Annotated in this window: 186 protein-coding genes, 1 tRNA gene and 2 pseudogenes; 77 read left to right on the top strand and 112 right to left on the bottom strand. The window is 69.6% G+C overall.

From position 1 onward, the window contains the following. A partial coding sequence (locus tag MFF22_RS08340; protein ID WP_238248491.1) for a GTP-binding protein occupies nt 1-222 on the bottom strand: 222 nt, incomplete at its 3' end. Between the two features lie 308 nt (nt 223-530). Between MFF22_RS08340 and MFF22_RS08335 the strand changes: the two genes are divergently transcribed. The 5 genes from MFF22_RS08335 (at nt 531) to MFF22_RS08315 (ending at nt 4,354) form a co-directional block, all read left to right on the top strand. Further along, nucleotides 531-1,394 (top strand): outer membrane protein, encoded by an 864-nt coding sequence (locus MFF22_RS08335; protein ID WP_238248490.1) that lies wholly within the window; start codon nt 531-533, stop codon nt 1,392-1,394. Between the two features lie 97 nt (nt 1,395-1,491). Next, on the top strand, nt 1,492-2,139 hold the full coding sequence (gene maiA, locus MFF22_RS08330; protein ID WP_238248489.1) for a maleylacetoacetate isomerase: 648 nt from the start codon (nt 1,492-1,494) through the stop codon (nt 2,137-2,139). 191 nt (nt 2,140-2,330) lie between these two features. Beyond that, on the top strand, nt 2,331-3,662 hold the full coding sequence (locus MFF22_RS08325; protein WP_238248488.1) for an NAD(P)/FAD-dependent oxidoreductase: 1,332 nt from the start codon (nt 2,331-2,333) through the stop codon (nt 3,660-3,662). 81 nt (nt 3,663-3,743) lie between these two features. Beyond that, the gene (locus MFF22_RS08320) at nt 3,744-4,046 is read left to right on the top strand and encodes an EthD family reductase (protein WP_238248487.1); all 303 of its coding nucleotides are present in this window, start codon (nt 3,744-3,746) and stop codon (nt 4,044-4,046) included. Further along, on the top strand, nt 4,043-4,354 hold the full coding sequence (locus MFF22_RS08315) for a hypothetical protein (protein ID WP_238248486.1): 312 nt from the start codon (nt 4,043-4,045) through the stop codon (nt 4,352-4,354). The genes MFF22_RS08320 and MFF22_RS08315 overlap by 4 nt, the downstream gene beginning before the upstream one ends. 237 nt (nt 4,355-4,591) lie before the next feature. On the opposite strand, the gene MFF22_RS08310 is transcribed toward MFF22_RS08315, so the two are convergent. From MFF22_RS08310 to MFF22_RS08280, 7 genes are all read right to left on the bottom strand, one after another. Further along, the gene (locus tag MFF22_RS08310; RefSeq protein WP_238248485.1) at nt 4,592-7,948 is read right to left on the bottom strand and encodes a PAS domain-containing protein; all 3,357 of its coding nucleotides are present in this window, start codon (nt 7,946-7,948) and stop codon (nt 4,592-4,594) included. Beyond that, nucleotides 7,948-9,240 (bottom strand): O-antigen ligase family protein, encoded by a 1,293-nt coding sequence (locus MFF22_RS08305; protein ID WP_238248484.1) that lies wholly within the window; start codon nt 9,238-9,240, stop codon nt 7,948-7,950. The genes MFF22_RS08310 and MFF22_RS08305 overlap by 1 nt, the downstream gene beginning before the upstream one ends. A 382-nt stretch (nt 9,241-9,622) precedes the next feature. After that, nucleotides 9,623-11,242 (bottom strand): ABC transporter ATP-binding protein, encoded by a 1,620-nt coding sequence (locus MFF22_RS08300; protein ID WP_238248483.1) that lies wholly within the window; start codon nt 11,240-11,242, stop codon nt 9,623-9,625. Between the two features lie 3 nt (nt 11,243-11,245). Then, entirely contained in the window at nt 11,246-12,667 is a 1,422-nt protein-coding gene (locus MFF22_RS08295; RefSeq protein ID WP_238248482.1) for a M20 family metallopeptidase, read from the bottom strand. Between the two features lie 136 nt (nt 12,668-12,803). Next, a complete protein-coding gene (locus tag MFF22_RS08290) occupies nt 12,804-13,715 on the bottom strand; it encodes an ABC transporter permease (protein ID WP_238248506.1) in 912 nt (303 codons plus the stop codon). A gap of 41 nt (nt 13,716-13,756) precedes the next feature. Next, nucleotides 13,757-14,671, bottom strand: coding sequence for an ABC transporter permease (locus MFF22_RS08285; RefSeq protein ID WP_238248481.1), 915 nt, complete (start codon nt 14,669-14,671; stop codon nt 13,757-13,759). A gap of 276 nt (nt 14,672-14,947) precedes the next feature. Beyond that, nucleotides 14,948-16,462, bottom strand: coding sequence for an ABC transporter substrate-binding protein (locus tag MFF22_RS08280; RefSeq protein WP_238248505.1), 1,515 nt, complete (start codon nt 16,460-16,462; stop codon nt 14,948-14,950). Between the two features lie 147 nt (nt 16,463-16,609). On the opposite strand from MFF22_RS08280, the gene MFF22_RS08275 reads away from it, so the two are divergent. Together MFF22_RS08275 and MFF22_RS08270 are read left to right on the top strand one after the other, a co-directional pair. Further along, on the top strand, nt 16,610-17,518 hold the full coding sequence (locus tag MFF22_RS08275) for a LysR family transcriptional regulator (protein ID WP_238248480.1): 909 nt from the start codon (nt 16,610-16,612) through the stop codon (nt 17,516-17,518). A 437-nt stretch (nt 17,519-17,955) separates the two neighbouring features. Beyond that, complete coding sequence (locus tag MFF22_RS08270) at nt 17,956-18,147, top strand: hypothetical protein (RefSeq protein WP_238248479.1); 192 nt, start codon at nt 17,956-17,958, stop codon at nt 18,145-18,147. 44 nt (nt 18,148-18,191) lie between these two features. On the opposite strand, the gene MFF22_RS08265 is transcribed toward MFF22_RS08270, so the two are convergent. Continuing rightward, on the bottom strand, nt 18,192-18,857 hold the full coding sequence (locus MFF22_RS08265; RefSeq protein WP_238248478.1) for a L,D-transpeptidase: 666 nt from the start codon (nt 18,855-18,857) through the stop codon (nt 18,192-18,194). A 166-nt stretch (nt 18,858-19,023) separates the two neighbouring features. Here MFF22_RS08265 and MFF22_RS08260 point away from each other — a divergent pair, with 166 nt between their 5' ends. After that, nucleotides 19,024-19,467 (top strand): VOC family protein, encoded by a 444-nt coding sequence (locus MFF22_RS08260; protein WP_238248477.1) that lies wholly within the window; start codon nt 19,024-19,026, stop codon nt 19,465-19,467. Nucleotides 19,468-19,469: 2 nt separating this feature from the next. Here MFF22_RS08260 and MFF22_RS08255 read toward each other — a convergent pair whose 3' ends face one another. Then, nucleotides 19,470-19,913, bottom strand: a complete 444-nt coding sequence (locus MFF22_RS08255; RefSeq protein WP_238248476.1) for a cyclic nucleotide-binding domain-containing protein — start codon at nt 19,911-19,913, stop codon at nt 19,470-19,472. 120 nt (nt 19,914-20,033) lie between these two features. Between MFF22_RS08255 and MFF22_RS08250 the strand changes: the two genes are divergently transcribed. Beyond that, nucleotides 20,034-20,804, top strand: a complete 771-nt coding sequence (locus MFF22_RS08250; RefSeq protein WP_238248475.1) for an SCO family protein — start codon at nt 20,034-20,036, stop codon at nt 20,802-20,804. Nucleotides 20,805-20,813: 9 nt separating this feature from the next. Here the strand turns inward: MFF22_RS08250 and MFF22_RS08245 are convergent, their stop codons facing one another. Beyond that, a complete protein-coding gene (locus MFF22_RS08245; RefSeq protein WP_238248474.1) occupies nt 20,814-21,011 on the bottom strand; it encodes a hypothetical protein in 198 nt (65 codons plus the stop codon). A gap of 188 nt (nt 21,012-21,199) precedes the next feature. Here MFF22_RS08245 and MFF22_RS08240 point away from each other — a divergent pair, with 188 nt between their 5' ends. After that, on the top strand, nt 21,200-21,388 hold the full coding sequence (locus MFF22_RS08240) for a con-10 family general stress protein (RefSeq protein WP_238248473.1): 189 nt from the start codon (nt 21,200-21,202) through the stop codon (nt 21,386-21,388). Nucleotides 21,389-22,481: 1,093 nt separating this feature from the next. On the opposite strand, the gene MFF22_RS08235 is transcribed toward MFF22_RS08240, so the two are convergent. Beyond that, a complete protein-coding gene (locus tag MFF22_RS08235) occupies nt 22,482-23,285 on the bottom strand; it encodes a response regulator (RefSeq protein WP_238248472.1) in 804 nt (267 codons plus the stop codon). 173 nt (nt 23,286-23,458) lie between these two features. Here MFF22_RS08235 and MFF22_RS24890 point away from each other — a divergent pair, with 173 nt between their 5' ends. Continuing rightward, nucleotides 23,459-23,812 (top strand): NepR family anti-sigma factor, encoded by a 354-nt coding sequence (locus tag MFF22_RS24890; protein WP_442412696.1) that lies wholly within the window; start codon nt 23,459-23,461, stop codon nt 23,810-23,812. A 116-nt stretch (nt 23,813-23,928) separates the two neighbouring features. On the opposite strand, the gene MFF22_RS08230 is transcribed toward MFF22_RS24890, so the two are convergent. Beyond that, nucleotides 23,929-24,105: a DUF1328 domain-containing protein gene (locus tag MFF22_RS08230; protein WP_007568853.1), complete on the bottom strand. Its 177-nt coding sequence runs from the start codon at nt 24,103-24,105 to the stop codon at nt 23,929-23,931. 636 nt (nt 24,106-24,741) lie between these two features. Between MFF22_RS08230 and MFF22_RS08225 the strand changes: the two genes are divergently transcribed. Together MFF22_RS08225 and MFF22_RS08220 are read left to right on the top strand one after the other, a co-directional pair. Further along, complete coding sequence (locus MFF22_RS08225) at nt 24,742-25,755, top strand: DUF2865 domain-containing protein (RefSeq protein ID WP_238248471.1); 1,014 nt, start codon at nt 24,742-24,744, stop codon at nt 25,753-25,755. An 84-nt stretch (nt 25,756-25,839) separates the two neighbouring features. After that, nucleotides 25,840-26,718, top strand: coding sequence for an MBL fold metallo-hydrolase (locus tag MFF22_RS08220; RefSeq protein WP_238248504.1), 879 nt, complete (start codon nt 25,840-25,842; stop codon nt 26,716-26,718). Between the two features lie 28 nt (nt 26,719-26,746). On the opposite strand, the gene MFF22_RS08215 is transcribed toward MFF22_RS08220, so the two are convergent. Both MFF22_RS08215 and MFF22_RS08210 read right to left on the bottom strand, forming a co-directional pair. After that, on the bottom strand, nt 26,747-27,526 hold the full coding sequence (locus MFF22_RS08215) for a DUF1499 domain-containing protein (RefSeq protein WP_238248470.1): 780 nt from the start codon (nt 27,524-27,526) through the stop codon (nt 26,747-26,749). A gap of 96 nt (nt 27,527-27,622) precedes the next feature. Continuing rightward, nucleotides 27,623-29,446, bottom strand: a complete 1,824-nt coding sequence (locus MFF22_RS08210; protein ID WP_238248469.1) for an AsmA family protein — start codon at nt 29,444-29,446, stop codon at nt 27,623-27,625. A gap of 282 nt (nt 29,447-29,728) precedes the next feature. On the opposite strand from MFF22_RS08210, the gene MFF22_RS08205 reads away from it, so the two are divergent. Next, nucleotides 29,729-30,469 (top strand): CoA transferase subunit A, encoded by a 741-nt coding sequence (locus MFF22_RS08205; protein WP_238248468.1) that lies wholly within the window; start codon nt 29,729-29,731, stop codon nt 30,467-30,469. A gap of 20 nt (nt 30,470-30,489) precedes the next feature. Then, a complete protein-coding gene (locus MFF22_RS08200; protein ID WP_238248467.1) occupies nt 30,490-31,149 on the top strand; it encodes a 3-oxoacid CoA-transferase subunit B in 660 nt (219 codons plus the stop codon). Between the two features lie 399 nt (nt 31,150-31,548). Here the strand turns inward: MFF22_RS08200 and MFF22_RS08195 are convergent, their stop codons facing one another. The 4 genes from MFF22_RS08195 to MFF22_RS08180 all read right to left on the bottom strand — a co-directional run bounded on the left by MFF22_RS08195 (nt 31,549) and on the right by MFF22_RS08180 (nt 37,553). Continuing rightward, a complete protein-coding gene (locus MFF22_RS08195; RefSeq protein WP_238248466.1) occupies nt 31,549-32,235 on the bottom strand; it encodes a metal ABC transporter permease in 687 nt (228 codons plus the stop codon). Between the two features lie 46 nt (nt 32,236-32,281). Continuing rightward, nucleotides 32,282-32,989 carry a metal ABC transporter permease gene (locus tag MFF22_RS08190; RefSeq protein WP_238248465.1) on the bottom strand — a complete coding sequence of 236 codons (708 nt, stop codon included), beginning with the start codon at nt 32,987-32,989 and terminating at the stop codon, nt 32,282-32,284. Between the two features lie 489 nt (nt 32,990-33,478). Next, nucleotides 33,479-36,178, bottom strand: coding sequence for an aconitate hydratase AcnA (gene acnA / locus MFF22_RS08185; RefSeq protein ID WP_283206161.1), 2,700 nt, complete (start codon nt 36,176-36,178; stop codon nt 33,479-33,481). A gap of 583 nt (nt 36,179-36,761) precedes the next feature. After that, on the bottom strand, nt 36,762-37,553 hold the full coding sequence (locus MFF22_RS08180) for a tetratricopeptide repeat protein (protein WP_238248463.1): 792 nt from the start codon (nt 37,551-37,553) through the stop codon (nt 36,762-36,764). Nucleotides 37,554-37,777: 224 nt separating this feature from the next. On the opposite strand from MFF22_RS08180, the gene MFF22_RS08175 reads away from it, so the two are divergent. Next, complete coding sequence (locus MFF22_RS08175; RefSeq protein ID WP_238248503.1) at nt 37,778-39,094, top strand: leucyl aminopeptidase family protein; 1,317 nt, start codon at nt 37,778-37,780, stop codon at nt 39,092-39,094. A 253-nt stretch (nt 39,095-39,347) separates the two neighbouring features. Here the strand turns inward: MFF22_RS08175 and MFF22_RS08170 are convergent, their stop codons facing one another. The 3 genes from MFF22_RS08170 to MFF22_RS08160 are packed head-to-tail and all read right to left on the bottom strand — an operon-like array spanning nt 39,348 to nt 43,585. Continuing rightward, nucleotides 39,348-40,556, bottom strand: a complete 1,209-nt coding sequence (locus MFF22_RS08170) for a M20 aminoacylase family protein (RefSeq protein ID WP_238248462.1) — start codon at nt 40,554-40,556, stop codon at nt 39,348-39,350. Nucleotides 40,557-40,616: 60 nt separating this feature from the next. Then, entirely contained in the window at nt 40,617-41,075 is a 459-nt protein-coding gene (gene cueR / locus MFF22_RS08165) for a Cu(I)-responsive transcriptional regulator (RefSeq protein WP_238248461.1), read from the bottom strand. After that, nucleotides 41,072-43,585, bottom strand: a complete 2,514-nt coding sequence (locus tag MFF22_RS08160; protein WP_238248460.1) for a heavy metal translocating P-type ATPase — start codon at nt 43,583-43,585, stop codon at nt 41,072-41,074. The genes cueR and MFF22_RS08160 overlap by 4 nt, the downstream gene beginning before the upstream one ends. A 238-nt stretch (nt 43,586-43,823) precedes the next feature. On the opposite strand from MFF22_RS08160, the gene MFF22_RS08155 reads away from it, so the two are divergent. Further along, nucleotides 43,824-44,426 carry a glutathione S-transferase family protein gene (locus MFF22_RS08155; protein WP_238248459.1) on the top strand — a complete coding sequence of 201 codons (603 nt, stop codon included), beginning with the start codon at nt 43,824-43,826 and terminating at the stop codon, nt 44,424-44,426. Here MFF22_RS08155 and MFF22_RS08150 read toward each other — a convergent pair. The 11 genes from MFF22_RS08150 to MFF22_RS08100 form a co-directional block, all read right to left on the bottom strand. After that, entirely contained in the window at nt 44,417-45,664 is a 1,248-nt protein-coding gene (locus MFF22_RS08150; RefSeq protein WP_370877585.1) for an ATP-binding protein, read from the bottom strand. The two genes, MFF22_RS08155 and MFF22_RS08150, sit on opposite strands and share 10 nt — an antisense overlap. A gap of 14 nt (nt 45,665-45,678) precedes the next feature. Beyond that, nucleotides 45,679-46,797, bottom strand: a complete 1,119-nt coding sequence (locus tag MFF22_RS08145) for a lysylphosphatidylglycerol synthase domain-containing protein (protein ID WP_238248458.1) — start codon at nt 46,795-46,797, stop codon at nt 45,679-45,681. Nucleotides 46,798-46,973: 176 nt separating this feature from the next. Then, nucleotides 46,974-47,597, bottom strand: coding sequence for a uracil-DNA glycosylase (locus MFF22_RS08140; protein WP_238248457.1), 624 nt, complete (start codon nt 47,595-47,597; stop codon nt 46,974-46,976). After that, nucleotides 47,587-48,345 carry a PIG-L deacetylase family protein gene (locus MFF22_RS08135; protein ID WP_238248456.1) on the bottom strand — a complete coding sequence of 253 codons (759 nt, stop codon included), beginning with the start codon at nt 48,343-48,345 and terminating at the stop codon, nt 47,587-47,589. Before MFF22_RS08135 ends, MFF22_RS08140 begins: the two co-directional genes overlap by 11 nt. 150 nt (nt 48,346-48,495) lie before the next feature. Next, a complete protein-coding gene (locus MFF22_RS08130; protein ID WP_238248455.1) occupies nt 48,496-49,734 on the bottom strand; it encodes a glycosyltransferase family 4 protein in 1,239 nt (412 codons plus the stop codon). 73 nt (nt 49,735-49,807) lie between these two features. Beyond that, entirely contained in the window at nt 49,808-50,674 is an 867-nt protein-coding gene (locus tag MFF22_RS08125; protein WP_238248454.1) for a sugar phosphate isomerase/epimerase family protein, read from the bottom strand. Then, nucleotides 50,671-52,257 (bottom strand): YcaO-like family protein, encoded by a 1,587-nt coding sequence (locus MFF22_RS08120; RefSeq protein ID WP_238248453.1) that lies wholly within the window; start codon nt 52,255-52,257, stop codon nt 50,671-50,673. The genes MFF22_RS08125 and MFF22_RS08120 overlap by 4 nt, the downstream gene beginning before the upstream one ends. Nucleotides 52,258-52,437: 180 nt before the next feature. Beyond that, nucleotides 52,438-53,433, bottom strand: coding sequence for a Gfo/Idh/MocA family protein (locus MFF22_RS08115; protein ID WP_238248452.1), 996 nt, complete (start codon nt 53,431-53,433; stop codon nt 52,438-52,440). Then, nucleotides 53,433-54,614: a class I SAM-dependent methyltransferase gene (locus MFF22_RS08110; RefSeq protein ID WP_238248501.1), complete on the bottom strand. Its 1,182-nt coding sequence runs from the start codon at nt 54,612-54,614 to the stop codon at nt 53,433-53,435. The genes MFF22_RS08115 and MFF22_RS08110 overlap by 1 nt, the downstream gene beginning before the upstream one ends. Nucleotides 54,615-54,672: 58 nt before the next feature. Next, entirely contained in the window at nt 54,673-55,599 is a 927-nt protein-coding gene (locus MFF22_RS08105; protein WP_238248451.1) for a hypothetical protein, read from the bottom strand. Then, on the bottom strand, nt 55,599-56,789 hold the full coding sequence (locus tag MFF22_RS08100) for an inositol-3-phosphate synthase (RefSeq protein ID WP_238248450.1): 1,191 nt from the start codon (nt 56,787-56,789) through the stop codon (nt 55,599-55,601). Before MFF22_RS08100 ends, MFF22_RS08105 begins: the two co-directional genes overlap by 1 nt. Nucleotides 56,790-57,159: 370 nt before the next feature. On the opposite strand from MFF22_RS08100, the gene MFF22_RS08095 reads away from it, so the two are divergent. The 3 genes from MFF22_RS08095 (at nt 57,160) to MFF22_RS08085 (ending at nt 61,572) form a co-directional block, all read left to right on the top strand. Beyond that, complete coding sequence (locus MFF22_RS08095) at nt 57,160-58,356, top strand: transglycosylase SLT domain-containing protein (RefSeq protein WP_238248449.1); 1,197 nt, start codon at nt 57,160-57,162, stop codon at nt 58,354-58,356. Nucleotides 58,357-58,501: 145 nt separating this feature from the next. Continuing rightward, nucleotides 58,502-59,143 (top strand): HdeD family acid-resistance protein, encoded by a 642-nt coding sequence (locus tag MFF22_RS08090; RefSeq protein WP_238248448.1) that lies wholly within the window; start codon nt 58,502-58,504, stop codon nt 59,141-59,143. Then, complete coding sequence (locus MFF22_RS08085) at nt 59,140-61,572, top strand: PBP1A family penicillin-binding protein (protein WP_370877584.1); 2,433 nt, start codon at nt 59,140-59,142, stop codon at nt 61,570-61,572. The genes MFF22_RS08090 and MFF22_RS08085 overlap by 4 nt, the downstream gene beginning before the upstream one ends. Before the next feature lie 178 nt (nt 61,573-61,750). Here MFF22_RS08085 and MFF22_RS08080 read toward each other — a convergent pair whose 3' ends face one another. Continuing rightward, entirely contained in the window at nt 61,751-62,185 is a 435-nt protein-coding gene (locus MFF22_RS08080) for a DUF1810 domain-containing protein (protein WP_238248446.1), read from the bottom strand. 95 nt (nt 62,186-62,280) lie between these two features. On the opposite strand from MFF22_RS08080, the gene MFF22_RS08075 reads away from it, so the two are divergent. Both MFF22_RS08075 and pcaD read left to right on the top strand, forming a co-directional pair. Further along, nucleotides 62,281-62,490 carry a DUF2061 domain-containing protein gene (locus MFF22_RS08075; RefSeq protein ID WP_238248445.1) on the top strand — a complete coding sequence of 70 codons (210 nt, stop codon included), beginning with the start codon at nt 62,281-62,283 and terminating at the stop codon, nt 62,488-62,490. Between the two features lie 19 nt (nt 62,491-62,509). After that, on the top strand, nt 62,510-63,298 hold the full coding sequence (gene pcaD, locus MFF22_RS08070; RefSeq protein ID WP_238248444.1) for a 3-oxoadipate enol-lactonase: 789 nt from the start codon (nt 62,510-62,512) through the stop codon (nt 63,296-63,298). An 82-nt stretch (nt 63,299-63,380) separates the two neighbouring features. Here the strand turns inward: pcaD and lanM are convergent, their stop codons facing one another. From lanM to MFF22_RS08040, 6 genes are all read right to left on the bottom strand, one after another. Then, the gene (gene lanM / locus MFF22_RS08065) at nt 63,381-63,794 is read right to left on the bottom strand and encodes a lanmodulin LanM (protein WP_238248443.1); all 414 of its coding nucleotides are present in this window, start codon (nt 63,792-63,794) and stop codon (nt 63,381-63,383) included. A gap of 200 nt (nt 63,795-63,994) precedes the next feature. Then, nucleotides 63,995-65,611: an ABC transporter substrate-binding protein gene (locus MFF22_RS08060; RefSeq protein ID WP_238248442.1), complete on the bottom strand. Its 1,617-nt coding sequence runs from the start codon at nt 65,609-65,611 to the stop codon at nt 63,995-63,997. A gap of 130 nt (nt 65,612-65,741) precedes the next feature. Further along, a complete protein-coding gene (locus MFF22_RS08055; protein WP_238248500.1) occupies nt 65,742-66,803 on the bottom strand; it encodes an MBL fold metallo-hydrolase in 1,062 nt (353 codons plus the stop codon). Between the two features lie 45 nt (nt 66,804-66,848). Then, on the bottom strand, nt 66,849-67,088 hold the full coding sequence (locus tag MFF22_RS08050) for a DUF6894 family protein (protein WP_238248441.1): 240 nt from the start codon (nt 67,086-67,088) through the stop codon (nt 66,849-66,851). A 109-nt stretch (nt 67,089-67,197) separates the two neighbouring features. After that, entirely contained in the window at nt 67,198-68,223 is a 1,026-nt protein-coding gene (locus MFF22_RS08045) for a Rieske 2Fe-2S domain-containing protein (RefSeq protein WP_238248499.1), read from the bottom strand. A gap of 424 nt (nt 68,224-68,647) precedes the next feature. Continuing rightward, on the bottom strand, nt 68,648-69,265 hold the full coding sequence (locus MFF22_RS08040) for a kinetochore Spc7 family protein (protein ID WP_238248440.1): 618 nt from the start codon (nt 69,263-69,265) through the stop codon (nt 68,648-68,650). Between the two features lie 520 nt (nt 69,266-69,785). Here MFF22_RS08040 and MFF22_RS08035 point away from each other — a divergent pair. The 5 genes from MFF22_RS08035 to rimM are packed head-to-tail and all read left to right on the top strand — an operon-like array spanning nt 69,786 to nt 72,973. Next, nucleotides 69,786-70,004, top strand: coding sequence for an eL24 family ribosomal protein (locus MFF22_RS08035; RefSeq protein WP_238248439.1), 219 nt, complete (start codon nt 69,786-69,788; stop codon nt 70,002-70,004). Between the two features lie 10 nt (nt 70,005-70,014). Beyond that, on the top strand, nt 70,015-71,586 hold the full coding sequence (gene ffh / locus MFF22_RS08030) for a signal recognition particle protein (RefSeq protein WP_238248438.1): 1,572 nt from the start codon (nt 70,015-70,017) through the stop codon (nt 71,584-71,586). Beyond that, entirely contained in the window at nt 71,583-71,912 is a 330-nt protein-coding gene (locus MFF22_RS08025) for a chorismate mutase (RefSeq protein WP_238248437.1), read from the top strand. Before ffh ends, MFF22_RS08025 begins: the two co-directional genes overlap by 4 nt. Before the next feature lie 9 nt (nt 71,913-71,921). Further along, complete coding sequence (gene rpsP / locus MFF22_RS08020) at nt 71,922-72,284, top strand: 30S ribosomal protein S16 (RefSeq protein WP_238248436.1); 363 nt, start codon at nt 71,922-71,924, stop codon at nt 72,282-72,284. Between the two features lie 11 nt (nt 72,285-72,295). Further along, complete coding sequence (gene rimM / locus MFF22_RS08015; protein WP_238248435.1) at nt 72,296-72,973, top strand: ribosome maturation factor RimM; 678 nt, start codon at nt 72,296-72,298, stop codon at nt 72,971-72,973. A 383-nt stretch (nt 72,974-73,356) separates the two neighbouring features. On the opposite strand, the gene MFF22_RS08010 is transcribed toward rimM, so the two are convergent. Beyond that, on the bottom strand, nt 73,357-74,085 hold the full coding sequence (locus MFF22_RS08010) for a class I SAM-dependent methyltransferase (RefSeq protein ID WP_238248434.1): 729 nt from the start codon (nt 74,083-74,085) through the stop codon (nt 73,357-73,359). Between the two features lie 75 nt (nt 74,086-74,160). On the opposite strand from MFF22_RS08010, the gene trmD reads away from it, so the two are divergent. After that, nucleotides 74,161-74,871, top strand: a complete 711-nt coding sequence (gene trmD / locus MFF22_RS08005) for a tRNA (guanosine(37)-N1)-methyltransferase TrmD (protein WP_238248433.1) — start codon at nt 74,161-74,163, stop codon at nt 74,869-74,871. Nucleotides 74,872-74,877: 6 nt separating this feature from the next. Here trmD and MFF22_RS08000 read toward each other — a convergent pair whose 3' ends face one another. Then, nucleotides 74,878-75,057, bottom strand: coding sequence for a hypothetical protein (locus MFF22_RS08000; protein ID WP_238248432.1), 180 nt, complete (start codon nt 75,055-75,057; stop codon nt 74,878-74,880). Nucleotides 75,058-75,244: 187 nt separating this feature from the next. Between MFF22_RS08000 and MFF22_RS07995 the strand changes: the two genes are divergently transcribed. Together MFF22_RS07995 and serA are read left to right on the top strand one after the other, a co-directional pair. Beyond that, nucleotides 75,245-76,414, top strand: a complete 1,170-nt coding sequence (locus MFF22_RS07995; protein ID WP_238248431.1) for a phosphoserine transaminase — start codon at nt 75,245-75,247, stop codon at nt 76,412-76,414. Nucleotides 76,415-76,692: 278 nt separating this feature from the next. Beyond that, nucleotides 76,693-78,300, top strand: coding sequence for a phosphoglycerate dehydrogenase (serA, locus tag MFF22_RS07990; RefSeq protein WP_238248430.1), 1,608 nt, complete (start codon nt 76,693-76,695; stop codon nt 78,298-78,300). A 171-nt stretch (nt 78,301-78,471) separates the two neighbouring features. On the opposite strand, the gene MFF22_RS07985 is transcribed toward serA, so the two are convergent. The 3 genes from MFF22_RS07985 to tesB all read right to left on the bottom strand — a co-directional run bounded on the left by MFF22_RS07985 (nt 78,472) and on the right by tesB (nt 81,572). Continuing rightward, on the bottom strand, nt 78,472-79,971 hold the full coding sequence (locus MFF22_RS07985; RefSeq protein ID WP_238248429.1) for an ammonium transporter: 1,500 nt from the start codon (nt 79,969-79,971) through the stop codon (nt 78,472-78,474). A 100-nt stretch (nt 79,972-80,071) separates the two neighbouring features. After that, on the bottom strand, nt 80,072-80,410 hold the full coding sequence (locus tag MFF22_RS07980) for a P-II family nitrogen regulator (RefSeq protein ID WP_238248428.1): 339 nt from the start codon (nt 80,408-80,410) through the stop codon (nt 80,072-80,074). 298 nt (nt 80,411-80,708) lie between these two features. Continuing rightward, complete coding sequence (tesB, locus tag MFF22_RS07975) at nt 80,709-81,572, bottom strand: acyl-CoA thioesterase II (RefSeq protein WP_370877586.1); 864 nt, start codon at nt 81,570-81,572, stop codon at nt 80,709-80,711. Between the two features lie 126 nt (nt 81,573-81,698). On the opposite strand from tesB, the gene MFF22_RS07970 reads away from it, so the two are divergent. Then, nucleotides 81,699-82,952: an FAD-dependent monooxygenase gene (locus MFF22_RS07970; RefSeq protein WP_238248426.1), complete on the top strand. Its 1,254-nt coding sequence runs from the start codon at nt 81,699-81,701 to the stop codon at nt 82,950-82,952. Nucleotides 82,953-82,997: 45 nt separating this feature from the next. On the opposite strand, the gene ppa is transcribed toward MFF22_RS07970, so the two are convergent. Further along, nucleotides 82,998-83,531 (bottom strand): inorganic diphosphatase, encoded by a 534-nt coding sequence (ppa, locus tag MFF22_RS07965; protein ID WP_238248425.1) that lies wholly within the window; start codon nt 83,529-83,531, stop codon nt 82,998-83,000. Between the two features lie 106 nt (nt 83,532-83,637). Then, a complete protein-coding gene (locus MFF22_RS07960; protein WP_238248424.1) occupies nt 83,638-84,144 on the bottom strand; it encodes a GNAT family N-acetyltransferase in 507 nt (168 codons plus the stop codon). Between the two features lie 163 nt (nt 84,145-84,307). Here MFF22_RS07960 and MFF22_RS07955 point away from each other — a divergent pair, with 163 nt between their 5' ends. Beyond that, nucleotides 84,308-85,033: a tyrosine-protein phosphatase gene (locus MFF22_RS07955; RefSeq protein WP_238248423.1), complete on the top strand. Its 726-nt coding sequence runs from the start codon at nt 84,308-84,310 to the stop codon at nt 85,031-85,033. Nucleotides 85,034-85,204: 171 nt separating this feature from the next. Here MFF22_RS07955 and MFF22_RS07950 read toward each other — a convergent pair whose 3' ends face one another. Further along, nucleotides 85,205-86,059, bottom strand: a complete 855-nt coding sequence (locus tag MFF22_RS07950) for a prephenate dehydratase (protein WP_238248422.1) — start codon at nt 86,057-86,059, stop codon at nt 85,205-85,207. Nucleotides 86,060-86,071: 12 nt separating this feature from the next. Next, on the bottom strand, nt 86,072-86,815 hold the full coding sequence (locus tag MFF22_RS07945; protein WP_238248421.1) for a 3-deoxy-manno-octulosonate cytidylyltransferase: 744 nt from the start codon (nt 86,813-86,815) through the stop codon (nt 86,072-86,074). Nucleotides 86,816-87,073: 258 nt separating this feature from the next. Here MFF22_RS07945 and MFF22_RS07940 point away from each other — a divergent pair, with 258 nt between their 5' ends. Both MFF22_RS07940 and MFF22_RS07935 read left to right on the top strand, forming a co-directional pair. Next, a complete protein-coding gene (locus MFF22_RS07940) occupies nt 87,074-88,063 on the top strand; it encodes a c-type cytochrome (RefSeq protein ID WP_238248420.1) in 990 nt (329 codons plus the stop codon). A 107-nt stretch (nt 88,064-88,170) separates the two neighbouring features. Continuing rightward, a complete protein-coding gene (locus MFF22_RS07935) occupies nt 88,171-89,370 on the top strand; it encodes a multidrug effflux MFS transporter (protein ID WP_283206160.1) in 1,200 nt (399 codons plus the stop codon). Nucleotides 89,371-89,373: 3 nt separating this feature from the next. On the opposite strand, the gene MFF22_RS07930 is transcribed toward MFF22_RS07935, so the two are convergent. Further along, the gene (locus MFF22_RS07930) at nt 89,374-89,877 is read right to left on the bottom strand and encodes a GNAT family N-acetyltransferase (protein WP_238248419.1); all 504 of its coding nucleotides are present in this window, start codon (nt 89,875-89,877) and stop codon (nt 89,374-89,376) included. Nucleotides 89,878-89,993: 116 nt separating this feature from the next. Here MFF22_RS07930 and MFF22_RS07925 point away from each other — a divergent pair, with 116 nt between their 5' ends. Further along, a complete protein-coding gene (locus MFF22_RS07925; RefSeq protein WP_238248418.1) occupies nt 89,994-90,623 on the top strand; it encodes an NIPSNAP family protein in 630 nt (209 codons plus the stop codon). Between the two features lie 291 nt (nt 90,624-90,914). Here the strand turns inward: MFF22_RS07925 and MFF22_RS07920 are convergent, their stop codons facing one another. From MFF22_RS07920 to MFF22_RS07880, 9 genes are all read right to left on the bottom strand, one after another. Continuing rightward, the gene (locus tag MFF22_RS07920; protein WP_238248417.1) at nt 90,915-92,018 is read right to left on the bottom strand and encodes a microcin C ABC transporter permease YejB; all 1,104 of its coding nucleotides are present in this window, start codon (nt 92,016-92,018) and stop codon (nt 90,915-90,917) included. Nucleotides 92,019-92,166: 148 nt separating this feature from the next. Further along, on the bottom strand, nt 92,167-94,014 hold the full coding sequence (locus MFF22_RS07915) for an extracellular solute-binding protein (RefSeq protein ID WP_238248416.1): 1,848 nt from the start codon (nt 94,012-94,014) through the stop codon (nt 92,167-92,169). Then, nucleotides 94,011-95,834 (bottom strand): extracellular solute-binding protein, encoded by a 1,824-nt coding sequence (locus MFF22_RS07910; RefSeq protein WP_238248497.1) that lies wholly within the window; start codon nt 95,832-95,834, stop codon nt 94,011-94,013. Before MFF22_RS07910 ends, MFF22_RS07915 begins: the two co-directional genes overlap by 4 nt. Nucleotides 95,835-96,033: 199 nt before the next feature. Then, nucleotides 96,034-96,618: a PAS domain-containing protein gene (locus MFF22_RS07905; RefSeq protein ID WP_238248415.1), complete on the bottom strand. Its 585-nt coding sequence runs from the start codon at nt 96,616-96,618 to the stop codon at nt 96,034-96,036. 400 nt (nt 96,619-97,018) lie between these two features. Continuing rightward, a complete protein-coding gene (locus MFF22_RS07900) occupies nt 97,019-99,103 on the bottom strand; it encodes a hypothetical protein (RefSeq protein ID WP_238248414.1) in 2,085 nt (694 codons plus the stop codon). A 205-nt stretch (nt 99,104-99,308) separates the two neighbouring features. Continuing rightward, on the bottom strand, nt 99,309-102,146 hold the full coding sequence (locus MFF22_RS07895; RefSeq protein WP_238248413.1) for a DUF4159 domain-containing protein: 2,838 nt from the start codon (nt 102,144-102,146) through the stop codon (nt 99,309-99,311). A gap of 7 nt (nt 102,147-102,153) precedes the next feature. Continuing rightward, nucleotides 102,154-103,062 (bottom strand): DUF58 domain-containing protein, encoded by a 909-nt coding sequence (locus MFF22_RS07890; RefSeq protein WP_238248412.1) that lies wholly within the window; start codon nt 103,060-103,062, stop codon nt 102,154-102,156. Nucleotides 103,063-103,064: 2 nt separating this feature from the next. Then, nucleotides 103,065-104,099 (bottom strand): AAA family ATPase, encoded by a 1,035-nt coding sequence (locus MFF22_RS07885; RefSeq protein ID WP_238248411.1) that lies wholly within the window; start codon nt 104,097-104,099, stop codon nt 103,065-103,067. Between the two features lie 186 nt (nt 104,100-104,285). After that, entirely contained in the window at nt 104,286-105,446 is a 1,161-nt protein-coding gene (locus MFF22_RS07880; RefSeq protein WP_238248410.1) for an AI-2E family transporter, read from the bottom strand. Between the two features lie 356 nt (nt 105,447-105,802). Here MFF22_RS07880 and MFF22_RS07875 point away from each other — a divergent pair, with 356 nt between their 5' ends. From MFF22_RS07875 to MFF22_RS07865, 3 genes are read left to right on the top strand one after another with little or no spacing between them, the layout of a single operon-like run. Continuing rightward, nucleotides 105,803-106,111 carry an acyl carrier protein gene (locus tag MFF22_RS07875; RefSeq protein ID WP_238248409.1) on the top strand — a complete coding sequence of 103 codons (309 nt, stop codon included), beginning with the start codon at nt 105,803-105,805 and terminating at the stop codon, nt 106,109-106,111. 31 nt (nt 106,112-106,142) lie between these two features. After that, the gene (locus tag MFF22_RS07870) at nt 106,143-106,625 is read left to right on the top strand and encodes a 3-hydroxyacyl-ACP dehydratase FabZ family protein (RefSeq protein WP_238248408.1); all 483 of its coding nucleotides are present in this window, start codon (nt 106,143-106,145) and stop codon (nt 106,623-106,625) included. Continuing rightward, entirely contained in the window at nt 106,622-107,749 is a 1,128-nt protein-coding gene (locus tag MFF22_RS07865) for a beta-ketoacyl-ACP synthase (protein ID WP_238248407.1), read from the top strand. The genes MFF22_RS07870 and MFF22_RS07865 overlap by 4 nt, the downstream gene beginning before the upstream one ends. Nucleotides 107,750-107,794: 45 nt before the next feature. On the opposite strand, the gene MFF22_RS07860 is transcribed toward MFF22_RS07865, so the two are convergent. Further along, a complete protein-coding gene (locus tag MFF22_RS07860) occupies nt 107,795-109,150 on the bottom strand; it encodes a HAMP domain-containing sensor histidine kinase (RefSeq protein ID WP_238248406.1) in 1,356 nt (451 codons plus the stop codon). Next, nucleotides 109,143-109,820, bottom strand: coding sequence for a response regulator transcription factor (locus MFF22_RS07855; RefSeq protein WP_238248405.1), 678 nt, complete (start codon nt 109,818-109,820; stop codon nt 109,143-109,145). Before MFF22_RS07855 ends, MFF22_RS07860 begins: the two co-directional genes overlap by 8 nt. Before the next feature lie 251 nt (nt 109,821-110,071). Between MFF22_RS07855 and MFF22_RS07850 the strand changes: the two genes are divergently transcribed. From MFF22_RS07850 to MFF22_RS07840, 3 genes are read left to right on the top strand one after another with little or no spacing between them, the layout of a single operon-like run. Further along, the gene (locus MFF22_RS07850) at nt 110,072-110,269 is read left to right on the top strand and encodes a polyhydroxyalkanoate synthesis regulator DNA-binding domain-containing protein (protein WP_238248404.1); all 198 of its coding nucleotides are present in this window, start codon (nt 110,072-110,074) and stop codon (nt 110,267-110,269) included. 7 nt (nt 110,270-110,276) lie between these two features. Beyond that, the gene (locus tag MFF22_RS07845) at nt 110,277-111,683 is read left to right on the top strand and encodes an efflux RND transporter periplasmic adaptor subunit (protein WP_238248403.1); all 1,407 of its coding nucleotides are present in this window, start codon (nt 110,277-110,279) and stop codon (nt 111,681-111,683) included. A gap of 8 nt (nt 111,684-111,691) precedes the next feature. Next, nucleotides 111,692-114,859: an efflux RND transporter permease subunit gene (locus MFF22_RS07840; RefSeq protein WP_238248402.1), complete on the top strand. Its 3,168-nt coding sequence runs from the start codon at nt 111,692-111,694 to the stop codon at nt 114,857-114,859. Here the strand turns inward: MFF22_RS07840 and MFF22_RS07835 are convergent. Genes MFF22_RS07835 through MFF22_RS07825 form a run of 3 tightly spaced genes read right to left on the bottom strand, consistent with a single transcriptional unit; the run spans nt 114,835 to nt 117,420 of the window. After that, on the bottom strand, nt 114,835-115,527 hold the full coding sequence (locus MFF22_RS07835) for a Smr/MutS family protein (RefSeq protein ID WP_238248401.1): 693 nt from the start codon (nt 115,525-115,527) through the stop codon (nt 114,835-114,837). The genes MFF22_RS07840 and MFF22_RS07835 overlap by 25 nt on opposite strands. Next, nucleotides 115,524-116,696, bottom strand: a complete 1,173-nt coding sequence (mltA, locus tag MFF22_RS07830; protein ID WP_238248400.1) for a murein transglycosylase A — start codon at nt 116,694-116,696, stop codon at nt 115,524-115,526. Before mltA ends, MFF22_RS07835 begins: the two co-directional genes overlap by 4 nt. Before the next feature lie 13 nt (nt 116,697-116,709). After that, nucleotides 116,710-117,420, bottom strand: a complete 711-nt coding sequence (locus tag MFF22_RS07825) for a Tim44/TimA family putative adaptor protein (RefSeq protein WP_238248399.1) — start codon at nt 117,418-117,420, stop codon at nt 116,710-116,712. Nucleotides 117,421-117,743: 323 nt separating this feature from the next. Here MFF22_RS07825 and secB point away from each other — a divergent pair, with 323 nt between their 5' ends. Both secB and MFF22_RS07815 read left to right on the top strand, forming a co-directional pair. Beyond that, on the top strand, nt 117,744-118,241 hold the full coding sequence (secB, locus tag MFF22_RS07820) for a protein-export chaperone SecB (RefSeq protein WP_238248398.1): 498 nt from the start codon (nt 117,744-117,746) through the stop codon (nt 118,239-118,241). A gap of 196 nt (nt 118,242-118,437) precedes the next feature. Further along, nucleotides 118,438-119,670, top strand: coding sequence for an MFS transporter (locus MFF22_RS07815; protein ID WP_238248397.1), 1,233 nt, complete (start codon nt 118,438-118,440; stop codon nt 119,668-119,670). Nucleotides 119,671-119,689: 19 nt separating this feature from the next. On the opposite strand, the gene MFF22_RS07810 is transcribed toward MFF22_RS07815, so the two are convergent. The 9 genes from MFF22_RS07810 to MFF22_RS07770 all read right to left on the bottom strand — a co-directional run bounded on the left by MFF22_RS07810 (nt 119,690) and on the right by MFF22_RS07770 (nt 127,833). Next, complete coding sequence (locus tag MFF22_RS07810; RefSeq protein WP_238248396.1) at nt 119,690-120,565, bottom strand: RNA polymerase factor sigma-32; 876 nt, start codon at nt 120,563-120,565, stop codon at nt 119,690-119,692. Between the two features lie 161 nt (nt 120,566-120,726). Continuing rightward, nucleotides 120,727-120,924: a hypothetical protein gene (locus MFF22_RS07805; protein ID WP_238248395.1), complete on the bottom strand. Its 198-nt coding sequence runs from the start codon at nt 120,922-120,924 to the stop codon at nt 120,727-120,729. 28 nt (nt 120,925-120,952) lie between these two features. Then, nucleotides 120,953-121,549 carry a CarD family transcriptional regulator gene (locus MFF22_RS07800; protein WP_238248394.1) on the bottom strand — a complete coding sequence of 199 codons (597 nt, stop codon included), beginning with the start codon at nt 121,547-121,549 and terminating at the stop codon, nt 120,953-120,955. Between the two features lie 447 nt (nt 121,550-121,996). Beyond that, complete coding sequence (gene fdxA / locus MFF22_RS07795) at nt 121,997-122,335, bottom strand: ferredoxin FdxA (RefSeq protein ID WP_238248393.1); 339 nt, start codon at nt 122,333-122,335, stop codon at nt 121,997-121,999. 181 nt (nt 122,336-122,516) lie between these two features. Next, nucleotides 122,517-122,786, bottom strand: coding sequence for an RNA-binding S4 domain-containing protein (locus tag MFF22_RS07790; RefSeq protein ID WP_238248392.1), 270 nt, complete (start codon nt 122,784-122,786; stop codon nt 122,517-122,519). Nucleotides 122,787-122,801: 15 nt separating this feature from the next. Beyond that, nucleotides 122,802-126,128, bottom strand: coding sequence for a helicase-related protein (locus MFF22_RS07785; RefSeq protein WP_370877583.1), 3,327 nt, complete (start codon nt 126,126-126,128; stop codon nt 122,802-122,804). A gap of 116 nt (nt 126,129-126,244) precedes the next feature. Continuing rightward, nucleotides 126,245-126,511 (bottom strand): hypothetical protein, encoded by a 267-nt coding sequence (locus MFF22_RS07780; protein WP_238248391.1) that lies wholly within the window; start codon nt 126,509-126,511, stop codon nt 126,245-126,247. Nucleotides 126,512-126,573: 62 nt separating this feature from the next. Further along, the gene (locus tag MFF22_RS07775) at nt 126,574-126,864 is read right to left on the bottom strand and encodes a DUF1330 domain-containing protein (RefSeq protein WP_238248390.1); all 291 of its coding nucleotides are present in this window, start codon (nt 126,862-126,864) and stop codon (nt 126,574-126,576) included. Between the two features lie 66 nt (nt 126,865-126,930). After that, nucleotides 126,931-127,833, bottom strand: a complete 903-nt coding sequence (locus tag MFF22_RS07770) for a DUF3108 domain-containing protein (RefSeq protein WP_238248389.1) — start codon at nt 127,831-127,833, stop codon at nt 126,931-126,933. Nucleotides 127,834-128,093: 260 nt separating this feature from the next. Here MFF22_RS07770 and rpmB point away from each other — a divergent pair, with 260 nt between their 5' ends. Continuing rightward, nucleotides 128,094-128,393, top strand: a complete 300-nt coding sequence (gene rpmB, locus MFF22_RS07765; RefSeq protein ID WP_238248388.1) for a 50S ribosomal protein L28 — start codon at nt 128,094-128,096, stop codon at nt 128,391-128,393. A 153-nt stretch (nt 128,394-128,546) separates the two neighbouring features. Next, the gene (locus MFF22_RS07760; RefSeq protein WP_238248387.1) at nt 128,547-129,020 is read left to right on the top strand and encodes a nuclear transport factor 2 family protein; all 474 of its coding nucleotides are present in this window, start codon (nt 128,547-128,549) and stop codon (nt 129,018-129,020) included. A 118-nt stretch (nt 129,021-129,138) separates the two neighbouring features. On the opposite strand, the gene cobT is transcribed toward MFF22_RS07760, so the two are convergent. From cobT to MFF22_RS07745, 3 genes are all read right to left on the bottom strand, one after another. Next, nucleotides 129,139-131,049: a cobaltochelatase subunit CobT gene (cobT, locus tag MFF22_RS07755; protein ID WP_238248386.1), complete on the bottom strand. Its 1,911-nt coding sequence runs from the start codon at nt 131,047-131,049 to the stop codon at nt 129,139-129,141. An 8-nt stretch (nt 131,050-131,057) separates the two neighbouring features. Further along, nucleotides 131,058-132,041, bottom strand: a complete 984-nt coding sequence (cobS, locus tag MFF22_RS07750; protein WP_238248385.1) for a cobaltochelatase subunit CobS — start codon at nt 132,039-132,041, stop codon at nt 131,058-131,060. Between the two features lie 192 nt (nt 132,042-132,233). Further along, complete coding sequence (locus MFF22_RS07745; protein WP_238248384.1) at nt 132,234-132,857, bottom strand: J domain-containing protein; 624 nt, start codon at nt 132,855-132,857, stop codon at nt 132,234-132,236. Nucleotides 132,858-132,960: 103 nt separating this feature from the next. Between MFF22_RS07745 and MFF22_RS07740 the strand changes: the two genes are divergently transcribed. From MFF22_RS07740 to gmk, 6 genes are all read left to right on the top strand, one after another. Beyond that, the gene (locus MFF22_RS07740; protein ID WP_238248383.1) at nt 132,961-133,239 is read left to right on the top strand and encodes a BolA family protein; all 279 of its coding nucleotides are present in this window, start codon (nt 132,961-132,963) and stop codon (nt 133,237-133,239) included. A gap of 22 nt (nt 133,240-133,261) precedes the next feature. After that, entirely contained in the window at nt 133,262-133,681 is a 420-nt protein-coding gene (gene arfB / locus MFF22_RS07735) for an alternative ribosome rescue aminoacyl-tRNA hydrolase ArfB (protein WP_238248382.1), read from the top strand. A 103-nt stretch (nt 133,682-133,784) separates the two neighbouring features. Then, complete coding sequence (gene mutM, locus MFF22_RS07730; protein WP_238248381.1) at nt 133,785-134,729, top strand: bifunctional DNA-formamidopyrimidine glycosylase/DNA-(apurinic or apyrimidinic site) lyase; 945 nt, start codon at nt 133,785-133,787, stop codon at nt 134,727-134,729. Between the two features lie 86 nt (nt 134,730-134,815). Continuing rightward, nucleotides 134,816-136,219, top strand: a complete 1,404-nt coding sequence (gene mltG / locus MFF22_RS07725) for an endolytic transglycosylase MltG (RefSeq protein ID WP_238248380.1) — start codon at nt 134,816-134,818, stop codon at nt 136,217-136,219. 236 nt (nt 136,220-136,455) lie between these two features. Then, the gene (locus MFF22_RS07720; protein WP_238248379.1) at nt 136,456-137,334 is read left to right on the top strand and encodes a YicC/YloC family endoribonuclease; all 879 of its coding nucleotides are present in this window, start codon (nt 136,456-136,458) and stop codon (nt 137,332-137,334) included. Nucleotides 137,335-137,383: 49 nt separating this feature from the next. After that, a complete protein-coding gene (gene gmk, locus MFF22_RS07715; RefSeq protein ID WP_238248378.1) occupies nt 137,384-138,040 on the top strand; it encodes a guanylate kinase in 657 nt (218 codons plus the stop codon). A 148-nt stretch (nt 138,041-138,188) separates the two neighbouring features. Here the strand turns inward: gmk and MFF22_RS07710 are convergent, their stop codons facing one another. The 11 genes from MFF22_RS07710 to MFF22_RS07660 form a co-directional block, all read right to left on the bottom strand. After that, nucleotides 138,189-138,749 carry a biliverdin-producing heme oxygenase gene (locus MFF22_RS07710; protein WP_238248377.1) on the bottom strand — a complete coding sequence of 187 codons (561 nt, stop codon included), beginning with the start codon at nt 138,747-138,749 and terminating at the stop codon, nt 138,189-138,191. A 2-nt stretch (nt 138,750-138,751) separates the two neighbouring features. Further along, on the bottom strand, nt 138,752-141,385 hold the full coding sequence (locus MFF22_RS07705; RefSeq protein WP_238248376.1) for a histidine kinase dimerization/phosphoacceptor domain -containing protein: 2,634 nt from the start codon (nt 141,383-141,385) through the stop codon (nt 138,752-138,754). A 98-nt stretch (nt 141,386-141,483) separates the two neighbouring features. After that, entirely contained in the window at nt 141,484-142,887 is a 1,404-nt protein-coding gene (locus MFF22_RS07700) for a dihydrolipoyl dehydrogenase (protein ID WP_238248375.1), read from the bottom strand. Nucleotides 142,888-142,959: 72 nt separating this feature from the next. Beyond that, nucleotides 142,960-143,985, bottom strand: coding sequence for a tRNA pseudouridine(55) synthase TruB (truB, locus tag MFF22_RS07695; protein WP_238248374.1), 1,026 nt, complete (start codon nt 143,983-143,985; stop codon nt 142,960-142,962). Between the two features lie 143 nt (nt 143,986-144,128). Next, nucleotides 144,129-144,539 carry a 30S ribosome-binding factor RbfA gene (gene rbfA / locus MFF22_RS07690; protein WP_238248373.1) on the bottom strand — a complete coding sequence of 137 codons (411 nt, stop codon included), beginning with the start codon at nt 144,537-144,539 and terminating at the stop codon, nt 144,129-144,131. A 111-nt stretch (nt 144,540-144,650) separates the two neighbouring features. Continuing rightward, nucleotides 144,651-147,671 carry a translation initiation factor IF-2 gene (infB, locus tag MFF22_RS07685; protein WP_238248372.1) on the bottom strand — a complete coding sequence of 1,007 codons (3,021 nt, stop codon included), beginning with the start codon at nt 147,669-147,671 and terminating at the stop codon, nt 144,651-144,653. A gap of 109 nt (nt 147,672-147,780) precedes the next feature. Then, complete coding sequence (locus tag MFF22_RS07680) at nt 147,781-148,488, bottom strand: RNA-binding protein (protein ID WP_238248371.1); 708 nt, start codon at nt 148,486-148,488, stop codon at nt 147,781-147,783. A 157-nt stretch (nt 148,489-148,645) separates the two neighbouring features. Next, a complete protein-coding gene (gene nusA / locus MFF22_RS07675; protein WP_238248370.1) occupies nt 148,646-150,292 on the bottom strand; it encodes a transcription termination factor NusA in 1,647 nt (548 codons plus the stop codon). Nucleotides 150,293-150,374: 82 nt separating this feature from the next. Beyond that, nucleotides 150,375-151,139 (bottom strand): ribosome maturation factor RimP, encoded by a 765-nt coding sequence (rimP, locus tag MFF22_RS07670; protein WP_238248369.1) that lies wholly within the window; start codon nt 151,137-151,139, stop codon nt 150,375-150,377. A gap of 179 nt (nt 151,140-151,318) precedes the next feature. After that, on the bottom strand, nt 151,319-152,059 hold the full coding sequence (locus MFF22_RS07665) for a class I SAM-dependent methyltransferase (RefSeq protein WP_238248368.1): 741 nt from the start codon (nt 152,057-152,059) through the stop codon (nt 151,319-151,321). Then, nucleotides 152,056-152,853 (bottom strand): phytanoyl-CoA dioxygenase family protein, encoded by a 798-nt coding sequence (locus tag MFF22_RS07660; RefSeq protein ID WP_238248367.1) that lies wholly within the window; start codon nt 152,851-152,853, stop codon nt 152,056-152,058. Before MFF22_RS07660 ends, MFF22_RS07665 begins: the two co-directional genes overlap by 4 nt. Nucleotides 152,854-153,028: 175 nt before the next feature. Here MFF22_RS07660 and MFF22_RS07655 point away from each other — a divergent pair, with 175 nt between their 5' ends. The 4 genes from MFF22_RS07655 (at nt 153,029) to MFF22_RS07640 (ending at nt 156,029) form a co-directional block, all read left to right on the top strand. After that, complete coding sequence (locus MFF22_RS07655; protein ID WP_238248366.1) at nt 153,029-153,739, top strand: polyamine aminopropyltransferase; 711 nt, start codon at nt 153,029-153,031, stop codon at nt 153,737-153,739. 616 nt (nt 153,740-154,355) lie between these two features. Next, a complete protein-coding gene (locus MFF22_RS07650) occupies nt 154,356-154,868 on the top strand; it encodes an SPFH domain-containing protein (protein WP_238248365.1) in 513 nt (170 codons plus the stop codon). A 68-nt stretch (nt 154,869-154,936) separates the two neighbouring features. Further along, nucleotides 154,937-155,455 carry a hypothetical protein gene (locus MFF22_RS07645; RefSeq protein WP_238248364.1) on the top strand — a complete coding sequence of 173 codons (519 nt, stop codon included), beginning with the start codon at nt 154,937-154,939 and terminating at the stop codon, nt 155,453-155,455. Between the two features lie 25 nt (nt 155,456-155,480). Further along, entirely contained in the window at nt 155,481-156,029 is a 549-nt protein-coding gene (locus MFF22_RS07640; RefSeq protein WP_238248363.1) for a hypothetical protein, read from the top strand. 9 nt (nt 156,030-156,038) lie between these two features. On the opposite strand, the gene MFF22_RS07635 is transcribed toward MFF22_RS07640, so the two are convergent. Then, the gene (locus MFF22_RS07635; RefSeq protein WP_238248362.1) at nt 156,039-157,055 is read right to left on the bottom strand and encodes an aldo/keto reductase; all 1,017 of its coding nucleotides are present in this window, start codon (nt 157,053-157,055) and stop codon (nt 156,039-156,041) included. A gap of 215 nt (nt 157,056-157,270) precedes the next feature. On the opposite strand from MFF22_RS07635, the gene msrQ reads away from it, so the two are divergent. Together msrQ and MFF22_RS07625 are read left to right on the top strand one after the other, a co-directional pair. Then, the gene (gene msrQ / locus MFF22_RS07630) at nt 157,271-158,248 is read left to right on the top strand and encodes a protein-methionine-sulfoxide reductase heme-binding subunit MsrQ (protein WP_238248495.1); all 978 of its coding nucleotides are present in this window, start codon (nt 157,271-157,273) and stop codon (nt 158,246-158,248) included. A gap of 126 nt (nt 158,249-158,374) precedes the next feature. Next, a complete protein-coding gene (locus tag MFF22_RS07625; RefSeq protein ID WP_238248361.1) occupies nt 158,375-158,773 on the top strand; it encodes a hypothetical protein in 399 nt (132 codons plus the stop codon). Nucleotides 158,774-158,817: 44 nt separating this feature from the next. On the opposite strand, the gene MFF22_RS07620 is transcribed toward MFF22_RS07625, so the two are convergent. Beyond that, a complete protein-coding gene (locus MFF22_RS07620) occupies nt 158,818-159,264 on the bottom strand; it encodes a hypothetical protein (RefSeq protein WP_238248360.1) in 447 nt (148 codons plus the stop codon). Between the two features lie 242 nt (nt 159,265-159,506). Further along, entirely contained in the window at nt 159,507-159,683 is a 177-nt protein-coding gene (locus tag MFF22_RS07615) for a hypothetical protein (RefSeq protein ID WP_238248359.1), read from the bottom strand. Between the two features lie 226 nt (nt 159,684-159,909). On the opposite strand from MFF22_RS07615, the gene curA reads away from it, so the two are divergent. From curA to MFF22_RS07580, 7 genes are all read left to right on the top strand, one after another. After that, nucleotides 159,910-160,929, top strand: a complete 1,020-nt coding sequence (gene curA, locus MFF22_RS07610) for an NADPH-dependent curcumin/dihydrocurcumin reductase (protein ID WP_238248358.1) — start codon at nt 159,910-159,912, stop codon at nt 160,927-160,929. 360 nt (nt 160,930-161,289) lie between these two features. Beyond that, a complete protein-coding gene (gene msuE / locus MFF22_RS07605; protein ID WP_238248357.1) occupies nt 161,290-161,865 on the top strand; it encodes an FMN reductase in 576 nt (191 codons plus the stop codon). An 8-nt stretch (nt 161,866-161,873) separates the two neighbouring features. Continuing rightward, complete coding sequence (locus MFF22_RS07600) at nt 161,874-162,836, top strand: aliphatic sulfonate ABC transporter substrate-binding protein (protein WP_238248356.1); 963 nt, start codon at nt 161,874-161,876, stop codon at nt 162,834-162,836. Beyond that, nucleotides 162,833-163,618, top strand: a complete 786-nt coding sequence (ssuC, locus tag MFF22_RS07595; protein ID WP_238248355.1) for an aliphatic sulfonate ABC transporter permease SsuC — start codon at nt 162,833-162,835, stop codon at nt 163,616-163,618. Before MFF22_RS07600 ends, ssuC begins: the two co-directional genes overlap by 4 nt. Next, a complete protein-coding gene (locus MFF22_RS07590) occupies nt 163,618-164,466 on the top strand; it encodes an ABC transporter ATP-binding protein (RefSeq protein WP_238248354.1) in 849 nt (282 codons plus the stop codon). The genes ssuC and MFF22_RS07590 overlap by 1 nt, the downstream gene beginning before the upstream one ends. A gap of 19 nt (nt 164,467-164,485) precedes the next feature. Next, nucleotides 164,486-165,661, top strand: coding sequence for an FMNH2-dependent alkanesulfonate monooxygenase (gene ssuD, locus MFF22_RS07585; RefSeq protein ID WP_238248353.1), 1,176 nt, complete (start codon nt 164,486-164,488; stop codon nt 165,659-165,661). Between the two features lie 301 nt (nt 165,662-165,962). Then, on the top strand, nt 165,963-166,622 hold the full coding sequence (locus tag MFF22_RS07580) for an SCO family protein (protein ID WP_238248352.1): 660 nt from the start codon (nt 165,963-165,965) through the stop codon (nt 166,620-166,622). Between the two features lie 12 nt (nt 166,623-166,634). Here MFF22_RS07580 and MFF22_RS07575 read toward each other — a convergent pair whose 3' ends face one another. The 6 genes from MFF22_RS07575 to MFF22_RS07550 form a co-directional block, all read right to left on the bottom strand. Further along, complete coding sequence (locus MFF22_RS07575; protein ID WP_238248351.1) at nt 166,635-168,941, bottom strand: TonB-dependent receptor family protein; 2,307 nt, start codon at nt 168,939-168,941, stop codon at nt 166,635-166,637. Between the two features lie 41 nt (nt 168,942-168,982). Then, nucleotides 168,983-169,381: a DUF2946 family protein gene (locus MFF22_RS07570; RefSeq protein ID WP_238248350.1), complete on the bottom strand. Its 399-nt coding sequence runs from the start codon at nt 169,379-169,381 to the stop codon at nt 168,983-168,985. A gap of 25 nt (nt 169,382-169,406) precedes the next feature. After that, nucleotides 169,407-170,777 (bottom strand): PepSY-associated TM helix domain-containing protein, encoded by a 1,371-nt coding sequence (locus MFF22_RS07565; protein ID WP_238248349.1) that lies wholly within the window; start codon nt 170,775-170,777, stop codon nt 169,407-169,409. Between the two features lie 39 nt (nt 170,778-170,816). Then, nucleotides 170,817-171,179: a hypothetical protein gene (locus MFF22_RS07560; RefSeq protein ID WP_238248348.1), complete on the bottom strand. Its 363-nt coding sequence runs from the start codon at nt 171,177-171,179 to the stop codon at nt 170,817-170,819. Nucleotides 171,180-171,228: 49 nt separating this feature from the next. Then, the gene (locus tag MFF22_RS07555) at nt 171,229-172,560 is read right to left on the bottom strand and encodes a thermonuclease family protein (protein ID WP_238248347.1); all 1,332 of its coding nucleotides are present in this window, start codon (nt 172,558-172,560) and stop codon (nt 171,229-171,231) included. 63 nt (nt 172,561-172,623) lie between these two features. Further along, nucleotides 172,624-173,463, bottom strand: coding sequence for a hypothetical protein (locus MFF22_RS07550; RefSeq protein ID WP_238248346.1), 840 nt, complete (start codon nt 173,461-173,463; stop codon nt 172,624-172,626). Nucleotides 173,464-173,742: 279 nt separating this feature from the next. Between MFF22_RS07550 and MFF22_RS07545 the strand changes: the two genes are divergently transcribed. Together MFF22_RS07545 and MFF22_RS07540 are read left to right on the top strand one after the other, a co-directional pair. Next, nucleotides 173,743-174,690, top strand: a complete 948-nt coding sequence (locus tag MFF22_RS07545) for a lipid kinase (protein ID WP_238248345.1) — start codon at nt 173,743-173,745, stop codon at nt 174,688-174,690. Nucleotides 174,691-174,695: 5 nt separating this feature from the next. After that, a complete protein-coding gene (locus MFF22_RS07540) occupies nt 174,696-175,433 on the top strand; it encodes a TerC family protein (RefSeq protein ID WP_238248344.1) in 738 nt (245 codons plus the stop codon). A gap of 52 nt (nt 175,434-175,485) precedes the next feature. Here MFF22_RS07540 and MFF22_RS07535 read toward each other — a convergent pair whose 3' ends face one another. The 6 genes from MFF22_RS07535 to chpT form a co-directional block, all read right to left on the bottom strand. Then, complete coding sequence (locus MFF22_RS07535) at nt 175,486-176,331, bottom strand: CheR family methyltransferase (RefSeq protein ID WP_238248343.1); 846 nt, start codon at nt 176,329-176,331, stop codon at nt 175,486-175,488. Continuing rightward, nucleotides 176,328-177,488 carry a chemotaxis-specific protein-glutamate methyltransferase CheB gene (gene cheB / locus MFF22_RS07530; RefSeq protein WP_238248342.1) on the bottom strand — a complete coding sequence of 387 codons (1,161 nt, stop codon included), beginning with the start codon at nt 177,486-177,488 and terminating at the stop codon, nt 176,328-176,330. Before cheB ends, MFF22_RS07535 begins: the two co-directional genes overlap by 4 nt. A gap of 134 nt (nt 177,489-177,622) precedes the next feature. After that, a complete protein-coding gene (locus MFF22_RS07525; protein WP_238248341.1) occupies nt 177,623-178,024 on the bottom strand; it encodes a response regulator in 402 nt (133 codons plus the stop codon). Between the two features lie 10 nt (nt 178,025-178,034). Continuing rightward, nucleotides 178,035-178,550 carry a chemotaxis protein CheW gene (locus tag MFF22_RS07520; protein ID WP_238248340.1) on the bottom strand — a complete coding sequence of 172 codons (516 nt, stop codon included), beginning with the start codon at nt 178,548-178,550 and terminating at the stop codon, nt 178,035-178,037. 45 nt (nt 178,551-178,595) lie between these two features. Then, nucleotides 178,596-181,331, bottom strand: coding sequence for a hybrid sensor histidine kinase/response regulator (locus MFF22_RS07515; protein ID WP_238248339.1), 2,736 nt, complete (start codon nt 181,329-181,331; stop codon nt 178,596-178,598). A 105-nt stretch (nt 181,332-181,436) separates the two neighbouring features. Further along, entirely contained in the window at nt 181,437-182,132 is a 696-nt protein-coding gene (gene chpT / locus MFF22_RS07510; RefSeq protein ID WP_238248338.1) for a histidine phosphotransferase ChpT, read from the bottom strand. Between the two features lie 274 nt (nt 182,133-182,406). On the opposite strand from chpT, the gene MFF22_RS07505 reads away from it, so the two are divergent. Then, a complete protein-coding gene (locus MFF22_RS07505) occupies nt 182,407-183,267 on the top strand; it encodes a 3'(2'),5'-bisphosphate nucleotidase CysQ family protein (protein WP_238248337.1) in 861 nt (286 codons plus the stop codon). On the opposite strand, the gene MFF22_RS07500 is transcribed toward MFF22_RS07505, so the two are convergent. Beyond that, a complete protein-coding gene (locus MFF22_RS07500; protein ID WP_238248336.1) occupies nt 183,248-183,814 on the bottom strand; it encodes a YHS domain-containing (seleno)protein in 567 nt (188 codons plus the stop codon). The two genes, MFF22_RS07505 and MFF22_RS07500, sit on opposite strands and share 20 nt — an antisense overlap. 175 nt (nt 183,815-183,989) lie before the next feature. On the opposite strand from MFF22_RS07500, the gene MFF22_RS07495 reads away from it, so the two are divergent. From MFF22_RS07495 to MFF22_RS07465, 7 genes are all read left to right on the top strand, one after another. Further along, nucleotides 183,990-184,607: a DUF1134 domain-containing protein gene (locus MFF22_RS07495; RefSeq protein WP_238248335.1), complete on the top strand. Its 618-nt coding sequence runs from the start codon at nt 183,990-183,992 to the stop codon at nt 184,605-184,607. A gap of 138 nt (nt 184,608-184,745) precedes the next feature. Further along, nucleotides 184,746-185,447 carry a hypothetical protein gene (locus MFF22_RS07490; RefSeq protein WP_238248334.1) on the top strand — a complete coding sequence of 234 codons (702 nt, stop codon included), beginning with the start codon at nt 184,746-184,748 and terminating at the stop codon, nt 185,445-185,447. A gap of 137 nt (nt 185,448-185,584) precedes the next feature. Continuing rightward, on the top strand, nt 185,585-185,881 hold the full coding sequence (locus MFF22_RS07485; RefSeq protein ID WP_238248333.1) for a 3',5'-cyclic-nucleotide phosphodiesterase: 297 nt from the start codon (nt 185,585-185,587) through the stop codon (nt 185,879-185,881). Between the two features lie 132 nt (nt 185,882-186,013). Then, nucleotides 186,014-186,367, top strand: a complete 354-nt coding sequence (lptM, locus tag MFF22_RS07480) for an LPS translocon maturation chaperone LptM (RefSeq protein WP_238248494.1) — start codon at nt 186,014-186,016, stop codon at nt 186,365-186,367. Between the two features lie 41 nt (nt 186,368-186,408). Next, the gene (lysA, locus tag MFF22_RS07475; protein ID WP_238248332.1) at nt 186,409-187,677 is read left to right on the top strand and encodes a diaminopimelate decarboxylase; all 1,269 of its coding nucleotides are present in this window, start codon (nt 186,409-186,411) and stop codon (nt 187,675-187,677) included. Nucleotides 187,678-187,750: 73 nt separating this feature from the next. Beyond that, nucleotides 187,751-188,557, top strand: a complete 807-nt coding sequence (locus MFF22_RS07470; RefSeq protein WP_238248493.1) for a glycosyltransferase family 2 protein — start codon at nt 187,751-187,753, stop codon at nt 188,555-188,557. 12 nt (nt 188,558-188,569) lie between these two features. Then, a tRNA-Ser gene (locus tag MFF22_RS07465) sits at nt 188,570-188,661 on the top strand. A 393-nt stretch (nt 188,662-189,054) separates the two neighbouring features. Here the strand turns inward: MFF22_RS07465 and MFF22_RS07460 are convergent. Beyond that, nucleotides 189,055-189,954 carry a LysR family transcriptional regulator gene (locus MFF22_RS07460; RefSeq protein WP_238248492.1) on the bottom strand — a complete coding sequence of 300 codons (900 nt, stop codon included), beginning with the start codon at nt 189,952-189,954 and terminating at the stop codon, nt 189,055-189,057. A 116-nt stretch (nt 189,955-190,070) separates the two neighbouring features. On the opposite strand from MFF22_RS07460, the gene MFF22_RS07455 reads away from it, so the two are divergent. Further along, entirely contained in the window at nt 190,071-190,517 is a 447-nt protein-coding gene (locus MFF22_RS07455; protein ID WP_238248331.1) for a DMT family transporter, read from the top strand. A 511-nt stretch (nt 190,518-191,028) separates the two neighbouring features. Here the strand turns inward: MFF22_RS07455 and MFF22_RS07450 are convergent. The 6 genes and pseudogenes from MFF22_RS07450 to MFF22_RS07425 form a co-directional block, all read right to left on the bottom strand. Beyond that, complete coding sequence (locus MFF22_RS07450; protein WP_238248330.1) at nt 191,029-192,855, bottom strand: cation:proton antiporter; 1,827 nt, start codon at nt 192,853-192,855, stop codon at nt 191,029-191,031. 285 nt (nt 192,856-193,140) lie between these two features. Then, nucleotides 193,141-194,370 (bottom strand): AMP-binding protein, encoded by a 1,230-nt coding sequence (locus MFF22_RS07445; RefSeq protein ID WP_238248329.1) that lies wholly within the window; start codon nt 194,368-194,370, stop codon nt 193,141-193,143. Further along, the gene (locus tag MFF22_RS07440) at nt 194,367-195,650 is read right to left on the bottom strand and encodes a sensor domain-containing diguanylate cyclase (protein WP_238248328.1); all 1,284 of its coding nucleotides are present in this window, start codon (nt 195,648-195,650) and stop codon (nt 194,367-194,369) included. The genes MFF22_RS07445 and MFF22_RS07440 overlap by 4 nt, the downstream gene beginning before the upstream one ends. 14 nt (nt 195,651-195,664) lie before the next feature. Further along, complete coding sequence (locus MFF22_RS07435) at nt 195,665-196,021, bottom strand: hypothetical protein (protein WP_238248327.1); 357 nt, start codon at nt 196,019-196,021, stop codon at nt 195,665-195,667. A 43-nt stretch (nt 196,022-196,064) separates the two neighbouring features. After that, nucleotides 196,065-196,874: an EAL domain-containing protein gene (locus tag MFF22_RS07430; RefSeq protein ID WP_238248326.1), complete on the bottom strand. Its 810-nt coding sequence runs from the start codon at nt 196,872-196,874 to the stop codon at nt 196,065-196,067. Between the two features lie 340 nt (nt 196,875-197,214). Further along, a pseudogene (locus tag MFF22_RS07425) lies at nt 197,215-198,051 on the bottom strand (methyl-accepting chemotaxis protein); the annotation flags it as partial. A 131-nt stretch (nt 198,052-198,182) separates the two neighbouring features. Here MFF22_RS07425 and MFF22_RS07420 point away from each other — a divergent pair. Both MFF22_RS07420 and MFF22_RS07415 read left to right on the top strand, forming a co-directional pair. Continuing rightward, nucleotides 198,183-199,451, top strand: coding sequence for an alpha/beta hydrolase (locus tag MFF22_RS07420; RefSeq protein ID WP_238248325.1), 1,269 nt, complete (start codon nt 198,183-198,185; stop codon nt 199,449-199,451). A 61-nt stretch (nt 199,452-199,512) separates the two neighbouring features. Then, complete coding sequence (locus MFF22_RS07415; protein ID WP_238248324.1) at nt 199,513-199,926, top strand: DUF1236 domain-containing protein; 414 nt, start codon at nt 199,513-199,515, stop codon at nt 199,924-199,926. Nucleotides 199,927-200,199: 273 nt separating this feature from the next. Here the strand turns inward: MFF22_RS07415 and MFF22_RS07410 are convergent, their stop codons facing one another. Both MFF22_RS07410 and MFF22_RS07405 read right to left on the bottom strand, forming a co-directional pair. Beyond that, nucleotides 200,200-200,496, bottom strand: a complete 297-nt coding sequence (locus MFF22_RS07410) for a hypothetical protein (protein ID WP_238248323.1) — start codon at nt 200,494-200,496, stop codon at nt 200,200-200,202. A gap of 228 nt (nt 200,497-200,724) precedes the next feature. Then, nucleotides 200,725-200,972, bottom strand: a pseudogene (locus tag MFF22_RS07405) (hypothetical protein); the annotation flags it as partial.

The following is a 200,972-nucleotide window of genomic DNA, read 5'->3' as shown; positions in this document are numbered from 1 at the left end:
GTTCGTCGTCTCGTACTCCACATGCGCCGTCGAGATCGTGATCCCGCGCGCCTTCTCCTCCGGCGCCTTGTCGATCTGGTCGTAGGCCGTGAACGTCGCCCCGCCCGACTCCGCCAGGACCTTCGTGATCGCCGCCGTCAGCGACGTCTTCCCGTGGTCCACGTGGCCGATCGTGCCGATGTTGCAGTGCGGCTTCGTACGAGAGAACTTTTCCTTGCCCATGATTCCCGTTCCTGCGGAGGGGGCAACGCGGGCGCCCCGGATCCAGCTCGGCCGCCCCGATGCTTGACGGGGGCGAAAAGCGCCGGACGCTTAGAGGCTCGGCCCGCCCGGATCAAGGGCTGCGCCGATTCCCAGGCATAAAGTCAAGGTCGGATCGGCCCCACGACCCGCCGTCGGCGGGCGCCGATGTCATTATCCGTGAAGACCGCTTTACGAAGCTACTGTGGCTTTAAGGGCATAGGCGCATCCAAGCGCGGCGATTACCTTGGCTGCATAGACATTGAGAAGAAACTCCGGGTCTCTGCCAAATGCTTAAGAAAGCCCTCCTGACCGCCGCCGCGACGACCTTCGTCGCCACCGCCGCCGGCGCCGCCGACCTTCCGCGCCGCGCTGCACCGCCGCCGGTCTTCACCCCCGTGCCGGTCTTCACCTGGACAGGCTTCTACGCCGGCCTCGAATCGGCCTACACCTTCACCGACCGTCAGCGGATCACCACCGCCGGTGTCTTCCCGGGCAACGCCACCAACGTCGCCCTCGGCCGCCGCCCCGCCGCCGTGACGACCTCGCAGGACGGCATCGCCAACATCGGCGGCACCGCTGGCTACAACTACCAGTTCACGCCTGGCTCCGGCATCGTCGTCGGTATCGCCAACAGCATCGACTGGACGGACATCACCAAGAACCGCTTCGTCCTCGGCGCCCCGAACGTCGCCGGCGGCCCGCCGAACGCCAGTCAGTTCCGCCAGAGCCTCGACTGGCTCGGCACCCTGACCGGCCGCGTCGGCTACGCCTTCGACCGCGTCCTCGTGTACGGCACCGGCGGCTTGGCCTACGGCAACGTGTTCCACGATGCCAACTTCTACACCCCCGGCGGTGCCCTGCAGTTCGCCGGCCGCTACGATGACTTCAAGACTGGCTACGCCTACGGCGGCGGCATCGAGTTCGCCCTGCCGACCGACAGCTTCCTGAACACCTTCGCCGTCGGCCGTTACCTCGGCATCAAGTATGACGCCATCACCATCAAGGCCGAGTACATCCACTACGACCTCGGCACGCAGAACGTGGTCGTGAACGCCATTCCGGGTGTCGGCGCCGGCGCCTACGTCTCGCGCTTCCGCACCGAGGGCAACATCGTCCGCGCTGGCTTCAACTATAAGTTCGGCGGTTTCTAGGATCTCTGACGCAGAGCGATTCCTTCGCTAGAAGGGGGCGGGTGCCGAGGTCGGCATCCGCCCCCTTTTTCGTGTTCCCTCAGGCGGAGCGACGCCCATGCGCATGTACGGCAACTGGCGGTCGGCCGCCGCCTTTCGGGTGCGGATCGCCCTGAAGCTGAAGGGCCTCGCCTACGAGGAGACCTTCATCGACCTCGATGCGGGGGACCAGCACAAGCCGGAATTCCGGGCCATCAACCCGCAGGGCGCGGTGCCGGCCCTGTTCGACGGCGACGGTCCGCCCCTGACCCAGTCCCTGGCGATCCTGGACTACCTCGACGAGACGCGCGGCGGCCCTCGACTCCTGCCGGAGGATCCCCGGGAGCGAGCCCGGGCGCGGTCCCTGGCACAGGTCGTGGCCTGCGACACCCATCCCCTCTACGTGCCGCGCGTGCGCACCTTCCTGATGGACGCATACGGCCTGCCGAAGGAACGGATGATGGCCTTCGTGCGCCACACCTTCGAATCGGGCCTGAAGACGCTGGAGACGCGCCTGTCCACGGAAGCCGGCACGGGACGTTTCTGCCAGGGGGAGACGATCAGCCACGCCGACCTTTGCCTCGTCAGCCTGTGGGTCGGGACGGGCATCTTCGGCGTCGATACCGCTCCCTTCCCGACGGTGGCACGGATCGCGCAGACCTGCCTCGAGATCCCGGCCTTCGCCGAATCCCACCCCCTGCGTCAGCCGGGCGCTCCGCAGACCTGAAAACGGTCACCGTCGCAGTTTCACCGCGTTCCGGCGAAACAAGGCCGCCCCATCACATGATATGGGTGAGTTCTGCCGGATATCGCGGCCCGTCGCCGCGTGGGAAGAACTGGCAATCTCGTACCGCGTAAGTTTAAGCAGGTCTTTCATCGGCGGCCCGGACGACTGGCGCCGCGATCCTCGAGGCATCCATGGTGTCAGCAGTGAGCGAGTCCGGCCCTCATCGTGTCGTCGTCGTGGGCGGTGGGGCCGCCGGCCTTCAGCTGGTGACCAAGCTGGGTGACCGGCTCGGCAAGCGCCGGCAGGTCGACGTGGCGCTGGTCGACCGGGCGCGCACCCATATCTGGAAGCCCCTGCTGCACGAGGTCGCCGCGGGGAGCCTGGATGTCGGCCACCACGCAGTCGACTACCTGCACCACGCGCACCAGCACCACTTCCGCTATCGAATCGGCCAGATGACCGGGCTGGACCGGTCCACCCGGCAGATCACCCTGGCGCCGAGCTACGATGCCGAGGGGCGCGAGGTCACACCGGAGCGGGTCGTGGGCTACGACACCCTGGTGATCGCCGTCGGCTCGACCACCAACGATTTCGGTACCCCGGGCGTCGCCGAGCACGCCATCGCCCTCGATACACAGGAACAGGCGGTGCGCTTCCACCAGCGCCTCGTCAACGCGAGCCTGCGGGCCCACACCCAGGAAGGCCCCGTCCGGCCCGGCCAGCTCCACGTCACGGTGATCGGCGCAGGCGCCACGGGCACCGAACTGGCCGCTGAGCTCCACCGGACCCTGCGCCACGTCGTCGCAACGGGGCTCGACAAGATCGACCCGGACAAGGACATCCGCATCACCCTCGTGGAGGCGGCCGACCGCGTCCTGCCGGCCGTGCCGGAACGCCTCTCCGCCGAGGTGATGCAGATGCTCTCGAAGATCGGGGTCGACGTCCGGATCAAGGCCCGGGTCACGGAGGTCCGGGCCGACGGCGTCTCCCTGGCCGACGGGACCTTCCTCCCCTCGGAACTCGTCGTCTGGGCGGCGGGGGTGAAGGCCCCACCTTTCCTCCAGGGTATCGGCGGGCTGGAGACGACCCGGACCAATCAGCTCGTGGTGACGCCGACTCTTCAGACGACCCGGGACCCCGATATCTTCGCCATGGGCGACTGCGCCTACCTCGTCGAAGCCGGGTCCGATCGGCCGATCCCGCCGCGGGCGCAGGCGGCGCACCAGCAGGCAACCCATCTCGTCAGGCAGATCGAGGCCAGGGTCGCCGGCCGTCCGCTGACCCCTTTCAAGTACCGGGATTTCGGCTCCCTCGTCTCACTTGGCGAATACTCGACCGTGGGCAGCCTGATGGGCTTCATCCGCGGGCAGAACATGCTGATCGTCGGGCTGTTCGCCCGCATGATGTATCGCTCGCTCTACAAGATGCACGAACGCGCCCTGCACGGGACGATCAAGACCACCATCGACGCGATGGCCCGGGCCCTGACCCGGCGCACTGTCTCGCGGGTGAAGCTGCATTAGGGCATCGTTCGCCGTGGGGGATGCTGGTTCGGCGCGGGAAAATCAGTCAAAAGCCTTCGGGCGGAGAACAGGGAGAACGCCGTGATCCTCGTGAGCGTGATGTACCCGACCGGCCCCAAGTTCGACATGGGGTATTATCTGAACACCCACATGCCCCTCGTGCGGGAGCGCTGGTCGGGCATGGGCCTGCACGAGGCGACGGTGGTGACGGGCAAGGGCACGCCCGATGGCGCCCCTGCCCCGTTCCAGGTGATGGCCCTGCTCAAGTTCGAATCGGCCGACGCCTTCGGCAAGGCGGCCGCGGCCCACGGTGCCGAGATCTTCGCCGACATCCCGAACTTCACCGAGGCCCAGGCCCAGGTGCAACTCAACGACTTCGCGTGATCGACGTTATCGAAGCGGTCAAGAAAGCCGAGCCGACGCTCGGTCCCTACGTCCTGGTTCTGCGCGGCGACGCCCGGGCGCTCGCCGCGCCGGATCGGCTGTCGCCCGACGCCCAGGCCTGGATCGACGCCCACGCGCCCGGCGCCCGCCTCGCGCAGGTGGGCGTGATGCTGAGCCCGTATCCCGGCGCATCCCCGGCTCCCCGGACCCTGAGCGTGGCCGCCTTCGCCGATTCCCGGCAGCTCGCGGCCTTCGCCACCGCCTGGACCGCCGACCCCCTCGACGAGGACGAGACGGCAGCCGGGTAGGCAGAAGGGGCGCTCCTTCCCTCCCTCGCCCTGATCCTGAGGTGCCGCGTCAGCGGCCTCGGAGGAGGGCTCCAGTTCCCGCGCGATTCCCGGAGTCTTCCTTCGAGGCCGACGCTTCGCGCCGGCACCTCAGGATGAGGGCGTGGGTGGGTCTTAGGGGGCGAGCGATCCCGCGCTACCCATCAGGAACGCCCCCCGTCGCCACGCGGGATGTTCGATGTGAGAGGGACCGGTGGGTCAGGCCGCCCGGATCGTCCGGATCAACCGCAAGGTCTTGGCCCGCTGCACTTCGAGGCAGCGGATCAGGTGGGAGAGATCGCTGTCGGAATGGGCGGCCGCCTCCAGCTCGCGGCAGAGGTCGGAGAGGCCGGCGAAGCCGAGCATGCCGGCCGCCGAGACCATGGCGTGGGCGTCGTGGGCGATCTCCTGACGGTCGGTCGTGGCCATCCGGAACCGTTGTGAGAGTTCGCCCGCCAACATGTCGAGGAGCCCGTCGACCCGGTCGTGGCCGAAGCGCGAGCGCATCGCGTCCAGGACCCCGGCATCGAGGAGCTGAGGATCGGCCGGCGCAGGCACTGATGGTGCCGCGGGTTGGGCGAGCCGCCGCCGCGCCCCGGGGGCGGTCCACCGCTCGATGATCGCGCACAGGTCCTGCCGCTTGAACGGCTTGCCGACGTGGTCGTCCATCCCGGCATCGAGCAGTTCCTTGATCTGCTCCGGCAGGACGTTGGCGGTCATGGCGATGATCGGCACGTCGCAGGCCGGGGGGGCGAGGCTGCGGATCCGCCGGGTGGCCGCCAGCCCGTCGACGCCGGGCATCTGCACGTCCATGAGGACGAGGTCGAAGTCGAGGCCCGTGGCGAAGGCAGCCTCGACGGCGGCGAAGGCCTCTCCCCCGTCAGCCGCGACGGCGACATCGTAACCCTGCGATTCGAGCACCGCGCAGGCGAGTTCCCGGTTGATGGCGACGTCCTCGGCCAACAGGAGACGCTGCCCCCGCGACCCGGACATCCCCTCCCCCGCATCGGTGGCGGAGCGGGCCTTACCCGCCTCCGGCACCGGCTGGACCGGCTCGGCCCCCCGGGGCAGGACCAGGGTGAACCAGAAGGTCGATCCCACGCCCTCGCGGCTGTCGACCCCGATCTCGCCGCCCATCAGGCCCACGAGCTGGTGCGAGATGGCGAGCCCCAGGCCCGTGCCGCCGAAGCGCCGGCTGATCGACCCGTCGACCTGGCTGAACCGGCGGAAGAGACGGGCCTGATCCGCTGGCGCAATGCCGATGCCCGTATCGGTCACGGCGAAGCGCAGGGCCTCCCCCCGCCGTCCGTCGGGTGCCCGCCCCGCCCCTTCCCGCCGAACGCTGAGCGTGACGGAGCCCTCGGGGGTGAACTTGATCGCATTGTTCAGGAGGTTGAGGAGAACCTGCTGCAGGCGGCTCGAATCCCCCACCACGAAGCGGGGCAGGCCTGGGTCGAGATCGACCTCGATGGCGAGGCCGCTCTTTAGCGCTCCCCCGCGGACGATCGAGATCGCCGCCTCGATGATCGAGACGAGGGGGAAGCTCAGGGTTTCGAGGGTCAGCTCGCCGGCATCGACCTTCGAGAAGTCGAGCACGTCGTTGACCACCGTGAGCAGGGCGGCGCCCGAATTCTGGATCAGGGTGAGCCGCCGCCGGTCCTCGCCGCGGATCGTGTCGCCTTCGAGCAGCAGGTCCGCGTAGCCGATGATGCTGTTTAGGGGCGTGCGGATCTCGTGGCTCATGGCGGCCAGGAAGTTGCTCTTGGCCGCGCTGGCGCGCTCCGCTTCCGCCCGGGCCGTCTCGGCATCGTGCGTCGCCGCCCTGAGGGCCGCCTCGGTCGCCTTGGACTCGGTGATGTCGAGGTGCAGGCCGACCATCCGGGTGGGACGGTCCCCCTGGCCGAAGACCGTCCGGCCCCGGGCGTAGATCCATTTGTCGCCGACGCGGAACTGGGCGGCATAGGTGGTCCGGGAATCGATGGCCCGGCGCACCTCGTTCCAGGCATCCGCCGCGTCGTCGGGATGGAGCAGGCCGGTCCACTCGGCGGCGTTCAGCAGGCGGGTTTGCCCGGCGGGACAGTCGAGGCCGTGCATCCGGGCGCTCTCGGGCCCGAGGCTCACCACCCCCGTCTGCATGTCCCAGTCCCAGGTGCCGGCCCCCGCCGCCTCGAGGGCGAGGCCGAGGAGCTGTCGGGCATCCTCGACGGCGATCCGCGCGGTCACGATGTCATCGACATCGAGCGCCGTGCCGAGCCATTCGAGGATGTCGCCCTTGGCGTCGAGCAGGACGGGCGAGATGGAGATCTGGTGCCAGCGATAGACGCCGTCGTGCCGCTGGATCCGCCACTGGCCGGAATAGCCCTGGCGGGTGACAAGGGCGCGCTCCCAGGCGTCCTGCATCGCCGGCGCGTCGTCGGGATGGTTGCGGGCGAGCCGCTCGGCCCGCCCGGCGCCGATCGGCCCGTAATAGGAGCGGAACTGCGCGTTCAAATAGGTGGCCTCGCCGTCGCTGACCCGCATGGTCCACACGAGAAGCGGCAGGCTTTCGGCCAGCCCGCGGTAGCGCACGTCGCTGCGCCTGACCGCATCCTGCACCCGCCTCATCTCGGTCACGTCGATGAGGACGCCCACGAGGCCGGTCACCGCGCCGTCCCCATCGGTCTGGCAGACACCCCGGACCACCACATCGCGGACCGTCGCGTCCGGCCGCAGGATCCGCGCCTCGTAGGCGAAGGACCCGCCCCCGGCGACCGCTTCCGCCACGGCGGCCCGGACACGGTCCCGGTCATCGGAATGGTAGTAGGTGGCGAGCTGGGCGAGGTCCGGCGCGGGGCCGGCGGGATCGAGGCCGGCGATCCGGTAGAGGCCCGGCGACCACATGACGGTGCCGTCCGCGAGGCCGACCTTCCATGTCCCTATGGAGGCGAGCCATTCGGCCATCATCAGCTGCGCGTCCGCGCTCTCCTGCGCCCGGGCCCGCAGCTCGATCTCGCCGTTCTGCTTGAAGATGACCGCCTCCCGCGCCTCGGCCGAGGCGGCGGCCTTCGTCCGCTCGGCGTTGGCGCGGGCGAGGCGCAGATGCGCCGTCACCGTCTCGGCGAGGTCGGCAAGGCTGGCCGCCTCCTCGTCCGTGAAGTCCCGGGGGGCGGTGTCCACGAGGCAGAAGGTGCCCACCGGCAGGCCCGCCTCCAGCATCAGCGGGATGCCGGCATAGAACCGGATGCCCCGCTCGCCCCGCACGGCGGCGAGGTCTCGGAAATCGGGATGCTCCCAGGTGTCGCGGGCGACGACGGTCGTGCCGCGCTCGACGGTGATGTGGCAGAAGGTCTGCCGGCGCGGGGCGGTGGTCGGAATCAGTTCGCAGGGCGTCTTGAGCCAGACCTGCTCCTCACCCATCAGGGCCACGAAGGCGCCCGCGACGCCGAAGATCCGCCGGGCGATGCGACAGACCGCATCGAAATGCGGTTCCGGGGCCGTTCCCAGGATGCCGATGGCAGCCAGAGCCTCGATCCGTGCGGAGTCCCGGCCTTGCGGGGCAGCGGCAGTCAGGGGGATCTGAGCGGTGTCGTGCATCATCAAGAGCGAACCGTTTCGCCTGCCCCCGCCTCCGGACGGCCCTTTCCGGCCGGGCGCCGCATCTGCCGGGACAGTCGGGCCGCCTCGAGCGCCCACACCATCCCCAGCATCATGTAGACGTGCCGCCACTTCTCGATATCGATCTGGAACGCCTGCAGGAAGAACATGAAAAGCGCAGGCCAGACAATTTGTGCGTGTCTGGCGAAGGGTGATGGCCGGATCAGCAATCGAAATCCGACGTAAGTCGTCGTGCAGACGAGCAGGATGAACACGGCCCCGCCGAGCCAGCCGCCATTGGCGAACGAACCAATATACGAGTTGTGCGGCTCAAGGCCGAAGAACAGGCGCCAGTGCATCGGCCCCATTCCGAAGGGCCGCTCCATGAGCATGGGGATGCCCCGGAGCTGATTGCCGAACCGACCGGTTTCTCCCTCGTCGTAATCCTGAGTCAGCGCCGCGCGGGTCTCGAACATCTGCCGCACGGGCTCGAGACAGAAGAGGCCCGCGATCGCCACGAGGCCGAGGCCGAGGGTCGCGAGGGTAAGCAGCACGATCCGCCGCCGCAGCTGCGCCGACTCGCTCGCCGCGTAGACCGACACCACCATGATCGTCACGGCGACGACGGTGCCTCCCCACGAGCCCCGGGAGAAGGACAGGAAGATGCCCGTCAGGATCACCAGCAACCCCGCGAGGCTCAGCACCGGCCGGCGGGCCGTGCCCGTGAGCAGCGCGTGCATGAGGTAGAGGGCGCCGAGGGTGAGGAACGAGCCGAACACGTTCGGGTCCTGGAAGGTGCCTGAGGCCCGACCGTAGCGATAGAACAGGTCCTCGATGCCCAGGAGGTCGAGGTAGCCGACGATGCCCGCCACCGCGGAGACGATGCAGCTCGCCGTATAGGCCCGAAGGGCGAGGTCCATGCGCGCGTCGGTGTCGTCGGCGAAGAACATCGCGAAGAACACGCCCGTGATGCACAGGTAGACGAGCTGGATCGTCCAGGTGACCGGAAAATCCTCGTTCAGGTAGGGCAGCAGAGCGGCGATGATCGCCGTGAGGTAGAGGAGCAGCAGGCCGATCAGGGGCACCAGCCCCCGGTGCAGGCGCAGGCCGAGGCAAAGCCACAGGACGATCGTGGGGATCGCGATCACGTCGTAGGGCGACGTGTCGGAGAAGGCGAAGCAGGCAAAGAAGACGAAAGCGGCGAAGAGCGCTCCCGCGAAGCCGTGCAGGGCGTCGCGCAGAAGCAGGCCGCGGCCGGCTGCGAGAGCCCCGGAGGGGGCGACGGCATGAGCCATGGGACGCGACTCCGCGGGCCGGAGACGCGGGCCCACCGCCGTTCAATGCGATGAAATGGTTGAGGCCGCGTAACGCCGCGGGGGAGAACAATCCCAGGGTGCACTCGCCGACGCCACCCCACCACCGTCATTGCGAGCGGAGCGAGATCCAAGAGCCGTGAGCGAACACGATGGTTCGGCCGGCTTCCTCCAGATCTTCCCCCTCATCCTGAGGTGCGGCGCAGCCGCCTCGAAGGCCTCATCCTGAGGTGCGGCGACAGGCGCCTCGAAGGAGAGCTCCAGCCTGCCGCGCGATCTCTGGAGGGCTCCTTCGAGGCCCGCTCTCGCGGGCACCTCAGGATGAGGTGTTGGGTGGGATCACATCATCCTGGTCGCCGCCTCCTTACCCGGCCGCCCGGGCCCCGGGGACGGCGGCGAGCAGGCTGCGTGTGTAGGCGTGGGAGGGGGCGGCGAAGAGTTCCGCGGTCGGGCGCAGCTCGACCACGGCGCCCCGGTGCATCACCGCGATCCGGTCGCAGATGGTGGCCGCCACCCGCAGGTCGTGGGTGATGAACAGCATCGCAAGCGACAGGCGCTTCTTGAGGTCCTCCAGCAGCGCCAGCACCTGCGCCTGGACCGAGACGTCGAGCGCCGAGACCGCTTCGTCGGCCACCAGCACGTCGGGCTCCATGGCGAGCGCCCGGGCGATGCCGACCCGCTGCCGCTGGCCGCCGGAGAAGGCGTTCGGGTAGCGGTCGTAGGCCCGCGGATCGAGCCCGACGAGGGCGAGCAGCTCCTCCGCCCTCGCCCGGGCCACCTTGCCCGGCACACCGTGCGCGATGGGCCCGGCGGTGATGATCTGCCCCACGGTCCGGCGGGGGTTGAGGGAGGCGAAGGGGTCCTGGAAGATCATCTGGATCCGCCGCCGCTCGGTGCGCAGGGCGCCCGGGGCGAGGGCCGAATAATCGAGATCGCCGACGCGGATCGTGCCCCCGTCCGGCTCGATGAGGCGGATCGCCAGCCGGGCCGTGGTGGACTTGCCCGATCCGGATTCGCCCACGAGACCCAAGGTCTCCCCCCGGCCAATATCGAAGGTGACCGCGTTCGCCGCGTTGACCGTCCGCGGTGGCCCGAACCACCGCGCCTTGGTGATGTAGGTCTTCCTCAGACCGCTGACGGAAAGGGCGACCGGGGCCCCATCGAGGGGCTCACGTTTGGGCGGATTGAGGGTCGGCACCGCCGCCAGCAGCTTCTTCGTGTAAGGCGCCTGCGGGTTGTGCAGCACCTCGGCCGCCGGGCCGAACTCGACGAGCTTGCCCCGCTGGAGAACCGCCACCTGATCGGCGATGTCGGCCACCACGCCGAAATCGTGGGTGATGAACATCACGCTCATTCCCCGGCGCTGCTGCAACTCGCGGATCAGCTTGAGGATCTGCGCCTGGGTGGTCACGTCGAGGGCGGTAGTCGGCTCGTCGGCCACCAGTACCGAGGGTTCGAGGGCGAGTGCCATGGCGATCATCGCCCGCTGGCGCTGCCCGCCGGAGAGCTGGTGCGGATAGGCCCGTACGATCTCCGCCGGGTTCGGCAGGCCGACCTCCGTGGCCAGGGCGACCACCCTCTCCCGCCGCTCGGCCCGGGTGAAGAGGTGATGCGCCTCGTACATCTCGGCGATCTGGTCGCCGATCCGCATCACCGGGTTCAGGGCGGTCATCGGCTCCTGGAAGATCATCGCGACCTTGCGTCCGCGCAATTCCCGCCACTGCGCCTCGCCGAGGCCCAGCAACTCCCGCCCCTCGAAGGTGATCGACCCGCCCGCGACCTTGAGGGCACGGGGCAGCAGGCCGGTGAGGGCGTAGGCGCTCATCGACTTGCCAGAGCCGGATTCGCCGACGACGCAGAGGATCTTGCCGGCCTCCAGATCGAGGTTCAGCCCCTCGACGGCATGGGGCCGGTCCGCGCCCTTCGGCAGGGCGATGGTGAGGTCGCGGATGCGCACGACCGGCGGGGCGGCAGGTTCGGCCATGGGTCAGGCGCCTCCCGCGCGGCGGCGCAGGATGGCGGGCCCATCCTCGCCGAGGTCCCAGAATAAGCCGGCCATGATGGCCATCGCCTCCCGGGACTCGGAGGCGAGCAGGTGCTCGTCCGGGGCGTGCTGCTGGCAGGCCGGATAGGAATGCGGCACCCATAGGGTCGGCAGGCCGAGGATCTCCGAGAAGGCGTCGTTCGGCAGCGACCCGCCGAGGTTCGGCAGCAGGGCCGGCGCCTTGCCGCTGCTCGCCTCGATCGAGCCGAGCGCCCAGGTGACCCACGGGTCCTCGACGGGCAGGCGCGTCGCCTGGAACACCTCCGCCGCCCGGGCGGGCCGCACCTCGACCATCGTGAAGCCGTGGGCGTCGAGGTGGGCGCGGACATTATCGATGAGGTTCTGCCAATCGGTCCCGACGACGAAGCGCAACTGCATCACCGCCCTGGCGTGGGGCGGCACGGCGTTGACCGGCCCGCCCGGATCGCCGGTGAGGAAGGCCAGGACTTCCAGGGTGTTCCAGGCGAAGACCCGTTCGGCGGGGGTGAGACCCGGCTCGCCCCAATCCTCGTCGATGGTCGGAGCGTTCGGATCCTCGCCCACCCGGATGTCGCGCAGCGCCGCGCGGACCCCGTCGGGGATCGGCGGCGGCCGCAGGGAGTCGACGAGGATCGTCCCCCTCGCATCGACCAGGGAGGCGATGGCGCTGGCCAGCACCGTGCCGGGGTTGCGCAGAAGCCCGCCCCAGTTGCCCGAATGGTGGCCGCCCTCGCGCAGGTTGATGGCGAGTTCGAAATTGTACGCCCCGCGGGAGCCGAGGAAGAGCGTCGGCCGCTCTGCATTCAGGCGCGGCCCGTCGGAGGCGATCAGCACGTCGGACTTCAGCGCCGCCGCCTGCTCCCGGCAGAACGGGCGCAGGCCCGGCGAACCCAGTTCCTCACCCATCTCGATGAGCAACTTCACGTTGAAGCCGAGCCGGCCGCCCCTCGCCTCGATCACCTGCTCCAGGGCGACGAGGTTGAGGACGTGCTGGCCCTTATTGTCGGCGGTGCCACGGCCGTACCAGCGGTTACCCTCGACGGTGACCGACCACGGGTCGAGGCCATCGCGCCACTGCTCGGGATAGCTGCGCACCGTGTCGCCGTGGCCGTAGATCAGGACGGTCGGGAGGTCGTCGCCCTCGTGGCGGGTGGCGATCAGGAACGGGCCGTAGGCGCTGGACGGGTTCGGCAGGATCGTCGGGTCCGTGAAGCCGAGACGCCCGATCAGCGGGCCGATGAAGTCGGCGAGGTAGGCGTGGAGTTGGGCGGCATGGTCGGGCCGCTGGCTCTCGGTCGGGATCGCGACCGCCTCCCGCAGGAGGGAAAGATAGCCGCCCGCATCGAAATAGGCCGTGGCCCGGGCAATCACGTCGTCGCGCGTCATGGAATGTTCTCGGGATGGAAGGGCTCGGCTCCCGTCATTGGGAGCGGAGCGAGGCAATCCAGGGGAGCGGGGCGTGTCCGGGCGGGGCATATCCCTGGGCCACTTCGCGTGGCTCGCGATGACGGCGAGGGACACATCAGGTCCGCGCCTCGGGGGCGGTGACGTCGCGCAGGCCGTCGCCCAGCAGGTTGATGGCAAGCACGAGCACCAGCAACGCCACGCCGGGGATGGTGATCACCCAGGGCTGGAAGAACATGTACTGCTTGCCCTCGGCGATCATCAGCCCCCAAGACGGCAGCGGCGGCTGCACGCCGAGGCCGAGGAAGGATAGCGCCGCCTCCAGCAGGATGGCGTGAGCCATTTCCAGGGTCGCCACGACGATCAGGGCATTCGCGATGTTGGGCAGGATCTCCTGCAGGACGATCCGCAGGTCCGTGAGGCCGGAGGCCCGGGCCGCGCTGATGAAGTCCTGGCCGCGGATCTGCTGCGTCGCCGCCCGGGCCACCACGGCGAACCGGTCCCATAGCAGGAAGCCGAGCACCAGCACCACGACCTTGAGGGAGCCTCCGACCAGGGAGGCCATGGCCAGTGCCACCAGTACCACCGGCAGGGCGAGGCGGGTGGTGACGACGTAGCTGACGAGGGAATCGATCCGGCCGCCGAAATAGCCGGCGCAGACCCCGAGGAAGGTGCCGATCACCCCCGAGATGAGGGCCGCCGAGAGGCCGATCAGCAGGGAGATCTGGCCGCCGTAGAGCAGGCGGCTGAGGTAGTCCCGGCCGAGCTTGTCGGTGCCGAGGATGTGGTCCCAGTTGCCCTTCGCCTGCCAGATCGGCGGGATCAGGCGGCGGGAGACATCCTGGGCGTAGGGATCGTGAGGCGCGATGAGCGGAGCGGCGAGGGAGGCCACCACGATCAGGGCGAGCAGCCCGCCACCGATCAGGCATCCGCCGTGGCGCAGGCCCCGGCGCAGCGCCAGCGCGCCGGGGGAGCGGACGCTGGCGGGGGCAGCGACGGGGTCGGCCAGGGCCTCCGGCGGCTGCGGCAGGTTCGAGGCGACGAGGGCCGCGGAATCGTGGGGCAGGGTCGTCACTGGCGAAGCCTCGGATCGAGGAAGGCGTTCAGCAGGTCCGCGGCCAGTGTCAGGGCGATGTAGATCATCGCGAGCACCAGCACGATCGCCTGGACCACGGGGAAGTCGTTGCGGGCGATGGATTCCCAGGCGAGCTGCCCCAGGCCCTGCAAGGAGAAGACCGCCTCGATCACGATGGAGCCCCCAAGCATGAAGCCGAACTGCACCGCCGCGAGCGCGATCACCGGGATCACCGCGTTGCGCAGGGCATGGCGGACGAGGATCTTGCGCGGCGGCAGGCCTTTGGCCCGGGCGGTGCGGACGTAGTCGGAGGACAGCACCTCCAGCATGCCGTTGCGGGTCAGCCGCATGACGGCGGGCATGGCGTAGTAGCCGAGCGCCACCGCGGGCAGGACGAAGTGCTTCCAGGTCGCGTTGCCCGAGACCGGCAACCAGCGCAGGTTTACGGAGAAGATCAGGATCAGCGTAAGGCCGAACCAGAAGCTCGGCATCGCCTGCCCCAGTACCGAGACCGACAGGGCGAGCCGGTCGACCCAGGTGTCCCGCTTGACCGCCGCGACGACACCGAGCGGGATCGCCACGAACAGGGCGACGGAAAGGGCGATGATCCCGAGATAGAGCGTGATCGGTAACCGCGCGGCCAAGAGATCCACGACCCGTTCGCGGAAGTAGAACGAGTTGCCGAAATCGAGGTGCAACGCCCGCCAGCCCCATGTGAGGAACTGCGCGAGGAGGGGCTGATCGAGGCCGTAATCCCGGCGAATCTGCTCGATCTGCGGTCCCGTCGCCTCGGGCCCGGCGATGGCGGTGGCCAGATCGCCCGACAGGTGCAGGAGGAGGAAGCTCGCCACCGCGACCGTGAAGGCCACTGCCAGGGCGACGAGGATCCGCCGGAGGGTAAAGGCGAGCATGGGCTCACGCTCCTTCGGGGCGGCAGGACGGGCGGGCATCGCGCCCGCTGTTGTGGGGGTCGGCGTCGATGTGTGACGGCGTGCCCGACGCCGATCCCATCCTTCCCCTCATCCTGAGGTGCGGCGACAGCCGCCTCGAAGGAGGGCTCCAGCCAGCCGCGCGGTCCCTGGAGGGCTCCTTCGAGGCCCGCTGACGCGGGCACCTCAGGATGAGGGATTGGGTGGGACCAGTCCCGCACCGATCCCTGCTGGAGAAGAAGAAGGGACCCACCCCCGTCACTTCCAAGACGCCGCGTAAAAGCGCGGCACCTCGTCGGGCTGCGCCGTGAAGGCGAGGTCCGAGGTGAAGGCATAGTTCGTCGAATAGGAGAACATCGGCAGGGCGTAGGCCTGCGAGGCGATCCGCCCGAGGGCCTTGGCGTAGGCGGCCTTGCGCTTGTCCGGGTCGGTGGCCGTATCCCCCGCCTGGAGGTCGGCAATCACCTCGGGGTCCTTCGTCAGATCCTCCTCGCCGCCGCGGAAATAGACGCCGTCGAAGGCAGAGACGTCGTTGACCGAGAAGGAGCCCCAGGTCTGGTAGCCGATGGACACTTTGCCGGCTCGCAAGCTGTCCCGGAACGCGGCGTAGCGGAGGTAGTTCAGGCGAACCTTAATACCCACGGCGCCGAGATAGCCGATCACCGCTTCAGCGTAGTCCCGCTCCCGGTAGGCGCCGAGATCGATCTCGAACCCGTTGGGATAGCCGGCTTCCCTCAGCAGCGCCTTGGCCTTGGCCGGGTCGTAGGGGTAGCGGATCACGCCCTGGTCGGTGCAGCCGAACTGGTCGATGAAGCAGAGGGCGTTCATCACCCGCGACGAGCCGCGGACCAAGTTGTCGACCATCGCCTTGCGATCGATGGCGTAGGAGATCGCCTGACGGACGCGGACGTCCTTCAGCGGTGAGTTCTCCTTCGCCCGGCCAAGGGTGTCGAACTGGAGAAAGCCGACCCGCATCGTCTCGGAATTGAGGATCGTGATGTTGGGGGCCGCCCTGAGTTGGTCGGCCTGATCGCTCGGCACGCGCCAGATCCAGTCGACGCCGCCGGTCATCAGCTCGGCCATTCGGCTTTCCCCGTCGGGGATCACCCGGAATTCGAGCTTGCCGATCTTCGCCTTTCCGAGGGGGCTTTCCGCCCAGTACTTGTCGAACCGCTCCATCTTGACGCCGCGGCCGCTGTCCACCGCCACGATCTTGTAGGGGCCGCTGCCGACCGGCGCCTTAGCGAACCCGTCGAGGCCGACCTTCTTGAAGTAAGCCGCCGGGAAGATCGGCGTCGGCCCCGCGAGGTATTCGAGGGCCGCCGGAAACGGCTGCTTCAGGTGGATCCGCACCGAATGAGGGCCGGTGACCTCCGTCGACTTCATCCAATCGACGTTCTGGCGGGTGACCGTCCGCGCCTCCGGCGTCAGAACGTAGTTGAACGTAAAGGCGACGTCCTCGGGGCCAAGAGGATCGCCGTTGTGGAAGGTTACGCCCTCCCGGATCACCAGATCGAGGGTCGTGTCGTCGACCCATTTCCAGCTCGTCGCCAGCATCGGCTCGTAAGTGCCGGTCTTGGTATTGCGATAGAGCAGCGTATCCCAGCAATTCCGCGCCAGGATGACACCTTCTCGGGCGCTGTTATGATAAGGGCTGACGTTCTCTGGTTCGGAGTCCGATGCGTAAACTAACGTGTCGTTCGCTTTGCCAGCCAGTGCTGGTCCGGCAATGAGGCTGGCAAGCAACGCGGCGGCGAGAGTACGTGAGGGCATACGGACCTGCTCCACGACCTGGATGGGCGAACTGCCCATGCCGTTTTTTTCACCTTGCCAGCATGTTGTGCAGAAACCATCGCAACAAGTAGAATTTGGCGATGGAGCCGTTGCCGTTCCGGCAACGCAGATCCGCGCGGGAATGCGATGCAGACAACGAGCCTGCGCTATTTCCTCACCGTGGCCCGCACAGGCTCGATCGCGGCGGCCTCGGCGCAGCTGAACGTGGCGGCATCCGCGATCAGCCGTCAGATCGCCAACCTCGAGGCCGAACTCGACTGCGTCCTGTTCGAGCGGCTGCCGCGGGGCATGGCCCTCAGCCCGGCCGGCGAACTCCTCGCCCGGCACGCCCATCAGGTCCTGGTCCGGGCGGATCAGGTCGTCATGGAGATCCGCGAGATCGAGGGCCTCGCCCGGGGCCGGATCAGGGTGGCGTGTTCGGAAGGGTTCGCCCTCGACATCATTCCCAATGCCATCGCCGACTTCCACGCCGACTATCCCGGCATCCGGTTCGAGGTGTCGATGTTGCCGCCGGCCCAGGCGACAGTGCTGGTGGCGCAGGGGGATGCAGACATCGCCATCACCTTCGCCATGAGTCCGGCCGACGGGGTGGATGTGCTCTACGACGGCACGGTCGAGATGATCGCCCTGGCTGCGCCGGACCACCCCCTCGCCGGGGAGCCCCTGCTCCGTCTCGCCGACATGCCGAAATACCCCCTGGCCCTGCCCACCCGGGACACCACCGTCCGCCTCGTCTTCGACGCCGCCTGCCAAGCGGAGGGGATCGTCGTCGAGCCGGTTCTCACGGCCAACGTGCTCTCGGCGCTGCTGCCCTTCGTGCGGCGCTCCCGCGGCCTCGCCCTCATGTCCGCCCTGTCCGTGCAGACCCCCCTGCGACTCAACGAGATCGTTCGCCTGCCGATCAGCTCGCGAATTCCCCTGATCCGGACGATCCAGATCCAGGCGATGCGCGGCCGGCGCCTGCCTCGCTCGGTCCAGACCTTCGTCAGCCGGATCCGCGCGGCGCTGCCTCCGGCGCGCGAGGTGCCGCATTGACGGCAGTCGGCTTCGCGCGGGCGGAAAGCTATCTTCGGGTGCGTCACGTCGAGAAACACGACACGACTGGATTGCTCTCTCCCGCCTCCGACAACTGAATAGCAATCTCAGTATTCGACATAGGCCGGAAACATGGTTCATCCAATCTCATGACGAGGGAGATTGAACCATGCTTCAGGACGACATGGACGAGAACCGGGCCCGCCTGATCGATCGGGCGCTGCTCACGGCGGCCCTCATCTCGCTGCTCTTCGGCCTCACCGCCATGATGGCGGGACTCGCCCGGTGAATGAGCGGACCGGCAAGGGCGCGGACGACGCCCGCCGAACGGCCATCATCCTGATGGGAGTCGGGGTCGTCCTGCTGATCCTGGCTCTCACATTCGCCGGTTTTCCCTGATGCCGGGAACGGCAAACTTGGCCGGTCGTTGACGGGGCATGCGCACGCTCACGACCGTCGCTTACGGCTTTGCCGTAGCCCTCGCCCTCGTCGTCGCCGCGGCCCACATGATCGGGCCGCCCGACCCGGACGACGTCCGTCGCGGCGGTCTGACCGCGGCGACCGTGCTCGGCAGCGACGGGTCCCAGGCCGATGCGACGCGCGGCGTCTCCGGCAGCCCTTCGAGCTGAAGGCGCTTCCCGCAGGACGACGCCCCGAAATAATGGCCCCGGGGTCAGGCCCGGGGCTTGCCGTTGCGCTTGACGATGACCCGCGCGCCCACAGGCACGTGCTCGTATAGGTCGGCGACGTCCTCGTTCAGCATGCGCACGCACCCCGAGGACATCTGCTCGCCAATGCTCCAGGGTTCGTTGGTGCCGTGGATGCGGAACAGGATGTCACGGTTGCCCTGGTACAGGTAGAGCGCCCGGGCCCCGAGGGGATTGTCGAGCCCGCCCTTGCGGGTCCGCGGCAGGTCCGGATGAAGGGAGACCATGGTCGGCGTCGGGCTCCAATCCGGCCAGACCCCCTTGCGGCCGACCCGCGCCTCGCCCTTCCACGAAAAGCCCGCTTTGCCGACGCCGACGCCGTAGCGCAGGGCTGTGCCACCTTCCTGGACGAGGTAGAGCTGACGCTGGTCGATATCGACCACGATCGTTCCGGGGGGCTCAAGGCCGGTATACGCCACGGTCTGCCGACGGTATTTCGGATCGAGACGGGCAGTATCGACCAGTGGAATATCGAACGGCTTGTCGGCCTTGGCGCCGATATACCAATCCGAGTCGTCGTCCTGGGCGAGTTGAGACCGGTTGGTCTGGCAGGCGGCGAGGGAAACGCTTGCCGTCAAAACCAGAAGAACCGTCCTCCACCGATGGCGGCTGTTCGGGCGAGAGGCGGGCATGACCTTCCTTTGCAATCTTATGATGCATGCCTAACCCGAACCCGCGCCTCCAGATGTAGCTTTTGCGCCGCATCGGGGGCGGATCGGCGCTACGCCGCCCCGCCCCGGCGCCCTAATTCAGGTATGGGCCGCCGGCGCTGGCGCGCGGCATCCCGCGGAGGCCTCCATGCCAGAGACCGAGACCCAGCCCGTCCAAACCGTCGAGACCCCCGTCGTGGCTTTGAAGCCCGCGATCCACCTCGACCATTGCGTGATCCATGTCAGCGATTGGGACCGGTCCAACGCCTTCTACCGGGACGTCGTGGGCGCCGAGATCATCGAGCGCGGAGCCGGCTTCGCCTATCGCTTCGGCGGGGTGCAGCTGAACTGCCACGGCCCGGGCGTTGTGGCCGAGCCGGTGGCCGCAGAGCCGGTGATGCCCGGCAACAGCGACCTGTGCTTCCGCTGGTCGGGGACAGTGGAAGAGGCGATGGCCCACCTCGATGCCCTCGGGGTCGCGGTCGAGCTCGGCCCGGTGGAGCGCCACGGGGCGGCGGGGGCGGGCCAGAGCGTCTACTTCCGCGATCCGGACGGATCGCTGCTCGAATTCATCACGTACCCGACGTCATGAGGTCAGCCGCGGCTCTCGGCCAGGGCCTGGTTCGTCTGCTCGAGGCGGGTGGCCAGCACGCGCATCAGGGCGATGCTGATCTGTGGAAACTGTGCCAGCAGTTCGAGGAAAACCCCCCGGTCGATGCGCAGGGCGGTCACCGCGGTCTCGGCCGTCACCGTCGCCGAGCGGGGCTGTTCGGCCAGGATGCCCATCTCGCCCACCAAGGCGTCGGCCCCGAGAAGGGCGAGGCGCACGGGGCCGGCCGGGCCGTCGATGCTGACCTCCGCACGGCCCTCCAGGATGACATAGGCCGCGTCCGAGCTGTCCCCCCGGGAGAAGAACCGCTGGCCGGGCTCGAAATGGACCCGCTCGCTGGTGAAGGCGAGGAGCTTCAGGCGCGCCGGCTCCACCTCCCGGAACAGCGGGACTTGCCGGAGGGACGAAACCTCTGTGTCGAGGGTCATGCGTGGCTCCGCGACCGGGAGGATGACCGGGCGTTGTCGGAAGTCCCGGTGCGCTCATCCATGCGGCTTGCCATGCCTTTGTCCAGCCCTGCCCGTCGCCTCGCGCTTGCGGCGTGTCTGATGGTCCCGGCCCTCACGGCCGGCTTTCCAGTGCAGGCGCGCCTCGCGAAGGCGGAACTGGACAAGGTCGCCGTCACCCCGGAGCCCGGCGCCAGGGCGCCCCTCGCCCTGCCCGTGACCGATGCCAGCGCGGATCGGGCAACCAGCCTGGGCGCGGTGCTCGACGGGCACCCCGCCCTCCTCCTGCCTGTGGACTATACCTGCGGCAACGTCTGCGATCCGATGATCGGCCTTTCGGCCGACGCCCTGGCCGCCACGGGGCTGCGCCCTGAAGACAGGCGGTTGATCCTCGTCGGCATCGACCCGAAGGATGATACGGCGACGGCCCGGGCCAGGATCGCGGCGGTCTGGGGCGACAGGCCTGGCGGCCCCGCCATCCTCGTCGCGGGCGCAAAGGAAATCGGCGAGCTGACGGGCGACCTCGGCTACCGGTTCACCTACGATCGCAGCACGGACAGCTTCGCGCATCCGGCCGCCGCCCTGCTCCTCACCGGTGACGGACGCCTCGCCCGCGTGCTTTCGCCGCTGGCCCTCGATGGGAAGGACCTGCGCCTCGCCCTCGCAGAAGCTGGCGAAGGTCGCGTCGGCACGCTCTCCGACCGTCTCGCCCTGCTCTGCTACGGGTTCGACGCGGCGAAGGGTGTCTATGCGCCGCTGATCGGCCGCATCCTCGTCGTGTCCGGGGTGGTGACCGTGGCGGCCATCGCATTGCTGATCACGGCGCTCATTCGCGTGCGCCGCCGGCAGGAAATCTCCGCCGGCGGCGCATGACGGGCGCGATCAGCGCTCCGTGGACAGGCCCAGCTTCCCCGGGGCGGGTGCGTCGCGCTTGGCGGCGGCGTTGGGCTGGGGCGAATCAACGGGATCCTCCTGCGTCGTCGGGCGGGCGGCGTCCTCGGGGGCCGGCATGGGTGGGAGGGGCGCCTCATTCGGCTCCACCTTCCGGGCGTTGCCGTTCACCATATTGCGATTGGTCATCCGGTGAGATCCTGCGCTGCAACTGCGAAGCTAGTCTCTAGCGCCGCACTGACTTGGCCAACGTTTCCGTTAGGACACCGGTTGCTGCCAAGCTCAATCCGCTTTCCGGCCTAGCTCGCAGGCATAGCAGGAACCTTGGTTATTGCTGAAGGTTTATGCCCAGTGCAGCGAAGCCTGAGGAGGAACTGATGGCATCCGGAAACTCGACCTCGAAGCGGGGCTTTGCCTCGATGAATATCGAGCGTCAGCGCGAGATCGCGAGCAAGGGCGGCCGCAGCGTGCCGGCCGAGAAGCGCTCCTTCTCGCAGGATCGGGAATTGGCCTCGTCCGCGGGCCGCAAGGGTGGACAGTCCACCGGTACCGGCCGCGGCGAATAACAAAGCCGATTGATGTGTGTGTGCGTACGGCGCCGCGTCCCCAGGGACCGGCGCCGTTTTCGTACGTGGGCTTGGTGGCGGGGCTGATCTGGAGGCCGCCCTAGAGCACAACGCTCACAGGAATGGTCCTGTCTCAGACACAGCCCGATGCCCTCCGGTCATTGCGAGCGAAAGCGAAGCAATTCAGGGCGGCGGAACGCCTTAGGATCACGCGCGTCCTTGGGTCGATACCCTCGCAACGACCAACGCTCCAGACACAAAAAAACCCCGCACACGGCGGGGCTTTCGACGTCCGAACTTCGGTCGGTTCAGGAGATGCAGCGTCCCGGCACCATCCGCCGGGCCTCGGGGCCAACGAGGGAGCTGAGGGGGGCCTCGCAGCCCTCTCGCAGATTACGCCGCATCGGCTTCACCGGCATCGGACCCGTCGGCTCCTGGATCTGTACAGCGACGGGACCTGAGCGAGACGCCTCACGGGCAATCCCGGCAACACGGGTGGGGCTCACAGCGAGGGAGACGGGGCGCATCCCAGGCAGCGGTGCGGGGGCGGTCGCCGCGGCGACCGGGACGATCGGCGACCATTGATCGGCCGTGTCGCGCACGACCGGCTGCGCCAAGACCGTGAGAAGAGCGGCCGGAGCACCGATCCCGAGGATAAAGCCAGACCGCTGCATCACCGTGACCCTCACAAGGAGCTTGACAGGATGTTTCATCAACGCGGAACGCTATCCACAGTTCCTCGACTGTCACGCTTCTTTAACGGCTCAGTATTCGCACTGCGCCTCGGGCGCCGTGCGCCGCCACACCCCCGTTATCCACAGCCCCTGGCTGTGACGCAAAAAACACGCGTGCCAAATTAAAGACGGAACCGCGGGGGTCTCCCGCCGTTTTCTGAACACCCGGCCACTTGGTCCTCCCCGCATTCCCCTTGTGCATCGGCCGGAACCTTATCGACGGGCTGGAGCGTGCTCCGGCCCGTTTCTTTTTGCGTCGGTGCATCGCGAGTCTGCCTCCCGCGCATGAAAAAGCCCCGGCCGATTGCCGGGGCTTTTTCGTCGTCAGCCTTTGCTGCGTGGATGAGTCCGCCGTCAGCTCACGCGGTCTTGGCTTCCCGGCGCCGGGCCGTCTGCTGGAAGAACAACGCCTGGCTGATCACGGCCGACACGTTGGCCGGCTGGAAGGGCTTGGCGATGAGGAAGGCCGGCTCCGGCCGCTCACCGGTGAGGAACCGCTGGGGATAAGCGGTAATGAAGATCACCGGCACCTCGAAGGTCTTCAGGAGGTCGTTGACGGCATCCAGGCCGGACGACCCGTCGGCGAGCTGGATGTCGGCCAGGATCAGGCCGGGGCGGGTCTCGCTGCTGGCGATCTTGACCGCCTCGCTGCGGGTCCGGGCAACGCCGATCACATTGTGGCCAAGACCCTCGACGAGGGCCTCGAGATCCATGGCGATCAACGGCTCGTCCTCGATGATGAGGATGCCCGTGGCCATGTCGGCGGCCAATTCGCGGCCGGCCTCATCCACCAGATCCCGGACCTCGGCGACATCGACCCCGAGGATCGTCGCGGCATCCTCTTCCGAGAAGCCTTCGAGGCAGGACAAAAGGAAGGCCTGCCGGGGGAGCGGAGTGATCTGACCGAGGCGAACCTCCGCTGGGAGATCGTGCTGCACCTGATCGCTGCGGCCGTTCACCGAGAGCGAGTTCCAGATCCGCGTGAAGACGCGGAACAGGTCAGCCTTGATGTTGGTGCTGCGCCCAAGCGTATCCGGCTCGTTCACCAGCGTTTCCAGCGTCGCCGCCACGTAGGCATCACCCGCCACTTGGCTGCCCGTCAGCGCCCGCGCATATCGGCGCAGGTACGGCAGATGCTGCACCACGAGTTGCGATGTCGACATTCTCTAATACCTGTGCCTTGCCTTTGACCTCAGGCAATCCCCCGCCTAACCCGGTCGGAAGCGGTGCCTGAGCCTTGGCTTATGATCCTTGGCCTCCCGCCCAACGCAGGTATCGCAGCTCCGTTCCGCGAAAAGCGGAACCGAACGGCGAAGCGGACGTTGCCGCGGAAGCCATGACGCAACTCGAGCTACAGCACAATGTGGCCGTGCAGATGCGTGCAACAAGGGGCGCTTGGATGACGGTGGAGAGATCCGGCGGAGATCTCGGTGACGTACGACCAGAGTCAGACGCCCTCACGGACCCCGCTGTAGGTGACACCTTGGCCGATCGATCCGATAACGACACAGGTCTGACGGGATCGATGGGGAAAGCGACACGCAAGACCGTTTCTCTCACACCGCAAATTCGGGACCGCCTCGCCCTCCAGTTGCGGAATATGTACGAGACGGTGGCGGCCCAACCGGTCCCGGATCGATTCGCAGAATTGATCGCCAAACTCGATACGAATGACCGGAACCAGGACTAGGGAAGCGCATCCGGTCTGCGCACTATAACGTGATCAAACACCGTACTCTGCTTTAAACCGATCGGGCCACCCCTTTTGGGGGCGGCCCTCACGTGCGCTCCCTAAGGCGAAACAGTTTAAAGCGTCGGCGAACGGCCGCGCATCAGGCCGACGACGGCCGAGATGGCAAAGAGCACGATCGCAACAAAGAACACCAGCTTCGCAGCTTCCATCGCGGTGCCGGCAATACCGCCGAACCCGAGCAGAGCGGCCACGAGGGCGACGACGAGGAAAGTGACGGCCCAACCAAGCATCGCGTTGATCCTTCTAAAGCTCCGGCACGGCTGAAGCTCCGTGCTGTGATTGCCTTGAAAACGCCAAGTTTCTTATCCGGTTCCAAGATGTCGCAACTCTCCTTGTGGACCGATGCGAGGAACAGTCAGGGCGGACCGGCGTTCGTCACAGGCTCAAGACTCCATCGCGGGGTGAACAATGCCGGCTTTTTCGATCAGAAGATTTCGCAAAGGCCACGGTAAGGCGAACACCGCCTCGGCCCGGCTGTCCCGTCTAGGCAAGGCCGTGGCTGATCTCGTTGCCAACGCCGTCCGTGGACTCGTCCCAGCCCCGGCCCTACAGCCGATTCCCGTCCGGGTGAGCACCCGCCAGCGCCGCTACTGACTCTCTCGGAAATCGGACGCCCGCCCACAACCGACCTGACGTGCATGTCATCCTCGGGGCAAAGAGTTCGAGGCCGGGCCTGCATCGGAATGAACGGGATACTGTCTTCGCGAATTTGTAGGTGGCGAAAACAGTCAAACAAGATCGTTAAACTGTGCAAAATTGCGATCATTTCCCCCAATCCCCATAAATAAGTTGTTTACCGCTGTTGCCCGGGACTCGGCAGCGGGCCTAAGTCGCCGTCGCATGCGTCGGGACGGAGCAGGGCTGCCGTGAAGGGTGATCTGAGGGGCTGGGGAGCCGTCCTCGGGACCGTCGCCACCGTGCTGACCGGTGGTTGGGCGCCGGGCGGCGTCCGAGGACGTCTGGTACGCACGGTTCTCGCCGGACTCGTGCTCGGCCTCGGGTCGGTGGCCATCGGCGGTTCCCTCGTCCATGCGTCCGAACGCGACGGGCTTGCCGGCTTCTTTGAGATATTGTTCGGCGGGGGGCGCCGTGACGCCGAACTCAGAGCGGTGCCACAGCCGACGCGTTACAATACCCTCCCACCCCGGCGGCTGGACCGTATCCACCGTCACGTCGTCCGCACACCGCGGCCCGAATCCTTCGCATACCCCGTTGTCGAAAGACGGCGGCGGCGCCTCGTGAAGGCCGCGGCGGCTCCCGTCCCGGGGCGTCTTGGTGACAGGACAGTCTGCGTCCGTCGTTGCGACGGCTACCTCTTTCCCCTCGGCAACCTGCGCGACTCGGCCGATCTGCCCCTGCACGCGAGCGCCTGCGCGGCGGCCTGCCCGAACGCGGCGACGGAGGTGTACACCCTCGCTGCGGGCGAAACCGCACTGGACCACGCAGTCAGCGCCGGGGGGCTCCCCTATCGTGCCTCGGCCGTCGCCAACGTCTTCCGACAGCGCCGGGTGGCGGATTGCGCCTGTCAGCCCGCAGGCAGGGCGATCCACGCCGCCCTCGAGACGGACCAGACACTCCGGCGCGGCGACGTCATCGCCACGCGGACAAGCGCGCAGGTGGTCACCCGCATCGATGGGGGACAGGTGGAACTGCAGGACTACCGCCGAGCCGCCATCGGGCGGACGCGGGTGCGAGCCGTCGAAGCCCGCGTCGGCACGATCCGCCGGGAGGCCGCGGCCCGCAGCTTCCGGCAGCAAGTCCGGGCCGCCGAGGGCAGCCCCGTCGTCCAGATGGCGGGGGCGGGGGACGAGTTTCCGTCGCCTTCGGGTCCGGGCCGGATGACACCGCGCGTCGTCGTCCCCTCGCCTTATCTACGCTGAACCTGCCTGCGCATCCGGCGCGAAATGCGCTAGATGCCGGGCATGGCAGAGACCGACGACACACCATCCGCCAAGACCGCCGACATGCCCCAGCCTGGGCATCTGGAGCAGGTTTCACCGCTCATCAGGCGCCGGGTGGCGGGCAACCGCGGGCCCTTCACGGCGACGGGGACCTGCACCTACGTGGTCGGGCACGGCCGGGTGGCGGTGATCGATCCGGGCCCCGACGATCCCGCCCACCTCGATGCGCTCCTGGGAGACCTTGCGGGCGAGACGGTGGACGCGATCCTCGTGACCCACACCCACCGGGACCATTCCCCGGGGGCCCGCCGCCTGAAGGCCGCGACGGGCGCGCCGATCCTCGGTTGCGGCCCCCACCGGCCCGCCCGCCCTCTCCTCGCAGGGGAAATCCCCGCCCTCGATGCGAGCGCCGACCGGGAGCATCACTCCGACCGGGAGATGGCCGAGGGCGATACGGTGACGGGACCGGGCTGGACGCTCAGCGCCGTCCCGACCCCCGGCCACACCATGAACCACCTCGCCTTCGCCTTTCCGGAGGGGGACGCCCTGTTTTCCGGCGACCATGTGATGGCGTGGTCCACCACCGTGGTCGCCCCGCCCGATGGGCAGATGCGCGCCTACATGGAGTCCCTCGACGCGTTGCGGACCCGCTCGGACGCCGTCTACTGGCCGGGTCACGGCGGCCCGGTCAGGGATCCGGCCCGCTTCGTTCGAGGTCTGGCGGGGCATCGCCGCCAGCGGGAGGCGGGTATCCGCGCCCGGCTCGCGGCGGGGGACGCCCGCATCGCCGAGATCGTGGCGGCGGTCTACCAGGGCCTCGATCCGCGCCTGCGTGGGGCGGCGGCCCTCTCGGTCTTCGCCCATCTGGAGGATCTCGTCTCCCGCGGGCTCGCCACCTGCGACGGCCCTCCCCTCCTCGACAGCCGGTACGGCCCGGCCTGACGCCCCTCGCCCCGCGGGGGGCTCCGTCTCACTTCGCCGTGAGGGCGAGGTTCGACACGTCGTCGAGGTAGGCGCGGATACGGTCGGCGTTGCCGCCGAAGTCGCGGCTGCCGAGGCGAGAGGCCGAGCGCACGTCGATGCGTGCCCCGTCGGCCCTGGGCCGGACCCGCACGGTGACGTCGTCCGGCAGGTTCAGCACGAGGCCGCGGGCGATGGCGTCGATCCGGCCCTGCCCCATCCGGCCGCCGGGTCGGATCGCCTCGACGATCTGCCACCTGCGCTTGAGGGCCGCCTGCCGGGCGAGTTCGAAGGCCTGGTCGGCGTCGATGTCGAGGGTCAGCGGCGCGATTTGCGGGTAGGCCTTGCGCTGCCTGTCCCGGGCGGCGCGGTCGGGCTCCGCCGGCATGCGCCCGTCCCGGGCGGCGAAGGCGGCACGGGAGCGGGAGAAGGCCGGGGGCGAATCGGTGTCGGTCGAGATGTCGGACAGGGCCGGCAGCCGCGCTCCCCGCAGGCCGGCATAGGCGGGGTAGCCCAGCACCAGCACCGCCAGGACAAGGCCGCCGATGGCCGCGCCGAGGCCCCGCGCGCCGTCCTGCCAGACTCTCACGAAGGCGAAGATGGCCGCGACGATCGCCAGGATGGCGACGCACAGACCCGCCGCCAGGGCCGTGAGCGCGGCCGGGACGTCGGCCCGGGGATCGCGCACCACCAGAAGGGCGATCCCGGTCGCCAGCAGCGAGAAGAGGGCGAGGTGCCGGGCCAGGGGACCCGCCCGGGTGACGGGATCCTCGACGAGCAGGCGATGCATGGATCTCCCTGAGACGGTTCCCGAAACCACCCGTCTTCGCCTGGGCGGCGGCGGCGCGAGCCGTCTTACGCGGCGGCGCGGTGCCCCGCCAGCCCGTCAGGGGGCATAGGCGCGGGTGTCGGGGGGCAGGCCGATGGAAGCGGGCATCTGGAGGATCCCGCGCATCCGCGCCACGGCCGAGGTCTGGCCTGTGGGATCGTCGTTGTCCCCGTGCTGCGTCCTGGCGGTGAGCGCATCCCAGGGTCCGGTGATGGCGATCCGGACAAGCCGGGCCCCCTCAGCCGCCAGCCGCGGTGCCAGGAGCGCCACGACGTCGAGGCGCTGGTCCGGCAGGGAGATCTGCCCGCGTAGGGTCGCCGCGACGCCCGCGCCGCGCAGATCCGCCTCGGTGATCTCGCCGATCCCGTCGGTGAAGCGCAGGACGACCGCCGCCCGCTCGAAGCCGGTGCGGCCGTTGCGCCGGGCCAGGGCTCCCGGCGCGAGACCCCCGTTGCGGTGGATGACATCCGTCAGGTCGACCCCCGCCAGGGAGCCCCCATCGATCGCCACGCTCGCCCGGCCACCCAGGCCGGCGATCAGGGCTGCCACGTCCCGCCCGTGGCTTTCGAGGGCGAATTGGCCCTGGAGCGGTCCCGTCACCCACCGGGTGCCGCCGAGATCGCTCATCAACCCACCGAGGTCGACCTGATCGAGGCCGCCCTGCGCCTTCATGTCCGTCTCCGCCGGGTCCGCCCCCTGGGACAGGGTGACGCGGGCCTTCAGGATACCGTCCCGGAGGCGGGCGCGGTTCAAGGCGACTTCCACCGCTGCATCGCGGATCAGCACGCTGGCGGCGAGGTCGGCCGCCGCGAGGGGGCCGATCTGCCCTTCGGAGGCCGAAAGGCGCAGGTCGAGGTCTCCCCGGCTCAGGGGAGCGAGGGCGACGGGGGCGCTCCCATCGGAGAACAACTTGACCAGCGTCCCCACCAGGGGGGCGAGGTCGATGCGGTCGGCGGCGAGGGTCGCCTGGACGGACAGGCGCGGCGCCGCCGCGCTTCCCAGGGAAAAGGCCCCCGCTCCCTCCAGGACCGTGCTGCCCGTGCTGACCCGCAGCACCGGCCACGAGACCGCCCGCCCCTCGGCCTCGAAGGCGCCTTCGAGGCTGAAGGCGCCGGCCAGGGGCGCCAGGGGCGCCTCGCTTCCGAGCCATGTCAGCGTCTCGGGCAGGGAAGACGTCTCGAAGCGGGCTCGTCCGGACAGGGAGGGCGACCCGGCTGCCTCGGCGGGCAGGAGGGCCATGCCGTCGAGGGCGAGGCTGCCGCCGGGCCATGTGGCCTCTCCCACGAAGGGGCTGCGGTGCCCGTCGATCAGATCCGCGGGCCGGAGCCGGCTGAGGGACAGGCGGGTCGGCACCCCCCGCCATGTCAGGCTCGCGGTGAGCCCGACGGATCCGCTCCAGAACGGCCACCCCACGTCGAGGTCGAGGTCCCGGGCCTGCCCGCCATCGCCGAGCCGGGCCCCCGTGACGATCATCCGCGGCGGGCGCTGCCCCGTCCCGACCCCTTGCCGCAGGCGGGCGACGGGATCCGCCCAGGCCGAGGCCTCGGATGAGATCCGCCCACCGTCGAGTCGCAGGGTGCCGACGGGCGACCGCCCGGCGACGACGGCCAGGGGATCGATCTCGGCCACGAGGCGGTCGCCCTCGACCAAAATCGGCCCGCTCGCCGCGGCGACCCGGACCCCGTCGAGGGAGACGGAGGGCCACGGCAGCAGGCGGACGGAGGCGGGCCCCGTGGCAGACAGGGTGAGGCCGTAAGCGGCCAGGGACCGGTTCGCGAAGGTGACCGCCCTCCGGCTCTCCATCGGCCAGTCGCGCAGGCCGAGCCCGGCCAGGGCGACGGCCCCGATGGCGAGAACGAAGAGGGGGCGACGCGGCGACATCGGGCTCCAGACGAGCCGTGGCCGCGGCGCGGCCCCAGGGGGTCGGCGCGGCCCGGCAGGGCATCGTCGATATGCGATGCCCTTAACCTTTTCTGAGGCTTTTGTCTTCTCGGCAACGGGTTCCCGCGCAGGAAGCTGTGATTCGCCCGGCCCATGACGGATCGGCCCACCTGCCGCTTCCGTCGCCCCGGGGCACTGGACCGCAGCCGCGGAATCGGGAAGAGCAGGCCCGGATCATGCTTACCGGCACGGCAAAGCCCGGCGGGGAGGAAGGACGGTTCGATGCGGAAGGTCTACAAGGGTCCGACGGAGGCGCTGGCCGGCCTCCTGCGCGACAACATGATGATCATGTGCGGCGGCTTCGGCCTGTGCGGTATCCCCGACGAGCTGATCGACGCGGTCCAGGCGTCGGGCGTGAAGGGCCTGACCATCGTCTCCAACAACGCCGGCATCGACGGCGTCGGACTCGGCAAGCTCCTGGAGACCCGGCAGGTCGCCAAGATGATCTCGTCCTACGTGGGTGAGAACAAGGAGTTCGCCCGGCAGTACCTCGGCGGTGAGCTGGAAATCGAGTTCAACCCGCAGGGCACGCTCGCCGAGCGCATCCGCGCCGGCGGCGCGGGCATTCCGGCCTTCTTCACCAAGACCGGCTTCGGCACCAAGGTCGCCGAGGGCAAGGAGACCCGCCAGTTCGACGGCGAGGACTACGTGATGGAACGCGGCCTGTTCGCCGACCTCGCCATCGTCCACGCCCATACCGGTGATACCGAGGGCAACCTCCGCTACCGGATGACCGCGCGCAACTTCAACCCGATGATGGCGACCGCCGCGAAAGTGACGGTGGCGCAGGTCGAGCACCTCGTGCAGCCCGGCGAGATCGACCCGGACACGATCCACACCCCGGGCATCTTCGTGAAGCGGATCATCGCGGTGAATACCGGCGAGAAGCGCATCGAGCAGCGCACCACCCGCAAGCGCAACGACGCGACCCCGGCCGCTGCGGCCGGCGGCGGCACGCACTGACCGGGGAGAGGAGACCGACCATGGCCTGGACCCGCGAGCAGATGGCGGCGCGCGCCGCCAAGGAGCTGGAAGACGGCTTCTACGTGAACCTCGGCATCGGCATCCCGACGCTGGTGTCGAACTACATCCCCGAAGGCATGTCGGTGCAGTTGCAGTCCGAGAACGGCATGCTTGGCATGGGCCCCTTCCCCTATGAGGGCGAGGAGGACCCGGACCTGATCAACGCCGGCAAGCAGACGATCACCGCCCTGCCGACGACGAGCTACTTCTCCTCGGCCGATTCCTTCGGGATGATCCGCGGCGGGCACATCAACTTGTCGATCCTCGGCGCCATGCAGGTGGCCCAGAACGGCGACCTCGCCAACTGGATGATCCCCGGCAAGATGGTGAAGGGGATGGGCGGCGCCATGGACCTCGTGGCCGGCGTCAAGCGCGTCGTGGTGGTGATGGAGCACGTCGCCAGGAACAAGGACGGCACCGAGAGCGCCAAGCTGCTCAAGGAGTGCGACCTGCCGCTGACCGGTACCCATGTGGTCGATCTGGTGATCACCGACCTCGGCGTCTTCACCATCGACAAGAAGGGTGACGGCGGCATGACCCTGATCGAACTCGCCGACGGCGTGACCGAGGACGAGATCCGGGCGAAGACGGAAGGCGAGTACAAGGTCGAGCTGAAGTAGCGCGACGGACCCTGCCCTCTCCCCTCCGCGGGGGAGGGTGGCCCCCGAAGGGGGTCGGGAGAGGGGAACGCCCGTGCCAAATGGGGCACGGCTCCCCGAACACCAAACCCCGTCATTGCGAGTGAGAGCGAAGCAATCCAGACGGCACTGCCCTAGCCGGACAGGTCGCGCCCTGGATTGCTTCGGCTCCGCCTCGCAATGACGGCGCGGATGTGAGAGGCCGCCCATATCCCGGAACGATTCCACTCCCCTCATCCTGAGGTGCGGCAACAGCCGCCTCGAAGGAGGGCTCCAGGGATCGCAGCGCTGGCTGGAGCCCTCCTTCGAGGCCCGCTCACGCGGGCGCCTCAGGATGAGGTGGCGGGATGGACCGGCCTAGGACGGCCCTATCCGCAATAACTACATCGGCGGGGTCAGGCCGTCCTTGCCGACGGCCACCAGCTTGCCGTCCATCTTGCCGCCGTTCTTGTCGACGACCGCGAACACCTTCGCGCCCGGCTTGAGCACGGCGTTGTCGGCCGGCTCGAAGGCAACGATCGGCGCCGAGGCCGGGACGACGATCTGCTTGGACCCATCCTTGTCGTAGGTGACCGTCAGGGTCCGCTCACCACCCGTCGCAGACTTCTCGGCCTTGACCGTGCCGTTGGTCATGGCGCTCTTCACCTTCGGGCCGCCGGAGGTCTCGGCCTTCACCGTCCCGTTGGTCATGGCGCTCTTCACCTTGGCGCCGCTGCCCGCGGTGTGGTCGGTGATCGCATCCCAGCCGTAGTGCCCCTCGGCCGTGCCGCGCATGGAGTCGGGGAACAGCACGACCTCCAGGGCGGTCATGGGGTTCTCGCCCTTGGTGGCGGTGCCGATGAAGGTGCCTTCCTTGATCTGATCGAGGCTCGACGGCACCACCGAAACGACCTTCGCGCCGGTCAGGGCGATGGTCTCGGTGGAGCCGGCATCGGTCTTCAGGGTGACGGACCCGGATTCGACCTTGTCGATGGTACCGCGCACCCGCTCGAGGGCGGAGGCGGCTGAGACGCCCGCGAGGCCGATGAGGCCGGCGGTGGCGAGGCGGAGGGTCACGGACTTCAGCATAGGGATTTGTCTCCGTTCAGTGGAATGGATTGGAACAGGCCGTGGATCACATCGGCGGGGTGAGGCCGTCCTTGCCGACGGCCACGCGGGTGGCGGTGAAACCACCCTCGTTGCGGGTGGCGACCACGAACACCTTGGCCCCCGTGCTCAGGACGCTGCGGTTGGCGGGCTCGAAGGTGACGACCGGCGCCGACGACGGCACGAGGATCGTGCTCGACTGGCCGCTGCCGTAGTTGACCGTCAGGGTCCGCGTGCCGCCCTTGCCGCCGGAATCCGCTTTCACGGTGCCGTTGGTCATCGCGCTCTTGACCTTCGGCGCCGCGGTGCTGCCGGTGGTCTCGGCCTTGACCGTCCCGTTGGTCATGGCGCTCTTCACCTTGGCGCCGCCGCTTGCGGTGGTGTCGGCGATCTCGTCCCAGGGATACTGCCCCTCGCCGGTGCCGCGCATGGCCTCGGGGAACAGCACGACCTCCAGGGCCGTCATCGGGTTCTCACCCTTGGTGGCGGTGCCGATGAACGTGCCTTCCTTGATCTGATCGAGGCTCGCGGGGATCACCCACGACACCTTGGCGTCGTCGGCCAGCGCGACGCGCTCCGTCTTGCCGTCGCGGGTCTTCAGGGTAATGGCATTCGGCTCGACCGACTCGATCGTCCCGCGCAGGCGCTCCGGCGCGGCGGCATGGGCGAGGCTCGTCAGCCCGATGAGGCCGGCGGCGGTGAAGCCTGCAAGGGTCTTCCTCGCGAAAATCGTCATGAAGAATGTCCTGGCTACGGGACCAGGGACATGGGGCGGCGCCGGGCGGGGACAACCTTGTGCACGATTGATCTGCGCTCCGATGACACGTCTTCCGGCTTCGCGAGGCGAAGCCATCCGGTCCGGCGCGATGCTCTGCGGGGATCGGCTCAACCTGCGTTCCACCCCTCCCTTCTCTTGAGAGCCTGACCGGAAAGCCGCTTACTCTTCTCAACCCCCCTTATCCTGAGGTGCGGCGTCAGCCGCCTCGAAGGAGGGCTCCAGAATGCTCTGCGATCTCTGGAGCCCTCCTTCGAGGCCTCCGCTCCGCTCCGGCGCCTCAGGATGAGGGCGAGTGTGGAAGAACCGCTGACTTCCCGGCCCAGACGCTCAGGATGAGGCAGGGTGGGAGCGGCCTTTCCGCCCAACGACACGGACACAAAAAAGGGGCAGTGCCGGCCGGCACCGCCCCCCTTCCCTCCCCCGCCAGGGGGAAAGCCGTCGTCTCGATTACGCCGCCAGCGAGCGGAGCACGTAGGGCAGGATGCCGCCGTTGCGGAAGTATTCCAGCTCATCCAGCGTATCGATGCGGCAGGTCAGCGGGACCTCCTTCACCGAGCCGTCCGAGGACTTGATCTCGGCGACCAGGGTCTGGCGCGGCTTCAGCTCGCCGGACAGGCCCTTGATGCTGACGGTCTCATCGCCCTTGAGGCCCAGCGAGTCCCAGCTGGTGTCGCCCTGGAAGACCAGGGGGACGACGCCCATCCCGACGAGGTTCGAGCGGTGGATGCGCTCGAAACTCTCGGCGATCACGGCGCGGATGCCGAGCAGCTTGGTGCCCTTCGCCGCCCAGTCGCGGGAAGAGCCGGTGCCGTATTCCTTGCCGGCGAAGACGACCAGAGGCGTGCCCTCGGCGGCATACTTCTGCGCCGCGTCGTAGATGAACATCTTCTCGCCGGACGGCTGGAACAGCGTGTAGCCGCCCTCGACCACGTTGCCCGACGGATCGCGGACCATCTGGTTCTTGATGCGGATGTTGGCGAAGGTACCCCGCATCATCACCTCGTGGTTGCCGCGGCGCGTGCCGTACTGGTTGAAGTCCTGCACGCGCACCTGATGCGACTGCAGGTACTCACCAGCCGGCGAGGCCGCGCGGATGTTGCCGGCGGGCGAGATGTGGTCCGTCGTGATCGAGTCGAGGAAAAGGCCGAGGATGCGCGCACCCTCGATGTCCGTGACCGGCGCCGGGGTCTTCTGCATGCCGACGAAGTAGGGCGGGTTCTGCACGTAGGTCGAGCCGCCGTTCCAGGCGAAGGTCTCGGCCTCCGTCACCTCGACGCCCTTCCAGTTGGCGTCACCGCCGAACACGTCGGCGTAGCGGCTCTTGAACAGCGCGGAGGTGATGGTCTTCTCGATGAAGCCCTGGATCTCGGCGGCCGAGGGCCAGATGTCCTTGAGGTAGACCGGCTGGCCGTCCGACCCAGTCCCCAGCGGCTCCGTGGTCAGATCGATCTGCATCGAGCCGGCGAGCGCGTAGGCGACGACCAGCGGCGGCGAGGCGAGGTAGTTCGCCCGGACGTCGGGGTTCACCCGGCCCTCAAAGTTGCGGTTGCCGGAGAGAACGGCGGCGGCCACGACATCGTTGTCGTTGATTGCCTTCGAGACGGCCGCCGGCAGCGGGCCGGAATTGCCGATGCAAGTGGTGCAGCCGAAGCCGACGAGGTTGAAGCCCAGCGCATCCAGGCTGTCCTGAAGGCCCGCCTTCTCAAGGTACTCGGCCACAACCTGCGATCCGGGCGCCAGCGAGGTCTTCACCCACGGCTTGGAGCGCAGGCCCTTGGCGACCGCATTGCGAGCGAGGAGGCCGGCGCCGATCATCACGCTCGGGTTCGAGGTGTTGGTGCAGGAGGTGATCGCCGCGATCACCACGTCACCGTGGCCGATGTCGAAGTTGGTGCCCTCGACCGGGAAGCGGCCGGAGATGTCGCCGCCCTTCTTGAACTCGCTCTGCATCGAGCCAGCGAAGCCGGTCTTGGCCTCGGTGAGCAGCACCCGGTCCTGCGGGCGCTTCGGGCCGGCGAGGGAAGGCTGCACCGTGCCCATGTCGAGCTCGAGGGTGTCGGTGAAGACCGGGTCCGGAGTCTGCGCGTCGCGCCACATGCCCTGCGCCTTGGCATAAGCCTCGACCAGGGCGATCCGGTCGTCGGCCCGGCCGGTGACCTTCAGGAAGTCGATGGTCTTCTGGTCGACGGGGAAGAAGCCGCAGGTCGCGCCGTATTCCGGGGCCATGTTGGAGATCGTGGCGCGGTCGGCGACGGGCATGTCGTCGAGGCCGGGGCCGTAGAACTCCACGAATTTGCCGACCACGCCCTTCTTGCGCAGCATCTGCGTGACGGTGAGCACGAGGTCGGTGGCGGTGGTGCCCTCGGGCAGCTTGCCCGACAGCTTGAAGCCGACGACCTCGGGAATCAGCATGGAGAGCGGCTGGCCGAGCATGGCCGCCTCGGCCTCGATGCCGCCGACGCCCCAGCCGAGCACGGCCAGCCCGTTCACCATCGTGGTGTGCGAATCGGTGCCGACGAGGGAATCCGGGTAGGCGATCTCCTCGGAGCCTTCCTTCTTCGTCCAGACGGTCTGCGACAGGTATTCCAGATTCACCTGATGGCAGATGCCGGTGCCCGGGGGCACGACGGAGAAGTTGTCGAAGGCCGACTGGCCCCACTTCAGGAAGGTGTAGCGCTCGCCGTTACGGGCGTATTCGAGGGCGACGTTCTCACCGAGCGCCTTCGGGGTGCCGAACTCATCGACGATGACCGAGTGATCGATCACGAGGTCCACGGGCACCAGCGGGTTGATCTTTTGTGGGTCGCCGCCGAGCGCCACCATCGCGTCGCGCATCGCGGCGAGGTCGACCACCGCCGGCACGCCGGTGAAGTCCTGCATCAGCACGCGGCTCGGGCGGAACGCGATCTCGACCTCGGCCTTGCCCTTCTGCTCCAGCCAGCCCACGGCGGCCTCGACATCGGCCTTCTTGACCGAGCGCTCGTCCTCGAACCGAAGGAGGTTCTCCAAGATCACCTTCATGGAGAAGGGCAAAGCGGTGGCGGAGGCGAGGCCGTTCTTCTCGGCCTCGGGGATCGAATAGTAGGTGTAGGTCTTGCCCCCTGCGGTCAGGGTCTGGCGGGCCTTGAAGCTGTCGAGAGATGCCACGGCTGGTCGTATCCTCGCTGCGAATTGTCGAACACGCGCAGGCATAACCCGCGCCACGGAGGTGTTCGGCCTGGTCAGAGCTCCTCACGAAACTCCCGCTGCGCCGAGGTGGCCAGAAGGAGAACTCCCGGTGATCGGGAGTTTCGTGAGAGGCTCTTAGCGCCCGACGGGCGCGCGCCGCCCCGGGAGTGCCCGGATCGAACGGTGCGCGGGGGGCGATTTGGACGCCCGAATGCCGCGCGGCGCAGCCGTGGCCCGTATAGAACTTTTCGAATTTGACCGCTACCGGCCTGTGATGACAGGCGCGAAGCGGTGTCGTGCGCGGCGTGCCTGCCCGCCCCCTTCGGCGGGCTCCGTCGCGCCCTGCGGCCGAGCCAGGACGCCCACCGTCTTTAGGAGCGTCAGCGAAGCAATGCAGGCGAGTGCGGTTTCGGTTTGATCTGGATCGCCCGCTCCACCGACTTTGCGAGCGGAGCGAAGCGATCCAGGGATCCGCCACATCCGTCCAGGTTCCGCTGCCCTGGATTGCTTCGCTCCGCTCGCAAAGACGGGAGACATGACGCCTGTTGCGGTCGGTCGAACCTTACCCGCGCTGCGCCTTGGCGAGCCCGTCCTTGAACTTGCTCGGGGAGGCGGCGAGCCGGCGCAGCGAGGCGACGTTGGCGGCTGCCTCATCCGGGCCCATGTCCTGGCGCAGGACCGCCTCGGCCTCGGGGTAGCGGCCTTTGAGCCCCAGGACGAGGGCAAGGTTCGCGCGCATCTTCGCGTCGGCGCCGGGCTGCGCGACGGCGAGACGCATGGTCTCCTCGGCCCGGTCGAGGTCCCGCGACAACGCGTACGACAGGCCGAGATTGGACAGGAGCGACGGCTCGTTGGGGCGGATCTTGAGGGCGGCCTCATAGAAGCCCTGGGCGCGGGCCTGATCGCCCATTTGCGCCGAGGCCGACCCCTCCGCCGAGAGGATCCGCCAGTCGGGGTTGGCGGGGGTGTGAGCGTTGGCGAGCACGTCGAGCGCCTCGCGGTAGCGCCCCGCTTCCACCAGCGACTTTCCGTACGCGCCGAGGATCACCGTGTCCTTCGGGTTGCGCAGGGCCGCCTGCTGCAGCACGGCACTCGCCTGGGTGATCTGGTCGGTGGCCCGGAGCGCCCGGGCGTAGCGGAAGGCGGTGCGGGCGTCCCCGGGATTGGCCTTGTACGCCTCGGCGAGGCCGTCGAGGTCGCGACGCGCCGAGGCGGCCGCGGAGGCCGAGGCGCTGACATTACCGATCGAGCCGGTCGTCTCGGGGGAATCGGTATTGCAGGCGCCGAGCGCCAGGGCGAAACCGAGGGCGCACAGCGCGGCGATCCCACGGCGGGCAATCGGGGCCGATGTCATGTCACGCTCCGCGGGGGCTCGCTGCGGGGAGGGGGCGGGTGCACGCATGGCGCTTCTCCGTCCCGACGCCCTGGTGATAGACCGTTAAGCCTAATCACGGGTTAAGGGACCGCCGGGCGGCGGCCCCGCCGACGATGCGAGGGTCCATGAGCCAAGCCGCAGCCGAGTCGAGTTCCATCGCCGCGCTTCTCCCCACGGACACGCCCGCCATCGGCGTGGCCTGCATGCGCGCGAGCGGCTGGGAGGACGGCCTGAACCCGGCCGAGCGGGCCTTCGCCTGGGCGACGGGCTTCACCGGCAAGCCGGGCAGCATCGCGTTCCTTCCCGGCGCGGACGGCAATCTGAGCCGGATCCTGTTCGGCCTCGGCGACCCGGATGCGCCCGGTGCCGACGCCCTCGTGACCGGGCGGTTGCCGGGCCTCCTGCCGGCGGGCTCCTACCGCCTGGAAGGGGCGCCGGACCCGGTGATGGCGAGCTTGGCATGGCTGCTGGGAAGCTACCGCTTCGACCGCTACCGCAAGGGAGAGAACGGTAAGGCGGCCCTCGTCGCGCCGGAGGGCATCGAGACGGAGGAGGTAAGCCGAGTCGCCGCCGCGGTCGCCCTGGGGCGCGACCTCGTCAACACCCCCGCAAACGACCTCGGACCGGCGGAGATCGAGGCCGCCGCCCGCGCCCTGGCCGAGCGGCACGGGGCCGCGATCACCGTGGTGCAGGGCGCCGACCTCGAACGCGACTTCCCCCTGATCCACGCCGTGGGCGCCGCCGCGGCGCGGGCACCCCGGCTGATCGACCTGACCTGGGGTCCGCAGGACGCCCCGCGCGTGACCCTCATCGGCAAGGGGGTGGCCTTCGACACGGGGGGCCTCGACATCAAGCCCTCCTCAGCCATGCTGCTGATGAAAAAGGACATGGGCGGGGCGGCGGTGGCCCTGGCGGTGGCCGACATGGTGATGGGCGCGGGCCTCAAGCTCCGCCTGCGCGTGCTGGTTCCGGCGGTGGAGAACTCGGTCGCCGGCAACGCCTTCCGCCCCGGCGACGTGCTGCGCAGCCGGGCGGGGCTCTCGGTCGAGATCGGCAACACCGACGCGGAGGGACGTCTCATCCTGGCCGACGCCCTGGCGCTCGCCGACGCGGACGCGCCGGAGATGATCCTCGACTTCTCGACCCTGACCGGCGCCGCCCGGGTCGCCCTCGGCCCGGACCTGCCGGCCTTTTTCACGGAGGACGAGGATCTGGCGCAGGAGGTGGCCGCAGCCGGAGCGCGGGCCTTCGACCCGGTCTGGCGCATGCCCCTGCACCAGCCCTACGCCTCCTTGCTCGAGTCGAAGGTCGCCGACCTGAACAACGTCTCGAACGGCCCCTTCGCCGGAGCGATCACCGCCGCCCTGTTCCTCCGCCGTTTCGCCCCCAAGACGAAGAGGCACGGCCATTTCGACCTCTACGGCTGGAACCCCTCCACCAAGCCCGGTCGTCCGGAAGGCGGCGAGGTGCAGACGGCGCGGCTGTCCTACGCGCTCCTGAAGGCGCGCTACGGGGGCTGACGCCCGTTTCCACCAGCGGGGGCCGACTGCCAATCGAGCTGATTAGGCCCCACCCTCAACCTCATCCTGAGGTGCCCGCCCCAGCGGGCCTCGAAGGAGGGCTCCAGGGATCGCGGAGCCTTCTGGAGCCCTCCTTCGAGGCCGCCGCTCTGCGGCGGCACCTCAGGATGAGGCCTTCGAGGCGCCTGACGCCGCACCTCGGGATGAGGGGTAGACGACGAGGCACGCTGAAACGACCCGTTCGATTCCGCCGTTACGGCGCCGGTCGATTGCTCACGACCGCCCGTCCCTCATCCCCCATCGGCAATCCGGTCTCGATCAACTGGGCCCAGAGGGCGGCGCCGTAGGGGGCGGCCTCGTCGTTGAAGTCGTAGAGCGGGTGGTGCAGCGAGGCGCTGTCGCCGTTGCCGATGAACATGTACGCGCCCGGCCGGCGGCCGAGCATGTAGGAGAAATCCTCCGCGGTCATCATCGGCGCCACCGCCCGGTCGACACGCTCCGGCCCGACGAGGGCCTCGGCCACGTCGGCCATGAACTCCGTCTCGGCGGGGTGGTTCTCCGTGACGGGGTAACTCGATCCGAAATCCACCGTGCCTGTGGCGCCGAAAGCCGCGGCGACATCCCGAACCAGGGCGTCGATGCGCTCCTTGACGGCGCTGCGCACGTCCTGGGACAGGGTCCGCATCGTGCCGCGCATGGTCACGCACTGGGGCAGGACGTTGAAGGCCTCGCCGGCGTCGAGGGCGCAGACCGACACGACGGCCGATTGCAGCGGGTCGAGGTTGCGCGATACGATGCTCTGAAGGGCGATGATGACGTGGCTCGCCACCAGCACGCTGTCCACGGCGTTCTGCGGCAGGGCGGCGTGGCCGCCGCGCCCCTCGATGGTGATGGTGAAGCGATCAGTGGACGCCATGATCGGGCCGGGACGAACGGCGAAAGTGCCGACCGGCATGCCGGGGATGTTGTGCATCCCGTAGACCGCCTCGATGCCGAAGCGCTCCATCAGGCCGTCCTCGACCATCGCCTCGCCCCCTCCCCCGCCTTCTTCGGCAGGCTGGAAGATGAGCACCGCGCTGCCATCGAAATCGCGGCTTTTGGCGAGGTATTGGGCGGCCCCCAGGAGCATCGCCATGTGCCCGTCATGGCCGCAGGCGTGCATCTTCCCCAGGACGGTGGACCGGTAGGGCAGGTCCCGGACCTCCTGGATCGGCAGGGCGTCCATGTCGGCGCGAAGGCCGATGGCCCGGTTCGAGCGCCCGCCGCGACCGCGCACGACGCCGACCACACCCGTCCGTCCGATGCCCGTGACGACCTCGTCACAGCCGAACTCGCGCAGGCGCTCGGCAACGAAGGCGGCGGTGCGCTCCACGTCATAGAGCAGTTCCGGCTGCGCGTGGAGCGTCTGCCGCCACGTCGCCATGGCGCCAACGAGGGCCTTGATCGGTTCGGGGACGGGCATCCGTCTGGGACTCGCTGCGGAGGGTCCGGGACCCGAGCAAGCCGGAGGCCAGATCCGGCGTCAACCCATGCCGATCCGCCTGCGGACGGTCTTCCCCGGGGATGGAGGGGGGGCCTCCCCCGCCGACAGGTCGTCGAGGATCGGGCAGTCCGGGCGTTCGTCGCCGCAGCAATCGGCGGCCAAGCGCTCCAGGCTGCGGGCCATCCCTTCGAGGGCGGTAATGCGGCGGCGCAGCTCCGCGATGCGGGTCCTGGCGATGGCCTTCACCGCCGCGCTCGGACGGTCGCGGTCGCTCCACAGGGCGAGCAGCTCGGCAATGGCCTCGACGTCGAAGCCGAGATCCCGGGCCCGGCGGACGAAGTGGAGGGTGCGGATCTCGGCCTCACCGTAGCGGCGGTAGCCGGAGGCCGAGCGGGGGGCCGGGGGTAGCAGGCCCCGGGCCTCGTACCAGCGGATCATCTTGGCAGAGACCCCGGTGAGCCGCGCCGCCTCGCCGACCGTGACCGTGTCCTCGCTCATGCCGTCCGTTCCACGGGTTGGGGGACGGTCCCCTCGGGCAGCGCCCCCGCCCCGGCCCGGCGGAGCCGCAGGGCGTTGCCCAGGACGAACAGGCTGGAGAGCGCCATCGCCCCCGCCGCCAGGATGGGCGACAGCGCCGGCCCGCCGAAGGGAACGAGGAGCCCCGCCGCCAGGGGGATCAAGGCGGCATTGTAGGCGAAGGCCCAGAACAGGTTCTGCCGGATGTTGGCCATCACCGCCCGCGACAGGTCGAAGGCGGTGACGAGGGTGTCGGGCCGGCCCGACATCAGCACCACGTCCGCGCTCTCCATCGCGATGTCCGTGCCGGTGCCGACGGCGAGGCCGACATCCGCCTCGGCCAGGGCCGGGGCGTCGTTCACCCCGTCGCCGAGGAACGCCACCTTCCCGTGGGTCGCCCGGAACCGCCGGACCGCCTCGGCCTTGCCCCCCGGCAGGACCCCCGCCGCCACCTCCGCGATGCCCAGGCGCGCCGCAACCTGCCTGGCGGCGCCGGGATCGTCGCCCGTGACCATCGCCACGGCGATTCCCTGGTCCCGCAGGGCCGCCACCGCCTCCCGCGCCCCGGCCTTGATCGGATCGGTGACGGCGAGGGCCGCCGCATGGCGCCCGTCGAGGGCGATGTGGACGGGGCTCAGGCCAGCGGCGGACCAGTCCTCGGCCCGCGCGACGAGGGCGGGATCGCGGGCGATGCCGAGGCGGTCGAGGTAGCGCGGGGCGCCCACCGCGACCGTACGTCCGGCCACCCGACCGGTCACGCCGAACCCCTCGTCTGCGGCGAAAGTCTCCGCCTCCGGCACGGCGAGGCTCCGCCCCCGCGCCGCCGCGATGATCGCCCCGGCAAGGGGATGCTCGGAACGCTCCTCCAGTCCGGCGGCAAGGCGCAGGGCCTCGTCCTCGGACAGGCCGGCGACGGTGTCGAATCCGGCCAGCGCCGGGCGGCCTTCCGTGAGGGTGCCGGTCTTGTCGAGGGCGACGATCTTCACACCCTGCAGTGCCTGGAGGGCGGCACCGTCCCGGAACAGCACCCCCCGTTCCGCCGCGCGGCCGGTGCCGACCATGATGGCGGTGGGGGTGGCGAGGCCCATGGCACAGGGGCAGGCGATGATCAGCACCGCCACCGCATGGACCAGGGCCGGGCCGAGGGCCGGCGACGGACCGAGGGCGAGCCATGCGAGAAAGGTCGCAAGGGCGATCCCGATGACCGCCGGCACGAAGCGGCCGGTCACCCGGTCGACGAGGGCCTGGATCGGCAGCTTGCCGCCCTGCGCCCGCTCGACCATGCCCGCGATCTGCGCCAGCACCGTCGCGGCACCGACCGCGCCGACCCGCAGGTCGAGGCTGCCGCCGCCGTTGAGCGTGCCGCCCACCACCGCGGCACCGGGGGCCTTGCGCACCGGGGCGGGCTCGCCCGTGACCATGCTCTCATCGACCCGGCTCTCGCCCGCGACCACCGTCCCGTCGGCGGCGATCCGCTCGCCGGGCCGGACCCGCACCATGTCGCCAACCACGAGGGACGCCAGCGGCACTTCCTGCTCGCTGCCGTCGCGGACGACCCGAGCCGTCTTCGGCGACAGGTCCATCAACCGGGCGATGGCCTGCCCGGTACGCCCCCGGGCCCGGGCCTCCAGGCTGCGTCCCAGCAGGATCAGCGTGACGATCAGCGCGCTCGCCTCGAAGTAGAGATGCGCCGCCCCCTCGGGCAACGCCTGCGGCAGCAGCACCGAGACCAAGGAATAGAGGTAGGCGGCCCCCGACCCGAGGGCGACGAGGGCATTCATGTCCGGATGCCCGCCGACGAGGCCGGGAATGCCCTTCAGGAAGAAGCGCCGCCCCGGCCACGCCAGGACCACGGTCGCCAGAGCGGCCTGGACGAGGCCCGCCGCGGCGCCGTGGGCGACCGCCGGCATCCCGAGCCCGGCAACGTGGCTCCCCATGTCGAGGACCACGAGGGGCGCCGAAAGCAGGGCGGCGACGATAAAATCCCGCCGGAGCTCCCGCGCCTCCGCCTCCCGCCTCACGGCCGGATCGACGGACGGCGCTTCGGACGGGAGCACCGCGGAAAAGCCTGCGTCCCGCACCGCCGCCGCGAGGGCGACGGGGGCAACCACGCCCTCACCGTGCCGCACCCGCGCCTGGCCCGTGGCGAGGTTGACGCTCGCCTCGGTCACGCCGGGGACGGCCGCGAGGGCCTTCTCGACCCTCCCGACACAGGAGGCGCAGTGCATCCCCTCGACGGCGAGGACGGTCTCGGTGGACGCCACCGGGTAGCCGGCCCCTGCCAGGGCCGCGGCGACCTCCGCCGGCCCGGCGCCGCCCTTGAGCGCGAGGCTCGCTCGGCCGGTGGCGAGGTTGACCGCCACGTCCCCGGCGCCGGGCAAGCCGGCCAGGATTCGCTCGACGCGCGAGACGCAGCCCGCACAGGTCATGCCCTCGACGGGCAGGTTCAGGCGGATCGGACCGGGCACGGAGGATGAAGCGTTCGTATCCATGCCCCCTCAGATGGACCTTCCCACCGTGGGAAGGTCAAGGGCAGGCCGGTCTGGAAAGCATCGGGATCCGGGACGCATGCGCGGGCGGTCCCACCGCCTGACGCCGACACGTTCAAAAGCGCGTTTCAAGAATTGAAACGATCGCAGACGAACCGCAAGCTTGACCGGCACTCCGCCGCAGGATCCAAAATCGGCGTCGGAGGGCGGGATTCGCCGCCTCGCGCCGGGAAGGCCGGGTATGCAGCCGCTGACGATCTTCGGCGATTCGGGCTCGGGAAACTGCCTGAAGGTGCGCTGGGTCGCCGCCCATCTCGGCCTCCCCTTCACGTGGAGGGAGGTCGACGTACCGGCCGGCGGCACGCGGACACCGGAGATGCTGGCCCTCAATCCCCCGGGGCGCGTTCCCTTCGTCGTCCTGCCCGGGGGCGAGGTCCTCTCGGAGTCGAACGCCATCATCGCCTACCTCGCGGAAGGCTCCGCGCTCATCCCGCACGCCGCCCTGGCGCGGGCGCGGATGCTGCAGTGGATGTTCTGGGAACAGTACAGCCACGAGCCCGCCATCGCCGTGCGGCGCTACCAGCTCCATTACCTCCGCCGCGACCCCGCCGACCTCGATCCGCGGCTGGAGGAGCGGGGCAACGCCGCCCTCGCCCTGATGGAGGCGAGCTTGTCGAAGACTTCCTTCTTCGCCGGAGACACTCTCAGCCTCGCCGACGTGGCCCTCGTGGCCTATACCCGGATGGCCCACGAAGGCGGCTTCGACCTCACCTCGTTCCCCGGCGTCAGGGATTGGATCAGCCGGGTGGAGGACGGGCTTGGGATCGGACCGTATCAGCCCTGACTCGTCCCCCGGCGGTGCTCAGGCAGGGTGACGCGGGCGACCGTGCCCTTGCCGACTTCGCTCTCTATGGTCAGCCGTCCCCGGTGACGACGGAGGGCATGTTTCACGATGGCGAGGCCGAGCCCCGTGCCGCCCCGGGCCCGGCTCGACGCGACATCGACCCGGTAAAACCGCTCCGTGAGCCGGGGAATGTGCTCGGGCGCGATGCCCGGCCCGTCATCGGCGACCGTCAGCACGATGCGGGGACCGAGGCGGGGATCCGTATCGCGGGCGAGGCCGACCCGGACCTCGCCGCCGCCATACTTCACCGCGTTCTCGATCAGGTTCTCGATCACCCGGACGAGTTCGTCGGGGTCCCCCTGCACGGGATAGGGACCGGCGCCGTCGGCCAACGTGACCGTGGCGCCCCGGGCGGCGGCGAGGGGCGCCTGCGCATCCACCATCTGCCGGGCGAGCGCCCCGAGATCGACGAGCCCGGTGGGGGCGACGTGCTCGCGGAGCTCGATCCGCGAGAGCGACAGCAGGTCGTCGATCAGCCGCCGCATGCGATGGGCCTGGACCTGCATGATCTCCAGGAAGCGTTCCCTCGCCGCGGCATCCTCCCGGGCCGGCCCCTGCAGCGTCTCGATGAAGCCGAGGAGCGAGGAGAGCGGCGTGCGCAACTCGTGGCTGGCATTGGCGACGAAATCGACCCGCATCGATTCGAGGCGGTGGGACGAGGTGAGGTCACGCAGGAACAACATCGCCCCCGCCCCCGACCCGTCCGGCACCTGCAGGGCGCCGATCTGGATCTCGAAGGCCCGTTCCAGGGGCACCCGCGTCTCATAGGAGACCCGCTGGGACGGGCCTCCGCTCAGGACGATCTCGACCGCGTCGGTAACCTCCGGGTTGCGCAGGGCGAAGGCCAGGGGATGGGACAGGTGGAGGGCCGGGAGAAGCGCCCGCGCGGCGGGGTTGGCTTCCAGCACGCGGGTGCGCCGGTCCACGAGGATCACCGGATCGGGGATATGGGCCAGCAGCGCCTCGGCGACGGCATGGCGCGGGGTGCCGGCGATGGGCCGGGTCGGGGGCTGCGTCCGCCGCCGGCCGCCGATCAGACCACCGAGGACGATGGAAGCGAGACCCGCCAGCGCGGTTCCGGCGCCGAGGCTTCCGTCCCACAGGAGCCAGAGAAGGATGAGGCATCCGGCGATGACCGCGCCGGTCCAGGCTGCCGGCCTGCGAGAATCATCGATCACCGGCCGCCCCTTCGTCAGCGCTCGCGCTGATCCGGCCAGGAGTCGCCGGGCGGGAAGGGTTTACCGGACGGACCGGCCGTGCCCTCCGGCGGCGCGACGGCGGTGCCCCCGTCGCGGGAGCCCCCGGCCCGCTTCACGATCTCGTACAGGCCGAGCATGGCCAGCGCCGTCACGAAGGGCACCACGTAGTAGCAGCCCCGGAACAACAGCAGCGACGTCAGCACCTCGTTGCGCGGCAGGCTCGACAGGGCGAGCAGCACGGTGGCCTCAAACACGCCGATCCCGCCCGGCGCGTTGGAGGCGATGCCGAGCATCGCCGCCAGGACGTAGATCGCCAGGAAGGTGGTGAAGCCGATGGCGGTCTCCTGCGGCAGGAGCACATAGAGCACGGCGGCGGCGGCGCAGACGTCGCCGATGCCGACGATCATCTGGCCGATCGAGACCGAGGCGCCGGGCAGTTCGAGGCGCCAGTGCTTGACCGTGACGCTCCGGCGCTTGGCCGACACCCAGGCGAGGTAGCCGAGCACGGCGAGCAGGGCGGCGAAGCCGACGCCCTGGTTCAGCTCGATGGAGGTGAAGGCGAGTCCCGCGAGCTGCCCCGCCTCGATGATGAGGGACAGCCCCAGCACCACGCCCATGCCGAGCCAGAAGGTGAAGCCCGCAATGACCGTGAGGGCGGCGATCTTGGCGGGCGTCAGGCCCTGCCGCGCATAGATCCAGTAGCGGATCGTCCCCGCCGTCAGCAGGGGAAAGCCGAGGGTGAAGCTCACGGCGTAGCTCGTGAACGAGGCCAGCGCCGTGATCCGATAGGGCACCTTGATGCGCAATTGCCGCAGGGCCAGGGCATCGTAGCCGGTGAGGAAGGTGTAGCTCACCCCGACGAAGAGGAAGGCCAGCCCGAGCTGCCGGGCGGAGGCCCCGGCCAGGGCACCGCGCACCTCGTCCCAGGACACGCTCTGGACGAGCTTCCACAAGACGCCGAGCGAGACCGCTGACAGGATGAGGCTCGCGGCGGTGCCGATCCACGCATAGCGGTTGCGGCGTGACCGTTTGCCGGACGCCTTCTGCTCCGCGGTCTCCTCGACCGGTTTGGCCGAGGCGACATCGTCCCGATGCTGCCCCTGGAAATTCATGCTGATCGGTGTCCGTCCCCTCGCTCGCGCGGGCCGGACGGGTTCGAAGCCCCATGCCGGATCATCCCGGACCGCGGCCCGCCGCCCGCCATGTAAGCCGAACAGACGGTCATGGCCAGCGAGGCTGTGGAGTCTGTGGGCAATCTGCGCCCCGGACGGGCCGGTACGTCAGGCCTTCATCCCCGCCGCAGGATGTCCGCCGCCTCGGCGAGGCCCCGCCGGATCCGGGCCGGCACGTCCGGCGAGGTACAGACATAGGTCGGGCTCGGATGGGGAATCGCGATCAGCGGCAGGCCGGGCCGCAGGGCGGTCAGGGCCGGCGCGCAGGCGCCCGCGAACCGTCCGGCCAGGACCACCACCGCGAGGTCGGCCAGGAGATCGAGGAGGGGGGCGAGGTAGGGCTCGGCTTGCCGGGCCTCGGCCCGTCTCGGGGCGCGGTTCAGCGCGCCGGGGGCGTGGATTACCCAGGGCACGGCGTTCCAGATCAGGGTGTCGGCCCGGGCGATTCCCGCCTCCCTGAGGAAGCGGAACAGGTTGGCGGCGGTGCCGTTCGCGCTGTCGCGGGTGACGAAGCCTGTGCGCAGGACCATCGGTCCCGGTGTCTCCAGGAGCAGCAGGAGCCTCGCGCCCACGCCACCATCCAGGGGATCGGGGTCGGGAACGGGAGCTTCGCGCTCGGCGGTGATCCTCCGGGCCAGGGCCCGGATCGGCGCGACATGGGCCGAATCGGCGATGGAACGCCGGGCGGCGAGGTGGACCGGATCCGCGAGGCTCTTGGGCGCGTCGGGCTCAGGACGCATCGCGGGCCGGGAAGGGCTCCGGCAGACGGCCGGAGAGACGGTAGCGCTCGACGCCGCCCTCCCGGGCCAGCGTTTCGGCAAGACCCGCCTCGCCCCCGAACTGGAAGCCGATCTGGCTCGTATAGGCCGCGCAGGCCGCAAGCTTGCGCCCCTGCGCCCCGCCCTCGAAGGACAGGGCATGGAGGGGCATGTCGGCGAAGAGGCCAGCCAGGGGCTCCTTCGGGGTGGCCTCGCGGACGGTATAGGGAAAATCGCGCCACCACAGGATCGGGGCGCCGGGCCGGAGGCTGCGCAGGGCGCGCACCATCTGAACGTGATCGACATGCCCGCCCACCGCCTGCGGTGCCAGGATCAGGTCCGGCGCCTCGGTGGCGAGGAGATCGCCCAGGGCTGGGGCAATGTCCCGGTCGATGGAATCGTCGGCGCGCAGGTCCGCGAACAGTTCGGGCGCCGAGGCGTAGCCCCGGTGCGGCGCCTCGCGAAACGGCAGGTGCAGGGGCGCGGCGATGCCGAGGGCGGCGGCGGCCGCGTCGTCCTCGACCCGGCGCAGGGCCATATAGTCGATGTCCGGCGACAGGCCCTTGTCGAGCTGGCAGGCCAGGGCGAACCCCTCCGGCGCGGCGACACTCTGCGTGAAGACCGTCGCCATGACCACGCGCCATCCGGCGCTGGCCAGGGTTGCGAGCAGCCCCCCCGCCGAGAAGGCGCCGTCGTCGAGATGGGGCGAGAGGGCGAGGGCGGTCGGCATGGCCTGTCTCTCACCGGTTCGTCGCATCGGCCGATCGCAACCGCCCCGTCATTGCGAACGGAGTGAAGCGATCCAGGGACGTGCCACTTGCGGAGGCGCCCCGCTGCCCTGGATGGCTTCGCTGCGCTCGCAATGACGGTAGAGGGTCACTCACAGCAGGTGCGGCTCGGCGCGGAAGCGACAGGACGGGTCGAAGGGCAACTCGTCCGGGACCTCCAGCGCCGGGCGTTCGTTCCGCACCGCCGCGTAGACGTCCATGATCTGCCGGCCCACGGCCTGCCAGGAATAGACCCGGCGGCATTCGTCCAGCCCCGCCGCGGCGAGGCGGCGGCGGAGATCCGCATCCTCGACGATGCGCGTGAGCGAGCGCGCCAGGGCCGGCACATCGCCGGGATCGGTGAGGAGACCGTTCTCCCCGTCGCGCAGGCAGTCCGAGACGCCCACCGCATGGCACGAGACCACCGCGAGGCCGGCGGCCATCGCCTCCAGGATGGTGTTGGAGAACCCCTCCGCATAGGTCGGAGAGGCGAAGACGTCGGCCTCACGGTAGAGGCCAGGGACGGTGTCGTACTCGGCGTAGCCGGTGAAGCGGATCGCCTCCGGGCCGAATCCGTGCTCGGCGGCAAGCGCCTTCGCGGGATCGACGTCCGGGCCTATGCCCGAGATCGTGGCGGCGAAGGGCGTGCCCTGCGCCCGAAGGATGGTCAGCGCCTCGATGAAGTCGAGCACGCCTTTCCGGCGGTCGACGCGGCCGTGATAGAGCATCCGCACCGGGCCGGCATGGGCCCGCGGGAGGCCGTCCGGCGTCCCCTGTGCGAACCGGGCTGTGTCGACGGCGCCGGGCACGATGGTGAACCGGGCGGGGTCTGAGCCCAGCCGGTCGCAGACTTCCTTCACGAAGGAAAGGCCACCGATGAGCAGGGCGTTGGCGTGGTCGAGCACGGCGCGCATGCCGAGGCGGTGGGTCTCGCAGCAGGAGCCGACCCAATGGCCGTCCCCGCCCTGGATCGAGACCACGTTGGGCAGACCGAGGCGCTTCGAGGCCAGCAGCACGGCGTAGCCGGTCGGGTAGCCGTATTGAGCGTGGAGAACATCGAAGGGGTTTTTCGCGTGCTCGGCGCAGATGGTCTCGACCATGGTGCCGATGTCGCGCTCGAAGTCGCCGCTCGTCTGCTCACCCACCTGTTCGAGGCCGATGACCTTCACACCCGGCACGGGCGGTGGCGGGCCGCCGCCGTAGACGCGGGTGCCAAATTCGTCGCCCCGGTACTGCGAGACCATGGTCACGTCGTGCCCGGCCTCGGCGAGTTCCCGCAGCAGGTTCTGGGCGTAGACGCTCATCCCGGAAATCGCGGGGAAGTAGCGGCGGCTGAGGAAGAGGATTCTCATGGGTTCTGCATGTCCGGAACCTGGGTGCCCCCCTCTCCCCGCCTGCGGGGAGGAGGGAGCCTGCTTCGGCCGCTCACTGCCGCCGGGTCTCCTGCCCGGTGGCGACGACGGGGCCCGGCCGGCGGCAGGTGCGCAGATAGTCGAGGGCCTGGGGGATCATCACGTCCGCCCGGTGGCTTTCGCGGGACAGCTCGACGCAGACGAGCTTGCCGAACCCGACCTCCTCCAGCGCCGCGAGCACGCCGGGCACGTCCATGTCACCCTCGCCGAAGGGCAGATGGATGTGGCTGCCGCGCCTCATGTCCTCGATCGCCACGGTGCCGATCCGGTCGGCGAATTCCCGCACCGCCGCACCGGGCTCCCGCTCGCCGGTGACGAGACAGTGGCCGGTGTCGAGGGCGAGCTTCAGGCCGGGGATGTCGAGGGCGGCGAAGTCGTCGAGCGTCTCGACCAGCATGCCCGGCTCGGGCTCCAGGCAGGGCACGACGCCCGAGACCTTGGCGTACTCCGTCACCTCGGCCAGCCCGTCCGCGAGCCAGCCCCGCGCCTCGTCCGGGTCCACGCCGGGCTTCGGCACGCCGGCCCAGAACGAGACCGCCTCGGCCGAGAGCATCGCCCCGATCTCGCAGGCCCGCTTCAGGAAGCCGACCCGCCGGGCACGGCCCGAAGCGTCGGCGGTGACGAGGGTCGGCTCGTGCTTGGCCGTGGGGTCAAGGAGGAAGCGGGCGCCGGTCTCGATCACGCAGGCGAGTTCCAGCTTCTCCATCAGGCTCGCCACCCGCCCGGCCTCGGCGGACCAGTTCGCCGAGAAGGGATCGAGGTGGTGGATGTCCAGCGTCAGGGCGACGCCGTCGTAGCCCGCCGACTTGATGAGTTGCAGGGCGTCGTCCAGCCGGTGGTTGGCGGCGCCGTTGGTGTTGTAGGCGAAGCGAAGCGTCATGCCGCCCTCCCCTTCCGCTGCTGCAACCGGAACGGCGCATGGTGCGATTCCGGCTCGCGGTAGAGGGGATAGTGGCGCCCGACGATGCGCTCGGCCAGGGCCACGTCGAAGAGGGGCTGGCCGCCGAAGCTCTCCAGGGCCTCCGGGGTGAGGCGGACAGGCCGCAGGGTCTCGCTTGCGGTGCCGAATTTGATGAGCGGGTGATCGCGCTCGATGAGCTTGCGCGTGTTCCGCTCGCCGATGCGATAATAGCTCATGGTCTCGACCTCGAGGCCCGGCACGATGGCCTTGACCACGCCGACCCCCCCGCCGTGGGGCGAGCAATCGACGTAGAGGACGTCGAACCCGGCTTCGAGCAGGCGGTCGCAGGCGATCTTTCCGCGGGCATGGCCGTCTTCGGCCGGCGTGGAGGGCAGTTCCGAGAAACGCTTGGTCGAGCGCTGGGAGTAGACCGTGTCGGCGAGCACCGCGCGCAGGTCGGCGTTGGGCATCTCGATCCATTCGAGCATCGCCTGCAGGGCCCTGCCTTCCTCCAGGTCGAGGCTGGGCAGCGCCTTCTCGATGAACGAGTCCACGTAGCCCGGGGGCGTCACGGTGGCGGCGAGGTCGAGGGGGCCGTGACCGAAGGTCTTGCGCACCCGCGCGGCCTGGAATTCGAGCAGGGCCTTGCGCAGGGCCCGGTCCCGGTCGGGATCGCAAGCCTCGCCGCAGGCCGAGAGGGCGATGGGTGCCGGGGCGCGGTCGGGATCTTCGTCGTAGCCGACGACGTAGAGGTTGGTGAGACCGAACTGGTCGGTGGCGAATTTCGGTAGGGCGCGGATGCCGAGCTCCTTCAGCCGGGCCAGCATCGCGGCGTTCTCCGGCCCGATCCCGTCGAGGTCGAGCATCACCCCCTGGTCGAGGGCGCGGAACAAAAGACCGTTGCCGTCCCGCTGGAGCAGTTCCAGCACGCCGTGGCCCAGAGCGAAGGGCACGTCCGGCCCGGCGCCGAGGCCATTGGTGATGAGGTTGGTGAAGGGGGTGTAACCCTCGGACAACTCGAAGTAATCCGTCGCCGCGACGTCGAGCGGCATCAGCACGATCTCGCCCGTGGCGTGGCGGATCGTCGGCGTCCATTCGAGCACCGTGCCGCGCCCCACCGGCGAGCCGGCGGGCAGGCACAGGGTCAGCGGGTCGGCGACGGACTTGGCGCCGTAGACGCGGACGAGGTCGTCATAGCTCGCCCGCTCCTTGGCCCGGGGAAGGACCGCCAGGGACGGCATCAGGTTCTCGGCGATCTCGGCCACCGCGCCGATCAGAGCCTCGTCGTCGGTGGCGCCATAGCCGATGCCCGAGGGCATCGCGCCCACGAAGAACGGATCGTCCAGGAACAGGGCCACGAACCAGACCGGCACGCCCGTCCGGTCCAGGGGGGCCAGGGGGAAGCCGACGATCCGTCCCTCCGGCAGCACGTCGAGGTAGGCGCGCACCGGATCGGGCAGCCGCTCGGGCAGGCCCTCGATCCGCCGGGAAGCGCCGAACCGATACGGCCGCGGCGCCTTCAGCCGGGCATGGCGGGCGCGTTCATCCTGGTTTTCGCTCACGTGTTCAGTCCGTTTTCTTCTTGTCGTTCAGGATATCCCACCCTGGTCCTCATCCTGAGGTGCCGCGGAGCGGCCTCGAAGGAGACATCCAGAGGATGCGACGATCCCTGGAGCCCTCCTTCGAGGCCGCCGCTGCGCGACGGCACCTCAGGATGAGGGCGAGGGTGGGAGGGAGCAGCGTCAGCTTTGACCATAGGCCCGCGCCACGAGGCGCATCGTGTGCAGGTCGCGGACGGCGCTGTACGCGTCGCGCTCCGATGGATTTCGCAGGGCCGAACCGAAGGCACGGACCTGCTCCGTGAAGGGCGATGCCTGCCCGTCGAAGGCGACAGATTCCGTCCGGCCGGTGGCCCCGTCGTGGAAGGTCAGGCTGCCGCCCGGCGTCTGGCCCATGGTGTTCTCGGCCACCAGCATGCCCTTCGTGCCGACGACCTCCAGCCGGCGGCGGGGCAGCGCATCGGGGCAGTTGTAGGAGACGTGGAGGCTCGCCAGTACCCCCGCCTCCGTCCGCCCGATCAACAGGGCACCGTCATCGACGGCATAGTCCTGGGCCCGGATCTGGGTGAGGGACGCGATGTCGGCGATGGGCTCACCGAGGAGGAAGTCCACGAGGTCGATCCCGTGGGGGGCAAGGTCGATCAGCGCGCCGCCCCCGGCCTGGACCGCATCGATCCGCCAGTTCGGCTGACCGGCCGCGGACCAGTCGCGGCCGAGCCAGCAGGCGTAGACGATCCGCAAAGCCGTGAGGGTGCCGAGGTCGCCCGCCGCGATCCGGGCCCGGATGACCCGGTGGGCCGGATGATGGCGCTGGTCGAAGGCCGTGCCGTAGAAGATGCCGCCGGCGTCGACGGCACGAACCATCGCCTCCGCATCGGACAGGGACGCCGCCATCGGCTTCTCGCAGAGCACCGGAAGGCCTGCCCGCGCCAGGGCCTCGAGGGCGTCCCGGTGCAGGTGGTTTGGCGTCGCGACGTAGACCGCCTCGATTTCCGGATCTGCGAGGAAGGCCGCAAGGTCCGCATGGGTGCGGGCCCCTTCCGACGCGGCGGCCTCCCGGCTCTCCGGACTCGGATCGCACACGGCGACGAGCCGGTGTCCGGCCTCCCGGATGCCCGGTGCCATGTAGTCGCGGGCGACCCAGCCGTAGCCGACGATACCCCAGCCGACCGGCGCCATCACCACCGCTCCGGCAGGTCGACGAATTCCCGGGTCCGGACGCGGGAGGTCTCGGGGGCGTCGATGCCGCCGCCGAAGGTCATACGCTCCGGCCCCGGCGAGCGGAGCGGATAGGTGACCCGGGGGCCGTACTCAGCCTCGTACCGCTCCGACGGGAAATGGATCGCGTAGTCGTTCCCCTCCGGCACGTAGAGCGGATTCAGGCTCAGCGAGGTCCCGGCCTTTGGAAGCGTCAGGCCATCCACGACGGAGCGGGGGGCCGGGCGCATGCCGGGCCCTGCCACCAGCGAGAACGCCTCGCAATCGCGCAGGTCGGCCACCTCATGTGGGATCGGCGCGCGGGTCTCCTCCAGGGCGCGGGTCAGCTCCCCGTCGTCGTAGACCAGGGCATCGGGAAAGAGTTCGGCGATGTCCTCGACGGCCACCGCCTTGCCGGCGGAAAAGCCGGGGCAGTCCCGGTTGTGGATATGGCTGAGGGCCAGCCAGCCCTCGTCCCCGGCCATCTGGCGCAGGGCTTCGAGCACCCGGGCCTTGTCGTCGAGGAAATAGAAGGCGTCGTTGCACACGACGAGATCGACCGGCGCCCCGGGGATCGGCCAGTGCTCCGAACCCGCATCGAAGCAGACGAACTGGGCCTTCTCGCCCACCACCCAGTGCCGGGCGACCCAGAGCTTGGCGAACACCACGTCGGCGCCTGACACCTTGCAGCCCCGCCGGGCCAACTCGCGCAGGTAGTGGCCGATGCCACACGCGAACTCGAAGACGCAGATCGGATCGTTCCAGTGCGCTTCCAGGAGGGCGAGGCCAGCGAGGTAGGTCGGGTCGCTCCAGCGATGGAGAAAATAGTCCCCGACACGGCCCCAACCGAGGCGGTGCACGGCCTCGCGCAGGCTGGCGGTCTTCCGGTCGCGGATCAGCGCCATCAGGTCGGCCGGATCGGCTGGCGGGCCGTTCCACCAGTCGTCCTGGTCGGCGAGGAGGGCACAGAGCGCCTCGTCCGCTTCCCCCGCATCGAGATGGGCCAACACGCGCTCCACCAACGCCTCACGGCCGATGCGCAGGTAGGGAATGCCGTCGATGACCGGCCAGCGCTCGCCGGTCTCGGCGTCCCGCAGGGCATGCGGGGCATCGGGCTTCAGCGGATGGCCGGTCGAGGGCGAGACGAGGGAGAAGGGGATCATGGCGCTCACGGACAGGACCGGCAAATGGGCGTGGACGCCCGTCGATCAAGCCGTGCCCTCAAGGGATGCGCATGTCGCGAAGGACCCTGTCATGGAATCCCTTCACCGGGCCCGCATGGACGAGCTCCATCTCGTCGAGCACCGTCCCCATGGTGAGCGAGGCGGCCCGGAGATGCTGGGCGATCTGAAGCACCCGGTCGACGCAATCCGCCGCATGGAAGGCCCGGCCCTCGGCGGTGGAATCGTCGGGCAGGACGGCGCGGGCGCGCTCGACCTCGCCGCGCAGCTGACCGGCCTCGTCGAGTTCGCCGAGGGCCCAGCCCGTCGCGACCTCCATGATCGGCAGGAGATGGTCCCCCAAAAGCATCTCGCCGGTGAAGCCGGCATCGGGCATCGCCGCATTGTGCAGGTGATGCGCCATCGCGGCCAGGAACACCGTCCCCGGGTCGGCCCGGTAGAACGGGCTCAGGCAGACACCGTAGACCGCGACCATGAGGCAATGTTCCGCATGGTTCTCCGGCGGCTCCAGCAGGATCCGCGGCTTGCCCGGGCAGGTCACGCCCGCCCTCGGCTGGGCCGCCAGCGCACCGACGAAGCCCGGCACATAGCCGGCCTCGGGCGGCTCGCCGGGGGTGAGCCGCGCCCGCAGCCGGTCACGCAGGGCGGGATCGAGGGGGCCCGTCACCTCGTCGAACCCCGCCCGCAGCACCGTGGCGGACTCCGCTTCGGAGAGTCCGGCAGCGGTGAGGAACGCGGCATCGAGGTCGGTCAGGCGCGCCGCGGCGAGGGCCGTGGCGGTGACGTCGAGGGCGACGTCCTGCGGATCGGCACCCCCGGTGAGCATCGCCCAGCCCTGCGCGAACAGGCGCTCGGCGATGGTACCCACGCGCCCGGCGGACCGGACGCGCTTCAGATCGTTGAGCTCGACGAAGAGGTCGCGCAACTCGGCGGGCGCCGCAGGGCCCGCCGCCGTGTCGTCCTGCATCAGTGTACGCCCAGCCAGTCGAGGAGCATCTTCTCCTGCTTGCCGAAGGCGTGCTCCGGTCCGTGGCCGTTCTTGACCATCGGCGCCTTGAAGAAGGTCGAGAGCTGCTCCTGCACGCCGCCGTCGCCGCGCTTCTTGGCGAGGTCGAGGACACGGGCGATCTCGATGACCAACGGCGCCGCGAGGATCGAGTCCTTGCAGAGGAAGTTCACCTTGATCTGCATGCGCTGACCCATGAAGCCGGTGACGTCGATGTTGTCCCAGGCTTCCTTGTCGTCGCCGCGGGGGCGGTAATAGTGAATGTGCACGAGGTGGTCCTCGACCGGGTAGCCGAGGATCGAATCGAGCACCGTGCCCTTGGTGTTCAGCTTCGACTGCAGCGAGTTCGGGTCGTTAAGGGCGAGGCCGTCACGGTTGCCGAGGATGTTGGTGGAGAACCATCCGTCCACGTGAAGGGCGCGGGCCTTCAGGGCCGGGGCCAGCACGGTCTTCATCATCGTCTGGCCGGTCTTGCCGTCCTTGCCCGCCACCGGGACGTTGAGGTCCCTGGCAAGTTCGAGGAGGGCGGGCACGTCGGCGGCGACGGAGGGCGTGAAGTTGGCGTAGGGAATGCCGCTCTTGATCGCCGCATAGGCGTAGAGCATGGCCGGCGAGATCGCCTCGTCGCTCGAATCCAGCCCCTTCTCGAAGGCGGCAGTGGAGTTCAGGGTCGGGTCGGAGAGGTCGGGCCAGCGCTCGGTGGAGGCGAGGTTCACAACCACCACCTCATCGAGGTTGCTCTCCCTCTTGAAGCGGTTCAGGTCGTTGGCGATGACCGAGACCGCCTCGCGGTGATCCTTGGCGACGATGCGGTTCTGCCCGTCGATGTTCTTGCAGAACTTGGCGCTGCCCACCGCCGGCCAGGGGACGATGCCCTTGAGCACCTGGGCGCCGTTCTCGATATCGTCCTTCGACAGAACGCCGTGGCCGGTGGCGGCGGCGGCGAGGTCGTCGCTGTTCAGGTCCCAGCCGCCGAAGACGAGGTCCTTGTAGTCGGCCATGCCCGCCACCGGGACGCCGGCGAGCGGCAGACCATCGAGCCTGTTCGAACCGGACTTGATCATCTCGATGCCGGCGATGGCGGTGGTGGCGACGGCGCCCCCCATGCCAACGATGGCGACGCCGACACGGCGACCGGTCTGCATGCTCATGGGAAACTGATGTCCTTGTGAGGACGCGGAGAGCGTCCGGGATGGGAAGGTCGGATCCCCTTCGCCCGGGTCACGGGCCCTACCCAACTGGGCCGCACGTGCTTCGTTCCAACCCCAACTGCGACATCTTGCGACCGGGCGGGGCACTCTGACGCCGTCCCTTCCACCCCCCGCGACAGGGGATGGGACGGGGGGAAACGCCCCCCGGACGACCGCTCCCGCATGGTTAACGGTTCGTAGAGGCTGCCACGGTCAGATCATGGGGCCGTCCCATTCTGGTCACGGCCGGCGCCGATAGAGCCGCCGCCCGAAGCAACCTGGCCGCCAGACGCCGGGGCCTTCCGGAGAAGTGGATGCAAGAGGACCAATCATGGGGGTTTTCCCGGAGCCGGCGCGTCGCGCCGACGACGTGGGCGGACGCGTGCCCGCAACGACCTGCCGCACGCACCGTGTCGAGGACGAAGGCGTGATCTGGCTGCCGAGCCGCGGCGGAAAGCGCGGCCTGAACGGCGGCGGATCGATCAGGACAGCCCGGCCCTCCCGCCGCAGGCGCGCCACAGGCACCCTGGCGCTGGGTCTGCTGGCCGGGTTCGGCCTGCCGCAGGCGGCGATCGCTCCGGCCTACTTCGCCCCGGCCGCCCAGGCCCATGACCGGATCGATGCGAACCCCAAGGCCGCCTCCGCCCTCACCGCGGCCCCACCGACGGAGAGCCGGTCCGCCTGGAACGGCCTGCCCCTGCCGGAGCAGGACCCGCCGACGACGGCCCTGATCGAGGACAACCTCGCCGCCCTCCCCCGGGTGACGCAGGAAGACGGCGAGGACGCCGTCAAGTTCGGCCAGCGGAGCGTGCCGCTGAAGGTGGTCGACACCATCGTGAAGGCCTCCGAGGAAGCCGGCGTCGATCCCGTCTACATGATGGCCCTGGCCGACAAGGAATCGAGCTTCGACACCGATGCGAAGGCGGCGACCTCGTCGGCGCAGGGGCTTTTCCAGTTCGTGAAGGCGACCTGGCTGGAGTTGATCCGCGACTATGGCTCCCGCCATGGCCTCGCGGAGGAGGCCGCCGCGGTGAAAGGCAACGGACCGGCGATCACGGTGGCGGACGGAATGAAGGAGCGCGTGCTCTCGCTGCGCAACGACCCGCGGGTCGCCGCCCTGATGGCCGCGGAGCTGATCAAGCGCGATCGCGAGCGGATCGAGGCCCGGGTCGGCCGTCCCCTCTCGACCACCGAGATGTACCTCGCCCATTTCCTTGGCACGGCGAGCGCCGGCAAGTTCATGTCCCTGTCGAGCGAGAAGCCCGAGGAGACCGCCGCCAAGGCGTTCCGCGCCGCGGCGAAGGCGAACCGCAGCCTCTTCACCCAGAAGGAGGGCGGCAAGCGGCGGCACCTGACCATCGCCGAATTCCAGAGCCGCATCGAGGACATGATCGACGCGCGACTCGCCCGCTACCGGGGCGTGACGGCGGTGGCCGCCGCCGCGGACGGGCAGGCCCCGGCGGATGCCGAGCCTTCCTCCCCCGGACGGATCGAGGTGACCGAAGCGCTGCCGCCCGACGGCGAGTGAGGGGCGCCCCTCATTCCCACACGGGGAGAGAGGGGATAGGACATGGCGACGACGGGCCGGAACGCCCCCGCGCGCCCCGCGTTCGGTGGGCGAAAGGCGGAGCTTGTCGGCAACGCCGATGCCTCTCAGCCGGAGTCGCGAAGCCATGACAGGCGGTCCCACCTTCGATCCCCGCACCTCCACCCCCTCGGGTGTCCCCCTGGTGGGCGCGGCGCGTCTCGACGCCATGAGCGCGTCGCTTGCCCGGAACTGGTGGCTCGTCGCCCTGCGCGGCGTCATCAGCATCCTGTTCGGCGCCGTGGCCTTCGCCGCGCCCGCCGCCTTCGTGCTCTCCCTCGTGCTGTTCTTCGCCGCCTACATGCTGGCCGACGGCGTCTTCACCATCGTCGCGGCCGTCCGCGCCGCCCAGCACCATGAGCGGTGGGGCTTCCTGCTGTTCGAGGGCCTCGTGGACATTCTCGTCGGCGTCGCGGCCTTCCTCGTCCCGGCGGCGGCGGTCTGGGCCTTCGTGCTGCTGCTGGCCGCCTGGGCCTTCGTGACGGGCGGCCTGATGATCGCCGCGGCGTTCCGGCTGCATCTGCATTACGGGCGGTGGTGGCTGCTTCTGGGCGGCGTCATCTCACTGCTGTTCGGCCTCGCCCTCGTCATCGAGCCCGGCATGTCGGCCCTGGTGCTGACATGGTGGCTCGGCGCCTACGCCATCGCCTTCGGGGTGATGTTGCTGATCCTGGCCTTCAGCCTGAGGAGCCGTCACACCGCAGCGCCCGTGGCCCCCCGTAGGCCGTGACGGAGAGCCCGCGACCGGACCCATCCCACCCCGACGGGGTGCCGGGCGACACCCGAGCCGCAGGACGGGAAGTGCTCGGGGCGGCGGCGGCCCTGGGGCGCAGCCTCGGCCAATTCGCCGGACGGGCGGGACACGCGTCGTACCGGGCTGCACGCTCGGGCGTCGCCCGGGCGGTGGACGCGCGACGCCGCCGCCGGGAGGCCCGGCCCGCCCCAGACCATCCGGTCCCCCCGGGCACACGGGGCGGCAGGCTCGCCGGCCTCAGGAGCCTCGCCGGCCGGCGGCCGGTCATCGCCCTCGCCTGCGCCGCGCTCCTGCTGCCGTTCGTCGCCCTCGCCCTCTATGTCGGCGCGGCGCTCGTGACCCTGCCGCCCCTCGGCAGCGGTGCGGTGGCGACCGGCCAGCGCGCCGTGACCGTCGAGGCCGACGACGGACGCGTCTTCGCCACCCGCGGCAGCTTCCGGGGCCACCGGCTCACCCAGGCGGACCTGCCGCCTCACCTCGCCCAGGCGATCGTCGCCATCGAGGACCGGCGGTTCTACCACCATTTCGGCATCGACCTTCGGGGCATGGCCCGGGCGGCGTGGCGCAACCTGCGCGGGGGCGGGGTCCGCGAGGGCGGCTCGACCATCACGCAGCAATACGTCCGCCTCGTCACCCTGAACCAGGAGAAGACCCTCTGGCGCAAGACGCAGGAGGCCCTGCTGGCGCTCCGGGCCGAGGCGACCATGAGCAAGGACGAGATCCTGCTCGGCTACCTCGACGCAGCCTATTTCGGCGCCGGAGCCTACGGCGCCGACGCGGCGGCGAAGCGGTATTTCGGCAAGCCGGCCAAGGCCCTGACCCTGCCGGAGGCGGCGATGCTGGCGGGCCTCGTCCGGGCACCGTCGCAGCTCGCGCCCACCCACAACCTCGGCGGCGCCAAGGAGCGGGCCGACGTGGTGCTGCAGGCCATGGTCGAGACCGGGGCCATCACCCAGAAGGAGGCCGATGCCGCCCGCCGCCAGAGCGTGACCCTCAAGACGCCGCCGGAGGCACCGCCGGGCACCAACTACTTCCTCGACATGATCGCGCCGGACCTGCGGCGGCTGGCCGGCGCCGACGGCGACATCACCGTCCGCTCGACCCTGAACCTCGACCTCCAGAGCCTCGCCGAAGCGGTAGTGGCCCGCCGCCTCGACAAGGACGGCGCCCGCCGCAAGGTCGGACAGGCGGCGATGGTGGTGCTGTCCAAGGACGGGGCGATCCTGGCCCTCGTCGGCGGCCGGGACTACGAGGACAGCCAGTTCGACCGGGCCGTCCAGGCGAAGCGTCAGCCCGGCTCCCTGTTCAAGATGCTGACCTACCTGACGGCCTACGAGAAGGGCCTCACACCTGAAACGGTCATGGTCGACCGCCCTGTCCGGATCGGCGACTGGGAGCCTGAGAACGACGACGGCAAGTTCCGGGGGCCGGTGAGCCTGCGCACGGCCTTCGCCCTGTCGATCAACACCGTGGCCGCAGAGGTGGGCCAGGAGGTCGGCATCCCGGCGATCATCGCCACGGCCAGGAGACTCGGCATCCAGTCCGACCTGCCGGAGGTGCCGAGCCTCGTCCTGGGCTCCGGCTCCGTGAGCCTGCTCGAGATGACCCGCGCCTTCGGATCGGTGCTGGCCGGGCGGACACCGCTCGACACCTACGCGATCAATGCCATCCGCGGCGGCGATCCGAAGCCGACCTATGTCCGCGGAGATCCACCGGGCGGGGCGACCCTCCCCGTCGAGCCTCGGACGATGATGCTCGATTCCCTTCAGGCGGTGGTGGACTCGGGCACCGGGCGGGCGGCCCGGGTGCCGGGGCAGATCGTCGGCGGCAAGACCGGCACCAGCCAGGACTTTCGCGATGCGTGGTTCGTGGGGATGACGCCGGACCTCGTGGTCGGCGTCTGGGTCGGCAACGACGACAACAGCCCGATGAACCGGATGTTCGGCGGCGAGATGCCGGCGGGGATCTTCCACGATTTCGTGCAGCGGGCCTCCGCGCTCATCGCCAAGGGGCGGGCACGGAACGCCGTCTCGGCCGCGCGGGCGGAGGCGGTGCCCGCCGCGCAGGTCGTGCGTCCCGCCGCCAACCCGGCGGACGACCTGCGCGGCGTTCCCTCGGTGATCGACACCGGCACCCTGTCCTTCCGGGGCCGGTCGGTGAGGCTCCTCGGGGTCGAGGGCCAGGGCGGCCACCTTGCCCGGCAGCTCGCCGGCTACCTCCGTCGGCGGGAGGTGGTCTGCGCGGAAGCCGGTCCGGACGGCACCCGCTGCACCCTCGACGGAGCCGACCTCGCCGGCATGATCATCGCCGCGGGGGGCGCCCGCGCCCGGGAGGACGCCCCGGCCGACCTCCTCGAAGCGGAGGATCAGGCGAGAGCCGAACGCGTGGGGCTTTGGGGGCGGTAGGAGACGAGTGCCGGCAGGATTGCCGTCCTCTCCGTCTTTGCGAACGAAGTGAAGCAATCTAGGGACGCGCTACGATTGGAAACGGCCCGCTGCCCTGGGTTGCTTCGCTGCGCTCGCAAAGACGGTGGGATCGTGGTCGAGGCCATTGCGGTCCTGGCGTCTGTGATTGGACAGCGCGCTAACCCCTGACCCCCTCCAGCGTCGCCGGATCTTGTTGGCCCCCGTAGAACCGGTCGAGGGCGCGGGTGAATAACGCCTCCTCCGGCGCCGCCAAGGCGAACAGGGTCATGGAGGAGCGGAACTTCATGTCGTCGGGGTTGCCGAACACATCGTGGGCGGAGCCCGGTGCACTCACGGCTGCCAAAGTGCAGTCCCGCAGCCGCTGACCCAGCAGCGGATGAGCCAAGTAGGCCCGCGCCTCGTCGAGGGACCCGATCGCGTAACGCTGCGCCATGGGGCTCGAGCCGAGGCCGGCGATCTGCGGGAAGACGAACCACATCCAGTGGCTGCGTTTACGGCCCTCCTGCAATTCACTCAACGCCCGGGCGACCGTGCCCTCCTGGGCCGAAACGAAGCGGCCGAGGTCGAAGGGATCATCGTGGGAATGGGACATGCCTTTTCCTGCCCGATCGGTGGGAGTGGGATTTGGATGTCAACGCGCGGGCGCCTCGTGCGTTGGCAACGGCCGTTCCCCAGGAGAGTCCCTGCATGCCGTCCACCGATGCCCGCTGGCGCTCCATCGCCAAGGCGATGACATGGCGCTTCGTCGGCAGCCTCGACACCCTGGTCCTGTCCTGGGTCTTCACCGGCAATATCGTGGTGGCGGGCACGATCGCTTCCGCGGAGACGCTCACCAAGACCGTGCTCTACTACCTTCACGAGCGCGCCTGGGGCTTGGTCCCCCAGGGACGCGCCTGATTCACGAAAAAGGATCGCCATGGCTCAGATCGCGGTCGGCGGAATCGACCTTCGCTACTCGCTCGAGGGACCGGAGGGGGCACCGGTGGTCGCCTTCTCCAACTCCCTGGGCGCAACCCTGGAGATGTGGGACGCCCTGCTGCCCGCCCTGTCGGGCCGGTACCGGACCCTGCGTTACGACACGCGGGGCCACGGCGGCTCCGGGTTCCGGGATGTCCGCACGGAGATCGCCGACCTCGCCGGGGACCTCGCGGGACTGCTCGACGCACTGGGAATCGCCCGGGCGCACTGTGTCGGCCTGTCGCTGGGCGGCATGACGGTGCAGGCCCTGGCCTGCGCGAACCCGGAGCGGGTCGCGAGCGCCACGCTCATGGCGACGGCCGCCTCTCTGCCGAGCGAAGAGACCTGGGGCGAGCGGGCCCGGACGGTGCGGACGCAGGGCACCGCGGCCCTCGTCGAGGCGACCCTTGGACGGTGGTTCACCCCCGGCTTCCTCACCCGCGAGCCTGCGACGGTGGCAGCGGTGCGTGAGCGGTTCGTGGCCTGCGACCCGGCCGGATATGCCGCCTGCTGTGGTGCGATCGGCCGGATGGATCTGCGGCCCGCTCTTCCCCGCGTCACCGCCCCGACCCTGGTCATTGCCGGGCGGGACGACCCATCGACCCCACCGGCCAAGGCCGAGGAGATCTGCGCCGGCATCGCCCAGGCCGAACTCGTGGTGCTACCGCAGGCGGCCCACCTCCTGGCGGTGGAGAGGCCGGACGCGGCGGGCTCCTATCTGAGGGCCTTCCTGGATCGCTGCGGCTGACTGGCTTGCCCAAGACAAAGACCCCCGGCGATCCACTCGCCGGGGGTCTTATCGGTCCGTCGCGGGCCCTGAGGCCTGCCGCTTACTTGATGAGGGCGATGAGTGCCTTGCCCGCCTTGGAGTTCAGCTCCTTGGCATCGAGGGTGCCGTCCCCGTCCGGGTCGGCCATCTTGAAGCGCTCGCCCACGGCGGCGAGGTATTCCTTCTTGTCGAGGGTGCCGTCGGAATCCGGGTCGGCGCTCTTCACGCCGGCCTTGCTGAGGCGGCCCTTCAGCTCCTTGGCATCGAGCGTGCCATCCGAATCCTTCTCGAGCCGGTCGAAGGTCGCCGACGCGACCGCCTCGACTTCCTTCATGTCGACGGTGCCGTCGTTGTCGGTGTCGATCATCTTGACCGCGCCCGCGCCACCCATGGACTTGGCCATGGCCGACGGCGCCGCGAAACCGGCCGCCACAAGGGCCACAGCCGCGAAACCACTGAGAACGCGAAGGGTCATTGCCACTTTCTCCCGAATCTGATGCTGCTCCGTCCTAATTCGCAGGGTGCCTTGACGCAAGTGCGAAAAGCGGGGTGCTGGGATCCGAAAGGCGAAAAAGGCCGGCGATAGCCAGCCTTCTCAAGTCATCGTTCCGCGAAATCGGTATCGGGAGCCATACCGGGTCCGTTCGCCCCCGACCGATCCGCCCCGAAATGTGGTCAGGCCAGCGTTGTCAGATCCTGGAACCAGTGCTGTGCCTGGACATACTGCTTCACCCGGTTGGACAGGGCGTGGGAATTGGTATCGTGCACCACCCAGACCTGCACCGCGTCGTTCACGACGATCTCGTGGATGCGCGCCAGCAACCGGTCCTGTTCGGCCGTATCCAAGCTGGCCTTCACCTTGTCGCAGAGGGCATCGACCTCGGTGTTGCGATAGTGGCTCCAGTTCACGCCGTTGGGCGAGATCTGTCGCGAATCGTAGAACCGCAGGATCGCGTAGAACGGGTCGGAGGTGACGTAGGCGATGTTCTCGGCCGACACGCCCTTCAGGCTCGGATCCGCCGCCCCCTGCCGCCACGCGGTGTAGGCGACCTCCAGTTCCACCACCTTGAACTCGGCCTGGATGCCGACCTCGGCCCAGCTCTGCTGGACGTATTCGTTGATCGGCAATGAGAGCATCTGGCCGGTCCCACCGCTCGGGATGAGGATGGTGGTCTTCAGGGGATTCTTGACCGAGAAGCCCGCCTCCTCGACAAGCTTGCGAGCTTGATCGACATCGGTCTTGATGGCGAAGTCCGGCTTGCCGAACCAGGGGCTCGACGGCTGCACCTGCCCCACGGCCGGGGTGGCGAGGCCGCCCATGAGTTGCACCACCCCCGCCCGGTCGATGGCGAGGTTGGCGGCCTTGCGCAGGCGCAGGTCGCGCCAGGGCGACCCTTCCAGCATGGAGAGGTGGTAGTTCCAGACATGGGGCGTGTCGTTGCCGACGATGCGCATCCCTGCCCCCTTCAGGCGCGGGACGGCATCGGGGGCCGGGGCCTCGATGAGATCGACGTTGCCCGAGAGGAGGGCGTTCACCCGGGCGAGGTCTTCCGGGACGCAGGCTAGGGTGAGGCTGGAGAGCTTCGAGATCCGCTTCGGGTTCCAGTAGGCGGTGTTCGGCACCAGTTCGAGGCTCACCCGCGGCAGCAGCTTGGCGAGCTTGAACGGGCCGGTCCCGGACGGCTCGAAGGCGAATTTCGACCAGTCCCGGCCGACCTTCTCGTACTGGGCGGGCGAGGAGATCAGGAACCAGAGCATCTGGTAGGGAAACAGGCTGTCGACATTCTTTGTCGTCACCTGCACCGTCATCGGGTCGAGCTTCCGGTAGCTCGCGACGCCCGGCAGGCGCGGGCGGACCTGGGCGGCCTGCCGCTGGTCGAAGTGCGGTGCCTCCTTGTTCAGCACCTTGTCGAAATTCCAGATCACCGCATCGGCATCGAAGGCCGAGCCGTCATGGAACTTCACCCCGTCGCGCAGGCGGAAGACCCAGTTCTTCCGGTCGGCCGGATCGCTCTCCCAAGATGTCGCGAGGCCCGGCACCATCTTGCCCGGCCGGTCGGACACGTCGAGTTCCCACGCGACCAGGGGGTCGTAGAGGGTCAGGCCGGTGAACTGGTAGCCGCCCGCGCCCCTGTCCGGCTGGCCGGTGGTGAGGGGCAGGTCCGTCATCGAGATGCCGTAGGTCAGGCTCCCCGGAGCCCCCGCGGCATGAGCCCGGCCCGCCGGGCCGAGGGCGGCCAGTGCCGCCCCCCCGGCCATGAGGGAGCGGCGTGTGGGCACGAACGTGGTCATCGGCTCTCCCGGATTGCGCACAGGGGTGCGTCGCATCCGGTATCTTGCATACATCGTGCCTGCCGGCCCCAGGGCGGTGCCTGTGCCCCTCCCCGTCATCGCGAGCGGAGGTGCGGTGACGGACGGTGCGTCAGCCCTCCCAGACCTGCCCCGGCCGGAGGGCCAGGAAGCGCTCCGGCGTCACGCCCGCCGCGGCGAGGGCGGCGGCGAGGTCCTCGGCCGGGCGCTCGACGCCCTCGTCGGTGAGCTGGAACGTGCCCCAATGGTGGCCGAGCGCCTGCTGCGCGCCGAGGATGCCGGCGATCTCGACGGCCTCCGCCGGATCGACGTGCTGGGGCTGCATGAACCACCGGGGCTCGTAGGCGCCGATGGGCAGGGTCGCGAGCCGCGGGGCACCGAAGCGGCTCCGCACGTCGCGAAAAATCGCCCCATCGCCGAGGCCGGTATCGCCGACATGGTAGTGGAACCCCTGCGGCGAGAGGATCGCGAAGGCGCACCACAGGGCCATGCGGCGGTCGTTCAGCCCGCGGGCGGACCAATGGTTGGCGGGGGTGAGGTGGACGGAGAGGCCGTCGCCGAGATCGACCGATTCGCCCCAGTCGCGGGTCTCGACATGCATCGTGTCGTCGTAGCCCCGAAGGATGACGTCGTTGCCCAGCGGCGCGACGACCAGGGGTTGATGCGCCTGCCAGATCCGCGCGAGGCCCGGCCCGTCGAGATGATCGTAGTGGTTGTGGGTGATGAGCACGGCGTCGATGGGCGGGAGGTCGCCGAAGGCGATTCCCGGCGGATTCACCCGTTTCGGCCCGGCGAAGCGGACCGGGCTCGCCCGCTTGGCGAAGACCGGATCGATCAGAATGTTCCGCCCGGCGACCTGCACGAGGTAGCTCGCATGGCCGATCAGGACGACCCGCAGGCCGGCCACCCTTTCCGGCGGCCGGTCGGCGGGAAAGGGGCTCGGAAAGCTTCTGGGCCAGGCCGTGCGCCGCCGCTTGGCCTGCCACCGGGCGACGTCCTTCAAGCCGCGGTCGGTGTTTACCCCCGGCAGGAAGAAGCGTTTGCCGTCGAAATGGTCCGAGACCGGGCCGGAATAATAGGGGTTCGCGTTGCGGCGGTGGGCGGCATAGCCGACGCCGCCGAGGGTCATCACCGTGGCCGCGCTGGCGACCGTGAGAAGGCTGCGCCGTTTCATCCTCACGCAGATGGCCGCCGGGCCGCTCCGGTCAAGCGGATGCGCTCAGGCTTCGAGCATTTCCGTGGCGAGGGACAGCCGCACCCGGTAGAGCACCTTGCCGACATCGTCGCGCACGCCGGCCACGTAATCCTGGCGCTCCACATCGGGGAGCATGTCGCGGGCGATGGCCGACATGATCCGGACCACCTTGGCCCGGGCCGCGGGCAGGTCCGGCAGATCGAACCCGACCTCGTCCTTGAGGGGCTGAGTGCCGTCGTGGAGATCGATAAAATAGCGGGGCATGGGCAACGCGTCTCGGGGGCTCGGTCCGACCGCGAAACTACGTAAATGATGGTTAACGAGATCTTTCCGCCCGCGCCGATTGCTGAGCGGAACCGTTCATCGGCGCCGATCAGGAGCGCCAGCGCAATTCGCGCCGTTCGAGGGGATTGACGAACGGCCGACCGGTGAGCCCCGCCTCCAGGGCTTCCCGCTTCAGGCGGAAATACCATTGGGACGGGAGGTCCCCCTGGCCGAACAGCACCATGGTGGGCTTCCGGTCGAGACCCTTCTGCGCGTCCTGAAGCACCCGCTGGTCCTGGCCAAGGAACTGCCGCATCAGGGGCCGGGCGACCGGCTTCAGGAGGTTGAGTGCCGGCATGCTCCAGTAGAGGGCATTGGTCAGCATCGTCCGGTTCGGCGAGAGCGGCGTGGCGAAGGTGTAGTTGGCCACGTGCTTCGTCCCCGCGCGGATCCGTTCCAGGCGCACGCCGGGCAGGCGGAACTCGATCTCCACCTCCGGCACGCCGCCGAGCAGGCGATAGACCGGGGAACTCGTCGTGGTGGCATGGCTCGCCATGGTGAACCCGTGCATCACCGGCTCGAAGATCTTCACCTTCTCCCGCAGCTGCTTGGACGGGCGGAACCACCACGTGTCGTGGACGAAGGCGACATGCCCTGGATCGACGAGGCTGAGGACCGTGAGGTCGAAGGAGGCTTCCACCTCCAGTTCGACCACGAGGCAGCCGGCCGGCGTGAAATCGAGTTCCGGCACCGCCGGGGGTTCACCCGCCGGGGGCCCCAGATGCGGATTGACCCACAGGAAGCCAGCGCTCTCCCGGATCGGGAAGGGCTGGACGCGGATCCGCGAGAAATCGGCGACGTCGTGCTCGGAGAGCGTCGGGACGTCCCGGCATCCCCCATCCGTCCCGAAGCGCCAGCCGTGGAACGGGCACATCAGCGTCTGCCCGTCGAACGGCCCCTTGGACAGGGCCATGCCCCGGTGCGGACACCGGTCGCGCAGGGCGAAGGGCGTGCCGTCCTTGGCGCGGCCGAGTACGATCTGCTCGCCATTGAGGGCCACCGCCCGCAGCCGCCCCCCGCCGACCGAGTCGGCCCGGCCGACGCAGTACCACGCGCTCGAAAGGGGCTGGCGCATCGCCTCGGGATCGAGGGCGGCCTCATCGGCGGGGCGGGGCGGAGGAACCTGGACGTTCACGGGCGGGATCGCGATGGCGGGGCGGGGCGTCAGGCCCCGGGCCGTCTTACCCCCATGCCTCCCGCGGCGAAAGGAGGGCACAGGGGGTGGGCTAACGGACGCAGGCCGGCACCCTTTTCAAGCCGCCCTGAGCCGCCTAATTTCCGGGTCCCAGCAATCAACGAAAGGAGGTGATCCAGTGTCTCATTGTCATCAGCCGACCGTCTCGGCTTCCCGGACCTGGACCTTCGCCTCCGGCGTGTCGCACTAAGGCACGCTAGAGACCCGATCTCGGACCAGATCCGCCGGACGTGTCGGACCGGCAATGGAAGGGCCATCCCTAAGGGGGTGGCCCTTCGTCGTTCTAAAACCCGCGTGACTGATCTTAGCGCTTGACGGGCTGGAACAGGGGCTGGGCCAGGGCCTCCGCCCGTGCCCGCCACAGGTCGCAATCCTCGCGCAGCCCATCGCGCTCGGCCAGCAGGGCGTCCCGCTCGCCTCGGGCCGCATCGCGCTCGGCGGCGGCCTTGTCCCGTTCGCCGCGAAGGGCCTCGCGGTCCCGGCGGAGGTGTTCCCGCTCGGAGCGGAACTCCTCGGCCGCTGCCTGCGCCGCGGACTGCTCGGCCCTGAGGCCTTCGAGCGATTCCATTTCAGATGCGATGTGCTCACGCAATTCGCGGATCTGCTCGGCCAATGCGCTCTGCAAGGCATCCTGCCGGTCATGCTCGACCTTCAGCTTCGCCTTCAGCATCAGGTTCTCGGCCATCAGTTCCGAAATGTCGGCCACTTCGGCCGCGTCGCCGACCTGCTCCGGCAGGACCGTGCGAGGTCCCCGCGTCCAATCCGAGCCGGGGACTGGCCTCGCCCCGTGCTCCGCCACGCCCGACGGATCGAAGGCGTCATTCTCGTACCGTCGCATGGCAGCGAGCCAATCCCGCAGGGGGCCCGGCGCCGCGGCATCGTCATCCTCGAAAATCGGGAAGGCGCGGGCGGGTTCAGACATCGGTCAACGTCCTGGGAATCGATACCGCCACCCAATCCAAACATACTTAACACAGCGTAAAGACCTGCGACCGATCCGCCGCACCCCTTCGGCGGAGACTGTTCCGCCGCGCCGCCCTTGGGTGAGCTTGAGCCTCACCCGAACGAGTTGGTTCACTTTCTTCTCCAGATCTTCCCCTCATCCTGAGGTGCGGCGACAGCCGCCTCGAAGGAGGGCTCCAGGGATCGCGCGGCAGGCTGGAGCCCTCCTTCGAGGCCCGCTGACGCGGGCACCTCAGGATGAGGTGAGAGGCTGGGGGCCACTTCAACGTGATCAGTCGTGCCCTGGACCGACGGAAAATTGACTTTTCCCCAATGGCCGGGTAGGTCCCGCCCTCCCGATCTGACACGATCGCTGTAACGACCCGCCGACCGGCCCGAGAGGCCGGAGGTCAACGCCCGACAGCGCGTTTGCGCCCTCGGGCGCGATGGGTGTTGGGCTGGTCGCCGAGGGCGGGTCCGGTGGCGGAGGCAAACACCGCATGGTGGCCGAGCAGAACGTGCTGAAGATCGAAGACGCGGTGAACGAGGCCTGCCCCTGGTCGGGCAAGCCGATCGCCGCCGATTCGCTGACCCTCTACAACGGCGCCGTCGTCGGGTTCTGCAACCCCGAGTGCCGGGACAAGTTCGCCCGCGCGATCCAGGGTTTCGAGGCGGCGCTGCAGGCCCGCCGGGTCTCCCGCGCCGGGCTCGAGCAGTAACGGGCCGGGCATGTTCGAAGGACTTTCCGACCGGCTTTCCGGTATCCTCTCCGGCCTCACCCGCCGGGGCGCCCTCACCGAGGCCGACGTCACCGCCGCCATGCGCGAGGTGCGCCGGGCCCTGCTGGAGGCGGACGTCGCCCTCGAGGTAGTGCGCGGCTTCACCGACAGGGTCCGCGAGAAGGCCGTCGGCGCCACGGTGCTGAAGTCGGTGACGCCGGGCCAGATGGTGGTCAAGCTCGTCAACGACGAGTTGGTGACGATGCTCGGCACCGATGCCGAGGTGATCAGCCTGAACGCCCCCGCCCCGGTGCCGATCCTGATGGTCGGCCTGCAGGGCTCGGGCAAGACCACCACCACCGCCAAGATCGCCCGCCGCCTCAGCGAGCGCGAGCGTCGAAAGGTGCTGCTCGCTTCCCTCGACACGCGCCGCCCCGCCGCCATGGAGCAGCTGGCGGTGCTGGCGAAGCAGGTCGGCGTCGAAAGCCTGCCCATCGTCGCCGGGCAGTCGGCGGTGCAGATCGCCCGCCGGGCGATGGAGGCCGCCAGGCTCGGCGGCTTCGACGTGGTGATGCTCGACACCGCCGGCCGGACCACGGTCGATGAGGCCCTGATGGCCGAGGCCGCCGAGGTGAAGGCGGCCACGAACCCCCACGAGGTGCTTCTCGTCGCCGACGCCCTGACCGGGCAGGACGCGGTGAACACTGCCCGCGCCTTCGACCAGCGGCTCGGGGTGACGGGCATCGTCCTCACCCGGATGGACGGCGATTCCCGCGGCGGCGCGGCGCTGTCGATGCGCGCCGTCACCGGCAAGCCGATCAAGCTCGTCGGCACTGGCGAGAAGGTCGACGCGCTGGAGGAGTTCCACCCGGCGCGGGTGGCCAACCGAATCCTCGGCATGGGCGACATCGTCTCGCTGGTCGAGAAGGCCGCCGAGACCATCGACCACGAGCAGGCGCTCCGCACCGCGGAGAAGATGCGCAAGGGCAAGTTCGACCTGGAGGACCTGTCCATGCAGCTCGCGCAAATGGAGCGCATGGGCGGCATCGGCGGCCTGATGGGGATGCTGCCCGGCATGGGGCAGATCAAGAAGCAGGTCGAGGGCGCCAACCTCGACGAGAAGATGTTCAAGCGCCAGCGGGCGATCATCTCCTCGATGACCCCGCAGGAGCGCAAGAACCCGGATCTTCTGAAGAATTCCCGGAAGAAGCGCATCGCGGCGGGTTCGGGCGTCGACGTCTCGGAGATCAACAAGCTCCTGAAGATGCACCGGACCATGGCCGACATGATGAAGGCGATGGGCTCGGGCAAGCGCGGCATCGGGCAGGCCCTGGGCTCGATGTTCGGGCTCGGCAGCGGTGGCGGCGGGATGCCGGGGGGCATGCCCGGCCTGCCCCCGGGGATGCCGGAGCCGACGCCGGAACAGATCGCCGCCCTGGAGAAGCAGTTCGGCGGCAAGCTGCCGCCGATGCCGCCGGGCCTCGGGGGCGGCGGCGGGATGCCGAAGTTGCCGGGCCTGCCGGGCCTCGGGGGGCCGAAGCTCCCCGGGCTGGGCGGCCTGCCGTTCGGGAAGAAGAAATGACGATCCTTTCTGCTCAAGCCGTCGATCCCGAGCTCGCGCGCCTGCGCGACAGCATCGACAACTTCGATGCAGCCCTGATCCACCTGCTCGCCGAGCGCTTCCGCTGCACGCAGCGGGTCGGCGAGCTGAAGGCCCGCAAGGGGATTCCCCCTTCCGATCCGGACCGGGAGGCCCGTCAGGTCGCCCGGCTCCGCAAACTCGCGGTCGATGCCAAGCTCGACCCCGATTTCGCCGAGAAGTTTCTGGCGTTCGTCGTCAAGGAAGTCATCCGGCACCACCAGACGATCGCGGCCGAGCACGGCGCCACGGTCGACAACCAAGACTAGGAACACACCATGTCGCTCAAGATCCGTCTCACCCGCGGCGGCGCCAAGAAGCGCCCCTACTACCGCATCGTCGTCGCCGACGCCCGCTCGCCCCGCGACGGCCGCTTCATCGACAAGGTCGGCGCCTACGACCCGATGAAGGCCAAGGACGATCCGGCCCGCGTCGTTCTCGACAACGAGAAGATCCAGAGCTGGCTCGCCAAGGGCGCGCAGCCGACGGACCGCGTCCTGCGCTTCCTCGACCAGGCCGGCCTCGCCAAGCGTCCGGCCCGCAACAACCCGCAGAAGGCCGAGCCGGGCGAGAAGTCCAAGGAGCGGGCCGCCAAGCGCGCCGAGAAGGCCGCCGCCCCGGCCGAGGACGCCGCCGCTTAAGGCGCCGACTGGTGACGCGCCGCCCCGCAGGTCCTCACTCCCGGGACGGCGCCCGCCGCGCCCGGCCTCCGGCCCTCACGCCGGAGGCCGCGACCTCGGCCAAGCCCCCCGCGCCGAAGCCGCCCGCCCCCGCCCTCGACCCGGATCTCGTCCTGATGGGCGAGTTCGGGCGGGCGCACGGGCTTCACGGCGAGGTTCGGCTCAAATCGTACACGGCCGAGCCCCTGGGCATCGCGGGCTACGGCCCGCTGATGACCGCCGACGGGCGGGCTTTGACCCTCGCCGAGGTCCGCCCCGCTGCCGGCTCCGCGCCCGACATGCTGATCGCCCGCGTTCACGGCGTCTCCGGCCGCACCGCCGCCGAGGCGCTGAACCGGCTCGCGGTCTACGTCCCCCGCGCCCGCCTGGGGCGCACGGAGGAAGCGGACGAGTTCTTCACCACCGACCTGATCGGCGCCACCGCGGTCGATGCGTCGGGGACCATCGTCGCGACCGTCGTCGCCGTGCCGAACTACGGCGGCGGCGATCTCCTGGAACTGCGCCCGGCCGCGGGTGGTGCGACGGCGCTCCTACCCTTCACCAAGGCATTCGTCCCCGTCCTCGACCTGCAAGCCCGGCGGATCACCGTCGCGCTGCCCGAAGACCTGTTCGAGGCGCCAGGGCCGAAGCCCGCAGACGATCCGGGCTGAGCCAGTTCAAGCGAAGCGATTGAAATTCAGGCGCCGGGGATTTATTCTTGGGACGGAGCCGGGGAAAGCGCTACCTCGCCCCGGCTTCTTTGCTCTGCTGCTATATGAGCTTGAATGCCAGCGCGATGGTCAACGACCACGCGCTGGCATTTTTACTCACGGTGACGGTGAGAATCGGTATTCCGAGCACACGACATCACCTCCTCTCCGATCGATCTCCTCACCCTCGCGGGGGCGACGGCCGATCAATTCCGCCGCAAGCCCCGTAGCGAGGGCCTTCGGGCCGGAGAGGCGCCTTGAGCGTGGCCGTTATTGCAAGCGGACCTTGATCGCTCAAGCAGCGTGCCGTTGAGCTTTGAGTGTGCAGCAATGAAGCGGGATCTTTATCGGGCCGTTGCCGTATCCCGGCAGGGACGGATCGCCTCCGGCTTCGGCCGATTCTCCGGCGATGGCGCCTCGAACACCGCGAGGTAGACGCCATCCTTCAGCGGGTGGAACCCCGTTTCCCGGTAGCCGGCGGCGGACAATTCACACCGCAGGAGAGCTGGCGGTGTGCCGTGCCGGGAGGGAATGTCGTTCGCATCGACGATGCCGACTCGGCCGCCCGGCCGCATGGCCGGCGCGAGGTTGTAGAGCAGTCCGAAGGGCTGGGTGATCTCGTGGTACATGTGCACGAGCACCACCGCATCGACGGAGTTCGCCGGCAGGCGCGGGTCGTGGGGCTCGCCGCGCACCACCGTCACGTTGTCCATACCCTTCACCCGCCGTTCGAGGCTCGCGAGGTAGGCGGGCGTGACGTCCTCCGCGAGGACCTTGCCCGTCTCGCCGACAAGGGGGCTGAGGCGCACCACATAGTAGCCGCTGCCAGCGCCGATATCGGCCACGGTCTCGCCGGGGGCGATGTGCAGGGCGCGGGCGACGGTCTTGAACTCGCCGTCCTTGTCCCGCTCGGCCTCGGCCGTCCATTGCGGTGCCACGATCTCGGCCACCGGACGGTCGGGCTTCGGGAAGGCGTCGGCCGGCGCCCCCGACGGTGCCAGCGGTCCCGCAGCCTGGACCGGCACGAGGGGGGCAAGGGCGAGGCAGACGGCGAAAGGCAGGGAGCGGATCATCCCCCGACAACCCGTCCGGGCCGCCCCGGTGCCCGCCGCGTTGACCGTGCCGCACCGGTCGGGCGATGGAGCGTCATGACGCGCACCCGCGAAACGCCCTGGCGGGCGACGATCCTCACCTTGTACCCGGAGATGTTCCCCGGGCCGCTCGGCGTCTCGCTGTCGGGGGACGCCCTCGCCCGCGGCGAGTGGAGCCTGGAGGCCCGCAACATCCGCGAGCACGGGCTCGGGCGGCATCGGACGGTGGACGACACTCCCTCCGGCGGCGGGGCGGGCATGGTCCTGCGCTGCGATGTCCTGGGGGCGGCCATCGATGCCGCGGCACCGCCGGACGATCCCCGCCCCCGGCTGCTCATGTCCCCCAGGGGGCGTCCCCTCAGGCAGGAGCGGGTGCGCGAGTTGGCGGAGGGTCCGGGCGTGCTCGTCGTCTGCGGCCGGTTCGAGGGCGTGGACGAGCGCGTCATCGCCGGGCGCGGCCTGGAGGAGGTCTCGATCGGCGATTACGTCCTCTCGGGCGGCGAGATCGCGGCCCTGACGCTCCTCGATGCCTGCGTGCGCCTGCTGCCCGGGGTGATGGGCAAGGCCGAATCGGGCGTCGAGGAAAGCTTCGAGGGCGGCCTCCTCGAATACCCGCACTACACCCGGCCCCGGGAATGGGAGGGCCAGGCGATTCCCGACGTGCTGAGCGGCGGCAACCACGGCGCCATCGCCCGGTGGCGGCGGGAGCAGGCCGAGCGGATCACGGCGGAACGCCGGCCGGACCTCCTGACCCGGAGCCGGTCCTGAGGACGCTCAGGCGGCTTCGAGATCGAGGACCGGGCCGTCGGCATCGAGAATGAGCGGGTCGAATTCCAGCACGTGGGCCTGCGGCCGCTCAAGCAGGTCGGCTTTCCGCCCGCGGGGAAGCAGGGCGATCACGACGGCGAAGACAATCGTGAAGACCGCGAGGATGGCGGCATCTTCGTAGGACATGGGTGCACCTGGAACGCAACGCGGTACCACTTCAGGCTACCGGGCCGTCCTTAATTGCCCGTTCCCAGCGGTGTCCGGGCTTCGTCCCAGCACGGATCGGGCTTGCCACCGGCCACGTTTGGGCGCAGAGGCGGCGGCGGGACACTCCTCCCCAACGAGGAGCGCCCATCTGCAAGGATGGATCATCATGAGTGCTCGCCCCACCGCGCGACCGCGCGTGAACCACTTTTCGTCCGGCCCCTGCGCCAAGCGCCCCGGCTGGACCCCCGAGGCCCTGGCCGATGCGGCGCTCGGCCGGTCCCACCGCTCTCCGCTGGGCAAGGCCAAGCTCGCCCGGGCCATCGACCTGACCCGCGAGGTGCTGCAGGTCCCGGCCGATTATCGGATCGGCATCGTCCCCGCCTCCGATACCGGCGCCGTCGAGATGGCGATGTGGACCCTGCTGGGCTGTCGCCCGGTGGCCGTCGCCGCCTGGGAAGCCTTCGGCAAGGAGTGGGTCACCGACGCCCTCAAGCAGCTCAGGATCGAACCGGCGATCCATCAGACGCCCTATGGCGTCCTGCCGGACCTGTCGGCCATCGACACGAAGCACAGCGACGTGGTCTTCACCTGGAACGGCACGGCCGCCGGGGTGAAGGTGCCGAACGGTGACTGGATCGCCTTCGACCGCGAGGGGCTGACGATCTGCGACGCAACCTCCGCCGCCTTCGCGCAGCCGCTGGACTGGGCCAAGCTCGATGTCGTGACCTTCTCCTGGCAGAAGGTGATGGGCGGCGAGGCCGCGCACGGGATGCTGATCCTGTCGCCCCGGGCCGTGGCGCGTTTGGAGAGCCACACGCCGTCGTGGCCCCTGCCGAAGGTGTTCCGCCTCACCAACGGCGGCAAGCTGATCGAGGGTATCTTCAAGGGCGACACGATCAACACGCCCTCGATGCTGGCGGTGGAGGATTACCTCGACACGCTGACCTGGGCGAAGCGGATCGGCGGGTTGCCGGCCCTCCATGCCCGGGCCGACGCCAACGCGGCGGCGTTGTATGCCTGGGTGGACCGGACGGCGTGGGTAGCCCCCCTCGCCGTCGATCCGGCGACCCGGTCGAACACCGGCGTATGCCTCGTGATCGCGGATCCCGACGTGCTCGCCAAGGGCGACGACGCCGTGGCGGCGCTCGCCAAGGGCATCGCCTCCCGCCTGGAGAAGGAGGGCGTCGCCCTCGACATCGCTGCCTACCGGGACGCGCCCGCCGGCCTGCGGATCTGGTGCGGGGCGACGGTGGAGACCGCCGACATCGAGGCGCTGCTCCCCTGGCTCGACTGGGCCTTCGCGCAGGAGAAGGCGGCCCTCACCCAGGCCGCCTGACGTTTCCGACGCGAGCACACCCCTTTACTCGAGGGGAGCAGCAGCGGGACCCGGCAAGTCCGGGTCATTCCCGTTCCCTATCCTCATCCTGAGGTGCCCGCGAAAGCGGGCCTCGAAGGAGGCCTCCAGGACTCGCTAAGACCGCTGGAGGTCTCCTTCGAGGCGGCTTCGCCGCACCTCAGGATGAGGCGTAGGCTGGGACGGCTGCCGCACTCATCCTGTCGAGCGAGAGGGACACGCCCGCGCGCACCCTGATCCATTCCAGCGCCGGAGGTCCCATGCCCGCGCAGACGTCATCCCCGAAACGAGTCCTCGTCTCCGACGCCCTCTCCGATGCGGCGGTCGGGATCTTCCGAGACCGCGGCATCGCGGTCGATTTCCGCCCCGATCTTGGCAAGGACCGGGACGCGCTGATCCGTGAGATCGGCGCCTATGACGGCTTGGCCATCCGGTCCGCCACGAAGGTCACGCCCAAGGTGCTGGAGGCCGCCACCCGGCTGAAGGTGATCGGGCGGGCGGGGATCGGCGTCGACAACGTCGACGTCCCCGCCGCCACGGCCCGGGGCGTGATCGTGATGAACACGCCCCACGGCAATGCGATCACCACCGCCGAGCACGCCATCGCGATGATGTTCGCGCTCGCCCGCCAGATCCCCCAGGCCGATGCTTCGACGCGGGCCGGGAAGTGGGAGAAGAACCGCTTCCTCGGCATCGAACTCACCGCCAAGACCCTGGGCGTCATCGGCTGCGGCAACATCGGCGCCATCGTGGCGGAACGCGGCATCGGCCTGCGGATGAAGGTGATCGCCTACGATCCGTTCCTCTCCGCCGAGCGGGCGGTGGTTCTGGGCGTCGAGAAGGTGGAGCTCGACGACCTCCTGTCCCGGGCGGACGTCATCACCCTGCACGTCCCCCTCACCGAGAAGACCCGCAACATCCTCTCCGCCGAGGCGCTCGCCCGGACGAAGCCCGGCGTGCGGATCGTCAACTGCGCCCGGGGCGGCCTCGTGGACGAGGCGGCGCTCCGGGCCGCCCTCGATTCGGGGCGGGTGGCGGGGGCGGCCCTCGACGTCTTCGCGGCGGAGCCGGCCCACGAGAACCCGCTGTTCGGGCACGAAAACGTCGTGTGCACGCCCCATCTCGGCGCCTCGACCGCCGAGGCACAGGAGAAGGTGGCGCTGCAGGTCGCCGAGCAGATCTCGGCCTATCTCGCGGACGGGGCCATCGCCAACGCGGTGAACTTTCCCGCCATTAGCGCGGACGATGCGCCGCGCCTGCGCCCGTTCGTGGAACTGGCGGAGAAGCTCGGCTCGTTCCTCGGCCAGCTCACGGAGGCGCCGGTCACCGGCATCCGCGTCGTCTACGAGGGGGCTGTGGCCGAAATGAACACCCGCGCCCTCACGGCGGCCGCGGTGACGGGGGTGCTCCGGGCCTTCCGCTCGGACGTGAACATGATCTCGGCCCCGGCGCTGGCCCACGAGCACGGCATCGTGGTCGACGAGGTCCGCCGGGGCGGAGCTCAGAGCACTTTCGAATCGGTGGTCCGTATCACCGTGGACGCGCAGGACATGCCCCGGGACGCGGCGGGCACCGTCTTTCAGGATGGCAAGCCGCGGGTGACCGAGATCCGGGGCATCGCGATGGATGCGGGCTTCGCCCCGCACATGCTGTTCGTGCGCAATGACGACAAGCCGGGCTTCATCGGCCGCTTCGGCAGCCTTTTGGGCGAGGCGGGCATGAACGTCGCGACCTTCAACCTCGGCCGGGAGCGGGAAGGCGGCGACGCCATCGCCTTCGTGGCCGTGGACGGCCCGGTGCCGGAGGCGGTGCTGGCGCAGATCTCGGAGATTCCACAGGTGAAGCGGGCGCGGGCTTTGCGGTTTTAACGACACCCACGCCCGTCCTTGCGAGCGGAGCGAAGCAATCCAGGGAAGCGCGACGTTCGGAAAGCGGACCTCCGCCCCTGGATTGCTTCGCTGTGCTCGCAAGGACGGCCATGCAAATAAGAAAGGCCCCGGCTCGCAGGAGCCGGGGCCTTCGTCGTCAGAGCATGAGGCTCAGTAGTTGTAGGCGCGCTCGCCGTGATCGGCGATGTCGAGGCCCTCGCGCTCCTCTTCCTGCGTCACGCGCAGGCCGATCGTCAGGTCGACGAGCTTGTAGAGGATCGCAGAACCGACGCCCGACCAAAGCAGGGTCAGGCCGACGGCCTCAGCCTGCACGATGAACTGGCTCATCATGTCGTAGGCGCCGACGGTCAGCTCGCCAGGCTTGGTGGTGTAGTCCGGGATGCCGACGCCGCCGAGGTTCGGATCGACGAGGATGCCCGTCGCCAGGGCGCCGAGGATGCCGCCGATGCAGTGCACGCCGAACACGTCGAGGGAGTCGTCGTAGCCCAGGGCGTTCTTCACCGTCGAGCACATGATGAAGCAGACCACGCCGGCCACGAGGCCGAGGACGATCGAGCCCATCGGGCCGGCGAAGCCGGAGGCCGGGGTGACCGCCACGAGACCCGCGATGGCGCCCGAGACCATGCCGAGGAGAGACGGCTTGCCCTTGATCGCCCACTCGGCGAACAACCACGCCACCGCCGCGCCGCAGGTCGCGACGAAGGTGTTGAGCATGGCGAGCGCCGTGGTGCCGTTGGACTCGAGGTTCGAACCGGCGTTGAAGCCGAACCAGCCGACCCACAGGAGCGAGGCGCCGATCATGGTCATGGTCAGGGAGTGCGGGGCGAGCAGGTCGCGGCCGTAGCCGATGCGCTTGCCCATCATCAGGCAGCCGACGAAGCCGGCGATGCCCGCGTTGATGTGCACCACGGTGCCGCCGGCGAAGTCGAGGGCACCCTTCTGGAAGAGGAAGCCCGCATCCTTGTTGACGGCGTCGAGGGCGGCCTGCGCCGACGACTTGGCGGCGTCGTCGGTGGCCGAGGCGAGGGCCTTGGCGGCGTTGCCGACGGCGTCCGGGCCGGCCCAGTACCAGACCATGTGCGCCATCGGGAAGTAGATGATCGTCACCCAGAGGATCATGAAGACCACCAGGGCCGAGAACTTCATCCGCTCGGCGAAGGCGCCAACGATGAGGGCCGGGGTGATCATCGCGAACGTCATCTGGAAGCAGATGTAGACGTATTCGGGGATCACGACGCCGTTGGAGAAGGTCGCGACCGTGGAATTCGGATCGACGCCCTTCAGGAACGCCTTCGAGAAGCCGCCGATGAAGTCGTTGATGCCGCCGCCGTTGGTGAAGGCGAGGCTGTAGCCGTAGAACACCCAGAGAAGGCCGACGATCGCGACGATCGCGAAGACCTGCGTGAGGACCGAGAGCATGTTCTTGGTGCGGACGAGGCCGCCGTAGAACAGGGCGAGGCCGGGCACGCTCATCATCAGCACCAGGGCCGAAGAGATGAGCATCCAGGCGGTGTCGCCCTTGTTCGGGATCGGTGACGGGGGCGGGGACGCGGCCTCGGGGACCGGCGTCTGCGCGAGCGAGGGCTCGACCAGAAGGAGGGCGAGGGCCGCCCCTCCCAGGCCGAGCGTGAGGGCAGTACGGAGTTTCATGGGCACGGGGCTCCCGGTCGCTATTCGCGGTGTTGATGGTCGGAAAAGGAAATCGGGGGTCGAACGGGTGCGGCCGGCTTAGCCGCCGCAGCCGATCCGATCAGAGAGCGTCGGCGTCGGTCTCGCCGGTCCGGATGCGAACCGCCTTTTCGAGGGGCATCACGAAGATCTTGCCGTCACCGATCTGCCCGGTGCGGGCGGCCCCGGCGATGGCATCGACGACGCTGGAGGTCAGGTCGCTGGCGACCGCCACCTCGATCTTCAGCTTCGGCAGGAAGCTCACGGCGTATTCGGCGCCGCGGTAGATCTCGGTATGGCCCTTCTGCCGGCCGTAGCCCTTGACCTCGGTCACTGTCAGGCCGTGCACGCCGATACCGGTGAGGGCATCGCGCACCTCCTCCAGCTTGAACGGCTTGATGATGGCCATCACGATCTTCATGGGTGGCACCCCCTGGTGAGTCCTTGGGATCCGTCGCCGCTGCCCGACCGGCGCGGCACCCCGGTCCGGGTGGCCCACATGGCCGGAATGGCCTGCGGTTACGCTCCACTATTCAAGGACTGTGCCACCCAAGCTTAACCGTGCGAGACCGCCCGGAACGGCGGCATGCCTGCAAATTAGCCGCCGTCATGCCAATCGATTGCGCAGGTCTATGCCTCCGATGCCTGCAGATCGGGCATGTTGCGCAAAAAGCGCGAAGCCCGGCGTGAAAGACGCCGGGCACGTTCCGCCTGGGGCTTTAATCCAGCCGTGGCCGGATCAACCCCTCCTGCGCCACGGAGGCGATGAGTCGGCCCTCGCGGTCGAAGATCTGGCCCCGGGCGAAGCCCCGCGCCCCTGCGGCGGCCGGACTGTCCTGGGCGTAGAGCAGCCAGGTATCGGCCCGGACCGGCCCGTGGAACCACAGGGCGTGGTCGAGGCTCGCCGCCTGGACCTGCGGATCGAAGACCGACCGGCCGTGGGGGATCAGCGACACGTCGAGCAGGGTCATGTCGGAGGTGTAGGCGAGGACGGCCCGGTGCAGGGCGTCGTCGTCGGGCAGCGATGCCGCCGCCCGAAGCCAGACATTGAAGACCGGCTCCCGCCCCTCCCCTCCCCGGTAGCGGCCGAGGTCTACGGGGCGCAGCTCGATGGGCCGCGGCCGGGCGAAGTAGGCAGCGATGGCCTCCGGCAGGGCGAGACCCGCCATCGCAGCGATATCGCGGGCGTCCGGCAGATCCTCCGGCCCCGGAACCGGGGGCATCGCGGGCCGGTGGGTGAAGCCGTCCTCGACCACCTGGAACGAGACGGTGGTGGCGAAGATCGCACGTCCGTTCTGGATCGCCTTCACCCGGCGGGTCGTGAAGCTCTGGCCGTCGCGGAGGCGCTCGACCTCGTAGACGATCGGCACACGGGGATCGCCCGGCAGGAGGAAATAGGCGTGCAGAGAGTGGACCGGCCGGTCGACGGGCACCGTGCGGGTGGCCGCGACGAGGGCCTGGGCCACCACTTGGCCCCCGAAGACCCGGCGCCAGCCGGTCTTTGGGTTTTGCCCGCGGAAGAGGTCCACCTCCAGCCGCTCGAGGTCGAGGATGGCGATGAGTTCGGCGACCGCCTCGGTCATCGCGTCAATGTCGGCATCGGACATTCGGAAGAGATCCGCAGCCCCGGGGTTTCCGTTCCGGGTTCGGATGCGACATAGGCTTGCGCAGGCGCGCGGTCCACGGCCGCGGCGCGAACGGAGGTTACGATGACGGTCAGTGCGCGTCAGACCGCACGCCCCGGCAGCCGCACGGTGCTGATCGCCGGCGGCGGCCTTGCCGGGCTGACCCTGGCCCTCGCCCTGAAACGCGCCAACGGGGCGGCCCTTCACGTGCGCGTCCTCGATCCTGGCGGCGCGGCACCGGAGCGCCACCGCGGCCGGGCCTACGCCGTCGCCGCGGGCGGACGGCGGATGCTGACGCGCCTCGGAATCTGGGATGCCCTCGACGGGGCCGCAGAGCCGATCACGCGGATGGAGATCAGCGACAGCCGCCTCGCCGACCCGGTACGGCCGGTCTTCCTCAGCTTCGGCGAGTCCCCCCGGGAGGCGGACGAGCCCTTCGCCCACATGGTCGAGGCCGAGCCCCTCGGGGGCGCCCTCCTCGCGGGCTGCACGGAGGCGGGGGTCGAAGTCGAGCCGGCGTCGGTGGTCCGGGCGGCCTGCGAGGGCGGCAGGATCCTCGCGGCGCTCAGCACCGGAGAGGATGCCGGAGCCGACCTCCTCGTCGCGTCGGACGGCGCCCGGTCCCGCCTGCGCGAGGCGGCCCGAATCGGCTGGGTCGGATGGTCCTATCCCCAGGTCGGGATCGTCGCCACCATCGCCCATGCCCGCCCGCACGGGGGACGGGCCTTCGAGCACTTCCTGCCGTCCGGCCCCTTCGCGATCCTGCCCCTGCGGGACGGCGGTGCCCTCGGCCACCGCTCCTCTATCGTCTGGACGGAGCGGACGGAGGAGGCGCAAGCCCTGCTCTCCGGAGAGCCGGACGAGGTGCTGCAGCAGATCGCCCGGCGCTTCACCCTCGACTTGGGGGAGATCGCCCTGGAGGCAGGGCCGCACAGCTACCCGCTGTCCCTCGGGATCGCCCGGGCGTTCCAGGCCGAGCGCCTCGCGCTCCTGGGGGACGCGGCCCACGTCATCCACCCCATCGCCGGGCAGGGCCTGAACCTCGGCCTCGCCGATGCGGCGGCCCTGGCGGAGGGGATCACCGACGCGATCCGCCTCGGGCTCGATCCCGGGGGGCCGGACGTGTTGCGGGCCTACGAGCGGGCCCGCCGCTTCGACACCCTGGCGATGGCGGCGGCCACGGATGGGCTCAACCGCCTGTTCTCCAACGATGCCCTGCCCGTCCGTCTGGCCCGGGACCTCGGCCTGGGCCTCGTGGACCGGCTCCCGGGGCTGAAGGGGTTCTTCATCCGCGAGGCGGCGCAGCGGCGGGACAGCGTGCCGCGCCTGATGCGGTGAGGGCAGGTTTCCCTCTCCCCGCAGGCGGGGAGAGGGGATGCGCCCTCAGGCCTTGTTCTTTGCCCGCTCCATGCCCTCAAGGATGAGGCGGTGGGCTTCTTCCTTGTCGCCCCAGCGGACGAACTTCACCCACTTGCCGGGCTCCAGGTCCTTGTAGTGCTCGAAGAAGTGCTGGATCTGGTGGATCGTGATCTCCGGCAGGTCGGTGTAGTTCTCGACCCGGTCGTAGCGCTTGGTCAGGCGGCGCGACGGCACGGCGATGATCTTCTCGTCCTCACCACCCTCGTCCTGCATCACCATCACGCCCACGGGGCGCACGCTCATGATCGCCCCCGGCACGATGGCGCGGGTGTTGGCGACGAGCACGTCGCAGGGGTCGCCGTCGCCCGAAAGGGTGTGCGGGATGAAGCCGTAGTTCCCCGGATAGAACATCGGGGTGTAGAGGAACCGGTCGACGACCAGCGCCCCGGCCTCCTTGTCCATTTCGTACTTGATCGGCTCTCCGCCGAGCGGCACCTCGATGATGACGTTGACGTCATGCGGCGGATTCTTGCCGATCGAGATCGCGTCGATGTTCATGGGGGCTCGCTCCCTGAGGCGGATGTCTCCGCTGTGGGGGGTGTCATAGACACGCACGCGCCGCCTGCAAATCGCCCTTCCGTACGGAGGGGCAAAAACCGGTCGATTACGTGAAGATGTAGCCGACCTTCGCCAGCGTGATCCCCGCGATCCGGTCCGGAACCAGGGGGCCCTGCGTTCCCCCCAGACTTTCGTAGAAGGCAGCCGCCCGAATATTATCCTCCAGCGTCCAGACGCCGAGCCGCCCGAGGCCGTGGTCGGCAAGATCGTTGCGGACCGCCTTGAACAGCCGTCGCCCGAGGCCCACGCCCTGGTATTCGGGGAGCAGGTAGAGTTCATCCACCTCGCCGTCGGCCCCCAGGGCGCGGCTCCTGGCGCGCCCGTAGGCGGCATAGCCTACGATGGTCTCGCCGGTGTCGAGCACGGCGATGGGCCGCCCGCGGCTGAGAGCCGCCCGCCACCAGGGCCGCCCCCGGGCCGAGATCAGCTTTTCGAGGGACACCCCGGGGATGATCCCACGGTAGGCCTCGCGCCAGGCCGCATCGAACACCCTCGACAAGCCGCCGATATCGGCCTCCCGGGCCCGGCGGATGCTGGTGGTGCGCGTGCTCATCGCCTCGGCCTCCCTTGTTTCTCCGGCTGACAACCCGCAGCGGACCCACAGGTTCGCCGCCCATCCGGGCGGTGTGAAGGCAAGAACGGCGCCGTTTCGCGGTCGCCCATTTGCCCGGCCTCGGGCCGGCTGGTACAGGCGGCCGTCGCCACCCGGACCCGCCGTGCTCAAACGTTTCCTCAAGCCCGAGACGCGCTACGCCCGCCGCATGGCCCGCATCGCCCGATTCGAGCGGCCGATCGCCGGCCCCGGCGGACGGATCATGGCCTGGGCGAACATGCTGCTCGTGGACCACGGGGTGTTCCGCCTCGCCTATCTCAACCGCCACCGGGTCGGGACGGGGCAGGTGTGGCGTTCGGCCCAGCCCGGCCCACACCAGCTCGCCCGGTTCCGGGCCGAGGGCGTCCGCACGATCATCTCCTTACGCGGGGGGCGCGAGCATGGCTCCTGGCCCCTCCAGCGCGAGGCCTGCGAGCGCCACGGGCTGGCCCTGGTGGAGTTCGTGCTGCGCTCCCGGGAGGCGCCCGACCGGGAGACCATCCTCGCCGCCAAGCGCTTCTTCGAGGGGATCGAGTATCCGGCGGTGATGCACTGCAAGTCGGGGGCGGACCGGGCGGGACTCGCGGCGGCGCTCTACCTGATCCTGCACGAGGGGCGTCCGGTCGCGGAGGCGGCCCGGCAGCTCTCGGCGCGATACGGCCATTTCCGCTTCGCCAAGACCGGCATCCTCGACGCGTTCTTCGCCCGCTACCTCACCGAGGGCGAGCCGAGGGGCCTTGATTTCCTCACCTGGGTCGAGACCGTCTACGATCCGGAGGCCCTGAAGCGCGACTTCCGGCCGGGCTTCTGGTCCGACGTGGTCGTGGACCGGGTGATCCGGCGGGAATAGGCGCGGCGTTCGGGCGGGCGCGGGCCCTTCCCGTCATTGCGAGCAACGCGAAGCAACCCAGGGCAGCGGGACGCCTCAAAACAAAGCGCATTCCTGGATTGCTTCGCTGCGCTCGCAATGACGGGGTTGGCATACGGGGACGTTCCGAGAGGCCATCGAGAAATCGATTCCCTACTCCGCCGCCGGCCGGGTCGCCTCGCGGAACGGGTCGGCCGGATAGGTCCCGACGATCCGCAACTCCCGCGAGAAGTAGCCGAGCTCATCGAGCGCCCGGCGCAAGCCCGGCTCTTCGGGGTGGCCATCGACCTCAGCGTAGAACTGCGTGGCCGTAAACTCGCCCTCGATCATGTAGCTTTCGAGCTTCGTCATGTTGACGCCGTTCGTGGCGAACCCGCCCAGCGCCTTGTAGAGGGCCGCCGGGATGTTGCGCACCCGGAAGACGAAGCTCGTCACGAAGGGGCCCTCCCCCGTCGCCGGCTCCTGATCGGGGGAGAACACCACGAAGCGCGTGGTGTTGTGGGCCGCGTCCTCCACGTCCCGGGCGAGGATGTCGAGGCCGTAGACTTCCGCCGCCAGGGCGGGGGCGAGGGCCGCCCGGCTCGGATCGCCCGCCTCGGCGATCTCCCTCGCAGCGCCGGCCGTGTCGCCGCTCACCACGGCGCGCAGGCCGAGGCGGCGGATGATGCGCCGGCACTGGCCCAGGGCGTGGACATGGCTATGGACGGACTTCAGCGCCTCGACCGGCGTGCCCGGCAGCGCCAGGAGCTGGAAGTGGATCGGCAGGAAGTGCTCGGCCACGATGTGCAGCGTCGAGGTCGGGATCAGGTGGTGGATGTCGGCCACCCGCCCGGCCAGGGAATTCTCGATGGGGATCATCGCCCGCTGCGCCCGGCCCTCCGTCACCGCCGCGAAGGCGTCCTCGAAGGTGGGGCACGGCAGGGGCGTCCAGTCCGGGTAGGCCCGGGAGCAGATGATGTGCGAGTTGGCCCCGGGCTCGCCCTGGTAGGAGATGGTGCGTGCGGACATCGCGTTCCGGGTTCAGTTGAGGCGGCGGCGCAGCATCAGCGCCCGGGCCTTGTCGAGGTCGGCGGGGGTATCGACGCCCAGGGGCAGATCGTCGACGATCACCGCATCGATGCGCATGCCCGCCTCCAGGGCCCGGAGCTGTTCCAGCTTCTCGCGGGTCTCCAACTCGCCCGGCGGCAGGGCGACGAAGCGGATCAGCGCCTTCCGGCGGTAGGCGTAGAGGCCGATATGGTGCCAGAGCGGACCGGGGCCGTAGGGGGCGCGGGCGCGGGTGAAGTACAGGGCCCGCAGGCGGCGTGGTCCGACCTCGTGGCCGACGAGCTTGACCACGTTGGGATTGTCCGCCTCCTCCGGGTCGGTGATCGGGGCGCACAGGGTGACGATGTCCACCGCCTTGTCGGCCAGGGGGACGATGGCGGCTCCGATGATCGCCGGATCGATGGTCGGCAGGTCGCCCTGGACGTTGACGACGACGTCGTGACGGCCCTCCGGATCGATGCTGTCGAGGGCCTCGGCAAGGCGGTCGGAGCCGGACGGATGGTCCGGACGGGTCAGCACCGCGAGGCCGCCGGCCTCCTCGATCACCCGGACGATCTCCGGGGAGTCCGTGGCGACGACCACGGGGCCGATCCCGGCCTCCACCGCCCGGCGCCAGACGTGGAGGATCATCGGCTCGCCGGCGATGTCGGCCAGGGGCTTGTTGGGAAGGCGGGTGGCGGCGAGTCGCGCCGGGATGAGGACGAGAGGATCGGACATGGCTGGAACGGTCCGCGTAAGGCTCGGGTCTGTATCAGGCCGGCGGCCGATTGTCCCCCCTGTCGCACCCGCGTCGCCGGCCGGTGACACTTTCGGCGAAATTCTGCATCCCGCCGCCCCCCGCGACCCTGAGTTCGGCACTCACGGCATTGTCAAGGTCGGCCGGAAGCGGCTAAGGCACCCTCGAAGCCTTCCAGAGTGGGGCCGGGCGGCATGGTGTGTCCGCACCGATGCCGCCCCGGGGACGTAGAGAGGCCCATGAACGCGTTCGAGGTGAACAAGATCGCCGGCGCCGTGCTCGGTGCCCTGCTGTTCGCGGCCGGCTCCGGATTCGTGGCCGAGCTGATCTACCACCCGAAACCCGCCGGCAAGGCGGGCTACGATCTGCCCGAGGCCCAACCCGAGCAGGCCGCCGCCCCGGCCGAGGCGAAGGTCGAGCCCATCGCCGTCCGGCTGGCCAGCGCCAACGTCGAGAAGGGCCAAGCCGGCACCAAGGCCTGCCAGGCCTGCCACAGCTTCGAGAAGGGCGGCCCGAATAAGGTCGGGCCGGACCTGTGGAACGTCGTGGAGCGCAAGAAGGGCTCCCACGAGGGCTTCGACTATTCCGCCGGCATGAAGGAGAAGGGCGGCGAGTGGACCTATGCCGACCTCGACGAGTTCCTCACGAGCCCCAAGGCCTACGTGAAGGGAACCAAGATGGGGTTCGCCGGCATTGCCTCGCCTCAGGAGCGGGCGAACGTCATCGCCTACCTCCACACCCTGTCCGACAGCCCGAAGCCCCTGCCTGCCGCCGACAAGGCCGAGGACAAGCCCGCCGCCCAGCCGGCCGCGGCCAAGAACGAGGGCAAGAGCGAGGGCAAGACCGAGGATAAGCCCGCCCCGGCCGCGCCCGCCGCTGCCGAGAAGCCGAGCGCCGACAAGCCGGCCCTCAACAAGGGTTCTGAGGGCAAGGACAGCCCCGCCAAGCCCGCCGACCTCTCCACCGCCAAGCCGGCGATGGAGAAGCCCGCCGGCAGCCCCCGCCCTGAGGGCAATGGCAGCGACCGCAACGCCCCGAGCCCTCCGGCCGACGCCCATGACAGCGATCAGCAGGGCCAGCCGTCGAGCGTGATCCCGCCCGAGCCGACGGCGCCGTCCTCGCCGGCCACCAAGGAGCCCCCGGCCCAGGCGAATCCGGAAGCGGTCGACAAGGCCAAGGAACTCGATATCCAGGTTCCGCAGAAGGACGACACCTCGGGCGCGAAGTAGGCTTCGCGAACGGGACGGCAGGCCGGGCGCGAGCCCGGCCTTTTGCGTTTCAGGCCAGAGGCGGGCGATCCCCCGGGGATCCCGCCCGACGTGCAGAGGACGGCCCTTTGCCCGAAGACTTATCACCCGACGATCCATCCGACCGGCGGCCCGCGCGTCACGCCTCCCTTGCCCTCCTCGTCGCGGTGACGATGACCGGCACGGTGGCGCTGCACATCTTCGTGCCCGCCCTGGCCGTGGCCGCCGCCGACCTTGGGACGGACGCGGCCGGGATCCAGACCACGATCACGGTCTATCTGGTCGGCCTCGCCGGCGGGCAATTGCTCTACGGCCCCCTGTCCGACCGCTATGGCCGGAGACCGGTACTGATCGGCGGCCTCGCCCTGTATCTGGCGGGGCTCCTGCTGGCGATTCCGGCGCCGAACCTCGGCATCCTCCTCGTCGCGCGCATGATGCAGTCGCTGGGTGCCTGCTCCTGCCTCGTGATCGGACGGGCGATGGTGCGGGACGTCTCGACCCGGGAGGACGCGGCGCGCAAGCTCGCCATCCTCGTCACGGCGATGACGTTGACGCCGGCCCTGGCCCCGGCCATCGGCGGCGTGGTGAGCCAAGCCTTCGGCTGGCGCGCCGTCTTCGTGCTCCTGGCCGTCGTGGTCGCCCTGCTCGGGGCGCTTGTGGTCCTGACCCTACCCGAGACCAACCGACACAAGGTCGCCCTGCCGGGGATCGGGGCGGTGCTGGCCGGCTATCTGCGGCTCGTGCGGATCCCGACCTCCCGCGCCTACCTCGTGGCGGGGGGCTGCGCCGGGACGAGCCTCTACGCGTTCCTGGCCGTCGCGCCGTTCCTGCTGGTCAACCGCCTCGGGCGCTCGCCGCAGGAAGTGGGGTTCGATTGCCTGCTTGTCGTGTTCGGGATGGTCGCCGGGGCCGTGCTGGCGAGCCGGATCGCCGGGCGGGTCTCGATCCTGTGGGGTGCCCGGTGCGGCAACGTCATCTGCATCGCCTCCGCCGTGGCGCTGCTGGCGGTCGACCGCTCGGGCCTGCTGACGGTGACGACGCTCATCGTCCCGCTCTTCGCCTATGCGGTGGGGGTCGGGCTGCTGAGCCCCAACGCCGTGGCCGGCCTGATGAACGTCGATCCGCATGCGGCGGGCTCGGCCTCGAGCCTTTACGGCTTCACGCAGATGACCTTCGGCGCGCTCTTCACCGCCGCGGCGACGGCCTGGCCCGCGACGTCGGCCGCCCCCGTCGCGGGGACGCTCCTCGCGGCCGGGTTGGTGGCGGGGCTCGCCCTGCGGCGGGGGTGAGGGTCAGCCCCGCCGCGGCTCGATCAGCCCGGAGAGGCCGGCGGCATGGCCTTCGGCGAGTTCGAGCCACAGGAGCCGGGCGGGATCGACCGGACCAGGCATGACGAGACGCCCCGGCGGCACCGGCGCGAAGCCGAAGCGGGCATAATAGGGCGCGTCACCCACGAGGATGACTACCCCTTCCCCCGCCGCCCCGGCCGCGGCGAGGCTGGCCCGGGTCAGGGCCGTCCCGATGCCCCGCCCCTCGAAGCTCGGATCGACCGCCAGGGGCCCGAGCATGACGAAGCCGGCCGCCCCCGCCCGTACGGGGCTCATCCGCACGGAGCCGACGAGGAAGCTGCCGACGGAGGCCGTGACGCCGAGATCGAGGCGGTGGGGATTGCCCTCTCGCAGGCGGTAGGCCGTCCGTGCGAAGCGGCCGGGTCCGAAAGCGCGGGCCTCCAGGCCGGCGATGGCCGGGGCGTCCTCCGCCCGCTCGGGGCGGACGACGAGGGAGAGGGTGGTCACGGCTCATGCGGCTCCGCTCAAACCGTAGCCGCGTAACAGCGCGGCGGCGCCGCGGCAAACCGGATCCGAAGGGCGGCGGGCGGCTTGTCCCCGGACAACCCGCCGGAGGGAAGCCCATGCTGTACGAACTCGCCACCCTGTCCTGCCATCTCCTGGCGGTGGGCCGGGTCGCCCAGGGGGCGGCGTCCTGGGCGGAGGAGCCGGAGGCCGGGGGCGTCCTGCTCGGCTGCTGGCGGACGGAGATCGGTCCCCTGGGCCGGGTCCTCGTGCTGCGGGCCTTTGCCGAGCCCCAGGACATGACGACCGAGCGCCGCCGTGCCCTGATGAGCGACGATCCGTTCCGGGGTGGCGGGGCGATCACCGCCCTCGAGATGGACAGCTACGCGCCCTTCCCCTTCCTGCCGGAGGCCACCGTGGCCGGGCGCGGCGGCCTGTACGAGTTCCGCACCTACCGTCTCAAGCCCGGGGGGCTGCCCCCGACCCTCGCGGCCTGGGAGGCCGCCATCGCGCCGGCTCAGGAGTATACGCGCCACCTCGTCACCAACCTCTACGCCCTCGACGGCCCGCCGCGCATCACGCATGTCTGGGCCTTCGACAGCCTGGAGCAGCGGGCGCACCTTCGCGAAACCCACTACGCCAACGGCACATGGCCCCCGAAGGGCGGCCCGGACCAGATCGCCGAGGCCATGTCCGTGATCGCCCTGCCTGTGGCCGGGCAGGCTTTGGTCACACGGAAACGAAGCTGACCCTCTTCCGGCCCGCGGTCCGCCACGACGTGGTGAGCGCGGCTCCGGCGAGGTTGTCCGGGCACCTGACGCTCGCCCTGACGGTAGGGGCTTCCGCGCGTCCACCTTCAGGGGACAATAGTTTAGAGCGTTTTCGGGGAAATTCGGATCATGCTGTAGCTTCCGTCTTTGCAAGCGAAGCGAAGCAACCAGGGGATCCGCCACATCCGGTCAGGTTCCGCTGCCCTGGATTACTTCGCTTCGCTCGCAAAGACGGAGAGGCTCCGTGATCCAACGCTTCCCGAAAACGCTCTAGGTCGCCCGGGCCGAGAAATCGATGCGCGGGTCGATCCAGACATAGATCAGATCGGAGAGGAGGTTCACCGCCAACCCGATCAGCGAGAAGATGTAGAGCGTTGCAAACACCACCGGATAGTCCCGTCCGACGATGGCCCGGAAGGACAATTCCCCGAGCCCGTCGAGGGAGAAGATGGTCTCGATCAGCAGCGACCCGGTGAAGAAGGCCGAGATGAAGGCCCCGGGAAAGCCCGCGATGACGATGAGCATCGCGTTGCGGAAGACATGGCCGTAGAGCACCCCGCGCTCGGACAGACCCTTCATCTTCGCGGTGAGGACGTATTGCTTGCGGATCTCATCCAGGAACGAGTTCTTGGTGAGCAGGGTCGAGGTGGCGAAGGCGCCGATGACCAGGGCGGTCAGCGGCAAGGCCATGTGCCACGCGTAGTCGGTGATCTTGTGCCAGAGGGAGAACGTCTCCCACCCCTCGCTGGTGAGGCCCCGGAGGGGGAACCACTGATAGAACGAGCCACCCGCGAACAGGATGATCAGCATCAGCCCGAACATGAAGCCCGGCACCGCGTAGCCGACGATCACCACGGCCGAGGTCCAGCGGTCGAAGCGCTCGCCGTCCTTCACCGCCTTGCGGATGCCCAGCGGGATCGAGATGGCATAGGACAGGAGCGTCATCCAAAGCCCGAGGGAGATCGAGACCGGCAGGCGCTCGCGGATCAACTGGATGACGCTGACATCACGGAAGTAGCTGCGGCCGAAATCGAAGCGGACATAGTTCCAGAGCATCAGGGCGAAGCGCTCCGGGGCCGGCTTGTCGAAGCCGAACTGCTTTTCGAGCTTGGCGATGAATTCCGGGCTCAGCCCCTGGGCGCCGCGGTAGCGGGAGTTCGTGGCGCCCCCGCCGCCGCCCCGCGCACCGCCGCCGAGGTCTCCGTTGCCCCCGGTGACGCGGGACAGGGCCCCTTCGTTCTGCCCCTGCATCTTCGAGAGCACCTGCTCCACGGGACCGCCGGGGGCGAACTGCACGATGGCGAAGGTGATCAGCATGATGCCGAACAGGGTCGGGATCATCAGGCCGATCCGGCGCAGAATGTAGCTCAGCATGGCGTCAGGGTGCCCGCATCCTCGGAAGACGGTATCGTCATTGCGAGCATCGCGAAGCAATCCAGGGGCGGCGGGCCGCCTCTAGACGGTGCACATCCCTGGATTGCTTCGCGGCGCTCGCAATGACGCAGTGGGGCGGGAACCATCCTCACTCCCGCCCGATCCTGCGGGCCTTGTCCGGGTCGAACCACCATGTCCCCGGAGCCCCGAGATCGTATTTCGGCGGGTTGGCGGGGCGGCCGAACACGTCCCACACGGCCAGCCGGTGCTTGTCGCCGTACCACATCGGCACCCAGTGCCGGCCGGCGCGCAGCACCCGGTCGAGGGCGCGGCAGGCGGTAGTGAGCGCAGGGCGCGATTGTGCCCCGGCGATGGCGTCGAGGAGCGAATCGACGGCGGGATCGGCGATGCCGGCGAGGTTGTTCGACCCCGGCGTGCCGGCGGCCCGGCTGCCGTAGAGGTCGCGCAGGTCGCCGCCGGGCGTGACGCTGCCGCCGTAGCGGCGGGCGGTGAGGTCGAAGTCGAACTCCTTGAGCCGGGCTTGGTACTGGGACGGATCGACCATCCGGCTGGAGGCCCGGATGCCCAGCAGGGCGAGGTTGCGGATGAAGGGCTGCGTCACCGGCTGGAAGACGGGGTCGTCGTCCAGGAACTCGATGACCAGTGCCTCGCCGCCCGGCAGGCGCAGTTCGCTGCCGCTGCGGGTGCAGCCGGCCTCCCGCAGCAGGGCGTCGGCGCGCTTCAGGAGGGCCCGGTCCTGGCCGGACCCGTCCGAAACGGGTGGCATCCAGGGCTCGCCGAACACCTCCGCCGGCAGCTTTCCCCGCAACGGTTCCAGAAGGGCGAGCTCATCCGGCGAGGGCGCGCCGGTGGCCTTCAGGTCGGAATTCTCGAAGAACGAGGCGGTGCGGCGGTAGGCGCCGTACATCAGGTTCTTGTTCGACCACTCGAAATCGAAGCACAGGCCGATGGCCTCGCGGACCCGCGGATCCTTGAACTTTCCCCGGCGCTCGTTGATCCACCAGCCCTGCGTGCCGGAGGGCCGGGCGTCGGGCACCTCGTCGCGGACCACCCGCCCCTCGGCGACGGCGGGGAAGTCGTAGCCCGTCGCCCAGACCCTGGCGGTGAACTCCTCCCGATAGGTGAAGGCGCCGCTCTTGAACGCCTCGAAGGCGACGGTGCGGTCGCGGAAGTATTCGTAGCGGATCGCGTCGAAGTTGTTCTGCCCGACGCAGACGGGCAAGTCGGCCGCCCAGTAATCGGGCACCCGTTCGAGGCCGATGGAGCGGCCGGGATCGACGGCGGCGACCCGGTAGGGGCCGGACCCCTCGGGGGGCTCCAGGGTCGAGGCCTCGAAGTCGCGGTTCGCGTAGTAGGCCGCCGAGAAGACCGGCAACTGCGCCACGATCAGCGGCAGGTCCCGGGCGCGGCTGGGGGCGAAGGTCACCACCAGCCGGGTGTCGCCCTCGGCACGGGCCTCCTTCATGTCGCGGATCGTCTCGGCGATCTCCGGATGGCCCTTGTCCCGCAGGATGGTGAGGCTGAAGGCCGCGTCCCTGGCCGTGAGGCGCGAACCGTCGCGGAAGCGCGCCTGGGGCCGCAGATCGAAAGCGTAGGTGAGGCCATCGGGGCTCGCCGTGACGGCCCGGGCCAGGAGGCCGTAGATCGCGTCGGGCTCGTCGAGGGCCCGGACCATCAGGCTGTCGAAGGTCAGGTTCATCCCCGCCGCGCCGGCGCCGCGCAGGACGTAGATATTGAGCGTGTCGAAGGTCCCCAGGGACTGATTGCCGATGCTCGAGGCGAGCTGGCCCGAGAACCGGCCGCCCTTGGGCGCCAGGGGATTCACGTAGTCGAAATGGGTAAAGTCCCTCGGATATTTCAACTCGCCGAAGCTCGACAGGCCGTGGCGCTCCTCCCCCTCCGCCGCCGCCGCGACCCTGGGCAGGGCCGCCGCAGCGAGACCGCCGAGGACGAGCCCGCGCCGGGTTGCCCTCACCGGGGCGCCCCTGTCTTGGCGGCGAGGGCCTCGTCGTACCACCACGTCGTCGGGAAGCCGGAATTCGCATAGAGCGGCAGGACCGGCGGATGGCTGAAGCGGTTCCAGCGCAGCGTCCGCTGCCGGTCGGAGGCCCATTGCGGCACGACGAAATCGTGGGCGAGCAGCACCCGGTCGAGGGCGCGGGTCGCGGCGATCACGCCCTCCCGGTCCGGGGCGAAGATCACCTTCTCGATCAGGGCGTCGATGGCCGGATCCTTGATGCCGACGATGTTGCGCGAGCCGGGATTGTCGGCCGCCGCCGAGCCCCAATACTCCCGCTGCTCGTTGCCCGGCGAGAGCGATTCGCCCCAGTTCGTCGTGGTGATGTCGAAATCGAAGTTGCGCATCCGGTTCTGGTACTGCGCCTGATCGATCACCCGCAGGGTCGCACCGATACCGATGAGCTTCAGCTGTGCCGAGAACGGCAGGATCACCCGCTCGAAGGTGTTCTGGAACTCCAGGAACTCGACCGTGAGCGGCGTGCCGGTCTTGTCGACCATCTGGCCGCCCTTCAACTCGTAGCCGGCCTCCCGCAGGAGGCGCACGGCCTCGCGGAGGTTCGCCCGCACGGCGTCGGGGCCATCGTTGACGGGGTTCGTGTACGGCGTGGTGAAGACGGAGGCCGGGACCTTGTCCTTGAGGCCTTCCAGAATCTCCCGCTCCTTGCCCTCGGGCAGGCCCGACGAGGCGAGTTCCGAGCCGAAGAAGTACGAGTTGATGCGCTTGTACAGGCCGTAGAACAGCGCCTTGTTCATTTCCTCGTAGTTCATGGCGAGGTTGAACGCCCGGCGCACCCGCGGATCCTTGAACTTGTCCTTGCGGGTGTTGAACGCGAAGGCCTGCATGATCCCCATCCCCTTGTCGGGGAAGGCCTCCTTGATGAGGCGCCCGTCCTTCACGGCGGGGAAGTCGTCATAGGCCGTGGCCCAGTTGCGGGCGATGTTCTCGACCCGGAAATCGTAGAGGTCGCCCTTCAGGGCCTCGACGAGGACGGTGCCATCGCGAAAATATTCGTAGCGCACGGTGCCGAAGTTGTTGCGGCCGGCATTCACCCCGAGGTCTTTGCCCCAGTAGTCGGCGACACGGGTATAGGTCGCGGTCCGGCCGGGCTCGAACTTCTCCAGCCGGTAGGGGCCGGAGCCCAAGGGGATCTCCAGGCTCGTCTCGGTGACGCTGCGCTGGCGCCCCTGGGCGTCCTTGCCCTCCCACCAATGCTTGGGCAGGACCCGCAGCTGCCCGATGACCTGGGGCAACTCGCGGTTGCCCTTCTCGGTGAAGGTGAAGGTTACCTCCCGCGGCCCCGTCGCCTCGGCCTTGGACACGGTTTGGTAATAGGCGGCGTAGAACGGCGAATTCGCCTTCAGGACGTCAAAGGACCAGACCACGTCCTCCGGCGTGACCGGCTTACCGTCATGCCACTTGGCGCCCTCCCGCAGGCGGTAGGAGACCGAGCCGAGGTCGGGGGCGACCCGCACCGCCTCGGCGAGGAGCCCGTAGGAACTGAAGGACTCGTCCGAGGACTCGGTCATCAGCGTGTCGTAGATCTGCTGGACGCCGCCTTCGAGGTCGCCCTTGAGGCCCGACACCACGATGTTGAAGTTGTCGAATCCGCCCTGGGCGCCGAGCCGCACGAGGCCGCCCTTGGGGGCGCTGGAGTCCGCATAGTCGAAATGGGTGAAATCCGAGCGGTATTTCGGCTGGCCCATGAGCGTGATGGCGTGGGTCCATTCGCCGGTCGCCCCCGGGGGAACGGGCTGCGCGCCGGCCTTGCCGATCATGCAGGCGGCCAGGAGGGTGCCGTTGAACAGGCGGCGGGTCACGGGCTGCGTCACGGGCTAAGCTGCCTCCGGTCCTCGCGGGCCGCGCGGCTCATGGCCCGCGGTCCTTGGGGAGGTCTTAGGACGGCACCTCCGGGGCGTCGAGTGCGCAAGCGCCCCGCAGGTGCCAGGACACAGGGCCGGGCCCCCGCTCGCGGGATCAGTGGCGGGCGCGGCGGGCGAGGTGTGCACCGACCTCGAACAGCGCCAGATCGAGCACCACACGGAGGTGGCTCTGCCCCTCTCCGCCGACCTCGTCGATCGCCTTGCGCGCGTCGAGCAGGAGCGTGGCCGCCCTGTCGAGGGGATGCTCGCTGCGGGCCTCCGTCCGGGCGAGGTAGCCCCGGCTGTCCTCCCGGGTGTCCGTGATGTCGATGAGGATGCCCTTGCAGCGGACCGGCCGGCCGAGTTCGTCCTGGTAGATCCTTCCGCGGCTAAGCAACCACCGTGTGCCCATGCTCGGCAGGATCACGCGATATTCCGACAGGAAGAGCCCGCCGCCGTGCAGCGCCCGCTGATATCCGGTCTTCAGCCACTCGCGGTCCTCGGGATGTATCCCGACCATCGCCGTGTCACCGTGGAGGGACTGACCCGCGAGTCCCGGATCCAGGGCGAGCAGGAAGGCGGCGCCACGATCGTAGCGGGCGGTCCGCCGGACGATATCCCAATCCCACACTCCGACCACGCCGGAGGCGTCGAGGGCCGAACGCAGGCCTTCATACGACTCGTAGAATTCGGTTTCCACTCCGGTCACCACGAGCAGACGACCCCTTCGTCTGAAGCCTGCAGAACGCGACCAACAGGCATCCGCATCATGACAATACGATGGGTAAGCTGCCGTCGATATTTTATAATCGCCGTAGCTTGAACCACGTATATTGTTGTCCGTGATAGGGAGCTTTGATGCCCTAAGCAACCATCCTTCCGGGAAAATTCAGCGGATATCGCTGGCCTTCCCGCGCGGCCCTGCCCGGCTCCTCGGGGCCTCGCCGGAGGGCCTCCGGAGGAGCGACGTTTCTTCGCTGTTCACCCGGTCATCGCGCGCAGGGCGCGGCAAGTTGAGGCAGCCGCCCGTGGCTCGGCGTGCCGTCTCCCCGGATCGCCTTCCTGCGTCCGCGATGACGGCGATCTCTCCGGATTGACCCTCAGGCAGCCCGCCCGCGGCGCCCCTCGACCAACCACATGGCGAGCACGGCCGCCGCCAGGGCGGCAAGGGCGGCGAGCCCGAGGGCGAGGGGATAGACTTCCACGCCGCGGATATTCGCGCTGTCGCTCGGCCGGAACCCGATCCAGTCGCTACCGGCCAGCCGCCCTCCGCGCAGGCTCTGGAGCCGGGGCACCTGCAGGGCTCCGGACGCGTCGGAAAGGCGCCGCACCGAGCCCCCCGACCCTTCCGCGACGGGCCTCAAGCGCTCGGTATCGCTGAACACGTCGGCGAGTTCTCGGGGATTGGCCGGGCCGACGCTGACAAAGGCCACGAGGTTGCCCGAGCGCAGGGTGTGCAACCCGAGGCTCGTGGCATCGAAGGTGGCGGTGAAAAGGCCGGGCTCCGTCGGCTTGAGGGTGAGGGTGGTGACCTTGCCGGTCGGCCCGGTGACGGTCACCGGATCGGTCGTATCGGCCATGGTCTGGCGCTCGACCCGGACCTCGCGGCCGTGACCGGTCGTCTGGGCGCGGAGGGCCTCCTCCTCCAGGGCGGGCTCCTTCATCAGCCAGTGGGCAAGGCGCCGGAGCAGGTCGAGATAGGGGCCGCCGTCCTGGTAGCCCCGGGCCCAGAGCCACGCGTGGTCGGACAGGAGGAGCGCCACCCGGCCCTTGTCCTCCCGGGAGAGGGCGAGCAGCGGCAGGCTGTCGGCACCGGACAGGATCGGCTCGATGCCCGGCCGCAGGCGGGCCTGGACGATCCGCAGCCAGTCGCCCCAGGCGGGCGGGCTCGCCTCCGAGCCCGGCAGATCGCGGGTCACTGGGTGGCGCTTGCCGGTTTGGGTCGGGGTGGCCTTGTAGGGCCGCTCCACCACCCGCCCGTCGGGATCGCCGGGCAGGATGCCGGCGAGGCGGGTGCGGGCGAGGCTGGCGGCACCGGCATATTCCGGCCCGGCGGCGATCAGCAGCGCCCCGCCCTCCCGGACGTAGCGGACGATGTTGTCGAAATAGGCCTGCGGCAGCACGCTCTGGTTGGCGTAGCGGTCGAAGATGATGAGGTCGAAATCCTTGATCTTCTGGACGAACAATTCGCGCGTCGGGAAGGCGATGAGCGACAGTTCGGAGATCGGCGTGCCGTCCTGCTTCTCCGGCGGACGCAGGATGGTGAAGTGGACGAGGTCGACGTTGGCGTCGGACTTCAGCAGGTTGCGCCACGTCCGCTCGCCCTGGTGCGGCTCGCCGGAGACGAGGAGCACCCGCAGCTTCTCGCGGATGCCCTCGATGGGCAGGACCGCGCGGTTGTTGACCGTGGTCAGCTCGTTCGGCAGCGGCTCGACCTCGATCTCCACGACGTTCTGGCCGCCGTGCTCGATCCGGGTCGAAAGATCGAAGGGGCGGTCCGTGGGCACGTCCCGGCGGTCGATCTCCTCGCCGTCCCGGCGGGTGACGACCACCGCGTGGCCGGTGCCGCCGCGCTCCATCACCTCGGCGCGGATCTTCAGGTCCTTGCCGACGATGCCGAAGCGGGGTGCCTCCAAGAGCTTGATCTGCCGGTCGCGCTCGTCGGCATGGCCGGTGACCAGCACGTGGAGGGGCGCCTTGATGCCGAGCTGGGCGAGGTTCGCGGGGATGTCGTGAACCACCCCGTCCGTCACCATCACGACGCCAGCGAGCCGCTCAGGAGGCACGTCGGCGAGGGCTTGCCCGAGGGCGGCGAAGAGCTTGGTGCCGTCATCACCCTCCCCGGCATCGGGGACGTCGATGAAGCGCGGCTCGATATTCGTCAGCGAACCGAACCGGCGCTGCAACTCGGCGCGCACCTGATCCGTCACCTGCGGCCGGTCGCCGAGGACCTGCGAGCCGGAGCGGTCGATCACCACCGCCGCGATGTCCTTCACCGGCTCCCGGTCCTCGTGGATCAGGGCGGGGTTCGCTAGGGCTGCGAGCACCAAGCCCAGCACGAGGGCCCGCAGCAGCGCCGTGCGGCCCCGGGCAAGGATCGCCAGCACCACCATCGCCAGCGCGACGACGCCGAGCACGGCGAGCACCGGCCACGGGACCAGCGGCGTGAAGCTGAGGCTCAGCATGATGCCACCTTGTCCCGCGCTGACCGCCGCGCCCTGCCAAACCCGTCATTGCGAGCGCAGCGAAGCGATCCAGGGATCCGCCACGTCCTGAGAAGGCCCGCTGCCCTGGGTTGCTTCGCTGACGCTCGCAATGACGGCGAGGGCATCAGGACGATCCCCGCAGAGGGGGGAGGGAGAATGACGGCACGGTCGATCCGAAAAGACCTCACTGCCCCAGCCGCTCCAGCAGCGCGGGCACATGGACCTGATCGGCTTTGTAGTTGCCGGTCAGGGTGTACATCACGATGTTGACGCCGCCCCGGAAGGCCATCTCCCGCTGGCGCTGGTCGCCGCCGGTGACGGGATACAGCGGCTCACCCCGGCGGCCGATGGCCCAGGCCGTGGCGAGGTCGTTGCTGGTGATGATGATCGGGCTCACCCCGTCGCCGGCCCGGGCCGGGCGGCGCTCTCCGCCTTCGGGGGCGGGGGGAAGGGCCTCTACCCAGGTCTGGCCGGTGGCGTAGCGGCCGGGGAAGCTGTCCACGAGGTAGAACGCCTTGGTGAGCACGTGGTCGGCGGGCACCGGCTCCAGTTCCGGCACCTCGAGGGTCGCCAGCATCTTGCGCAGGTACGTGGCCTCCGGCGTCGCCGGGCTGCCGGGACGGCTGGTCAGGGCATCGCGCGTGTCGAACAGGACCGTCCCGCCGTTGCGCATGAAGGCGTCGATCTTGCGGATCGCCGTCTCCGAGGGCTGCGGCCGGTTGGGCGCGATGGGCCAGTAGATCAACGGGTAGAAGGACAGTTCGTCCTTGGCGGGATCCAAGCCCGCGGGCTCCCCCGGCTCCAAGGCGGTGCGCGCGGAGAGCATCTGAGTCAGGCCCGTCAACCCGGCCCGGCTCGCGTCGTCCACGGCGGCGTCCCCGGTGATCACGTAGGCGAGGCGGGTGATGAGGGCCGATTCGATGCCGTTGGGCCGGTTCGCGACCGGTTCCTCCGCCCGCAGGTCCCGGACGGGGAGCGCTGTGGCGAGGGCGGCGGCGAGGAGCAGGGCGGCGGGCCGCGCGCCGGCGCGGCCGAATCTCCCAAGGCGCCCGAGGAATCCGCCGAGCCACAGGCCGGCCAGGGTATCGAGGACCAGGAGCAGGAGGCCCGCGGTGAACAGGCCGGGGCGCAGATCGACGGTCGCGGCCCCGGCCAGGGTACCGAGGGCGACCCCACCGAGGGGGGCGTAATCGATGGGCCGGAGGCGATCGTCGGGCTTCAGGGCGTTCACGCTGATTCCCCCGTCCGGTGGACCGTAGAATCCCGGAGGATGCTCCGGGTTTGCCCGGTCGGCAAAGTCCGCCGGCACCGCCGTGGCGGAGGCTGGCGGCGAGCCGAGCGCCCCGAACCCGTCCAACGTGACGCGGGGCGCGAGGACGGCGACCTTCGCCCGGCCGGCGCCCGATCCCGCCGGGGCCTCGCCGGGGCTTGCCCCCGCCAGGGCCACGACCCGGCGCAGCATGTCGATGAACAGGCCCGAGAGGGGCAGGTTCGACCACGTCGTGTCGGCGGTGACGTGGAACAGCACGATCTCCCCCTGCCCGCGCTTCTCGGCGGTGACGATGGGCGTGCCGTCCTGCAGGGACGCCCAGGTCTTGCCCGGGAGGTCGCCGTCCGGCTCCGCCAGGATCTGCCGGCGCACGCCGATATCGGCCGGGGGCGTCAGACCCGCAAAGGGGCTCTCGGGCGGGAACGGGGCCATCGTCTTTGGCGCATCCCAGGACAGGGCGCCGCCGAGGTTGCGGCCGCCCCGGCGCAAGCGAACCGGCACCAGGGTGTCATGGCCGGCGGCGAGCCGGGGACCGGCGAAGCGCAGGAGCAGGCCGCCCGCGTCCACGAACTTGTCGATCCGCGCCGCCGTCTTGTCGTCGAGGGCGCCGACATCGGCCAGCACCAGCGCCGAAACCTGGTTGTCGAGGAGCTGGTTGATCGAGTCCGCGAGGCCCGTGGCGCCCCGGGCCTGCTGGACATCCGCGAAGGGTTCGAGGGCACGGGACAGGTAGTAGAGGGGCGCGAGCAGGGGCTGCGACTGGTCGAGGGTACCCCCGAAGACCAGCCCCACCCGGCGCCGCTTGCCGCGCTCGTCCATCAAGGAGACCGCGCCGGCAGAATGCTCGTTCGCGACCTCGATGCGGCTGATTCCGTTGCGCAATTCGGTCGGCATGTCGAGGGCGACATCGGTGGAGGTGCCCTCGGCCGGGAAGGCGAAGTCGCGCTCCGCCAGGGGCAGGCCCTTCTGGTCCAGGGCGCGGACCACCCCGGCATCCCGCCCGTTGGCGGACGCCCGCAGGACGTGGGCGACGAGCCGGCCGCCGGTCTCGGACACGGTGAGGGCCAGGGCCGGGGGCTTCTCGGCCTTGAGGACGGTGAGCGCAGCCCCGGCCCCACCGGAGAGGTCGGCGAGGCCCTTCACGAACCGCTCCGAGCCGGCCGCATCCCCGCCCCCGGAGACGCCGTCGCTGATCCAGACGATCCCGGCGCCCTGGTTCTTGTCGAGGAAAGTGCCGATGCCTTGCAGGTGAGACTCCCTTGCGGCCAGGTAGGGGCGGGGCGCTAGGGCCCGGAGCCGTTCCAGGGCGGCGGCGGGGGTCTTCGCCTCGATGGCGGCGGGGGGCTCGGCGAGGCCGACCACGGCGACGGCCCGGCCGTCCCGGGCGGCGCCTTCGACCGTGTCGGTGGCCACGCGCAGACGGTCCCGCCAGTCGTGGGCGGCGGTCAGGCCGTTGTCGAGGAGGACGAGGAGGGCCTTCTTGCCACCGCCCGCGCCGACGCCGCCGGGGCTCCAGACGGGGCCCGACACCGCCAGGATCAGCGCGGCGGCGACGAGGAGGCGCAGGATCAGCAGCCAGGGCGGCGTCCGGGCCGGGGTCTGCCGCTGGGGGATGAGGTCGGCGACGAGCTTCAGGGGCGGGAAGTCGATCCGACGGGGGCGCGGCGGCGTCACCCGCAGGAGGATCCACAGGGCCGGGAGGCCGATCAGGGCGGCGAGCGCTAGGGGGGCGGCGAAGGTCAGGCCGAGCATGGTCGCCTCAGCTGCCGCGGGCGATGACGAGGGTGGCGAGCCGCAGGGCCGCCCCGCTGGCGGGCCGGTCGGTGCGGTGGAGCGTCAGCGTCCAGCCCTGGCCACGGACGATCTCCTGTAGGCGCTCCCGGTGGGCGGCGATGCGCGCCCTGTAGCGATCCCCCCAGGCTCCGGCATCGCCGATATCCAGGGATGGGCCGCCTTCGAGGCCGTGGAGCACGGCTTGGCCGGTGAAGGGGAAGGTTTCCTCGATCGGGTCCACCACCATGAGGAGGTGTCCCCGGCTGCCCGCCGCCGCCAAGCCGGCGACCGAGGCGGCGATCCGCTCCGGAGGAGTGAGGAAGTCGCCGATCAGCACGACCTCGTCGAAGCGGGCGGGCTGGGCCTCGGGCGGAAGGTCGCGGTCGAGCCCGGCCTTGTCGGCGACCAGCGCCTGAGCGAGGTGCTCCACGGTCCCCCGCGACGCCCGCGCCCGGGTCAGGCCGAGCAGGCCGACGCGCTCGCCGCCATCCACGAAGGCATCCGCCAAAGCCAGCCCGAGGACCAGGGCGCGCTCGATCTTCGACGAAGCCGCGAGGTCCGAGGCGAAGGCCATGGAAGCCGAACGGTCGATCCAGAACCAGATGTTGTGGGCCGCCTCCCATTCTCGCTCACGGACGTAGAGCCGGTCGTCCCGGGCCGAGCGGCGCCAGTCCACCCGGGCGGCGGCCTCGCCGGTCACGAAGGGGCGGAACTGCCAGAAGCTCTCGCCGGGCCCCGCCCGCCGACGCCCGTGCAGCCCGTGGGCGAGGAGGCTCGACACCCGCCGGGCTTCCAGCACGAGGCGGGGCATCTTCGCTGCGAGCGCCGCCGCGCCCTCGGTCTCGCGCCGGCCGGGACGGCGGGTGGCTGCGTCGAGGGCCTGGGTTCCGACCAAGGTCAGAGCTTCTCCGCGAGCTTGGCGATCAGGCCCTCGATGGTGTCGCCGTCGGCCCGTGCCGCGTAGTTGAGGGCCATCCGGTGCTTCAGCACCGGCTCGGCCAGGGCCTTCACGTCGGCGACGGAGGGGGCGACGCGCCCCTCGATCAGCGCCCGGGCCCGGGCCGCGAGGGTCAGCGCCTGGCTGGCGCGGGGGCCGGGCCCCCACAGGAGCTTGTCCTTCACCAGGGCGTCGCCCCCGTGGGGGCGGGCCGAGCGGACGAGGTCGAGGATCGCATCCACCACCGCCTCGCCCACGGGAAGACGGCGCACGAGGCGCTGGGCGGTCATCAGCTGATCGGTGGTCATGACCGAGGTGGGGCGAATCTCGTCGGCCCCGGTCGTCTCGATCAGGATGCGGCGCTCGGCGGCCCGGTCCGGGTAGCCGACGTCGATCTCCAGCAGGAACCGGTCGAGCTGCGCCTCGGGGAGCGGATAGGTGCCCTCCTGCTCGATCGGGTTCTGGGTGGCGAGCACATGGAACGGCCGGGGCAGGTCGTGGCGCTCGCCCGCCACGGAGACATGGCCTTCCTGCATGGCCTGAAGCAGGGCGGACTGGGTGCGCGGGCTGGCGCGGTTGATCTCGTCCGCCATCAGCAATTGCGTGAAGACCGGCCCCTTCACGAATCGGAAGGCCCGGCGGCGCTCGGCATCCTCCTCGAGGATCTCGGTTCCGAGGATGTCGGAGGGCATGAGGTCGGGGGTGAACTGAACCCGCCGGGCATCGAGGCCGAGCACGGTGCCCAGCGTCTCCACGAGCTTGGTCTTGGCGAGGCCGGGCAGGCCGACGAGGAGGCCGTGGCCGCCGGACAGGATCGTCACCAGGGCGAGATCGACGACCTTCTCCTGGCCGAAGATGACCCCGTGGATCGCCTCGCGGGCCTGTCCCACCGCCGCGAGGCAGCTCTCGGCGGTGGCGACGATGCCGTCATCGAGGCTTGTGGCGGGGCTCGCGCCCTGGCTGGCGGCCTGGATCATGCCGATGTCCGTCTCCATGGACACCGCGGTCGGAAGCCCGCGGAAAGGACAAGTGTGGGCTTGTTTCGGTCGGGCTGGCAAGGTCGGGATCGCCGCACGGTTGCGGGAGAGCCTCCCGCGACCGATGGCGGACCGGGGGGCGTGGCGCGTTGCCCCGTCCCCCTCGTCCCTGCGGCCTAACCGTCGGTACGAGCGCTGCGTCCCTCAGACCTTCTTGTCCCGCCCCTCGGTGAATTCCCGCCACAGGAGGACCAGGGCGGCCATCACGGCCGGACCGACGAATAGGCCCAGCAGGCCGAAGGTCTCCACGCCGCCGAGGATCCCCAGCAGCACCCAGAGGAAGGGCAGTTTGGTCGTGCCGCCGATCAACGCCGGGCGGACGAAGTGGTCCGCCGCGAAGGTGACGACGAGGCCCGACACCGCCACGACGATGGCCGGCGTGACGGAGCCTGCGGCGACGAGGAGGAGAGCCGCGACGGCGATGGCCAGCGCCGCGCCGAACGGGATCATCGCCGCCACGGCCGTGAAGGCCCCGAGCAGCACCGGATGGGGCACGCCCGCGAAATAGTAGACGATGCCGAGGATCACGCCCTCCCCGAGCCCGACGAGGACGAGCCCGTCGACGGTGCCGTGGACGGAGGCGACCATCTGCCGGGCGACCCGCTCGCCGCGGGGTCCGAACAGGCGGTCGCAGGCCGTCAGGGCCTGTCGCTCGACGGTCTTGCGGTCGCGGAAGAGGAAAAACAGGGCCACGAGGCTGAAGCCGAACAGCACCATCCGGTGGATGACCTCCCGGCCGACGTTGCGGGAGGCGCCGATCACCTTGCCGTTATCAAACCGGTGGAGGATCTCGGACCCGGCCTGGGCATGGCCGAGGTTGTCGTTCCACCACGATGTCGCCTGGGCGGCGCCATAGGGCAGCCGCGAGAGGAATTCCGGCGCGGGGATGCCGCTTTCCTCCGCCTTGCGGACGAACTCGGCCACATCGTGCGCCTCCCGGGCGGCCTGCACCCCAAGGATCGCCAGGGGCGCAAGGAAGACCAAGGCGATGGCGAGGATGGCGAAGCTCGGCAGGAGGATGTTGTGGCGTCCCGGCGGGAAGCGACGCTCCAGGCGGGCGTAGAGCGGGCCGAGGGCGATCGCCAGGACCACGGCCCAGGCCAGGGCCGGCAGAAACTCATGCAGGATCCACAAGCCCAGCGCCCCGAGGACGAGGACGAGGACCACCCTGGCGGCGACCTGCGAGCGGGCCCGCTCGTGCGGCGGAAGATGCGACGGGTCGGGCCGGGCCTCCGCGAGGGGCCGCGACGGCGGTACGGGCGCCGAGAATGGCGGGTAGAGCGTTGAGGGTGGGGACGACTTCATCCGCCTTCTCCGATTCGGGCTGCTGCCAAGCGCGGAGCGAAGCGATTCGATCCGATGCAGGAATGTCGATGCCCGGCCGCAGATAAGCTTCCCCGCGGCTTTCGCCACTCGCTCTCTTCCGTTCGGTGAAAGAGCGGGTTGAAATGCCGGCAAAACGGGCCGTGGACCGGACAAGGTTGCCGCACCCGACCCCCTCGTGTAGACGTCCCGGCCATCCGTCGGCGCCGTACGGCGTGCCCGGTTCGTCCGGGCCCGCCGTGGGCGCATCATGGCAGCGAGGGATGGGACGCCGGGCTTCCGGCGCGAGGGGGCTCCCGCCGCCGAACCGGAAACCGACTCAGAGCCCACGAGAAGACATGTCCGACGATCCCGCCACCCACAGCGCGACCTTCCAGCGCGTGGCCGACATCATTGCCGAGACGGCCGACATCGAGCGGGACAAGATCACTCCCGAAAGCCACGCCATCGACGATCTCGGCATCGACAGCCTCGCCTTCCTCGACATCGCCTTCGCCGTCGACAAGGCCTTCGGCATCAAGCTGCCGCTGGAGCGGTGGACGCAGGAGGTCAACGAGGGCAAGGTCCCGGCCGAGCAGTACTTCGTGCTGAAGAACCTCTGCGCCCGGATCGACGCCCTGGTGGCCGAGAAGGCCGCCAAGGTCTGACGGCCCCGCCGCTCCGACGCGTCAACCCGCCATGCGCCTTGAATATTTCGAGATGATCGACGCCGTGGTGCGGCTCGACCGTACCGCCGGCACCATCGAGGCGCTGGCCAGGGTTCCGACGGCGAGCCCGGTCTTCGAAGGGCATTTCCCCGGGCATCCGCTGGTGCCGGGGGTGCTCCTGACGGAGACCATGGCGCAGGCCTCCGGCTACCTGATCCTGGCTCATCTCGGCTTCGAGCGGATGCCTTTCCTCACGGGCGTCGACAAGGCGCGGTTCCGCAGCTTCGTCGGTCCGGGCGCCACCCTGTCGGTCAGCGCCAAGCTGGAACACGACGGGTCCGGCTACGCGGTGACGAAGGCAGCCATTACCCACGAGGGCAAGGCCCTCTGCGATGCGGAGCTGCGGTTCCGGACGATGCCCTTCCCTGACGGGCTCGACGCGCCGATGCGCGAGCGGGCGAAGGCGATCGGCCTCCTCGACCTCGCCGGCCTCAGTGGCGGAGTCGCCCCGTGACCCGGCCGGTGGTCGTCACCGGGATCGGCCTCGTCTCCTGTGCGGGGGAAGGCGCGGCGGCGCATCTCGCGGCCCTGGCGGAGGGCGCGGCGCCACGCACCGATACGGACAGCTTCGCGCCCTATGCGATCCATCCCGCCCCCGCCATAGCCTGGGACCGGCAGATCCCGAAGAAGAGCGACCAGCGCCAGATGGAGGCGTGGCAGCGGCTCGGCGTCTACGCCGCCGGCCTCGCCCTCGATGCGGCCGGGGTGAAGGAGGATGCCGCCTTCAAGCAGGCCCTGCACCTCGTCGTGGCCGCGGGCGGCGGCGAGCGCGACTATGCCGTCGACGGGACGATCCTCACAGGCCTGCGCGATGCGCCGGAGCCGGGGGCCTACCTCAACGAGCGTTTGCAGAACGACCTGCGGCCGACCCTTTTCCTGGCGCAGCTCTCGAACCTGCTCGCAGGCAACATCGCCATCGTCCACGGCGTCACCGGCGCCTCGCGCACCTTCATGGGCGAGGAGGCCGCGGGCGTCGATGCCCTGCGCGTCGCGCAGGCGCGGATCGCCTCCGGCCAGAACGAGGCGATGCTGGTCGGTGGTTCCTACAGTGCCGAGCGGCCGGATGCGCTCCTCGTGCACGCCATGGGCGGCTTCGCGAAACAGGGGGCGTTCGAGCCCGTCTTCGCCCGGGGGGCGCCGGGCGGCTTCATCCTGGCGAGCTGTGCCGCCTTCCTGATGCTCGAATCCGCCGAGCATGCCGCGGCGCGGGGGGCAAAGGCCCTGGCGCGCCTCGGACCCGTGGCGAGCGGGCGTTCCCGCCGGGAGCCGGGCGGCGTCGCCGAAGCCCTTGCGGCCCGCTGGACCGAGGCCTCCCTGTCCGCGCCGGACGCGGTGATCTCCGGGGCGACCGGCGTCGCGCCGATCACCGCGGAGGAGGGCGAGGCGCTCCGCCACCTCGCGCCGTCGGCCGGGATCCATCCCCTCGGCGACCTGATCGGCCACGGCCTGGAAGTCGCCGCCCCCTTCGGCGCGGCCCTGGCGGCGGCGTTGATCGCGGAGGGTCGGGCGAACGACGTCGCGGTCACCACGGTGGGCCATCGCCGGGGCGAAGGCATCATGCGGCTGTCGCGACCGTAACCACTTTTCCCCCCTCCCCGTCCTACGGAGAGAGGGAAAGCCCGATCAGCCACCCGGGAAGGCGATCTCCATCCGGCAGCCGCCGCCGGGGGCGTCCGTCACCGCGACGGTGGCTCCATGCAGCTTGGCGATGGCCGCCACCAGCCCGAGGCCGAGGCCATGCCCGGGGGTGAGGCGGGCGGCCTCCGCCCGGTAGAAACGCCGGAACACCCGGTCGCGCTCGCCGGGTGGGATGCCCGGCCCGGTATCCTCCACGGCGAGGATCCCCGCCCCCGCCCGGCGGGTCGCCAGCACGCGCACCTCGCCCCCCTCCGGCGTGAACTTGAGGGCGTTGTCGATGAGGTTCGCCAGGGCCTCGGCGCAGAGGTCCTGGTCCCCGAGGATGGGGGGTGCCCCGTCCGCGATCGCCGTGAGACGGATGCCCCGCTCCTCGGCCAGGGGTTCGAACAGCTCCACGCTGTCCGTCACGAGGTCGCCGAGGGCCAGGGGTCCGAAGCCGGCCCGGCGTCGCTCGTCCTCCATCTCGCCGATGCGCAGAACCGCGGTGACCATGGCGAGGGTCTGGTCGATCCAGGCCAGCCCGTGGTCGATCGCCACCCGGAACTCGTCCACGGTGGCGGCCTGCTCCCGGCTCCGTTCCAGACGCGCCCGCAGGCGGGTCAGGGGGGTGCGCAGATCGTGGGCCACGGCGTCGCCGACGCTGCGGATATCGCCCATCAGCCCTTCGATCCGGTCGAGCATCCGGTTCACGTTGCCCGCGAGACGGTCGAACTCGTCGCCCCGCGTGCCGACGGGGAGGCGGGTGCGCAGTTCACCGCGCATCACCCGATCCATCGCCGCCTCCGTCGCCGCGAGGCGTCGGCGCGCCCGGCCGGCAAGGAAGAGGCCGCCGACCATGGACAGGGCTAGCGTCGGGGCGAGCCCGACCCCGAGCGCCCGCATGGTCATGCCCTGGACCCGGTCGAGCTCGTCGGAATCGTGGCCGATGACCGCGACGCTGCCGTCCGGCAGGGCGAGGGAGGCCGCCCAGATCTCGTCGTGGATCCGCTGCTGCGCCAGTTCGACCATGGCGCCGACCCGGTATGGGTCTCCGTCCGGGTGCAGGCCCGCGGGAACGGCGTCGAGGTTGCCCGCCCGGCGCCGTCCGTCCGGGCCGAACAGTCCGCCGTAATGCTCCGCGTGGGGATCCACCGCGACCCAGGTATCGACCCGCTCCGCCGCCGCGGCGGGGTCGGCGGCGACGGCGCGGATCTCCAGGCGGAGCGTCTCGGCCAGCTCTTCCCGAAGCAGTCCCGCGGTCTGCCAGTAGACGAAGCCGAAAATCGCGAGGGCGAACAGCACCGACCACAGGGCGATGCCGACGGCCCAACGGAAGGCGGTGGACCGGAGGATCTCAGTCATCGGCGGACAGGGTGAAGCCGATACCGCGCACATTCACGATGAGCGATGGCTCACCGCCGGCCTCGAGCTTGCGCCGGAGGCGGCCGACATGCACGTCGATCAGGTTCGATTTCGGCGTGAAGCGGTAGCCCCAGACTTCCTCGAACAGCATGGCGCGGGTGACCACCTGGCCCGGCCGGCGCATGAGGTAGGCTAGGAGCTTGAGCTCCCGTGGCAGCAGGTCGAGGTCCCGGCCGCCCCGCCGCCCGAGCCCGGCCATCAGGTCGAGCTCAAGGCTGCCGAGGCGCAGCACGGTCTCCGGCGCCTCCACCGGGCGGCGCAGCAGGGCCTCGATGCGCGCGGCGAGCTCGCCGAGGGCGAAGGGCTTGGCGAGGTAGTCGTCGCCACCGGAACGCAAGCCCCGGATCCGCTCGTCGACATCGCCGAGGGCGCTAAGCACCAGGGCCGGCGTCCGGTCGCCGGCCTGCCGCAAGTCCTGCAGCAGCTCCAGGCCTTCGAGACCCGGCAACATCCGGTCGAGGATGATCGCGCCCCAGGCGCCCTTCCTTGCGGCCTGGGCGCCATCGGGTCCGGTGGCGGCCCAATCAACTTCGTGGCCGCGCCCGCGCAGGTCGGCGAGCACGTCAGCGGCCGTGTCGGCATCGTCCTCGATCAGCAGCAACCGCGCCACGCTTCCATCCTCTCGCCTGGCCTCTTTGCCGGATCGGCCGGGGAAGGTCGCCCCGGACAGACCCGTATGAACCCGAATTTAATGGCGCCAGACGGTGGAAGTCCCAAGTTCTGGAACGTCTCTAAAATCAGGCGCAACCCCGGCTGCGTTCGGTCTGTTCATCCAGGCCGACACAGCGGGGCCGCTGTTTGGCGATCGAGCGGGAATGGCGAGTGTCAACGCGGGTTGCGGGTCGCACGGGGGTGTGGCCCGTGCCTAGGAAGCGGCGTCCCCGGCGTCTGATCAACCGTTACAGGCAGTCGCGGCTCTACGATGTCACGACCGCGACCTACGTTACGGTGGATCGGCTGAAGGAGTGGCGTGCGGATGGGTTCGAGGTGATCGTGCGCGAAGTCGAGACGGGCCGCTACGTGACCGATACGGTTCTGCCGTCGGGCTTCGACGCGTGATGCCGCCATGCGCGACGTCCCTGCCCGCCGCCATGAGCCGCAGCCTGCCATGACCTTGCGCGACTCGGAACCGACCGGAGCGGATGCCGGTACCCACGACGACGAGGCTGCCCCGGCTCACACGGGAGCGCCCACCGTGGAGGCCCCGCGCGACGAACGCAGCCGGGGCGGACGCGGGAAGGCGTTCGCGCTGGTGCTCGTCGCGGTCCTCGCCGGCGCCGGCTGGTACGAGAAGGACGCGCTGCTCGGCTTCATGGGGTACGGCCAGACGGACTCAGCCGGCGATCCGGGCAAGGGAGATGCGGGCAAGACGGGCGACGGCAAGTCGGACGGGGGCAACCCGGACGTCGTGACCCTCGACGAGGCCGGCCAGAAACGCGCCGGCCTCGCGGAGGGGAAAGCGCAGACGCGGCGAATCGTCCTGCCGGTCCGGGCACCTGGCACGGTCGCCTTCGACGAGCGGCGGGTCACCCATCTGAAGCCCCGGACGCAGGGGCGCATTCTCAGCCTCGCCGTGCAGCCGGGGGACCGGGTCCATGCCGGGCAGGTCCTCGCCACCCTCGATGCGGCGGGAATCCTCGACGCACGCAACGGCCTCGCATCAGCCAACGCCGCCCTGGGAGAGGCGCAGGCGTCGGAACAGGCCGCCGCGCTCCAGCTGAAGCGCGGACAGGAGCAGCTCTCGTTCGGCGGCGTCGCAAAGGCGGAAGTGGAGCGGCGTCAGGTCGATCTCGCCAAGGCGCAGGCGGCGGTGAAGTCCGCCCAGGCCAATGCGGACATGTACCGGGCCCAGTACGAGCGCCTCGCCCCCGCCGAGGGGGCGGCGCCTGGCACCAGCGCCATCGTCACGCCCCTCGCGGGCGTGGTGACGAGTGTCGGCATCACCGTCGGCGAGGTCGTCGACACCGCCCGCGACGCCTTCACCGTGGCCGACCCGTCGCGGATGCTGGTCCTCGCCAACCTCTACGGGCCCGACATCGCCTGGGTGAAGACCGGGGACGAGGCGGACGTCGATGCCCCCGTGCCCGGGCATCCGCATTTTGCGGGTCAGGTGGGGGCGATCAACGCCGCCCTCGACCCCGCCACCAACACCGCCCCGGCGCGGATCGAGATCGCCAACCCCGCCGACATCCTGCGCGCCAACATGTTCGTGTCGGTGACGATCTCCGCCGATCTCGGCCGGACGGGCGTCACGCTCCCCGCTACCGCGGTGCAGGAGACTGAGCAGGGGCCGATCGCCTTCGTCCGCACCGGGCCGAACACGTTCGAGCGCCGGGCCCTCAAGCTCGGCGTCCGGCGCTCGGACTGGGTCGAGGTCGAGGATGGCGTGGCCGACGGCGAGACCGTCGCGACGAAGGGCAGCTTCGCCCTGAAGGCGATCCTGCTGCGCAGCCTGCTGGGCTCCACGGATTGAGGGGACCGATGACCCGCTGGTTCGCCGTCCTCGTCAAGCGCCGCCTCCTCATCCTCGTCCTGGCCCTGGCCGCGGCCGCTGGGGGAGTCGTCAACCTCGAGGGGCTCTCGATCGATGCGGTGCCGGACATCTCCCCCAAGCAGGTGATGATCCTCACCCTGTCGCCGGGGCTGGGGCCGCTGGAGGTCGAGCGCCTGATCACCTTCCCGGTGGAGAACGCCATGGCCGGTGCCCCCGGCATGGAAGGCGTTCGCTCGGTGTCGCGGGCGGGCATCTCGGCGGTCTACGTGACCTTCCATGACCCGGTGCCGATCCGGGAGGCCCGCGACCAGGTGTTCCAGCGCCTGCCCCTCGCCAAGAGCATGATGCCGGCGGGGGTGGGCGACCCGCAGATGGGGCCCATGGCGACCGGCCTCGGCGAAGTCTACCAGTTCGAGCTGCGGGGCCCCGGCACATCGCCGATGGAGCTGAAGCGCATCCTGCAATGGACGATCGCGCCCAAGCTCAAGCTCACCCCCGGCATCGTGGACGTGAACGTCTACGGCGGGCAGATGCCCACCTACGAGGTGCAGGTCTCGGCCGAGGCCCTGCGGCGTTACGGCGTGACCCTGGCGCAGGTCTACTCGGCGCTCGCCGACAACAACGCCGATGGCGGCGGTGCCTATATCGAGCACAACGACCAGCAGGAGACGATCCGCGGCCTCGGCCTCGCCAAGGGCCCGGAGGATATCGGCAACATCGTCGTCACCACGGCCGCGGGCGGCGTACCGGTGCTGGTCTCGACCCTGGGCAAGGTCGTGGAGGCGCCCAAGGTCCGCCTGGGTGCGGTGACCCACGATGCGAAGGGCGAGACGGTCGTCGGCATCGCGCTGATGCAGTACGGCGAGAACGCCAGCGCCGTGGTCGAGGGCGTCAAGAAGACCATCGAATCCCTGCGCAGCGAGCTGCCCCCAGGCGTCGAGATCGTCCCCTACTACGACCGCAGCGCCCTGGTGGACCGCACCATCCACACCGTGGCGCACAACCTGCTCGAGGGCGCCGCCCTCGTGATCGTGGTCCTGCTGCTGCTGCTTGGAAACCTGCGGGCCGGGCTGATCGTGGCCGCGGCGATCCCGCTCTCGATGCTCCTGGCCTTCGCGGGGATGCGGCTCATCGGCCTGTCGGGCAACCTGATGAGCCTCGGCGCCATCGATTTCGGACTGATCGTCGACGGCTCGGTGGTGATGATCGAGAACGTGCTCCGGGCCCGGGGTGCCCACCCCGAGAGGCCGCCCCTCGACGTGGTCCGGGACGCGACGGCGGAGGTCGCCAAGCCGGTGATGTTCGCCGTGGCGATCATCATCGTCGTCTACGTGCCGATCCTGGCCCTCCAGGGGGTGGCGGGCAAGATGTTCGTGCCGATGGCGCTCACCGTCATCCTGGCGCTGGCCGGCTCGCTCTTCGTGACGATGACGCTGATGCCGGCGCTCGCCGCGCTCTTCCTGTCGGGCAAGGGCCTCGGGGAGCACGAGACCCGCCTCGTCCACTGGATCCGCGGGGCATACACCCCCCTGCTGCGCCTCGCCGAGCGGCATGCCGGGATCACCGTGCTCCTGACCCTGTCGCTGTTCGCGGGTTCCTGTCTCCTCGCCACGCGGCTCGGCGGCGAGTTCCTGCCGCAACTGGCGGAAGGCTCCATCGTCATCACCTCCGAGAAATTGCCCGGCATCAACCTCGACGCCTCCCTCAAGACGGTCCACCGCATCGAGTCGGTGCTGAGGTCGTTCCCGGAGGTGAAGAAGGTCGTCTCGCTGACCGGTAGCGCCGAGATCCCCACCGATCCGATGGGCGTCGAGTCCACGGACAGCTTCATCACCCTCACCGATCCGGCGACCTGGAAGACGGCGCAGACCCAGGACGGCCTCGTGGCGGCTTTCGACAAGCGCCTGCAGGAGGAGGTACCCGGCGTCGCGTATTCGTTCTCACAGCCGATCCAGATGCGGATGGAGGACCTGCTCCAGGGCGTCCGCGGCGACGTGGCGATCAAGCTCTATGGCGACGACCTGAAGGTCCTGGCGGACACGGCGGGGGAGATTGTCCGCGTCGTCTCGGCGGTGCCCGGCGCCGCCGATATCAAGGCCGAGGCCCAGGCCGGCATGCCGACCCTCACCGTCGCCGTCGATCGGGCCAAGGCCGACCGCTACGGCATCAACGTCTCCGACGTCCTCGACGTGGTGAAGAGCATCGGCGGCCGGACGAGCGGTGTCGTCTACGGTGACGACAACTCCATCACCGACATCGTGGTCCGGCTCGATCCCGCCGACCGGAGCGACATCGAGCGGATCCGCAACCTGCCGGTGGGCAGCAACGGCAAGATGATGATGCCGCTATCGATGGTGGCCTCCGTCGAGGTCGCCTCGGGCCCTGCCCAGATCAGCCGCGACAGCCTGCAGCGGCGCATCTCCGTCCAGGCGAACGTGCGCGGACGGGATGTGCAGAGTTTCGTGGACGCCGCCCAGGCCGCCGTGAAGGCGCAGGTGAAGCTGCCGCCCCGCTATTCCCTGGAATGGGGCGGCCAGTTCCAGAACCTGCAGGAGGCGACTGCCCGCCTCACCCTCGTCGTCCCGGCGGCGCTCGCCGCCATCCTCGTGCTGCTTGTGGTGATGTTCGGGGACATCCGCCTCGCGGGGCTGATCTTCCTCAACGTGCCCATCGCGGCGACGGGGGGCATCGCCGCCCTGTACCTGCGCGGCCTGCCCTTCTCGATCTCGGCGGCGATCGGCTTCATCGCCACCTTCGGCATCGCCATCCTCAACGGCGTGGTGCTGACGAGCTACATCCACGACCTTGAACGCTCAGGGCTCGACCCGCGGGAGGCAGCCACAGAGGCCGCCGAGATGCGCCTGCGCCCGGTGATGATGACGGCCCTCGTGGCGACCCTGGGCTTCCTGCCCATGGCCCTGTCCACCAGCGCCGGCGCAGAGGTGCAGCGTCCCCTCGCCACGGTGGTGATCGGCGGGCTCGTCTCGGCGACGCTCCTGACCCTCGTGGTCCTTCCGGCGATCTACCCCTACGCCGCGCGGCTGCGGATCCCGTTCTTCCCCGACCCGTCGCAACCCGAACCGGCACCCGCCCCCGCCAAGACCGAAGCCGCGAAGGCCGAACCCGCCCCCTACCGGCGCCGCAGCCGCACGTAGAGCGCGCCCCCGCCGCCGTGGTGGCGGGCCGCCTCCTCGAAGCCGATGACGATCCCCCGGAGCTCCGCGCTCCGCAGCCAATGGGGCACGCTCCGGCGCAGCACGCCGCGTTCACCGAACGGGTCGGCATAGCCTTCCCCGCCCTTTCCGGTGACGACGAGGACGTAGCCCAGCCCCGCCGCCCGGGACCGCAGGAGGAAGCCCGTCAACGCCGCATGGGCCTCGGCCTGGATCATGCCGTGCAGATCGATCCGCGCCTCGATGCTCTGGCGGCCCCGGCGAAGGGCGAGGCGGGCCTGCCGTTCGAGGCCGGCCGCCGGCAGGGGACGTTGCGGCGGGGCCTGATAGGGTGCCGCCGTGGGAAGGCGCGGCGGTGGCGGGGCGAATTTCGGCGGGTTGCGCGAGGCTGCCTTCTCGGTGGGCGCGGGTGTGCGGGAAGGCCGGGCCTGCAGCATCGCCGGAACGGGGCCGGACAGCCTGTCGGGCATCCGGGCCGGCGTGTGGGCGGACGGCGTCACGGGGGGCTTGGCACCAGCCTCACCCGATGGTGCCGCCCCGCCGGGTTCGGGCCCGGCGCGACCGGCAAGCGGCGTGATGAGCTTGGCGACCTCACGCCAGAGGCGTGCCTCGCCGACCGTGAGACTGCGGGGGCGGCGCGGCGGCTTCACGGCAGGCTCCCGGTGCGGGGCAGCAGCACCACGAAGCCGACCGGATCGCGGAGGTTGCCGGCGGCGACGCCCGCCGCCACGCCGCTCCCGACGAAGAGGTCGCCCCTGGCCGGGCCGGTGATCGCCGAGCCGGTGTCGGCGGCGATGGCGAGACGACCGTGTTCCCCCTCGCCCGCCCCGGGCAATCGGCCTTCGAGCCAGAAGGGCAGTCCGTAGCGCCAGAGGGTCGAATCGACGGCGAGCCCGATCCCCGGGCTGAGAGGTGCGTTGGCCGCCCCCGGCGGCCCTAGGGATGGCTCCTCGACCGCGGCGAGGCGAAAGAAGATGTAGGACGCGTTTTGCCGGATGAGCCGTTTGGCTTCCTCGGGATGCGCCCGCAGCCATCCCGTCCAGCGGGCGAGGGTCAGACCCTCCAAGGGCAGATGACCTTCCTGCACGATCAGCTTGGCCACGGCCGTGTAGGGTCTTCCATTGCGCCCGTCGTAGAGCGCCCTCACGACGCGTCCGTCCGGCAGCCGGATCCGTCCCGAGCCCTGCACCTGCAGGACGAGGAGATCGACTCCGTCGCGCAGCCAGAGGAGCGGCCGCGCCCTCTCGCCCAGGGCCCCGTCCTCGATGGACGCCCGGTCGGGATAGGCCTCGAACCCCTCCCCCGCAGCCCGGGCGGCGCGCAGGGCCGGGTCGAGGCCGGGCCGCGTCTCGTCGGGCCCGAGGCTGACGAGGTCGTCGGGCCGGGCGAGGATCGCGGCGGTGTAGCCAGGTCCCGGCGTGAGGGAGCCCGGAAGCTCGGGCTCGAAATAACCGGTGAGGAAGCCCGGTCGCCCATCCGGTCGGACGACCCGGTAGGCCACGAAGGCGTCCCGGAAGAAAGCGCCAGCCTCCGCATCCCCGACACCGGCCGCCCTGGCACAGGCGGCGGCGAGGGCGGCGGGGTCGCCGGCGACGGTGGACGGTTGCGGCTGGGCCGGCGGCGTCGCGGTGCAGACCCGGCGGAAGGCCGCCAGCGCCCCTGCGGGATCGGGCCCTGGAAAGCCCGGCAGGTCCGCGACCGCCACCGGCTCCAACCGGGCGCCGCCGACCTCGTTCGGGACGGCGGCGGCGGAACCGCTCAGGAGAGCCGCAGCGAGGGCGACGGCTGCGGTCGCGGGGCGGGCACGGGGGAAGGGCACGTCACGTGGCAGGTCAGGCGCCGGCTTCCGTCGCGACGAGCTGCCAGTTCGGATCGCGGGAGCCGAGGGTCCGGGCGAAGGTCCAGACGTCGGGCACCTCGACCACCGTCTCCGCGCTGCCATCCACGACCTTGCCGTCGGCGTTGCGGGTGGCGGTGATCAGGTTCGACAGGAACCGCACGGTGACATGGGCCACGCGGTTGCGGACATCCACCGCCACGATCTCCGCCCGGTCGATCGATACGAAGGTCGTCTCCAGGGTCTGCCGGTTGCGCTCGCGTTCGGCGATGGCCCGTTCGAAGGCCTCCCCGACTTCCTTGGACAGCAGGGAGCGAAGGGTCTTCCGGTCGCCCTTGGCGAAGGCGATCATGATCGCCTCGTAAGCCCCCTTGGCGCCTTCGATGAAGGCGCGGGGGTCGAAGGCGGGCTCGACCTGCACCACCGCCTCGAGGCCACGGGCGACTTCGGAGCCGGGCTCGGCAATACCCCGCCAGTCCCGCGGGGCGGCGGGCGGCGTGGATTGCGGGAGCCTGTCCACACCCGGCAATCTCACCACGTTATCGCGCTCGCCGCGCCCCTGCGGTTCCGTCCGGCTGCGCTCCACCGGCTTGAACGGCGACTGCTCCGTGCCGGTCTTCTGGCCGAGCACCGACCGCAGCCGCCAGATCACGAAGACGGCAAGGGCGAGGAAGATGATCGTCGTTATGTCGAAGCCGTCCTGCATCACCGATCCGATTGCGGCCGTCCGCGCGACAAAAGCCCCGCGCGATTGGGCCGTCCCATAGCGCGTCTTCCTCCACCTTTATCCGACCAACGCGTTCGGATCGAGCCGGTTGTTCTGCGACTGATGTTTGTGATGCGACCTAGCCGCGCGATCCGTAGTTGGATCAATGCCTCGGACCGGCGGTGAGGCGTCGCTTGTCCGTTCCCTGCGGGCGTGTTAGCGGCGCCCGAGGCCCGTGCCTTGGAAGCCCGGGTCTTGGCGGCCCGCGCCGCGCTATACCTCGGCAGTCCGCGCCGGACGCCAGATCGAGAAGGATGACCCCGATGGCCGACTCCCCGGCAGCCAACGGCAACGGCGGCGGCATGCCGCAGGGTGCCCCTGCGATCAACGCCCTGGCGCAGTACGTGAAGGACCTCTCCTTCGAGAACCCCCACGCCCCGCGCTCCCTTCAGCCGAAGGAGGGCCAGGCCCCGCAGATCAACATCCAGGTCAACGTCAACGCCGGCCAGCTGAGCGAGACCGATTTTGAGGTCGAGCTGACCCTCGAAGGCGACGCCAAGATGGACGGCGAGGTCCTGTTCGCCTTCGACGTGAAGTATGCCGGCGTGTTCCGCATGCTCAACATCCCCGAGGATCAGATGCATCCGGCGGTGATGATCGAGTGCCCGCGCCTTCTCTTCCCCTTCGGCCGGCAGATCGTCGCCGAGGCGGTGCGCAACGGCGGTTTCCCGCCCCTCTACATCGACCCGATCGATTTTGTCGGCCTCTACCGGCAGAAGATGATGGAGCAGCAGGGCGCCACGGGCCCGCTGGCCTCCTGAGGCGTCGGAACGCCTGGGGACAAGGTCGCATCCGCAGGGTCCTGCGGGTGACGGACCGTCCGGCATGAAGGACCGGGGACCTGGCGCTCCGCCTGGAAGGCGTGCGGTTGCCGGGTCCCATCGGGGTCACCGCACGAGAGCTTGACCGCGCTGCCCGGGCAGCCCATGCGGGCGGCCCCGACGGTACCCGGACAGCATGGCCCCCACTTCGCACCTCGCCCTCATCAACCTCTTCATCGGTGACATCCAGGGCGGCCTGGGCCCGTTCCTCGGGACATGGCTGGCGGAATCCGGCTCGTGGAGCCCGGCGAGGGTCGGGTTCGTCGTCACCCTGGTCGGGTTCGGCACGCTGTTCCTCAGCGGCCCCTTCGGCGCCCTGGTGGACCGGGTGCCCCGGCCGCGGCTCCTCATCGGCGGCGCCTGCATGGCGATCCTGGCAGGCACCCTGCTGCTCCTGCCGGCCCGGGGGTTCTTCGCCGTCTTCACCGCACAGCTCCTCGCTGCGGCGGGGGGCACGCTGCTGCTGCCCGCGGTGGCGTCCCTGACCCTCGGCATCGTCGGCAAGGACGGGTTTCCGAAGCAGCAGGGCCGCAACCAGGCCTTCAACCACCTCGGCATCCTCCTGGCCGCAGGGGTGATCAGCCTCGGCACGCCCTTCGGCCCGGCAACGGCCTTCTACGTGCTGGGCGGCATGTCCCTGGCGGCCATTGTCGCCACCTTCACCACCCCGGCCGGCGCCTGGAACCGCCGCCGGGCGGTGGGGTGGAAGGAGGATGACGAGGACGAGCCCCAGCGCAGCGGCATCCGACAGGTTCTCGGCCACAGGCCCCTGTTGGTGCTCACCGTGGCGCTCACCCTGTTCAACCTCGGCAATGGCGGGATGCTCACCCTGCTGGGCCAGAAGCTCGTGGCCACCGCCGACGATGCGACGACTTGGACGGCCCGCTACGTGATGGTGGCGCAGCTCGTGATGGTGCCGGTCGCACTCTTCGCCGGCTCCCTGGCCGACCGACGCGGCCGGCGGCTGCTCCTGATGGCCGCCTTCGCCGTTTTGCCCGTGCGGGCGGCGATGTCGGGCCTCATCGACGACCCCTATTGGCTTATCGGCGCGGAGGTTCTCGACGGGATCGCCTCGGGGATCGTCGGCGTCGCCGTGCCCGTCGTGGTCGCGGACCTGACTTGGGGTTCGGGCCGCACTCAGACGGCCCTCGGCAGCGTCAATGCCGTTCAGGGGGTCGGAGGCGCGCTATCGGGCTGGTACGGCGGCCTCGCCTACGCATGGCTCGGCTGGACCGGGGCTTTCCTGGCCCTCGGTGTCCCTGCGATCATCGCTTTGGGATTGGTGATCTGGCTCGATGCCACCCCGGAGCCCGGCCGGCGACGCCGCCGCCGGGAGCGCAGGGCCGCTGCCCGGGAGCAGACGGCCTGATCGCAGATCTTCCGGTCCCCTACCCGACGTAGGGGCTGCCGGTCTCGGCGGGGAAGCGGTCAGCGAGCGCCCGGCGGAGCTTCTCCAGGGCGCGGTTCTCGATCTGCCGGACCCGCTCCTTCGAGATGCCGAGGCGCTGGCCGAGGGCTTCGAGGGTCGCCTGATCCTCAGCGAGGCGGCGCTCCCGCAGGATCCGCAACTCGCGCTCGGACAGGACACCCAGAGCCTGGTGAAGCCAGCTCAGACGGCGCTCACCGTCGACGGCCGCACCCACGGTCTCATCCGGCAGGGCCGCGCCGTCCACAAGGAAGTCCATCCGCTCGGAGGCGGCGTCTCCGTCTTCGCCCACGGGGGCATTGAGGGACATGTCCGGCCCCGAAAGGCGGGCATCCATCAAGGCCACGTCGTCCCGCGAGACGCCGATGGCAGTGGCGATCCGGCGATGGATCTCATCGCCGACATGCTCTTCGGTGGACTGCATGAGGCGGGCCCGGAGCCGGCGCAGATTGAAGAACAGCGCCTTCTGGGCCGAAGAGGTCCCGCCGCGCACGATCGACCAGTTGCGCAGGATGTAATCCTGGATCGACGCCCGGATCCACCACGTCGCGTAGGTGGAGAAGCGCACGTCCCGCTCCGGCTCGAACCGGGCGGCGGCTTCCATCAGGCCGACATGCCCCTCCTGAACGAGGTCGGCCATCGGCAGGCCATAGTGACGAAAACGCCCCGCCAGGGCGATGACGAGGCGCATGTGAGCTGAGATCAGGCGGTGAAGGGCGCGCTCGTCGCGACGGTCCTTCCAGCGGACGGCAAGGTCACGCTCCTCCTCGCGGGCGAGGAAGGGCGCCTCCATCGCAGTCCGGATGAATTGTCGACGTATTCCCGCGATCTCCGCCATCCGCCTGCCTCTCTCGAACGAGTGCTGGTGCGGCACCGGCCCATAAGCCCGGCGCGCCTGGCGCCTTCATGAGCGATGCCAAGCGACCGACAACGGAAGCGCAAACGCGAAAGTTCCGCGCCGACGCCCCTGAAAGACGTCATGCCGGGTGGAAATCGTGTTCACTTGAATGAGAGATGGGTCGCGCCGCCGCACTTTCCAGGGATCACGTCCGAGTCCAGGGGGAAAAATGACGCGGGGATCACCTTTTGCGGGCAGCCCTCGGCGAAAGGCATCACGCGGATGACGACGGACGTGTGCAGATAGCGCCGGTCGGTGTCACCCCAACAAAAAAGCCCGGCCTTGCGGGCCGGGCTCAACACCGTATTCCTTGCGGGGAAGCAGCCCTCAGGCCGCCTCCTCCTGAATGTCGTCCCCATCCGTCTCGGCCTCGCTCTCGGCTTCAGCCTCGGCCTTGGCCCGGCGGGGAGACTTGGCAAGGCTCTGCTCGATCAGCTTGAGGGCCTCGGTCTCGGTGATCCGGTTCACCGAAGAGATCTCACGCACGATCCGGTCCAGGGCCGCCTCATAGAGCTGACGCTCGCTGTAGGACTGCTCCGGCTGGGCCTCCGAGCGGAACAGGTCGCGCACCACCTCGGTGACGGCGAGCAGGTCGCCCGAATTGATCTTGGCCTCGTATTCCTGCGCCCGGCGCGACCACATCGTCCGCTTCACGCGGGCGCGGCCGGTCAGCACATCGAGGGCCTTCTTCACGACCTCCGGCTCCGCGAGCTTGCGCATGCCCACGGAATTGGCCTTCGCGGTCGGGACCCGCAGAACCATCTTGTCCTTCTCGAAGGATACGACGAACAGCTCAAGCTTGTAGCCAGCGATCTCCTGTTCCTCGATCGCAGTGATACGACCGACACCGTGGGCCGGATACACGACGGCCTCGCCGGTCTTGAAGCCTTGCCGGCCTGCGGTCGTCTTCTTGACTGTGGTCATGCGAGAAGGGCCTCCACTGACGCGCGACGCGAACCGCCCCGCACGAAAAGCTGTTCCCGGGCGCGACGCCACCCGGTCCGATCGCAGCGGCCCGGCCGGAAACCCCAACGGGCTTCCCATCCGAACACACCCGCGAAGCCGGGCACGCGACATTGCCTTCCGCCGGGGGAAACCCGGCGGCCGAACACATGCAACCCCAGAGAGGGAAATGCGTTTCGGCGCGGAGCAGGCACGTCTGGCGCGAGCGACGGCAGGCAGATTGTGTACCACAATCCGCGCCGGAATCAAAGCTCGCTCAAAAGCACGCGGACGTGCCGCACAAGACCCGCAACGGTTTTACACCGGTGTGCAAGCTCGCCTACAGACGTTGTGCAGGGCAGATCTTCCGCCCACGCAGACCCTCTGGCCGGACCGTCACGGCGGCGAACATCGCCGCCCGCGTGCGGCTCAATCGCCCGTGCCGGCGTTCGGCGAGAAATGCGCCTCGAGCTTGCCGGAAACCCCGTCCCACTCCTTGGCGTCGGCGGGGGCGTCCTTCTTCTGGGTGATGTTGGGCCAGCTCTTCGCATAATCGGCGTTAAGCTTGAGCCACGTCTCCAGGCTCGACTCCGTGTCAGGCTTGATCGCCTCGGCGGGGCATTCCGGCTCGCAGACGCCGCAATCGATGCACTCGTCCGGATGGATGACGAGCATGTTCTCGCCCTCGTAGAAGCAGTCCACCGGACAGACTTCCACGCAGTCCATGTACTTGCACTTGATGCAGTTCTCGGTGACGACGTAGGTCATCGGCTTTCTAGGTCCTCAGGTCCCGCATCATCCGGACGGGGCGTCTCGGCCCGCTCATCCGGGGGCTGCGCTGCTGCGCAGGCGTTGTTGACAAGGGCTCTAGACGCTGCCTCCCCCCCTGACAAGCGGGCCGGCGCCGCAGGGCCGCAACGGCGGCCCCCTGTGGCAGCGCCTCATCACCCTATCCCTCCGACAACGCCTCGTAGAGCCCTTTGGCTTCCTCCGCCGGGCCCCGGCGCGTGCCGAGATCGGTCACCCGCACCGCTAAGGTCGCATGGGCCACCGCCACCGTCACGACGTCGCCGATGCCGAGCGCCTTGGCCGGGTTGTCCGACCGGGCGCCGTTCACCCGCACGAACCCGTCGCTGACGAGGCGCGCGGCCAGGGTCCGCGTGCGGGCGAAGCGCGCGAACCACAGCCATTTGTCGAGGCGCTGACGCCCTTCGCGCATCGCGCCTCCCGCTGGTCAGCGCTTGCCCTTGTCGCCCGACTCGAGCTGCGCCTTGAGGGCAGCGAGCTTGGCGAAGGGCGAGTCCGGATCCGGCGCACGCTCGCGCCTGGGCGGGCGCTGGTCCGGCCGGGGACCGGCATGGCGGGCCTCCTGCCGGGGATCCGGGCGCCCCTCCCCCCGGTGCTCGGGGCGGCGATCGGGCCGTCCCTCGTCCCGGCGTCGCTCGGGGCGACCACCCTCGGGCCGGTCCCGGCGGCGGTCGTCGCGACCTTGCCGGGGCGCACCCTCGCCCTCGGCGCGCCGTTGCTCGTTTCCGGCACCGGGCGGTCCGCCGGGCGCTCCGTCCCGCCTTCCCCGCGGACGGTTGTTCGGCCGGGCATTGGCCGGACGCTGATGCCGCTGGAGGCGCCAGACCTCGATCGGCGGAACCTCGGCAGAGGCCGACTGCTCCTTTGACGGTGCCTCCGCCGAAGAGTCCTCGGCCGAAGACTCTCCCGTCGAAGACTGCTCCGCGGGAGCCTGCGCAACGGCCGCATCGCCGTCATCGGCTGCGGCTTCGGGCGCGGCGGCCGTGACCTCCGCCACAGGCTCGGGTTCGGCGGACGGCGCCTCGGGGGCATGCTCCGGCTCGGCTTCCGCAGGCTCGGCCTCGGCGGCGGGCTGCTCCTGGGGCGGGACCGGCGCGATGGCGGCCTCCGCGGGGACCTCGTCGGCAACGGCCGCCGGGGCCGTCTCTGACTCATCCACGGCGGATGAGTCCGGAGTGCCCTCCCCTTCCGTCTCGGAAACGGGGTCGGCCTCGGGGGAAGCTTCCGCCGGAGCGGATTCGTCGGACACCCCTTCCGCAGAGGCGGTCTGGGCGGCGACGGGTTTGGCCGGCACCGTGGGGGCGGCCGGCAGGAGCGGCACGGTGATGGCGGGGCCGGGCCGCGATTCGTTGGCGTAGCCCAGCGACTTGAGTATCGAGGCGAAATCCTCGCCCGAGCAGCCGACAAGGGAGGTCATGCCCACCGTGGCGACGAAGCTGTCGCCATCGGCCGTGCCGTCCGGGGGGGCGCCCGGCGTGGTGCCGGGGCGATAGGCGATGGCCGGGCGGATCAGGTCAGCGAGGCGCTCGAGGATATCGACGCGCACCGCCCGCTCACCACAGACCCGGAAGCCGGCGGCCCGGTAGAGGCCCCTGGCGATCTCCTTGTCGACCTTGATCGAGGTGCGGCCGGAGCCGGCGAGATGGGCGATCTCGTCGAGGCCCCGCTGGTCGAGGCCGCCGTTGCGCAGGGCCCAGAGTTGCGCCGCGAGGGTCCGGGGGGCCGGCTTCAGCAGGGCCGGCAGGAAGATGTGATAGGCGCCGAAGCGCACGCCGTGCCGGCGCAGGGCGGCTCGGCCGTCCTGGTCGAGGGTGCGCATCTCATGTGCGACCTTCGACCGCTCCAGCACGCCGAGGGCCTCGACCACCTGATAACCGATGCCCTTGGCGAGCCCTGTGAGGTCCGCGGCGGTCTCGATCTCCATGAGCGGGCCCAGGAGACGCACCACATGGGCCTTCAGCCACGCCTCGAGGCGGGCCTGGACCTTCTCCCGCGAGGCGGTGTCGAGGCTGTCATCCGCCAGCACCCGGATCTGGGGGGCGAAGAGCTTGTCGCCCGGCACCAGCCGCCCCACCGGGGCGCCGGTCCAGCGGATCGTCCCGTCGTGCGACAGCACGAGAGTCGAATCGGCCGCAGCCGAAAACCGCTCGGCCCGCGATTCGATCTCGCTGGCGAGGGCCTTGTCGGCGGCATTGCGGAGCGTCTTGGCCTCGTGGCCTTCGGCGCTTGCGTCGGGCACGAACAGGAAGCCGTTCAGCTGGCCGACATGCTGACCCTCGACGGTCACATCCCCGTCGGGGGTAATCTGGGCTTCGAGCATCGTGTTCTCTCGTAGGCGTCGCATCAGGACGCTGGTGCGCCGGTCAACGAAGCGGCTCGCAAGGCGTTCGTGGAGGGCGTCCGACAGCCTGTCCTCTACCCGACGCGTTTCGCCCTGCCAATGTTCGGGGTCGCGAAGCCAATCTGGCCTGTTGGCAACGAAGGTCCAGGTGCGTCCCTGGGCGATCCGCCGGGACAGCGTATCGATGTCGCCGTCGGTGCGGTCGATCATCGCCACGTGCTCGGCGAACCACTGGTCCGGGATGCGCCCGGCCATGCCCTTCATCAGGAAGCGGTAGAGCTGCGCCACGAGGTCCGCGTGCACCTGCGGGTGCACCTTGCGATAATCGGGCACGCCGCAGACGTCCCACAACCGCCGCACCGCGGACTGGCCCCGGGCCATGTCCCGCACATCGTCCTCGCGCATCAGGATTTCCAGCGCCTGCTGGTCCTCCCCCATCGGGGCGCGGGTCAGGCCCGCCTCCCTCGGATGTTCGTCCAGGCTCGCCTGGAGGGCTTCGAGGCTCGAGAAGGTCAGGTCCGGGTTGCGCCATTGCAGGATGCGCAGCGGATCGAAGTCGTGATGCTCCAGGCGCTCCACCAGCTCCGCCTCGAAGGGCGGGCAGCGGCCGGTGGAGCCGAAGGTGCCGTCCGACAGGTGGCGCCCGGCCCGGCCCGCGATCTGTCCCATCTCGGCGGGGGTCAGGCGGCGGAAGCGGGTGCCGTCGTATTTCCAGTTGGCGGCGAAGGCGACGTGATCGACGTCGAGGTTCAGCCCCATCCCCACCGCATCGGTGGCGACGAGGTAGTCCACATCGCCGCTCTGGTAGAGCTCCACCTGACTGTTACGGGTCCGGGGGGAGAGGGCCCCCAGCACCACCGCCGCACCGCCCCGCTGACGGCGGATCAGCTCGGCGATGGCGTAAACCTCCTCCGCCGAGAAGGCGACGATCGCGGTGCGCCGGGGCAGGCGGGAAAGCTTCTTCTCCCCGGCGAAGGTCAGCTGCGACAGGCGCGGCCGCGTGGTGGTGTGGACGTTGGGGATCAGGTCCTGCACCAGCGGCAGGATCGTCGAGGAGCCGATGAGGAGCGTCTCTTCCCGGCCGCGGACATAGAGCAGCCGGTCGGTGAAGACGTGGCCCCGGTCCATGTCGGCCCCGAGCTGGATCTCGTCGATCGCCACGAAGGCGACGTCCAGGTCCCGGGGCATCGCCTCGATGGTGCAGATCCAGTAGCGCGGACGATCCGGCTTGATCTTCTCTTCGCCGGTCACGAGGGCGACCTTCTCAGGGCCGACCTTGGCGACCACGCGCAGGTACACCTCCCGGGCGAGCAGCCGCAGGGGCAGCCCGATCATGCCGGTGGGGTGAGCCAGCATCCGCTCGATGGCGAGATGGGTCTTGCCGGTATTGGTCGGCCCCAGCACGGCCGTCACGCCGCGGGCGCGGGCGTCGCGGTGGAGGGAGCGCTGGGTGGGGCGGAGAAGGGCGTCGATGGCGGGCTGTTCCTGCGGTCGGACGACCGGCGGCGAGGGAGTGACCTCGGCGGCCCCTAATATGGGTCTGTGCGCCCGCCCCTGCCAACCTGCGGCACGATGACGGGATAGGCTTCGATCCGCACGTCCGCCGACGGATGCTGCGGTTCGACGTCGGCACAGAGGGTGTCGGGCACCGCCGTCAGGGGGCCATGCCGGGGCGGACGATGCTCGATCACCTGCGCGGAGGAGAACGCATCGCCCCCGCAGGGCGAGCCCGCCGAAAGCGGCTGCGCCATCGCCGGGCCGGCGATCAGGAGTTGGAGGAGGAAGGTGATTCGCATGGCTCGTTCCGTCCTCGCATCACCGGGTCGTCTCGCTCCGCTCGCGATGACGGAGCAGGATGTCAGTCCACGCCCTCGACCAGCACGACCTCGCCGATCCCCGCCGGACGGCGCTTCTCGACCGCGGCCTGATATTCCGGCGAGTAGTAGTAGGTCCGCGCCGCCTCGTAGGACTCGAATTCCAGCACGACGTTGCGCGGCCGGGCTTCGCCCTCCAGCGCCTCGCTGCGGCCGCCGCGGACCAGGGGCTTGCAGCCGTATGTCTTCATCGCCTCGGAGGCCATCGCGGCGTACTCCTTGTACGTCTCGGGGTCCGTGACCGTCATGCGGACGATGATGTAGCCCTTGGCCATGCCGTCTCCTCCGGCGGCCCGCGCCGCCGCCGGGGGCATAGGGCGCCGCCGCGGCGAAGGGAAGCGCTACTGCGCCGGCAGGCTGGCCTGGGCCAGAGCCGGATCCGCGCCGGGCCTGCCCGCCGTCTCCGTCTGGCCCGTCCGGGCCCAGCGGGTCGCCTCGATAATGTTGGTGCCGATCTCGGTGAGCACGGAGATCCGCAGGGGCACGAGCAGCCGCGTCCCCTCCACGGGGGCGAGCCACACGGACATCTCCCGGTTGTCTTCCATGAACTTCACACCCGGCCGGTCGGGACGGTGCCCGGCCACCGCCCGGTAGCGGGCGTTGCAGACGAGGACGGGGCCGGCATAACCGGGCTTCTGGACCTCGCGGGTCTCGGCGTAGCTCAGCACTACGTCGAAGCGGGTCGCCCCGTCGAAGAGGGGCAGGGTCCGGTCGCAATTGGCCGGATCGGTCGGGGCGCTGCCCTGGCGGACCGGCATGACCAGGGCGCTCGCCGGGTCGATCACGCCGCGCTTCTCGGCGGCGGTGACGGGAACCCGGTCCTGCATGTCGATGAGGGGCGGCGTGACCTCGGTCTGCAGGACGTTGCCGTGGGCGAGGGCCATGCGCACGGCGATGCCGGAACTGGCGGTGCGGGTGGCGATGGAGAAGGCGTTCGGGAGCGGGCTCGCGGCGATCGTCCCCGTGGAACGGGCCGCGCCCTGGCCGCCGGTGATGGCCCCCACAAGGCCCGTCAGCGTCGCGGAAACATCCATCCGGTACGAATCGTGCTCGAACGCGCCGGCGAGGCGGGCCGTGCCGATCCGCAGCCCTGCCAGGGCGATGGCGTAATCGACGGCCAAGGACGCCGGCGCCGCAGACGACCGCGCCTTGCGGGGCCGGGCCTGGGCGGAGGGCGGCAGGAGGCACAGCGTGGCGGCGACGCCCGCCGCCAGAAAGGCCTTGAGCTGGATGGTGTTACGCATGGTCCGGCTCGAATCCTGAAGGCCGCGCCGGTCGGGCCGCGCGGGGTATGGTCCGGTTATCCCCATGACGTGGTTAACAGACGGTTCGGCCGAGGCAATGCGGCTGGAGCCTTGACGGGGCGGCCATGCGTCGCCTATAGCCCCCGCCTTCAACAGGACTCCGCCGGACCTGGTTTGACGCACGGGCGCAGCCCGCGGCGCGAAGGTTTGCGCAGGCTGCGATCTGGCCCGCGGCGGAACGAAACAGGATTGTTTAAGTCATGGCACGCCGCTGCGAACTCACCGGCAAGGCCGTTCAGGTCGGCCACCTCGTGAGCCACTCGAACCGCAAGACCAAGTGCCGGTTCCTGCCGAACCTGTGCAACGTCACGCTCCAGTCCGATGCCCTCGGCAAGCGCGTGCGCCTGCGCATCACCGCCCACGCCCTCCGCACGGTGGAGCATCGCGGCGGCCTCGATGCCTTCCTCGCGAAGGCCTCTGAGGGCGAGCTGTCGCAGACCGCGCGCCTCCTCAAGCGCGAGCTGCACAAGAAGCTCGCCGAGGTTCCGGCCGCGGCCTGAGGCTCGCCTCTGGCTCCAGTTTGAAAGCGACCGGCGCTCTGAAGGGCGCCGGTCGCTTTCGCATGTCTGAACGGCTTATCTTCCGCGCACGGGACGCCATTGCGAGCCGTGCGAAGCCGTGACATCCGGGCGATCCGATCACAGGAGTCGCCCGTGTCCGAAAGCCGCCCCCCGCTCCCGCCCTTCACCGCCGAGACCGCTGCGCGCAAAGTCCGTGCGGCCGAGGACGGATGGAACGGCCGCAACCCCGAGAAGGTGTCCCTGGCCTACACGCCGGACAGCCGGTGGCGGAATCGCGCCGAGATCTTCTCGGGCCGCGAGGCGATCGTCGCCTTCCTGACGCGCAAGTGGCAGCAGGAGCACGAATACCGGCTGATCAAGGAGCTCTGGGCCTTCCACGGGGACCGCATCGCCGTGCGGTTCGCCTACGAATTCCACGACGCATCTGGGGCGTGGTTCCGGGCCTACGGCAACGAGAACTGGGAGTTCGACGAGAACGGCCTGATGCGGGCGCGCCACGCCAGCATCAACGACCGGCCCATCACCGAGAGCGAGCGCCTGTTCCATTGGGACCGCTCCGGCCCCCGCCCGGCCGACCACCCGTCGCTGAGCGACCTGGGGCTGTAAGCGCCGCCGTCATTGCGAACGCAGTGAAGCAAACCAGGGATCCGCTACATTCGAGAGCGTCCCGCTGCCCTGGATTGCTTCGCTTCGCTCGCAAGGACGGCGAGGTTGCGGGGGCCGCCTACCGCCGCCCGCCCGCCGCCATCCGCGCCGGTTGCCGCATGAGAACCGGGGCGCCGTTCTCCTCGAACAACTCCGCGAGCTTCTCCGTCATGGCGCCGCCGAGTTCCTCGGCATCGATGATCGTCACCGCCCGCCGGTAGTAGCGGGTCACGTCGTGCCCGATGCCGATGGCCAGCAGTTCCACGGGGGACCGGGTCTCGATATCCTCGATCATCCAGCGGAGATGCCGCTCCAGATAATTGCCGGCATTGACCGAAAGGGTCGAGTCGTCGACCGGCGCACCGTCCGAGATGACCATCAGGATCTTGCGCTGCTCCGGCCTGCCAAGCAGCCGCTGATGCGCCCAGTCCAGGGCCTCGCCGTCGATGTTTTCCTTGAGCAGCCCCTCGCGCATCATCAGCCCAAGGTTCTTGCGCGCCCGGCGCCACGGGGCGTCGGCGGCCTTGTAGACGATGTGGCGCAGGTCGTTCAGCCGGCCCGGCGACGGGGGCTTCCCGGCGGCGAGCCACGATTCGCGGCTCTGCCCACCCTTCCAGGCGCGGGTGGTGAAGCCGAGGATCTCGACCTTCACGCCGCAGCGCTCCAGCGTCCGCGCCAGGATGTCGGCACAGGTGGCCGCTACGGTGATCGGCCGCCCGCGCATCGACCCGGAATTGTCGAGCAGCAGCGTCACCACCGTATCGCGGAAATTCGTGTCCTTCTCCTGCTTGAAGGAGAGCGGCTGGAACGGGTCCGTCACCACCCGCACGAGGCGGGCGGGATCGAGCTGGCCCTCTTCCAGGTCGAAATCCCAGGCGCGGTTCTGCTGGGCAAGGAGGCGGCGCTGCAGCCGGTTGGCCAGCCGTCCGACGACGCCCTGGAGATGGGAGAGCTGCTTGTCGAGGTAGCTGCGCAGGCGGGCGAGCTCGTCCGCGTCGCAGAGGTCCTCGGCGTGGATCACCTCATCGAATTTCGGGCTGAACACCTTGTAGTCGGGGCCCCGCGCCTCGCTCCCCTGCTTGGGCGGCGGGCGTGAACCCTCGGCGGCCTCGTCCGATTCGGCATCCTCGGCCTCGTCGGGCAACTCGCCGCTGGGCGCGTCGGCTTCCTCCTGGGCGCCCTCCTCGATGTCGTCGGAGGCCTCCTCGGAGGTCTCGATCTCGGCGCGGTCGCCCTCCGACTTCTGCTCCGCATCGCCCTCGCTGGGGTTCTGCTCGTCGTCCTGGGTATCGTTCTCGTCGTCGTTCTCGTCGTCCTCCGGGTCGAAGGGCGTCTCGTCCGACATGTCCAGGGACGAGAGGAGGTCACGGATCGAGCGGGCGAAGGCGCGCTGGTCCTCGATGGAGCCGATGAGCCCGTCGAGGTTCGGCCCGGCCTTGGCCTCGATATGCTCGCGCCACAGGTCCACGATCTTCGACGCCGCCTCGGGCGGGGCCTGCCCGGTGAGGCGCTCGCGCACCATGAGCGCGACGGCGTCCTCCAGGGGCGCATCGGCCCTGTCGGTGATGGTCTCGTACTTGCCGCCCCGGTGGTACCGGTCCTCCAGCATCGCCGCGATGTTGCTCGCCACGCCCGTCATCCGGCGGGAGCCGATGGCCTCCACCCGCGCCTGCTCGACCGCGTCGTAGACCGCCCGCGCCGGGGCGTTCTCCGGCGCGAAGCGGCGGTGGAGCGCCACGTCGTGGCAGCCGAGCCGCAGAGCCATGGCGTCGGCATTGCCGCGCAGCACCGCCACGTCCCCAGCCGACATCTTGCGCGGCGGCTCGGGCAGACGGGCCTTGTCGCCGGTCAGGGCAGGCCGGTCGGTGGCGTAGGTCACCTCGATCTCGGCCTTGCGGGCGATGGCACGCAGGCACCCCGCCACGGAGCGCTTCAGGGGCTCCGCCACGGGTTCGCGCCGCTCGCCGGGCTTGCGGTTGGACAGGGACATGCGGGCTTTCAGCTCAAGGCGACGTTCATCGCGCTCTCGGGCAGCTCCTTGCCGAAGGCGCGCTGGTAGAACTCGGCGACGAGGGTCCGCTCCAGTTCGTCGCACTTGTTCAGGAAGGTCACCCGGAAGGCGAAGCCGATGTCCCGGAAGATGTCAGCGTTCTCGGCCCAGGTGATCACCGTGCGCGGGCTCATGACGGTGGAGAGATCACCGTTCATGAAGGCGTTGCGGGTGAGGTCGGCCACGCGGACCATGCGGTTGACGATGTCCCGCCCGCTGTCGCCCTTGTAGTGGGGCGCCTTGGAGAGGACGATGTCCACCTCACGGTCGTGGGGCAGGTAGTTCAGGGTCGTGACGATGGACCACCGGTCCATCTGGCCCTGGTTGATCTGCTGCGTGCCGTGATACAGGCCCGACGTGTCGCCGAGGCCGACGGTGTTGGCGGTGGCGAACAGGCGGAAGGCCGGGTGCGGGCGGATCACCCGCTTCTGGTCGAGCAGGGTCAGGCGGCCCGAGACTTCGAGCACCCGCTGGATCACGAACATCACGTCCGGACGGCCGGCATCGTACTCGTCGAACACGAGGGCGACGTTGTTCTGCAGCGCCCAGGGCAGGATGCCGTCCTGGAAGGCGGTGACCTGCTTGCCGTCCTGCAGCACGATCGCGTCCTTGCCGACGAGGTCGATGCGCGAGACGTGGCTGTCGAGGTTGATGCGGATGCAGGGCCAGTTCAGTCGGGCCGCAACCTGCTCGATATGGGTCGACTTGCCGGTGCCGTGATAGCCGGTGACCATCACGCGCCGGTTGCGGGCGAAGCCGGCCAGGATGGCGAGCGTCGTCTCCCGGTCGAAGATGTAGTCCGGGTCGAGGTCGGGCACATGCTCTTCCGCCTCGGCGAAGGCGGGCACCTTGAGATCGAGGTCGATACCGAAGACGTCGCGGACGGAGACGGTGCGGTCGGGGAGCCGGGCGGGCGTATCGTCAGAGAGCATTCGGGACCTCTTGGAGCGCGGGGCAACCCTTGGGGCGGCATCCGCGCGGGAGATGCGTGGGAAGCGGGTTTCGCAAGCCGCGGAACCTTAGACGGCGGCGGAAAGACTCGCTACCGGGGGAGACACGACCCCTCATATAGAGCCCACCGGCCTCCGCTTCGAGCGGGGCCGTGCATTGATCATGCCGGGCGGTCAGCAGAGGCCTGCGGTCCGGAGGACGTCGTGGGCGCGGATGATGTCCCGCAGGCGCTCCTCGAACGAGCGGTCGCCCCCGTTGGCGTCCGGGTGGAAGCGCTTCACCAGCGTCTTGTACTGGGCCTTGATGCCGGCCGTATCGGCAGTCTCGTCGAGGCCGAGGACGTCGAGGGCCTTCCGCACGGCGGCCGAGCGGCGGGGCTGCTCCGGCTCTTCCTGGCGGGCACGACGGGCCTTCTCTCCGACGCCGTTCGCCCGGAGAATGCCCAAGGGATCGACATAGGCCCAATCCCGGGTCGCCTCAGGCTCGGGCTTGCCCGGGCCGGTGCGGTTCACACCCATCGCCCAGGTCGGCCGGTGCCCGATCAACGCATCCTTCTGGTAGGCCTGGACGGCGGCGTCGTTCATCCCGTCGAAGTAATTGTAGGAGGCGTTGTACGCACGGACGTGATCCATGCAGAAGCGCCAGTACTGCCCTTCCGCCTTGCGGCCCTTCGGCGCGCGGTAGAGGCCGGGGTTCTTGCAGCCGGGACTCTCGCACGATGCCTCGGCAGTCGCCCTGGGCTCGTCGCAGGACGGCTTGATGCGGATGCTGTCGAACAGGCGCGAGTTGAGATCCATGACGGGCCGATTATGAGGGGGAGTATCGCCAACACAAGGGCGCTGGGCCTGATGACGCATGCGCGAAACCAGGCTTGACGGCGCGAGCGACGCGGGACCCACGATGGCTGAGACGCTTCGGGACTGGATCGAGATGCGGCTGCGCGCCGAATTGGCGCCGACGCAGCTCGACGTAATCGACGAATCACACCTCCATGCCGGCCATTCCGGAGCACGACCTGGGGGTGAAACCCATTACCGCCTCGATATCGTGTCGGCGGCCTTCGACGGGAAGAGCCGGGTGGAGCGTCACCGTCTCGTGAACGGCCTGCTGGACGCCGCTTTCGCCCGCGGCCTGCACGCCCTGGCCCTGCGGGCCCGCACGCCGGCCGAGGCCGCCTGACCATGACCGGAAGGCCCCGGCCGTGACCCTCGTCTGTACGCCGGAGATCGCGATCCCCGAAGGCGAGCTCGAGGAGAGCTTCGTGCGGTCTTCGGGGCCGGGGGGCCAGAACGTCAACAAGCTCTCCACGGCGGTGCAGCTGCGCTTCGACGTGCGCCGCTCCCGGGCCCTGCCCGATCCCGTGGCCGTGCGCCTGATGCGGCTGGCCGGGCGGCGCCTCACCGACGAGGGGATCTTGGTCCTCGTGGCCCAGCGCTTCCGCACCCAGGAGCGCAACCGGGCCGATGCGCGGGAGCGCCTCGCCGCCCTCGTGGCGGAAGCTGCGGTACCGCCCACGCCCCGCCGCCCCACCCGGCCGACCCTCGCGTCGAAGAAGCGGCGGCTGGAGGACAAGACCAAGCGCGGGGCCACGAAGCGGATGCGCGGCGCACCGATGGATTGAGGAGGCAAGCTGCCTCCATTCCCGGCCGCGCGCCCACGGGGCGCATTGCGGCCCGGGATGGCGCCGCCGATATCGGCGGCACGACACGAAACGACAGGACGACATGCCCGAACTGCCCGAGGTCGAGACCGTTCGCCGGGGCCTGGAGCCCGCCATGGTCGGCGCCCGCTTCAGCCGTTTGACCCTCCGCCGGCCGAACCTGCGCTTCCCGTTTCCCGAGCGCTTCGCGGCGCGGCTCGAAGGGCGCACCGTCACCGCCCTCGCCCGACGGGCGAAGTACCTCACCGCCGCCCTCGATTCCGGCGAGACGCTGATCATGCATCTCGGCATGAGCGGGCGGTTCGACGTGGCGCTGCCGGATGGCCGCAACCTCTCGCCGGGGGATTTTTACCTGGAGGGCGCGCAGGGCGTGCCCAAGCACGACCACGTCGTGATGGCGATGTCCTCGGGCGCCACCGTGACCTACAACGACGCCCGCCGGTTCGGCTTCATGGATCTCGTCCCCAGCGCGTCCCTGGAGACCTGCCGCCACTTCGCGAAAATGGGTGTGGAGCCCTTGGACGGTCTGACCGGCGCCGTGATCGCGGGCCTGTTCCGGGGGAAGGTCACCCCCCTGAAGGCCGCCCTCCTCGACCAGCGGTTGATCGCCGGCCTGGGCAACATCTATGTCTGCGAGGCCCTCCACCGGGCGAAGCTCCATCCGGAAGCGCCGGCCGGTAGCCTTGCCAAGCCGGATGGCCGCCCGGCCACCCCGGCGAACGCCCTGGCCCGGGCCATCGTGGCCGTCCTGACGGAGGCGGTGCAGGCGGGGGGCTCGACGCTCCGCGACTATGCCCGCACCGACGGCAGCGCCGGGGGCTTCCAGCACGCCTTCCGGGTCTACGACCGCTTCGGCCTCGCTTGCGCGCGTGCCGGTTGCACGGGCACGGTGGCGAGGGTGGTCCAAGCGGGCCGTTCGACCTTTTTTTGTGCCACCTGTCAGCCATCGGCTGCCGAAGCGGTGGCCCACCGCTCCGCAGGACGGCAATTTCGCCACAAAAGCGGTTAGGGTCATGATCCGGACGCCCCAACCCGTTGCGGGCGGCCGGCGCGGATCCCTCGCGAGACGGATCGGCCGGGCCGCCGAGGATGCCGATGTTCTTTCGCCGTTCCAAGACGACGCCCGGTGAGGGACCGGATAAGGTCGAGTACGAGGGCCAGGAAGAGGGCCAGCCCCTTCCGCAGCGCCTCTCGCCGCGCTCGCCCAGCGAGGCGATCAAGCCCATCGCCGCCCCGCCGCCGCCGGAGAGGCCGGACCGCGAGCGAGGCAGCTTCATCGGCCTGTTCAGCGGCCTGCTGACCTTCGCGGTGGCCGCCGCCCTCGCGGCGATGGTGACCCTTACGATCTACCAGCGCAACGTACAGGAGCCGGGCCCCCTTCCCGCGGACAAGGTCGTGGTGATCCCGAGCCACAGCGGCACGAGCGAGATCGCCGACACACTCTCCAAGGAGGGTGTGATCCAGCACACGGGCCTGTTCGAGTTCGCCGCCCGGTTCGGCGGCCGCCCGCCCCTCCGCGCCGGCGAGTATCTCTTCAAGGCCCATGCCAGCATCGCCGACACCCTGGACACCCTCGCCACCGGCCGGCAGGTGCAACACGCGATCACCTTTCCCGAGGGCCTGACCTCCGAGCAGATCGTCGCCCGCCTCAACGAGAACGACGTGCTCTCCGGCGATATCGGCGAGGTCCCGCCGGAGGGCTCCCTCCTGCCGGATACGTACAAGTTCGAACGCGGTGCAACCCGTCAGCAGATCGTCAACCTGATGAAGACCAAGCAGCGCGAGGTGCTGAACCAGATCTGGCAGCGCCGCAGCGCCGACATCCCGGTGAAGACCCCGGCCGAACTAGTCACCCTCGCCTCGATCGTCGAGAAGGAGACCGGCCGGGCCGACGAGCGCCCCCGGGTCGCCGCCGTCTTCGCCAATCGCCTGAACCGGCGGATGAAGCTGCAATCGGACCCGACCATCGTCTACGGTCTCGTGGGAGGCCGCGGCACCCTCGGCCGGGGCATCCTGCGCTCCGAGATCGACCGGGCGACGCCTTACAACACCTACGTGATCGAGGGTTTGCCTCCGGGCCCCATCGCCAACCCCGGCAAAGCCGCCCTGGAGGCCACCGCCAACCCCTCCCGCACCCGCGACCTCTACTTCGTGGCCGATGGGACCGGTGGGCACGCCTTCGCCGAGACCCTGGAGGCGCACCAGCGCAACGTCGCCCGCTGGCGGGCCGTGGAAAAGAGCCGGCAGTCCCCGCCGGACGCCGTGGACAAGGCCGATCCCAACGCCGACCCCTCCGCTCCCCGCCCCGCGGGCGCGGCCCCGGCGCCGGGCACCAACGCGGCCCTCCTCGACCCCGCCTCGGCGGAGGCCCGCTCCCGGGCGTTCGATGCCTCGGAGGGGACACGCCTCGATCCCCTCAAGAACAAGACCTACGACCTGGGATCGCCGAAGAGCATCCCGGTACTCGCCGAGCCGCCGGCGGTGAAGGCCAAGCGGTAGCGGGCTGCAGCGGACGTCCTTGGGAGGAGACAAGGTTTCTCCACCATCGACGACATCCTCACCGTCTTTGCGAGCGCAGCGAAGCAATCCAGTCCCAGGACTGCTCCGCTGCGCTTGTAAAGACGGAGGCGGAGGGGGAGGCCCGCGGGCCGAAGCGCGCGGAACGATGCGCGCCCCCTTTCCCTGGTAAAAAATCCGTGCGACAGCCGCCGTCCCTCAGGACGACGGCACCGCCCATGGCCCAGATCGCGAGCATGACGGGATTCGCCCGTGCCGCCGGCACCACGGGGGCGATGCAGTGGGCGTGGGAAGTCCGCAGCGTCAACGGGCGCGGCCTCGACGTGCGGGTCCGGGTACCGAACGGCTTCGAGGCCGTGGGCGAGACCGCCCGCACTGCCCTGCAGAAGACCCTCTCCCGCGGACAGTGCCAGCTCACCTTGACCCTCACCCGCAGCGAGGGAGCGCCGCGGGTGCGGATCAACGAGACCCTGCTCGCGAGCCTCGCCCAGGCGGTGGCGCGGGTGCCCCGGCCGGAGGGCGTCGCCCCCGCCACCATGGACGGGCTCCTCGGCATCCGCGGCGTCGTGGAGGCCGAGGACGAGGCGGCGCCGGACGCCGATTCGCTGAACCGCGACCTCACCGAAGGCGTCGTACGGCTGGTGGCCGACCTCGTGGAGGCCCGCCGGTCCGAGGGGCGGCAGCTCGAAGAGGTCGTCTCCGGCCAGATCGCCCGCATCGCCGCCCTGACCCAGGCCGCCGAGGACGATCCTTCCCGCCGGGTCGACGCGGTGCGCGCCCGGCTCGCCGCGACGGTGGAGGCCCTCTCGCAGACAAGCCTCGATCCCGAACGCCTGCATCTGGAGGCGGTGCTGCTGGCCGCCAAGGCCGATGTCCGCGAGGAACTCGACCGGCTGAAGGCCCACGGGGCTGCCGCCCGCGAGTTGCTCGCCGCGGGGGGTGCCATCGGCCGCCGCCTCGATTTCCTCGCCCAGGAATTCGGCCGCGAGGCGAACACCCTCTGCGCCAAGGCCGGTGACATCGGGCTGTCGCGCATCGGGCTCGACCTCAAGGCGGTGGTCGAACAGTTCCGCGAGCAGGTTCAGAATATCGAATGAGTTGGGGGCATAAAGTGAGGCCGCTGACGACAGGGAGCCGGGCGAAGCCGTGATCGACGAGACGAGAATTGCGCGGCGGGGCCTGATCCTCATCCTGTCCTCGCCCTCGGGCGCGGGCAAGACGACCCTCACCCGCGCCATCGCTGGGGATCCGAGCTGGGCGCTGGACCTGTCGATCTCGGTGACGACCCGGGCGCGGCGCCCCTCGGAGATCGACGGGCGGCATTATCACTTCATCGACCGCGAGGCGTTCGAGGATCTGCGCGCCCGGGACGACCTGCTCGAATCGGCCGAGGTGCACGGCAACTTCTACGGCACGCCCCGGCGTCCGGTGGAGAAGGTGCTGGGCGCCGGCCGGGACATGATCTTCGACATCGACTACCAGGGCACCCGGCAAGTCCGCAGCAAGCTGGCCGGCGACGTGGTGAGCGTGTTCATCCTGCCGCCGAGCATGGCCGAGCTACGCCACCGCCTGGAGCGCCGGGCCGAGGATTCGGCCGAGACCATCGAGCGCCGCCTCGCCAATTCCCGCACCGAGATCCAGCGGTGGAGCGAGTACGATTACGTCATCGTCAACGATGACCTTCAATCCGCCTTCACCGCTTTGAAGGGCATCCTCGCCGCCGAACGGCTGAAGCGCACCCGCCAGACGGGCCTTGCCGCCTTCGTCGAAGGGCTCCTGGCCGAGGCCGACGGGCAGGGTTGAGCGGACGGCCCTGAGCGGCCTCACTCCGTCATCGCGAGCGAAGCGAAGCGACCCAGGGCAGCGGCCGGTTGCCGAATGGGGCGCCTCCCTGGATTGCTTCGCTACGCTCGCAATGACGGGGAGGGTTCGCCGTAACGGAGGCGAGCCCTCAGGACGAACGCAGCCACACCCGCATGGCATCGAACGTCCCATTCGCCGCCGCGACGACCGCCTCGGACTCTCCTTCGTACCCATCGAGCCGGGCGCGGAAGGACGCCCACATGGCGCCCGTCCGGGCTCCGTGGCCGGAATAGTAGGCCAGCCCGTCGCCGGTCAGGCCGTGCATCGCCGTGATGTGCCGGCCGATCACCCGGCCGCCAAGGGTCGAGCCCTCGAGCACGTAGAGTGCCCCCATCGCCGTCGCCGGCCCGTCGAGACTGATGGAGCGCGCCCGGTCCAGCCCTGCGATATCCTCCGTGGACAGGCCGAGGTAGGCAAGGTCCCGGTCCAGCGCGTCGAGGCGGCGGCGGGGATCGAAGAACGCGCCGTCACTCAGCGCGGTGCCGATCACCGGCTCCCAGGCCGCATGAAAGCCGCGCAGGCGGGCGAGCAGCCCCCGGTATCCGGCGAGCGACGAGACCCGCGCCTGCCAATCCAGGTCCCGCTCCAAGGCTTCGTGGGCCGGAGCCGTCGCCGCCCGCAACCGCAGGTGGAGGTTCGAGTCGGACATGATCAGGCGGTAATCGTAAAACAGGCGCCGGGGTTGTTTACCACGTCGAGGCGGGCGTTGATCTGGTCGAGCATGGCCCGGATCAGCTTCATGCCCAACCCCGAGCCCTGGGCGCTGCTGGTTCTCGGCTCCGCCCAGTCGTCCGGCAGGCCCCTGCCGTCGTCGCAGACCTTCAGCTGCACACCGCCTTCGCCATCCGTCGCCGAGACGGTCACCTCCACGCGACCGCCCCCGGTCGGCGTCGAGGCGTATTTGAACGCGTTGGTCACGAGTTCTGTGGCGATGAGCGAGAGGGCGACTGCCTTGCGATAGGGCACCATCATGCCCCGTTCGACGGTGAGATCGACGGAATGCCCGTCCCCCGCGAGGCCCGCGAGATCCTTGCACAGGCTCTCGATGGTCACACCGAGATCGACCTCGTCCACCCGGTCGGCCTGATAGAGGCTGTCGTGGACACGGGCCACACTCATCACCCGGGCCGAGGTTTCGGCGAAGGCTTGCCGCGCCGCCGCGTCGGCGATCTGCCGCCGCTGCATCTGGAGGAAGGCCGAGACGATCTGAAGGGAATTCTTCACCCGGTGGTCGATCTCGCGGGTGAGAAGGTCTTTCTGCGAGAGGAGGCGCTCCTTCTCGGCGAGAAGCCCGGTCAGCTCGTCGATCTTCCGGCGCTGGCGCAGGACGACGCCTTCGACCGCCTCCGCCAGCGAGCTGGCGAGGTTGGCCTGCCATTCGGCCCAAGGGTTGGCGTGACCGGTGCGCTCCTCGACCCAGCGCTCGAAGGAGCGCCGGGGGAGCACCGCCACCGAGCCGCTCCCCGCGAGCACCGGCTTGCGCGGGTCGCCGCCCCAGGTCACCGTGCTCGGCATCTCCGGGCGGAACCACACGAGAAGGGTTTCGCGCCCCTCGTCCACGAAGGCCGCGAGCACGCCGCTGGCCACCTCGCGATAGGCGGCAGCCTCCGGATAGACCGTGGTGAAGGTGCTGCTCGCGAAGCGCGTCTCGCCCGTGGGAAGGGTATCCCGCAGCCAGCCCGCGAGGGCGACCACCGCCTCGGGCGGAGGCGTCCGGCCGATCAGGGTCGCCCGGTCACCGGAGACGATGCCGGCGCCCGTGGCGTCGAACAGGTTCAGAAGGGTCGTGACGCCGCCGGTGAGCGCGGCCACGAAGTCGTCGGACCGGGTCAGGCTCCGCACGAGCCGGCCCTCGACGTCGAGATGCGCCTGCCGTTCGGCCCAGAGGCGACGGGATTCGATCTCCTGCACCCGCATGGCGAAGGCGTCGGTCAGCACCGTCGCCGCTGCCCGGGTCTCCGGCGGCACGTAATGGGGCCGGCGGTGGTGGCCGATCATCAGGCCCCAGAGGCGACCATCGACCATGATCGAGATCGACATCGACCCGTTCACGCCGAGATTGCGCTGGTATTCCAGATGGATCGGCGCCAGGGACCGGTGCTGCGCGAAGGTGAGGTCGATCGGGGCGTTCGCCCCGCCCGGAGCACCCACCAGGGCGACGGGCACGGCGTCCCGGTCGATCACGAACCGGCTCTTCGCCTTGGTGTACAGGGCGCGGGCCTGGGCCGGGATATCCGACGCGGGGAAATGCAGGCCGAGGAGGCTGCGCGACCAGTCGGGGGACTTATCCTCGGCGATGGCTTCGCCGTTCCAATCCGAATCGAATCGGTAGACCAGCACCGCCTCGAAGCCGGTCAGGCCGCGGATCTCCAGAGCGGCGAGACGGGCCGCACCCGCCAGGGTCTCGGCCGCCCTCAGCCGCGCCACGGCGAGTTCCGTGTCGATCTGGCTGGCCAGCCGGAAGTCGTCGGCGATGTCGGGCTCCCGCTCGATCTCGACGATGAGCCGCCCGGCATGGACATGGGCCACGGCGAGGTAGTTCACCTCCGGCTGCCCGGCGAAGTTCAGGCGCCGACGGATCGAGCGCCCTTCGTCCAGGGTGCCGCTCCCCAGGCGTGCGCGGACGGTGTCCATGAACGGGACGGGAAGGACGTTGCTCAGCGGGCGCCCGAGAAGGGGCGGATCGGTGGGCTCCACGATCTCCGCGACGTTGGCTGAGAAGGCCGTGACGAGGAGCGTCGCCGCGTCGGCGGCGAGCAGCACGGCGTTCGGCTGGATGGAGCCCGGAATGTGGATGGGCTCGCGCTCGCACAGGCTCGGATCGACCGGTTCGGCCCGCACCCGGCGGCTGATGGCCGAGATGACCGCCTCACGCTTGGCGCCGATGCCCTGGACCTCCAGGGGATCGATGCGCAGCCACGTCACAGGGCTGCCATTGAACTGGCCATGCTGCATCCGCACCTGCGCGCGCAGGGGCTGGGGAAGGCGACCGAAGACGTATTCGAAGCGCTCGTCGAGGGCGCCCCTTCGGGCGCCGGACTGGAACCTGCCCCGGATGGCCGGAACGTTGGCGACCGGCATCACATCGCGGAAATAGTCGCGACCGAGCACCGCGTCCCGCGGAAGCTTCAGCAGGGAGCTGGCGCCTTCGCTGAATGCGACGATGGTCCCCGCCGCATCGAGAGCGATGACACCTGCATCCAGGCGGTCAAGCTCGTCGGGGGCGAGGGAGTTGAGGTCGTCGCCGCCCTCGCGGCTCTCCGTCAGGGGCTCGCTCGGCGGCATCAGGCACCAGACCGGATCATCAGGAACGGTATGCCGGGGACATCCAAGAAGTGCAATGCTTGCGTCGCAATGTCTAAGCCAAGATCCGAACTCGGAATTCAATCTCCGTGAACGTAGTCAATCTTTTGTATGATTTCTGACAGTGCCGTATAAAGCCCTTCTTCCACAGTAGGATGATAGACCGGGCGATCGACCAAAGCTTGTACCGTCAGGTTGTCGCACAGGGCGTTCGAGACAATCTGAGCGAGGTGCTCGACGCCTGGTCCGAGCATCTCGCCGCCGAGCAAGCGGCCATCGGGCGCAGCCCAGAGGCAGATGCCGCCTTGGTTCAATCTTTCGGTGCGGGCCCGGCCCTGATCGCCGAAATCCATTGTCCCGACGATCCGCCCGGTGGCGTCGGGATCGTACGGCTCGCCAATCGCGGCAGCCTGGGGATGCGTGAACACCATCGCCAGGGAGGGCCAGGGACCGGGCCGCTCCGGTTCCTGCCCTGCGGCGAGGGCGGCTGCGTTGCGACCCGCGATGCCGCCTTGGCGACTCGCCTCGTGCAGCACCGGGCGCCATGCATTCGCGTCGCCGGCGATCAGGATCGGCGCCCCCCGGCAGACGAGGCTGCGATGGTCGAAGTCGGGCATTCCCCGGTCGTCGAGGGCGAGGCCGGCGGCGTCGAGGCCGAGACCGCTCAGGTTCGGGGGCCGCCCGGCCGCCGCGAGGATACAGGCAGCCTCCGTGGAGGCGGCCCGACCGTCCGCGCCGGTCCACGCCAAGCGAACGCCTGCGGCGGTTCGCTCGGCCCCCTCGACCCGGGCCCCGAGGTGGAGGGTGAACGCGTCGGAGAAGATATCGACGGCCTTGCGGACCAGATCGGGTTCCGACAACCCAGCGATGGTATCCCCCGTGTCGAAGGCGGTGACCTTCACGCCGAGGCGGGCCATCGCCTGTGCCAGTTCGACGCCCACGGCACCGAGTCCGAGGACGGCCAGTGATTCGGGCAGGTCGGGGATCTCGAACAGGGTGTCGGTGGTGAGCAGACGGTCTCCGAGACCCCGGAGAGGGGGCGGAACCGCGGGGCTCGATCCCGTGGCGATCACCGCCGCGCCGAATCGCAGGTGAACCTCGCCGCCGATGGCCAGCGTGCGGGCATCGACGAAGCGGGCCTCCCCCGCCAGCCGGTCGGCGGCCGGGAAGTCATCCGCCGCGTCGAGCACGGCGCCGACGAATCGGTCGCGCTCCCGACGGAGACGGGCAAGAACCGCCGGACCGTCCACCGTGACGGATCCGATCCGGACCCCTAAGGGCTCCCCCTCCCGGGCCCGTTGGGCGACGTCGGCGGCGGCGATCAGCAGCTTCGACGGCATGCAGCCGACCCGGGCGCAGGTCGTGCCCCCCGGGCCGCGCTCGATGAGGACGCAGTCGGCGCCAGCCTTCTTCGCCGCCCGGTACGCGGCGAGGCCGGCGGACCCGGCGCCGATCACCGCCACATCGCACACCCGTTCCCGCATCCTGCCCCCCGGCTTCGATCCGCGGGGCCAACAGGACGTGGAATTCTTCGTTCCGGGTTGCGCCGACGCGCCTCAGGCCCGGCTCGGGGCCGTGCCGCCGAGGTGGAAGACCCGGTGCGGGACCAGTTCGCCCCGCTCCACGTCGCCCACGGCGACGAGGATGCCGGCGCAGGTGGCGAAGGCCTTGCCGGAGACCGGCGCGTCGCGCCCCCGCAGGATCACCGGTTGACCGCGCATCAGGCGCAGGCCCATGTCGCGGGAGACGGCGATGCCCGGGATCGCGTCGAGGGCGGTCTCGACCGGACGCAGGTGGGCAAGGGCCGCCTCGGGTCCCTGGTCGGTGAGGGTGGCGACGGCGCAGGAATCCGCTTCCGCGAACGGGCCGACCCGGGTGCGGCGCAGGGCGGCGACGTGCCCGTAGCAGCCGAGCATCCGCCCGAGGTCCCGGGCCAGGGCCCGGACATAGGTGCCCTTGCCGCATTCCGCCTCGATGACCGTGAGGCCGTCCTCGTGGGAGACGACCTCCAGCCGATCGATCTGGACCGGACGGGCCACGAGTTCAACCATCTCGCCGTCGCGGGCGAGGTCGTAGGCGCGCTCGCCCTGGATCTTGATGGCGGAATAGCGCGGCGGCACCTGCTCGATCGCGCCGACGAAGGCCGGAAGGGCTGCCTCCACCGCCGCCCGGTCGGGCCGCGCGTCGCTGGTGGCGACGGGGCGCCCCTCGGCGTCGTCGGTATCGGTCTCGACACCCCAGGAGACGGTGAAGCGATAGGCCTTGCGGCCGTCCATCACGAAGGGAACGGTCTTCGTCGCCTCACCGAGGGCGATCGGCAGGATGCCCGACGCGAGGGGATCGAGGGTCCCGGCATGCCCGGCCTTCTTGGCGTTGAAGGCCCGCTTCACCACCGCCACCGCATGGGTGGAGGTCATCCCGACGTGCTTGTCGAGGATGACCCAGCCGGACACGTCCTTGCGCTTCGGGCGGTCGGGCCGGGGGCCGCGCTGCTGATGACGGCGACCGTCCTGGCTGGGGGCGTCCCCCGGCAGGCCGGCGGGCGGCTGCGCCGGCACGTGATCGTCGGTGGAAACCGTCATGTCCTCTTAGCCCTAGAGCGTGAAAATACAGGTTTCAAAAGGACATGTCCTTTTGCGGGCGCAGGGCGGAGCCCTGCATGAGGATCCGTCGGGGCTTCAACCCGACACCCCACCGAAGGGCCCGGCCCTTCGGCATCCCCGATTCAATGGTCCGCGTCGTGATCCGTTTCGTCGAGATCCCTGCGGACGCGGTCGTCGCGGAGCAGGCGGTCGATGCGCGCCGCCTCGTCGAAGGTCTCGTCCCGGCGGAAGCGCAGCTCAGGGGCGTATTTCAGGTTCACCCGCCGGGCCACCTCCTGTCGCAGCACCTTCCGGTGGCGCTCCAGCGCAGCGATCACGGGTGCCTCGTCCTGGCCGCCCAGGGGCATCACGTAGGCCGTGGCGAGCTTGAGGTCCGGCGACATGCGCACCTCCGGCACCGTCACGACGTGCGAGCCGAGCACCGGATCTTGGATGTCGCCCCGCTGCAGAACCTCGGCCAGCGCGTGGCGGATCAGTTCCGCGACGCGCTGCTGGCGCTGGGAGGGGCCTGTCGATGTGGGTTTCTGGGCCATGTCCGTGAGCTGGGATCCCCACCGTCACCGGCTGACCCCGCCTCCAAGAAAAAGAAAAGACGGCCGCGGCGTATGCCGCGGCCGCCCTGCCCGGACGTGTCGTCCGGACCGTCAGAGCGTGCGGCGGATCTCCTCGACCCGGTAACACTCGATTTCGTCGCCTGCGCGCATGTTCTCGAAGTTTTCGAAGGCCATGCCGCATTCCTGGCCGCTCGTGACCTCCTTCGCGTCGTCCTTGAGACGCTTGAGGGTCTTGAGCTTGCCCTCGTGGATCACGACGCTGTCGCGCACAAGGCGGACATGGGCGCCACGCTCCACGATGCCGTCCGTGACGCGGCAACCGGCGACCTTGCCGACCTTCGACACCTCGAAGACCTGAAGGATGGTGGCCTCGCCCAGGCGCTCCTCGCGGAGCGTCGGCGGGAGCATCCCCGACAGCGTGGCTTTGATGTCGTCCACGAGGTCGTAGATGATGTTGTAGTAGCGGATATCGACCCCCGCCCGCTCGGCGGCCTCGCGGGCCTCCTTGTGGGCGCGGACGTTGAAGCCGATGACCACCGCCTTGGACGCCTGGGCCAGGGTGATGTCCGACTCGGTGATGCCGCCGACGCCCGAGAGCAGGATGCGGGCCGCGACCTCGTCGTTGCCGAGCTTCTCCAGGGCGCCCACGATGGCTTCCACCGAGCCCTGCACGTCGCCCTTGATGAGGACGGGCAGTTCCTTGCGGGTCGAGCCCTCCTTGGCCTCGCGCATCATGTCGACGAGCGAGCGGTTGGCGCCGCCGGTCCGGGCCGCGGCACGCTCCCGCTTGATGCGGGCGCGGTACTCGGTGACCTCGCGGGCACGGGCCTCGGTCGGCACCACGATCACGCGGTCGCCGGCATCGGGGGTGCCGTTGAAGCCGAGCACCTCCACCGGGACCGACGGGCCGGCGTACTGCACGTTCTCGCCGAGGTCGTCGATGAGGGCGCGGACCTTGCCCCACTCGGCGCCGGCCACGACGATGTCGCCGGTGAAGAGCGTGCCGCGCTGCACGAGAACGGTGGCCACCGGGCCGCGACCGCGGTCCAGCTGCGCCTCGATCACGGTGCCCTCGCCATCGCGCTTCTCGTTGGCGCGGAGGTTCATGATCTCGGCCTGGAGCTGCAGACCCTCGAGCAGGTCGGGCAGTCCGTCGCCGGTCTTAGCCGAAACCTCGAACTCCAGGGTCTCGCCGCCCATCGACTCGACCTGGATGTCGTGCTGCAGCAGCTCGGTGCGGACCCGCTGGGGGTTCGCATCCGGCTTGTCGATCTTGTTGATCGCGATGATCATCGGGACGTTCGCCGCCTTCGCGTGCTGAATCGCCTCGATGGTCTGGGGCATGACGCCATCATCGGCCGCCACCACGATCACGACGATGTCCGTCACCTTGGCACCACGGGCGCGCATGGAGGTGAAGGCCGCGTGGCCGGGGGTGTCGATGAAGGTGATGAGGTCGCCCGACGGCGACGCCACCTGATAGGCGCCGATATGCTGCGTGATGCCGCCGGCCTCGTCGTCGGCGACGTTGGCCTTGCGGATCGCGTCGAGCAGCGAGGTCTTGCCGTGATCGACGTGGCCCATGATCGTGACGACCGGCGGACGGGGATCGAGATCCTCCTCCAGATCCGGCTCGTCCGAGGACAGGCCCTCTTCGACGTCCGACTCGGCGACGCGGCGGACCGTGTGGCCCATCTCCTCGGCGATGAGCTGGGCGGAGTCCGAGTCGATCACATCGGTGATCTTGTGGATCTGGCCCTGCTTCATCAGCATGCGGATCACATCCACCGCCCGCTCCGACATGCGGTTGGCGAGTTCCTGGATGGTGATCGTCTCTGGAATGATCACTTCGCGGGACAGCTTCTCTTTTTGCTCGACCTGTCCGCGACCGCTCATCCGCTGCTGGCGGCGGCGGAACGAGGCGACGGAGCGCGTCCGCTCGTCTTCACCCGCGGTGGCGTTGGCGATGGTCAGACGGCCGCGGTTGCGGTCGCCGCCGGGGCTCTTGGGAGTCTTGGGCGGCGTGATGATCTTGAGCGGCATGCCGGGACGGCGGATGACCCGCTTCGTCTCCGACTCGTCGTCCATCGCTTGGGCGCCACGGCCGGCGGCCGGGCGGGCCGCAGCGCCGGCCCCGGCCGGACGGGCAGCGGTCGAAGGCGTCGCCGCCTTCTCCGGCTCCGGCGCGGGAGCCGGGCGAGCCATGAAGTTCAGGTCGCGGGGCTTGCGGTTGTCGGCCGTCAGGATCTTGCGCGGCTCGTTCGAAGCCGGGCGGGGAGCCGGGGCGGCGGGACGCGGCGCATCGGCCCCGCGGGCCGCCGGAGCGGCGGGACGGGCTGACGCCGGACGGGCCGGTGCCGCCGGCTGACGGACCGGAGCGGCGGGCTGACGCGGCGCGGCCACGGGAGCCTGCACGGGGGCCGGCGCCTGGGTCGCAGCCTGAGCAGCGACCGGCGCGGCGGGTGCCGGAGCGGGCGCAGGCGGCGCGGACACGGCGGGAGCCGCAGCAGCGGCCGGCGCGGGCTCAGCCGGAGCAGGGGCTGCGGCGGCAGCCTGAGCGGCGGCGGCGGCCTGAGCCTCGGCGGCGGCCTTGCGGGCAGCCTCCTCGGCAGCCTTGGCCTCGGCGGCGGCACGGGCGGCCTCCTCCTCGGCGCGGCGGCGGGCCTCCGCCTCCTCACGCTGGCGACGGGCCTCGGCCTCGGCGGCGGCGCGCTGGGCGGCGGCGTCCTCTTCCGCCTTGCGGCGGGCATCGGCCTCGCGACGCTGGGCGTCGGCGAGGGCGGCGGCACGGGCCGCGCTCTCCTGCTCGCTCAAGGTCCGCAGGACCACGCCACCCGCGGCCGGACGTTGCGGCGTCCGCGGGGGCGCCGCGGGGGCCGCACCGGCAGGCCGGGCGTTGGGCGCGGGGCGGGCCGCCGGAGCGGCCTCGCGGGCCGGCGGGGCTGCGGGGGCACCGACGCGACGCTTCACCGTCTCAACCATGACCTGCTTCGTGCGGCCATGGGAGAAGCTCTGACGCACCACACCCTGTTCGATCGGGCGCTTCAAGGATAGCGGCTTACGGGGGCCCCGCTCCGCAGTCTTGTCGCCCGGGTTGTTCGTATCACTCATCCAGTCAGGACCCTGGGGGTTTCCATTCGTACCGTGGACTGCGCCCCGGTGGCGCCGGCTGCGCAGTCAATCTCGTGTCGTCTCGTGGGGCTCGTACGATCCCGCCGTCTCAGGCGGTCTCGGGCTCCTCGGTCGCCGTGGCGGCGCCCTCGAACAAGCGTAGCCGACGCCAACGCGACAGGCAGCCGGCAGCTCCGGCTCCTGCGACGAGCGCAGCGTGTATCACATGATCCCGACCCAAGGCCATGTCCAATTCGTCTTCGGACAAGTCATCGACGATCGGGATACCCGATATGGCCTGTCCATACCGCCGCATCAAGGCCGCGGTGATCTTCCTTCGCCCGTCCGGGCTCCCCTCGCGGGCTTGAATCACCGCCGCCACCCCTGGTTCCGAACCGATGGCCGCTTCGACCTTGCCGAACCCGGCGACAACGCAGCCGGCCTTGTTGGCCAGGGCGATGGCCTGCCGGAGATCGGTCCGCAGGCCCTCAGCGATTCGGTCGGGAAGGTCAGTGCCCGCCGGGGACGGCGCCTTGAAGGCCCGGGAGAACAGATTCTTGCGCAGGGCCGTCGCCACGGCCTCGCGCCGGGCACTCACCCAGGCGCCGCGACCGGGGAGCCGGGCCCGGAGGTCCGGCACGACGGCACCATCCGGCCCGCGGACGAACCGGATCATTGCCTCCGGCGGCTGGGCCACCCGCGTGACGATGCAGGTGCGCGTCCGTGCCCGCCGGCCGGGACCGGCATGGTCGGGGCCGGCATCGAGGGCGTCGTCCCCGATCCCAGGCTCCGGGGAGCTTTCCGCTACTTCGGTCATGACGAGGCGCCCGCTCCCTGCAGTGCCGCCGTCGCCGACGGGGCGAAACGCCCGAAGGCCGGTCGTCCCCGGACGCCGCGCATCCTCCGGCGGCCCCGCCGCGTCCGTGAGGACGGCGAGGCCGTGAGGGTATGGATCGGCGCCCGGCTCACCCGTGTCAGGCTTGCTGCTCGGCGTGCTCGCCCTCGGCGGACTCCGCCGCCTCGGCTTCGCCTTCGCCCTCTTCACCCTCGGCAGTCTCCTCAGGCTCCGCCGGAGCCTCGATCCAGCCGGCATGGACGCGGGCGGTCATGATGAGCGCCTCCGCCTCGGCCCGGGACAGGTCGAACCCATCGAGGAAGCCAGCATGGCGCACCGCCTCGGGCCCGCGGCCCTCGACGTAGCCCACGAGATCGTCGGTGGCACAGCCGGCCAGATCCTCGATCGACTTCACGTCGTTCTCGCCCAGCGCCACCATCATCGGGGTGGTGATGCCTTCGAGTTCGCGCAGGTCGTCCGAGACGCCGAGTTCGCGGCGGCGGTCGTCGTGCTCCTGCTCGATCCGGGCGAGGTGATCCTGGGCGCGGGCCTGGATCTCGGCGCCGGTCTCCTCGTCGAGTCCCTGGATGTTCGACAGTTCCCCGGTCTCGACGAAGGCGATCTCCTCCACGGAGCGAAAGCCTTCCGCGGCGAGGAGCTGGCCGACGGTCTCGTCCACGTCGAGGGCTTCCATGAAGATCTGGGTGCGCTCGGCGAACTCCTTCTGGCGCCGCTCGGATTCCTCGGCCTCGGTGAGGATGTCGATGTCCCAGCCGGTGAGCTGCGAGGCGAGACGCACGTTCTGGCCCCGTCGGCCGATGGCCAGCGACAGCTGATCGTCCGGCACCACCACCTCGATCCGGTCGGCTTCCTCGTCGAGCACCACCTTCACCACCTCGGCGGGCTGAAGGGCGTTGACGATGAACGTCGCCTGATCCTCCGACCAGGGGATGATGTCGATCTTCTCGCCCTGGAGCTCGGCCACCACCGCCTGGACGCGGGAGCCGCGCATGCCGACGCAGGCGCCCACGGGGTCGATGGAACCGTCGCGGGAGATCACCGCGATCTTGGCGCGGGAGCCCGGATCGCGGGCCACCGCCTTCACCTCGACGATGCCGTCGTAGATTTCCGGCACTTCCTGGCCGAACAGCTTGGCCATGAATTGCGGGTGCGAGCGCGACAGGAAGATCTGCGGCCCGCGCACTTCCGAGCGCACGTCGAACAGGTACGAGCGGATCCGGTCGCCGGGGCGGAAGGTCTCGCGCGGGATCATCTCGTCGCGGCGGACGATGCCTTCGCCGCGGCCGAGATCCACGATGACGTTCCCGTACTCGACCCGCTTCACGACGCCGTTCAGGATCTCGCCGATGCGGTCCTTGTACTCGTCGAACATCCGGGCGCGCTCGGCGTCGCGGACCTTCTGGACGATGACCTGCTTGGCCGACTGGGCGGCCACCCGGCCGAAATCGAAGGGCGGCAGGGTGTCGGAGATCACGTCGCCGACCAGCGCGCCGGGGTTGAAGCGGCGGGCCTGATCGAGGGTGATCTCCCGGGCGTCGTTCTCCACCTGCTCCACCACCAGCAGGTGGCGGGAGAGGCGCAGCGCGCCGCTCTTGGAGTCGATCTCGGCGTGGACATCCGTCTCCGCGCCGTAGCGGGAGCGGGCGGCCTTTGCGATGGCCTCCTCCATCGCCTCGATGACGATGGCCCGGTCGATCACCTTCTCGCGAGCGACCGCGTCGGCGATCTGGAGGAGTTCGAGCCTGTTGGCGCTGACGACGGCCATGGGTTCAGGTCCTTCTTCTCATGTCATCATGCCCGGCCTCCGAGGGGGTACCCCCGGGCGCGGGCCGGATTCGGAATCGGTCTCAGAGCGGCTCTTCTTGGCCCTTGAGCCGCGCGGCCTTGGTGAGCACCGGCTGCTTCGGCCCGCTGCGGGCCGGCTTCCCGGCGGCGGGCTTGCGGGTTCCCGGCTTGTCGGTGGCCGGCTTCTTACCGGCGGACTTCGCCGTCGGTGAGGCGGTGCTGCGGGGCGCCTCCGCCTCCTCCGCCTCGTCGAGGTCATCGTCCTCGGCCGGACCGCCCCGGCGCAACGATTCGCGCACCAGTTCGTCGGTGAGCACGAGATGCGCCTCGGCGAGGTCCCGCAGGGGCAGGTCGATGCGGCTCGGCAGGCCCTCCTTCACGTCGGGCAGGTCGATCGGCACCGTCTTCCCTTCGGCATCGGGCGTGCCGAGGATGCCCCGGAAGCGTTTCCGGCCCTGGAGGGGAACGGCCAGCTCGACCTTCGCCTCGTAGCCGGCCCACCGGCCGAAATCGGAGACCCGCACCAGGGGTCGGTCGATCCCCGGCGACGACATTTCAAGGTGGTAGGCGCCACCCACCGGGTCATCGAGATCGAGGATCGGCGACAGGACGCGGCTCGCCGCCTCGCAATCGTCGATGGTGCAGGTCCCGTCCGGCCGCTCCAGCATGATCTGCACGGTGCATCCGTTCTGGGCCGAGACCTTCACCCGCACCAGCCGATAGCCGAGGCCCTGAAGCGGGCCCTCGACCACCCGTGCCACCTGGGCGCCGACACCGGTCTCGCCGGTGAGGCGCGGTTCCGAGAGATCGGAGGAGGATTCGGCCATGGAGTTACGCGCAAGAGCCCGCATCGGGAGGCGAGGTTGCGGCCAAAAAAAAGAGCGGGCCCGGGGGCCCACTCCGAACCGCAGCCTCGCGACTGCCATCAGAAATGTTGCGTGTTACTTACGGTCAATCGCCCGCCGCCGCAAGGGCTGGCGCCCCGCCCACGGGCCGCGGGCAGGGATCACCCCTCGCCCCGCTCGCAGATCAGGTAGATGCTGGCGGTCATGTCGGGAAACTGGTTACCGAGGTGGTAACAGCCCTCGACATAGGCATCCGACAGGATGCCGGCCTTCAGCGCCGCGTCGAACTGGTAGTTCGCCAGCGCCTTGAAGATCAGCCCGCCGCGCTGGAGGGTGGAGAGACCGGCCTCGCGGGTGGTCCGCTCTAGGGTGTCGAAGGAGAAGGTGTTCCGGTGCCCGTTGGCCGCCTCGGAGGGCGTGACCGCGCTGTTGTGGCTGATGAGGCCCATCTTCACGGCGATCTGCCGGGAGGGGGCGTTGGCGTTGGGAACGAGGACGAAGAGCCGCCCCTGCGGCGACAGCCAGCTGCGGATCCGGCGCAGGACCAGGACCGGGTCGTCCAGATGCTCCAGGGTATTGATCAGGAAGATCGCGTCGAAGGTCTCGTCGAGATCCACCGCCTCGAAGGTCGAGCAGAAGAAGCGGGGCCCGGGGCGGATCTTCGCCCTGGCGGCCTCGACGAGGCTCGGCGCCGCCTCGACCACGGTGAGGTCGTCGTAGAGCCCGGCCAGCCACTCGGTCGACTCGCCCATGTAGCAGCCGAGTTCGAGTGCGCGGCCCTTGGGCAGGAACGGCGCGAAGGCCCGCATCATGTAGCGGCGGGTGATCGCGTCGAAATCGTAGTTATAGAGGCGGTCGCCGACCTGCGCGGCCTCCCGGTCGTAGTCGCGGGCCGTGCTCATCCCTGGTTCGCCTTGTAGAGCCGGCCCGAGGCCGGGCGGTAGAACTCGTCGTAGGCCAGGGGCACCATCGCGTCGTAGCCGAGGAGTTGGCGCATCCGCGGCGAGACCTTCTCGCCGTATTCCACTCCGAGGAAGCGCGGGTAGTCCATCTGCTGCTTCACGAAGGCCCGGCTGAAGCTGAGGGTGAGCGCCGTACGCGTCCGGTCGGTGTGGTTGGTGCCGGCGGCGTGCCACAGGTTCGAGTCGAACAGCACGATGCTGCCCGCCGGTCCGGTGAGGCGGTCCGCATCCGCCCAGAACACCTCGTCCGGGGGCGGAGACGGCGAGCGGTGAGAGCCGGTGAGGACGTGGGTCGCGCCGTTCTCCAGGGTGAACGGATCGACCATCACCAGCATGTTCAGCATGAAGTGGAAGTCGCCCCCGAAGGTGCGCACGTCGCGGTGGATGCGCTGAATGTAGCTCTTCGCCGCCGGGGCGATGCCGGCCGGATTGAAGGCGTGGAGGATGTAGGGCGCGCCGTCGAAGTAACGGCTGACCATGTCGTCCAGCCATCCCTTTTCCAGGAACTCGTCGAGGGCCCGGTACTGGCCGACCGAATGATGCGCCGTGCCGTCCGGCGCCGTGGTCGCGCCGCTCTCGACCTGCCGGCGACCGCAATCCTCGACGGTGGCGAGCACGGCCTCGCGGATCGGGCCGAGGTCCGACTCGGGCAGGACACCTTCGAACAGGACCCAGCCCTTACGCTGCATCTGTTCATCGAAGCCGGCGACATCGTGTAGGGCGCAACTGGCCATCGATTCCTCCCGAAATCGGCGGCAGTGCTGCGGCTCGGCTGCCGGCGAACAACATTACCTCCCCACGAATTCAGTTAAAACCACGTAAAAGCCTGAGGCATTCCGCCGCGAGTGGGCCTTCCCATTCACCGGCTTCGGCGTTACCCGCGGTCCCTCACACCCTTGAGGACCGATCGTGCTTCCCTGGATCGAGATCGACACTGGCCCTGTCCCCGGCTGCGAAGCCCCCTTGCGCCTGATGCAGCGGGGCCAGGAATTCTCGATCTTCGCCGGGTCGAACGAACTGATGAACAGCTTCCGCGGCGGCTCGGAGGAGGCCCTGGCCGTCCTCGCCTGCGAGCGCCTCGCGGGAATGCGCGCCCCGAGAATCCTGATCGGCGGCCTCGGCATGGGCTTCACCCTCAGGGCCGCCCTGGCGAGCCTCGGGCCAGACGCCCACGTGGCCGTGGCCGAACTGGTGCCCAAGGTGATCGCCTGGGCGAAGGGGCCCCTCGCGGGCGTGTTCAAGGGTTGCCTGGACGATCCCCGCGTTGCCCTGCACGAGGCGGACGTGAACCGCCTGATCCAATCGGGGGCCGGGGCCTGGGACGCGATCCTGCTGGACGTCGACAACGGCCCCGAGGGCCTGACTCGCCGGGAGAACGATCGCCTCTACGACAGCTGGGGCGTGAAGCGGGCGCTCTGGGCCCTGAGTCCGCAGGGCGTCCTCGGCGTCTGGTCGGGGGGGCCCGACCGGAAGTTCAAGGCGCGGCTGCAGAATGGCGGCTTTGCCGTCGACGAGGTCCGCCCTCGCTCGGGCGGCCGGCGCGGCGCCCGGCATGTCGTGTGGCTCGCCTCCCGTCCGAACCAGGCCGCCGTCCTAGCCGGACGCGCCCCGGGCCGGTAACGTCGGCGTCCCGGCGCCCTCGAGAGTACCCCTGCCCCGTCGCGGAGCACATAACCCGGTAGGAATAAAGATCAGTATCCGTGCCACAGGGAGGTGTAGCGGCACCACCTCGCCAAGCAACACCGCCCCGCACCACGGTGCCACCGAAATCCATCCACTCCTTGCTTTACAGCGAATTTTAGCAGTGTGAGTTGTGTTTCTCACGGTTGTTTTCGGTCAACCTGGCGAGTGTACGACTTCTGGTTGCATTACTGAGGCAAGCCGGTCGATGTGCCTGAACTGAGCAAGCGGAGCGAACAACCTAACTCGGGGACGGTCGGGTTGCCGCAACCGTCGACATGTTAATGGCCGGCAGGACACATTAGAAAAGGCTTACCCAGCCGGCGCCCATTAACTGCGCATTAACCATGCCCATGGTCCACATACGATTAGATTAAGTTTTCGTGTGGAGGGCAGAAACATGGCGGTGACTGCGCGCACTCCCTGGTCGCAAATCTTGAACCAGTTTGCGGAAGGGCTAGACGCTATTCCTGATCAAAGAAGCGCTGAGATTCTCGTTCTGAAGTCCGGTCTCGACAATCCTCCTTCGACGCGGGACGACGTCGCGGAGAAGGAATTGCTGGAAACACCCGTCGAGGCGGCCCGTCCGCAGGCGGCGGCGCAGTTCTCGGCAGATCCCGACCTCGATCTCGGCGAGGGCGAGGATCTGGCCGACTGGACCACGACGCTCGACATCATCAACGGCATGGCCGGTTACGCCGACGAGCAGCGGACACGGGTCAAGGAACAGGCCAAGTCCTACAAGGAGACCCTGCAGGACCTGCAGAAGGAACTCCGGGACGTTCACCAGCGCCTGCGTGTGTTCGAGAAGCAGGCCCACGAGACGCAACTCCAGGCCGATGCCCGGGTCCAGCGCATCCAGGCCGAGGCCGACGCCCAGGTCCAGGAGATCCGGCTCGCGGCGGAAGCGCAGATCCGTTCGATCCGCAACGAGGCCGACGGCCGCGTGAAGATCGCGGAAGAGAAGACCCGCGCCGCCAACCTTCGGGCCGTGACCGCCGAGAAGTGGCTGCAGCGGATCGACAACGCCGCCAAGAACCTCTTCACGGGCGTCCATACCGGCGCGTGAAGCGCCCCTCCTCCGTCCCAGGTTCGCCCGGGAACCACAACAACAGGCAAGACGCGGGATAGGGACCGATGGACGACCTGACCTTTGAGCCGAACGCGACCGTGAGCTCCCTGATGGACAAGGGCAAGAAGTTCGCGAATGCCGAGCAGGTGAAGAAGATCCTGCAGCTGAACGCAGGCGGAAAGTCCCTCGCCGACAAGGCCTATGGCGAAGGCTTCCCGAACTCGGACAAGATGGCCGGCCTGCTGGAGCGGGTCCGCGACGCGGCGAGCTACATCCGCGACGTGGAGGACCGTGCCCAGGAGCAGGAGTTCCGCACCCAGGAACTGCTCGATCAGGTCCGGGCCGACATGCAGGCCGCTCGCAGCCAGGTCCAGGCGGCGGAGCAGCGGGCACGGGATATCCAGGCCCAGGCCAACGCCCTGATCAAGGCCGCCGAGGAGCGCGCCCGGGTCGCCGAGGAGCGCGCCGAGGCCGCCGAGGGCTGGCTGCAGCGGATCGCCGAAGCGATCGAGTCCGAATTCGCCCCGGGTTCGGAGGAAGCCTCCGCGATCGCGTCGAGCATCGGCCGCGCCGCCGTGGCGTAACGGTCCGCAGGGACAGGGGACCAGAATGGCAGGGATAGACGAAGCGTTCTGGGATCAGCTCGACGCCCGCATCGCCGCCACCATCGTCAGGGCGCCGCACCGGCGCCGGTCCCGGACCCCCGCCCCCCGCGCGCGCATCTCTCTGCCGCCGGTGGAGGAGGAGGCCGTGGCGGACCGGCACGTCGTCTCCGACTGGACGGGTCTGGTCGAGACGATCTCCGCAGCGGGCGCAGCGGCACAGCAGCAGGACACCCGCCTGCGGGCGCAGAACGCCGCCTACGAGGCCCTGGCCGGCGACCTCAGGCGAGCCCTGGACGACGTGGAGAAGTACAAGGCCCTCGTCGCCAAGGCCGAAGCCCTGGCCGAGGCGAAGTCGCGGGAGATCCAGGCCCTGGCCGAAGCGCGGATCAGGGTGATCCAGGACCGGGCGGATGCCCGGGTCCAGCGCGCGGAAGAGCGGGCCCAGGCGGCCGACCAGCGCGTGGTCGTGGTGGAGGACTGGCTGTCGAGCTTCGAGGAAGCGAGCCGGGGCCTCCTCCCCGGCCCGCGGATGCCGATCGCCCGGGCGTCCTGACGGACGGTGCTACGCCGCCCCGGAGCGCGGCAGCCGCCCCTCGATCGGATAGGCGGGATCGTTGTAGCCGGGTGTCGATGGATGGCCGACGGCGACGTAGCGGTCGACCAGATCCTCGTCCTCCTGCGTGAAGACGTAGTCCAGGGCGCCGAGATACTCCTCCCATTGCGGCAAGGTCCGCGGTCCGGCGATCACCCCGGTGATGAGGCGGTTGTTCAGCACCCAGGCCGTGGCGAACTGCCCGGCGGTGATTCCCCGCGCCTGCGCATGATCCCTGAACGTCCGGGCGATCCGGAGGGATTCCGGCCGCCACTCGGTCTGCATCATCCGCTTGTCCGACCGGCCGGCGCGGGATTCCCCGGGCGGCGGGGCGTCGGGATCGTACTTGCCGGTGAGCACGCCCCGGGCGAGGGGCGAATACGGCACAACACCGAGCCCGTAATGCGCACAGGCCGGGAGATGCTCGGTCTCCGGCATCCGGTTAAAGGCGTTGTAGTAGGGCTGGCTCACCACCGGGCGATCGATCCCCGCCTCGTCGCAGAGACGGCAGATCTCGGCGATCCGCCAGGACCGGTGGTTCGAGACGCCGAAATGCCGGACCTTGCCGGCGCGGACGAGGTCGGCGAGGGCGCGGACCGTCTCGCCGAGGGGCGTGCCGTGGTCCTCCTTGTGGAGGTAGTAGATGTCGATGAAATCCGTGCCGAGGCGGCGCAGGCTGTCCTCGGCGGCCTTCATGATGTGCACGCGGGAGAGGCCGCCGTCGTTGGGCCCCGGGCCGGTCGGGTTGGCGACCTTCGTCGCCAGCACCCAGGCATGGCGCTCGGCCGCGATGAGCCGGCCGGTGATCTCCTCCGAACGCCCGTCCGTGTAGACGTTCGCAGTGTCGATGAAGGTCACGCCCGCGTCCCTCGCATGGGCGACGATCCGGCCGGCATCGGCCTCGTCGGTGGGGCCGCCGAACATCATCGTACCGAGGCAGATCGGCGAGACCTGGAGGCCGGAACGGCCGAGATGGCGATACTGCATGAAGGGGATCCGTGCCTTGGGTGCGCCCGGCCCTATGTCGGCCCGGTGCCGGCATCGTCAACCGCGCCCCCGGCGTAACCCGGGGCCCGGCGCGGCGAACTGACCCTGCGAAGGGACGGCACGGCATGGGAGCCGTTCTCGTTCCCCTCGTCACTGCAGCGATCCCGATGACGCCCTCCGAACTCGCAACCCGGCCGCGCATGACCACCAAGACCATGACCCCGCGGATCACGGCCTCCCGGCTCTGGCCCTGGCTCGACCGGGCCGGCCGCCTGTCCTGGCTGAAGCTCGCCGTGTTCCTCGCCTGCCTCGCGCCGGCCTGTGAACTCGCCTTCGCCTACCGGCTCGACGCCCTGGGCGCCAAACCGATCACGGCCCTGATCCACGGGACCGGCGAGTGGACCGTGCGCTTCCTGCTGGCGACGCTCGCGATCACGCCGCTCCGGCGCGTCGCCGACTGGCCGCGGCTGATCCTGGTGCGACGGATGCTCGGGGTGACGGCGATGGCCTACGCCCTCGCGCACTTGGTGCTCTACGTCGTCGACCAGAACTTCGACCTGACGAAGGTCGTCTCGGAGATCGCCCTGCGGATCTACCTGACGATCGGCTTCGTCGCCCTCGTCGGGCTGATCGCCCTTGGCGTCACCTCGACCGACGCCGCGATCCGCGCCATGGGGCCGAACTGGCACCGCCTGCACAAGCTCGTCTATACCATCATGGTGCTCGGCCTCGTCCACTACTTCCTTCAGGCTAAGATCGACGTCTCCGCGCCGGTCTTCTGGACGGGGGTGTTCCTGCTTCTGATGGGCTGGCGGGCGATGCGGCGCTTCCACCCTCCCGAGCGCCCCTGGGCACTCCTCCTGCTGGCCATCGCCGCCGCCCTGCTGACGGCGGGGCTGGAGGCGGCATGGTACGGTCTCGCCAGCGGCGTGCCGGCCAACCTCGTCCTGGCCGCGAATCTCGACTTTTCCGGTCCGATCCGCCCCGCTTGGTGGGTGCTGGCGGTGGGCCTCGCCCTGCCGGCCACAGCCTTCATCCAGAACCTGCGGGGCGGCAAGGCGGCGAAGCCTGCGCCAGCCCGGCGGGCGGCCGCCCCCGCACCGTCATTGCGAGGCGAAGCCGAAGCAATCCAGAGCGCAGCTCATCCGGATCGAGCGGCGCCGGCTGGATTGCTTCCCTCTCGCTCGCCATGACAGCGGAGCGGCAACGAGGCGATCGAACGGCAGCGGTGTGAGGCCGCGCTTGTCGGCGAAGACGGGATGCCGCAAAACCCGCCGGCTCGCCTGCCTTCCCGGCGGGGCGACGGCGGAGTTTTTCGGATGAGACGCGGCCCGCTCCTAGTTCTCGCGTGCGTCCTGAGTTCCACACCGGCCCTGGCGGCACCCCCGGCCAAGCCGGCCGCGGCGGCCCCGGCCAAAGCCTTGGCGGCGCCGGCCACCCCGCCCTCCCCCGTGGCGGCGACCTGCACGGTGCCGGTCCCGCCTTCGACCGGCGAGAGGCCCCAGAAGCCGGCGCTGCCGCAGAAGCCCGCCTGCCTCGATGCCAAGGAAGGCTGCCCCGGCTGGGAAGCCTACAGCTACAACGATGCGGTGAAGGTGTTTAACACCCAGGCCCAGGCGTTCCGGCCCCTGGCCGAGGCCTATCTCCAGAAGCTCAACGCCTACGTGAAGGCAAGCTCAGCCTACGCCCAGTGCGAGGCCGAAGCGATGCAGAAGTAAGCGGGCGCCGGCCGCGCCTCGAACGCACGGCCGGCGCTCTGACCTCAGGCCGCCCTGAACGAAGCCGGCTTGGCAGCGGCGAAATTGGCAGCGGCGGGAGTCGCCGTGTCGGCCTTGGGGAAGGCATCCGCGAACGAGCCGGAGTTCGACCAACCCTTCGCGCCGGCACCCGTCTGGTGCGACTCGTCGTGGTTCCAGGTTTCGGTCTTGGTCGAGTAATCGGGGCCGTGCTGCTCGACCACATGCGGCTGAACCTTGCCGAAGTCGAACACGTGGTCCGACTGCAGCGTGAACGACGCCGGGGCCGCGCCCTGCGGGATCTCGTTCGCGCCGTCGTTCAGATCGCCGAGCGAGGCGAGATCGCCGGAAATGTCGTCGAAAGAGGGGATTTCCACTTCCGGCGGCAGGTATTGCGCAAGATGCGACAGCTCATCCTGGATATGCTTGACGATCGTATCGTAGCTGAAGTCGAAATCGGGATCGAAGCTCATGGGAGACTCCCAATCGATAAGACCGGCCGTACAAGCAATGTGCAAGTACAACCCAGCCTTGATGAGCCGACATAACGTTATATGCGGCTCATATGTCTACTTTTAAATCATATTGGGAGTCAAATCCCTCCATACCACCAATTTGTCAGGCAGTAGAACGTCATACAATCCAAAATATTCGAATATTTGACCCTGAATCGCGCTTCTTCTGACAATGTCCCGGCCGAATCGGCGGCGGAAGATCAGATCCGCGCCGGGGCCTTCTTCAGCGCGACGGCGAAGGCCTTGAGTTGCCGGTTCAGGTCGGCGAGTTCGTTGAGGGCGATGGTCTTGTGGCCGTCGCGGACCGCCCGCTCGATGTCTTCGACCTGCAGGGCGACGAGGCGGCGCAGCGCGGTGGCAACCTGTTCACGGGTCATGGATCAAGCGTCTTCGCGGGTTTCGGGAGGACGGCCGGACGGGCGGCCGGACACAGTCCGGTGATAGGCGGGTAGGCTTAACCGTTGGTGTCCGGCGCCCATTCCCGCAGCATTCCGGCCCGGGATCAGGGGATCATGGCATGCAGGGACGCGGGCGGGATTTGCCCTCCCGGACCGGTGCCCCACATCCGGGGTGCGACACCCTTTCCCGACCGAGGAGCCTCCCATGGCCGCCATGAACCGCCGAATCGTCCTGGCCGCCCGGCCGCACGGCGAGCCGACGCCGCAGGATTTCCGCCTGGAGGAAGTCCCCATCCCGACGCCGGGGCCGGGGGAGGTTCTCCTGCGGACGAAGTGGCTGTCCCTCGATCCCTACATGCGCGGGCGAATGAGCGCGGCGAAATCCTATGCCGCGCCCGTGGAGATCGGCGATCCGATCACCGCCGAGACGGTGGGCGAGGTCGTGGCCTCCAACAACCCGGACTACCGGGTCGGGGACCTGCTCACGGCCTTCGCGGGCTGGCAGGAGTACTTCGTGACGGACGGCAAGGGCGGACGCCGGGTCGATCCCTCCGAGGCTCCGCCCTCGACGGCCCTCGGGATCCTCGGCATGCCCGGTATGACGGCCTATACCGGCCTCCTCAACATCGGGCAGCCCAAGCCCGGCGAGACGGTCGCGGTGGCCGCCGCCACGGGGCCCGTCGGCTCCATGGTCGGGCAGATCGCCCGGCTGAAGGGTGCGCGGGCGGTCGGGATCGCCGGGGGCCCCGACAAATGCCGCTACCTGACCGAAGAACTTGGCTTCGACGCCGCCGTGGACCACCGGGCGCCGGACTTCCCCGAGGCCCTGGCCCAGGCCTGCCCCAAGGGCATCGACGTCTATTTCGAGAATGTCGGCGGAGCGGTGTTCGACGCGGTGCTGCCGCTGCTGAACGACTTCGCCCGCCTGCCGGTCTGCGGACTCGTGTCGTCCTACAACGCCACGGAAGTCCCCCCCGGCCCTGACCAGCGGCCGGCGCTCCTGCGCATGGTGCTGACCAAGCGTCTGCACATCCAGGGCTTCATCGTGTGGGATTTCCGCGCCCAGGCCGGCGACTTCCACCGGGACGTGAGCGACTGGTTGAAGGAAGGCCGCTTGCGCTACCGGGAGGACGTCGTCGAGGGCCTGGAGAAGGCCCCCGAGGCGTTCATCGGCATGCTTAAGGGCCGCAACTTCGGCAAGCTCGTGGTGCGCGTCTCGCCCTGAGCGGACGACCCGGCCGGAACCGCGGCGGCTTTCGTCTCCCGAAGGCCGCCGTGGGGCGACGATCTTTTCCGACACGGCCCGCCCGGCGAAATCATTTCTCTTTATTCACCACGCAAATTCGCGTGCTGCGAAACTTAACGCTGCGATACGAGCTCCGACGCGAAGTCGTTTCTGCCGTTCGGCACGGGACCGGAATGATCCACTGCCGCGGCGGCGATCTTTGAAAATGCGTTTCATTGACGGAAGGCGGCCGCGGGGGCACCTTTCATCGCGACAACTTGGACCCGCGACGGCGGATGAGGACCGGAAAGGTCGATCCGTCTCGCATCCTGCGGTCCAGCCCATCAGAAAGACCCCGCGATGACCCGTCCGAGACTCGTCGGCCTGAGCGCGAACGTGCAACGACCGTCGAAGACCCGCACCCTGGTGGAGACCGTCCTCCAGGAGGTCCGCTCGCGCAGCGCGGTCGAGGCGCGGGTGTTCGACTTCGTCGATGCCGGCCCCGGCCTCGGCGCCGCCTGGACCCGGGACCAGCTCTCCCTTCCCGCCCGCAGGCTCGTCGACGCCATCGAGGAGGCGGACGGGCTCGTCGTCGGCTCGCCGGTCTACAAGGGCAGCTATACCGGCCTGTTCAAGCACCTGTTCGATCTGGTCGATCCCGGCGCCCTGGCGGGCAAGCCGGTCGCCATCGTCGCCACGGGCGGCGGCCCCCGTCACGCCCTCGTGGTGGAGCACGCGTTCCGGCCCCTGTTCGGCTTCTTCGGAGCGCTCCAGGTCCCCGTGACGGTCTACGCCTCGGACGGGGATTTCCGCGAAGGCGCCCTTGCCGATCAGGGCGTGCGGGAGCGGGCCGCCCTGGCCGGCAGCCTTCTGTCCGACCTGCTGGCGCATACGGCGGCGGCCGCGGCGCCGGCGCCCGCCGCCGCCGCCCGGTGAGGTCTGCGATGCTGCACAGGCGCACCCTCCTCGCCGGGCTCGCGGCGATCCCGGCCCTCCACCTCGCCCGCCCCGCCCGCGCCGCCGAGCCCGGCGTGTTCCGCATCGGCTATCAGAAGAACGGCATCCTCGTCGTCGCCAAGCAGCAGAGGGCGATCGAGGCCGCCCTGGAGCCCCTCGGCCAGAAAGTCAGCTGGGTGGAGTTCTCCTTCGGCCCGCCCCTCCTCGAAGCCCTGTCCCTCGACGGGATCGATTTCGGGCAGACCGGCGACGCACCGCCAATCTTCGCCCAGGCGGCGAAATCCACCCTGGTCTACGCCGCCGCGCAGGAAGCGGGGGGCTCCGGCTCGGGCATTCTCCTGCCCAAGGGATCGAGCATCGCGACCCTGGCGGACCTCAAGGGCAAGCGGGTCGCCTTCGCGAAGGCGTCGAGCGCCCACAACCTGACGGTGGCGGCCCTGGAGAAGGCGGGCCTGACCTATGCCGACATCGAGCCCGTGACCCTGGCCCCGGCCGATGCCGCCGCCGCCTTCGCCCGGGGCAGCATCGACGCCTGGACGATTTGGGACCCTTATTATGCCATCGCGCAGGCCGGCGACGGCGTGCGCGTGCTGGCCGACGCCACTCAGATCGCCCCGCAGAACAACTTCTTCCTGGCGAGCCAGGCTGTCGCGGAACAGCGGCCCGCCGTGCTCTCGGCAGCCATCGGCGCCCTCGGCCGGGTCGCGCAATGGTGCACGCAGAACCGGGGCGAGGTCGCCGCCCTCCTCTCCCAGGGGACCGGCGTGCCCCTGCCGGCTACCCGGCGGGCCGTGGACCGGACCGATTTCGTCATCGGCCCTATGAATCCCCGGGCCGTGGCGGCGCAGCAGGCCATCGCGGACCGCTTCTACGGCCTCAAGCTGATCCCCCGTCCGATCCACGTGGCGGACGCGGTGTGGACCGCGCCGACGGAGGCCGCCAGCCGATGAGCCGGGCCCTGACTCTCTCACGCCTCCGGGACACCGCCACCCCCTGGCTGCTGCCGGCCGCGATCCTCGTCGGGTGGCAGGCCGCGGTCTCGGCCGTGTTCGTCTCGAACCGGGTCATGCCTGCACCCCTCGACGTCGTCCGCGCCGGCTGGGAGGCCGGTCGCACCGGCGAACTCTGGACCAATCTCGGGGTCAGCACCCTCCGGGCCCTCGCGGGCTTCGCCGTCGGCGGAAGCATCGGCTTCGCCCTTGGCCTCGCCAACGGCCTGTCGCGGCTGTCGGAGGCCCTCACCGACACCTCCGTGCAGATGGTGCGCAACGTGCCCCACCTGTCGCTGATCCCCCTCGTGATCCTCTGGTTCGGCATCGGCGAGGAGGCGAAGCTGTTCCTCGTGGCGCTGGGGGTGTTCTTCCCGATCTACGCCAACACCCTCCACGGCATCCGCTCGGTCGATCCCGCCCTGGTGGAGATGGGCCGCGTCTACGGCATGTCCCGGGCCGACCTGTTCCGCCGGGTCGTCCTGCCCGGCGCCCTGCCCTCGATCTTCGTGGGCCTGCGCTATGCGCTGGGCATCATGTGGCTGACGCTGATCGTCGCCGAGACGATCTCGGCCTCATCGGGCCTCGGCTACATGGCGATGCAGGCGCGGGAGTTCATGCTCGTGGACGTCGTCGTCCTGGCGATCTTGATCTACGCGGCGCTGGGCAAGCTCGCCGACACCCTCACCCGGGCGCTGGAGCGCAGCTGCCTGTCCTGGAACCCCGCCTACAGGAGCGCCTGATGCTGCTCGACGCCTTGAGCCGGGACGCCCTCCCCGCCCCCCACCCGCTCGTCGGCGAGGCCACCTCCCGCGCCGGACAACACGCCCGCCCGCCGGCCGGCCGGGGCCTGTCCGTGACGGTGCAGGACCTGCACAAGAGTTTCGACGGCCATACGGTCATCGCCGGGCTCGACCTCTACCTGCCGCCGGGCGGCTTCACGGCCATCGTCGGCCGATCCGGTTGCGGCAAGAGCACCCTGCTGCGCACGATCCTCGGCCTGGAGCGACCCACCGCCGGCCGGGTGAACGTCGAGGCGCCGACGGCGGCCTCCCCCCGGGCCGTCGCGCCCCGGCGGATCATGTTCCAGGAGCCGCGCCTCCTGCCCTGGGCGAGCGTTCTCGACAACGTCGCGGTGGGCCTCACCGGCATCGGGACCCGCAGCGAGCGCAGGGACCGGGCCGCGGCGGCCCTGGCCGAGGTCGGCCTCGCCGACAAGGCCGGGCAGTGGCCCGCGACCCTCTCCGGGGGCCAGCGCCAGCGGGTCGCCCTCGCCCGGGCCCTGGTGAGCGGGCCGGGCCTCCTCGCCCTCGACGAGCCCCTCGGCGCCCTCGACGCCCTGACGCGGATCGGCATGCAGGACCTGATCGAGCGGATCTGGCGCAGCCAGGGCTTCACCGCGCTGCTCGTCACCCACGACGTGAGCGAGGCGGTGGCGCTGGCCGACCGCATCCTCGTCATGGAGGGCGGGGGCGTCGCCCTCGACCTGCGGGTGGACGTGCCCCGGCCCCGCCGCCGGGGTGAGCCCGAACTCGCCCGCCTCGAAGGGCGCATCCTCGACCATCTGCTCGGCACGCAACCGGCGGCCTGACGCCACGAAGGACAGCACCATGACCGCACCGCAAGACGGACGCGCCGACGTCCTCTGGTTCCTCCCGACCCACGGCGACGGCCGCTATCTCGGCGCGGCGGAAGGCGCCCGGGAGGTGTCGCTCCCCTATCTCCGGCAGATCGCCCAGGCGGCGGACGAACTCGGCTATTTCGGTGTCCTGTTGCCGACGGGCCGGTCCTGCGAGGATTCCTGGGTGATCGCCTCGGCGCTCGCACCCGCGACGCGGGACCTGCGCTTCCTCGTGGCCGTGCGGCCGGGCCTGCAGGAGCCCTCCGCGGCGGCCCGCATGGCCGCGACCCTCGACCGGATCTCGGGCGGTCGCCTGCTGATCAACGTCGTGACCGGCGGGGATCCCGTGGAATTGGCCGGCGACGGCGTGTTCCTCTCTCACGACGCACGCTACGAAGTGACGGACGAGTTCCTGCACATCTGGCGCGGCCTCGTCTCCGGGCAGACTGTGAGCTTCGAGGGCAAGCATCTGCGGGTGGAGAACGGGCGGGTCATCTTTCCGCCGGTCCAGAAGCCCTATCCGCCTCTTTATTTCGGTGGCTCCTCGCCCGCGGGCATGAAGGTGGCGGCCGAGCATTGCGACGTCTACCTGACCTGGGGCGAGCCCCCGGCCCAGGTCGCCGAGAAGATCGCCGCCGCCCGGGAAGCCGCCGCGGCGAAGGGCAAGACCTTCTCCTATGGCATCCGCCTGCACGTCATCGTCCGCGAGACCGAGGCCGAGGCGTGGGATGCGGCCGAGCGCCTGATCTCGCGCCTCGACGACGCGACCATCGCCAAGGCGCAGGAGACTTTGAAGCGCCAGGATTCCGTCGGCCAGAGCCGGATGATGGCCCTGCACGGCGGAAGCCGGGACAAGCTCGTCGTCTCCCCGAACCTCTGGGCCGGGGTCGGGCTGGTCCGGGGCGGGGCGGGTACGGCCCTCGTCGGCTCAGCCGATCAGGTCGCCGACCGGATGAAGGAGTACATCGACATCGGGATCGACCGGTTCATCCTCTCCGGCTACCCGCACCTGGAGGAGGCCTACCGTTTCGCCGAGCTGGTCTTCCCGAAGCTCCCCCTCCGGGCGACCACCGGCCGCGCTGCCGGCGGCGCCCGCAACGATGGTCCGTTCGGCGAGATCATCGCCAACGACCTCGTGCCGCAGCGGCAGGTGTCGGCGAGCTAAAGCGTTTTCCGGGACACCTGGATCACGTCATCTCCACGGTCATTGCGAGCGGAGCGAAGCAACCCAGGGATCCGCTCACTTCCGAGATGTCCCGCTGCCCTGGATTGCTTCGCTTCGCTCGCAAAGACGGTAAGCACGCGTTCCAATGATTTCCGAAACCGCGCTAAAAAGAGGACACGCCGTCGTCTCCGGCGATCGACCTCAGGATGAGAAGCACGGAATGGGATGACGGGAGGCGGTGGTAATCCCACGCCTTCGAAATTATCTGAGGGAGGCTCCCGCGCCGCCCTGGATGCCGCCCGTGATCCCGACCCCCGTCGCCGTCCTCGCCTCCGGTGTGATGCTCGCCCTCGTGGCCGCGGGCACGGGCGCGATCGTGTTGCAGCAGGGCTCGTCCTTCAGCCACCCCCGGCGGGTCGGCGGCCCGTTCACCCTCGCCGACCTCGACGGCAAGCCAGTGACCGAGGCCGACCTCAAGGGAAAGCCGACCGTCCTGTTCTTCGGCTTCACCCGCTGCCCGGAAGTCTGCCCGACGACACTGTCCACCCTCTCGGCGGCCATGGACACGATGGGGAAGGACGCCGACCGCCTGAACGTCGTGTTCGTCACCCTCGACCCGGCCCGGGACACGCCGGAGACGCTCCGGGACTACCTCACCGCCTTCGATCCGCGCATCCGCGCCCTCGTCGGCACGCCAGAAGAGGTCGCCCGGATGGCCGACCTCTACCATATCCACTACCGCCGCATCGCCACGAAGGACGGCGACTACACCCTCGATCACACGGCCTCCGTGGAGCTTTTCGACCGCGACGGGAAGCCGGTGGGCGAGATCGGCTACAACGAGGACGGCAGGATCGCCCTCGCCAAGCTGATCACCCTGGCCTACCCCGGCCAGTGCCACCCCGGCGGCGGGGTGAGCCTGTGGGACGGCGCGGCGGACGCGACCTGCAAGGCCTCGTAAGGCCGCCGCCCGTCAGAATGCCAGCCGCATCCCGCCCGTGAAGGTCCGCGGCGCGCCGGCATAGATCGAGCCCGTCGTGGTTGCGAGCACCGCCGCGCCGTTCTGGAAGCCGGTCGTGCCGCTGATCGTGTTGGCGAGGTTCTGCGCGGAGGCGATGTACACCGTGTCGAACAGGTTTCGCACCTCGACATAGAGGTTCAGCCGCTTGGCGTAGCCGCCGGTCAACGCGGTGTCGTAGTGGATGTTGGCGTTGACGATGGCGTAGCCCGGGGCCTTCAGGAGATTGGCGTTATCGATAGTGAAATCGTCCTGGAACACCGTCTCCACGAAAGCGCCGAGGCCGGCCAGCGGCCCCGTGGGCACGTCGTAGCCGATCCGGGCGAGGAGCTGGTTTGCCGGCACCCCGGGGATGCGGTTGCCGGCCCGGTCGAAGCGCCGGGTGAGGCTGCCGGCGCTGATCTGCTCTAAATACTTCGTGTAGATCTGGTCGTTGTAGCCATAGGCCGCGGTGGCCCGCCAGCCGTCGGCGAACGCGTAGCTGGCGCCGAACTCGATGCCCCGATGCTCGGAGGCCGGGGCGTTGAACGTGTAGGCCAGCAATCCGGCTCCCGGCGATTGTGAGACCAACTCGTTGCGGAAGAACTCGTAGAACCCGGTGAGGCTCACCGAGACGTTGGGGAGCGGCGTCCAGTCGGCCCCCAGGTCGAAGCCGAGGTTTTCCTGGGTCTTCAACTGGGTGTTGTTGCCCGGCAGCCCGGCCGGGGTGACGAACAGGTTCGAGGCGGCCGGGGTGGTGTAGCCCGTCGCCGCCCGGGCCCGGATCTGCCATGCCTCGTTCGCCCTGAAGACGAGGGCGAGTTCGGGGGCCGTATTCAAGAAATCCCGATCGGTCCCCGCGAAGGTCTGCGTCGTTCCGGCAGCCGTCGTCGTATAGGCGACGTTGCCGCCCGTGATCCGGGTCGATTCCGCGCTGATGCCGGCCACCGCCGTCCAGCGGTCGCTGAGGGCTACCTCGATCCGGGCTCGCCCACCGAGATTATCCTGCACGGCGCTCTGGTCGCCGATCAACGCCCCAAGGCGCGGGCCGACATAGGGCGCCCGGTTGTAGGTCGAGATGTGGTTGTCGATCGTGTTGTAGGCCAACGCGACGTAGCCCACCGCCGGCAGGCCGAAGAGATCGCCCCGGCGGGTCAGGTCGGTGAGGAAGTTCCACGACGGGTACGACCCGCGCGAGGACGTCGTATAGAACGGCTGGTTGAAGTTTCGCTCATCGAAGCCGATCTGCGTCCGCCATGTGGTGAAGGCGTCGACATCGTGCTCGTACCGCAGGGCTGCGATCGTCCGCCTGTCGTTGCGCTGGAGCGAAGCCTCGGTCGCCGTGACCGGCACGGTTCGCCCGAATGCGCCGTTGACGAAGTAATTGTAGGTTGTGCAACCCGGAGCCGCCGTGGCCGCCGCCGCGCAGCCGATCTGATACGGGTTCATGCCGTACTGGGCCAGCGAGGAGCGGGCGGCCAGATTGGCGTGAAGCTCGTTGTTGATGACCTTCAGGGTGAAGCGGTTGTCGGGCGTCGGCGTGTAGCTCGCCAGCAGGTTGACGGTCTGCGTGTCGTAGGACGAGTGATCCTGATAGCCGTTGCCGCGGACGTCGCTGGCGAACAGACTGATCTCGAACGGCCCGCTCGCCTTGCCCACGGTGAAATAGTTCGAGAGATAGCCGAACGAGCCGGCATCGACGCCATACTCGTAGCCGTCGATCTCCCGGCCGGTGCGCGTGTAGAAGGCGATGGCGCCCCCGGTCGCGTAGTTGCCGAACAGGGCTGATTGCGGCCCTCGGAACACGTCGATGCGCGAATAGGCCCGCGGGTCGGTGAGGTCGAACCGGGAGGCACCGTCCGGCTGGGTCAGGACGAACCCGTCCTCCAACACGACCATGTTTTTGATGACGCCCGTCGAGCGGGCATTGTTGCCGCGGATCGAGACGACGACGTCCCGGGCGCCGTTGCCCTGGCGCACGGTGACACCCGGGCTGTTGATCAGCACCGAGCCGATGCTCGTGGCCGGACGATCCGAGATGGTGTTCTGGCGGCCGATCTCCGTGACCACCTGCCCGACGGGCTGGTCGATGACGGACGAGGCGCTGTTGGGCGGGGCGGCGACACCGAAAGCCGGGCGGATGCCGGCGCCGGGCACGGGCGCGCCCTCACCGGTCACGGAGAGTTCGTCGAGGGTGACGGATTGCTGCGCCTGCGCCGCCGGCACCACGGCGGGCGCGACAAGGAGCACGGCGAAGAGCCGGGTCAGGGAAGGTCTGGTCATGGGAAAGGGTCTCGTCTGAACGCGGGAAGGATCGGGCGCGGTCAGACGGCGGGCGGAGCCCGGGCGAGACGTGGGGAGGGCGGCGGCCGCAGCGGTCGCGGCGGTGGGGGAATCGGCCATGCCGCCGCATGCCAGGCGAGGCGTCGGACGACCGGCGCGGGGGTCACTGGAACCGGTGCCGCCACGTGGCTGCGGCAGAAGGGGCAATCGTGGTGGGCAGCGTGGGCCGGGGCGGACGGGGCGGTGGCGCTGTCCGGGCCGGCGGGGTCGTGGCCGCAGAGGATCGCCCCGGCGATGGCCTCCTCGATGCTCTGCAAACCCCGCACGGCTTCCTGCCGCAGCCGCGCCACGGGGGCGAGGGCCTGCAGCCAAAGGGCGAGCAGGATCAGGCCGACGCCGAGGCGGCGGCCGGATCCGGCTCCGCGGAGGAAAGCGAGCACGGGAGCCTCCCCGCGGCCGGATGGATCAGGCGGTCCTGCGCCTCAGCGCGAGGCCGAGGATGAGATCGAGGCCGAGCATGGCCAGGATCGCGAGGCCGGTGAGGGGAAACAGGGCACCCAGGCCGACGACGATGCCGGTGACGCCCGCCACGGCGCGGCGGTCCCTGGGCCAGGGCGGCACCCCGAGCCCGCCGGCGGGGCGGCGCTTCCACCACATCGCCCCGGCGGTGACCGAGAGCAGGATGGTGGCGAGGCAGAAGGCCAGCATCGCGAGTTGATTGGCCCGGCCCCAGTACTGGCCGAGATGGATGCCGATCCCGTACTGGATCAGCCTGCCCACTGGCCCGATCTGCTGAAACGGCACGTCCACGAGGGGCTTGCCGGTGTACTGGTCGAGGGAGACGACCCGCTGGCGGGCGACGTCCTTGGGATAGACCGCCGCTGCGTAGACCCCCGTCGGCCCCACGGGCAGAGACAGCTCGAAGCCCCTCGGCATTCCGAGGCGCGTGAGGATCGCCGCCGCCTCGTCGATGCCGATCGGCTTCGTGCCCGCCGGGGATTGCGGCACCGGGGCGTCCTGCATCGTCCATCCCGTGGAGGGGAGGACATCGACCATCGGGACCTTCGAGACCGGGCGGCCCGCCCACAGGATCGAGGGCTGGGCGAGCTCGGCGGCGTTCGACCAGTGGCGGAGCTGATCGCCCCACCAGATCGACCAGGGCAAGCCGGTCATCGCCAGGAAGAGCAGGCCGCCGCCGGCCACGAAGCCCGTCACGGCGTGGAGGTCGCGCCACCAGACCCGGCGCCGCGGCGTGCCCCGGACGGTGACGACGCCGCCCTGCTGCCCCCGCGGCCACCAGAGGTAGGCCCCGGTGATCACGAGGATGATCGCGAAGCCAGCGACGATCTCGATCACCGCATTCGCCAGGGGCCCGAAATACGCGAGGCTGTGCAGGCGCTTGACGACTGCGAAGAACTCGCCGTCCCGGTCCACGGTGTCGAGCACGGTGCCGTCGGCCGGGTCCAGATAGACGAGGATCTTCGCCTTGCCTTCGGCCAGGGTCACCACCGCCGAGGCGTCGGGCCTTGCCGGATCGGTGTAGGAGAGCGGGGTGCCGCCGGGCACCGCCTGCATGGCCTCGAAGATCAGCCGGTCCGGCCCCAGGCGGCTCTCCGACGGCGTCACCGTGGTGCGGGCGGCGAAGACGGTGGCGTTGATCTCGTCCTTGAACAGGTACAGCGCCCCCGTGGCGGAGAGGCTCACGAGGAAGGGCAGGCACAGTAGGCCCGCGTAGAAGTGCCAGCGCCAGACGGCGCGATAGAGGGCCTCGCGCGAGGCGCGTGCGGTCTGCGCGACGCCGAATGGGCGGGCGCTGCCGGAGAGCGAGAGCGACATGAAGGGGTCCGGGGTCTGAGCGATCGACGGGCGGATCGGTCAGGCGGCGGGCGGACCCCGGGAACTGACGGCGCGGTCGGGGGGCCCCCGGGCGGGCGGCGTCTCGGCGGGGCGCCAGACCTCCGCGACGGCCCTTCGCCAGGGCACGGCCACGGCGACCGTGTCGGGGACCGGCGCGGCGAGGGGCTGGGCGAGGTGCGCCGAGAGGCAGCAGAGCTGCTGCGGGCAGGGCGTGCCGTCGTCGGCGGGCACCCCGTCATGGGCCGCACAGATCACCCCGCCGCCGGGGAGAGGCGCGCCGGGATGCAGCGAGACGAGGAAGACCTGGAGCAACAGGCCGTAGAGCGCGGCCACGGCGAGGACCGCGCGGCATCGAGCCGATCGGTCGGAGGGCCTGCGCATGGCTCTTGTCTAGGCGCGGTCGAGCCCCCCCGTCAACGGATCGTGAGCCTCAGCGCTTCCACACGCCGAGCCGCTCGCTGCGGGCGTGATCCTCCGCCGCCACGAGTTCGGGGCTCGCCTCCGGAGAGGCACGGCCGCCGCCGTTGTAGAGCACCACCTCGGACAGGTCCCTCCCGTCTACGGAGCAGTTCATGCTCTCGCTGCCGGGGGCCGGCAGGCAGCTCACCGTCCGCCCGGCGATGTAACGGGCCAGTTCGTCCGCTTGGCCGCCGCGCACCCATTCCACCCCGAAGAGGTGCACGAGCTTGCCGCCGACCTTGAGGGTCGCCGTGTCGATAACCTGCACGGGCCCGGTGAGCGCATTGGCGGGGGGCGGCGCGTCCGTGTCGGCATCGCCGCGGCCATCGCCTTCGGGCGGAGGAGTGACGTTGTCCTGCGCCGCCGGGGCGCGGGCGCTCTGCTGCGGTTCGGACCCCGGGCTGCGGGCCACCTCGGGCGCGGCCGGAGCGGAATTGGCCTGCGTGGGGGTGGCCGGGGCCGGGTTGGCAGCAGTGGGGTTGGCAGGAGCCGGGTTGGCCGGCGCGGCCGGACGGCTCGCCGGGGCGGTGGCGGTGTCCGGCCCCCGGGGCGCGTTCACGATCACCGCGAGCAGCACCACGGCGCCCGTCGCCAGGGCGGCGGCACCGAGCCAGAACCGTCCGCGATGCCCGTCCGCATCGCCGGCGACTCCCAGGCGGTCCCGCAGGCCTCCGAGCCGTTCGGTGAGGGCGTCCCTGACGCGGTCGGATCGTGGTTCCCCGGCGAAATCCGCGTCGTCGGCCAAGGGCGCGTCCCGGCGGAGGCGTCCACGAAGGGCCGTGAGGGCACCGGCTGCCGAGCGGGCGAGCGCCCGGCCCTGGACCGAGGATTGCTCGGCCAGGGAGCGGGCACGCACCGATTGCGAACCGATGAAGCGCGCCGTGGCGGCCCGCATCTCCGAGGCCCCCGTTGCGAGGGTGCCCGCGGCCGAGGCGGCATCCTGCTCCGCCCCCTCCCCCGCTTCGGCCCTTGCGGGCTCTGGGGGCATGAACAGGCCGGGATGTTTGATCCGCTGCTCGTCGATGAGGTCAGCGAGGGTGAAGGGGCGCGGTTCGGCTCCCTCCCCCGCCCCGTGCAGGCGCGGAAGGCCCTGCCGGTCGAGGATCCGGTATCCGGGCTCGGCGGCCTGCGGCTCCACGGCCGCCTGGAGGATGAGCAGCAGGATCCGCTCGGCCACGGGATGCGGCCGGGCCCTTCGGACCTCGCTGCGCAGCGTGTCGAGGAGCGCCGCGCGATCCGGCGCGTCGAGTTCGGGATGCGACGCCCCGCTCTCCAGTTCCGCCGCCGCTGTGGAAGCCGTCATACGCTCCTGCCTGGCCTCTCCCGCCGGCCGGGACGGCGCGGCGGGGTCGTGTCGCGAGCGCTCTTACCCTCTCCCCGGAGCCCCGGCCAGGGTCTCGGCCCGGTCCTGGCTGGGCCCGTCGCGGTGAATCACCCGGCCGCTCTCGGCGACGATGACGGGACGCTGGCCGGCGAAGCTCACTTCCAGCACCAGTTCGGAGGCACCCCGGGACACGGCGCCCCGTTGGGGATTGGCCGCCCGGAAATCGACGATCGCCCGCACGATGCAGGTCGATCCGTCCCGGGTGCACTGCGTGCTGAAGGCCCGCGCCGCATAGCGCCGCTCGGGCCAGCGACGGACGAAGCCGCGCTTCTCGTCGAGGAGGGCCGCCAGCGTCGTCGACCGGCCGTAGAACCGGACGCGGGTGCTGTAGAACCGCGGCGTGGCGCCGACCATGGCTTCGCCCGGCGAGGAAACGGCGGAGAGATACTCCGTCGCCAAAGCCTGGGCCGCCTCCGCCCGGCCTGCCGGTGCGGCGGCCACAGGGACCGGCCCCATGGAGGGGGTGACGGCGGGCGTGTCGGCGAGGCGCGACCGCGGCGGGCTGTGGCGGTGCCGCGGGGAGGCCGCGATGCGCTCGCGGGCGCGCTCCTGCTTCGCAGAGGCGGCGTGGCGCCTATGCGTGACAGCCGCTTCGTACGCCGGGGCCGCGGCGGCCGGAGCGGGCGACGCGAGCCTGGGCGGGGCGACCTTCGGCGCGGCGGCCTCGGGGGCGGCGGCGGGCGTGCCCTCCGCCGGCTTCCCGGTGGCCTTGGGTGGATCGACCCAGGCCCGCGGGTCGGCGACGGCGGGCAGGGCCAGGAGCGGCAGCACGAGCCCGAGGGCCGTGGCGAGATGGCGGGGGTGGAGGGGTGAGGCGCGCATGGGACCAGTCGGACCGCGGCGGAGGACTGAAAGAAGGAGAACGCGCCCGGGTGCCGCGAGGGTTCCGGGCCGAGGACAGGCATCGCAGGTGCCGGCCTTTCGCACCAGCGGCGAATTCCGGGGATGATGGGGTTGAGTTCGCACGTCTGTCGCCCAAGTGCAGAAAAACCACACCGGCGATAGTGGCCCGCGGAAAAGGATACGGAAGCCGATGACGGCTCATCAGACTCGACCGCTCCCCCGCATCTTCCCTCCTGGCCGGTCGGCGATGGCCGCCCGATGAGCGGTCCCGCCCGGCGGGCGCTGCTCAGCTGCAACCCCAAGGCCCGTAACGGCGGCTTTTCCCTCGACGAGGTGCGTACGATCCTCCGTGCCGGCGGGATCGAGCCCGTCGATCCCCCGGGGGAGGCGAAACCCGACGAGGCCATCCGCGCCCTCGCGGGCGAGGTGGATTTCGTGATCCTCGGCGGCGGCGACGGCACGATGAACGCGGCGGCCGAGAGCCTCGTGGAGACAGGCCTGCCCCTGGCCATCCTGCCGCTCGGCACGGCCAACGACCTCGCCCGCTCCCTCGGCCTGCCCCTCGATCCCCTGGCCGCGGCCCGGTTCATCCCGACGGCACAGCTGCAGCCGGTCGATCTCGGCTGGGTCAACGGCCACTACTACTTCAATGTCGCGAGCATCGGCTTCTCGGCGGAACTGGCCGGCGAGCTGACCTCCGAGGCCAAGAAGCGCTGGGGCGTCCTCGGCTACGCGGTGGCCGCCGTGCGGGTGCTGCGCAAGGTGCGCCCCTTCGGCGTCACCCTCGAGTACGACGGCAAGGTCGAGCGGGTGGTGACGATTCAGGTCTCCGTGGGCAACGGCCGCCACTACGGCGGGGGCATGACGGTGGAGCAGGCCGCCTCGGTCGATGACGGCAACCTCGACTTCTACAGCCTGGAGATCGACCATTGGTGGCGGCTGCTCGCCCTGCTGCCGGCCCTCCGCAGGGGCACCCAGGGCAAGGCCGCCGACGTCCGGGCGTTCAAGACGCAGGAGATCCGCCTGTACACCCGCAAGCCCCGCCCGATCAACACGGACGGCGAGCTGACCACCGAGACCCCGGCCCACTTCAAGGTGATGCCGAAGATCCTGCGGATCTACGCCCCGCCCGCCTCCGAGCGGTCCGGAAGCTCCGATCTCGGCGAGATCGGAAGCCGCCTTCTTGGCTCGACCCCACGGAGCTGAAAGCCGTGAACGACCTGATGCAGCTCGCTGCCGACCCTGCGGCCTGGGCGGCCCTCGCCACCCTCGTGGTGATGGAAGTCGTCCTCGGCGTCGACAACCTGATCTTCATCTCGATCCTGACCAACAAGCTGCCCGCAGAGAGACAGGCAAGTGCCCGGCGGATCGGCATCGGCCTCGCCCTGGTGCTGCGGCTGGCCCTCCTCGGGGCGGTCGCCTTCATCGTCCACCTGACGGAGCCGGTCTTCTCCGTGGCCGGACAGGCCTTCTCGTGGCGCGACATCATCCTCGTGGCAGGCGGCCTCTTCCTGCTGTGGAAGGCCACCAAGGAGATCCATCACGCGGTCGATCCCGATCCGGGGGAGACGGGGGCGAAGGGTGGATCGATCGGCTTCGGGGCGGCGATCGGGCAGATCCTGCTCCTCGACCTCGTCTTCTCGATCGATTCGATCATCACCGCGATCGGCATGACGGAGCATGTCCCGATCATGATGATCGCCGTCATCGCCGCCGTCACGGTCATGCTGATCGCCGCCGATCCGCTCTCGGCTTTCATCGCCCGGAATCCCACCGTGGTGATGCTGGCCCTGGGCTTCCTCATCATGATCGGCATGACGCTGATCGCCGAGGGTTTCGGGGCCCATGTCCCGAAGGGCTACATCTACACGGCGATGGCCTTCTCGGCCGCCGTCGAGGGCCTCAACATGATGGCCCGGCGCCGACGCCGGGCCGCGCGAAGCATCTAGCCAGCCCCTGCCACACCGCCGGGCCCTCGCCCGGCGGAGCAAGGGCGCCTCGCTAGACCGCCACGGCCCGGAGGGCAGGAGCCTGGGGCGAGGCGTGGCCGTACAGGCCCCGGTGCTTGGTATCGGGGACGAGCCGGTCCGTGAGGCCGATCACCGTTTCGGCGGCCCCGAGCATCAGGGCACCGCCCGGGATAAGGCTGTTTGCGAAACGGCCGAGGATCTCCGACTTCGTCGGCGCGTCGAAGTAGATCAGTACATTCCGGCAGAAGATCACGTCGAACGAGCCGAGGCCTTCGAACCCGTGCAGCAGGTTGAACTGCCGGAACTCGACCATCGAACGCAGGGACGCCGAGATCTGCCACTGTTCGCCGATCTGGGTGAAGTACTTCAGCAGCCACTGCACCGGGAGCCCGCGCTGAACCTCGAACTGGCTGTAAAGGCCAAGCTTGGCCCGCTCGATCACCTCGCTTGAGATATCCGTCGCCACGAGGTCGACCTGCCAGCCGGAGAGGCGGGGCGCCGCCTCCTGAAGCAGCATGGCGATGGAATAGGGCTCCTGGCCGGTCGAGGCGGCCGCGCACCAGATCCTGAGCCGGCGCCGGGCGGCGTTGCGGGCCAGGGCCTCCGGCAGCACCACGTCCCGGAACAGGTCGAAGGGGAGGCGGTCGCGGAAGAAGAAGGTTTCGTTGGTGGTCATCGCCTCGACGACGGCCCGCTCGATCGCGCCGTCATGGGTGATCTTGAGGCTGCCGATCAGATCGCGAAGGGTCGCGAAGTTGAAGCGCCGGCAGACCGGTGCGAGGCGGCTCTCCACGAGGTACCGCTTCTCGGAGCTGAGCGCGAGGCCGGACCGCTGCTTGAGGTACGCCCGGAGGTACTCGAAATCGAACTCCGTCATGCCGGTTGGCCTGTGAGCATGGCGCGGAGCGCCGGGCCGATCTCCGGCAGGGGCAGGACGGCTTCGGCGAGGCCGGCGCGGGCGACGCTGCCGGGCATGCCCCACACCGTGCTCGTGGCCTCGTCCTGGGCGATAACCGGGCCGCCCGCCTCCACCAGGGCGCGGGCGCCGTTGGTGCCGTCGGAACCCATGCCGGTCAGGATCACCGTGGCGGTGGCCGCGCCGAAGATGACCGCCGCGTCCCGGAACAGCACGTCCACCGCCGGGCGGCAGAAGTTCACGGGGGGACCGTCGGTGAGCTTGATGACCGGACCGCCGGCTGCGGCGGCGAGGCCCATGTGGCGCCCGCCGGGGGCGACGTAGATCCGGCCCGGCTCCAGGCGCTCGTCGGCCTTGCCCTCGGCGGCCAGGAGGCCGACCCGGGCGGAAAGGTGCTCGGCGAACACGGCGGTGAAGACCGGCGGCATGTGCTGGACGATCAGGGTCGGCACCCGGCGTAGCGCCGCCGCACCGATGCCCGCCAGGGCTTCGCCCACCGCCCGCGGGCCGCCGGTCGAAGAGCCGACCAGCAGGACGCGGGGCAGGCTCGTGACCCGTGCCTTCGGCCGCAGGGTGATCCGCGCCGCCGGCTTCGGCGCCGCGACGGGGGCGACCCCCACCGACGGTGCCTGGACCGGCGCAGTCCCCCGGCGGCCCCGGGCGCGGGCTGCCCCGAAGACACGCACCCGCTCGATGAGGTCGGTCCGGAAGGAATCAGAGGTGGTGACGCCGCGGTTGCTCTCGGGCTTGGCGATGTAGTCCACCGCGCCGAGGGCGAGGCAGCGCAGGGAGATGTCGGCGTTGCGGGTCGTGAGCGTCGACATCATCACGACCTGCAGGGTCGGGCTCGCCGCGAGCATGCGCGGCAGCGCCTCCGTGCCGTCGAGTTCCGGCATGTCGATGTCGAGGAGAACCACGTCCGGGTCGTGCCGGGACATCATCTCCAGGGCGATCCGGCCATTCGAGGCCGTTCCGACGAGCTGGAAGCCGGCTTCCGTGATCCAGCGGGCGACGAGGCCGCGCACCACCGCCGAATCGTCGGCGATCAGGACCCTGACGGGAGCGCTGGGGGGCGAGGCGGGCATGCGCGGCGCCGTGGCCGCAGGACTGGAAACCATGACCTTCTCGTCTCCCCCGTTCCGACGCCGCCCGGCGCTAGGCCGTTGCCCCTCACACGACGCAACAGGGAATCGGCCACCCCGCCCGTCCCGGGTTTGGCCCGGCGCGAATGGCCAACACTACCTGCGATTGTTTAATAAAAGTCTGTATTCGTCCTGATAGAAAGCCCGACCTGTTCGAGCTTCGCCGTCAAGATATCGCGATCGAAGGGTTTCATGATGTATTCGTCCGCACCACCCCGCAAGGCCCGGGCGATGGCACCGACGTCGTTTTCCGTAGTGCAGAACACCACCTTGGGCCGCTTGCCGGCCTCGGTCTGTCGCAATTCCTGCAGGAACGCGTAACCATCCCTGTTTGGCATGTTCCAATCGAGCAGGATCAGATCCGGCATCGATTCGGCGCAGATCGCGAGGGCACTGTCTCCATCCTCCGCCTCGACGACCGCGTAGCCGAAATCCTCGATGATCCGGCGGGCGACCTTTCGGATCACCGCCGAATCGTCGACAACGAGGCAGGTCATCTCGCGCTGGCTCATCGTCGGTCCCTTACGCCGCCTCGGCGCCGCGGGCGCCGCGGGCATCCTTCGAGCCGAAGTTGAGGAGCGCATCCACGTCGAGGACGACGAGGAGCCGCCCCTCGAGGCGGTGCACGCAGATGGTCAGGTCCCGCCAGCGGGAATCGAGGTTGATCGGCACGCTTTCCCGGGTGTCGCCGCCGAGCTTGAGGACCTCGCCGACGCCGTCCACGATCAGGGCGAAGGTCTCGCCGCCCTGCTCCAGGCCGATGGCCATGCCCCGGTCGTTCACACCGGCGTCGTCCCGGGCCTCGGAGGGCGCCATGCCGAGCCGGCGGCGCAGGCACAGGGCCGTCACGACACGCCCGCGCAGGTTGAGGAGGCCCACGATCTCCCGGGGGGCCAGGGGAACCGGCGTGACGCCCGATGGCACGAACACGTCGTGGACCCGTTCGATCGCGAGCCCGAACAGGACTCCGTCGACGTGGACCGTGACGAAGTCCTCGGTGGGACCGGTCTCGGCGCCGTTGGCGTTGGCAGCCTTCATCTCACGTACTCCGGGAAACGCTCAAACAGTGAAGGACTGACGGGCTCAGGCCGCCCGGGACAGGGCGTCCTCGGCGGACGCATCGATCTCGCCCAGGGCCGCCACGAGGCCGCTCCGGTCGAACTTGGCGACGAGGTCGGTGATGGCGAGCGCACGGGCCCGCTCCACCGCCTCGGCTCCCACCGAGCCGGTGAGGCCGATCACCGGCATCCCGGCGAAGCGGCCACCCTCGCCGCGCATCGCCGCCACAAGGTCGAACCCGGTGCGGCCGGGCATCTCGATGTCGGTGACGACCACGGAGATGCGCTGGTCGGCGTGGAGGGTCGCCAGGGCCTCGTCGGCCCCGGCCGCGGTGACGACCTGGAAGCCGGCCGCCTTGAGGACCGGGCTGAGCATGTCGCGGAAGAAGGCGGAGTCGTCCACCAGCAGCAGGGTCGAGACGTCCTTCTGGGACTTGCGCGGGCCCCGCGCCCAGTCGTCGTAGGCCATCGGCAGGAAGTGGGCGATATTGATGATGTCGGTCGCCCGGCCCCGCAGCACCGCCGAGCCGATGAGGTCCGAGCGTTCGGCGGCGATCTCGATGTCGAGGCGCTCCTCGACGATGTCCACGATCTCGTCCACCACGAGGCCCATGGCCCGCTCGCCGTCGGAGAAGACCACGAGCGCCTGACGGCCCTCGGTGCGGATGGCGATGCCGTCGTCGGCCGGGACCAGGGGCATGAGGCGGCCCCGGTACTGGATAAGCGGTCGCCCGCCAGGCCACTCCACCTTCTCGCACTCGATCTCTTCGAGCCGGGTGACGAGGGACAGCGGCACCGCCTTGAAGCCGCCGCCGCCGCCCTTGAACACCAGCAGCGTGGTGGTCGCCTCGGTCATTTCCGCCTCGGCGGCGTCGGTCTCGGCCTGCCCGGCGCTCGCCTGGGTGCCCTGCGCCACCTGGTTGGCGACGCCGTTGGGATCGACGATCAGTACCACGGCGCCGTCGCCGAGGATGGTGTTGCCGGCGAAGAGCGGGATGTGGCGCAGCTTCGCCGACATCGGCTTCACGACGATTTCCTCGGTGTGGAAGACCTCGTCCACGAGGATGCCGAAGCGCTGGCGGCCGACCTGCGCGACCACCACGAAGCCCGTGGCCTCGGCCACGGTGTCCGCCCCGAGCAGGCCGGAGAGGGACACGATCGGCAGCAGCCGTTCGCGGAGGCGCAGCACCGGCGAGCCGTTGATGTGCTCCACCGGCTGGGCGTTGGCGCCGACCCGGACGAGTTCCAGCACCGCCACCTGCGGCAGGGCGAACCGGTTCTCGCCGGCCCTGACGATCAGGGCCGCGACGATGGCCAGGGTGAGCGGGATCTTGATGGTGAAGACGGTGCCGCGCCCGGCCTGGGTCGCGATGTCGATGACGCCGCCGATCGTCTCGATGTTGGTCTTGACCACGTCCATGCCGACGCCGCGGCCCGAGACCGAGGTCACCGCCGCCGCCGTGGAGAAGCCGGCATGGAAGATGAACTTGGCCGCCTGCGCGTCGGTCATGCGATCGACGTCGGCCTGGCTGGCGAGACCGCGCTCCACCGCCTTGCGGCGGATGGCGGCGAGGTCGAGCCCCTTGCCGTCGTCGGCGATCTCGATGGTGATCGTGCCGCCCTCGTGGAACGCCGAGAGGCGGATGGTCCCGCGGGCGGGCTTGCCGGCGGCGACGCGCTGGGCGGTCGATTCCAGGCCGTGGTCGGCCGAGTTGCGGACCATGTGGGTCAGCGGGTCCTTGATGACCTCCAGCACCTGCCGGTCCAGCTCGGTCTCCGCCCCCAGCATCACGAGTTCGATCTGCTTGCCGAGTTCGGCGGACAGGTCGCGCACCACCCGCGGCAGCTTCTGCCATGCGTTGCCGATGGGCTGCATGCGCGTCTTCATCACGCCTTCCTGCAACTCGGCAGTGACGTGCGACAGGCGCTGCAGCGGAACCTTGTAGGCGGAATCCTCGTGCCGCCGGGCGATCTCGAGGAGCTGGTTGCGGGTCAGCACCAGTTCCGAGACCATGGTCATCAGGTGTTCAAGGGTGTCGACGTTCACACGGATCGTCTGCACCTTGTTCGACGGGCTCGCTTCGCCTTCCGTCGCCGGATGAGGCGTCTCCGCCTTGGGCGCTTCGGCCTTCGGGGTTTCGGCCCGGACAGGCTCGGCCGCGACCGGAGCCGCCTTGGCGGGCTCGGGCTTCGGGGCAGGCGCGGGCGCCTCGAGGGGGGCGAAGGCCATCTCGTCGGGGCCGGGGGCGGCCAGGAACGCCGCCTCCAGATCGTCCAGGGTCACTTCGCCGGGCTTCAGTTCGCGCGATACCGGCTCCGGCAGGACGATCTCCGGCGGGGCGGGCGGCGCCACGGGCTCGGGGGCCGCCGCGGCGACAGGCTCGCCGCCGACTTCGGCCATGTGCTCCAGGGCCTCGATCAGGTCGGAATCGGAGCCGGTCGGCTCGGAGCCCGTGGCGTCAAGATCGGCGAGGATCGCCTTGAGGCGGTCGAGGGTGGCGAGGATCAGCGTGACGCTCGCCGAGGAGACCGGCATGCCGTCGCGGAACCGGCCCATCAAGGTTTCGGCGGCGTGGGCCAGGGCCTCCAGCCGGGGCAGGCCCAGGAACCCGCAGGTGCCCTTGATGGTGTGCACCAGCCGGAAGATGTTTCGTAGAATCGTTTCGTTGTTCGGGTCCTGCTCGAACCGCACGAGTTCCGTGTCGACCGTGTCGAGATGCTCTGCGCTCTCGGTCAGAAACTCACGAAGCAGGTCGTCCATCGCCGGTACTCGTCACGTGCGAAACGTCTCGCACCGGCGATCATGGCGATCGGGCGTTATCGAAGAGTTGCCGCTTGCGGGTTTCGCGGAAGTATTTTGAGCCAATCAGACGGCTTCGCTGCCGGAATTCCCAGCATCGGGCGTCTTATCCAGTGTCACGGCCGAAGGTTCCGCGGTCACCGTCACCTCGTCGCCCTCGATTGCGAACCGGACATCCATCTGCGTCGCCCGGGCGACGAGGCCAGCGTAGTAGGGCAGGATGCCGTGGGCATCGACGGTGCCGCTTTCCGGCTCGCCCGCGATGAGTTCCACCACGTGGGGGGGAATGCGGGCATGGGAGCCCTTGGCCTTCAGGACGAAGGTCGGCGCCTCGCCTTCGCCGGTGACGGTCACGTCGATCAGGCCGCCGCGGGGGATCGCGGAGGTCGCGACCATCACGAGGTTGAGGAGCAGCTTCACCTTGTTCTTCGGGAACAGGGCCTGCGGCGCGCGCCATTCGAGCTTGGTCTTCTCGTCGGCGAACATGCCCTTGGCCACGCCCTCGGCGTCGGCGAGGTCGATCGACGCGCCGGCCGAACCCGCGGCCCCGAAGGCGAGACGGGCGAACTTCAGGCGGGCCGAAGCCTGCCGCGCGCTCTTGCCGATCAGCTCGAGGGCGAATTCGCGCATCGATTCGTCCTGATCGTCCTCCAGCACCTCCAGGCCGTTCACGATCGCGCCGACCGGGCTGATCACGTCGTGGCAGACGCGGGAGCACAGCAGGGCGGCCAGGTCCAGGCCATCGAGGGTGAGGATGGGCATCGGAAGCTCCGGGGCGGTTCGCGTCGGCGGCGCAGGATGTGTCGCGCCCGCTTCCTGACCGCGTCGGCGGGCGCAAAGCGGTGCGCGTGGATAGACGGCGCACGGACCTTTGCAAAGCGTTAACCCGGATCGCGGAGGCCGCGGGCAGGATGACGTCTGGCCCGTCTTTGCACCCCTGCGGGCCCGGACGGGGGCCATGACGGGGCGCGCAAAGCTACGGAATCGACAACCGCGCCCGGGTCGGGCATGCAGGGCGGGGGAGGATCGCGGCGTCATGACGGATGCGGCGACGATGACGGAAGCCGAAGCCGGGCGGATCGCAGCGACGCTCGCGGACATCGCCTGCGCGGCCGGCGAGGTGCTGCGGCGCTGGCATGGCGCGTCCTGCCCCCATGTGGTGAAGGCCGACGGCTCCCCCTCCAGCGCGGCCGACCTCGATGCCGAGGCGCTGATCCTCAAAGCCCTGACGCTGCGCTTCCCGGGTATCCCGATCGTCGCGGAAGAGAGCAGCCGCGACCTCCCGGCGGGCGACCTGTTCTTCCTCGTCGATCCCCTGGACGGGACACGGGACTTCCTGGCGGGGACGCCGCATTATTCCGTCAACATCGCCCTGGTCGCGGAGGGACGTCCCATCGCGGCGGCCCTGGCCGCGCCGGGCCTCGACCGGGTGTGGCTGTCCGCGGGCGACGCCTTCGAGGCGCCGGTGATCGGGGGGCGGCCGGGGCCGGCGCGGCCGGTGCACGCGCGCAAGGCGCCGGAGGCGGGCCTCGTCGCCCTCGGCAGCCGCCGCCACGGCGACACCGAGACGACAGCCTGCCTCGCCGCCCTTCCCGTGCTGGAAGTTCGCACCTCCGGTTCGGCGATCAAGTTCGGCCTCCTCGCCTCCGGCGAAGCGGACATCTACATCCGTTGCGGAGCGACCATGGAATGGGACACGGCGGCGGGCGATGCGATCCTGACCGCGGCGGGCGGATGCGTCGTCGTGCCCGGCGGCGGCCCGATCCGCTATGGGCGGGTCGGCGACGGGTTTCGCAACGGGCCCTTCGCGGCCATCGGCGATCCGGCCCTGGCGCCGGGGATCGTCCTGAAGCCGGGCGACTCCTGCCACGCGCCGGTCAGGGCTCCCCGCTCCTAGGCGCAGGCGCGGCAGGCTTCGCCCCGGCGAACTCGTCCGGATCGTCCAGCAGGCGGCCCAGGGTCGGCCAGATCTCCTCGGCCTTCCGGGCCAGCGCCGGATCGGCGAGGAAGCGTGCGCGGCGCGCCGCGTCCCGGAACAGGTAGAGCCTCCCTTCGACGAGTGCGAAGACCTTGGGGTCGGCGTCGGCGAGGCGCCCGTCGAGGACCGCCTCGGCGTCGAAGCCCCCGAGCCGGGGCGCATAGACGCCGGGATCCCGCCGGAACACCGCCAGGTTGGCCTCGGTGGCGAAGCGAAAGACCCGTCCGTCCCAGTCCGCCTCGAACCGCGGCGAGCCCGGTCGCGGGCCCTCCGGCAGGAAGTAGCTCACGGGATCGTTGCCGCTGAGGGCGATCGGCACGATCCGGGTCGGGCTCGGATCGCCCCTTGCCGCCGGAGTGTCGAACGCCACCAGGGCGAGGAGGACCGGGAGGGCCGCCCCGATCCACCGTCCGACCGTGCGCCTGCGCGCGGATGCCTCGTCGCGGTCACGGCCCGTTAACCTCATCTTGCGGTTTTGGTCCAATGTTGCTCCCACTCCGGCTTCGTGCGGAGCCGGCCTCGCGCTCCGTCCGGGCCGGTTGCCGCATATCCGGTCCGGCGGCGCAAGGGGTCGCCGCGGCCGGATGGCAGGGGGTTGCAACCAGCGAGGGCGCGGCGTCGCCCGTCGGCGGAGGAAGCATATGACGGCACCCTTCACTCCCGGCCTCCCGAGGCGGCAGATCCTGCGGGCCGGCCTCGGTCTCGCGGTCGCGGGTCCTGTCCTGACGGCCGTCGGGCCGGCGCTGGCGGACCGGCTGCCCCCGAACGCCAATCCGGAGACCTTCCGCCCCGAGGAACTGGTCGAATCCGGCCATCGCTTCTTCGGCACCGTTTCCCGCGGGCTCGCCCTCACCGTCGAGGAGGCGGGCCGCCGGTGGGGCGAGCCCAACGGCTACATCCTCGGCCAGGAGGGCTCCGGCGCCTTCGTCGCAGGCCTGCGCTACGGCGAGGGCGTGCTCTACACCCGCAATTCCGGCCAGCAGAAGGTCTACTGGCAGGGCCCCTCCCTGGGCTTCGACGTGGGCGGCGACGGCGCACGGACCATGATGCTTGTCTACAACCTGCCGGCGACGCGAGCGCTGTTCCGCCGCTTCGGCGGGATCGACGGTTCGGCCTATTTCGTCGGCGGCTTCGGGATGACGGCGATGACCGACGGCGGCATCGTTGTGGTGCCGATCCGCAGCGGCGTTGGCGCACGGCTCGGCGTCAACGTGGGGTACCTCAAATTCACCCACCAGGCGACGTGGAACCCGTTCTGACACACCGGGCCGCAGATCCGTCCCGCTCTGTCCTCGATGGGCTTAGCCTCGCTTGAGAGTTGCGCTAGAAGCCCAATGTGAAGCAGGGCCGGATGGGCCGGCCCGGGACGCGAGCGGTTCGTCTTGATCGAAACGGCGATGATCTTCGCGCTGGGCTTCCTGGCTGCGAGCCTTCTCGGCCTCCTGGTGCTGCCAGCCGTGAATGCCCGCGCCGCGCGCCTCGCCCGCCGCCGGGCCGAAGCCCGGCTGCCCCTCTCCCCCGGCGAGATTGCGGCGGAGCGCGATTTCCTGCGCGCCCAACTCGCGATCCGGGAGCGGCGGCTTGAACGGACGGTGGAGGTGGTGAAGGCCCAGCGCCACGCCGACTTGGTGGCCATCGGCGCCGGGACGATGAAGGCCGCAAGCTTGAGCCGCGACATCGAAGCGCGCGACGCGCAACTCGCGCAGGTGCGCCGCGAGAACGGCGACCTGGAAACGGCCCTCGCCCGGTCCCGCGACGAGGGGACTGTAAGCCTCGCCACCCTCCACGCCCTGGAGGACGCCCATGCCGACCTGCTCGACAGCCTGATCGCCCTCCGGCGGGGTACCTCAACCGCCGCGGCCGGAACAGAGCCCGCCCTTGCCGCCGACCTTGCCGCCGAGCGCGATGCCCTCCGCGCGAGCCTGCTGGCCGCGGAGCAGGCCCTGGCTGCGGCGCCGGGCCGCGACGAGACCGTCGAGCGGGAGAATGCCGATCTGCGCAAGCGCATCGCCGAAGTTGCCGACGCCCTGGTCGGACAGGCCCGGCTGCCCCGGGCCGGCGCCTTCGCGGTGCCCGAGCAGGAACCTGAGCGTGTCTGACAGCCGCCCCGCGGGCCAGGGGGCGGATGCATCGGGGCTCGTTTGCTGATTTCGCGCGGTCGCCATGTTTCGACCACGCGGAGGCATCATCGCAGCGCCGCACGAATTCGAAGTAGAGCCATACGGAAAGCGTACTCATGCGCCTCAAGCACATCGTCACCGCCGCCGCCGCGGCGCTCGCCCTGACGCTCCCGGCCGCCGCCCAGCAGTCGAAGCGAGGCAACGAGACGCTCAAGAAGTACTGCACCGGGGATTATCTCTCCTATTGCGGCAACCTCGCCCCCGACGATCCGGCGACCGACGCCTGCATGCAGCGGAACTGGAAGCAGCTGTCGGAGAATTGCCGCCGGGCGATCGACGCCTACGAGGCCCAGCAGGGCCAGAGCGGCTCCAAGCGTGAAGGCGCCTCCGGCAGCCGGGACAAGCGCGGCTGAGTCGCGGGCGCGCCGTGCCCCAAGCGGGGCGGCGCGTGTTGCGGACATGCGCTCGCCCCGGGCCACGGCAACGGCTAAGGTGATGCTCCGGCCGGGCGCGGTGCCCGCCGGGGACCGCCGGACCCACGCGTGATGTTGCCCCGACCCGCCCTTCGACTCCTGGCCGTGGCCGGCCTCGCTGCCCTCGCCCTGGCCGGCTGCGGCCGCCGGGGCGCCCTCGAGCCGCCGCAGGCCTCCGCCACCGCCCCCGCGGCGGCGACGAACGGCGCGGGATCGGCCGTGAAGACCGGCCGCATCCTCCCCGACAGCATCGGACTCGGCGGCGGACAGGCCGAACCGGATGCCGAGGCCGTTCGTGCCGGCGATGAACTTGCACCGAGCGCCATCCCGCCCTCGGGCTCCGAGGCCCCCGTCCAGACGACCAAGGGCGCCAAGCGCGGCTACCGGATCCCCAAGGAACCTTTCATTCTCGACCCGCTGCTGTAGACGGACCCGGTCCGGACCACGCAGCGACGGCGACAGGCGCGATGCACCACTTCCACTACCAGGGCGGCCGCCTCCATGCGGAGGAGGTCGATCTCGCGCGGCTGGCGGCCGAGGTCGGCACGCCGTTCTATTGCTACAGCACCGCGACCCTGGAGCGGCATTACCGCGTCTTCGCCGACGCCTTCGCCGCCGACGGGGCCCTCGTCTGCTACGCTATGAAGGCGAATTCCAACCAGGCGGTGCTGGCGACCCTCGGCCGTCTCGGCGCGGGGATGGACATCGTCTCCGGCGGGGAACTGGCCCGGGCGCTCGCGGCGGGGATCGACCCGCAGAGAATCGTCTTCTCCGGCGTCGGCAAGACCCGGGAGGAGATGGAGGCGGCGCTCCGGGCCGGCATCCTGTGCTTCAACGTCGAGAGCGAGCCGGAGCTGGACCAGCTCTCCGCCGTCGCCTCCGGGATGGGCCTGCGGGCGCCGGTTTCGGTCCGGGTAAACCCCGACGTCGATGCCCTGACCCATGCCAAGATCTCGACGGGTACCTACGAGAACAAGTTCGGCATCCCGATCACCCGCGCCCGGGAGGTCTATGCCCGCGCCGCCGCCCTGCCGGGTCTCGCGGTCCACGGGATCGACATGCATATCGGCAGCCAGATCACGGACCTGACGCCCTTCTCCGATGCCGCCGCCCGCCTCTGCGGCCTCGCCCGGGACCTGATGGCGCAGGGGCACGCCCTGAAGCACATCGATTTCGGCGGCGGCCTCGGCATTCCCTACCGGGACGACAACGCCCCTCCCCCCGACCCGGCCGCCCTGGCCGCCACCCTGCGCCCGCATTTCGCCCCGCTCGGCCTGCGGCCGGTCTTCGAGATCGGGCGGATGATCGCCGGCAATGCCGGGATCCTCGTGACGAAGGTGCTCTACGTGAAGCGCGGCGAGGGCCGGACCTTCGTGATCGTGGATGCGGCCATGAACGACCTGATTCGGCCGACCCTCTACGACGCCTTCCACGCCCTGCGCCCGGTGGCGGAGCCGGATGCGGATGCCCCGCGGCTCGTAGCCGACGTGGTCGGCCCGGTCTGCGAGAGCGGGGATTACCTCGCCAAGGGGCGGGAGATGCCCGAGCCCGCCCCCGGAGACCTCATCGCCGTGATGAGCGCCGGCGCCTACGGAGCCGTGCAGGCGGGCACCTACAACACGCGGCCCCTGGTTCCGGAGGTGCTGGTCCGCGGCGCCGAGGCGGCGGTGGTCCGCCCGCGCCAGGGTGTCGAGGCACTGATCGGCCTCGACCGGATGCCGGGCTGGCTGTCCTGACGGGCGGCGGCCGGGGCGACTTGCCGACCCCAGGCACGGCCGTTAAGGGCTCGGCCTGCAACGGGAAATCGTAATCGGCGTGCTTGCGCTTTCTGTCTTCATCATCGCCCGGAACGAGGCGGACCGCATCGGCGCGACGATCGGGGCCGTGCGAGACCTGACCGACGACCTAATCGTCGTGGATTCGGGTTCCAAGGACGGCACGCAGGCCCTGGCGGCCTCCCTCGGCGCGCGGGTGATTCACAACGCGTGGCCGGGCTACGGCCCGCAGAAGCGGTTCGCCGAAGAGCAGTGTCGGCACACGTGGCTTCTGAACCTCGACGCGGACGAAGTGGTGCCGGACCGCCTCGCGGCCGAGATCCGCGCCCTGTTCGCCGCGGGCGAACCGGCCCATCCGGCCTGGCGGATCGGGATCGCGGAGATCTTCCCCGGCGAGACACGGCCGCACCCCTTCGCCTACACGCTCTACCCCGTCCGCCTGTACCGGAAGGACCGGGGCCGCTACTCGACCTCGCCGGTCTTCGACCGGGTGGACCTGGAGGCTGGCGCGACGGCAGGCAAGTTGCGGAGCAAGATCCACCATTTCTCGGTCCGCTCCCTAGGGGACCAGCTCGACAAGCTCAACCGCTACTCCGACCAGCAGGCGGACGATCTGGCGGCGCGGGGCGTGGTGATCCCAACCTGGCGGGTGTTCGTGGAGTTGCCGGGGAACTTCCTGAAGGCCTATTTCGGCCGCCGCCACTTCGCCCGGGGGACCTACGGTTTCCTGACGGCGATGAACTATGCGATCTCGCGCCACCTGCGGATCGCCAAGCATTACGAGCGCCGCCGCCTCGCGACCCACCGGGATCGTCTTGACCGCTCCGGCCGGACGTCCTAGAGCCGGTCTGCCGGAGACGTGGCCGAGAGGCTGAAGGCACTCGTTTGCTAAATGAGCATACCCTTAATCGGGTATCGAGGGTTCGAATCCCTCCGTCTCCGCCACTCCCCTGACACGTGGGGACATGGACGGCTTTGCCCGGCGCCGAAGCCCCTGATACGGCACCATATTCTTCGGCATAGCGGTCACGAGGAGATCGCTTAGGACACGCAGTGCGTGAGCGGGCGATCACTTTGGCACAGCCTGTTCGAGATGCGCAGATCCGCCCCCATTCAGGTGGTTCACCCGAAGGTCCGTTACCGGCGCATGGCGCCAAAGGACTGCGACTGCATGGGGTGAATTTCGGCCGTTCCGCTCTTGGTTGAATCGCGAGCGCAGCAGACGAGGTCTAATCAATCCACTTGGGCTTTCACCACCTATATCCTAGGTAGCGAAACCTCATAACTAAGCCGAACCCAGGAATGCGGATCGCGCCGGACGAGCGTCACGCCGGATCATCATCCCTGCTCAGCCAGAATGTCCTTCCGCTCGTCCTTCAGGATGCTGATGAGCCGTCCCGCCAGTCGCCCCAAGGGTCGACCAACCGGATGGATCATCACCGTCTCGATGGGCAGGCTGGGACGAAACGGGCGCAGCACGATGGGAAGGTGGGCGAGTTCGCGCGCCGGGATGGGGTCTACGAGGGCTAAGCCGGCCCCTTCCGCCACCAAGCCGCATCGCGCGGCCGTGTACTGAGCCATGTGAAGGAACCTCGGCTCCGCTGCCGCCGCGGCGAATGCCGCCTCGACCGATTGCTGGAAAACGCCGGGAGCCCCCGCGATCAGGGTCTCGCTCATGAGATCCTGCACGGTCACGACGGCGGCCTCCGCCAACGGGTGTCCGATTGGCAGTGCGCAGACCGCTCGAACCGTCATAAACGGCTCGCTGTTGACGCCCACATAGCCGGAGCGCGGTCGCCCGATCCCAAGGTCGCACTGGCCGGACGCCGTCCATGACCAGATCGCGTCCGGCGAGGGTACATGGAGCGCCACGCGTGCCCCCGGGTATTCTACGCCGAGACGCCGGATTGCACGCGGCAGCAGGCGCGAGGCGAGCGACGGCTGACACGCGACCTTCAGCGGCCCCGTCCCCAGTTCCCTGATCTGACGTGCGGCGGCGCGCAGGTGGTCGAGCCCGGCATAGGTCCGCTCGACCTCGCGGGCGAACGCCTCGCCCTCGACGGTCGGCGTCGCGCTGCCGTGTCCGCGAATGAACAGCGCAAAGCCAAGTTCGGACTCAAGCTGCGCAATCGCCCTGCTCACGTACGGCTGACCAATGCCGAGCGCGGCCGCGGCCTTGGTCATTCCGCCATGCCTTAGAACCGCGCGGAAAAGGTCGAGATGACCGGGGTTCATGATGCCTTCGGCGCATGGATAGAAGGGTATTGGGCATTTGACGGCATATGACAACAATGGTTGTCAATGCGGGGGCGCCGAACCTCGGACGCAATGCCGCCGGACAGGACCAACGGGCGATGATTAACGTGCTTCTCTCATCAGCCCTCGCGGTCGTGGCCGGTGTCAGCATCGTCGTGCAGCAGGTGATGAACGCGAACTTGCGTGCGGCCCTCAACTCGGCCGCGTGGTCAGGCTTCATGAGCTACGCCGTCGGTGTGGCGTGCATGGTCGTACTGGCCGTCATCGTGCGCGACCCGGTCCCGTCCGTCGCGGTCGCCAGCCGCATCCCGTGGTGGGTTTGGGGCGGCGGCATGTTCGGCGCGATCTTCATCGGGCTCGCGATCTTCCTCGTCCCGCAACTCGGGGCTGCGACCTTCATCGCCCTGCTCGTCGCCGGCCAGATGCTCGGGTCGGTCGCCTTCGACCAGTTCGGATGGCTGGGTCTTGCGCAGAGGCCGGTCGACCTCACCCGCCTGGTCGGCGTTGCCATGCTGATCGGTGGCGTCGTCATGATCCGGCGCTAAGCGCTGATCTCATTCGTTCGCCAATAGCGAACTTATACCGCGAGCCGACGTTTTCGGGCGGCGAACGGAGGACTGCTTCGGGGAGGATGCCACGCCTGTTCGCGCGGCTGAGTTGAGTCCCTTGCGAAATTTCTGCTTCGAGATGCTTGACGGATTCTCGATGTTGGCGACTTGTCGATCCGCCGCCATTTGTCCGGGCTGTGTCAGTGCTCAACGTCGAGCGTTAAGCGACGTTCACTTCGATAGCACGCTGGTCGTTTATCCGCGCCTTGCCGTCGCTTATCCGTGGGCGGGTGTGGGTACGAGGCAATATTCGCCGAGAACGCGTCTGTGTGCCGGAAAAATCCATGGGCTCGTCCAACAGGAGCTGAGAATCGTTTCTCGCCGGAACGCGCTATCGTTATGGGTCCGGAATTAGGCGGCTTGGAAGGAAGCTAAGCGCGCCGGCAGAATAGCTTTTCAACCGAGGAGCCTAACCGTTCAGCTTGCCGGCGGTTTCCGTCCCGGTTCGTCAGGCGTGCGCCGGCGACGGTTCATCCATCTTATCGCAGCGGAAAACCTTCGGCGCAGCCAGGGCGAGGAGGCGATCCCCCTCTTCGGGGGCGGAACGCTCGTTGTCGACCGAGAGGAATTCGACAGCGCCATCGGTCTTGATGATCAGTAGGCCAATCGCATCGGTCTGCACCGCTGTATTCGCAGGAACGACTTCGAATCGCCAACCAGCTTCGTGTCGACCGGCCAGCGCATCGAAATCGATCTTACCGGTACCCACCACCTTGCCGCGAGTATCCCGGCTGACGCCAGTATCTTCATGCAAAAGATGATCCGCCGACGGTGCGAGTTGATAGACGCGCTCGCGGCCGAGCTCAGGTCCCAACCGAGTACAAACAAGTGCGTTGTAGAGCCCGTCTCGGGTCGCGGCCAGCAGGTGGTCGGGGGGATGGTCGGCCAAACCTTCCTCGGCATGCCGGGAGAGGAGCTCAGCCTGTAGGGTCGGTACCCCCGCCGCCCGAGCCCCATGGAGCGCGCCGGGGTAGGTGTCGATCAGCACCACCGGCACGCCCGCGCGGTGTAATGAGACGACCATATCGCTCGCCCATGCGGAAGCTCCCACCACGGCAAGCCGTTGGGTCTCGGCCGCGGCGGAGAGGCCCAGTTTCCGGGCCAGCGGGCGCAGTGAAAAGCCGTGGAGGATGACAGTCGCCACGATGACCGCAAACACGGTAGGCTGGATCAGTTCGCCGCCAGCGTAGCCTGCCTCGGTGAGACGGGGTCCGGCCAGACCGGCGACCGCGGCCGCGACGATCCCGCGCGGACCGATCCAGCCCACGAACAGCCGCTCCGGCCGCGATAAGTCGCTGCCCAATGTCGCTAGCCAGATGGCGGCCGGTCGAACCGCGAACAGGATGGCGGCCGTGAGACCGAGGATAGGCATGGACAGCATGTTGAGCACGCCGAGGTCGAGGTCGGCGGTGAGCACGATGAACAGGCACGACACCAGCAGGACGACGAGCGCCTCCTTGAACCGCCGCAACTCCCCCAAGCCGGGCACATGTCGGTTGGCGAGTGCGATGCCAAACACGGTCGCGCCAATCAGCCCGGCCTCATGCATCAGCAGGTTCGGGACGACGTAGGCGACGAGGGCGAGCGCAAGCAGCACTGGCGTCTTGAGCGTTTCGGGAACGAAATCGCGCCGGAACGCCCAGGCCACTAAGAGGGCAAAGCCAACACCGAGTCCGCCCGCCACCAGCACGCCTTCGACGAGGTGGAGCGCCAGCGCGACCGCTTGGGTCTCGCCGGCACCGTGCGGCACGCCCACCAGGATCTCGATGACGACCGCCGTGAGGATGGCCCCGACTGGATCGTTGACGATGGCCTCCCACTTGAGAAAGGCAGCAGACCGCCGCTCCAGGCGGGCGTGGCGCAGGAGCGGGAGGATCACGGTCGGGCCGGTCACGACCAGGATGGCGCCGAACACCCACGCGGGTCCCCACAGCATTCCGCCTATAAAATGAGCGGCCAGGGTACCCAAGAGGAAGTTGACCGGCAATGCGAAGGCAGTGAGCCGGAGAACGCCCTCGCCAGTGGCCCTGAGTTCGCGGAAGTCGAGGGCGAGACCACCCTCGAACACTACGATGGCCACCGCCAACCCAATCAACGGACGCAGGCTTTCCCCGAAGTCACGTGTCGGGTGCATCAAGCCGAGCACGGGGCCGACTAGGAACCCGAGCGCGAGCAGCAGCACGATGGCGGGGATGCGTAGGCGCGCAGCGATCACCTGGGCAGTGATTCCGCCGCCCGCGATGCAGAGGACGGCCGTCGCCAAACCGTGTTCCATCCATCCCCCTCCGGATAAGCCTGTCGTCGCGACCGTCAAACGCTTCACCGGCGGAAGGATCACCCCCCTCCCTCGTCTTAAGTGTCGGATCTCATGCCCTCTAACGAACGGGACTCGATAGGATCCACAACGAGGCACCCATCTGTCTGATCAAAGGCATGCTTGGCAGGTCAACGCTTTAAATGGACATATCTCAACCCAAGGCGCCGAAACAAAAGAGGGCATTCCCGGCGGCGTTCCACTTAAGGATTTCGCACAACGCCGGTTATGACAGCTGTCTGCGCCTTACCAGTCGGCGCTTTTACCCATGATACCTGTCGGCAGTTTGGATCCAAATGTGAGCGCCGTCGGCCGCTCCGCGACCGACAACGCGCTATCGATCCAACCGTAGAGATCAGTTTGCAACGCGGTCACATCAGTCCCGATCACGGGTACGATGAAGGCCTTGAGACGGGAGCCCTCCTCTGGGCGCATCAGACGCACTGCCGCGTCATCAACACCCGGCCGATCACGAAGGCGCGCCGCAACTCGGTCCGGGTAAACGTTCGTGCCACCGACCTGTACGGCACCGTCCCGGCGGCCTGCCAGCTGAAACCTGTTCGCGCTTTGCAGCCGGATGCGATCCGGCAAAACGAGGCGCCGTCCGGACACATGGACGATCTCCGGAGCATCCTCACTAACAGGCTCGACGAAACGCCAGTGCGGCATGAGGATGTACGAAATCTCCGGCCAGCAGCGCGTGGCCACGCCGGCCGTCTCCGACGAGCCGTAGACCTCCGTCATCCCTGAGAGACCGCGCTCGCAGAGGGCCGCGATGAGGTCGCGTGGACATGGGGCGGTGGAGACCACGCCCGCGACGTCATCCGGCCAGCCCGGCAGCGAGCGCGCGAGCCAGCGCCAGCGGTCGGGAAACGTGACGACGAGATCCCCCGGCGCGAGGCTGCGAACGATCTCAGAAGGGCCGAGCTTCGTCGCGTCGACATGCGCGACGCCGAGTGCGTCGGGCAGGAGGGCCGCAAATAAAAAGCCGTAGGCGTGGTGAGCCGGAAGGAGGGACACGATCCGCCGCCTGTCCCGGAAGTGCTCTGCTAGGAACGTGGCTTCCGTGTGCAGGGCATTGGCTGTGTGCGCATAGCGCTTGGGCTGTCCGCTGGTCCCCGAGCTCGTGAAGGTCACCGAAGCGACACCCGCGCGCCAGGCTGCCTCGACGCGCTCGATCCAGTCTCCGAACGTGGCGTCCGCGAGCAACCCGTCCTCACCGCCCGCCTCGTGGAGGTGGAACATCTCGTTGACCGCGGAGGCCAGCCACAGTCGCTCCAGAGAGTCGCACCCCAACCCCTCTCCCGACCCGGACACGATTTGCGTCATGTCCGGCCATGTCGTCGGCAGGTGCGCCGGCAGACGCGCGTCAGGATTGCCTTGGCCCCGCGCCGCACGGAGTTCGGCGGTAAGCAGGCTTTGCAGAACCGTCGCGAGCGAACGTCGCGACAACATCACCGGATGATCGGCGTTCAAGCCGCGGCCTGATTTGCGTGGGCCAGTTCGACTCGGTCACGGCCCGCGCCCTTGGCCCGGTAGAGTGCGCTGTCCGCGGCTGCGAGCAGGCCAGCCAAGGATGCGGCGGGTTCCCTAACCAGCGAAGAGCAGCCAAAGCTCGCGGTGATGCATAGCTCGACCCCACCCGCATCGATTGGTTCGCGCGCGAGCGAAAGGCGCAGGCGTTCGGCGACAGCGGAGGCCTCCATCAGCGCGGTGCCCGGGAGGAGCACGACGAACTCCTCCCCTCCCAAGCGCGCGAAGATGTCTTCAGGACGCAGTTCCGCCTCGCAGCGTCGGGCGACTTCGCGCAGCACCATATCACCGGCAGCGTGCCCGTGCTCGTCGTTCACGCGCTTGAAGTGATCGACATCGAGGACCACAAGGGCCAACGATCCACCATCCCGGAGCGTTCGGACGAGTTGGCGTTCCGCTGTCTCGAAGAAATGCGCACGGTTGCTAGCCCCCGTCAGGTGGTCGAGTGTCAGCATCCTCCGCAAATCGGCCGTGTCACGCCCTTGGCGGGCCACCGCACGGATGACGAGGGTATATCCCGCAGCAATCCCGGCGGCCTCATCGCGCACGGCGATCAGGCGTTGGCACCAGTAGCGCCCGCCATCGGCGAGAGCGTGCCAACCCTCGTGGAGGTACCAGCCGTCCCGCCGCGCCACCGCGATGGCCTCCCCAGGGAGCGGCATCGCTGAAGCGCGGTCCGGACGGTCGAACCATTCGAAGGGTCTGCCGAGCAGCTCAGCCTCCGAGAAGCCCGTTTGACGCATCGCCGACGGGGTGACGGCGTCGATGCATCCGTTCGCGTCGAGGGAGAGCACCGCGACATCATCGACGCCGTCGAGCAGGGAGGCGAACCAAATTTCGGCCTGCTTCAGCCGCCGCTCGCGGGCGACCTGCGCGGTCACATCGGAAAGGGTCGCGATGTAGCGATTCTCGGTGAGCTTCACGATGTTGCAGGCCAGGACGGGCGACCGTTCACCGCGTCCGGTCACGATGCGGTGGCCGTCACAAACTGTACCTTGGGGTAGATGAAATTGCTGGATCATGTTGCGCAACTCGGGCGCGCAGCCGTCCATGACGTCGAACAGGTTGATGATGAACGGACGGCCCGCGATCGGCAGCAAAACGCCCATCGCGGCCGGGTTGACCATGCCGATGGCCCCAGCGGCCGAGAACTCGACGAGGCCGGCGGGGCAGGCGTAGAGGAACTGTAGCAGGGCCGCATGCTCGGCTTCGAGATCGGTCATCACGGCGGCCTCCCTCAGCGCTGGATCAGGATGTAACGGCGATCGATCTCCGGCGCCTTGAGTAGTCTCAGCCGCACCGGCGTAGGACGCATGCGCAAGGTGAGGACATAGTCGATGATGGCGTCGATCTCCGCTTCGTCCTCGAAGCGCTGCGCCACCATGAAGTTATTCATGCATTGCGCGGTCACAGAGAAGTAATGCGTGCCGAGCACGGTCTCGCGCTGGAGACCAGCCAGCTGCGACTCTGTGGCGTTGTAGATCTCGACAAGGCCCTGGGGTGAGAAGCCCACCACTCCGAACGGTAGGGCGTCGAGGTGATCCGCCTCCAGGGTGAGCAGTGTGTCGAGGGAGATGGTTTCGAAAGAGAGCACGGCAGGCCTCGCATGTCGGTCCAAGAATACTCAGCAAGAATACTCAGGCTGCGCGCATGCCACGCCCGGCATCGACGCCAGTCTCACTGCCGACTCCGACCGAGCCGAGCGGTGGGAACCACGCCGCCGGCAGGCTCGCGACGGAAGGTTTCGCAAAGAGGTAGCCCTGGAACAGGTGAATGCCGGCGGCACGCAGAGTGTCCAGCTCGGCTTCCGTTTCTACGCCCTCGGCGATCACCGCGATGCCCAACTGACATGCGATCGCGACCACACCCGCAATGATGGCCTGGCGGGCATGCGACGCTGCGATGCCGCGGATCAGCTCCATGTCGATTTTGATGAAATCGGGCTGGAAGCTCGCGAGCAGGTTAAGGCCGGCGTAGCCTGCGCCGAAGTCGTCGAGGGCGGTGGCGAAGCCCTGTTTCCGATACTCGGTGATGATGCGCTGGACATGGATGACATCGATCATGCGCTCGTTCTCGGTGAACTCGAACATGATCAACTGATGGGCGAAGCCGACGCGGCGCGCGGCCTCCAGCGTCGCCCGGATGCAAGCGGCTGGTTCGTAGACGGCGTTGGGCATGAAATTGATGGACAGATGGGTATCGGGTTCGACGAACAACGAGCTGGCGAGTTCGATCGCCTTCACGCGACAGGCTTGGTCGAACTTGTACCGGTTTGCCGCATCGACCATCCCGAGGATCTGACCGGCGCCTTGACCTGAAAGGCCTCTGACCAGCGCCTCATAGCCCCATACGCGATTGCGCTGGAGGTCGAGGATGGGGTGGAACGCCATCGTGAACTCGAAGGGCAGCGGCTCGGCGGCCTGGCAACCCTGGCATCCCATTTTCATCACTCGAGCTTCTCGTGACCGCTTTAATCAGACCACATTATCAGCTTGACAGTTTCGCTGTCGTCAATTTCCAATCAGTAACAAAATGCGAAATACGGCTCGCTCAAAGCGCTCGCAAGCCTTCGCCCGTTCAGTTAATATTCCTTAAGGCTTATCTGCTATTCCGATGGTATCGCTCTCACGCGGAGCGCCACCTTGCGACGGAACAACACGAGCGGCGCCGGGCGGGCAAAGTGTCTCGGATGGGCGGTTCTCGACTTGTCCGCTTCTCGGTCGATCGTACCGAGAGGCGGAAGCTTTATTGCGAAATGAGAGATGCAGAGCTCAGCGTCGCCGACAATTATGCGGCGCGAATGGTGGACAGGAAGCGTGCCATTTCGGCCGTCAGGTGCTCGGACTGCCGCGAGAGTTCCGTGGCTGCGCCGAGCACATGCGTGGCAGCGGCCCCGGTCTCTTTTGCCGCCTGGGCGACACCGGAGATGTTGCCGGTGACCTCCACCGTGCCTGCAGCCGCCTGAGACACGTTCCGAACGATTTCCTACGTCGCTGCGCCTTTTTGCTCCACCGCTGCGGCAATCGACCTCGCGGTGGCGCTGATGTCGCGGATCCGCTGGGTGATACCGCCGATTGCGGCCACGGCCTGCCCGGTCGAGTTCTGGATCCGGCTGATCTGGCCGGCAATCTCATGCGTCGCCCGCGCCGGCTGGCTCGCGAGTTCCTTCACCTCGGCAGCCACCACGGCGAAGCCCTTGCCGGCCTCACCGGCCCGCGCCGCCTCGATCGTGGCGTTCAACGCGAGCAGGTTCGTCTGGCCGGCGATGGAGGAGATGAGGCCGACCACATCGCCGATGCGCTCCACCGCACCACTCAGATCCTGCACCAGCGCACCCGTCTGGTCGGCCGCGACCACTGCCTCCCGTGCGATGCTCGCGGACCCGTCCACCTGACGCCCGATCTCCTGGACCGACGAGCCCAGTTCCTCCGCCGCCGCCGCGACCGTGGCGACGTTGCTACCGGCTTCCTCGGCGGCCGCCGCGACGGCCGTGGACTGGGCGGCCGTTTCGGCGGCTGTGCCGCTCATGGTACCGGCCGTGGTCTGCAACTCGGTGGCCGAGGACGAGACCAAGCCGATGATCCCGCCCACTGCCGCCTCGAAGCCGTCGGCCATCTGCCGTATGGCGGGTCCCGCGGGTGCCGCAATCGTGTGGCATCCGGACCCGGGTAGGAATTGATAAACCAATATCCCGCCTAGCCTCATCAAGGATTGTCGCGGGGATGCCGGTGTTCGGGACGCTCAAGGGGACAGGCGTGGCCACGCGAGGGTTCGCCGCCGCGACCCTCGTGCTCCTCGCCGGTTGTGCCGGCCGCCCGACTGGCGTGCTGCTTCCCGTCGCCGCCGTCGAGACCGTCCCTGGCACGTCGCGGGTCGACATGCTGGTCGCGACCACGCGCAAGTCCGCGACCGACCGCGGCGTGCTCTTCTCCGGTGAGCGCGGCGAGGCCGTCACCTACACCGACCTCACAGTGTCCATCCCGCCCGACGGCACCCGCCAGGCTGGTTCCGTCCAATGGCCCAAGACACTCCCGGGAAATCCCGCGACCGATTTCGTCGCGCTCCGGGTCGAGCCGGTCGAGCGTGCCCATGTCCCCGCCTGGACCGGTCGGGCCGTTCGGCGCGGGACCAAGCGTCACGTGCTGGTGTTCGTTCACGGCTTCAACAACAAGTTCGAGGATGCCGTCTTCCGGTTCGCGCAGATCGTGCACGATTCCGGCGCAGAGGTGGCTCCGGTGCTGTTCACGTGGCCGTCCAAGGGCTCGGTCCTGGCCTACGGCTACGACCGGGAAAGCACCAACTTCTCCCGCAACGGCCTCGAAACCTTGCTGAGGGACCTCGCCCGCGACCCTAATGTCGGCGAGGTCACCGTCCTGGCCCATTCCATGGGCAACTGGCTGACCCTGGAGAGCCTGCGCCAGATGGCCATCCGCGACCGGCGCGTCGCCCCTAAGATCCGCAACGTCATCCTCGCCGCGCCGGACGTCGACATGGACCTCGCCCGCGAGGCATTTCACGATATGGGCCCGAACCGGCCTCGCCTGACCCTGATGGTGTCCGGCGACGACCAGGCCCTCGCGGTCTCCCGGCTCGTCTGGGGCGACAGCGTGCGGCTCGGGGCCATCGACCCTGCGGTCGAGCCGTACCGCTCCGAGCTGGAGCGTCAGAAGATCGGCGTCCTGAACCTTTCGGCGGTGAAGGGAGACGATCCGCTCAATCACGGCAAGTTCGCCTCCGGGGACGTGGTTGCCCTGTTGGGCAAACGCCTCGCAGACGGCCAGCCGATCTCGGATGGACAGGTCGGCATCGGCGACAGATTGGTGAGCACGGCGGCCGGCGCCGCCTCCACGGTGGCGACCGGTGCGGCTTTGGCGGTGGCGGCCCCGGTGGCCCTCGTCGATCCGCAGACCCGCGAGACCTATGGCGAGCACCTGTCCCATGTCGGCTCGGGGCTTCGGGACACGGTCGGCTCCACGGTCGACTTGGCCGGCGCACCGGTGCGGGCCATGACCGGGGGTCGCTGACCCATCGCGCCGACCAATGACGACGAGGCCGGAATCGCCGGCACTCTTGGGGGGATGGAAGATGGCTTGGAAGATCGGGTTGGCCGCGGTGGCGGCGACGGCGGCCTGGACGGGAACCGTGCACGCCCAGGGGCTCGAACGCGGGGCACGGGATGGGGCAACCCGGGGTGAGATGATCGCCGGCCCCCTGGGAGCCGTCGTGGGCGGTGCGGTGGGGGCGGCGGTGGGAACGGCCAACGGCATCCTCGGCATCGACCGGCGCGAACGCTTCCGCATCTACGCCACGGGCGAGCGCCGCCCGTCCTTCGCCTATCCGGGCCGCGTGACGGTCGGCACCATCCTGCCCGAGGACGGCGTCGTCTATTATGACGTACCTCCCGAGTTCGCCCTGCCGAGCTACAACTACACGGTGGTCAACGACCACCCGGTGCTGGTCGAGCCGCGCACGCGCCGCGTGGTCGAGGTCATCGACTAGCAAGGGTTCGCCCCTGGCCGTGACCTGCCGGCGAAGCCGCTTCATCACAGCGTGGGCCTCGCGCAGACTCGGTCGCCTCGGCGGCAGGTTGCCGAGTGGCCGCGCCCGGTTGTCGCCCGGGCACGGTATGGCGGATTACGTCCCGACGGTCAGCCCAGCAACTTGAGAACAATCATTCGCGTACATTTCAAGTCTGAGACTTGGCGTTCGAGAGCAGTAATGTCCCGCGAACTTCACTCAACATGATGTCGAGTGAGGTTCGCATGCCACTGATCAAGCCGTCCTAACGTAGTCGTTGCCGCCGTGATCCGCGGCCCACGATCCTGGGCCAGCCAAACCAACGTTGCCGTAACCGTTGACTACGAGAGCAGAGTTTGATCCTGCGGTGGAATAATCGTAGGCGCCATTGATTATCTCCGTAGAGCCATCACCAGCGTGAGTTTCGTTGTTCCAGCCGTTGATGTTCGTCCATGTGGCGTTGCCCGTATAAGTCACGTTCCCGTTTCCGTTGATCGTGGTCCCAGCGCCATCGCCGATCCCGGTGGAATTGCCATTGCCGTTGATCACCACATTCGACCATCCACCGACATTCGAACTATTGCTCGAGCCACAAACTATGAAGTTCGATCCCATTCCGGAGCTGGTCTGATCATTGTTGCCGACAACGGCAACGTATGAATTCGCGCCGGCTCCAGTGCTGTCGCCAGACCCCCACACATTGACGCTCGAACTATTCCCAACGTTTGTATTATCTCCTGTCCCATAAATGTTGGCGCCTGTCGCGTCTCCCGAATTGGTCTAGTTGTAATTGCCATTGACCCCATTCTGAGAGCCGTAGCCGGCACTGCTTGAGTTGCCGTCGCCGTTCACGGTCAGTGTCGATGACGCCCCGGTTGTGGTTGTCTCGCTTGAGCCGGCGACCAGCACGTTCGACCCATTTCCGGCGGACGTGTTGTTTGCGATGCCTCCGATCCATACGCCGCTGCTGTCACCGGTGCAGGTCGAGTTCCAGCCGCCGTTGATCCCTGACCTGACCGGCTGGCTTT

It is taken from the genome of Methylobacterium persicinum, from assembly GCF_022179525.1.
Classification (GTDB): domain Bacteria; phylum Pseudomonadota; class Alphaproteobacteria; order Rhizobiales; family Beijerinckiaceae; genus Methylobacterium; species Methylobacterium persicinum.
Note: the sequence above shows the minus strand (reverse complement) of the source record. Positions and strands in the feature narration are given on the sequence as shown.

Excerpts from the sequence above, each read along its gene's own strand:
- MFF22_RS08335 (WP_238248490.1), top strand. The coding sequence starts at position 531 with ATGCTTAAGAAAGCCCTCCTGACCGCCGCCGCGACGACCTTCGTCGCC.
- maiA (WP_238248489.1), top strand. The coding sequence starts at position 1,492 with ATGCGCATGTACGGCAACTGGCGGTCGGCCGCCGCCTTTCGGGTGCGG.
- MFF22_RS08325 (WP_238248488.1), top strand. The coding sequence starts at position 2,331 with ATGGTGTCAGCAGTGAGCGAGTCCGGCCCTCATCGTGTCGTCGTCGTG.
- MFF22_RS08310 (WP_238248485.1), bottom strand. The coding sequence starts at position 7,948 with ATGATGCACGACACCGCTCAGATCCCCCTGACTGCCGCTGCCCCGCAA.
- MFF22_RS08305 (WP_238248484.1), bottom strand. The coding sequence starts at position 9,240 with ATGGCTCATGCCGTCGCCCCCTCCGGGGCTCTCGCAGCCGGCCGCGGC.
- MFF22_RS08300 (WP_238248483.1), bottom strand. The coding sequence starts at position 11,242 with ATGGCCGAACCTGCCGCCCCGCCGGTCGTGCGCATCCGCGACCTCACC.
- MFF22_RS08295 (WP_238248482.1), bottom strand. The coding sequence starts at position 12,667 with ATGACGCGCGACGACGTGATTGCCCGGGCCACGGCCTATTTCGATGCG.
- MFF22_RS08285 (WP_238248481.1), bottom strand. The coding sequence starts at position 14,671 with ATGCTCGCCTTTACCCTCCGGCGGATCCTCGTCGCCCTGGCAGTGGCC.
- MFF22_RS08280 (WP_238248505.1), bottom strand. The coding sequence starts at position 16,462 with ATGCCCTCACGTACTCTCGCCGCCGCGTTGCTTGCCAGCCTCATTGCC.
- MFF22_RS08275 (WP_238248480.1), top strand. The coding sequence starts at position 16,610 with ATGCAGACAACGAGCCTGCGCTATTTCCTCACCGTGGCCCGCACAGGC.
- MFF22_RS08270 (WP_238248479.1), top strand. The coding sequence starts at position 17,956 with ATGCGCACGCTCACGACCGTCGCTTACGGCTTTGCCGTAGCCCTCGCC.
- MFF22_RS08265 (WP_238248478.1), bottom strand. The coding sequence starts at position 18,857 with ATGCCCGCCTCTCGCCCGAACAGCCGCCATCGGTGGAGGACGGTTCTT.
- MFF22_RS08260 (WP_238248477.1), top strand. The coding sequence starts at position 19,024 with ATGCCAGAGACCGAGACCCAGCCCGTCCAAACCGTCGAGACCCCCGTC.
- MFF22_RS08255 (WP_238248476.1), bottom strand. The coding sequence starts at position 19,913 with ATGACCCTCGACACAGAGGTTTCGTCCCTCCGGCAAGTCCCGCTGTTC.
- MFF22_RS08250 (WP_238248475.1), top strand. The coding sequence starts at position 20,034 with ATGGTCCCGGCCCTCACGGCCGGCTTTCCAGTGCAGGCGCGCCTCGCG.
- MFF22_RS08245 (WP_238248474.1), bottom strand. The coding sequence starts at position 21,011 with ATGACCAATCGCAATATGGTGAACGGCAACGCCCGGAAGGTGGAGCCG.
- MFF22_RS08240 (WP_238248473.1), top strand. The coding sequence starts at position 21,200 with ATGGCATCCGGAAACTCGACCTCGAAGCGGGGCTTTGCCTCGATGAAT.
- MFF22_RS08235 (WP_238248472.1), bottom strand. The coding sequence starts at position 23,285 with ATGTCGACATCGCAACTCGTGGTGCAGCATCTGCCGTACCTGCGCCGA.
- MFF22_RS24890 (WP_442412696.1), top strand. The coding sequence starts at position 23,459 with ATGACGCAACTCGAGCTACAGCACAATGTGGCCGTGCAGATGCGTGCA.
- MFF22_RS08230 (WP_007568853.1), bottom strand. The coding sequence starts at position 24,105 with ATGCTTGGTTGGGCCGTCACTTTCCTCGTCGTCGCCCTCGTGGCCGCT.
- MFF22_RS08220 (WP_238248504.1), top strand. The coding sequence starts at position 25,840 with ATGCCCCAGCCTGGGCATCTGGAGCAGGTTTCACCGCTCATCAGGCGC.
- MFF22_RS08215 (WP_238248470.1), bottom strand. The coding sequence starts at position 27,526 with ATGCATCGCCTGCTCGTCGAGGATCCCGTCACCCGGGCGGGTCCCCTG.
- MFF22_RS08210 (WP_238248469.1), bottom strand. The coding sequence starts at position 29,446 with ATGTCGCCGCGTCGCCCCCTCTTCGTTCTCGCCATCGGGGCCGTCGCC.
- MFF22_RS08205 (WP_238248468.1), top strand. The coding sequence starts at position 29,729 with ATGCGGAAGGTCTACAAGGGTCCGACGGAGGCGCTGGCCGGCCTCCTG.
- MFF22_RS08200 (WP_238248467.1), top strand. The coding sequence starts at position 30,490 with ATGGCCTGGACCCGCGAGCAGATGGCGGCGCGCGCCGCCAAGGAGCTG.
- MFF22_RS08195 (WP_238248466.1), bottom strand. The coding sequence starts at position 32,235 with ATGCTGAAGTCCGTGACCCTCCGCCTCGCCACCGCCGGCCTCATCGGC.
- MFF22_RS08190 (WP_238248465.1), bottom strand. The coding sequence starts at position 32,989 with ATGACGATTTTCGCGAGGAAGACCCTTGCAGGCTTCACCGCCGCCGGC.
- MFF22_RS08180 (WP_238248463.1), bottom strand. The coding sequence starts at position 37,553 with ATGACATCGGCCCCGATTGCCCGCCGTGGGATCGCCGCGCTGTGCGCC.
- MFF22_RS08175 (WP_238248503.1), top strand. The coding sequence starts at position 37,778 with ATGCGCGCGAGCGGCTGGGAGGACGGCCTGAACCCGGCCGAGCGGGCC.
- MFF22_RS08170 (WP_238248462.1), bottom strand. The coding sequence starts at position 40,556 with ATGCCCGTCCCCGAACCGATCAAGGCCCTCGTTGGCGCCATGGCGACG.
- cueR (WP_238248461.1), bottom strand. The coding sequence starts at position 41,075 with ATGAGCGAGGACACGGTCACGGTCGGCGAGGCGGCGCGGCTCACCGGG.
- MFF22_RS08160 (WP_238248460.1), bottom strand. The coding sequence starts at position 43,585 with ATGGATACGAACGCTTCATCCTCCGTGCCCGGTCCGATCCGCCTGAAC.
- MFF22_RS08155 (WP_238248459.1), top strand. The coding sequence starts at position 43,824 with ATGCAGCCGCTGACGATCTTCGGCGATTCGGGCTCGGGAAACTGCCTG.
- MFF22_RS08145 (WP_238248458.1), bottom strand. The coding sequence starts at position 46,797 with ATGAATTTCCAGGGGCAGCATCGGGACGATGTCGCCTCGGCCAAACCG.
- MFF22_RS08140 (WP_238248457.1), bottom strand. The coding sequence starts at position 47,597 with ATGCGTCCTGAGCCCGACGCGCCCAAGAGCCTCGCGGATCCGGTCCAC.
- MFF22_RS08135 (WP_238248456.1), bottom strand. The coding sequence starts at position 48,345 with ATGCCGACCGCCCTCGCCCTCTCGCCCCATCTCGACGACGGCGCCTTC.
- MFF22_RS08130 (WP_238248455.1), bottom strand. The coding sequence starts at position 49,734 with ATGAGAATCCTCTTCCTCAGCCGCCGCTACTTCCCCGCGATTTCCGGG.
- MFF22_RS08125 (WP_238248454.1), bottom strand. The coding sequence starts at position 50,674 with ATGACGCTTCGCTTCGCCTACAACACCAACGGCGCCGCCAACCACCGG.
- MFF22_RS08115 (WP_238248452.1), bottom strand. The coding sequence starts at position 53,433 with ATGGCGCCGGTCGGCTGGGGTATCGTCGGCTACGGCTGGGTCGCCCGC.
- MFF22_RS08110 (WP_238248501.1), bottom strand. The coding sequence starts at position 54,614 with ATGATCCCCTTCTCCCTCGTCTCGCCCTCGACCGGCCATCCGCTGAAG.
- MFF22_RS08105 (WP_238248451.1), bottom strand. The coding sequence starts at position 55,599 with ATGCAGGACGACACGGCGGCGGGCCCTGCGGCGCCCGCCGAGTTGCGC.
- MFF22_RS08100 (WP_238248450.1), bottom strand. The coding sequence starts at position 56,789 with ATGAGCATGCAGACCGGTCGCCGTGTCGGCGTCGCCATCGTTGGCATG.
- MFF22_RS08095 (WP_238248449.1), top strand. The coding sequence starts at position 57,160 with ATGGGGGTTTTCCCGGAGCCGGCGCGTCGCGCCGACGACGTGGGCGGA.
- MFF22_RS08090 (WP_238248448.1), top strand. The coding sequence starts at position 58,502 with ATGACAGGCGGTCCCACCTTCGATCCCCGCACCTCCACCCCCTCGGGT.
- MFF22_RS08080 (WP_238248446.1), bottom strand. The coding sequence starts at position 62,185 with ATGTCCCATTCCCACGATGATCCCTTCGACCTCGGCCGCTTCGTTTCG.
- MFF22_RS08075 (WP_238248445.1), top strand. The coding sequence starts at position 62,281 with ATGCCGTCCACCGATGCCCGCTGGCGCTCCATCGCCAAGGCGATGACA.
- pcaD (WP_238248444.1), top strand. The coding sequence starts at position 62,510 with ATGGCTCAGATCGCGGTCGGCGGAATCGACCTTCGCTACTCGCTCGAG.
- lanM (WP_238248443.1), bottom strand. The coding sequence starts at position 63,794 with ATGACCCTTCGCGTTCTCAGTGGTTTCGCGGCTGTGGCCCTTGTGGCG.
- MFF22_RS08060 (WP_238248442.1), bottom strand. The coding sequence starts at position 65,611 with ATGACCACGTTCGTGCCCACACGCCGCTCCCTCATGGCCGGGGGGGCG.
- MFF22_RS08055 (WP_238248500.1), bottom strand. The coding sequence starts at position 66,803 with ATGAAACGGCGCAGCCTTCTCACGGTCGCCAGCGCGGCCACGGTGATG.
- MFF22_RS08050 (WP_238248441.1), bottom strand. The coding sequence starts at position 67,088 with ATGCCCCGCTATTTTATCGATCTCCACGACGGCACTCAGCCCCTCAAG.
- MFF22_RS08045 (WP_238248499.1), bottom strand. The coding sequence starts at position 68,223 with ATGCGCCAGCCCCTTTCGAGCGCGTGGTACTGCGTCGGCCGGGCCGAC.
- MFF22_RS08040 (WP_238248440.1), bottom strand. The coding sequence starts at position 69,265 with ATGTCTGAACCCGCCCGCGCCTTCCCGATTTTCGAGGATGACGATGCC.
- MFF22_RS08035 (WP_238248439.1), top strand. The coding sequence starts at position 69,786 with ATGGTGGCCGAGCAGAACGTGCTGAAGATCGAAGACGCGGTGAACGAG.
- ffh (WP_238248438.1), top strand. The coding sequence starts at position 70,015 with ATGTTCGAAGGACTTTCCGACCGGCTTTCCGGTATCCTCTCCGGCCTC.
- MFF22_RS08025 (WP_238248437.1), top strand. The coding sequence starts at position 71,583 with ATGACGATCCTTTCTGCTCAAGCCGTCGATCCCGAGCTCGCGCGCCTG.
- rpsP (WP_238248436.1), top strand. The coding sequence starts at position 71,922 with ATGTCGCTCAAGATCCGTCTCACCCGCGGCGGCGCCAAGAAGCGCCCC.
- MFF22_RS08010 (WP_238248434.1), bottom strand. The coding sequence starts at position 74,085 with ATGATCCGCTCCCTGCCTTTCGCCGTCTGCCTCGCCCTTGCCCCCCTC.
- trmD (WP_238248433.1), top strand. The coding sequence starts at position 74,161 with ATGACGCGCACCCGCGAAACGCCCTGGCGGGCGACGATCCTCACCTTG.
- MFF22_RS08000 (WP_238248432.1), bottom strand. The coding sequence starts at position 75,057 with ATGTCCTACGAAGATGCCGCCATCCTCGCGGTCTTCACGATTGTCTTC.
- MFF22_RS07995 (WP_238248431.1), top strand. The coding sequence starts at position 75,245 with ATGAGTGCTCGCCCCACCGCGCGACCGCGCGTGAACCACTTTTCGTCC.
- serA (WP_238248430.1), top strand. The coding sequence starts at position 76,693 with ATGCCCGCGCAGACGTCATCCCCGAAACGAGTCCTCGTCTCCGACGCC.
- MFF22_RS07985 (WP_238248429.1), bottom strand. The coding sequence starts at position 79,971 with ATGAAACTCCGTACTGCCCTCACGCTCGGCCTGGGAGGGGCGGCCCTC.
- MFF22_RS07980 (WP_238248428.1), bottom strand. The coding sequence starts at position 80,410 with ATGAAGATCGTGATGGCCATCATCAAGCCGTTCAAGCTGGAGGAGGTG.
- tesB (WP_370877586.1), bottom strand. The coding sequence starts at position 81,572 with ATGACCGAGGCGGTCGCCGAACTCATCGCCATCCTCGACCTCGAGCGG.
- MFF22_RS07970 (WP_238248426.1), top strand. The coding sequence starts at position 81,699 with ATGACGGTCAGTGCGCGTCAGACCGCACGCCCCGGCAGCCGCACGGTG.
- ppa (WP_238248425.1), bottom strand. The coding sequence starts at position 83,531 with ATGAACATCGACGCGATCTCGATCGGCAAGAATCCGCCGCATGACGTC.
- MFF22_RS07960 (WP_238248424.1), bottom strand. The coding sequence starts at position 84,144 with ATGAGCACGCGCACCACCAGCATCCGCCGGGCCCGGGAGGCCGATATC.
- MFF22_RS07950 (WP_238248422.1), bottom strand. The coding sequence starts at position 86,059 with ATGTCCGCACGCACCATCTCCTACCAGGGCGAGCCCGGGGCCAACTCG.
- MFF22_RS07945 (WP_238248421.1), bottom strand. The coding sequence starts at position 86,815 with ATGTCCGATCCTCTCGTCCTCATCCCGGCGCGACTCGCCGCCACCCGC.
- MFF22_RS07940 (WP_238248420.1), top strand. The coding sequence starts at position 87,074 with ATGAACGCGTTCGAGGTGAACAAGATCGCCGGCGCCGTGCTCGGTGCC.
- MFF22_RS07925 (WP_238248418.1), top strand. The coding sequence starts at position 89,994 with ATGCTGTACGAACTCGCCACCCTGTCCTGCCATCTCCTGGCGGTGGGC.
- MFF22_RS07920 (WP_238248417.1), bottom strand. The coding sequence starts at position 92,018 with ATGCTGAGCTACATTCTGCGCCGGATCGGCCTGATGATCCCGACCCTG.
- MFF22_RS07910 (WP_238248497.1), bottom strand. The coding sequence starts at position 95,834 with ATGATCGGCAAGGCCGGCGCGCAGCCCGTTCCCCCGGGGGCGACCGGC.
- MFF22_RS07900 (WP_238248414.1), bottom strand. The coding sequence starts at position 99,103 with ATGCTGAGCCTCAGCTTCACGCCGCTGGTCCCGTGGCCGGTGCTCGCC.
- MFF22_RS07895 (WP_238248413.1), bottom strand. The coding sequence starts at position 102,146 with ATGCTCGGCCTGACCTTCGCCGCCCCCCTAGCGCTCGCCGCCCTGATC.
- MFF22_RS07885 (WP_238248411.1), bottom strand. The coding sequence starts at position 104,099 with ATGGAGACGGACATCGGCATGATCCAGGCCGCCAGCCAGGGCGCGAGC.
- MFF22_RS07880 (WP_238248410.1), bottom strand. The coding sequence starts at position 105,446 with ATGAAGTCGTCCCCACCCTCAACGCTCTACCCGCCATTCTCGGCGCCC.
- MFF22_RS07875 (WP_238248409.1), top strand. The coding sequence starts at position 105,803 with ATGTCCGACGATCCCGCCACCCACAGCGCGACCTTCCAGCGCGTGGCC.
- MFF22_RS07870 (WP_238248408.1), top strand. The coding sequence starts at position 106,143 with ATGCGCCTTGAATATTTCGAGATGATCGACGCCGTGGTGCGGCTCGAC.
- MFF22_RS07860 (WP_238248406.1), bottom strand. The coding sequence starts at position 109,150 with ATGACTGAGATCCTCCGGTCCACCGCCTTCCGTTGGGCCGTCGGCATC.
- MFF22_RS07845 (WP_238248403.1), top strand. The coding sequence starts at position 110,277 with ATGCGCGACGTCCCTGCCCGCCGCCATGAGCCGCAGCCTGCCATGACC.
- MFF22_RS07840 (WP_238248402.1), top strand. The coding sequence starts at position 111,692 with ATGACCCGCTGGTTCGCCGTCCTCGTCAAGCGCCGCCTCCTCATCCTC.
- MFF22_RS07825 (WP_238248399.1), bottom strand. The coding sequence starts at position 117,420 with ATGCAGGACGGCTTCGACATAACGACGATCATCTTCCTCGCCCTTGCC.
- secB (WP_238248398.1), top strand. The coding sequence starts at position 117,744 with ATGGCCGACTCCCCGGCAGCCAACGGCAACGGCGGCGGCATGCCGCAG.
- MFF22_RS07815 (WP_238248397.1), top strand. The coding sequence starts at position 118,438 with ATGGCCCCCACTTCGCACCTCGCCCTCATCAACCTCTTCATCGGTGAC.
- MFF22_RS07810 (WP_238248396.1), bottom strand. The coding sequence starts at position 120,565 with ATGGCGGAGATCGCGGGAATACGTCGACAATTCATCCGGACTGCGATG.
- MFF22_RS07800 (WP_238248394.1), bottom strand. The coding sequence starts at position 121,549 with ATGACCACAGTCAAGAAGACGACCGCAGGCCGGCAAGGCTTCAAGACC.
- fdxA (WP_238248393.1), bottom strand. The coding sequence starts at position 122,335 with ATGACCTACGTCGTCACCGAGAACTGCATCAAGTGCAAGTACATGGAC.
- MFF22_RS07790 (WP_238248392.1), bottom strand. The coding sequence starts at position 122,786 with ATGCGCGAAGGGCGTCAGCGCCTCGACAAATGGCTGTGGTTCGCGCGC.
- MFF22_RS07780 (WP_238248391.1), bottom strand. The coding sequence starts at position 126,511 with ATGCGAATCACCTTCCTCCTCCAACTCCTGATCGCCGGCCCGGCGATG.
- MFF22_RS07775 (WP_238248390.1), bottom strand. The coding sequence starts at position 126,864 with ATGGCCAAGGGCTACATCATCGTCCGCATGACGGTCACGGACCCCGAG.
- MFF22_RS07770 (WP_238248389.1), bottom strand. The coding sequence starts at position 127,833 with ATGCGTAACACCATCCAGCTCAAGGCCTTTCTGGCGGCGGGCGTCGCC.
- rpmB (WP_238248388.1), top strand. The coding sequence starts at position 128,094 with ATGGCACGCCGCTGCGAACTCACCGGCAAGGCCGTTCAGGTCGGCCAC.
- cobT (WP_238248386.1), bottom strand. The coding sequence starts at position 131,049 with ATGTCCCTGTCCAACCGCAAGCCCGGCGAGCGGCGCGAACCCGTGGCG.
- cobS (WP_238248385.1), bottom strand. The coding sequence starts at position 132,041 with ATGCTCTCTGACGATACGCCCGCCCGGCTCCCCGACCGCACCGTCTCC.
- MFF22_RS07745 (WP_238248384.1), bottom strand. The coding sequence starts at position 132,857 with ATGGATCTCAACTCGCGCCTGTTCGACAGCATCCGCATCAAGCCGTCC.
- MFF22_RS07740 (WP_238248383.1), top strand. The coding sequence starts at position 132,961 with ATGGCTGAGACGCTTCGGGACTGGATCGAGATGCGGCTGCGCGCCGAA.
- mutM (WP_238248381.1), top strand. The coding sequence starts at position 133,785 with ATGCCCGAACTGCCCGAGGTCGAGACCGTTCGCCGGGGCCTGGAGCCC.
- mltG (WP_238248380.1), top strand. The coding sequence starts at position 134,816 with ATGTTCTTTCGCCGTTCCAAGACGACGCCCGGTGAGGGACCGGATAAG.
- MFF22_RS07720 (WP_238248379.1), top strand. The coding sequence starts at position 136,456 with ATGGCCCAGATCGCGAGCATGACGGGATTCGCCCGTGCCGCCGGCACC.
- MFF22_RS07710 (WP_238248377.1), bottom strand. The coding sequence starts at position 138,749 with ATGTCCGACTCGAACCTCCACCTGCGGTTGCGGGCGGCGACGGCTCCG.
- MFF22_RS07705 (WP_238248376.1), bottom strand. The coding sequence starts at position 141,385 with ATGCCGCCGAGCGAGCCCCTGACGGAGAGCCGCGAGGGCGGCGACGAC.
- MFF22_RS07700 (WP_238248375.1), bottom strand. The coding sequence starts at position 142,887 with ATGCGGGAACGGGTGTGCGATGTGGCGGTGATCGGCGCCGGGTCCGCC.
- truB (WP_238248374.1), bottom strand. The coding sequence starts at position 143,985 with ATGACGGTTTCCACCGACGATCACGTGCCGGCGCAGCCGCCCGCCGGC.
- rbfA (WP_238248373.1), bottom strand. The coding sequence starts at position 144,539 with ATGGCCCAGAAACCCACATCGACAGGCCCCTCCCAGCGCCAGCAGCGC.
- infB (WP_238248372.1), bottom strand. The coding sequence starts at position 147,671 with ATGAGTGATACGAACAACCCGGGCGACAAGACTGCGGAGCGGGGCCCC.
- MFF22_RS07680 (WP_238248371.1), bottom strand. The coding sequence starts at position 148,488 with ATGACCGAAGTAGCGGAAAGCTCCCCGGAGCCTGGGATCGGGGACGAC.
- nusA (WP_238248370.1), bottom strand. The coding sequence starts at position 150,292 with ATGGCCGTCGTCAGCGCCAACAGGCTCGAACTCCTCCAGATCGCCGAC.
- rimP (WP_238248369.1), bottom strand. The coding sequence starts at position 151,139 with ATGGCCGAATCCTCCTCCGATCTCTCGGAACCGCGCCTCACCGGCGAG.
- MFF22_RS07665 (WP_238248368.1), bottom strand. The coding sequence starts at position 152,059 with ATGAGCACGGCCCGCGACTACGACCGGGAGGCCGCGCAGGTCGGCGAC.
- MFF22_RS07660 (WP_238248367.1), bottom strand. The coding sequence starts at position 152,853 with ATGGCCAGTTGCGCCCTACACGATGTCGCCGGCTTCGATGAACAGATG.
- MFF22_RS07645 (WP_238248364.1), top strand. The coding sequence starts at position 154,937 with ATGGACGACCTGACCTTTGAGCCGAACGCGACCGTGAGCTCCCTGATG.
- MFF22_RS07640 (WP_238248363.1), top strand. The coding sequence starts at position 155,481 with ATGGCAGGGATAGACGAAGCGTTCTGGGATCAGCTCGACGCCCGCATC.
- MFF22_RS07635 (WP_238248362.1), bottom strand. The coding sequence starts at position 157,055 with ATGCAGTATCGCCATCTCGGCCGTTCCGGCCTCCAGGTCTCGCCGATC.
- msrQ (WP_238248495.1), top strand. The coding sequence starts at position 157,271 with ATGACCCCGCGGATCACGGCCTCCCGGCTCTGGCCCTGGCTCGACCGG.
- MFF22_RS07625 (WP_238248361.1), top strand. The coding sequence starts at position 158,375 with ATGAGACGCGGCCCGCTCCTAGTTCTCGCGTGCGTCCTGAGTTCCACA.
- MFF22_RS07620 (WP_238248360.1), bottom strand. The coding sequence starts at position 159,264 with ATGAGCTTCGATCCCGATTTCGACTTCAGCTACGATACGATCGTCAAG.
- MFF22_RS07615 (WP_238248359.1), bottom strand. The coding sequence starts at position 159,683 with ATGACCCGTGAACAGGTTGCCACCGCGCTGCGCCGCCTCGTCGCCCTG.
- curA (WP_238248358.1), top strand. The coding sequence starts at position 159,910 with ATGGCCGCCATGAACCGCCGAATCGTCCTGGCCGCCCGGCCGCACGGC.
- msuE (WP_238248357.1), top strand. The coding sequence starts at position 161,290 with ATGACCCGTCCGAGACTCGTCGGCCTGAGCGCGAACGTGCAACGACCG.
- MFF22_RS07600 (WP_238248356.1), top strand. The coding sequence starts at position 161,874 with ATGCTGCACAGGCGCACCCTCCTCGCCGGGCTCGCGGCGATCCCGGCC.
- ssuC (WP_238248355.1), top strand. The coding sequence starts at position 162,833 with ATGAGCCGGGCCCTGACTCTCTCACGCCTCCGGGACACCGCCACCCCC.
- MFF22_RS07590 (WP_238248354.1), top strand. The coding sequence starts at position 163,618 with ATGCTGCTCGACGCCTTGAGCCGGGACGCCCTCCCCGCCCCCCACCCG.
- ssuD (WP_238248353.1), top strand. The coding sequence starts at position 164,486 with ATGACCGCACCGCAAGACGGACGCGCCGACGTCCTCTGGTTCCTCCCG.
- MFF22_RS07575 (WP_238248351.1), bottom strand. The coding sequence starts at position 168,941 with ATGACCAGACCTTCCCTGACCCGGCTCTTCGCCGTGCTCCTTGTCGCG.
- MFF22_RS07565 (WP_238248349.1), bottom strand. The coding sequence starts at position 170,777 with ATGTCGCTCTCGCTCTCCGGCAGCGCCCGCCCATTCGGCGTCGCGCAG.
- MFF22_RS07560 (WP_238248348.1), bottom strand. The coding sequence starts at position 171,179 with ATGCGCAGGCCCTCCGACCGATCGGCTCGATGCCGCGCGGTCCTCGCC.
- MFF22_RS07555 (WP_238248347.1), bottom strand. The coding sequence starts at position 172,560 with ATGACGGCTTCCACAGCGGCGGCGGAACTGGAGAGCGGGGCGTCGCAT.
- MFF22_RS07550 (WP_238248346.1), bottom strand. The coding sequence starts at position 173,463 with ATGCGCGCCTCACCCCTCCACCCCCGCCATCTCGCCACGGCCCTCGGG.
- MFF22_RS07545 (WP_238248345.1), top strand. The coding sequence starts at position 173,743 with ATGAGCGGTCCCGCCCGGCGGGCGCTGCTCAGCTGCAACCCCAAGGCC.
- MFF22_RS07535 (WP_238248343.1), bottom strand. The coding sequence starts at position 176,331 with ATGACGGAGTTCGATTTCGAGTACCTCCGGGCGTACCTCAAGCAGCGG.
- cheB (WP_238248342.1), bottom strand. The coding sequence starts at position 177,488 with ATGGTTTCCAGTCCTGCGGCCACGGCGCCGCGCATGCCCGCCTCGCCC.
- MFF22_RS07525 (WP_238248341.1), bottom strand. The coding sequence starts at position 178,024 with ATGAGCCAGCGCGAGATGACCTGCCTCGTTGTCGACGATTCGGCGGTG.
- MFF22_RS07520 (WP_238248340.1), bottom strand. The coding sequence starts at position 178,550 with ATGAAGGCTGCCAACGCCAACGGCGCCGAGACCGGTCCCACCGAGGAC.
- MFF22_RS07515 (WP_238248339.1), bottom strand. The coding sequence starts at position 181,331 with ATGGACGACCTGCTTCGTGAGTTTCTGACCGAGAGCGCAGAGCATCTC.
- chpT (WP_238248338.1), bottom strand. The coding sequence starts at position 182,132 with ATGCCCATCCTCACCCTCGATGGCCTGGACCTGGCCGCCCTGCTGTGC.
- MFF22_RS07505 (WP_238248337.1), top strand. The coding sequence starts at position 182,407 with ATGACGGATGCGGCGACGATGACGGAAGCCGAAGCCGGGCGGATCGCA.
- MFF22_RS07500 (WP_238248336.1), bottom strand. The coding sequence starts at position 183,814 with ATGAGGTTAACGGGCCGTGACCGCGACGAGGCATCCGCGCGCAGGCGC.
- MFF22_RS07495 (WP_238248335.1), top strand. The coding sequence starts at position 183,990 with ATGACGGCACCCTTCACTCCCGGCCTCCCGAGGCGGCAGATCCTGCGG.
- MFF22_RS07490 (WP_238248334.1), top strand. The coding sequence starts at position 184,746 with ATGATCTTCGCGCTGGGCTTCCTGGCTGCGAGCCTTCTCGGCCTCCTG.
- MFF22_RS07485 (WP_238248333.1), top strand. The coding sequence starts at position 185,585 with ATGCGCCTCAAGCACATCGTCACCGCCGCCGCCGCGGCGCTCGCCCTG.
- lptM (WP_238248494.1), top strand. The coding sequence starts at position 186,014 with ATGTTGCCCCGACCCGCCCTTCGACTCCTGGCCGTGGCCGGCCTCGCT.
- lysA (WP_238248332.1), top strand. The coding sequence starts at position 186,409 with ATGCACCACTTCCACTACCAGGGCGGCCGCCTCCATGCGGAGGAGGTC.
- MFF22_RS07455 (WP_238248331.1), top strand. The coding sequence starts at position 190,071 with ATGATTAACGTGCTTCTCTCATCAGCCCTCGCGGTCGTGGCCGGTGTC.
- MFF22_RS07450 (WP_238248330.1), bottom strand. The coding sequence starts at position 192,855 with ATGGAACACGGTTTGGCGACGGCCGTCCTCTGCATCGCGGGCGGCGGA.
- MFF22_RS07440 (WP_238248328.1), bottom strand. The coding sequence starts at position 195,650 with ATGACCGATCTCGAAGCCGAGCATGCGGCCCTGCTACAGTTCCTCTAC.
- MFF22_RS07430 (WP_238248326.1), bottom strand. The coding sequence starts at position 196,874 with ATGAAAATGGGATGCCAGGGTTGCCAGGCCGCCGAGCCGCTGCCCTTC.
- MFF22_RS07415 (WP_238248324.1), top strand. The coding sequence starts at position 199,513 with ATGGCTTGGAAGATCGGGTTGGCCGCGGTGGCGGCGACGGCGGCCTGG.